General features: G+C 44.7%; 183 protein-coding genes, 11 tRNA genes and 2 pseudogenes (1 of these 196 cut by a window edge). 125 read left to right on the top strand and 71 right to left on the bottom strand.

What is annotated here, in order from left to right; translation table 11 throughout:
* Positions 1-45: 45 nt before the first annotated feature.
* From SVI_RS16115 to leuS, 11 genes are all read right to left on the bottom strand, one after another.
* Positions 46-1,218, bottom strand: a complete 1,173-nt coding sequence (locus SVI_RS16115) for a serine hydrolase (protein ID WP_013052676.1) — start codon at positions 1,216-1,218, stop codon at positions 46-48.
* Positions 1,219-1,379: 161 nt separating this feature from the next.
* Positions 1,380-2,228 carry a septal ring lytic transglycosylase RlpA family protein gene (locus tag SVI_RS16110; RefSeq protein ID WP_041420425.1) on the bottom strand — a complete coding sequence of 283 codons (849 nt, stop codon included), beginning with the start codon at positions 2,226-2,228 and terminating at the stop codon, positions 1,380-1,382.
* A gap of 54 nt (positions 2,229-2,282) precedes the next feature.
* Positions 2,283-3,242 (bottom strand): lytic murein transglycosylase B, encoded by a 960-nt coding sequence (mltB, locus tag SVI_RS16105; protein ID WP_231847864.1) that lies wholly within the window; start codon positions 3,240-3,242, stop codon positions 2,283-2,285.
* A 225-nt stretch (positions 3,243-3,467) separates the two neighbouring features.
* Positions 3,468-4,574, bottom strand: coding sequence for a rod shape-determining protein RodA (gene rodA, locus SVI_RS16100; RefSeq protein ID WP_013052673.1), 1,107 nt, complete (start codon positions 4,572-4,574; stop codon positions 3,468-3,470).
* A complete protein-coding gene (gene mrdA, locus SVI_RS16095) occupies positions 4,571-6,403 on the bottom strand; it encodes a penicillin-binding protein 2 (protein ID WP_408005143.1) in 1,833 nt (610 codons plus the stop codon). Before mrdA ends, rodA begins: the two co-directional genes overlap by 4 nt.
* A 110-nt stretch (positions 6,404-6,513) precedes the next feature.
* Positions 6,514-6,984, bottom strand: a complete 471-nt coding sequence (gene rlmH, locus SVI_RS16090; protein ID WP_013052671.1) for a 23S rRNA (pseudouridine(1915)-N(3))-methyltransferase RlmH — start codon at positions 6,982-6,984, stop codon at positions 6,514-6,516.
* Positions 6,984-7,313 (bottom strand): ribosome silencing factor, encoded by a 330-nt coding sequence (gene rsfS / locus SVI_RS16085; RefSeq protein WP_013052670.1) that lies wholly within the window; start codon positions 7,311-7,313, stop codon positions 6,984-6,986. Before rsfS ends, rlmH begins: the two co-directional genes overlap by 1 nt.
* 104 nt (positions 7,314-7,417) lie before the next feature.
* Positions 7,418-8,053, bottom strand: a complete 636-nt coding sequence (gene nadD, locus SVI_RS16080) for a nicotinate-nucleotide adenylyltransferase (RefSeq protein WP_013052669.1) — start codon at positions 8,051-8,053, stop codon at positions 7,418-7,420.
* A 7-nt stretch (positions 8,054-8,060) separates the two neighbouring features.
* Positions 8,061-9,101, bottom strand: a complete 1,041-nt coding sequence (holA, locus tag SVI_RS16075; protein ID WP_041420028.1) for a DNA polymerase III subunit delta — start codon at positions 9,099-9,101, stop codon at positions 8,061-8,063.
* 67 nt (positions 9,102-9,168) lie between these two features.
* Complete coding sequence (locus SVI_RS16070) at positions 9,169-9,663, bottom strand: LPS-assembly lipoprotein LptE (RefSeq protein ID WP_013052667.1); 495 nt, start codon at positions 9,661-9,663, stop codon at positions 9,169-9,171.
* A 31-nt stretch (positions 9,664-9,694) separates the two neighbouring features.
* Positions 9,695-12,286 (bottom strand): leucine--tRNA ligase, encoded by a 2,592-nt coding sequence (gene leuS / locus SVI_RS16065; RefSeq protein WP_041420027.1) that lies wholly within the window; start codon positions 12,284-12,286, stop codon positions 9,695-9,697.
* 119 nt (positions 12,287-12,405) lie between these two features.
* Here leuS and SVI_RS16060 point away from each other — a divergent pair, with 119 nt between their 5' ends.
* Complete coding sequence (locus SVI_RS16060) at positions 12,406-12,906, top strand: zinc ribbon-containing protein (protein WP_013052665.1); 501 nt, start codon at positions 12,406-12,408, stop codon at positions 12,904-12,906.
* 278 nt (positions 12,907-13,184) lie between these two features.
* Here the strand turns inward: SVI_RS16060 and ygjK are convergent, their stop codons facing one another.
* From ygjK to SVI_RS16025, 7 genes are all read right to left on the bottom strand, one after another.
* Positions 13,185-15,752: an alpha-glucosidase gene (gene ygjK / locus SVI_RS16055; protein ID WP_013052664.1), complete on the bottom strand. Its 2,568-nt coding sequence runs from the start codon at positions 15,750-15,752 to the stop codon at positions 13,185-13,187.
* Between the two features lie 537 nt (positions 15,753-16,289).
* Positions 16,290-17,837, bottom strand: coding sequence for an apolipoprotein N-acyltransferase (gene lnt / locus SVI_RS16050; protein WP_013052663.1), 1,548 nt, complete (start codon positions 17,835-17,837; stop codon positions 16,290-16,292).
* A 49-nt stretch (positions 17,838-17,886) separates the two neighbouring features.
* The gene (gene corC / locus SVI_RS16045) at positions 17,887-18,762 is read right to left on the bottom strand and encodes a CNNM family magnesium/cobalt transport protein CorC (RefSeq protein ID WP_013052662.1); all 876 of its coding nucleotides are present in this window, start codon (positions 18,760-18,762) and stop codon (positions 17,887-17,889) included.
* Positions 18,763-18,812: 50 nt separating this feature from the next.
* Positions 18,813-19,289, bottom strand: a complete 477-nt coding sequence (ybeY, locus tag SVI_RS16040; protein WP_013052661.1) for an rRNA maturation RNase YbeY — start codon at positions 19,287-19,289, stop codon at positions 18,813-18,815.
* The gene (locus SVI_RS16035; RefSeq protein ID WP_013052660.1) at positions 19,279-20,322 is read right to left on the bottom strand and encodes a PhoH family protein; all 1,044 of its coding nucleotides are present in this window, start codon (positions 20,320-20,322) and stop codon (positions 19,279-19,281) included. Before SVI_RS16035 ends, ybeY begins: the two co-directional genes overlap by 11 nt.
* 135 nt (positions 20,323-20,457) lie before the next feature.
* The gene (gene miaB, locus SVI_RS16030; RefSeq protein ID WP_013052659.1) at positions 20,458-21,882 is read right to left on the bottom strand and encodes a tRNA (N6-isopentenyl adenosine(37)-C2)-methylthiotransferase MiaB; all 1,425 of its coding nucleotides are present in this window, start codon (positions 21,880-21,882) and stop codon (positions 20,458-20,460) included.
* 89 nt (positions 21,883-21,971) lie between these two features.
* Positions 21,972-22,310 carry a hypothetical protein gene (locus tag SVI_RS16025; protein ID WP_013052658.1) on the bottom strand — a complete coding sequence of 113 codons (339 nt, stop codon included), beginning with the start codon at positions 22,308-22,310 and terminating at the stop codon, positions 21,972-21,974.
* 216 nt (positions 22,311-22,526) lie between these two features.
* Between SVI_RS16025 and SVI_RS16020 the strand changes: the two genes are divergently transcribed.
* The 12 genes from SVI_RS16020 to SVI_RS15965 all read left to right on the top strand — a co-directional run bounded on the left by SVI_RS16020 (position 22,527) and on the right by SVI_RS15965 (position 27,669).
* Positions 22,527-23,720, top strand: coding sequence for an FAD-dependent oxidoreductase (locus SVI_RS16020; protein WP_013052657.1), 1,194 nt, complete (start codon positions 22,527-22,529; stop codon positions 23,718-23,720).
* 202 nt (positions 23,721-23,922) lie between these two features.
* Positions 23,923-24,507: an aminoacyl-tRNA hydrolase gene (gene pth / locus SVI_RS16015; RefSeq protein ID WP_013052656.1), complete on the top strand. Its 585-nt coding sequence runs from the start codon at positions 23,923-23,925 to the stop codon at positions 24,505-24,507.
* Between the two features lie 133 nt (positions 24,508-24,640).
* On the top strand, positions 24,641-25,732 hold the full coding sequence (ychF, locus tag SVI_RS16010; RefSeq protein ID WP_013052655.1) for a redox-regulated ATPase YchF: 1,092 nt from the start codon (positions 24,641-24,643) through the stop codon (positions 25,730-25,732).
* Between the two features lie 308 nt (positions 25,733-26,040).
* Positions 26,041-26,117, top strand: a tRNA-Met gene (locus SVI_RS16005).
* 136 nt (positions 26,118-26,253) lie between these two features.
* Positions 26,254-26,338, top strand: a tRNA-Leu gene (locus SVI_RS16000).
* A 47-nt stretch (positions 26,339-26,385) separates the two neighbouring features.
* Positions 26,386-26,460: transfer RNA gene (locus SVI_RS15995), tRNA-Gln, on the top strand.
* Positions 26,461-26,492: 32 nt separating this feature from the next.
* Positions 26,493-26,567 (top strand) — tRNA-Gln (locus SVI_RS15990).
* A 35-nt stretch (positions 26,568-26,602) separates the two neighbouring features.
* Positions 26,603-26,679: transfer RNA gene (locus tag SVI_RS15985), tRNA-Met, on the top strand.
* A 216-nt stretch (positions 26,680-26,895) separates the two neighbouring features.
* Positions 26,896-26,980: transfer RNA gene (locus SVI_RS15980), tRNA-Leu, on the top strand.
* Between the two features lie 73 nt (positions 26,981-27,053).
* Positions 27,054-27,128 (top strand) — tRNA-Gln (locus SVI_RS15975).
* A 202-nt stretch (positions 27,129-27,330) separates the two neighbouring features.
* Positions 27,331-27,415, top strand: a tRNA-Leu gene (locus SVI_RS15970).
* A gap of 169 nt (positions 27,416-27,584) precedes the next feature.
* Positions 27,585-27,669: transfer RNA gene (locus SVI_RS15965), tRNA-Leu, on the top strand.
* 1,009 nt (positions 27,670-28,678) lie between these two features.
* Here SVI_RS15965 and SVI_RS15960 read toward each other — a convergent pair.
* The 3 genes from SVI_RS15960 to lolB all read right to left on the bottom strand — a co-directional run bounded on the left by SVI_RS15960 (position 28,679) and on the right by lolB (position 31,216).
* Entirely contained in the window at positions 28,679-29,626 is a 948-nt protein-coding gene (locus tag SVI_RS15960; RefSeq protein ID WP_013052652.1) for a ribose-phosphate pyrophosphokinase, read from the bottom strand.
* A 70-nt stretch (positions 29,627-29,696) separates the two neighbouring features.
* The gene (gene ispE, locus SVI_RS15955; RefSeq protein ID WP_041420026.1) at positions 29,697-30,554 is read right to left on the bottom strand and encodes a 4-(cytidine 5'-diphospho)-2-C-methyl-D-erythritol kinase; all 858 of its coding nucleotides are present in this window, start codon (positions 30,552-30,554) and stop codon (positions 29,697-29,699) included.
* Positions 30,554-31,216, bottom strand: a complete 663-nt coding sequence (gene lolB, locus SVI_RS15950) for a lipoprotein insertase outer membrane protein LolB (RefSeq protein WP_013052650.1) — start codon at positions 31,214-31,216, stop codon at positions 30,554-30,556. The genes ispE and lolB overlap by 1 nt, the downstream gene beginning before the upstream one ends.
* Positions 31,217-31,485: 269 nt before the next feature.
* On the opposite strand from lolB, the gene hemA reads away from it, so the two are divergent.
* From hemA to SVI_RS15850, 21 genes are all read left to right on the top strand, one after another.
* Complete coding sequence (gene hemA, locus SVI_RS15945; protein ID WP_013052649.1) at positions 31,486-32,736, top strand: glutamyl-tRNA reductase; 1,251 nt, start codon at positions 31,486-31,488, stop codon at positions 32,734-32,736.
* A 13-nt stretch (positions 32,737-32,749) separates the two neighbouring features.
* On the top strand, positions 32,750-33,835 hold the full coding sequence (gene prfA, locus SVI_RS15940; protein WP_013052648.1) for a peptide chain release factor 1: 1,086 nt from the start codon (positions 32,750-32,752) through the stop codon (positions 33,833-33,835).
* Between the two features lie 59 nt (positions 33,836-33,894).
* Entirely contained in the window at positions 33,895-34,737 is an 843-nt protein-coding gene (prmC, locus tag SVI_RS15935; protein ID WP_013052647.1) for a peptide chain release factor N(5)-glutamine methyltransferase, read from the top strand.
* Between the two features lie 649 nt (positions 34,738-35,386).
* Positions 35,387-35,983 carry a tyrosine-type recombinase/integrase gene (locus tag SVI_RS15930; protein ID WP_013052646.1) on the top strand — a complete coding sequence of 199 codons (597 nt, stop codon included), beginning with the start codon at positions 35,387-35,389 and terminating at the stop codon, positions 35,981-35,983.
* A gap of 337 nt (positions 35,984-36,320) precedes the next feature.
* Positions 36,321-38,561 carry a type I secretion system permease/ATPase gene (locus SVI_RS15925; protein WP_013052645.1) on the top strand — a complete coding sequence of 747 codons (2,241 nt, stop codon included), beginning with the start codon at positions 36,321-36,323 and terminating at the stop codon, positions 38,559-38,561.
* Positions 38,551-39,972, top strand: coding sequence for an HlyD family type I secretion periplasmic adaptor subunit (locus SVI_RS15920; RefSeq protein WP_013052644.1), 1,422 nt, complete (start codon positions 38,551-38,553; stop codon positions 39,970-39,972). The genes SVI_RS15925 and SVI_RS15920 overlap by 11 nt, the downstream gene beginning before the upstream one ends.
* 48 nt (positions 39,973-40,020) lie before the next feature.
* Complete coding sequence (locus SVI_RS15915) at positions 40,021-40,668, top strand: hypothetical protein (RefSeq protein ID WP_013052643.1); 648 nt, start codon at positions 40,021-40,023, stop codon at positions 40,666-40,668.
* A 66-nt stretch (positions 40,669-40,734) separates the two neighbouring features.
* Complete coding sequence (locus SVI_RS15910; protein ID WP_157608716.1) at positions 40,735-41,607, top strand: hypothetical protein; 873 nt, start codon at positions 40,735-40,737, stop codon at positions 41,605-41,607.
* The gene (locus tag SVI_RS15905; protein ID WP_013052641.1) at positions 41,600-42,370 is read left to right on the top strand and encodes a hypothetical protein; all 771 of its coding nucleotides are present in this window, start codon (positions 41,600-41,602) and stop codon (positions 42,368-42,370) included. Before SVI_RS15910 ends, SVI_RS15905 begins: the two co-directional genes overlap by 8 nt.
* Positions 42,324-42,584, top strand: coding sequence for a hypothetical protein (locus SVI_RS15900; protein ID WP_041420025.1), 261 nt, complete (start codon positions 42,324-42,326; stop codon positions 42,582-42,584). Before SVI_RS15905 ends, SVI_RS15900 begins: the two co-directional genes overlap by 47 nt.
* 12 nt (positions 42,585-42,596) lie before the next feature.
* Positions 42,597-43,415, top strand: coding sequence for a hypothetical protein (locus tag SVI_RS15895; protein ID WP_013052640.1), 819 nt, complete (start codon positions 42,597-42,599; stop codon positions 43,413-43,415).
* A gap of 44 nt (positions 43,416-43,459) precedes the next feature.
* On the top strand, positions 43,460-43,669 hold the full coding sequence (locus tag SVI_RS15890; protein WP_013052639.1) for a hypothetical protein: 210 nt from the start codon (positions 43,460-43,462) through the stop codon (positions 43,667-43,669).
* Positions 43,670-43,690: 21 nt separating this feature from the next.
* The gene (locus SVI_RS22015; RefSeq protein ID WP_269453339.1) at positions 43,691-43,816 is read left to right on the top strand and encodes a hypothetical protein; all 126 of its coding nucleotides are present in this window, start codon (positions 43,691-43,693) and stop codon (positions 43,814-43,816) included.
* A 156-nt stretch (positions 43,817-43,972) separates the two neighbouring features.
* Positions 43,973-44,701, top strand: coding sequence for a hypothetical protein (locus tag SVI_RS15885; RefSeq protein WP_157608715.1), 729 nt, complete (start codon positions 43,973-43,975; stop codon positions 44,699-44,701).
* A 17-nt stretch (positions 44,702-44,718) separates the two neighbouring features.
* Positions 44,719-45,387, top strand: coding sequence for a hypothetical protein (locus tag SVI_RS15880; RefSeq protein ID WP_013052636.1), 669 nt, complete (start codon positions 44,719-44,721; stop codon positions 45,385-45,387).
* Positions 45,314-46,345, top strand: a complete 1,032-nt coding sequence (locus SVI_RS15875) for a transposase (protein ID WP_041420024.1) — start codon at positions 45,314-45,316, stop codon at positions 46,343-46,345. Before SVI_RS15880 ends, SVI_RS15875 begins: the two co-directional genes overlap by 74 nt.
* A gap of 703 nt (positions 46,346-47,048) precedes the next feature.
* Positions 47,049-47,444: a SirB2 family protein gene (locus SVI_RS15870; protein WP_013052632.1), complete on the top strand. Its 396-nt coding sequence runs from the start codon at positions 47,049-47,051 to the stop codon at positions 47,442-47,444.
* Complete coding sequence (locus tag SVI_RS15865) at positions 47,444-48,232, top strand: transglutaminase family protein (protein WP_013052631.1); 789 nt, start codon at positions 47,444-47,446, stop codon at positions 48,230-48,232. Before SVI_RS15870 ends, SVI_RS15865 begins: the two co-directional genes overlap by 1 nt.
* A gap of 213 nt (positions 48,233-48,445) precedes the next feature.
* Positions 48,446-49,714, top strand: coding sequence for a DUF819 family protein (locus tag SVI_RS15860; protein WP_041420023.1), 1,269 nt, complete (start codon positions 48,446-48,448; stop codon positions 49,712-49,714).
* Between the two features lie 676 nt (positions 49,715-50,390).
* Positions 50,391-51,239, top strand: coding sequence for a 3-deoxy-8-phosphooctulonate synthase (gene kdsA / locus SVI_RS15855; RefSeq protein WP_013052629.1), 849 nt, complete (start codon positions 50,391-50,393; stop codon positions 51,237-51,239).
* A 166-nt stretch (positions 51,240-51,405) separates the two neighbouring features.
* On the top strand, positions 51,406-52,278 hold the full coding sequence (locus SVI_RS15850) for a DMT family transporter (protein WP_013052628.1): 873 nt from the start codon (positions 51,406-51,408) through the stop codon (positions 52,276-52,278).
* Here SVI_RS15850 and SVI_RS15845 read toward each other — a convergent pair.
* From SVI_RS15845 to SVI_RS15830, 5 genes are all read right to left on the bottom strand, one after another.
* A complete protein-coding gene (locus tag SVI_RS15845) occupies positions 52,265-52,945 on the bottom strand; it encodes a phosphatase PAP2 family protein (RefSeq protein ID WP_013052627.1) in 681 nt (226 codons plus the stop codon). The two genes, SVI_RS15850 and SVI_RS15845, sit on opposite strands and share 14 nt — an antisense overlap.
* A gap of 122 nt (positions 52,946-53,067) precedes the next feature.
* Positions 53,068-53,157, bottom strand: coding sequence for a MetS family NSS transporter small subunit (locus SVI_RS21575; RefSeq protein ID WP_231847862.1), 90 nt, complete (start codon positions 53,155-53,157; stop codon positions 53,068-53,070).
* Between the two features lie 17 nt (positions 53,158-53,174).
* Positions 53,175-54,665 (bottom strand): sodium-dependent transporter, encoded by a 1,491-nt coding sequence (locus SVI_RS15840; protein WP_013052625.1) that lies wholly within the window; start codon positions 54,663-54,665, stop codon positions 53,175-53,177.
* Between the two features lie 123 nt (positions 54,666-54,788).
* Positions 54,789-55,727 (bottom strand): ketopantoate reductase family protein, encoded by a 939-nt coding sequence (locus SVI_RS15835; RefSeq protein WP_013052624.1) that lies wholly within the window; start codon positions 55,725-55,727, stop codon positions 54,789-54,791.
* Positions 55,728-55,773: 46 nt separating this feature from the next.
* Entirely contained in the window at positions 55,774-56,139 is a 366-nt protein-coding gene (locus SVI_RS15830) for a VanZ family protein (protein ID WP_041420022.1), read from the bottom strand.
* Positions 56,140-56,334: 195 nt separating this feature from the next.
* On the opposite strand from SVI_RS15830, the gene SVI_RS15825 reads away from it, so the two are divergent.
* Positions 56,335-56,820 carry a YajQ family cyclic di-GMP-binding protein gene (locus SVI_RS15825; RefSeq protein ID WP_013052622.1) on the top strand — a complete coding sequence of 162 codons (486 nt, stop codon included), beginning with the start codon at positions 56,335-56,337 and terminating at the stop codon, positions 56,818-56,820.
* A 103-nt stretch (positions 56,821-56,923) separates the two neighbouring features.
* Here SVI_RS15825 and SVI_RS15820 read toward each other — a convergent pair whose 3' ends face one another.
* The 4 genes from SVI_RS15820 to SVI_RS15805 all read right to left on the bottom strand — a co-directional run bounded on the left by SVI_RS15820 (position 56,924) and on the right by SVI_RS15805 (position 60,184).
* On the bottom strand, positions 56,924-58,357 hold the full coding sequence (locus tag SVI_RS15820) for an AmpG family muropeptide MFS transporter (RefSeq protein ID WP_041420021.1): 1,434 nt from the start codon (positions 58,355-58,357) through the stop codon (positions 56,924-56,926).
* 131 nt (positions 58,358-58,488) lie between these two features.
* The gene (locus SVI_RS15815) at positions 58,489-58,809 is read right to left on the bottom strand and encodes a hypothetical protein (protein ID WP_041420020.1); all 321 of its coding nucleotides are present in this window, start codon (positions 58,807-58,809) and stop codon (positions 58,489-58,491) included.
* 158 nt (positions 58,810-58,967) lie between these two features.
* Entirely contained in the window at positions 58,968-59,567 is a 600-nt protein-coding gene (locus SVI_RS15810) for a peptidylprolyl isomerase (protein ID WP_013052619.1), read from the bottom strand.
* Between the two features lie 50 nt (positions 59,568-59,617).
* On the bottom strand, positions 59,618-60,184 hold the full coding sequence (locus SVI_RS15805; RefSeq protein WP_013052618.1) for a YajG family lipoprotein: 567 nt from the start codon (positions 60,182-60,184) through the stop codon (positions 59,618-59,620).
* A 183-nt stretch (positions 60,185-60,367) separates the two neighbouring features.
* Here SVI_RS15805 and SVI_RS15800 point away from each other — a divergent pair, with 183 nt between their 5' ends.
* The 6 genes from SVI_RS15800 to SVI_RS21170 all read left to right on the top strand — a co-directional run bounded on the left by SVI_RS15800 (position 60,368) and on the right by SVI_RS21170 (position 64,674).
* Positions 60,368-61,444 (top strand): DUF2804 domain-containing protein, encoded by a 1,077-nt coding sequence (locus SVI_RS15800; RefSeq protein WP_013052617.1) that lies wholly within the window; start codon positions 60,368-60,370, stop codon positions 61,442-61,444.
* Positions 61,445-61,584: 140 nt separating this feature from the next.
* The gene (locus tag SVI_RS15795; RefSeq protein WP_013052616.1) at positions 61,585-62,430 is read left to right on the top strand and encodes a sterol desaturase family protein; all 846 of its coding nucleotides are present in this window, start codon (positions 61,585-61,587) and stop codon (positions 62,428-62,430) included.
* Between the two features lie 433 nt (positions 62,431-62,863).
* Entirely contained in the window at positions 62,864-63,175 is a 312-nt protein-coding gene (locus SVI_RS15790) for a cupin domain-containing protein (protein ID WP_013052615.1), read from the top strand.
* Positions 63,176-63,314: 139 nt separating this feature from the next.
* The gene (locus SVI_RS15785; protein WP_013052613.1) at positions 63,315-63,542 is read left to right on the top strand and encodes a DUF6500 family protein; all 228 of its coding nucleotides are present in this window, start codon (positions 63,315-63,317) and stop codon (positions 63,540-63,542) included.
* 128 nt (positions 63,543-63,670) lie between these two features.
* Positions 63,671-64,135, top strand: a complete 465-nt coding sequence (locus SVI_RS15780; protein WP_013052612.1) for a GNAT family N-acetyltransferase — start codon at positions 63,671-63,673, stop codon at positions 64,133-64,135.
* A 248-nt stretch (positions 64,136-64,383) separates the two neighbouring features.
* Positions 64,384-64,674: a YkgJ family cysteine cluster protein gene (locus tag SVI_RS21170; RefSeq protein WP_083779911.1), complete on the top strand. Its 291-nt coding sequence runs from the start codon at positions 64,384-64,386 to the stop codon at positions 64,672-64,674.
* A gap of 183 nt (positions 64,675-64,857) precedes the next feature.
* On the opposite strand, the gene SVI_RS15775 is transcribed toward SVI_RS21170, so the two are convergent.
* Positions 64,858-66,123 carry a methyltransferase gene (locus SVI_RS15775; RefSeq protein ID WP_013052610.1) on the bottom strand — a complete coding sequence of 422 codons (1,266 nt, stop codon included), beginning with the start codon at positions 66,121-66,123 and terminating at the stop codon, positions 64,858-64,860.
* 159 nt (positions 66,124-66,282) lie between these two features.
* Here SVI_RS15775 and SVI_RS15770 point away from each other — a divergent pair, with 159 nt between their 5' ends.
* The 12 genes and pseudogenes from SVI_RS15770 to SVI_RS15715 all read left to right on the top strand — a co-directional run bounded on the left by SVI_RS15770 (position 66,283) and on the right by SVI_RS15715 (position 78,748).
* On the top strand, positions 66,283-66,945 hold the full coding sequence (locus tag SVI_RS15770) for an alpha-ketoglutarate-dependent dioxygenase AlkB family protein (RefSeq protein WP_013052609.1): 663 nt from the start codon (positions 66,283-66,285) through the stop codon (positions 66,943-66,945).
* Between the two features lie 133 nt (positions 66,946-67,078).
* Complete coding sequence (locus tag SVI_RS15765) at positions 67,079-67,378, top strand: BolA family protein (protein ID WP_013052608.1); 300 nt, start codon at positions 67,079-67,081, stop codon at positions 67,376-67,378.
* A 689-nt stretch (positions 67,379-68,067) separates the two neighbouring features.
* Positions 68,068-68,577: an S-ribosylhomocysteine lyase gene (luxS, locus tag SVI_RS15760; protein ID WP_013052607.1), complete on the top strand. Its 510-nt coding sequence runs from the start codon at positions 68,068-68,070 to the stop codon at positions 68,575-68,577.
* A 496-nt stretch (positions 68,578-69,073) separates the two neighbouring features.
* Complete coding sequence (locus SVI_RS15755; protein WP_013052606.1) at positions 69,074-70,408, top strand: Na(+)-translocating NADH-quinone reductase subunit A; 1,335 nt, start codon at positions 69,074-69,076, stop codon at positions 70,406-70,408.
* Positions 70,408-71,607: an NADH:ubiquinone reductase (Na(+)-transporting) subunit B gene (locus SVI_RS15750; protein ID WP_013052605.1), complete on the top strand. Its 1,200-nt coding sequence runs from the start codon at positions 70,408-70,410 to the stop codon at positions 71,605-71,607. Before SVI_RS15755 ends, SVI_RS15750 begins: the two co-directional genes overlap by 1 nt.
* Positions 71,600-72,394 carry a Na(+)-translocating NADH-quinone reductase subunit C gene (locus SVI_RS15745; protein ID WP_013052604.1) on the top strand — a complete coding sequence of 265 codons (795 nt, stop codon included), beginning with the start codon at positions 71,600-71,602 and terminating at the stop codon, positions 72,392-72,394. The genes SVI_RS15750 and SVI_RS15745 overlap by 8 nt, the downstream gene beginning before the upstream one ends.
* Complete coding sequence (locus SVI_RS15740) at positions 72,394-73,026, top strand: NADH:ubiquinone reductase (Na(+)-transporting) subunit D (RefSeq protein WP_013052603.1); 633 nt, start codon at positions 72,394-72,396, stop codon at positions 73,024-73,026. Before SVI_RS15745 ends, SVI_RS15740 begins: the two co-directional genes overlap by 1 nt.
* Positions 73,027-73,031: 5 nt before the next feature.
* Positions 73,032-73,640 (top strand): NADH:ubiquinone reductase (Na(+)-transporting) subunit E, encoded by a 609-nt coding sequence (gene nqrE, locus SVI_RS15735; RefSeq protein ID WP_013052602.1) that lies wholly within the window; start codon positions 73,032-73,034, stop codon positions 73,638-73,640.
* Positions 73,641-73,685: 45 nt separating this feature from the next.
* Positions 73,686-74,915, top strand: coding sequence for an NADH:ubiquinone reductase (Na(+)-transporting) subunit F (gene nqrF / locus SVI_RS15730; RefSeq protein ID WP_013052601.1), 1,230 nt, complete (start codon positions 73,686-73,688; stop codon positions 74,913-74,915).
* Between the two features lie 148 nt (positions 74,916-75,063).
* Positions 75,064-76,080: an FAD:protein FMN transferase gene (locus SVI_RS15725; protein ID WP_013052600.1), complete on the top strand. Its 1,017-nt coding sequence runs from the start codon at positions 75,064-75,066 to the stop codon at positions 76,078-76,080.
* A 114-nt stretch (positions 76,081-76,194) separates the two neighbouring features.
* Complete coding sequence (nqrM, locus tag SVI_RS15720) at positions 76,195-76,419, top strand: (Na+)-NQR maturation NqrM (RefSeq protein WP_013052599.1); 225 nt, start codon at positions 76,195-76,197, stop codon at positions 76,417-76,419.
* A gap of 327 nt (positions 76,420-76,746) precedes the next feature.
* Positions 76,747-78,748 (top strand): annotated as a pseudogene (locus SVI_RS15715) (methyl-accepting chemotaxis protein).
* Positions 78,749-78,931: 183 nt separating this feature from the next.
* On the opposite strand, the gene SVI_RS15710 reads toward SVI_RS15715, so the two are convergent.
* Complete coding sequence (locus tag SVI_RS15710) at positions 78,932-79,801, bottom strand: LysR substrate-binding domain-containing protein (protein ID WP_013052596.1); 870 nt, start codon at positions 79,799-79,801, stop codon at positions 78,932-78,934.
* A gap of 179 nt (positions 79,802-79,980) precedes the next feature.
* Here SVI_RS15710 and SVI_RS15705 point away from each other — a divergent pair, with 179 nt between their 5' ends.
* The 4 genes from SVI_RS15705 to dinB all read left to right on the top strand — a co-directional run bounded on the left by SVI_RS15705 (position 79,981) and on the right by dinB (position 84,144).
* On the top strand, positions 79,981-80,247 hold the full coding sequence (locus SVI_RS15705) for a DksA/TraR family C4-type zinc finger protein (RefSeq protein WP_013052595.1): 267 nt from the start codon (positions 79,981-79,983) through the stop codon (positions 80,245-80,247).
* Between the two features lie 163 nt (positions 80,248-80,410).
* Positions 80,411-81,541 (top strand): S-(hydroxymethyl)glutathione dehydrogenase/class III alcohol dehydrogenase, encoded by a 1,131-nt coding sequence (locus SVI_RS15700; protein ID WP_013052594.1) that lies wholly within the window; start codon positions 80,411-80,413, stop codon positions 81,539-81,541.
* 161 nt (positions 81,542-81,702) lie between these two features.
* Positions 81,703-82,557: an S-formylglutathione hydrolase gene (gene fghA, locus SVI_RS15695; RefSeq protein ID WP_013052593.1), complete on the top strand. Its 855-nt coding sequence runs from the start codon at positions 81,703-81,705 to the stop codon at positions 82,555-82,557.
* A gap of 501 nt (positions 82,558-83,058) precedes the next feature.
* Positions 83,059-84,144: a DNA polymerase IV gene (gene dinB / locus SVI_RS15690; protein ID WP_013052592.1), complete on the top strand. Its 1,086-nt coding sequence runs from the start codon at positions 83,059-83,061 to the stop codon at positions 84,142-84,144.
* A 111-nt stretch (positions 84,145-84,255) separates the two neighbouring features.
* Here the strand turns inward: dinB and SVI_RS15685 are convergent, their stop codons facing one another.
* The gene (locus SVI_RS15685; RefSeq protein WP_041420019.1) at positions 84,256-85,716 is read right to left on the bottom strand and encodes an aminoacyl-histidine dipeptidase; all 1,461 of its coding nucleotides are present in this window, start codon (positions 85,714-85,716) and stop codon (positions 84,256-84,258) included.
* Positions 85,717-86,014: 298 nt separating this feature from the next.
* Between SVI_RS15685 and SVI_RS15680 the strand changes: the two genes are divergently transcribed.
* The 8 genes from SVI_RS15680 (at position 86,015) to SVI_RS15645 (ending at position 100,437) form a co-directional block, all read left to right on the top strand.
* Positions 86,015-87,556 carry a M17 family metallopeptidase gene (locus SVI_RS15680; RefSeq protein ID WP_013052590.1) on the top strand — a complete coding sequence of 514 codons (1,542 nt, stop codon included), beginning with the start codon at positions 86,015-86,017 and terminating at the stop codon, positions 87,554-87,556.
* Between the two features lie 105 nt (positions 87,557-87,661).
* A complete protein-coding gene (locus SVI_RS21570) occupies positions 87,662-87,814 on the top strand; it encodes a hypothetical protein (RefSeq protein WP_013052589.1) in 153 nt (50 codons plus the stop codon).
* A 1,809-nt stretch (positions 87,815-89,623) separates the two neighbouring features.
* Positions 89,624-90,913 (top strand): NCS2 family permease, encoded by a 1,290-nt coding sequence (locus SVI_RS15675; protein ID WP_013052587.1) that lies wholly within the window; start codon positions 89,624-89,626, stop codon positions 90,911-90,913.
* A 196-nt stretch (positions 90,914-91,109) separates the two neighbouring features.
* On the top strand, positions 91,110-92,228 hold the full coding sequence (gene proB / locus SVI_RS15670) for a glutamate 5-kinase (RefSeq protein ID WP_041420421.1): 1,119 nt from the start codon (positions 91,110-91,112) through the stop codon (positions 92,226-92,228).
* Positions 92,229-92,310: 82 nt separating this feature from the next.
* Positions 92,311-93,561, top strand: a complete 1,251-nt coding sequence (locus tag SVI_RS15665) for a glutamate-5-semialdehyde dehydrogenase (RefSeq protein WP_013052585.1) — start codon at positions 92,311-92,313, stop codon at positions 93,559-93,561.
* Between the two features lie 630 nt (positions 93,562-94,191).
* Positions 94,192-94,608: a GNAT family N-acetyltransferase gene (locus SVI_RS15655; protein WP_013052584.1), complete on the top strand. Its 417-nt coding sequence runs from the start codon at positions 94,192-94,194 to the stop codon at positions 94,606-94,608.
* Between the two features lie 254 nt (positions 94,609-94,862).
* Positions 94,863-95,402 (top strand): GNAT family N-acetyltransferase, encoded by a 540-nt coding sequence (locus SVI_RS15650; RefSeq protein ID WP_013052583.1) that lies wholly within the window; start codon positions 94,863-94,865, stop codon positions 95,400-95,402.
* A 331-nt stretch (positions 95,403-95,733) separates the two neighbouring features.
* Positions 95,734-100,437, top strand: a complete 4,704-nt coding sequence (locus SVI_RS15645) for a PKD domain-containing protein (RefSeq protein WP_172634443.1) — start codon at positions 95,734-95,736, stop codon at positions 100,435-100,437.
* A gap of 127 nt (positions 100,438-100,564) precedes the next feature.
* On the opposite strand, the gene SVI_RS15640 is transcribed toward SVI_RS15645, so the two are convergent.
* Positions 100,565-100,807, bottom strand: a complete 243-nt coding sequence (locus tag SVI_RS15640) for a hypothetical protein (RefSeq protein WP_013052581.1) — start codon at positions 100,805-100,807, stop codon at positions 100,565-100,567.
* A 372-nt stretch (positions 100,808-101,179) separates the two neighbouring features.
* On the opposite strand from SVI_RS15640, the gene SVI_RS15635 reads away from it, so the two are divergent.
* Entirely contained in the window at positions 101,180-101,848 is a 669-nt protein-coding gene (locus SVI_RS15635; protein ID WP_013052580.1) for a hypothetical protein, read from the top strand.
* A gap of 93 nt (positions 101,849-101,941) precedes the next feature.
* Here the strand turns inward: SVI_RS15635 and SVI_RS15630 are convergent, their stop codons facing one another.
* Positions 101,942-102,859 carry a DMT family transporter gene (locus tag SVI_RS15630; protein WP_013052579.1) on the bottom strand — a complete coding sequence of 306 codons (918 nt, stop codon included), beginning with the start codon at positions 102,857-102,859 and terminating at the stop codon, positions 101,942-101,944.
* Between the two features lie 391 nt (positions 102,860-103,250).
* Here SVI_RS15630 and dnaK point away from each other — a divergent pair, with 391 nt between their 5' ends.
* The 8 genes from dnaK to SVI_RS15585 all read left to right on the top strand — a co-directional run bounded on the left by dnaK (position 103,251) and on the right by SVI_RS15585 (position 116,697).
* The gene (dnaK, locus tag SVI_RS15625) at positions 103,251-105,173 is read left to right on the top strand and encodes a molecular chaperone DnaK (RefSeq protein WP_013052578.1); all 1,923 of its coding nucleotides are present in this window, start codon (positions 103,251-103,253) and stop codon (positions 105,171-105,173) included.
* Between the two features lie 125 nt (positions 105,174-105,298).
* Positions 105,299-106,429, top strand: coding sequence for a molecular chaperone DnaJ (dnaJ, locus tag SVI_RS15620; protein WP_013052577.1), 1,131 nt, complete (start codon positions 105,299-105,301; stop codon positions 106,427-106,429).
* Between the two features lie 618 nt (positions 106,430-107,047).
* A complete protein-coding gene (locus SVI_RS15610) occupies positions 107,048-107,848 on the top strand; it encodes a M48 family metallopeptidase (RefSeq protein ID WP_041420420.1) in 801 nt (266 codons plus the stop codon).
* Positions 107,849-107,929: 81 nt separating this feature from the next.
* Positions 107,930-108,547 (top strand): FKBP-type peptidyl-prolyl cis-trans isomerase, encoded by a 618-nt coding sequence (locus SVI_RS15605; protein WP_013052574.1) that lies wholly within the window; start codon positions 107,930-107,932, stop codon positions 108,545-108,547.
* A gap of 135 nt (positions 108,548-108,682) precedes the next feature.
* Positions 108,683-109,495, top strand: a complete 813-nt coding sequence (dapB, locus tag SVI_RS15600) for a 4-hydroxy-tetrahydrodipicolinate reductase (protein WP_013052573.1) — start codon at positions 108,683-108,685, stop codon at positions 109,493-109,495.
* 352 nt (positions 109,496-109,847) lie between these two features.
* On the top strand, positions 109,848-111,005 hold the full coding sequence (gene carA, locus SVI_RS15595; RefSeq protein ID WP_157608713.1) for a glutamine-hydrolyzing carbamoyl-phosphate synthase small subunit: 1,158 nt from the start codon (positions 109,848-109,850) through the stop codon (positions 111,003-111,005).
* A gap of 19 nt (positions 111,006-111,024) precedes the next feature.
* The gene (carB, locus tag SVI_RS15590) at positions 111,025-114,243 is read left to right on the top strand and encodes a carbamoyl-phosphate synthase large subunit (protein WP_013052571.1); all 3,219 of its coding nucleotides are present in this window, start codon (positions 111,025-111,027) and stop codon (positions 114,241-114,243) included.
* A gap of 135 nt (positions 114,244-114,378) precedes the next feature.
* Positions 114,379-116,697, top strand: a complete 2,319-nt coding sequence (locus tag SVI_RS15585) for a methyl-accepting chemotaxis protein (protein ID WP_013052570.1) — start codon at positions 114,379-114,381, stop codon at positions 116,695-116,697.
* 91 nt (positions 116,698-116,788) lie between these two features.
* On the opposite strand, the gene SVI_RS15580 is transcribed toward SVI_RS15585, so the two are convergent.
* The gene (locus tag SVI_RS15580) at positions 116,789-117,442 is read right to left on the bottom strand and encodes a TorF family putative porin (protein ID WP_231847736.1); all 654 of its coding nucleotides are present in this window, start codon (positions 117,440-117,442) and stop codon (positions 116,789-116,791) included.
* Between the two features lie 424 nt (positions 117,443-117,866).
* Here SVI_RS15580 and greA point away from each other — a divergent pair, with 424 nt between their 5' ends.
* From greA to secF, 4 genes are all read left to right on the top strand, one after another.
* On the top strand, positions 117,867-118,343 hold the full coding sequence (gene greA / locus SVI_RS15575; RefSeq protein ID WP_013052568.1) for a transcription elongation factor GreA: 477 nt from the start codon (positions 117,867-117,869) through the stop codon (positions 118,341-118,343).
* Between the two features lie 189 nt (positions 118,344-118,532).
* Positions 118,533-119,036 (top strand): hypothetical protein, encoded by a 504-nt coding sequence (locus tag SVI_RS21565; protein ID WP_157608712.1) that lies wholly within the window; start codon positions 118,533-118,535, stop codon positions 119,034-119,036.
* A gap of 179 nt (positions 119,037-119,215) precedes the next feature.
* Positions 119,216-121,030: a protein translocase subunit SecD gene (secD, locus tag SVI_RS15565; RefSeq protein WP_013052566.1), complete on the top strand. Its 1,815-nt coding sequence runs from the start codon at positions 119,216-119,218 to the stop codon at positions 121,028-121,030.
* A complete protein-coding gene (secF, locus tag SVI_RS15560) occupies positions 121,030-121,977 on the top strand; it encodes a protein translocase subunit SecF (RefSeq protein ID WP_013052565.1) in 948 nt (315 codons plus the stop codon). The genes secD and secF overlap by 1 nt, the downstream gene beginning before the upstream one ends.
* 80 nt (positions 121,978-122,057) lie before the next feature.
* Here secF and yhbY read toward each other — a convergent pair whose 3' ends face one another.
* A complete protein-coding gene (gene yhbY, locus SVI_RS15555) occupies positions 122,058-122,357 on the bottom strand; it encodes a ribosome assembly RNA-binding protein YhbY (RefSeq protein ID WP_013052564.1) in 300 nt (99 codons plus the stop codon).
* A gap of 91 nt (positions 122,358-122,448) precedes the next feature.
* Between yhbY and rlmE the strand changes: the two genes are divergently transcribed.
* From rlmE to rpsO, 14 genes are all read left to right on the top strand, one after another.
* A complete protein-coding gene (gene rlmE / locus SVI_RS15550; RefSeq protein WP_013052563.1) occupies positions 122,449-123,078 on the top strand; it encodes a 23S rRNA (uridine(2552)-2'-O)-methyltransferase RlmE in 630 nt (209 codons plus the stop codon).
* 45 nt (positions 123,079-123,123) lie between these two features.
* Positions 123,124-125,097 carry an ATP-dependent zinc metalloprotease FtsH gene (gene ftsH / locus SVI_RS15545; protein WP_157608711.1) on the top strand — a complete coding sequence of 658 codons (1,974 nt, stop codon included), beginning with the start codon at positions 123,124-123,126 and terminating at the stop codon, positions 125,095-125,097.
* 166 nt (positions 125,098-125,263) lie between these two features.
* Positions 125,264-126,052, top strand: a complete 789-nt coding sequence (gene folP, locus SVI_RS15540; RefSeq protein WP_408005175.1) for a dihydropteroate synthase — start codon at positions 125,264-125,266, stop codon at positions 126,050-126,052.
* A gap of 124 nt (positions 126,053-126,176) precedes the next feature.
* Positions 126,177-127,508, top strand: a complete 1,332-nt coding sequence (gene glmM / locus SVI_RS15535) for a phosphoglucosamine mutase (RefSeq protein WP_013052560.1) — start codon at positions 126,177-126,179, stop codon at positions 127,506-127,508.
* Positions 127,509-127,705: 197 nt separating this feature from the next.
* Complete coding sequence (tpiA, locus tag SVI_RS15530; RefSeq protein ID WP_013052559.1) at positions 127,706-128,488, top strand: triose-phosphate isomerase; 783 nt, start codon at positions 127,706-127,708, stop codon at positions 128,486-128,488.
* Between the two features lies 1 nt (position 128,489).
* The gene (gene secG / locus SVI_RS15525) at positions 128,490-128,825 is read left to right on the top strand and encodes a preprotein translocase subunit SecG (protein ID WP_013052558.1); all 336 of its coding nucleotides are present in this window, start codon (positions 128,490-128,492) and stop codon (positions 128,823-128,825) included.
* 189 nt (positions 128,826-129,014) lie between these two features.
* Positions 129,015-129,101, top strand: a tRNA-Leu gene (locus SVI_RS15520).
* A 97-nt stretch (positions 129,102-129,198) separates the two neighbouring features.
* Positions 129,199-129,275: transfer RNA gene (locus SVI_RS15515), tRNA-Met, on the top strand.
* 162 nt (positions 129,276-129,437) lie between these two features.
* Positions 129,438-129,893: a ribosome maturation factor RimP gene (gene rimP, locus SVI_RS15510; RefSeq protein ID WP_013052557.1), complete on the top strand. Its 456-nt coding sequence runs from the start codon at positions 129,438-129,440 to the stop codon at positions 129,891-129,893.
* A gap of 28 nt (positions 129,894-129,921) precedes the next feature.
* The gene (gene nusA / locus SVI_RS15505) at positions 129,922-131,421 is read left to right on the top strand and encodes a transcription termination factor NusA (protein ID WP_013052556.1); all 1,500 of its coding nucleotides are present in this window, start codon (positions 129,922-129,924) and stop codon (positions 131,419-131,421) included.
* A gap of 26 nt (positions 131,422-131,447) precedes the next feature.
* On the top strand, positions 131,448-134,126 hold the full coding sequence (infB, locus tag SVI_RS15500) for a translation initiation factor IF-2 (protein ID WP_013052555.1): 2,679 nt from the start codon (positions 131,448-131,450) through the stop codon (positions 134,124-134,126).
* Positions 134,127-134,193: 67 nt separating this feature from the next.
* A complete protein-coding gene (rbfA, locus tag SVI_RS15495; protein WP_013052554.1) occupies positions 134,194-134,616 on the top strand; it encodes a 30S ribosome-binding factor RbfA in 423 nt (140 codons plus the stop codon).
* The gene (gene truB / locus SVI_RS15490; RefSeq protein ID WP_013052553.1) at positions 134,616-135,578 is read left to right on the top strand and encodes a tRNA pseudouridine(55) synthase TruB; all 963 of its coding nucleotides are present in this window, start codon (positions 134,616-134,618) and stop codon (positions 135,576-135,578) included. The genes rbfA and truB overlap by 1 nt, the downstream gene beginning before the upstream one ends.
* Before the next feature lie 198 nt (positions 135,579-135,776).
* Positions 135,777-136,046: a 30S ribosomal protein S15 gene (rpsO, locus tag SVI_RS15485; RefSeq protein ID WP_005503004.1), complete on the top strand. Its 270-nt coding sequence runs from the start codon at positions 135,777-135,779 to the stop codon at positions 136,044-136,046.
* Between the two features lie 259 nt (positions 136,047-136,305).
* Here the strand turns inward: rpsO and SVI_RS15480 are convergent, their stop codons facing one another.
* Positions 136,306-138,348, bottom strand: coding sequence for a putative bifunctional diguanylate cyclase/phosphodiesterase (locus SVI_RS15480; protein ID WP_041420014.1), 2,043 nt, complete (start codon positions 138,346-138,348; stop codon positions 136,306-136,308).
* Positions 138,349-138,543: 195 nt separating this feature from the next.
* Between SVI_RS15480 and pnp the strand changes: the two genes are divergently transcribed.
* The 11 genes and pseudogenes from pnp to SVI_RS15425 all read left to right on the top strand — a co-directional run bounded on the left by pnp (position 138,544) and on the right by SVI_RS15425 (position 153,486).
* Positions 138,544-140,652, top strand: a complete 2,109-nt coding sequence (gene pnp, locus SVI_RS15475; RefSeq protein WP_041420013.1) for a polyribonucleotide nucleotidyltransferase — start codon at positions 138,544-138,546, stop codon at positions 140,650-140,652.
* Between the two features lie 234 nt (positions 140,653-140,886).
* The gene (gene nlpI, locus SVI_RS15470) at positions 140,887-141,783 is read left to right on the top strand and encodes a lipoprotein NlpI (protein WP_013052550.1); all 897 of its coding nucleotides are present in this window, start codon (positions 140,887-140,889) and stop codon (positions 141,781-141,783) included.
* Between the two features lie 187 nt (positions 141,784-141,970).
* Complete coding sequence (gene prfC / locus SVI_RS15465) at positions 141,971-143,551, top strand: peptide chain release factor 3 (RefSeq protein WP_013052549.1); 1,581 nt, start codon at positions 141,971-141,973, stop codon at positions 143,549-143,551.
* A gap of 191 nt (positions 143,552-143,742) precedes the next feature.
* Complete coding sequence (locus tag SVI_RS15460) at positions 143,743-144,537, top strand: TatD family hydrolase (protein ID WP_231847735.1); 795 nt, start codon at positions 143,743-143,745, stop codon at positions 144,535-144,537.
* Positions 144,538-144,698: 161 nt separating this feature from the next.
* Entirely contained in the window at positions 144,699-145,973 is a 1,275-nt protein-coding gene (locus tag SVI_RS15455) for a NupC/NupG family nucleoside CNT transporter (RefSeq protein WP_013052547.1), read from the top strand.
* Between the two features lie 378 nt (positions 145,974-146,351).
* Positions 146,352-147,200: a nucleoside-specific channel-forming Tsx family protein gene (locus SVI_RS15450; protein WP_041420012.1), complete on the top strand. Its 849-nt coding sequence runs from the start codon at positions 146,352-146,354 to the stop codon at positions 147,198-147,200.
* Between the two features lie 453 nt (positions 147,201-147,653).
* Positions 147,654-148,427, top strand: coding sequence for a deoxyribose-phosphate aldolase (gene deoC / locus SVI_RS15445; protein ID WP_013052545.1), 774 nt, complete (start codon positions 147,654-147,656; stop codon positions 148,425-148,427).
* Between the two features lie 201 nt (positions 148,428-148,628).
* Complete coding sequence (deoA, locus tag SVI_RS15440) at positions 148,629-149,960, top strand: thymidine phosphorylase (RefSeq protein ID WP_013052544.1); 1,332 nt, start codon at positions 148,629-148,631, stop codon at positions 149,958-149,960.
* 22 nt (positions 149,961-149,982) lie between these two features.
* Positions 149,983-151,200 carry a phosphopentomutase gene (locus tag SVI_RS15435; RefSeq protein ID WP_013052543.1) on the top strand — a complete coding sequence of 406 codons (1,218 nt, stop codon included), beginning with the start codon at positions 149,983-149,985 and terminating at the stop codon, positions 151,198-151,200.
* Between the two features lie 152 nt (positions 151,201-151,352).
* Entirely contained in the window at positions 151,353-152,063 is a 711-nt protein-coding gene (deoD, locus tag SVI_RS15430; RefSeq protein ID WP_013052542.1) for a purine-nucleoside phosphorylase, read from the top strand.
* A 252-nt stretch (positions 152,064-152,315) separates the two neighbouring features.
* Positions 152,316-153,486 (top strand): annotated as a pseudogene (locus SVI_RS15425) (IS3 family transposase).
* A 103-nt stretch (positions 153,487-153,589) separates the two neighbouring features.
* Here the strand turns inward: SVI_RS15425 and SVI_RS15420 are convergent.
* Positions 153,590-154,207, bottom strand: a complete 618-nt coding sequence (locus SVI_RS15420; protein ID WP_231847734.1) for an AhpA/YtjB family protein — start codon at positions 154,205-154,207, stop codon at positions 153,590-153,592.
* Between the two features lie 131 nt (positions 154,208-154,338).
* Between SVI_RS15420 and serB the strand changes: the two genes are divergently transcribed.
* Entirely contained in the window at positions 154,339-155,319 is a 981-nt protein-coding gene (gene serB / locus SVI_RS15415) for a phosphoserine phosphatase SerB (protein WP_041420011.1), read from the top strand.
* A 343-nt stretch (positions 155,320-155,662) separates the two neighbouring features.
* A complete protein-coding gene (locus SVI_RS15410) occupies positions 155,663-156,607 on the top strand; it encodes an alpha/beta fold hydrolase (protein WP_013052537.1) in 945 nt (314 codons plus the stop codon).
* A 20-nt stretch (positions 156,608-156,627) separates the two neighbouring features.
* Here SVI_RS15410 and SVI_RS15405 read toward each other — a convergent pair whose 3' ends face one another.
* Positions 156,628-159,042 carry a PilZ domain-containing protein gene (locus SVI_RS15405; protein WP_013052536.1) on the bottom strand — a complete coding sequence of 805 codons (2,415 nt, stop codon included), beginning with the start codon at positions 159,040-159,042 and terminating at the stop codon, positions 156,628-156,630.
* 329 nt (positions 159,043-159,371) lie between these two features.
* On the opposite strand from SVI_RS15405, the gene radA reads away from it, so the two are divergent.
* Positions 159,372-160,745, top strand: coding sequence for a DNA repair protein RadA (radA, locus tag SVI_RS15400; RefSeq protein WP_013052535.1), 1,374 nt, complete (start codon positions 159,372-159,374; stop codon positions 160,743-160,745).
* Between the two features lie 658 nt (positions 160,746-161,403).
* On the opposite strand, the gene SVI_RS15395 is transcribed toward radA, so the two are convergent.
* The 3 genes from SVI_RS15395 to SVI_RS15385 form a co-directional block, all read right to left on the bottom strand.
* The gene (locus SVI_RS15395; RefSeq protein ID WP_041420009.1) at positions 161,404-161,769 is read right to left on the bottom strand and encodes a DUF3703 domain-containing protein; all 366 of its coding nucleotides are present in this window, start codon (positions 161,767-161,769) and stop codon (positions 161,404-161,406) included.
* Positions 161,770-161,909: 140 nt separating this feature from the next.
* Entirely contained in the window at positions 161,910-162,545 is a 636-nt protein-coding gene (locus tag SVI_RS15390; protein ID WP_013052533.1) for a hypothetical protein, read from the bottom strand.
* A 205-nt stretch (positions 162,546-162,750) separates the two neighbouring features.
* On the bottom strand, positions 162,751-163,212 hold the full coding sequence (locus SVI_RS15385; protein WP_013052532.1) for a nuclear transport factor 2-like protein: 462 nt from the start codon (positions 163,210-163,212) through the stop codon (positions 162,751-162,753).
* 998 nt (positions 163,213-164,210) lie between these two features.
* On the opposite strand from SVI_RS15385, the gene SVI_RS20795 reads away from it, so the two are divergent.
* Positions 164,211-164,612: a hypothetical protein gene (locus SVI_RS20795; RefSeq protein ID WP_013052530.1), complete on the top strand. Its 402-nt coding sequence runs from the start codon at positions 164,211-164,213 to the stop codon at positions 164,610-164,612.
* Between the two features lie 592 nt (positions 164,613-165,204).
* A complete protein-coding gene (locus SVI_RS15375) occupies positions 165,205-167,844 on the top strand; it encodes a fibronectin type III domain-containing protein (RefSeq protein WP_013052529.1) in 2,640 nt (879 codons plus the stop codon).
* A 458-nt stretch (positions 167,845-168,302) separates the two neighbouring features.
* On the opposite strand, the gene SVI_RS15370 is transcribed toward SVI_RS15375, so the two are convergent.
* The 3 genes from SVI_RS15370 to SVI_RS15355 form a co-directional block, all read right to left on the bottom strand.
* Complete coding sequence (locus SVI_RS15370) at positions 168,303-169,142, bottom strand: class I SAM-dependent methyltransferase (protein ID WP_013052528.1); 840 nt, start codon at positions 169,140-169,142, stop codon at positions 168,303-168,305.
* A gap of 789 nt (positions 169,143-169,931) precedes the next feature.
* Positions 169,932-170,939, bottom strand: a complete 1,008-nt coding sequence (locus tag SVI_RS15360; RefSeq protein ID WP_041420008.1) for a substrate-binding domain-containing protein — start codon at positions 170,937-170,939, stop codon at positions 169,932-169,934.
* A gap of 401 nt (positions 170,940-171,340) precedes the next feature.
* Positions 171,341-171,715 carry a PilZ domain-containing protein gene (locus SVI_RS15355; protein WP_013052525.1) on the bottom strand — a complete coding sequence of 125 codons (375 nt, stop codon included), beginning with the start codon at positions 171,713-171,715 and terminating at the stop codon, positions 171,341-171,343.
* Positions 171,716-172,013: 298 nt separating this feature from the next.
* Between SVI_RS15355 and torR the strand changes: the two genes are divergently transcribed.
* Positions 172,014-172,748, top strand: coding sequence for a two-component system response regulator TorR (gene torR / locus SVI_RS15350; protein WP_013052524.1), 735 nt, complete (start codon positions 172,014-172,016; stop codon positions 172,746-172,748).
* Positions 172,749-172,898: 150 nt separating this feature from the next.
* Here the strand turns inward: torR and torT are convergent, their stop codons facing one another.
* On the bottom strand, positions 172,899-174,062 hold the full coding sequence (gene torT / locus SVI_RS15345) for a TMAO reductase system periplasmic protein TorT (protein ID WP_041420414.1): 1,164 nt from the start codon (positions 174,060-174,062) through the stop codon (positions 172,899-172,901).
* A gap of 221 nt (positions 174,063-174,283) precedes the next feature.
* On the opposite strand from torT, the gene torS reads away from it, so the two are divergent.
* The 3 genes from torS to SVI_RS15330 all read left to right on the top strand — a co-directional run bounded on the left by torS (position 174,284) and on the right by SVI_RS15330 (position 179,993).
* Entirely contained in the window at positions 174,284-177,343 is a 3,060-nt protein-coding gene (gene torS, locus SVI_RS15340; protein ID WP_013052522.1) for a TMAO reductase system sensor histidine kinase/response regulator TorS, read from the top strand.
* A gap of 106 nt (positions 177,344-177,449) precedes the next feature.
* The gene (locus SVI_RS15335) at positions 177,450-178,733 is read left to right on the top strand and encodes a DEAD/DEAH box helicase (protein ID WP_013052521.1); all 1,284 of its coding nucleotides are present in this window, start codon (positions 177,450-177,452) and stop codon (positions 178,731-178,733) included.
* A gap of 270 nt (positions 178,734-179,003) precedes the next feature.
* Positions 179,004-179,993 (top strand): dihydroorotate oxidase, encoded by a 990-nt coding sequence (locus tag SVI_RS15330; RefSeq protein WP_197532047.1) that lies wholly within the window; start codon positions 179,004-179,006, stop codon positions 179,991-179,993.
* A 45-nt stretch (positions 179,994-180,038) separates the two neighbouring features.
* On the opposite strand, the gene torD is transcribed toward SVI_RS15330, so the two are convergent.
* The 4 genes from torD to SVI_RS15310 all read right to left on the bottom strand — a co-directional run bounded on the left by torD (position 180,039) and on the right by SVI_RS15310 (position 184,883).
* Positions 180,039-180,713: a molecular chaperone TorD gene (torD, locus tag SVI_RS15325; RefSeq protein ID WP_013052519.1), complete on the bottom strand. Its 675-nt coding sequence runs from the start codon at positions 180,711-180,713 to the stop codon at positions 180,039-180,041.
* Between the two features lie 63 nt (positions 180,714-180,776).
* Positions 180,777-183,269 (bottom strand): trimethylamine-N-oxide reductase TorA, encoded by a 2,493-nt coding sequence (gene torA, locus SVI_RS15320; protein WP_013052518.1) that lies wholly within the window; start codon positions 183,267-183,269, stop codon positions 180,777-180,779.
* A gap of 194 nt (positions 183,270-183,463) precedes the next feature.
* Positions 183,464-184,648 (bottom strand): pentaheme c-type cytochrome TorC, encoded by a 1,185-nt coding sequence (gene torC / locus SVI_RS15315; protein ID WP_013052517.1) that lies wholly within the window; start codon positions 184,646-184,648, stop codon positions 183,464-183,466.
* Between the two features lie 64 nt (positions 184,649-184,712).
* Positions 184,713-184,883, bottom strand: coding sequence for a periplasmic nitrate reductase, NapE protein (locus SVI_RS15310; protein WP_041420007.1), 171 nt, complete (start codon positions 184,881-184,883; stop codon positions 184,713-184,715).
* Between the two features lie 107 nt (positions 184,884-184,990).
* Here SVI_RS15310 and SVI_RS21560 point away from each other — a divergent pair, with 107 nt between their 5' ends.
* Both SVI_RS21560 and SVI_RS15305 read left to right on the top strand, forming a co-directional pair.
* Positions 184,991-185,131, top strand: a complete 141-nt coding sequence (locus SVI_RS21560) for a hypothetical protein (RefSeq protein WP_013052515.1) — start codon at positions 184,991-184,993, stop codon at positions 185,129-185,131.
* A 292-nt stretch (positions 185,132-185,423) separates the two neighbouring features.
* Positions 185,424-186,800, top strand: a complete 1,377-nt coding sequence (locus SVI_RS15305; protein ID WP_041420006.1) for an NCS2 family permease — start codon at positions 185,424-185,426, stop codon at positions 186,798-186,800.
* A gap of 58 nt (positions 186,801-186,858) precedes the next feature.
* On the opposite strand, the gene SVI_RS15300 is transcribed toward SVI_RS15305, so the two are convergent.
* The 6 genes from SVI_RS15300 to ubiU all read right to left on the bottom strand — a co-directional run bounded on the left by SVI_RS15300 (position 186,859) and on the right by ubiU (position 197,218).
* Positions 186,859-187,275, bottom strand: coding sequence for a CBS domain-containing protein (locus SVI_RS15300; protein WP_013052513.1), 417 nt, complete (start codon positions 187,273-187,275; stop codon positions 186,859-186,861).
* 105 nt (positions 187,276-187,380) lie between these two features.
* The gene (locus SVI_RS15295; RefSeq protein WP_231847733.1) at positions 187,381-191,031 is read right to left on the bottom strand and encodes a two-component regulator propeller domain-containing protein; all 3,651 of its coding nucleotides are present in this window, start codon (positions 191,029-191,031) and stop codon (positions 187,381-187,383) included.
* A 162-nt stretch (positions 191,032-191,193) separates the two neighbouring features.
* Positions 191,194-192,549 (bottom strand): YjiH family protein, encoded by a 1,356-nt coding sequence (locus SVI_RS15290; RefSeq protein WP_013052511.1) that lies wholly within the window; start codon positions 192,547-192,549, stop codon positions 191,194-191,196.
* Positions 192,550-192,915: 366 nt separating this feature from the next.
* The gene (locus SVI_RS15285) at positions 192,916-194,460 is read right to left on the bottom strand and encodes a methyl-accepting chemotaxis protein (protein WP_013052510.1); all 1,545 of its coding nucleotides are present in this window, start codon (positions 194,458-194,460) and stop codon (positions 192,916-192,918) included.
* Positions 194,461-195,186: 726 nt separating this feature from the next.
* Positions 195,187-196,047 carry a U32 family peptidase gene (locus SVI_RS15280; protein WP_041420005.1) on the bottom strand — a complete coding sequence of 287 codons (861 nt, stop codon included), beginning with the start codon at positions 196,045-196,047 and terminating at the stop codon, positions 195,187-195,189.
* A 169-nt stretch (positions 196,048-196,216) separates the two neighbouring features.
* Entirely contained in the window at positions 196,217-197,218 is a 1,002-nt protein-coding gene (gene ubiU / locus SVI_RS15275; RefSeq protein ID WP_013052506.1) for a ubiquinone anaerobic biosynthesis protein UbiU, read from the bottom strand.
* Between the two features lie 172 nt (positions 197,219-197,390).
* Between ubiU and ubiT the strand changes: the two genes are divergently transcribed.
* The 3 genes from ubiT to SVI_RS15260 all read left to right on the top strand — a co-directional run bounded on the left by ubiT (position 197,391) and on the right by SVI_RS15260 (position 198,848).
* The gene (gene ubiT / locus SVI_RS15270; RefSeq protein ID WP_013052505.1) at positions 197,391-197,903 is read left to right on the top strand and encodes a ubiquinone anaerobic biosynthesis accessory factor UbiT; all 513 of its coding nucleotides are present in this window, start codon (positions 197,391-197,393) and stop codon (positions 197,901-197,903) included.
* Between the two features lie 66 nt (positions 197,904-197,969).
* A complete protein-coding gene (gene merR, locus SVI_RS15265) occupies positions 197,970-198,395 on the top strand; it encodes an Hg(II)-responsive transcriptional regulator (RefSeq protein ID WP_049791114.1) in 426 nt (141 codons plus the stop codon).
* Between the two features lie 216 nt (positions 198,396-198,611).
* Positions 198,612-198,848: a GDCCVxC domain-containing (seleno)protein gene (locus tag SVI_RS15260; protein ID WP_013052503.1), complete on the top strand. Its 237-nt coding sequence runs from the start codon at positions 198,612-198,614 to the stop codon at positions 198,846-198,848.
* Between the two features lie 63 nt (positions 198,849-198,911).
* Here SVI_RS15260 and SVI_RS15255 read toward each other — a convergent pair whose 3' ends face one another.
* The 5 genes from SVI_RS15255 to trhP all read right to left on the bottom strand — a co-directional run bounded on the left by SVI_RS15255 (position 198,912) and on the right by trhP (position 203,258).
* Positions 198,912-199,286: a hypothetical protein gene (locus SVI_RS15255; RefSeq protein WP_013052502.1), complete on the bottom strand. Its 375-nt coding sequence runs from the start codon at positions 199,284-199,286 to the stop codon at positions 198,912-198,914.
* Between the two features lie 214 nt (positions 199,287-199,500).
* Positions 199,501-200,331 carry a transporter gene (locus tag SVI_RS15250; protein WP_231847732.1) on the bottom strand — a complete coding sequence of 277 codons (831 nt, stop codon included), beginning with the start codon at positions 200,329-200,331 and terminating at the stop codon, positions 199,501-199,503.
* A 131-nt stretch (positions 200,332-200,462) separates the two neighbouring features.
* Positions 200,463-201,077, bottom strand: coding sequence for a heavy-metal-associated domain-containing protein (locus tag SVI_RS15245; RefSeq protein ID WP_013052500.1), 615 nt, complete (start codon positions 201,075-201,077; stop codon positions 200,463-200,465).
* Positions 201,078-201,430: 353 nt separating this feature from the next.
* The gene (locus SVI_RS15240; RefSeq protein WP_013052499.1) at positions 201,431-201,685 is read right to left on the bottom strand and encodes a YfhL family 4Fe-4S dicluster ferredoxin; all 255 of its coding nucleotides are present in this window, start codon (positions 201,683-201,685) and stop codon (positions 201,431-201,433) included.
* 193 nt (positions 201,686-201,878) lie between these two features.
* Positions 201,879-203,258, bottom strand: a complete 1,380-nt coding sequence (trhP, locus tag SVI_RS15235; RefSeq protein WP_013052498.1) for a prephenate-dependent tRNA uridine(34) hydroxylase TrhP — start codon at positions 203,256-203,258, stop codon at positions 201,879-201,881.
* Positions 203,259-203,558: 300 nt separating this feature from the next.
* Between trhP and SVI_RS15230 the strand changes: the two genes are divergently transcribed.
* Entirely contained in the window at positions 203,559-204,401 is an 843-nt protein-coding gene (locus SVI_RS15230) for an HDOD domain-containing protein (protein ID WP_041420409.1), read from the top strand.
* 281 nt (positions 204,402-204,682) lie between these two features.
* The gene (locus SVI_RS15225; protein ID WP_013052496.1) at positions 204,683-206,182 is read left to right on the top strand and encodes a putative bifunctional diguanylate cyclase/phosphodiesterase; all 1,500 of its coding nucleotides are present in this window, start codon (positions 204,683-204,685) and stop codon (positions 206,180-206,182) included.
* Between the two features lie 49 nt (positions 206,183-206,231).
* On the opposite strand, the gene SVI_RS15220 is transcribed toward SVI_RS15225, so the two are convergent.
* Positions 206,232-206,702, bottom strand: a complete 471-nt coding sequence (locus SVI_RS15220; protein WP_172634442.1) for a thioesterase family protein — start codon at positions 206,700-206,702, stop codon at positions 206,232-206,234.
* A 490-nt stretch (positions 206,703-207,192) separates the two neighbouring features.
* Here SVI_RS15220 and SVI_RS15215 point away from each other — a divergent pair, with 490 nt between their 5' ends.
* Together SVI_RS15215 and SVI_RS15210 are read left to right on the top strand one after the other, a co-directional pair.
* Positions 207,193-210,249: an EAL domain-containing protein gene (locus tag SVI_RS15215; RefSeq protein ID WP_013052494.1), complete on the top strand. Its 3,057-nt coding sequence runs from the start codon at positions 207,193-207,195 to the stop codon at positions 210,247-210,249.
* 65 nt (positions 210,250-210,314) lie between these two features.
* Positions 210,315-211,607, top strand: coding sequence for a DEAD/DEAH box helicase (locus tag SVI_RS15210; protein WP_013052493.1), 1,293 nt, complete (start codon positions 210,315-210,317; stop codon positions 211,605-211,607).
* Positions 211,608-211,686: 79 nt separating this feature from the next.
* On the opposite strand, the gene SVI_RS15205 is transcribed toward SVI_RS15210, so the two are convergent.
* Positions 211,687-211,881, bottom strand: coding sequence for a hypothetical protein (locus SVI_RS15205; protein ID WP_013052492.1), 195 nt, complete (start codon positions 211,879-211,881; stop codon positions 211,687-211,689).
* Between the two features lie 105 nt (positions 211,882-211,986).
* Entirely contained in the window at positions 211,987-212,772 is a 786-nt protein-coding gene (locus SVI_RS15200; RefSeq protein ID WP_041420004.1) for a phosphatase PAP2 family protein, read from the bottom strand.
* A 317-nt stretch (positions 212,773-213,089) separates the two neighbouring features.
* Between SVI_RS15200 and SVI_RS15195 the strand changes: the two genes are divergently transcribed.
* Positions 213,090-214,301, top strand: coding sequence for an NnrS family protein (locus SVI_RS15195; protein WP_041420003.1), 1,212 nt, complete (start codon positions 213,090-213,092; stop codon positions 214,299-214,301).
* A 174-nt stretch (positions 214,302-214,475) separates the two neighbouring features.
* Here SVI_RS15195 and SVI_RS15190 read toward each other — a convergent pair whose 3' ends face one another.
* The 4 genes from SVI_RS15190 to SVI_RS15175 form a co-directional block, all read right to left on the bottom strand.
* Positions 214,476-215,765 (bottom strand): O-acetylhomoserine aminocarboxypropyltransferase/cysteine synthase family protein, encoded by a 1,290-nt coding sequence (locus SVI_RS15190; protein WP_013052489.1) that lies wholly within the window; start codon positions 215,763-215,765, stop codon positions 214,476-214,478.
* A gap of 917 nt (positions 215,766-216,682) precedes the next feature.
* Positions 216,683-217,873 (bottom strand): multidrug effflux MFS transporter, encoded by a 1,191-nt coding sequence (locus SVI_RS15185; protein WP_013052486.1) that lies wholly within the window; start codon positions 217,871-217,873, stop codon positions 216,683-216,685.
* Between the two features lie 307 nt (positions 217,874-218,180).
* A complete protein-coding gene (locus SVI_RS15180) occupies positions 218,181-221,324 on the bottom strand; it encodes an efflux RND transporter permease subunit (protein ID WP_013052484.1) in 3,144 nt (1,047 codons plus the stop codon).
* A 20-nt stretch (positions 221,325-221,344) separates the two neighbouring features.
* On the bottom strand, positions 221,345-222,517 hold the full coding sequence (locus tag SVI_RS15175; RefSeq protein ID WP_041420002.1) for an efflux RND transporter periplasmic adaptor subunit: 1,173 nt from the start codon (positions 222,515-222,517) through the stop codon (positions 221,345-221,347).
* A gap of 652 nt (positions 222,518-223,169) precedes the next feature.
* Here SVI_RS15175 and SVI_RS15170 point away from each other — a divergent pair.
* Both SVI_RS15170 and SVI_RS15165 read left to right on the top strand, forming a co-directional pair.
* A complete protein-coding gene (locus SVI_RS15170) occupies positions 223,170-223,958 on the top strand; it encodes an AraC family transcriptional regulator (protein WP_013052481.1) in 789 nt (262 codons plus the stop codon).
* Positions 223,959-224,631: 673 nt separating this feature from the next.
* Positions 224,632-225,663: a hypothetical protein gene (locus SVI_RS15165; RefSeq protein WP_013052480.1), complete on the top strand. Its 1,032-nt coding sequence runs from the start codon at positions 224,632-224,634 to the stop codon at positions 225,661-225,663.
* A 95-nt stretch (positions 225,664-225,758) separates the two neighbouring features.
* Here SVI_RS15165 and SVI_RS15160 read toward each other — a convergent pair whose 3' ends face one another.
* A complete protein-coding gene (locus tag SVI_RS15160) occupies positions 225,759-227,873 on the bottom strand; it encodes a TonB-dependent siderophore receptor (RefSeq protein WP_013052479.1) in 2,115 nt (704 codons plus the stop codon).
* A gap of 570 nt (positions 227,874-228,443) precedes the next feature.
* Between SVI_RS15160 and SVI_RS15155 the strand changes: the two genes are divergently transcribed.
* Positions 228,444-229,160 carry a pseudouridine synthase gene (locus tag SVI_RS15155; protein ID WP_013052478.1) on the top strand — a complete coding sequence of 239 codons (717 nt, stop codon included), beginning with the start codon at positions 228,444-228,446 and terminating at the stop codon, positions 229,158-229,160.
* Between the two features lie 245 nt (positions 229,161-229,405).
* On the opposite strand, the gene SVI_RS15150 is transcribed toward SVI_RS15155, so the two are convergent.
* Positions 229,406-230,686, bottom strand: the 3' portion of a protein-coding gene (locus tag SVI_RS15150) for a DUF3300 domain-containing protein (RefSeq protein WP_013052477.1). Its footprint extends 183 nt past the window's final position; only the last 1,281 of its 1,464 coding nucleotides appear in the window; its start codon lies beyond the right edge, outside the window; the stop codon is at positions 229,406-229,408.

Raw genomic sequence — 230,686 nt, 5'->3', positions numbered from 1 at the left:
AAGCCACCCTAAGGTGGCTTCTTATGGTCGATTTAAGCTTGGGGATTAGCTAAACAAGCCTGCAAACATCTGCTTAAAGTAATCCATCAGTTTACTGAACCAGCTACCTTCATTGACTTCTTGTAGGGTGACTAGTGGGAATTGAGCGATATCTTTACCATTAAGCTGGAAGTAGATACGGCCAACAGTCTCGCCTTTTGCTATAGGTGCTGTTAATTCTTTGGTTAGCTCAAAGTTGGCTTGTAGGTTTTTAGCCTGACCACGGCTGATAGTGATAGGTGTATCTGTAATAGCACCTAAATCAACAGACTCTTTGTCGCCGTACCAAATCTTTTGTGAAACAAAACTATCGCCAGCCTTGTACGGAGTAATAGTTTCAAAGAAACGGAAGCCATAGTTTAGCAGTTTTTTGCTTTCAGCTTTACGTGCACTTTCACTTCGAGTGCCCATGACCACAGAAACTAAACGCATACCGTCTTTTGTTGCTGATGTAACTAAGTTATATCCTGCACCAGATGTATGGCCGGTTTTTATACCGTCGACCTTCATGCTCTTGTCCCATAACAGGCCGTTACGGTTGTACTGTTTGATACCGTTATAGGTGAATGATTTCTGGCTATAGAGAGTATATTCTTTAGGAACGTCGCGGATAAGTGCAGCGCCTAATATCGCCATATCATAGGCCGTTGACTTATGATTGGTAGCATCCAGACCGTGAGCGTTTTCGAAGTGGCTGTCTTTCATGCCCAGCTGTTTTGCCCATGAGTTCATCAGATCGACGAAACCATCTTCAGTTCCGGCAATATGCTCGGCCATGGCGACGCATGCGTCGTTACCAGACTGGATTATGATACCGTGGTTTAAGTCGTCGACTGTGACATGCTTACCGACTTCAATGAACATTTTAGACGAGTCGGGAAAGTTCTTTGACCAGGCTTTCTTACTGACGACTACTTCATCTTCAGGTGAGATATTACCGGCTTTCATCTCTTGGCCAATGACGTAACTGGTCATCATCTTAGTTAGGCTGGCCGGATTTAAGCTCTCGTAAGCATTCTCTTCTGTAATAATTTGCCCTGTGTTGAAGTCCATTAAAACATAGGCTTTAGCTGCAACAGTTGGTGCAATTGGCGTAACGATTGGTGCTGCATAGGTGGATGAGCACACGACAGTAGTCGCAAGAATAAGTGTTTTTAATGGGCGATTTAAAATTTTCATATCAACAAGGCACATCTTATTTGGTTAAAATTGGAAAGAGAAATTGGTCGCAGTATATCACTAGTCGACCTGCTAATTCAGTGAAGCTTCATTAATCTTCTGTAAATAGGGGCAATGACTTACTCCTATTTACAGAGTTCTTAGACAATCAAAATCAATGACTAACGTGTGACCAGATAGCTCTGGGGATAACCATTGATTTTCAATTGTTGGTTCAATTTAGTTGCTATCTGTATCTGCCCTATGGGCCCCAATTGTAATTTATACAGATTATTGGCAGATAATATTCTTGTCTTCACCTTGTATTTGATCTCCAGTTCTCTCGATAGTTTATCTAGCTTACTCTTGTCAGAGGATGCCAGGACCTGGATATAGTGGAGCTCAGTGTGTTTGAGTTCAGCCAAGGCGACTGACTCAGGACTCTCAATGTATATCACTTCAATTTTGACATAGGCTGTGCCATTTTTAAGCATGTCTAACTTATGGGCCGCCGCATAGGAGAGATCTATGATTCGGCTTGTGTGGAAAGGGCCTCTGTCATTAACCCTAACAATCACCTGTTTGTTGTTCTTGAGATTAGTCACTCTGACATAACTCGGCAGAGGTAAAGATTTATGTGCTGCCGACATTGAGTACATGTCATAGGTTTCGCCATTCGAGGTAAGATGGCCATGAAATTTAGAGCCGTACCATGATGCGTAGCCAGTCTGTACAAATCCTTTTCCTGAATTTAGAACTTGATACGTTTTACCTAAAACCTTGTAATTACTCTTGTTACCGCCACGGCTATAGGGCTCATATTTAGGACGAGCGTTTTCAACCTTAGATATGTCCGGTGTACTGGTTGGTGCTCTGTCATTTTTAAGCTTGTAGCGTCCGCTATTGGGATTATTTGCACTATTGTTAGCTGCACTATTGGCATTATCTAGACTATCTGAGCTTGAACACGCTGTTAGCATGAGGGCTAGCAGGAGTGAAGCTATCCTGGCAAATTTAATATTGATCGTCATACTTTCCAGTTCCTGACTGAAGGGACAAAGATTGCCAGTTGTACTGGCGAGCATTTAATGGCCGTCATGGGCATGTTTTAACTGCTGACTGAATTGATAGACCGCCATGGCATACAAGGGGCTGCGGTTATAACGAGTGATCACATAGAAGTTCTTCAAACCTAACCAGTATTCATGTTTATCCTGCTGTTCCAAGTTCACCACCAAAGCGGGTTGTGAGATATCAAGATCGATTGATTCGGCTAATGATACAGAAGGAGACAAGATGTCGGATATCTTGTAGTTAAGTTTTTCACCACTCCAGATCTTAACATCCGCAGGGAACTCGCCAGTTACCGTGAGAGGCAGGGCTACAGGAGCTCCGGCTTGCCAGCCGTGTTGATGGAAATAGTTCGCTACGCTACCTATGGCATCAACTGGGCTATTGAGCAGGTCTCTGCGTCCATCATGATCAAAATCCACAGAATAATGACGGTAACTCGAAGGAATAAACTGTCCGAAACCCATGGCACCGGCGTAAGAACCCTTAAGATTATTAATATCTAGCTTTTCATCTTCTATCAGGGTTTGTAAGTTACTTAACTCTTTTCTGAAAAATGTGGCTCTCGCTGGGTAGTAAAAACCTAAGGTATACAGGGCATCTACCACAGGATAGTTGCCCATGTAACCGCCATAGAAGGTTTCGATACCTATGATAGCGATGATTATTTCAGGATCCACTCCGAACTCTTTAGCGGCACGCTTTACGGTAGCCTCATGCTTTTTCCAGAAGGCTACACCGGCATTAAGCCGCTTATCGGTAAGAAATATAGGGTAATACTGATGCCAGGGCTTTGCTTCCCATGGTCTAGTCATTGCATCGATAACACCTTGATTATAATTAGCCTTATCGAGAAACTGTTGAACTTCTTTCTCCGTGAAGCCCAAAGCTTTCTGAGTCTGCATAAATTCAGTTTTTAATGATGCAACATTGGAATCGTCGATGGCTGTAGATGTACTTGCCGTGGCCGAGATGGAAAATGATGTTATGAGTAAGCTAGCAAGAATTTTGTGTTTAATATTCACTGAAACCGGTCCCTGTATCTGGAAAATGCTGTGGGTAATATCGCTAAGACTATTGAGTAACCTAGGTTCGTTTCTTTAATTCTGTCTTAATTTATTAAGTATTAACTAGCGCGTTAAACCAATAAGCTCTTCACTGGTAATAACACGCTAGATTCTTGATTTCGTCCTGTGGATTTACCTATCGATAAATCGTCTATGAGTGTGAATACTCATCAATATACCGAAGCCTGTCATTAGGGTGATCATCGAGGTTCCCCCATAACTGATTAACGGTAGAGGCACACCTACAACAGGTAAAATTCCTGAAACCATGCCTATGTTGACGAAGATGTAGACGAAGAAGGTTAAGGTTATACTGCCAGCGAGCAAACGGGCGAAACTCGTTTGAGCCCGAGAAGCGATAATAAGTCCTCTGCCGATGACGTAAAGATATAGGCTTAATAAGACTATGCTGCCTATCAGGCCAAACTCCTCACCTATGACGGCAAAGATGAAGTCTGTATGACGTTCGGGTAGAAACTCCAGTTGAGATTGAGTGCCGTCGAGCCAGCCTTTGCCCCACATCCCCCCAGATCCTATGGCTATTTTAGATTGAATTATATGGTAACCCGCACCCAGGGGATCTTTCTCTGGGTCGAGCAGGGTCAGGACTCGGGTTCTTTGATAGTCGTGCATCAGGAAGAACCAAAGTACTGGCAGCATGGCCAAGACTCCGCCAATAAAACTGCCAACGATTGCCCAGCTCATGCCCGAAAGGAATAATACAAATATCCCAGAAGCGGCTACCAAAATTGAGGTGCCGAGATCCGGCTGTTTTGCGATCAGTAAGGTAGGGATCAGTAAGAGCACCCCGGCGCCAGCTAAGTAGCGTTTCTTGGGGGGTAAGGGAAACTTACTGATGTACCAGGCCATGGTGATGGGAAAGACTAATTTAATGAGTTCTGACGGTTGAAACTCCATAAAACCTAAGTTCAGCCATCTCTGTGCTCCCTTGTTTATTTCACCGAAAAAGTTCACTCCTAGGAGTAAGATGATTCCGGTAATATAGATAGGGAACGCCCAGCGTCGCAGTACTTCAGGATTGATCTGAGCCATGGTAAACATGGCAACTAGTGCAAGGCACATACGCACTAGTTGACGCTCAAGCAGGGCTAAGTCTTCTCCGCCAGAGGAATAGATGACGAATAGACCATATACCATCAAGGCTAACAGTCCCAGTAGCAAAGGAAGATCGATATGGAACCTTTGCCAGATATTGGGGCGATGATTCTGCGTACTCATTTGAGTGACTCCACTGTGTCCCGTAACATATATTCATCGAGTAATGATTTGGCCACCGGGCCAGCATTAACGCCACCCCAGCCAGCATTTTCAAGCACCACAGCAACCACAATTTTAGGCGCTTCGAAGGGGGCGTAGGCAATGGTTAAGGCATTGTCACGAAAATGCTCCTTGATAGCACTGGCATCATACCGAGTATCTTGGGCCACACCTATGACTTGAGCCGTACCTGTCTTCATAGCGGCAGTGTAGGGCGAATCTTTGAATCGCTTCTTATGGGCCGTATCTCGCATGGCCTCAGTAACTATGTCCCAATTCTCGGGCATATTGAGTTTTATAGGGGGCAGTTCATTGTCGGAGCTGTCTATCTGAGTCGAATCGTTTTTGACCGACTTAAGAAAATGTGGTGTGAAGCGTCTACCTTTTGCGGCGAGAATAGCTGTCGCATTGGCGAGTTGTAACGGGGTAGCTGTCCAATATCCCTGTCCGATCCCTACAGATATAGTATCGCCTATGTACCAAGGTTGATTGTATCTTAGGCGCTTCCAGTCTTTGGATGGCATTATACCAGCAGATTCTTCGGAGATATCGACACCGGTACGTTCGCCGAAACCGAAAGGTCCCATAAACTGGGCAATCTTATTAACGCCTGTCTTGTAAGCCAGATCATAAAAGTAAGTATCACATGAGTGGATTAAAGCGGCTTTGACGTCTACCCAACCATGGCCCCAGCGTTGCCAGTCACGGTATTTGTGTTTCACACCTGGGATTTGCCAAAAACCTGGGTCCCAGACCCGGGTCTTAGAGGTGACAATTTTTTCATCTAAACCGAGTAAGGCAAGCAGAGGCTTGACCGTGGATGCCGGCGCATATTGTCCCTGAGTTGCTCGGTTAATCAAGGGGCGGGCGCTAGAGTTAAGAAGTTTGCCATAGGCTTTACTGCTAATACCGTGAACAAACAGATTAGGATCGTAACTTGGGCTAGATACTAGGGCCAAGATACCTCCGTCACGGGGATCTATAGCGACCACAGAACCCCTTCTGCCATTTAAAAGTTCCACGGCTTTTCGTTGTAATTCTAGATCTAAGGTCAGATAGATGTCTTGGCCTGGCTCTGGTGCTACGGATTTTAGGGTTCGAATGGTGCGGCCACGGTTATTGACCTCCTCTTCGAGATGGCCTGGTTTCCCGTGGAGCAGCCTCTCGTAGTACTTTTCTATTCCTAGTTTGCCGATATCTTTAGTGCCCGCGTAATCTTTCCACTGTTCGCTGCGTTGTAGGGCACTCTTATCACGGTCGTTAATTCTGCCTACGTATCCTAGGGCATGAGTCAATAGTTCACTATAGGGATAATAGCGTTTAAGGCCCGCGACAACCGTTATTCCGGGGTATTTGTGCTGATTGACACTAAACAGGGCAACCTGCTCTTCGGTCAATCGGTTCTTCAGAGTTAAGGGTTTAAAACGTCTATGGTGCTTGAGGGACTTGATGAAATCTTCCTGTTCATCGGCAGATATCGGGATCACTCGACTGAGCTCAATCAAGGTCTCGGGGATGTCTTTTACTTTCTCTGGGATTAACTCAAGGGAATAGAAAGGCTGATTCTCGGCGAGCAGAACACCATTTCGATCGTAAATTAAGCCTCTGCTAGGGGCAACGGGTACTACTCGGATACGGTTGTCGTTGGAGCGAGTTTCATAATCTTTGTAGGAGGTGATCTGAAGGTGGTATAAATTGGTCAGCAATATAGCTAATAAAATAGTCACGCAGACGAAAGTGAACAAGGCTCTTCGTTTGAAAAGCGCAGCCTCGGCAGCGTGATCATGCATGGTTACCCGCTTTCTTAGTGCCACTTACAGTTTCTCCAGCTTAGCTATCAGCAGTTGGCACATAGCCTGGTCCCTTAATCAATACAGCTTAGTGAGGGCGTAAAGTGTTACTACTCTCTATGGTATGGATGATTGTTATTAACGCTCCATGCTCGATAGAGGCTCTCTGCAACCACAATTCTTACTAGGGGATGGGGCAGCGTCAAGGCTGACAGACACCAACTCTGAGAGGCTGCTTGTTTACATGATGGTGATAAGCCTTCAGGGCCACCAATAAGCAGGCTGACATCTCTTCCGTCTAGTTGCCAACGAGTCATTTGCGAAGCCAGTTCTGGGGTGTTCCAGGTCTTGCCTGGGAGATCTAAACTGACAATATGATTGCCCTTAGGAATGGCAGCCAACATTAACTCGCCTTCTTTATGAAGAATGCGTGCTATATCGGCATTTTTGCCTCTTTTCCCTGCGGGGATCTCCACCAACTCGAGTGCCATGTCTCTGGGGAATCTACGTTGATATTCCCCAAAGCCTGTGGTCACCCAATCCGGCATACGAGTGCCGACCGCGACTAACTGTAATTTCATTAAGCTGGCTTTGCTGACCAGAGCTTCTCAAGCTCATAGAAATCACGAGTCTTATCTTGCATGACGTGTAAGATCACATCACCCAGATCGACCAGGACCCATTCGCTGCTTTCACGGCCTTCGACGCCAATGATAGACAAGCCAGCACGCTTACATTCAAGGACAACATTCTCTGCTATTGCCTTTACGTGAGTCTTAGATGTTCCGGAGCAAACGACCATGTAATCTGTCATGTTCGATTGTTCGGCTACCGCTAAGGTGACTATATCTTTGGCTTTTAAATCTTCGATTTTATCGATTACAAATTGCTTTAGCTCGGCGCTTTCCACGCGTAATTCCTTAAAAATTTTTGACAGCGCAGGAGTATAACAGGTTATACGAGCATTGAGGATGCGCAGGGACAATTAACCTAAGTAATCATTGATGTTCTGGATTAAGTTGGTGTTTGGTACAGGTTTTTTTCAGTGATAAATTTAAGTACTTGGCTTGGAACTGCTTCTGACTGGCTTATACCTTGAGCTAGTTGCTGTCTAATTTGAGTCGAAGAGTATGCTTGTGGGGTTATATTGACTTGGAATATCAGACCCGATTTCTGGGCCTTGTGCTGGCCGATACTCGTTAATCTTTGTTCATATTGCTTAAATATGGGCATCTCTGAGGTGAGCTGCCAGCCGTTTCGTGGGGAAACAACAAAATGGCACAGGTTAAATAGAGATAGCCAATGATGCCAAGTGGGCAATGAGACTAAAGAGTCTGTACCGATTAAGAAAAAAAACTCGTGCTCTGGATATCGCTTATGAAGCTCTTCTAAAGTCGTGAGAAGGTAGGAGGGACCGGAGCGGCGGGCTTCAATATCGCATAACTCAAATTCGCTGTACTCATGGCAGATCAAATCGACCATGGCCAGTCGCTGCTCGGTACTCACAACTGTAGATTTTTTATGGGGAGGGATGTGGTTGGGCATAAGCCAGACACTATCGAGTTGCAACTGCGACTTGATCTCGAGGGCGGGGCGAATATGTCCAAAATGAATAGGGTCAAATGTGCCGCCCAATATCCCAATCCGCATCGTGAGTTTAGCCTCTGTCGTTTAGTTGAATATGAGACAAGGCAGCATGGGCTTTAGGATCGAACAGTAAGCTCAGGTGACTCACACCGGTCCAATCTTCTATACCTTGTTGTTTAAGCTTTAACTCTATATCAGAGGCACTGGCGAGTAAGGTCTCGATCTGCAACAGGGATAGTCTATTTAAGGCGGCTAGATAGAAGGGTTTTCGTTTGTCCCATATGCGTAATTTGCCCCAGAGAGGTTGTAAAGGTTCGCGGATCTCGAGAGCCGACTTTAACTGTAAAAGAATGGCCAGTTCCTTGAAAATTCCCCATAAGATAATCGGCATGGCAACGCCTTCGCCTTTCAATTGCGAGAGCATATGTTGAGCCTTGTCTTGACTATTATTGAGCATGGCGTCAGTGAGTTGAAATACGCTAAAACGAGATTGGTCTTCGAAGTAACGGCTCAGCTCAGGGCTATCAATCTGCTCATTAGGGCTCAATAATTGTAGTAGCTGCAGTGATTGATCCGCTGCGAGTAAATTCCCTTCATAGAGGCTGAAGAGCATATCTTTAGCATCACGAGTCAGGTTCAGAGCAAAGTGTTGGATTCGATTATCTAACCAACGCTGAAATTGAGAACCTTCAGGAGTCATGCAGGGAACATATATTCCTTGGCTATCTAAGGTTTTAAACCATTTACTCTTAGTTTGCTCAGCTGCTAGCTTAGGTCCTGTGATAATCAATAGCACATCAGGATTAGCCATCTGCATCAAGCTTTGAAATATTGTGCCGCCCTCGGCCCCCGGTTTGGCTTGGGGTAAGGTCAATTCGATCACTCTGCGGCTGGAAAACAGGCTCATGGCTTGCCATTGATCGACTAATTCATTCCAGTTAAACCCGCTTTCCTGGCTTAATTGGATTTTCTCCTCGAATCCTTGGCTCTTAGCCTGCTGATATATCTGACTGCGACTGGTTTCGCATAGCCAAGGATCGTCACCGAATATGAGGTAACACTGTTTCAGTGGAGAGAGATTCTTAAGAAGTTGATCTGGATAGACTCGCATCAAAATACCTCGAGATGAGGTAATTGATACACTGGGATTCTATGGCCTAATGATGCTGAAATCAGCATCATTTAATCTCGATGGAAGCAAGGGTTTGGATCATCTGATCGGCAGCCTGATTACGCATCTCTTTTAGCAATATTTCCATTTCCCGACTCTTGGCTAATGCGGTTCTAGGATCGTCGAGATAATCGCGATGAATATCTATGTCGAACTCCTGAGCCTCACCTTGAGGTAAACGTAGGGCAAAGGTCACATGGTAGGTCAGCTCATATTCAGCCACATTTCCTGTGGGATAAAGGGAGAGAGTAGTTCTCTCTAATGAGTCGTGCAAAATACGCAATGTCGGAGTGTCATCACTGGCATCGACTAAGGCAATACTGTGCAGACGTAGACGTTCGCGAACCAGGCGAGTCAGTTCACTGTACTCATCTTGACTCGTTAGGTGCAGGGTCTGTAACTGCTCAGGTATCGAGTAGTTGCCCTGTAGTTTAAAGCCGCAACCGGCACTGAGCATAATGCTCAGTGCCGCTATTGCGAAACATATGCGTTTAATAAGCATAGGCTTGGCATTGTTTCCTTTTAGTAGGTGCTTAGTTAGCCACTATGTTGAGCAACTTGCCCTGTATATAGATGATCTTGCGAATCGTCTTACCTTCGGTGTGTTTAAGCACACCTTCTTCCGCAAGTCCTTGCTCTTCAACTGCTTCTTTAGTTGCATCGGCTGGGACAGTAATTTTTGCTCTAAGCTTACCGTTGACCTGTACTATGATCAGTTTACGGTCTTCCACAAGTGCAGACTCATCGGCTTTTGGCCACAATACATCTTCGATTGCTTCTGGATTACCTAACTCATTCCATAGGCTGAAACTAGTGTGAGGAATGATAGGGTAAAGTAGACGAACCACGGCCGAGAGTGCTTCATTTAACAGAGCACGATCTTGCTCTGACTCCTGAGGCGCCTTCAGTAATCGGTTCATTAGCTCCATGATAGAAGCAATCGCTGTGTTGAACATCTGACGACGTTCGATATCGTCGGTAACCTTGACGATTGTCTTGTGCAACTCACGACGCAGTTCTTTCTGCTTAGCATCGAGAGACTTGATATCAAGTTCGGCAGTCGGCCCTTTAGCTATGTGGTCGTGAGCCAGTTTCCAAAGACGCTTGATAAAACGATGAGCACCTTCGACACTCGACTCTTGCCACTCTAAGGTTAACTCAGGTGGCGCAGCAAACATCATGAATAAGCGAACGGTATCGGCACCAAATTTATCGACCATCTCTTGAGGGTCTATGCCGTTGTTCTTAGACTTAGACATCTTGCTCATGCCAGTATAGACGAGTTCGTTGCCATCCTTGTCTATGGCTTTAAGGATACGGCCCTTATCGTCAGTTTCCTGAACAGTCACATCAGACGGTGCCACCCAGACGCGAGCGCCTCTCTCATTGTTATAGTAGAAGGCATCTGCCAACACCATGCCTTGAGTGAGTAAGCGTTTTGCTGGCTCGTCAGAATCGACTAAGCCGATATCTCTTAGTAACTTGTGGAAGAAGCGGAAGTAGAGCAAGTGCATACATGCATGCTCGATGCCACCGATATACTGATCAACGGGTAGCCAGTAGTTGGCCTTAGCCGGATCTAGCATCTGATCTGCATGGGGGCTACAGTAGCGAGCATAGTACCAAGATGATTCCATAAAGGTGTCGAAGGTATCAGTCTCTTTGAAGGCTTCTTCACCCTTGTATGTAGTCTTAGCCCACTCTTTGTCAGCCTTGATTGGGCTCTGTATGCCATCCATTACCACATCTTCCGGCAAGATAACCGGTAGTTGATCTTCTGGCGTTGCTACCACAGTGCCATCGGCAAGTGTCATCATAGGGATAGGAGCACCCCAATAACGTTGACGGGAAACACCCCAGTCTCGTAGACGGAAGTTAACCTGACGCTTACCTTTGCCTTCAGCTGTTAATCTTGTATCTATGGCGTCGAACGCACCCTGGAAATCCAACCCATCAAGCTCGGGGAAAGCGTCTCCAGAATTAAACACTATGCCTTTTTCTGTATAGGCGACTTCGCTGATATCCAGTTCGCTATCGCTTGGCTTAATGACGCCTTCTATGGCTAAGCCATATTTAATGGCAAATTCATAATCACGTTGATCGTGAGCCGGTACAGACATCACGGCGCCAGTGCCATAATTCATCAATACGAAGTTAGCTGCCCAGATAGGCACTTGCTTGCCAGTCAGAGGGTGAGTGGCGTAAAGGCCTGTAGCTACGCCTTTCTTTTCCATGGCAGCCATAGCGGCTTCCGTGGTGTCGGCGTTCTTACATTCTTCGATAAATGCGGCAAGCTCGGGATTATTGACCGCAGCTTGTGCTGCGAGAGGATGGCCCGCTGCGATAGCAACATAGGTCACACCCATAACAGTATCAGGACGCGTGGTATAGATATCGAAGCTCTCTTCGCTATCGACAACCTTGAAGGTCATCTCTATGCCTTCGCTGCGACCTATCCAGTTACGCTGCATGGTCTTGACCTGTTCAGGCCACTCATCGAGTTGGTCGAGATCCGTTAGTAGCTCATCGGCATACTCGGTGATCTTAATAAACCATTGAGGGATCTCTTTTTGCTCGACCACAGTGTCACAGCGCCAGCAACAACCATCGATAACCTGCTCGTTAGCCAGCACAGTTTCGTCATTAGGGCACCAGTTAACCGATGAGGTCTTCTTATAAACCAGGCCTTTTTCAAATAGCTTGGTGAAGAACCATTGTTCCCAACGGTAGTATTCTGGGGTACAAGTTGCGATTTCACGACTCCAGTCGTAACCGAATCCCAGCATCTTTAGCTGGTTCTTCATGTAATCGATATTTTCGTAAGTCCAAGGGGCTGGAGCCGTATTATTCTTGATGGCAGCATTTTCAGCGGGCAGACCAAATGAGTCCCAGCCGATAGGCTGTAATACATTTTTTCCCTGTAATCGCTGGTAACGGGCTATTACGTCACCTATTGTGTAGTTACGTACATGACCCATATGCAGCCGACCAGAAGGGTATGGGAACATGGCGAGACAGTAAAACTTCTCTTTGTTCTCATCTTCGGTGACTTCAAATGTTTTCTCGTCTTGCCAGTGCTTCTGCACTTTAGCTTCAATTTCTGAAGGCTGATATTGCTCTTGCATCAATATTTCCCGGCCATGGGGCCCATTATTTGATCTTGCGCACTTTATACGCGAGTTAGATCTGCATAGAATAAACTAGAAGTGAGTCATTAAAAAGGTTCGGATGAGGAGTATTTAAGATGAGTAAGAGAAGTACTGAGCTACTATCGCTTTACGAGGCGCTTTTGACACAAGTTAAATCTGATTATTCTGATGATAACTCTATAACTATAAAAGAGTTATTACATGTGGTCACTAATAGTAAAGAGTTCCTGTCTATCAAAGACCGAGCTAAGGATAATGAGCTAGCGTTAGTCGAACAATTTTTAAAACGTGACATAGCCAATTTTCTTCATGATAAAAATGATTTAGATCTGAGTCACAGTCCGACTCTTATCACAGTAGAGAATGCTCTTTGGCATTGGCTAAGCAGTATTACGGACAGAAGTCAGATCGAGTGGCATGAAGTCTTGCAGGATTTTAAACATCAGGGTCATTATCAAAGTGGTGAAATCGTCAACCAGGGTAATATGGTGTGTACCCACTGCGGCCACCAGATGAGGATCGAATTCCCCGGGGTTATTACTGATTGTCCTAAATGTGATAAGAGTGACTTTACCCGCGAGGCGTTGGCACCTTAGTAAGATTAGCAGTCCTTAGATTATGTAAGTAATGGCTAGTATCTTATTTATATCTATGGTGTTAAATCTATAGTTTTTTGAGCTGAAATAGGCTTGATAAGGTTCTAATAACTCATTTGTTTGGTGAGCGGGAAGCTAGGCTGCATTTACTGTGGTGAAGCGTGTTTATTGAAGGCTTTGAAATCTGTTATTTAGACGCATTATTCAAGATACCAGTCGGCAAGCCGACTGGTATCTTTTGTGAGCGTTAAATAAACAATTAAAGGCTTTTCAGTTGTTTATTTAAAAAATTCCCTGTACAGCATATATAGGTGAGCCGAACTCCAGGAGAAATTAGTGGCGCCCTGTACCGCTCCAGTTTCCGGATTATAGTTTTCACGGATAGCACCTGTACCTGTCATGCCTTCTGCATTATTAAATAGATCTTGAGCAAGGTTAATAGCTTGATCATCATAACCATATTGCTCCATTGATTTTACACCGAAGTAGAATTGATCTAGCCATACGCGTCCACGCCAGTAGATATCAGGATCATAAGCTGGATTAGACTGAGATGCGGTGGGGAATGCGATGCCTTCACCAGGGAAGTCACTGGAAGTGTTAAATTCCCCAGGAGTTAATATAGTCTGGATCACTTGATCTGCGTGTTCTTGAGTGGCGACACCATTAAACAAGGGCCCCCAACCTTCGGGGCCGCGACCACGGGCGGTGAGAACCTCACCTGCACAACCATTGGCAAGAGGGATCGGTGTCGAGCCATCTATTGCAACATTCATCTTAATGTCATAGTAAAAACCACTAGCCTCATCAAACATACACTTGTTGATGTACTCCTTGATATTCTCGGCACCTTTGGTGAACTCTTCTGCGCGGTTTTTTCCTGTAACCATAGGCGATATCAAGTGCGCCATTTCAGAGAGGTACTTGTTGTCAGAATACATGTAAGAGGCCTGGTCGACAGACTCCTGTAGCATTGAGAATCCCAGCAATGTCCCATCTTCAGCGTGGTTCTCTGCAAAACGTACCTGCCAGTCTTTCTTCGCTTGTTTTAGATTTCCCTGGTACTTGTTGTCGGCATAGGCCTGCAGTTGCTCATCTGTGATAAAGCCGAAACGGGCGGCATTATCCATGCCTGACTCCCAGCCCGCAGCATCTTGCGCGCCGACATCCAGACTCGAATAATCTACCTCATCAAGAATCCTGTTGTAATTAGCAACGCCTTGGACTTTATAGGTGTTATCACTGACTTTGACTGCATCGATACCGAATTTTTCGATTAGGTTCTCTTGAGTCGTTACTATCACATACATATGACCGTCATCTGTATTATGGGCAGGATCGACTGCTGCACCATATTCAGGCACGCCATTGTGGTCGTGATCCCGATTGCGTAGCCACCAGTCATGATAAGCCACCAGTTTAGGGTACATCTCATCAATCCATTTTTGTGCATCATCCGGACGATTAAATTCTTCGATAAGTGCATGATAAACTTCGATCACCGACCATGCTGCAAGAGAAGGCTTAGTATTTCGCTCATTCCAGTTTTCTGAACCTGCACCATTACGATCATATGGGGCGCCGTCAGTTATATTGGGACGACTATAAGTAAATACATCGATCAGATAACCTTGATCCTGAGGGCGTACATTATCATTGGCTTGTATTTGAAACTGGAACACTGAGCGGATATTGTCCATGGCCACGTCAGGGTTGAAGTGAGCCATAGCATAGGCTTGCTTCCAGGTATCCCAGGGCCAAGTGTTGGCTCCTGAGAACCAGCGTGCGGTCACTGAAGGTGTTACCGTAGCTTGTTTGATGTCACCGGCTGCCGAGCGCCAGTTTCCATTGAGTGTCATCATGGCTTTGACACCTACAAGAGTTTGTTCTTTTGTGGCTTTCTTGTTGGTCAGGCCTTTTTCTAAATAGTTTCTCCAACGTTGTTGCGATGCATCCATATAGCTTTGTGGATCTTGCATTATGTTTGTGATTTTTTTCTGCTCTTTCTCTACTTCTGCAGCGTTGTGAAGGTTGGAGTAGCTGGTGTACACAGTGGCTGTTGCGCCACCATCTATAGCCTGTTTGCCGGTGGATGTGAAATGGGTGCCATCGGCTTGGGTCTGATTATCAATAGAGCGAACAATGAGAAACTCGGCGTCGGCATCGTTGCGGATCGCCCAGTTGTATTTCATATCACCGAAATTAATCTTGATGCCGTTGTGAATGGCTGAAATTTCACGCTGGTATTGTGGATATGCTGTATCAACCAAGCTTGTTTCGTCTGAGGAGTTTGCCTTTTGCAGTAAGTCACCATTCCAGACGAGTTTAAGATCCATATCTTGCTCAGTCAGGTTGGTGATCTTAGTCTCGAGTAAAGAGCTTCTATCTGTGACGAAACGCAGTACCATTTGCACATTAACCGAGTCAGTTTTTAAAACCTGAACTAAGGCTCCTGGGGTGCTATAAATATTGGCTTCGGCGGTTGAAAGGTCGATGACTTTCCCTGAAATCTCATCGGTAAGAGTTAACTTATCAAACTCCTGACCTGACATGAAGTGGGCATATTCTTGGGTGACTTGCATGATGCCGCCAAATGAACCATAACCCTTTTGATCAGCCGGTAGTAAATGACCATGCCATGCGCCGTTATCTATGAAGGCGTTGTACTTAAGATTATCGTACTGATCGTAGTCGCGTAGAAATTGAGGGTCGCCGTGGCGGTCTATTACGTTTTTATAGTCGCTTTGTGGTGGTGTCGGAATGTCTGCATGAAAATTATCGTTATTACAGCCAGATAAAAGCAGCGCTGAGCTGACTACTGTTGCCAGTAGAGTTTTTTTTAACATTAGGATTGCCTTATTATATGTAACGGGTACAGTTTTATTTTATGTCAAATAGAACAGATATAGATCCCATCACCTCTATTAAGGCTTCAATAAATTAATATTTTTATTGTTCATTATCAGTTGGTTGTGTGGATGTTGGTGCTTGTGGTGTTTAGGGTTTCTTATTGGTCGAAGGGTGTTTCTGATTCGTTAGATACCTAATTGCTGAGGTAACAAATTAGGGAGGAGGAGATACAAGAGTGTCGATAGATAAGGGTGACTCAGGGGGAAGCAGAAAAATAAAACAATGATAGCCACTGCAAGATAGAAGAAATCACAGATATTAATCTCTAGCTAGCCGCTAACTCAAAACCTGCTAGCCGAGCAATGGGGGTTATTGGACTGGACTGGACTGGGTTAGGGTAGGCTGATTAATAGGAGTCTAGATTTAACCTGAGCCGTTTGTCGCAATAATAGGCTCAAGTTAAATTAGATCAAAATACCCAACTAGAAAGGGTATTTTGACAGGTAAGGCATGGAGCAAGGCACAAGACTAAATTATTGAGCTCTAGAAAGCTTAGGCCTGCGTATGATTGCCAGCCCCAACAATAGAGCGGATAAGATGATTATCGGCCATTGTCCCCATTTAAAGAACCAGGTTTTCCCCTTCATCAAGGAAATATCGGCCACCAGAACTCCTGTTTCGAATTGAGGTAACTTGTGGGTGATATTACCTCGCTCATCGACAACAGCGGTGACACCATTGTTAGTGGCTCGAACTAATGGCCTGCCAAGTTCGATTGAACGCATCTGGGCTATTTCCATATGTTGCAGCGGCCCGTTGGAACTGCCAAACCAGGCATCGTTAGAAACGGTCAGTAGCAGCTCAGTTCCCTCATTGACATTGGCTCTTAACTGTTCTGGAAAGGCTATCTCGTAGCAGATGGCGGGGGCTATCTGGTGACCAAGTGCATTCAGGTTAGGCTGTTTATAGGCACCTCGACTAAACGAAGACATGGGCAAGTTAAAAAGCGGTGCTATGGGCCTTAGCAGAGACTCGAAGGGGACGAATTCTCCTATCGGTAATAGGTGGTGTTTCTTAAACTCGTTGCTGCCATTTCCTGTGTAGTCAGCTTGGCTCTGATGTTTATCATTGTGGTTGCCGAGTACGATAAGCGAATTGTAGAAGCTGTCTTCTTGATGGCTGATAATGCCAGTAATGATGGCACTGTTGTTGAGGTTCGCGACCTTATTGGCATTATCGAGAAATTCAGACACCATATATTCAGGGGCTGGGATTGCAGCTTCGGGCCAGATAATGATATCTGCATCTAGCAGCGGACGAGAAAGATCCATGTACTTACTCATGGTAGGCCAAAGTGCTTCGGGTTCCCATTTCATCGTTTGAGGGATGTTTCCCTGTATTAGGGCCACCTTGACTGTTTTGCCATCGGGTTCGACGCTAGACAGCATGGGGGATAGATAGGTGGCTAATCCCAGCAGAGGTAAAATAATAACAATTGGGCGCCAACGTTTTTGCAAACACAGGGCAAATCCCCCAGCAACTAATGCCAATACAAAACTTAAACCTAGCGCGCCTATGACACTGGCGAGTACTTTAATCGGTCCTTCTGTCTGAGAATAGCCTGCCCAGAGCCAAGGGAAGCCAGTCAACACCCAGCCTCTTAGCCATTCGGTTAAGGTCCATAACGCAGGAAATAAGATGATGTTTCTCATTATGGATGTCGTGGGTGATAATTTTTGCAGTAAATAACCGGTTAATGCCGGGTAAATAGCAAGATATAAGGCGAGTAGCGCCATCAGGCCCATAGAAGCGATTAACGGTATGCCGCCATAGGTGGACATGCTGACATGTATCCAACTAATGCCGATGGAGAAGCAGCCAAAACCAAAGGTTAGCCAATATGTTAATCCGGCTCTGGCGGATAAGCCACTGCTCTGATGCAGTGCGAAGACGGTAGCAAGAAGATAGATAGGCCATAAGCCATAAGGGGCAAAGGCGAGTGCCGTGCTGGCACCGGCAAGATATGCCAGTACCAGACGTATTTTTTCATGATGGGCAAATGCCCGAAGTTTATTCAGCATTTAAGCCTCATCATATAAAATCACCGTATTTCGAGTCGATAGCGCTTGTTTAGGCTGTCTTCTCTGCGGCATTAGGATCGGGAAGTTTGACTCTTAGCTGAAGTAATCGGCGTGTATCGGCGCTGATGACCTTAAACTCTATGCCATCTATGATGACCTTTTCATTACGTTCCGGTAGGTGGCCAAATGCATGTGAGACCAGACCGCCAACGGTATCAAATTCTTCATCACTAAATTGAGTCTTAAATTCATCATTAAAATCTTCAATAGGGGTCAAGGCCTTGATCATATAGACCTGCTTGCCCACCTTGCGGATCTCGGTATCTTTGGCTGAATCGTGGTCAAATTCATCTTCTATCTCACCCACGATCTCTTCGAGGATATCTTCGATGGTGACCAGACCCGATACTCCACCGTATTCATCGACCACTATGGCCATATGATAACGTTGGGAACGGAATTCTTTGAGGAGTACATCGACACGTTTACTCTCGGGAACAACGACAGCGGGGCGAATGACTTGGCCGAGCGTGAAAGGTTCATCGTTGTTTTTAAATCCGTATTTGAGGAGATCTTTTGCCAGCAAGATGCCTTCGATATGATCTTTATCTTCATTTACGACGGGAAAACGTGAATGTGCTGAACTAATAACTGTAGAGAGTAGCTCTTCTACCGTATCATCGATCTGCAGTGCGACTATTTGAGCTCTGGGGATCATGATGTCTCGAACTCTAAGATCTGAGACTTCTAATACACCCTTGATCATCTCGCGTGTGTCTTCTGAGATGACTTCACGTTGCTCTGCATCGTGAATAACATCAACAAGATCATTGCGATTTTTGGGTTCGCCCTGAAATAACTGACTTACTTTATCAAACCAGCCCTTCTTCTGGGCGTTGGTACTCGGGGGGATATCGTCACTCATAGTGTTTTCCTAGCCTGAAATCCTATCAAAAAGATGGATAAAAAGGCCAATTATTGCTCCTTGTAAGGATTGTTAAATCCTAGTTTTTCAATAAGTTGAGTCTCTAAAGACTCCATTTCTTCTGCTTCGGCATCTTGGATATGATCATACCCTAGCAGATGCAGACAACCATGTACAACCATGTGGGCCCAGTGGGCTTTTAAGCTTTTATTTTGCTGTTTAGCCTCGAACTCCACCACAGGAGCACAGATTACAAGATCGCCCAAGAGAGGGATATCAATCTCGGGTGGTGCCTCGAAAGGAAAAGAGAGCACATTGGTCGGCTTATCTTTTCCTCTATAGCTACTATTGAGCGTTTGACTCTCAGCTTTGTCGACTATTCTAATGGTTAACTCGGCTTGAGTCATGGTATCTCTGAGAGCACTGTGAACCCAAAGCTCAAAATCTTCTCGAGATGGCAGTGATTTATTATCTATGGCGATTTGTAGATCGAGTTCTAACTCGAGATTTTTATGATTAAGACTCATTTACCTTGGTTTCCTGAAGCTTATATTGGTGGTCACGTTTTGCTTTGGCTTGTTGGACTTGCTGCTCATGCTCTTCGTAAGCTTCGACTATTCGAGCCACGACGGGATGGCGAACTACATCCTTAGCCTGGAAGAAGTTGAAACTAATCTCCTCTACCTTGCTGAGAACCTCTATGGCGTGGCGCAGACCCGATTTTTGACTCTTGGGTAGATCGATCTGAGTTATATCGCCTGTGATAACTGCTCGCGAGTTGAATCCGATACGGGTTAAGAACATCTTCATCTGTTCTAAGGTGGTATTTTGACTCTCATCTAAGATGATGAAGGCATCATTGAGAGTTCGACCACGCATATAGGCGAGTGGAGCGACCTCGATAATATTTTTTTCTATCAGACGTTCAACCTTCTCGAATCCCATCATCTCGAATAGGGCGTCATAGAGAGGACGCAAGTAAGGATCGACCTTCTGGCTCAGATCCCCAGGTAAGAAACCTAACTTTTCACCGGCTTCGACTGCGGGGCGAGTAAGTAGAATACGACGCACTTCTTGACGTTCCAGGGCATCAACAGCTGCCGCTACCGCCAGATAGGTCTTACCTGTACCGGCTGGGCCAACACCGAAGGTGATATCGTGGCGCATTATATTAGCGACATAATCACTCTGATTCGGAGTTCGAGGCTTGATCACGCCGCGCTTGGTCTTGATATAGAAGGCTTTATCATCCCGAGGTACTTCGGATTCCAGAGACACGGCTTCCTGTATTGCCAGATGCACAGTACTGGGATCGAGATCCTGTATCTTGCCTCTTATGGGTTGAGTCTCGACATAGAGAGTATTTAGCAGGTTACTAATCGTCAGGCAGTTTCTCGCTTGGCCAACAATTTGGAAGTGATTGTTTCTATAAGTTATCTCAACACCGATCCGGCGTTCGAGTTGCTTAACATTGTCATCGAAAGGCCCACATAATGATGCCAATCTGTGGTTATCTGATGGCTCAAGATAGAGATTAAGCGTGGTTAACTTATTAGACAAGAATGGCTCCAATTGGCAATCATTAGGCTGTCATTATAGTTTCATTTTACGAGCACAGAAGGATAAATGCTAATGGTATTTAAGCGGATAAAAAAGGCGGCAATGAAGCCGCCTTAATGGTTTATCTTGTTTTGTTTAAGGTGTGTACTGTGTCACGCCTAATTCATCGTCTTTCTTATGTTTCAAAACAATATCAGAAGGCCTTAGTGAGCGGCGTAGGTCCATTTCGTCTTCGCCGCGGATAAAGGTACCACGCAGTGAGTTTGTGTAAACATCGACAATTTCCACATCGACGAAGCTGCCTATGTGTTTAGGATCGGCTTCGAAGTTAACCACACGACTGGTTTCGGTGCGGCCCCTTAGTTCCATAGGGTTTTTCACCGAAGGACCTTCGACTAGGATGCGCTGAACAGTGCCCAACATTTGACGACTGTAACGCATCGCTTGCTGAGTGATACGCTCTTGCAAGATGGCCAAGCGCTCTTTTTTCTCAGCCAGAGTCACATCGTCTGGCAGATCTGCTGCAGGCGTACCTGGACGTGCGCTATAGATAAAGCTAAAGCTATGATCGAAAGCGACATCTTCAATTAACTTCATGGTGTCGGCGAAATCTTGCTTAGATTCCCCAGGGAAACCTATGATGAAGTCTGAGCTGATCTGAATATCTGGACGCGCCTTACGCAGACGACGAATGATCGACTTGTATTCGATAGCCATATGGCCACGCTTCATCTGAGTCAGAATATGATCCGAACCCGATTGTACCGGCAGATGCAGGAAGCTAACCAGTTCAGGTGTATCTTCATAGACATCGATAATGTCTTGAGAGAATTCTATGGGATGGCTGGTGGTAAATCTAACCCTGTCGATACCGTCGATATCGGCGATATAACGTAGCAGTTCGGCAAAGGTACAGATGTCATCGTCATGGGTTGCGCCGCGAAACGCATTAACGTTTTGACCCAGTAAATTCACTTCACGAACACCTTGCTCGGCAAGCTGAGCCACTTCCAGGATGACGTCATCTACCGGGCGACTCACCTCTTCGCCGCGTGTGTATGGCACCACGCAGAAGGAACAATACTTACTGCACCCTTCCATGATAGAAACGAAGGCGGTTGGGCCATCGGCTCTGGGCTCGGGCAGTCGGTCGAATTTCTCAATTTCCGGGAAGCTGATATCGATAACAGCCTTGCCACCTTGTTTGACCTGATCGACCATCTCAGGCAGACGATGCAAGGTCTGCGGGCCAAAGATGATATCGACGCATTTAGCACGTTCTTTGATCATCTTGCCTTCTTGAGACGCAACACAGCCACCGACACCTATGATGAGGTTCGGGTTTTTATCTTTTAACTTCTTCCAGCGCCCAAGTTGATGGAACACTTTTTCCTGTGCCTTCTCACGGATCGAACAGGTATTAAGTAACAGCACATCGGCTTCTTCAGCGTTGTCTGTCAGGGTGTAACCCTTATATTCGTCCATCAGATCGGCCATCTTTGATGAGTCATACTCATTCATCTGACAGCCCCAGGTTTTTATATGGAGTTTCTTGCTCATCAGTTTATGTCACTCTTGGAACCAAGGGAAAAACAGCGCGACATTTTACCTCTTGAGTCAGTCACTGGCTAGCTTTTAGGCGTATTTATTCAAAAAAACTGCGGGCTGTAAGTTTTATCTTGCCAGCTAGTGTGTGTATTAGGGTTTATCCAAGCGGACTTGTCTGCCTCAAGTTGTCTGTGTATTGATTGGCCCATTTGCAATGAACCAGATCTAGCCTGAGTGTAAATGTCAGCCTGGATTTGCAGCCTGAAATATGCCAAGAGTTCCGTCGTATATTGATATAGGGCATAATCTATAGGTGAACGGTAGGTTACAGTGATGACTTCCATTACCTTGCTATCTGTAGCCGGGCTTGATGGCGCAGCTATTGCTGTAGTAGGTAACAGGCTGCTCATGACTAATATAAATGCTGTGATAAATTTCATCGTATTCTCACTCTTCTCATTGGCTTCATTTACAAGCTTGAGTGTAAGTCAGGAGATTAGGTGGTAATCGTTCGTTTTGTAAGCAAGTATGAGTGGTTCACCTATAGCAAGATTTACATACTCATCTAAGAATTTTGAAATGATTGATGGGCTATCTAGTGCCTGTAAATTAGAATGAGTGATTAGGGCATCGTTATTTGATATGTAGGAGTCTAGGTGAGTCAATCGCAAACTGAAATTACAACAAAGGATGTAGTTATCCTAGGTGGAGGCATGATAGGTGCTGCAACGGCCATAGGTTTAGCTCAACTAGGCTTGAGTGTAACCGTGATTGAAGCGTTCAGACCCGAAGCCTATAGCAGTGAGCAGGCTATCGATTTGAGAGTCTCGGCTATCAGTGTCACCACTGAGAAGTTGCTAGATAACTTAGGTGCGCTGGAAAGTTTGACTCAGATGCGACGGGCGCCATATTTAGGTCTGGAAACTTGGGAGTTAGAGGGATGTATCACACGTTTTCATGCCGATAGCCTAGGTGTTTCTCATCTCGGACATATTGTCGAGAACCGTTTGATACAGTTAGCCTTGTGGGAGCAGTTTGAGTCTCTCGATAATCTCGAGTTACTTTGTCCCAGAAGTCTAGCCAGTTTCAGTCGCTCCGAGCATGGGGTTTGTGTGACCTTAGATAATGGTCAGCGATTAGATGCCAAGCTATTAGTTGGTGCCGACGGGGCCAACTCTCAGGTGAGGACTTGGGCCGGGATAGGTTCAACGGGTTGGGATTATGCCCAATCAGCCATGTTGATCAATATTGAGACTGCTTTAGAACAACAAGATGTTACCTGGCAGCAGTTTACCCCCAAAGGGCCCAGATCTTTGCTCCCCCTGCCGGGTAATAACGCCTCTCTGGTCTGGTACGATGATGCCAGTCGAATTGCCCAATTATCGCAACTGAGTAACGCTGCTCTGGCTCAGCAGATTAAAATGCATTTTCCCGAACGATTAGACAGACAGTTTGAAGTAGTCAATAAGGGCAGTTTTAAGTTAACCCGACGTCATGCCCAATCCTATTTTTCCGATAATCTGGTTATTTTAGGTGACGCAGCTCACACCATTAATCCTCTTGCTGGGCAAGGGGTCAATATTGGCTTCAAAGATGTCGACGCCTTGATCTCGGTGATTTCGAATAAACTGAGTCAGCAAGAAGTTTGGTGGAGTAATAGCGTATTGAGTGAATACCAATCTCGCCGTTACCGAGATAACCAACTGATGATGTCGGCGATGGATCTGTTTTATGCCGGATTCAGCAATGATTTGCTACCACTAAAAGTGCTACGGAATGCAGCGCTTAAGCTGGCAAATATAGACTCGCCGATTAAGAAGCAAGTGCTCAAATATGCCATGGGACTCTAAGCCGAACATAGATATTAGTGCGACTTAAGATCGGGCCAAGGGCCCGATTTACTCATCTGCGAGTTTCTTGATAAAACCAATTTTGCTTATAATTTGTTGCGCCGTGGATTGAGTGTTAAAATGTCGCGTTTTTATTTTGCGCGTGACCTTTAGCCGGCATCTTTGTACGGCGGTGTGCGCCTCGTATTAAAGAATGGGCTAAATGAGTAACATAAAACTAATTGTAGGACTCGCTAATCCTGGTGAAAAGTATGCACAGACCCGACATAACGCCGGAGCCTGGTATGTACAAGAGCTAGCCAGAATATGCGGTGCGACTCTGATCGCCGACAGCAAGTATTATGGCTTAACCGCAAGAGTTAGCCTACATGGTAAAGATGTTCGTTTACTGATCCCGAGTACGTTTATGAATCTCAGTGGTAAGTCCGTCGGTGCGATGGCGAATTTTTTTCGTATTCAAGCTGGTGAGATTTTAGTCGCTCACGATGAACTAGATATGCCACCAGGAGTTGCCAAGTTTAAACTGGGTGGCGGACATGGTGGTCATAATGGCTTAAAGGACATCATTTCCAGTCTGGGCAATGATAAAGGTTTCCATCGATTGCGAATTGGCATAGGTCATCCAGGCGATAGAAATCAGGTCAGTAATTACGTACTGGGCAAGGCGCCGGCAGTTGAGCAGACTCAGATTGAACCTGTGCTAGATGAGGCTGTACGCTCCACCCAGATACTGTTTACTGAAGACATGGCTAAAGCCATGAACAGGTTGCACAGCTTTAAAGCATAGAAAGTGTATTTGTTTAAGTCTTAAACCGCATTGGTTTATAGCAAAAATTTGATGAAGTGACGCTTAGTGACTTCTTTAAGAACTTAACTAGCAGTACTACTGTTAGTTTACTATTGATATTAAAGGTATAGATATGGGTTTTAAATGTGGCATCGTTGGCTTGCCAAACGTAGGTAAATCAACGTTATTTAATGCGTTAACTAAAGCTGGCATCGAAGCGTCCAACTTTCCGTTTTGTACAATCGAACCCAACACAGGTGTCGTGCCTGTACCTGACGCTCGTCTCGATGCCTTAGCCGAGATAGTTAACCCTGAGCGTGTATTACCAACAACGATGGAGTTTGTAGATATTGCAGGCTTGGTTGCCGGAGCCTCTAAAGGCGAAGGTCTAGGTAATAAGTTCCTGGCGAATATTCGTGAAACAGATGCCATCGGTCATGTTGTGCGTTGTTTCGAAGATGAAAACATAGTGCATGTCGCTAATAAAATCTCACCAGCCGAAGACATTGAAGTCATTAATACAGAACTTGCTTTGGCAGATCTGGATTCATGTGAGCGTGCTATTCATCGTCAGGCAAAGCGTGCTAAAGGTGGTGATCAAGAGGCTAAATTTGAAGTCGCAGTGCTTGAGAAGATGCTTGCTCCTTTAAACGAAGGCACAATGTTACGTTCTTTAGACTTGTCGGTCGAAGAGAAAGCCGCTGTCGCTTACCTGAACTTCTTGACTCTAAAGCCTACCATGTATATCGCTAACGTAGCCGATGATGGTTTCGAAGACAATCCGCATCTAGATACAGTTCGTGAGATTGCAGGGAAAGAGAATGCGGTTGTTGTGGCTGTATGTGCCTCGATTGAATCAGAGCTTGGAGAGATGGATCCTGAAGACCGCAATGAGTTTATGGCTGATCTTGGTCTGGAAGAGCCTGGATTAGATCGTGTTATTCGTGCAGGTTACGATTTACTGACACTGCAAACATACTTTACCGCGGGTGTTAAAGAGGTTCGAGCCTGGACCGTAGCAATCGGTGCCACAGCACCACAAGCTGCCGGCGTGATCCATACAGATTTTGAACGTGGCTTCATTCGTGCCCAAGTCATGGCTTATGACGACTTTATCACTTATAAAGGTGAGGCCGGTGCCAAAGAGGCTGGTAAGCTAAAGGTAGAAGGAAAGTCTTACATAGTGAAAGATGGAGATGTTATGCATTTCCTCTTTAACGTATAAGCGTTTAGACCCCTTTGCTCATACTCATATTAGGGCATGAAGTTTAATTTCATGGCTTAGTTGGTGATCTAATAAAGGCTCAATGGTATTCATTGAGCCTTTTTCGCTTTTTAATGCAGAGCACTTTCTGGCCTGTTCGTTACCTTCATCTCATTTAAGCAGCTATATTTGTGCATCTGCTGCTCAGTTTGGTGAAGTAATAGCCGAACGGAAGATTTAGTTTCAATTAGCGAAAAAAGCGGTTGACCTCAATACGCTGAATAAGCATAATACGCCCCGTTCCTCACCAAGAGGAACGAGTGTGAAGAGGCAATATAGCTCAGCTGGTTAGAGCACAGCATTCATAATGCTGGGGTCGCAGGTTCAAGTCCCGCTATTGCTACCATCTTTCTCAGGATGCTAAATTGAGGCAGTGTTAATTGAGTTCTCGAACTTAGGTTCAAGTCTCATTATTCACTATCATCTTTCTCAGGATGTAAAACTTGGGCATCTTTCTCCAAGATGTAAAACTAGAGGTATGTGCGGGTGTGGTGGAATTGGTAGACACGCCAGATTTAGGTTCTGGTGCCGTAAGGTGTGAGAGTTCAAGTCTCTCTTCCCGTACCATTTATATTGAATGATAGGTTATCCTGTTGTTCGAAACGTGTTTTGATTGGGGTATCGCCAAGCGGTAAGGCACCGGGTTTTGATCTCGGCATTCCCAGGTTCGAATCCTGGTACCCCAGCCAATTTCTCACGTTTCAATAATCTAAAAGATTATTGGGGTATCGCCAAGCGGTAAGGCACCGGGTTTTGATCTCGGCATCCCCAGGTTCGAATCCTGGTACCCCAGCCATTTTTATACGTGATAACGTATCGATTGGTTTAAGTGGCAATATAGCTCAGCTGGTTAGAGCACAGCATTCATAATGCTGGGGTCGCAGGTTCAAGTCCCGCTATTGCTACCATCTTTCTCAAGATGTAAAAATAGAGTGAAGTGTTAAATGAGGTCTAGTGCTTAGGTTCAAGTCTCATTATTCACAAGCATCTTTCTCAGGATGTAAAATAGAGTCATCTTAGTCAGGATGTAAACTTGATGCAGTACAGAAGTAGTGGTGTTGATATTTGACATGCCGTTTATCTTCCGAACTGCCATCTTTTCTAGATGTGAAATTGAAGTCAGTGCGGGTGTGGTGGAATTGGTAGACACGCCAGATTTAGGTTCTGGTGCCGCAAGGTGTGAGAGTTCAAGTCTCTCTTCCCGTACCATTATTAAAAAGGTTATAGGCTGTTTTAGCTGCGCAAGTAGTCACTAGAGTCTGTAGTTTAGTAAGAAATTTGTTGGGGTATCGCCAAGCGGTAAGGCACCGGGTTTTGATCTCGGCATCCCCAGGTTCGAATCCTGGTACCCCAGCCACTTTTTACATCTACTCAAGATGGTAAACTAGAGAGTGAATTTAACTCGTGCTATATTTATATATAGGCGGCTTTAATTCCAAACATCTTAATCAGGATGTAAACTTGATGCAGTGCAGTGCAGGAGTGGTTGTGTTGATATTAGACACGCCGTTTTTATCTTCCTAACTGCCATCTTTTCTAGATGTAAAATTGAAGTCAGTGCGGGTGTGGTGGAATTGGTAGACACGCCAGATTTAGGTTCTGGTGCCGCAAGGTGTGAGAGTTCAAGTCTCTCTTCCCGTACCATTTTTAAAACAGATGTTTTATCTGTTTTCATCCTAAATAAGATGTAAAACTAAAATCATCTATTCAAGATGTAAAACTGATGCAGTGCGGGAGTGGTGGTGTTGATATTAGACACGCCAGATTTATCTCTTAGCCTATCATCTTAATCAGGATGTAAAACTGATGCAGTGCGGGAGTGGTGGAATTGGTAGACACGCCAGATTTAGGTTCTGGTGCCGTAAGGTGTGAGAGTTCAAGTCTCTCTTCCCGTACCATTTATTTAAACAGAAAAGCCTGTCTTACGACGGGCTTTTTTGTGTCTGAAATTTGTTGTTTTCACCTGAACACTTTAATGGTTACAGTTAGCTAATAAGTGCAAGGCAGGAGTCAGTACGGGAGTACTTTGGTTCAGAAAAATCTTTGTTAGAAATAGGGCGCTTTATTGGAGACCTGCCAGATTTAGGTTCTGCTGGCGTTAGGTGTGATAATTCTCCTGAATCAAGGGGGGAGTCTCTCTTCCCGTACCACTTCTTTCTATAACGGAAAGTTTAAACTGAAAGCCTGTCTTTACGACGGGCTTTTTTGTGTCTGAAATTTGTCATTTTTATAAATGCTTTACTGGTTACGACTAGATGCAGGGCTGGAGAGTTTGGTTTATAAAGAGTCTTATAAGAAATAGGGGGCTTTACCGGAGAAGGGCCAGATTTAGGTTTTGGTGCGTTATTATCAATAGATATTGGGTGTGGCAACTCTCCTGACATAAGGGGAGGCTGCTTCTAGTACTACCTTTTTAAAGCAAAAATGTAACAACTAAAATTTGAAATGAAGAAATCTATTTTTTACTCATTTTTTTATACTTAGATTTTTCCGAGTCGCTTGCTTCTTGGTATTTAGAACTGGATGTAAAATCAGAGTCTGTGGGGGAGTACTTTGATTAAAAGTCTCTGTTAGAAGTGCCCTAGTTTAGAGATGCTCTGGCTTAAACGGGGACTGGTTTAAATAGAACCGCTAGGAGGTCCGTTTAGCTAGGCTAAGCAGGTTTGATTTAGATTTTGGTGTCTAGGTGTGGGCATTTGCTTTTATTCACTGACAGTGGCTTGTCAGTTATTTAGGGCCTCTACCTCTAGCATCATTTGAACAGTATGCTGCTTGGGTCAGTTTCTAGGTGAGAAAGCAGGGGGGACACATTGGGGCTGACCCATTACAAGAATATGTTTTTATAAAGTATCAGGCATAAAAAAGGCACTCGTAAGAGTGCCTTTAATCATTTCCAGCAGATACTGACTAGTGTTTAAACATCGCAGAGATAGACTCTTCGTTGCTAACACGACGGATAGCTTCGGCTAGAAGTGCAGACATAGACAATTGAGTGACTTTATCAAGTGCCGCAATATCCTTGTCTAGGGGGATTGTATCGGTAACGATAATTTCATCGATAACAGACTCGGCGATATTTTTAGCCGCATTACCCGAAAATACTGGGTGAGTGGCGTAAGCAAATACGCGGTTAGCGCCATGTTCTTTCAGGGCTTCGGCTGCTTTACACAGAGTGCCACCAGTATCGATCATATCATCGACTATGATGCAGTCACGGCCTTGAACATCACCAATAATGTGCATTACCTGAGCAACGTTAGCCTGTGGACGACGCTTATCAATAATAGCTAGATCAGAATCATCAAGCAGTTTAGCAACTGCTCTGGCACGAACAACACCACCGATATCAGGAGAAACAACGACTGGGTTATCAAGATCCCTTGAGAGCATATCTTCTAGTAACACAGGGCTACCAAATACGTTATCTACAGGAACATCGAAGAAGCCTTGGATCTGTTCAGCATGTAGGTCACAAGTCAAGACGCGGTCAACACCAACGCTTGATAGGAAGTCTGCGACAACTTTAGCTGTAATAGGGACTCGAGCACTACGTACGCGTCGATCTTGACGAGCGTAACCGAAGTAAGGGATTACTGCGGTGATACGTCCGGCTGATGCACGGCGTAATGCGTCAACCATAACGATAAGTTCCATCAAGTTATCGTTGGTCGGTGCACAAGTAGATTGAATGATAAAGACATCCGCACCACGTACATTTTCGTTTATCTGGACACTGATTTCCCCGTCGCTGAACACGCCTACTGCTGCGTCTCCAAGTTTGCAGAATAGACGTTCGGCTATCTTCTTAGCGAGAGCAGGTGTTGCGTTACCAGCAAAAAGTTTAATGTCAGGCACTGTATGAACCTCAGGCGTATGCTTCATTTTAATGGCTGGAGTAAGTTAGGTCTACTCCAGAGCTTAGCTTCTAGAGTCGAGTTAAACGCGACTCTAGAGGCGATATATTTGTCCCTTTAGCGACAAAACCTAGCATGTCCTTAGGCAATTGAGCCAGGACCTCTAAGGCTTGATGCTCTAGTTCGAACTGACCGAAAATACAGGCACCGGTTCCAGTCATTCTAGACGGCGCATATTCTACCAGCCAGCCCAAGGTGTTGGCAACTTGAGGGTAGCGTTTAACGACAAAATCTTGGCAATCATTTTTCCAAGGGGCACTCATTAAGGTGTCAATGTCCAGCTTAGGAGTATCACGGGTAAGTTGTGGATCTTGAAATACCACAGCAGTGGAAACATGTACATCGGGTATTAGGACTAGGTACCAATATTCTTTCGGCGTAACGGGGAGCAACTTCTCGCCTACACCTTCGGCAAATGCAGACAAACCATTAATAAAAACAGGTACATCGGCACCAAGTTTTAAACCTAAACCCATGAGTTGAGCCTTAGATAATTGGGTGTTCCACAGTGCATTTAATGCCACTAAAGTGGTGGCTGCATCGGATGAACCTCCCCCTATTCCTCCCCCCATAGGCAAGCGTTTATCCAGCCAAATTTCTGCGCCTTTTTGGCAATTACAAAATTTTTGTAATGATTTTGCGGCTAAGAGAATTAAGTTATCACAATCAGCGACAGAGCTATTCATGTTTGAATGTAATTTCAACTCGGATGACTGGGTGACTTTAAAGTCTAAATAGTCACAATAATCGACAAATTGAAATAGAGTCTGCAATTCATGGTAGCCATCATCACGTTGATTATTAATGTGTAAAAATAGGTTTAGCTTTGCTGGAGCAGGCCAAGCTAGTGACAAATTCGTGTCTTTCATCAACGTGAACTCGCATTAACTTGAATATTGTTTTTAAGTTGATTTGTCGAGGGCGTTAGATCACTAGTAGCGAGTGCTTGCCATTGATTAACCTGTATTTTCAGTCGTAGATCTGTTCTCTTTAATTGCAGTAATCTAGGGATCTGAGCACCACTTTGCTGCTGCCACTTGAGAAATTCAACCCGCCATTGGGGCGTCTCTAATGGCGTAAATAAGCTTACTGGCCTATTCTTTTCATCAAATGAGTCAACTTCATCATCTGGCGATACTTGTCCCGTTATCCATAAAGGTAAAGCACTGACAGGGATTGACCAACCTGTGACATTGGTTAATAGCTGCTGAGCATCATGGTGCTCATATGTTTTGCCATCAACTTCTAAGCGGGTCATTCCATGCTCTGTCGTTAAGGTCAGAAGAGTTGTGCCGAGCATAGTGGTGAGCTTGAGTTCATCTTTTTTTTGTGTGTGAAGCCAATATAAATTTGTGCTGAAATTGTCTTGTGGGGTTCTGACTGCGAGTTTGCCTTGCATCTCCCAAGCGTTAGCTTGAGATACTTTCTCGACCTGTATCGGGACCAAGTTAGTCGGAGTCGTAGTACATGCTGAAAGCAAACTTAGGCTCAGGATCACCAATAAGAGAGGTATTTTTGTGATATGGCTCAAATTATTTGTCTATGGCTGATAGTAAGACTCTATATGATACGAAGGCTTGTTCAGAATACCAGTCCTAAATGCGAAATAGGCAGTATGTCTCGTCGCATTAAGAGGAAAAAATTACTCAATAGTGCGGAAAATCAGTGATCTTAAATTGGATAAATGGGCAAGAACTGAGATTATTATTCGGTTTTGTTAATCCTATTCTGTTTTTAGTTCATTCAATTAAGTAGAATGTCCCACAATAAATGAAATACCAATAAATCAGAACGAGTCAGATGACCCTTGTAGCAATCGGTATTAATCACAAAACAGCCACGGTTGACCTGCGTGAAAAGGTCGCGTTTTCTCCAGATAAAATTCATGATGCAATGAAAAGTCTGGCGAGTCGTACTAAGACCGGCGAAGCTGTGATCATTTCAACCTGTAACCGTACTGAGCTGTATACCAATAACGCAGATGAATCTGAGGTCGTGCGCTGGCTGGAAGAATATCACCAAGTCTCCCACGAAGAAATTGCGTCTTGCCTGTACAAATACCAAGGTCAAGCTGTGGTACAGCACTTGATGCGTGTTTCATCGGGATTAGATTCACTTATTCTTGGCGAGCCGCAAATCTTGGGTCAGGTAAAGCAATCATTTGCTAAGGCAAAAGAAGCCGGAACGGTTGCCATCACCATGGACCGTATGTTTCAAAATACTTTCTCGGTAGCCAAGAAAGTCAGAACTGAAACCGAGATCGGTGCCGCCGCTGTGTCTGTTGCATTTGCAGCCGTGAGTATGGCTAAACATATCTTCTCAGCATTGAGTGCGACGAAAGTCTTGCTAATTGGTGCCGGGGAGACAATCGAACTGGTTGCCAGACATTTAAAAGATTCCGGTGTTGACTCTATGATAGTGGCCAACCGCACACTCTCACGCGCCCAAGGCATGTGTGAGGAGTTCGGTGCAACGGCTATCACACTTGAGCAGATCCCTGATTTTCTCCCTCAGGCCGATATCGTGATATCATCTACCGCGAGTCCATTACCGATACTCGGTAAAGGCATGGTAGAAAAAGCGCTGAAGCAGCGTCGTCATCAGCCTATGTTATTGGTTGATATAGCAGTTCCTCGAGATATTGAATCCCAGGTGGCCGAGCTTGACGATGCTTTCCTCTACACAGTGGATGACCTGCACAGCATCATAGAACAGAATATGGCCTCAAGAAGAGAGGCTGCCGAGCAAGCTGAGATAATTGCAGAAGAAGAGTCACATCTTTTCATGGAATGGGTCCGCTCATTAGAGTCGGTAGACAGTATCCGTGAATATCGCAGCCAAAGCATGGCGATAAAAGATGAGCTAGTTGAGCGAGCAATTAAAAAGTTAGCCCAAGGGGGAGATAGCGAACAACTGCTACTCGAACTCGCAAATAAGTTAACTAATAAATTGATCCATGCACCAACTCAAGCCTTGACTGCAGCTAGCCGCCAAGGTGATCTTAATAGCATTGGCCAGCTCAGAACTGCGCTCGGATTAGATAAAAACTAAGGTTAACGTTTTAATGAAGGATAGTGTTATCCGCAAGCTTGAAGGCTTGCTTGAGCGTAATGAAGAAGTATTGGCTCTGTTGAGCGATCCTGGCGTTATATCAGATCAGGACCGTTTTCGTGCACTCTCGAAAGAGTATTCCCAGCTTGAAGATGTCGTTGCCACATTCAAAGCCTTTCAGCAAGCGACTGAAGATCTAGACGCTGCGAAAGAGATGTTGAGCGAAAATGACCCTGAGATCAAAGAGATGGCGCAGGAGGAGATGAAAGACGCTAAGTCTATCATCGTGAAGCTTGAAGATGAGCTGCAGATCTTGCTACTGCCAAAAGATCCTAACGATGACAATAATGCTTTCGTTGAAATTCGTGCTGGCGCAGGTGGCGATGAAGCCGCTATTTTTGCCGGTGACCTGTACCGTATGTACACTCGATATTTCGAAACTAATCGTTGGCAGACTGAGATCATGAACGCTAACGAGGGTGAACATGGTGGCTTTAAAGAGGTCATCATTAAAGTATCCGGCGAAGGTGTTTACGGTAGGCTCAAGTTTGAGTCCGGTGGACACAGAGTCCAACGTGTACCTGAAACTGAATCTCAAGGCCGTGTTCATACCTCAGCTTGTACTGTTGCAGTTCTTGCAGAAGTACCGGAAGCCGAGGCGATTAAGATAAACCCGGCAGACTTGAAGGTGGATACGTTCCGCGCTTCTGGCGCTGGTGGACAGCACGTCAACAAAACTGATTCAGCAATCCGTCTTACTCATATACCATCGGGTATTGTAGTTGAATGCCAAGATCAACGTTCACAGCATAAGAACCGTGCTCAGGCCATGAGCGTACTCTCTGCTCGTATTCAAGCGGTTGAAGATGAGAAGCGTCGTAGTGCCGAAGAGACTACTCGCCGTAATTTAGTCGGTAGTGGCGATCGTTCCGAGCGTATTCGTACTTATAACTACCCCCAGGGGCGTGTTAGTGATCATCGAATCAACCTGACTCTCTATCGTCTCAATGACGTGATGGAAGGTGAATTGGATGTGCTGATCGTTCCTTTGATGCAAGAAAACCAAGCCGATATGTTAGCGGCCTTGTCTGAAGGGTGATCCTTGGGAACACCCTCCTCTTAACGCGCTTTAAATAAGCATCAAACTAAGGAAATCCCTTGCGCCAGACTCTAGCTGGAGCCATAGATTGGGCTGCGCCCCAATTGGTCGATGTCTCAGATACACCTAAGCTCGATGCCGAGGTGATGTTACTACATATCATTCACAAACAGCGTGGCTACTTGTATACCTGGCCTGATGAGCGTCTAGCATCGGAGCAGGTGGTTGATTACACTAAGATGGTTCACCGTCGTGTGCTGGGTACTCCCATTGCGCATATTGTCGGTGAAAGAGAGTTTTGGTCTCTGCCTTTCATGGTTAATCCTACGACGCTTATCCCGCGTCCGGATACCGAGATTTTAGTTGAAACAGCGTTAAACCTTCCCTTAGCTGAAAATGCTAAGGTGCTGGATTTAGGCACAGGTACCGGCGCGATTGCACTTTCTTTGGCCTATGAGAAGAGTCAGTGGCAGATCACTGCTGTCGACAAGATCATCGAGGCTGTGGCACTGGCAAAAGCGAATCGGGCGCACCTCAAGTTGCAACAGGTGGAGATAATCAAGAGTGATTGGTTTGATTCGGTAACCTGTTATGACTTTAATCTCATCGTCTCTAATCCGCCTTATATTGATGAGACCGATGCACATCTGGATCAAGGTGATGTCAGGTTTGAACCTCAGAGTGCATTGACTGCCGGTGAAGCGGGCTTTGCCGACCTTTATCATATAGCCTCGAGTGCTAGAGACTATCTAGCTCCCGGCGGCTACCTGCTGCTGGAACATGGCTATGAGCAAGCCATTCAGCTTAGGAAAAAGATGATTGAGCTTGGCTATGAGAATGTCGCGACTGTTAGAGATTTTGGCAGTAACGACAGATGTACCTTAGGCAGATTTCCACGTTAGAAGAGCCGCGTCATCGGCTTTGAGTGTGTTTTGAATCAGCTAAATTTACGCCATTAGTATTTATATACTAATGGCGTTTTTTTTGTCTAATCAAACTTGCCAGCCTTGGAATGAAGGCTTAATACATTTTCTGTGTGTAGCTTCTAGCTGACTTGGTATTGGGAAATGAGTGTTAACTTTTACCTTTATGGTTATCTAACGCTTCCCCGCGGGGAATGTGCACTCTTTACTTTGAGAAGGTTCAGCGAAACACCGGCTCTTGATTTCATAAGAGTCTTCCATGGAGGCTCTACCAAAACATCCTTGTTTTGGAAGCTCGTAGCCGCATCTACACTTGGCTGTTCTATAAGAATGGGGTCTCTTCGATTTAGCTTTATTACTAGGCTTCGTAACTCACTTCTGCCCCTTTCCGAGTTAGTGTTAGCACAGTTTGCTTTTTATCAATATCAGATTATCAATACATAAGCTAATGCGAACTCTCTGACTCTACGGCGCTAGAATACTTCCTTTAAAATGCGTAAAAGAGATCAAATGCAGACTTCACAGGCCAAGTTTTATTTCGCTATGGTTATTTCACGCTAGTTTTAACAAAGCCTTTGAAGTGACTGCCAGACTTTATGTTGACCAATACACATACGAGGAGGTCAATATGAGAAAGTTATCTTCAGGAAAATGTAGTGGCATAAAAAGGCCATTCAAACTAGAAGAAATATGGCGAATAAGAACTCGACTTGAGATTGAGAGTAATTTGATGCAGCTTGCATTACTCAATCTAGCCATTGATAGCAAGTTAAGAGCGAGTGATTTACTCAAACTGCACGTATACGATGTTTTTTCGCAAGGTGTGGTCTATGAAAGAGTTCTATGCATACAGCAAAAAACAGCTACTAGCGTTCATTATGAGATCACTCCCAAAACCCAACAAAGTATTAGTAGGTGGATTTATTCGGCTTCTTTAGAGGCCAATAGTTTTTTATTTCCAAGTTATCGTCGCAAAGGACAATCTATCAGCTATTCCTTTTACCGTTCGATTATCAGGGATTGGGCTGTCAAACTTGGATTGAATGCAGACTGTTATGGAACTCATACCATGCGTCGCACCAAAGCCACTCTAATCTATGCCAGAACGAAAAACATTCGGGCGGTACAGATTCTACTGGGGCATTCGAAGCTAGATAACACCATTCGTTACCTTGGCGTTGAACTGGAAGATGCTTTGAGGCTCTCAGAGCAAACGGATTGCTAGAAGTACTGATACAGGCTTTTCTGAGGAAATGAAAAGTCTGTATCCTTTCCGAATTTTTGCACTCTTTTGAGGTCAAGTTCCTTTGGGCCGTTGACCAAACTTTAGTACGTTCACTAGAACAGAACTTAAAATTTTAATTTATAGAGAGCTTATTCTTAGAGGGTAAAGGCCACAAATGTGCTTGAGTATTTTTTGACGAATGGCGTTAAATTGGCGCTTTACTCACTATCTGCACTGTGTGTTAAATTAGTTTAAAACAATGGCTTACATGTGTTGAGGGTGTGTTGTGTTTCGGGTATGTTTCCGCCATCAAGGATGAAGAAGACTCAGGAATAAGATGTCGAGCAACTTTTTTTCAGGGATCCAATGTTTATCATTGGTTGCCCGTTTTCACCAGATCCCCGCTGAGCCGAGTGCGTTGCTGCGTGAATTTCAATTCAATGATGCTGATGATACGAACTCGCCCTTGGCAGATATTAATTTAGTTCGTGCAGCTAAAAGTCTCGGTTTTAAAGCCAAATTTATTGCAGATACAGCGGATAAGCTTACTGAACACGTATTGCCTGCGATAGCTCGGCATATCGATGGTCACTTTTTCATTATTATCAAAGTGAATGATGATGAAATATTAGTCCAAGATATGGTTGGTACAGTTGCTAACCCAACGACCTATACACATACAGAGCTCAATGCGTGTTGGACAGGTGATCTGTTATTACTATCCAAACGTAGCTCATTAATAAGTGGGGTAATGACAGAAAGTGCTAAGTTTGGCTTTTCGTGGTTTATTCCTGCACTGATTAAATACAAAATTTATTTTGGCGATGTTTTTGTGGCGTCTTTTTTTATTCAGTTAGTCGGGTTAGCTTCACCAATATTCTTTCAAGTAGTTATTGATAAAGTACTGGTGCATAAAGGCATGACCACACTTGATGTGCTTGCAGTTGGCTTTTTTATTGTGATTACTTTTGAAGTGGTGCTTACCGGGCTTCGAACCTATGTGTTTTCCCATACTACTAATCGCGTGGATGTTGAGCTAGGCAGTAAATTATATAAGCACATGCTGTCATTGCCGGTGGCTTACTTTAATAGTCGCCGAGTGGGTGACACAGTAGCCAGAATTAAAGAGCTAGACAGTATTCGGGAGTTTTTAACCGGTTCATCATTAACTGTTGTGCTCGATGTGTTTTTTAGTTTTGTCTTTTTCGGGGTGATGTTCTATTACGCACCGCTACTGACATGGATAATTATTGGCACTATCCCTTTCTACCTTGCTCTTTCATTAATTATTACTCCTAGCTTACGTAAACGACTGAATGAGAAATTCCAGCGAAGTGCTGAGAATCATTCATTTCTAGTTGAATCAGTTAATGGTGTTGAAACCATTAAAGCCATGGCAGTGGAGCCACAACTCCGTAATAAGTGGGAAGATAAACTGGCTGATTACGTTAATATTTCTTTTAAAACGAGTAACTTGAATAACGTATACAGTCAAATTGCAGCCTACATAAACAAGATTGGTGGCTTGTTAACATTATATTTTGGCTCTATTGCGGTGGTAGCGGGAGAGCTGACCATAGGGCAGTTCATTGCGTTTAATATGTTGTCTCAGCGTGTGAGCGGCCCCATTATGCGTTTAGTAAATTTGTGGCAAGACTTTCAGCAGGCGAATATTTCACTGCAACGTTTAGGTGATGTATTAAATTCTCCTTCTGAGCCCGGTTATAACCCAAACCGTGCCACCTTGCCCGATATCATGGGCAAGGTGGTATTCGATGATGTCATATTTCGTTATGCCCCGAACCGAGTACCTGTATTAAATAATATCAGCTTTCAGTGCCAACCCGGTGAAGTGATAGGTATTGTTGGTCGCTCAGGTTCAGGAAAAAGCACCTTAACCAAATTAATACAAAGGTTATATGTACCTGAAGCTGGCAGAGTGCTCATTGACGGTGTTGATTTAGCCATGGTTGAACCTGCATGGCTTCGCAGGCAAGTCGGTGTGGTTTTACAAGAGAACTTTTTGTTTAATCTCACGGTTCGAGAAAACATCGCCCTTGTTGACCCAAGTATGCCAATGGAACAAGTCGTCAATGCGGCACAACTTAGTGGTGCTCATGAATTTATTTTAGAGTTGCCTGAAGGCTACGATACTGTTATTGGCGAGCAAGGCTCGTCATTATCAGGCGGTCAACGCCAGCGTATTGCGATAGCCAGAGCATTGGTCACTAACCCTAAAATACTGATTTTTGATGAAGCCACCAGTGCGCTCGATTATGAATCAGAAAGTATTATTCAAGCTAACATGCGCCGCATTAGCCAAGGCAGAACAGTCTTTATCATTGCTCATCGACTCTCCGCAGTTAAAGATGCTAACCGCATTATGGTGGTAGATAAGGGGAGATTAGTTGAGCAAGGTAATCACCAGCAGTTAGTCAAACAGGGCGGTATATACGCACAACTTCACTCAATTCAAAACCACCACGGTTTAGGTATGGCGGCTAAGCCGCTAGCACAAGCGCCGATAAACCCCATAGTACAAAATAAACCTAATACGGGAGATAAAAATGTCTCATAAATCTGAACATGAAATAGAAGAGGCAAATAAACTCGCACATCGAAAATTAGCGCAAGAAAAATTGGCCTTTTTACCCGCAGCGCTTGAAATTCAAGCTGCACCACCGGCTAAATGGAGCCGCTCTTTGCTGTGGAGCATTATGGCCTTAATGCTCGTGCTTATTGCCTGGGCATCTTGGGCTGAAATTGACATTATCGCCACAGCACAAGGTAAAATTGTGCCAAGTGGTCAAGTTAAAATTATTCAGCCGCTCGAAACTGGCGTAGTAAAAACGATTTTTGTCAAAGAAGGTCAACACGTTAAAGCCGGTGATAAACTAATCGCACTCGACAATACCTCAAGCCAAGCTGATGCCGATAGGCTGAGTAGTGAATGGCAAGGATATATCGAAGACTTAGCGCGTCAACAAGCGTTTTTAGCTAGGCTAGATGCGATAGTCAGCAGTGCGAAAGTCAATACTAAAGCCAATGCCATAGCCTTAAGCGTTACAACATCAACTACGCCACCATTACCCGTCAATCAGCGTTTATTGTTGGAGAGTGTTTGGCAAGAGTATCAGTCAAAACTAAACAGTTTCACCAGTGAAATCACAAAACTGACCGCTGAAAAAAAATCGATAAAGATAGATGTCGGTCGTATAGAAAAAACCTTGCCATTAGTGATTGAGCGAGAGCGAAGTTATTACAGCTTACTAGGCACATCGGCCGTATCACGTAATCAATATTTAGAATTAAAACAACAGCGTATTGACCAAGAAGAAACCTTGTTACTGCAAGGTGCCAAGGTTGAGCAAATTAACGCGAGCATAGAGTCTGCTAAACATAACCTTTACGCCTATCTGTCAGAATCACGTCGTAATACCTTACAAGAAATTAACCAACTGACACGGCAAAGTGAGAGTACCAATCAAGAGTTGACCAAAGCAAACCGACTGACGCAATTAAGGGTACTCACTTCGCCAGTTGATGGCATAGTTGAAGAGCTTGTTATTGCAACCATTGGTTGTGTCGTAACGCCCGCTCAAGAGCTGTTACATATCGTTCCTATCGGTGAGTATGGGAGGCAACAACTTGAAGTAGAGGCTGGACTGCTCAATAAAGACATCGGCTTTGTGCATACCGGGCAAATAGTTGAAATCAAAATAGACAGTTTTCCGTTCACTAAATACGGCGTCATCGACGGTGAAGTCACCGGCATTTCCGCTGATGCCATCGAACATGAGCAACTCGGATTATTATTTCCACTTAAAGCGTCATTAGCGACAGATGAAATCAATGTAAATGGCAAGTGGGTCAAACTAAAACCTGGCATGTCAGTCACAGTAGAGATTAAAACGGGTACTCGGCGGTTAATGGAGTTTTTATTAGCACCGTTAATGCGTGGTGTGAGTGAAGGGGCGAGAGAGAGGTAGTTTAAAAATTAAATATGTTTTTATTAATATAAAAAGGAATCGTGATAAATGAAAATCTCTATCTTGTTAATTATTGCAGCAAGCTTGTACTCATCATTCTCTTGGTCGGAAGCTTATGAGGACCACTCTAATCCTAACTTGCAACTATGCAAAGATTTCAAAGCTTATCTTGAGAGAAATAAAGACATACCATTGAAATGTGGCTTAGTTATTGACAAAAAATTTAAAAACTTTGACCTACCTAAATTACAGCCAGCCCCTGATGGCTTAGGTCTACGTATTAATGTGCAAGCAAGAATGGTCATGAGTGATAGTTATCAAAATCATTTAGATGAAGCAATAAGGCTAGAAAAAGGAAAGCGCTACCGAATAACTCGTTTAGATTTTAATAATGATGGTAATACAGAATCTGTGTTAGTTGAAGATTATCCGGATAAATGCTTACAAGCGCCACGTTACTACGCAGCTTATTCTTCTTATGTTTATGATGAAAAGCATTTAAATATTGATTCTAGCTTTATTTCAAGTCACAAGTCCTATGCTAACCAATCTGGGGAGCCGTTTTTTTATGATGGCAGGGTCTATAGTGCGATGATAACTAAGACAAATGCGTATATCTATGAGCCAAGAGGTTTTCGAGAGAATAAATTAATTAGTACAAAATCAATTTGTTCATACAAAAAAATGGAAAACTAATAGTAGTTGTTTTTAACACTTTATAAGGATATAAAAATGCCAATAAATTGTGCTAGTAGACTATATATGAACAACAAAATAAAGTGTCTTTTACTCATTTTTTCAGGGCTATATGCAACTGTGGTACAGGCCGATAACTACCTGTTGACTATGAGTCAGGATGATAAAGCTTGTCAGCGTTTGTATCAGTTATTTAATGGTGATTTGATGACAAATGGTAAACTCGCTCTAGAAGAACATGAGGAGTTTAATTGGCTAAAGTGGGATCAGCCATATTTCATTATTAGACAAAAAAGCGAGCTAGAGCCTAATTTTGAGGATGAACTGTTAAGCGAAAATGAGTATGAGCAGGAATATGCTTCTTACACTAAGTACTTCTATAAAGGGGCGTTTTTTGACGTAGATAATAATGGTGTCGATGAGTTTATCTCTTTCGAGCGAAGAGGGCCTCATACCTATCAGAATAGAGCTTATGACAATATATATATATACAAAAAGGATTCATATAAGAGGCTAAGAGGAGCTAAAAGCGACCAACAGTTTAGCCCAGCAATAGGCTATGTAGGTAGATTTACCAATAGCTATGTTCTTAAGGAATACCCTATTAAAAGAAAAACCGTTTATACAACGGGGGCTATTAGTCATAGTTGGCCAAATCTGTCAGATCCATATATACGCCCTTTATTGCTAGATAAAACCTACTACATTGCATCATTTGGTAACGTTGACACTCGCATTACTGGGCAAGAATTTATATTTAACCAAAGTATAGATGAAAAAAATGCTATTGCTATCGTTAAATTTATCCCCTCTTACGATGCAGAAAAAATTGAAAATCAACCTAGATTACTCAGTACGGGGCAACCTTCAAACGAAACACAAGATATTTGTTATTTTGTTAAAACACAAGCTATTCAACAGGGAGTTGGTGATGACTAATAAGACTTTATTTTACATAATTTGCGTGTTTTTTTCAATGGAGTGTATGTCAAGCGAGATTCCTGAAAAAACTGATGTGTCTAGCCCATGGGGGAAGTTCGATGAGTTTATTCATTTGTTGTCGACTCATAGAGAAACTATTGCAGAGAAGATAACTTACCCTGATGTTTGCGATTCGATAGTCGATGAATTTATACAAGGTGAAGTAAAAGTTATTCATCCAACAGTAATACTTCCAAGCAATGATGATTTAATTGATTACATGAATGGCAATGCTGCTTGCACTGATTTTAAAATAAAACAAATAGAATATATTGACGGGAGTCAAATTCGCTCTTTTGAGATGCAGCCACCGTATTATCTTTATAAGTTTAGCCTTAATCAATCGGCTTATGTTGGCATAATGCCAAGTGGTGCACATTATCCTTTTAACATTAAAACGCCCAATATTATCGACTTTGAAGAAATTACTTTACCTTATGTAGATTTATGGGATGTAAATCAATGTTCGTACGTTGGTGGTAAGTCAGCACCGACTAATCGAGGTGATTTTGGTTTTGGCATTGTGATATCACCAAGCCGTGGTTTGCTTGCTTATGAATATGAACTCGATTATTCACATGTCAGTCTTGGAATAACGGCGGTATTGAAAAACGAAAGGGAAAACGCATATTGCGTGGTGTCGGGTATAAAAACATTAAACAAGGAGAGTGAGAATGTCGTTAACTACCGTAAATTTAACTGGTCCCTCGTACCAAAATGAACTTGACTTAATTTTAAATATTTTAAAATTAGCTGAAGGTGAGCACCCCAATCACTCCGATGGCAAGGGTATTCCGACAATTGGTTATGGTTATGCGTTGTTGGTGCTTAATAGTAACGGTTTATATGTTCTAAAACCGGATTGGGAGAATATAGTCCAGACTCAAGCGGGCATTACTCTATCTGCATCAGTTATTAGAGAAACTAATATATAGAGCATGATAATTATGAATGACAGGAAAAGAAAAAGAATAGTGATTTTGATCAGCGTATTTTGTTGCTTTTTTTATGTGGACGTGAGCTTCGGTGCGTATTCGGCGAAAGAAATTGAGGGGGGCGGGCAGGCAGATTTTAATACTGTTCCCGTTAAAACTCGAATGAAATTAATTAAATTGAGAGAGGCTAACTCTTTCTACCTGCTTGAGTCTGCAATAAATAAAGATGTTTGTGTAAATATTTTAGCGAGTATTAACAAACCTAGAAAGCATGGCTTTTTTAAAAACAAGGAGAACCTTAGAAAGGGAGAAGAAGGCTTAGTCAATTTGGGTTTACCTGAAATGTTGATACAAACGGAGTTAAATTTTCCGAGAACTGTTATGAGCGGGAAAAATTCAAACTCATCGCGTGTTGAGGAGTTCGTAGTTGACTTGAATAAAGATGGAGTTGATGAATTTATTTATCGTTCTACCGGATATTTATCTAGTGTGTGGGTGCATTCTTTTTACCTGCTTTCTGCTCCATATGACACTGAAAAGTATTCCCGTTTTGGTGAGTTTATGATGAAACAGCGAGAGTTGGATAATGTTTCCAAGTTTTCTTGGCAATGGAAAAAATTTGATGGCCTGAAATCGGGTGACCTTATAAAGACATTTGGCTCACAAGTGATATATGAGCTTATTGAGTTTAATGATCGTTACTATATCCTCGCAACTCGTTCTGTTATCAAAGACAACTCCTCTATCAAAGTGGCGGTTATGATGCTAGGTAATGAAAAAGATATTCTTCCTGCTTGCTTTTTTGAAAGCAGATTTATCGTAGCTAACTAATTTAAACGATGCATTTAAACTTTATTTTTTAAAAGGAATTATTTATGTCTTTAGGGGTTTTACACGACAATTATAACGCGCACGCTGAGCTAAATGATGCTGCTGGTAACCCAGTTACGACCTATATAGCTGCCAGAGATAATATGCTAAAGCGTAAAGAAAATGCACGCTTATTTACATGTCAGTCTTGGAGTCACGGCGGTCTTGAAAAACGAAAGGAAAAACGCATATTGCGTGGTATCGGGTATAAATAGCATTAAACAAGGAGAGTGAGAATGGCTTTAACTACTGTAAATTTAACTGGTAGATCGTATCAAAATGAAGTTGATTTAATTTTAAATATTTTAAATATTTTAAAATTATCAGAGGGTGAGCACCACAATCATTCTGATGGCAAGTGAGTTAAGTTAAAACCCGGCATGTCAGTCACGGTAGAGATTAAAACGGGTACCCGACGATTAATGGAGTTTATATTAGCACCAGTAATGCGCGGAGTGAGTGAAGGGGCGCGAGAGCGTTAGTTGTTGTATTAAGTGAACTTTAAGATGGGTGTGATAATGAATAGTACATTATGTAATAGAATTATATTTATAGGTTTTATCATGTGTCTACTCCCCTCGACTAGCTTTAGTAAAGTGGAAGTAGAAACAAGTCCTTCGTCTCACTTTTTTATTAAAAAAGGTATCGAGAGAGAAGTATGTCAAGATTTTTTAAATCATTTAAATGAAAATGTACAACTTTACTTGTCTAGGCCTAGGTATTTTATATCAGAAGGTAATGTTGTTTTTAGGGCTCCCCCAAAAGTACTTGCCAGTGAGGAGTATTACATTAGGGCTAGCATACAATCTTTACTGAAAGATAAATTCGGCATGGATGGCTATGAAGGCTGGTTTAAACAAATGGAAGGTATAAAGAATAATTTAAATAATGAAATGCAGATTTACATAACCAATATTGATATTAATAATGAAGGTACGTTAGACAGGGTCTTAGTGGCCTCTTATAGAAATCCTCGATATGGTTATATCAATAATAATTATGTTTTAAATAGTGAAGGTGATTTGGCTGCTCATTTTCAAGTAGGAGCAGTATCTCATGGTGAGTTGTTCCTCTATAAGGGAAAAATATATGGCTATTCTGATATGCGAACGTATGTGTCAATTATAGAGTTCACTCCTGCATACCATCGCAACGTCACTAACAAACAAACTCATAAAGATATTATAGGCTTACAAGCTGGTACTAGCCTGTGCAAGTTACAACCATTATCAAAGATAAATAATTAAGGGAATAATTAACGAAAATGATTAAATTACATGGATTGAGCGATGCTGAGTATATCAGGTTACGATATGAGTTCATTAAGCTTTTTGAAGGTTCAACCACTAAGGTTTATGATGATGGTATTGGGTTACCGACTATTGGTATAGGCTTTAATTTGCAGTTAGAGGAAAATCTTGAAGCATTATTAAAAGAGGGGTTTGGTGTTAACTCAATTAACATGGGGGCAGCCCTAATTGAAATGAATCAAGCTATTTCGGATATTGAAACATATGTTCAAATAGCGAAGGCTAACGGAACATATACTGCAAGTTCTTCAACGATTGAAATGCGAAAAATCCTTACTGACCATTGGCGAACTTTTAAATCAGATCCGAATGCAGAGTTTACTCTTACAGATACTTTGAATGGCGCAACTGTTGACGATAAAATTGCTAATGTCTTTGACATTATACTGAATGCAACCGGAGCTAACCCTGGATACGAAACGATTATTTCACAAAAAATGGCTAATGTTGGAGTCAACAAAAGACGGGACAGCCATATCTTTTGTGCTTTAACACATCCTCTACTAACCTTTAAGTTACCTCAACTTCGTTTTGTTCAGGATAACGATTATGACTTCAGCTCGACGAATCCTTATCGATGCAGAATCGACTCCGTTTTACCACATAATAAATCGTTGTGTTAGAAGGGCTTTTTTGTGCGGAGAGGATAAACTCACAGGTAAAAGCTATGAGCATCGACGCGGGTGGATTGTCGAAAAAGTTAAAGCCCTATCTGCTATTTTTTGTATTGATATCTGTGCCTATGCGGTGATGAATAATCACTATCATTTAGTCCTTAAAATAGATACCGACAAAGCCAAGTCATTGAGTAACCGTGAGGTTATTAGTCGATGGTGTAAGGTGACGAAAGGACATGACGTAGCAACTAAATACATGAATGGCGATGCCTTAATCGAGGGTGAGCGGTTACTACTCGATGGGTTATTGGCTGAATGGCATGAACGTCTATCCAGTATCTCTTGGTTTATGCGCTGTCTTAATGAAGAGATTGCCCGTAGGGCCAATCGTGAGGATGAATGTAAAGGGGCTTTTTGGGAGGGTCGTTTTAAAAGCCAAGCCTTACTCGATGAACAAGCACTCCTGGCATGCATGATGTATGTTGATTTAAACCCTATTAGAGCGGGAATTGCTAACACACTCCAAGCATCTGATTATACGTCTATTCAGGAGCGCATTGCCGAGCTAAGTACTTCTGATAAAAACACTAAACCAGATGATGATAAATCAGTATCAACCTCGTGTGAACCACTCAAACCACTTGCCAATTTCGATGGTGCTGCCCATCTAGCGACTCAACCAGGCATCCCATTTCATTTCTGTGATTATTTACAACTTATCGATTGGACTGGCAGAGCCATTAGGTCTGATAAGAAAGGGTTTATTGACTCAAGCCAACCTAAATTACTCAATGAACTTGGCATAGCGCCCGAGGCTTGGATCACCTCAGCGAAAGAGTTTCGCCGCCAATACAGTGGTATTAGTGGTCGTTGGGATGCTATGTGTGCTTTCAAAAAACTGCATAACTGTGGACAATGGTGCAAAGGTAAGGCCTGTAGCGATGCACTTCACCCCTCGCCTTAGTCGTATATAAATCATCTACATATGCTTGGAGATAATTAGGGGTTTCAAATAAACCAAAATACTTTTTTTGATCAATGTCAGTTTAATTAAATCCAATAACCTAACTCATTTCTGTCCAGAAACGTGTTGCTAGCCAGTAAACTCAAATCGAAGAAGCAACTTTCTCGAAACAAGAACAGGTGTGAACGCGGCTGTGACCTTCCGTGACATGGAGGTCACGGCAGAGCCCACAGGGACCGTGCTTGCGGCGGGTCACAGAAGTGTTTGCACATTTAGCGAGCCGCAGGCTATAAATACCAATAAAGCCATGCTTACCAGGTGACATCCAAATATCAAGCCAGCTATATGAACCCAATTCCAACAGATATTTGAAACTTGTTATCCGGCAAGTTAACCCTATGGCGTGTCGCAGAAGTGTTTGCACTAAAGGTCGTTCATTCACATCCATGTGATCACGACATTAGCAAATCCATTTACAGCACCTGCTGCAAGCAATAAATGCCAATGAAGCCATGCTTACCAGATAACAACCAAATACCAAACCAGCCCAATGAACCCAATTCCAAAAGATATTTGAAACTTGTTATTCGACAAGTAAAACTCATCGAAAATGTAGAAATTAGCACTAGGCTAATCGTGCTATTGGAGATGGGGAAGGGGATCAGGTACACTACCGCCTTTGTTAATCTAATAAGAGATTTTAATGGAAAGTCTAAACAGTCTTTATCCTGCTATTAAGCATATTCATTTGACCTTCGTAGCCGCTAGTGTATTGTTTTTTATCGTCCGTTTCGTGCTTCATATGCGTCAGTCTCCCATCATGGACAAGAAGCTGTTTAAAATCGCTCCCCATGTCATCGATACACTACTCTTATTATCTGGTTTGACCTTGTGTTTCACCATTCAACAATATCCCTTCATCGATCCTTGGGTCACCGAGAAATTAGGTGCAGTGCTTGCATACATAGTTTTGGCTACTATCTCTTTAAAGGCTAATCGAGGAAAGCTGTTCAAGGTATTCGCAGCACTCGGCGCGATTGCTTGGGTTGTATATGCAGCTAAGATAGCCATCTTTAAGCAAGCGGTATTAATGGTCTAATGACAACTCTGACTCTGAAAGACGATATTCAATTACCTGATACGGCATTTGAAATTTCGCAGCATCTTGGTTTCTCGAAATTGGAATCAGCCAAGTGGGCCTGGTTAGAGATTGCAGGCTCAGTCTTGAGTCGTTACGTGGTAGACCGTCATGAAAGACTCGATGGTCTATTACACTGGTTCTATCAAGATTTAGGTTTTTGCGTTCGAGAATCTTACTTTAGTGTTGAAGCTGCTGACTTGGGAGCCTGTATTACTACTCGCCAGGGAAATAGTACGACATTAGCCACAGTCTTGATGTTGCTTGCAAAGCAACTAGATCTAGAATTAGAGCCTCTGCTGCTGCCAGGCACGACTGTGTTATGTAGCAAAATTGATGGCAAGACTCGCTATATAGACCCGTTAACCGGTGATGATTTAACCCGGCATGAGCTTCATGTGCTAGTGCGAGGAGAGCTGGGTAATGGCGTAGGCTTTAAGCCTAGCTATCTTAAGCCTGTAAGCTTGAAGCGTCTGATCTCCAGAATGATACACGAGCTTAAAGCTGGCAGTATCGTCTCACATCAGTTTGAGCCTGCGATGGAGTGTTGTAATTTACTGCTTCAATGGCACCCGGATGATCTTAATCTCAATCGAGAACGAGCCTTTATTGCGCAACAGTTAGGCTGTATCAGCGTGGCTGCTGCGGACCTTAAACACTTTGTCGATAACAGTCCACACGATCCTGTCATCGAACTGGTGAAGATGCAGCTCAAAGAGCTCAAGGGTAAACAAGAAGTTTATCATTAACATGTCTGTAAATAAGCAGCTAGTTATGGCTTAGAAGGCTTGCAAGTAAGCGAGCCTTTATTAAATATTGGATGGCAGGTGAGGATTACTGTCATTTACATTTAGCTCAATATTTATCTGTATCGAGCAGTTGCACCAATCACTATGTACCTAAGCTCAAAAATAACAAAAAACATAATAACAATATAGTTATCCTAGGGGAGTTCACACAGCATGAGTAGCACAGCCATAGTGACAAATGATGCCACGGCCTTGGGCCTGTTGGCGGCCATTTTAGGCTTCGTTTTTTATACCAGTAACAGTAAACATCCTTTCTGGACTAAGTTTTACAAATATATCCCAGCACTGCTCATGTGCTATTTTCTTCCATCATTACTTAACACCTTTAATATTATAGATGGTCACACTTCACAGCTCTACTTCGTGGCATCAAGATACCTGCTTCCCGCTTGTTTAGTCTTACTCATTCTAAGTGTCGATCTAAAAGCCATTCTATCTCTTGGTCCTAAAGCCATAATCATGTTTCTGACCGGCACGGTAGGAATAGTGATCGGTGGACCTATAGCCCTGCTTATCATTTCAGCCATACATCCGGAAGTTTTGGGTGTCACTGGGCCTGAAGCTGTTTGGCGTGGTATGACTACCTTAGCCGGAAGCTGGATTGGTGGTGGTGCTAACCAGGCTGCGATGAAAGAGATCTATGAGGCTGGCGGTGATATCTTCTCTATCATGGTGACTGTCGATGTGATTGTCGCCAATATCTGGATGGCAGTATTACTGCTTATGGCTTCTAAGGCCAAGCAGATTGATGCCTGGACGGGGGCTGATACCACAGCCCTCGAAGCGCTAAAAGACAAGGTCGAAAAATACCATGCGGAAAACTCTCGTATTCCTAGTCTGAACGACTTGATGTTAATCGTAGCGGTTGGTTTCGGTGTCACGGGTCTTGCTCATGTATTTGCTGATTTCTTGGGGCCCTTCTTCGAGGCCAACTATCCATGGACTCAAGATTACAGCCTAACCTCTAAGTTTTTCTGGTTGATTGTCACTGTGACGACTATTGGCTTGGCCATGTCATTCAGTCCTGTGCGCCATTTAGAAGCGGCCGGGGCTTCAAAAGTCGCTTCAGTCTTCCTGTATATTCTGGTTGCTACTATCGGCTTGCATATGGATGTATCCAAGTTGGCCGACCCTGATAATTTATGGTATTTCGCCATCGGCATCATCTGGATGCTAGTTCACGCCAGCTTTATGCTTATCGTGGCGAAATTAATTAAGGCGCCACTGTTTTATATGGCGGTGGGCAGTCAGGCCAATGTGGGCGGCGCAGCCTCTGCACCTGTGGTCGCGGCTGCATTCCATCCTGCATTAGCACCTGTTGGTGTACTACTTGCGGTATTAGGCTATGCTGTTGGGACATATATGGCTTGGATGTGTGGTCAGCTACTACAGATAATTTCATCCCCAGGTTTAGTCGGTTAAAGCAGGCTTAAACACTTGGGCTGTGGAAGCTAAATATACATGGCTTAGATCTGTAGTCAGTGACTTACAGATAATTGCATTTCAAGGTCTGTAGGTTAAAACTAGACTCAAACACAGTGGGCAGTGGAAGCTAAAGATACATGGCTTAGATGTGTAGTCAGTGACTTACAGATAATTGCATTTCAAGGTTTGTAGGTTAAAGCAGGCTTAAACACTTGGGCTGTGGAAGCTAAAGATACATGGCTTATATGTGTAGTCAGTGACTACAGATAATAGCATTTCAAGGTTTGTAGGTTAAAACTAGACTCAAACACAGTGGGCTATAGAAGCTAAAGATACATGGCTTAGATGTGTATAGTCAGTGACTTACAGATAATTGCATTTCAAGGTTTGTAGGTTAAAACTAGACTCAAACACAGCCCAGAGCATGCTGTGTATTGGGTGAAGCTATGATAAAGATACATGACATGGATGTGTGGATACCAGCTACAAATTATTGCACCTCAAGGTCTGTAGGTTAAAAATAGGCTTACAGCATGCTGTAAGCCGTGAAAGCTAAAGATATACGACATGGATGTGTGGGCAGCAACTACAAATAATGGCTGTCCAGTAGTTCCTAAACAATTTATTGGTTAACGCTTAGGCAATTGCCTTGGCCTTTTAGAGAGAAGTATTGATGAGTAATAAAGTCCTAAGTCTAGGTGATATCGAGATCGCAAACGATAAACCTTTCGTGTTATTCGGTGGCATGAATGTGCTCGAATCTCGTGATTTGGCGATGAAGATCGCCGAAACGTACGCCGAAGTGACGCAGAAGTTAGGTATTCCTTATGTTTTTAAAGCTTCATTCGATAAGGCTAACCGCTCGTCGATAAATTCATACCGTGGTCCGGGCATGGAAGAGGGGCTAAAGATCTTCCAGGAGATTAAACAAACCTTTAATCTGCCGCTGATCACAGATGTGCATGAAATAGATCAGTGCGCGCCAGTGGCTGAAGTAGTGGATATTATTCAGTTACCCGCTTTTTTAGCTCGTCAAACTGACCTTGTAGTTGCCATGGCAAAAACCGGCGCCATCATCAATGTGAAGAAGCCACAGTTTTTAGCTCCTCATGAGATGCGTCATATCATCTCTAAGTTCAACGAAGCGGGTAATGATAATATTATTCTGTGTGAACGTGGATCAAGTTTCGGTTATAACAATCTGGTTGTCGACATGCTGGGCATGGATGAGATGAAGCAATCCGGTTATCCGGTGATCTTCGATGCCACTCATGCACTTCAGCGTCCTGGTGGTCGAGCCGACAGTGCTGGTGGTCGCCGCGCTCAAGCAACTGAGCTTGCAAGAAGTGGCATGGCTCTAGGTTTAGCTGGTCTGTTCATCGAAGCGCATCCGGATCCAGACAATGCAAAGTGCGATGGTCCATGTGCCTTGCCATTGAATCAGTTAGAAAACTACCTGACTCAGATGAAAGCAGTGGACGATTTGGTCAAGTCATTCGATGCCATAGATACCAGCAAGTAAGCTGCTTGTTTGCCATACTAAGCCTCGGTCATTTGATCGGGGCTTTTTTGTTCATCTTGTTGATAGTGAGTATATTTAACTTTCCATCCCCTGATATCGCCTGTGGTTCATCTATGGGATATGCTTAGCCAGCCTTTTCATTGTTTCTAAGAAGTAGTCGTACCCTATGTGGATCTTCTTTACCTTCCTCGCCGCCTTTATGCAGGCCTGGCGTAATGCATTTCAGAGTCAACTTAGCAAAGAGGTTAAGGTAGCCGGTGTTACCTTGGCACGCTTCCTATGGGCAGGTCCCATCGCGGCACTCTATCTCGGCAGCCTGTATCTTTGGCAACCGGTAGCCATGCCTGAGATATCGCTTCAGTTCAGCTTGTATGTACTCGGTGCTTCTGCAGCGCAGATATTGGCAACTGTATTACTGGTGCGGCTGTTTAAACTTAAAAACTTTGCTGTAGGAGCCGGGCTTGCCAAGAGCGAGGCCTTGGTTGCTGCCGTATTAGGCGTGTTATTTTTTGGTACTCAGCTTAGCGGTTTGGGCTGGCTTGGTGTGATCATCGGAGGCTTGGCAGTATTTATGATGAGTAGTGCCAAGGGACTCAGAGGCATCTCATTTAAGACTGCCTTCATAGGTTTGGCTTGTGGTACTGGTTTTGCGCTGACTTCTCTCTGGGTTCGCCAAGCAAGTTTGATATTGGATTTACCTTTCCCCCACAGAGCTGCCTGGGTCTTACTCTTCGTCATTACCATTCAAACCTTGGTCTTGCTTGCCTATCTGCTGATTACAGACAAGCAAGTATTAACGGCATTGATAGAGCGACCTAAGCTAACCTTGCTCACTAGCATTACGAGTTGTTTGGGCTCTATTGGCTGGTTCAGTGCCATGTCACTGCAATCTGTACCTTACGTAAAAACCTTAGGCCAGATTGAGGTCTTCTTCACCTTGTTAATCGCCATGTTTTGGCTCAAGCAGAAAGTAAAAATAAAAGATATGTTGGCACTGCTACTCATCGCCCTAGCCGCCGTCTTAGTTATGTGGAGCTAGCTGGTCGTGGTTTCCTATTAAGCTTTTTGATGCTGTTGGCTTTATTGCTCCCTAGGATAACCATATGGGCGATGAAGGTGCCCAGTGTGGCTCCGGCAAGTAAGTCTCCAAGAAAATGATAATTAAGTCCTACTTGCCCTATGAGCACACCTAACATGCAGGCTAGCCAAACGGGTCGAAGACGCGGGAAGTGGTACCAAAATACTGTGGCCAGCGAGAAGGTAAAAAGCGCATGGCCAGATGGAAATGAGTTGTAGGCAATGCCCTGAGCAAAGGGATGAAATGCCTCAAGGCCATTATTAATCCATGATGGGTTATCATTGACCCAAGTCTCTGGCCAGGTACGACCGAAAGCTATCTTGGCGGATACTCTCACTAAGCTGGCTAAGGCAATCGTGGCGATAAGATTAATCATGAGTGAACTAAAACGTTCACGGCTGCGCTTAATGAAGACGCTCATGATGAAAACTGCCGCAATTACCTCGAGTACAGTGGGGATCTGGCTGAGTAACTTAAGTAATGTGCCTGAATAGCCATGAGCATGCATAGCGTCGGCAATGGTGCGATCCCAGAAATTAACACTGATAATAATCAAAACCAGCATGAAACCATAGCCGAGTATCGCGGTCAGTAGTCGATTCGAATCAAATAGGGGAATATGTTTCATTGTCTTGCCGTAACTGAGGGTGTTTCATTAGGAGATAGCTGGTTAATCTACCTTTTTATGTGGTCGATTGCATCAAGTGTTTTGCTAGAGAAAAACTGCCCAGTAGAAGTAAAGAGTATCGGCTAATCCTGGGGCTGTTTCTTCTTTCTTATGGCTATGGCTATGCATAAAGCGGCACCGCCCCAAGTGATACATAGGGCAAGACTTATCATGATAATAGCGCCGCTGGTCATAGCTGGTCTTCCTTGTTCGTCGTGAGTAAGTTGATGATTAATGAGATAACCAACATTGCCAAGATGAGCCCCCAACCTAAGATGAGTTGATCTTTCATGGGGTAGTCACCATAACCTTGGGTGACAGTATTGATGAGGTTTTTTACTAAGATGATGGCGAGCATAGCTGGGCTCAGAAATCGTAGACACAGATCGAACCATCTTCCCACGGTAAAATCAGACAAGCGATTGGCATAATCCCTAATGTCGGCGATCTTAAACAACCAGGCCAGAATGATAAGCTCGATAAAACAGCTGAAAAGCAAGGCAACATTGTTAATAAAGTAATCAACCAGGTCGAGAAGCAGTAAGCCACCGTTAGTCGCAAAAGTCATGGAGATAAGGAAGCCGCTGCCGCAAACCAAGGATGCAGCAGGTTTACGGGCTAGTGTTAACTTGTCCATCACAGCAGAGGTGACGGCTTCTATGATGGAGATGTGGGAACTCAAACCCGCAACCACTAAGGCAAGAAAGAAGAGTGGCCCAAATATATAGGGAGCGGGCAGTAAATTGATGGCAGCGGGTATAGTGACGAAGGCTAGTCCCACCCCTGAAGATACGACTTCGGTTAGCGCCTTGCCTTGCTCCTGAGCCATATAACCTAAGACACCAAAAATCATTATCCCCGCCATGATTGAGAAGCCACAATTAATTAATACCGTCATGAAGGCATTATTAGTAATGTCTGATTTCTCAGGCAGATAGCTAGAGTAAGCCAGCATGATGGCAAAGCCGACGCTCAGAGTGAAAAATATCTGTCCGTAGGCAGCTGACCAGATCTTAGCATCGAAAATCTTACTAAAGTCCGGTTCAAACAGATAATTTAAGCCTTCTAGAGCGCCGGGGAGAAAGATTATGCGTCCAATGAGAGTTAACACCATAATAAAGAGTAAAGGCATCATGATTTTGCTGGCTCGTTCAATTCCGCCCCTGATCCCAGTGAAAATGACGAGGGAGGTAATAGACCAGGCAATGGCCATAGGGATGGCAATATGCAGTTGAAACTGACCCAGTTTTGAGGGGGTGTTATCGCCTAACTGTAAATACTCTTCGAAGAAGAAGGCATTGGTATCGGCGCCCCAGCTCTGGGTAAATGAAAAGCCGAGAAACGAGATTGCCCAGCCGATAATAGCCACATAGTAGATAGCAATAATGGCGGCGATAAAGACCTGGAACCAACCAAGCCACTCCAGTCTTAGCCCATAATTCTGCCCAAGCTTGGCAAATACTTTAGGGGCCGCGCCTCTCAGTCTATGGCCTAGGCTAAACTCCATGATCATGAAGGGAATACCGGCAGATATCATGGCGAACAGATAAGGGATGAAGAATGCTCCGCCGCCATTCTCATAGGCCATGTAGGGAAAGCGCCAAATATTGCCAAGGCCGATGGCGGAGCCCACTGCGGCGAGAATAAAGCCCACTCGCGAGTTCCACTGCTCTCTTTGCATAAACTAATCCATTGTTTTCAGTCTACTGTTGTTGACCTAATAGTAGACTCAAAAATGAATTACTGCCTTTTGCAAGTCGCTTTCACTTACTCTGTAGGACAGGGCATCTGCTGAAAAATGGGCCTAATTTAGGTAACTAGCTTCGATTGATTTTATGCGTTTAACGAGTGAAAGGTTAACCTTAGTGGTTAGCCCATATTCCTTAGCTCTGGCTAGGATATAACCGTTGATGCTGTCTATCTCGGTTCGTCGTTTATTCGTCACATCTTGATGCATGGAGGAGAAGTTGGCACTGGTGAGCTCGATAACACTGTACACTCGGTTGGTGAGTGCTAACTTGTCCAGTTCTATTCCTGTAGCCATAGCGACATCGACCAGTTCAGTGACTATATCGTCAATTTCTTGCTTATATTTGGGTGCTGCGAGGGCGCCATTGGGGCAGTTTTCTATTGCTGTAAGCGGGTTTATTGCCGCATTAATCGCAAGTTTTTGCCAAAGATACGGCAAAATTGGTGTGCACCACTCACTATCTGGAATCGCTCTAAGCAAGCTCAGCTTCAGAGCCGATGGCATCAATGGACCGCTTAGGTGACCTATTTGAGTTATTCCTGTGCCAGTTTGTTTGAGCCGCCAAGTGTCTTGCCTAAATGCGCCCTGAGAGGTAGTGCCTAAACTCAAGCCTCTGCCTTGGAGCAAGGGTTCCACTTCAAGGTGAGGACCTAAACCATTGTGAAGCAGCAGTATGTGACAGCTCTTGGGAAGTTGTGATATGGCAGATTTTATTGCATCAAGGACCTGATAGGATTTTACACAGACGATGAGTAATCGTGTATTGCTCAATAGTAGGCACTCACTTTTATATGTGTCTGATGACGCTATACAATGGAGCTCTGCGGTGGACTGTGTCACTTGACCATTTAAATGGGTCAGGGTGAGCACCTCTTGGCCTGAGGTCTTTCCCCGAGTAATAAAATAGGGGGCTAGTTCGGCCTTTACTAGCTGATGATAAATCAGTTGTCCGATGGCGCCAGCGCCAAGGATGGCTATAGATGGGTTACACATAGGAGTTATGGCCGAGTTTTGGGGCATGATTCGCTCTTATTAAAGGTTAGCGGGATTCGGTGACCTTAGTGGCACTAAAGTAGCGCTTATAACTCCAAAGACAAAAATAGAAAAGTAAAATACCTGCCATATCGGCAATAAAGTCGGCCACAGAGGCGCTGCGATAGGGCAGCCTAGATTGCACCAGTTCAATGAAGATGGCATAAACCGACAGCGTAGCTGTAAGCAAGTACCACTTAGGCTTAAACGCTAAATATGTCAGTAGAGATAAACAAAAGAAGCTGCCAAGATGGCCCACTTTATCCATATTCGAAAACAGCTGAGGATAATGCGGCCTAGAAAATACCAGGTAGCTGATGACTATTACCGCTATGACTAGGCTAAGCCTAAAAATATGTTGTTTAGATATCAAAATTTCATATATATCTGATGGTTTTTTTTATCATAAAAAAATGACGGCCGATTGTCACTATTAAACTATCCTTTCCAGCATGTTATTAAGCAGAATTAATACACTGATAGGAAGAGGTCATCCAGTATCAATAACTTTAATAGCGTAAATACGGTAAACTAGCGCCACTAAAAATATTCTAATAGGACACTTGAAATGCCATCAATGGATATAGTTTCTGAAGTCGATGAAGTTGAATTACGTAACGCGGTCGATAACTCGGTACGTGAGCTTAAGAGTCGTTTCGACTTTCGCGGCAAGGAAGCGAGCATCGAATATAAAGATCATATAGTGACGCTATCTGCTGAAGATGACTTTCAGTGCCTGCAATTGGTCGATATTTTGCGCATGCAGATGAGTAAGCGTAACGTTGATCCTGGATCTATGGATGTCGATGAAAAAGCGGTTCACAGCGGAAAAACCTTCTCATTGAAAGTACGATTCAAAGAGGGAATAGAAACCTTAATTGCTAAGAAGTTAGTTAAGAAGATAAAGGACAGTAAAATTAAAGTTCAGTCTTCAATTCAGGGCGATTCTGTTCGAGTAACAGGCAAGAAACGTGATGATCTGCAGGCCGTTATGGCACTAGCTCGTGAAGCAGACTTAGGTCAACCTTTTCAGTTTGACAATTTCAGAGACTAGTCTCTGAGGTTCACTTTTTCGAAAGATTAAGATAAGGCGCTTAAAGCAAACACTTTAAGCGCCTTTTTGTTTTTTGATGAAAATAAAATACTAGCTGCCAAGGCTAATTCTTAGTCACCGAAGCCTCATCGGATTCTTCTTCCATGGCGTCATTAACCTTATTGAGCTCATCATGACGGGTGCGTTTATCGACAATATACACCAGGAGTAGAACTGGAAAGCCTATGGCACTGGCGGCGATGAAGAAGTTTACATAACCGAAATTATCGACATAGACTCCGGAGAATCCGGCGATAAATTTAGGGAAAAGTAACATGATGGATGAGAGTAGCGCGTATTGAGTCGCACTATATCCAGCGCTCGTCAAGCTGGATAGGTAGGCTATAAAGGCTGCAGTGGCAATGCCAGCACTGAAGTTATCGATGGAAATGGCCAAGGTCAAAAATGGCACGTTGTAGCCAATGACAGCTTGCCAGGCAAAGAGTAAGTTAGTCACAGCAACCAGTAATGCACCGACGAAGAGTATCTTCATGGTACCAAATCTGGCTATCAATAAACCGCCAAATCCAGCACCGACTAAGGTCATTATCAGGCCATAAACCTTACTAATTGTTGCTATCTCTGTTTTACTGAAGCCCATATCGACATAAAATACATTTGCCATGATCCCCATGACAATATCTGAGATGCGATAACAAGATATCAGCAATAAGATCAGTATGGCATTGCGTCCGTATCGCTTAAAGAAGTCCATAAATGGCAACACGCTGGCCGTGTATAACCAAGATAAAATATTGGCTATAACCTTAGGATAGCGTTGCTTTAACTCTTGCATGATGAGCTGTTCTTGCTCGTCGGCCTGCTTAACCTCTACGTCGGGCTCTTTACAAAAAAGAGTGGTCAAAATGCCTACGGACATTAGGCCTGCCATGATCATGTAAGCCATTTGCCAGGACAATAAACTGTATTCATCGTTACCAGGGGAGACCCAAGCTGCAATGGTTAATGCGCCTGCGGTGGCAATGATCATCGCACTGCGATAGCCAACCTGGTAGGCCGCAGCTAGTGCCGCCTGCATCTTCTCTGGTGCAGATTCGATTCTAAAGGCATCTATGACGATATCTTGGGTGGCAGAGGCAAAGGCGACCATAAGTGCAAACAGAGCCAGTCGCTCAAGATCTTTGACCGGATCGCTGAAGGACATGCCTAAAATAGCCCCAACCAAGAGTATTTGAGCAAATAGCATCCAGCCTCGTCTGCGTCCAAGTAGTTTGGTTAAGATGGGCAGAGAGAGTCTGTCTACCAGGGGGGACCAGGCCCACTTGAATCCATAGGCGAGGGCTATCCAGCTGAAATATCCTATGGCGGCTCTATCTATGCCCGATTCTCTTAACCAGAATGACAATGTCGAGAACACTAGCATCAAGGGCAGACCGGCTGAAAAACCGAGTAGTAGCAAGACTAAGACGCGTTTGTGGCAGTAAATCGAGAAAGCGTCTTTGACTTGGTCAAGCTTGGAGGAGGCTGAAGATAACATAGGGAAACTTAAGAGGTATTAATCGGCTTAGCTTAATACCAAATAGTTCAAATGACTAGCTTAAGGAATCATAAACGCAATGAAAAGCCCAAACATAGAGTTTGGGCTTAGGCTTCAAGTTTACCTGTAGATCAAGGTCTGATCCCTACACATCCCATTGGCACCTGACCACCGAGATTAAGATAATCACAACATTCGTCAATTTGCTTGCGCAGATATTGATTGCCGCGGATCATCCAATCGGGCCATTTGTCAAAGGCATGCAGTAGATGCCAGAACACTCTCTCCATGTCTGACTGCGCGTCACCCTGATGATTGAACTGTTGCCATTCTTCTAGGGTGTCCCATAGATATAGCTGGACCTCATTAAAATCGAGTTGATCACTCAGAAACGCTTTTCCATATTGGGCCAGCTGGGGCGCTTTATTATCGATGAACTCAGTTGGGGTCATCAAATCGCCTCCTTATTTACAACTTAATCAGTATAGGACTAAATATAAAAGTGTGACTGAAACTTGTGAAAAACATTGAATAAACTTAAATGTTAAATAAGTTTATTCATATTTTCAGTTGCTTAGTTCTTATGCTGTCGGCTTGAATACTTTTCTGTTTACTCGTCTCTTGGTAAAAGTGTCGCTTTCTTTAAAATGATGTCTTTAACAGGGAAGTCAGGCCAGTCAAGCTTGCTGTTGTGTTCTGTCGCCACACCAGCCATTGCGGCGAGCACGTCTTCGCCTTGGGTGATTTCACCAAACACGGCATATCCCCATCGTCTCGATGATGGGTCTAAGCGTTTATTATCTGCAACATTGAAATAGAATTGGCTGGTGGCCGAATGAGGATCATTATCCCTTGCCATGGCTATAGTGCCGAAGCTGTTCGACAGTCCATTGCCCGATTCGTTAACGATAGGAGCATCATAGGGCTTCTCTTCTTGATTAAGGTCGAGTCCGCCGCCTTGCACCACAAAATCGGCGATAACACGGTGGAACAGGGTATTGTCATAATGACCCTTGACCACATAAGTGAGAAAGTTATCCACTGTAATGGGGGCTCGGGTTCTATCTAGCTCTAGCACTATGGTGCCCATGCTAGTGTCGAGCTCGACTTTGGGATACAGAGTATTGGGTTGAATATCTATGGCCATGGCCAAGGAACTTATACTCACGGTCATGGTGAGTAGTAATAATGTGCAAATTTTACGAAACATAGGGCTTCCCTGTTAGTTTTACATTGTCTTAGGTGCTGGCTTGTTAGCTATTATTGTTGGATAAATTGATTAAGCTCAGGGTCGTTGATTATCTCGCTACTGAGTTGTCCGAGTAACTTGTTCATTTCAAGCTCTAACTGGGCATAATCTGCACTGAAAGGACCGGATAATGTGCCTCGAGCCGAGTAACGCTTGGTTAGCACCTGACGACTATTTTTTGCGATAATATTAATGATGATATTGCTCTTGGCTTCGAAACTGAATGTGGATTCTGTCACATCTGTGAGTAGCTGCTCTACTTGAATCTGCACATGTTTAACTGAGCTTGGATCGATTTGATAACCCGCTTGGGTAAATCCTGCTCGAAAGACTCGATCCATCTGTTTTCTGGGCGCTTCTGAGGGGCTGACTAATTTTGCCGCATCAGCGCCATTGTTAAATCTTACGATGAAATTGGCTGAGCGAGTATCTATTGTCTCTATGGCTAGTGTCTGACGAGAATTCGTTTGCTGTTGTACCTTGGGCACTTGTGGGTGCAAGGCTATGTGGCTGGGAGCATGATTGGCACAGGCAGACAGTAAAACTGATGCGGTGAACAATAGAATAAGACGTTTCATTGGCTGATTTTCTTAATTAGTAATATCAAAAATTAGGTGGCATCAGCATACCAGAAATGATTTTGCTTGCCACAGCTAGTCAGCGGCTCAACGACTAAAACCTAAATGAATCCAAAATTTGACTNTAAATTAGAATCCCATCAAGTTAGAGTAAAAGTTCGATTTTTATACAGGGAATGCTCAATGGGATTAGCGCAAACTCGTCCAAGCCAGGTAGTGAATAAGCTAGTCACAATGGCCGCGCCTAAGGAACTTATGGACAGTCAAGGTAAGCCTATTTTTGGTTATTTTGATGGGCCAGTAACAGACTTAGCGCTAGAGAGGTTCGCTTATTTCAATGAGATGGATAAGCCTGCTTCATCTTTAAACAAGCACTTTCATTTTAAACAGTTTCAATTTGTTAGTCTGGTTACGCCTAGATATATTATAGGTGTCGCTATCGCCGATATTCGCTATATTGGCAGCGCTTTTTGCTATCTTTATGACATCAGTAAGAATCAAATAACGGAAACATCTTGGCTCAAACCTCTGGGGATGGGCTATCGAATGGAACCTTCTCCTATGTCTGGTTGCGCTAAGATCAGCAGCGCTAAGGGGACCATAGAGTTTAATTTGCGCGAGGGTGTGTGGCATCTGGCTATTACAACTCAGTCTATCGAGGCCAAACTTGAGCTTGAATCACCTCCCTTAAGTCTGCCCATCTCACTTTGTACTCCGACGGGATACAGTGGTTGGACTTATACCCAGAAACATAATGGATTAAAACCCAAGGGAACACTGACGATTAATGCTGAGCCTCAGCCGCTCAATAAGGCGTTAGCCGGATATGATTTTTCTGCTGGATATATGCGTCGTGAGACTAGCTGGCGCTGGGCTAGTATTAATGCCCATACTCAAGATGGCACCATAGGCTTGAATCTAGCCGCCGGTGTGAATGAGACCGGCGCTTGCGAAAATGTATTTTGGATCAATGGCGAGCGCCACCTGCTAGGTCCGGTACGTTTCGAGTTTAGCCGAGAGAATGGCAATCCTGTCTCTAAGCCTGTAGCAAGTTGGCGTATCTATTCCGACAATGGCCAAATAGATCTGACTTTTCAGCCCAGAAATTGCCGCTCAGAGAAACTAAACCTCTGGCTGTTAAAGAGTAACTTCAGGCAGTATGTCGGTCACTATTCGGGTCAGATAATTGATAACTTAGGCAACAAGCATACCTTGCATAAGGTACTTGGCCTTACCGAAGATCACTTTGCCCTTTGGTAGAAGCTAAATTAGCTCCGGCATCATTACCGAGTGGCGAGTATTTGGATACTCAGGTTCAGCCTTGCTTGGCAGCATTAGCAATAAGTATTCACAATCAGTTTTAGAGAAAATAAGAATAAGAACAAGAGAAAGGAAATCTGATGGAATTTAGTTCACTGATCGCTCACCCAGAGATGCTGCTTCTCGTGCTAGCCCCTATCTTCTTTGCATGCATCTTAATGGAATGGTATCTGGGTGACAGGCGGAAAAAGTTACCCCATAGTGCCCGCTATCATCTTCCCGAAGTCTTGTGTAACTTTGGTTTGGCAGGGATGCATCAAGGGGCGGATATCTTAACCGGTTTACTGGTCGCTAAACTCTATCTGATGTTTTTTGGCTGGCGCTTGTTTGATATCGAGATGAATGCCATCAATTTTGTGCTACTCATGATAGCTCAGGACTTCTGCTATTACTGGTTCCACCGTGCCAGTCACAGGATACGTTGGATGTGGGCGGCCCATGTAGCTCATCATAGTTCGGAAAATATGAATTTTAGTACCGCATTTAGACAATCCTTAATGTACCCCTTAGCGGGCATGTGGGGATTTTGGCTGCCGTTAGTGGTGCTAGGCTTCGATCCAAACTGGGTGGTATTTGTGGTCTTACTCAATCTGGGGCTACAGTTTTTTGTGCATACCCAGGCGGTTAGAACCTTAGGTCCAATCGAGTGGATATTCAACACACCATCACACCATAGAGTGCATCACGGCCGTAATCCTCAATATATAGATAAGAACTATGCCGGCGTGCTGATCATCTGGGATCGCATGTTTGGTACTTATGTTAAAGAGGAAGAAACGGTGGAGTATGGCATCACTAAACCTATTAACAGCTTCAACCCGCTTATTGTCACTTTCAGTGAATGGAGGTCTATGTTCAAGGAAGCGTTTTCGCCAGGGTTAACGCTAAAGCAGAGGGCAAGCTTGTTATTCTCGCCACCAGAGTAGGATAAGCTTCGAATGAAGCTTATCGGCATTTTTGTGGTTTCATCTAGCTAGTTTGGTATTGGCTGTGTGTCGATAAATTTGACCTTATTAGCTAGCCCCTGTATTCCCAAGATGGCTGGGTGTACTTTGTCCGTAGTTGGACTGGTCATCATATCTTTGCAATACAAGTGCCTGCTAGTCCAGCTGGTGGCGCCAACGTTATTTTAACTCGGGTGAATAACAACCGAAATCAATATCGAACTCAGTGCATACAACAGGATATTTAGTGACTAGATGGCATTATTAAAGGTAGATTTTGCATTGTGAGCAGCGCTTAACAAATTGCTGCATTGGACTCGTCAAACTGTCATTCGTTTTGCAAAAAACGCCAGTTAAACTCAGCGCTGAGCTGACGTCATGAGCGATTAAAGCTTTGCATTTAATAGGAGGTTTCGTGGAAATTATCAGAAGCAAAGATTTTACAGCAACTCGTGCTTGGGGAGCTAAAGATATAGCGAATATGAACGGGATAAGCACTCGTTTACATTGGACTGATCAAGCTTATAAATGGCACATAAATGATGGACAAGAAGTCTTCGTTATTCTAGATGGCGTGGTAGAAATGTTTTATAAGCAAGACGGAAACGAGAAATCTACAATATTAAATGTTGGTGATATTTTTTACGCCTCAGTTGGGACTGAGCATGTAGCACATCCTATCGGCGAAGCTAGAATATTAGTCATAGAATCAGAAGGCAGCGTATAGCTAATAAGGCTATGAATAAAAATGCTGGCTTGTTCGCTTGGCTCAATGTTAGCAAACTATTATCAGCCCCATTAATGGGCCTAGGTGTACTATCCGTCTTAGTGCTTGTGTTGGTATTATCGAAATATAGAAGAGTTGTATGAGAGAGAGTCTTAGGCTGAAAATCATCCAAGTTTGTGATGAAAAAATAGAGAAAAAAGGAACTAATGTTGGTTTGTCATTTTATGCTTTTTTCGCTAATAAAAATGATGATCCCGTATTACTCATGGAAGCCGCAGAATGGTGGATCATGACTCATAAATTAGATCATTTTGAAAAGGCATTAAAAATCAAAACAATGCTTGAATCGATTAATCTTGAGATTTGACTTAACCTGTCGAATCACACTATTAAGTAGCTTAATCCTAGGGCTAAATCTGTCGCGTTTTTTTGCAGCGAAACCGAAAGTAACTACGGCTGAAATGCCGTCGATTAGGTTAGCGTTCACGAGGAAGTATGGCAGCTAATTGTAGACTTCTAATATCAAAGGATAGCTTAAATTATCGTGAGTTACGTCTGGAGAGTTTAAGGCTTAACCCTGATAGTTTTGGTGCCGACTATGAAGACGAAGTTAACATTCCACAATTGCATTTTGAAAAATTAATAGAGCAAGGGAGTATAGATGCTCTTATGTTAGGGGCTTTTGTCGGGGGTAAACTTGTTGGCTTATGTGGATTACTGGCTTCACATTCGGGTCCAGTTATAATTGTGCAAATGTATGTACAGTCAGGCTATCGAGGGATGGGAGTGGGTTCTCGGCTTCTTTACCTTGCAAAAATAAGCCTTAGTGAATTAAATCATGACTCACTAATGTTGACAGTATTTGAAGATAATCAAAGTGCGATTAACACTTATACAAAAGCAGGTTTCATTGCCACTAAAGTAGAGGAAGATGAAGTTTATATGGTATTTCATCGGTGAATATCAATAAGCATCATACTGTTGGGAGGTTATAGTCACTAGTTAGATTTTAAGTGGTTTGTTTGGCTGAGCAGCATAGCGAAACGTGATGAAGTGGCCGCTCTTTAATTGGCGTCAAAGGGCCAAATTGATTTGTAGAATCCAGTGTTATAATTAGCGTCCATATATGGCTTTATTCTGCACTATAAGTTCGAGAAAAATTCTTGTTTAGAGTATCCTATTAGTCATTGAATTTATTGTTGCTGTTTATGACGATTATAGTAAAAAACATACAAGTTGCCGAAGTCACATGTTCGAACTGTCAGGCATGCTGTTGTAGCTCAGAAGTCATGATTCTTTCTGAGACGGGTGTTCCTGATCAGCATATTTATGTTGATATGCATGGGAATGAATCTATGTTGCGATTAGATGATGGCTGGTGCTCTGCTTTAGATAGAGATACGTTAATGTGTTCTATCTATGAATATCGACCATGGATTTGCCGAGAGTTTGATATGGGAGGAAGTGACTGTATCGATGAAAGGATAGAGAAAATGTAGGCTCGCTGACGCTGCGTTTTTGTTATTCCTCCTCAAGGCACATTCATCTATTTTGTATGAGAATTTAACTTTTTACTGTTAAACATTGAGTCGTACTCAGTATTTCTGAATAACCCAAGCTAGCAAGATTCTTAACCACTTGTTGTCACCCAAGTGGCTAGAATTTGTTATCCCATATCCGGCTTAACGCTTTGCACCATAAAGTGAACTCTGTGGGTGTGGCTCGCTCGGTTGAGAGCTATCAGGGGCATCACTGCTGGGCGCTAAGTATTCATCTTCATGGGACTCGGCTTTCTTGCTGATCTTCTGCGCCTGTAAGATAACAAACTTACCGTTGGACTCGACAGTGGTGCAGTTTTTAAAGATACGCTGTAGTTTCACGTGATAAGCCAGATGACGGTTACCTACAACATGCAAAATCCCGCCATTTTTCAGTGCTCGCCAAGATTGAAGAAACATCTGCCAGGCGATATGGTCGGTAATAGCTTCACCTTGATGGAAAGGTGGGTTACACAGAATCAAGTCCGGGCGTACGCCTTCGCTTAGATGGGTTAAGCAGTCATCCCAGCCGAAGGTGGCCTGCTCGCCAACGAGATCTGTAGTATCTAAATTGTTGAGTGACCAGTTTTGTCTTGCCGACTCGACAGCCATTTCTGAGTCATCGATAAAATGAACATAAGCTTTTGGAAAAACTTGCTTAGCATGTAGACCCAGCACACCATTGCCACAACCCAGATCTATGATAGAGGTGAAGTCACCCTTAGGCATGTTATCCAGCATGATGCGGGCGCCGATATCCAGCTTGTTGGCAGCAAAGACATTACTTAGGTTACTGATCTCTAGCTTCAACTCAGGAATAGACCAAGTGACACCTTGTGGCAGGGAACGAACCTTGCCATCACTGATGCAGGTTATCACTCGGGTTTTCTTCCAGGTCAGGCTGGCACTTGCCGGGCCTAAATTTTTGGCAAACACTTCGAGTAGTGACTTGTTGATTGATTTTGCTTTTGCGCCAATGAGTACCTGAGTGCCCTGAGGTAAGACTTGAGATAATCGGCTAAGCTGGTGAGCGAAATAGCTCAGGTTTTTTGGCAGTTTCATCAATACCAGTTCAACTGAACTCGGCAGTGCTTCACGGCTATTAACCCAACGAATATTCTCGCTATTGAGTTTATTCTTGGCTAAGTTTTGCTGGGTGCCTAACTGACTGGTTTTGGCGTCAGTTTCTAATAGGAGTGGCCATTGACTGTCCATAGAGAGAAGGCTAGCCGTCAGAGCACCGAAATTATCATTGATGATAGCCGTGGTTACCGCAGTCTGCTCAATTTCAGTCAGATGCTTGATCAGGTGCTCATCAGCAGCATCCCACGCCTGTAGGTTGGATTCCTGTTCACTTGGATAACGATGTAATTCTAGTTCGATATCTGCTACTGAAAATTGAGTTGTCATAAGTCAAACTGTACCAATAAAATGAGGGCGCGTATTATCGCAGATTTAGTGGTCGAGGTATATATGGTCGATAGCTCTTGATAACTGTCGATAACTCGCGATATCAGTAGATAGCTATCGAGTGCTCCATTCATAACTGCTTAAGGTTTATAATAAGTGATGAAGCAACAAAGTTTAGCCTTAAATGGGCTCCTCGGCTCTGAAACTAAAGCAGAACCTGAAACTGAATCACTGCTATTAAAAGGCAGGCGGTCAGCCCCTCAGGTAACTTGGGTTAAAGGCTATCTAGCACCAGCCCAGCAGATGGCACTACTCAGAGAGGTTCAAGGCTATCCATTTGAGTCTCCCGAAATCCAAGTCTATGGAAAACGACATCGTATACCCAGATCTCAAGTTTGGTTCGCAGATGCAGGCTGCGATACCAGGTATTCAGGCTTGCTGGTCAAGGCGCTTTACTGGCCTAAATATGCCGACAGACTAAGGCAGAAGCTCAAACGGGATTTTAACTTACAGTCTAACGGTGTGCTTGTTAATCGCTACGCCGATGGCAAGGAGTCCATGGGTTGGCACTGCGATGATGAGCCAGAATTTTTAGCTGGCAGTGATATCGCTTCAATCACACTGGGTGCGACCCGAGACTTTATTTTCAGAGACAAGGTCACTCATGAGAAGCAAACCTTTGCGCTGCAATCAGGTGATCTCTTGATCATGCATTGGCCGATGCAAGACAGGTGGGAGCATGCTTTACCTAAGAGAATGAAGGTCGAGGAAACTAGGATTAATTATACTTTTAGACAAGTAACGCCTCATTATTTTGATTAACATTATTCGTCTCGGGTTTTATAGGGGGGTCAGTGCCCTTTTTAAAGGCTAGGGGAGTATTGCAATCATTGATCTTTTTTGGCTTAGGTATTAATCTGCCGCCATCGCATTTTGCTTGTTTGAGAATATTCCTATGTCAGTAGAGCAACTCATTACCGAAAAACTCACCGCGGCCCTGTCGCCTAGTCACCTGGAAGTGATCAACGAGAGTAACAATCACCACGTGCCTCCGAATTCAGAGACACATTTTAAGGTCATTATCACCAGTGAAGCTTTCGAGGGTAAACGCCTACTCGGCAGACATAGATCTGTGAATGAGGCGCTAGCCGATGAGTTTGCTAATGGCTTACATGCCTTATCTATGCATACTTTCACTCCAGAAGAGTGGCTTGTGGAATCAAATGTACCTGATTCTCCAAACTGTAGAGGCTAGCAGTTAAGCAAACTACAGAGCTAGATCTCTAGTTTTGGATAGAAGTATCCTGGCTAAGGCTAAGCACGCATGAATGAATAGGGAGAAGCTCTCCCTATGTTATTTTTAGCTTGAGTCACCCATCTTACTCTACTGTCTACTGTCTACTGTCTACTGTCTACTGTCTACTGTCTACTGTCTACTGCCTACTGCCTTAGGCCTTACAGCCAGATACCTACCGCCCACTCCTATAGTCTCAAAGCCCTCAAAACCTATGGTTCCAGCCTTAATCAGCAGCCTTTATCTCTGCACAAGCTTTTGTTTATCTATCTCGACAAGTATGTTATCAATATGTTGCCCGTGTTTTTTAGTGTTGAGATGGTATAAATCCATTAAGCATTAGAGAGGGAGTCTATCAAGCATTTTATATATGCCTGTAGCCGAAGGCTCTATTGGGTGACTGATGAGCACTTGGCTTAACAAAGATATCAATTTCATATAAGTTCTAAAAGAGCTTATATGGCTTAGATATTCGTTTTGATTTAGGATTTCTTAGTAATGCGCACAGTATTACTTAACTGAATTATATATGTTTTTCCATACTATTTAGACTCGTCCTAGTGTCATTATCTTATGCTAGAATGAAAAAAAGAGGCGAAATATTTAAGCGGTTCAGCCTTATCCATGCCCTACAAATTTGGAGAGTAGAGATGCCATTATTAGATAGCTTTACCGTCGATCATACTCGCATGCATGCCCCAGCCGTTCGTGTGGCGAAAACCATGAAGACGCCTAGCGGTGACTGCATCACAGTATTCGATTTGCGTTTCTGTGTGCCGAATAAAGACATCTTAAGTGAGCGGGGTATACATACCTTAGAGCACCTTTACGCCGGTTTTATGCGTGATCACCTCAATGGCGATTCAGTTGAAATCATAGATATTTCTCCCATGGGCTGTCGCACTGGTTTCTATATGAGCCTGATAGGAACGCCTACCGAGGCGGACGTGGCCGAGGCTTGGCTAGCGGCTATGAATGATGTGTTAAAAGTGGCGAAGCAATCGGAAATCCCTGAACTCAATGAATTTCAATGTGGCACTTATGATATGCACTCTCTTGATCAGGCCAAGAGTATTGCTCGTATGATTATCGCCTCGGGGATCAGTGTGAATAAGAACGATGAACTGAAACTCAGTGACGACATCCTCAAAGGCTTGTAATACCAACTCAGATAAAAAAGCGGCTTAGCCGCTTTTTTTTGGGCTTAAATTCGACTCATGGCAATTAGCCATCTATCTTCTGAGATGAAACTTGTGATGTGAGGTCGAGCACAAATTTGATCAAATGAATAAATATCGTCCCTTTAGCTCCTAAGAAGCTGGAACAATATTTAATAAGCTTTGTTTGATATTTTAAAAACGCCGATACACTTGCCTGATAAGGGGATCATTTGAATTGGCCATTGTGTGATAGAAATAAATTAAAAAATTGTGAGTCCTAGCCGAATTTAAAAATTCACAATCCTTTTAAAACACCCACATTTTTCATGGCGATACAGTGATAATTACTGTAAAATGCGCGCGAACAGTGTGATTACGGTCTCATTTTCGTGATAAATCTGCGCTGGCTCATCGAGGTGAGCCTTGTTTAAAAACCTGTCGAATTAAACAGGAACGCGGCGCATTATCTTTCCTTCATAACGTAGTGCTTGTGGATATGATTACAATAAAGAAAGGATTGGACCTGCCTATAGCAGGCGGACCAGAGCAAGTTGTCCATGATGGCCCAGCCATTAAACGTGTAGCTACTTTGGGTGAAGAGTATATTGGCTTACGCCCCACGATGAAAATCAAAGTGGGTGATAAAGTTAAGAAAGGCCAGGTTATCTTTGAAGATAAGAAGAACCTTGGTGTTAAATATACTGCTTTAGCCTGTGGCACAATTTCAGAAATTAACCGGGGCGCACAACGTGTTCTGCAGTCAGTCGTCATAGATATCGAAGGAGATGATAGTGTCTCTTTTGCTAAATATGCTGCAGCAGAATTAGAGTCGTTGGATTCGCAACTAGTTCGAGACAACCTTATTGAATCAGGGTTGTGGACGGCTTTGCGAACTCGCCCTTTCAGTAAGGCCCCTGCAGTAGATTCTACCGCTGCTGGCATCTTTGTTACCGCGATGGATACTCAACCTCTTGCTGCCGACCCTGAAGTGGTTATCGGTGCGCATAAAGCTGATTTTGAAAATGGACTTAAGGTCCTGTCAAGATTGACTAAAGGTAAGGTATTTTTGTGTAAGGCGCCTGGAGCCGATATTCCAGCTGCTAATGCTCAAGTCGAAGAATTTGCAGGTAAACATCCTGCGGGTCTCGTCGGTACACATATACATTTCCTACTCTCCGCATCGGTTAACAGAACGGTTTGGCATGTGGGTTACCAAGATGTCATTGCCATTGGTCAGCTATTTATTACCGGTGAGTTAAACACTCAACGTGTGGTAGCCATTGCTGGTCCTAAGGCGAGTAAGCCAAGACTTGTTCGTACTCAACTAGGTGCTTCTTCTGCAGAATTGACTGCAAATGAAACCTTAGACGGTGACGTTCGTGTTGTTTCAGGCTCAGTTTTGAGCGGACGAACAGCCACTGGACCTCATGCTTATTTGGGACGTTTCCATCAGCAGTTATCACTGCTTGAAGAAGGCAGAGAACAGGAATTTATTGGTTGGGCTATGCCTGGCAGTAATAAGTTCTCTATCACTCGTACTTTCTTAGGTCATCTATCACCTTCACGTCTGTTTAACATGACGACGAGTACTGGTGGGTCGGATCGAGCTATGGTGCCAATCGGTAACTATGAGCGAGTGATGCCTCTGGATATTCTTCCTACTATGTTATTGCGCGACTTAGTGTCACGCGATACTGACGGTGCCGTTACCTTAGGTGCCTTGGAATTAGACGAAGAAGATTTGGCATTATGTACTGTCGTATGTCCGGGTAAGTATGATTATGCTACTTACTTACGTGACTGTTTAGATACGATCGTGAGGGAAGGCTAATGGGTTTGAAAGAGTTTTTTAAGGGTATCGAACCTCAGTTTGAGAAGGGCGGTAAATACGAAAAATTTTACGCCGTTTTCGAAGCTGCATATACGGTTTTTTATACCCCAGGTCATGTGAACAAGGGCGCAACCCATGTTCGCGATAATTTAGACCTGAAACGTATGATGATCTTGGTGTGGGCATGTACATTCCCAGCCATGTTCGTTGGTATGTATAACGTAGGTTTGCAAGCTCAAGACGCGATAGCTGCCGGTTTTTCTACACCAGATGTTTGGCAGGTTAGCCTGTTCGGTATGTTTGGTACTGAACTTAATGAGAGTTCGGGAATCGCGGCCCTTTTGTGGTACGGCGCCTGTTTCTTCCTGCCTATCTATGCGGTGACATTCGCCGTTGGTGGTATCTGGGAAGTCTTGTTTGCGTCGGTACGCGGCCATGAAGTTAACGAAGGTTTCTTTGTTACTTCGGTGCTGTTTGCGCTGACCCTACCCGCTACGATTCCTTTGTGGATGGTTGCCTTAGGTATCACCTTCGGTGTGGTCGTTGCCAAAGAGATCTTCGGTGGTACGGGACGTAACTTCCTCAACCCTGCACTGGCTGGTCGTGCTTTCCTATTCTTCGCTTATCCGCTAAGCATGTCTGGTGACACCTCTTGGGTTGCAGCAGACGGTTACTCTGGTGCTACGGCACTGAGTCAAGCGGCTCAAGGCACACTAGAATACGGATTCAACCAGAATTGGTGGGATGCTTTCCTAGGTTTCATTCCTGGTTCTGTCGGTGAAGTTTCTACCCTTGCTCTCTTGTTGGGTGGCGCGGTTATTATCTACGCTCGTATTGCATCATGGCGCATCGTTGCCGGTGTGATGGCGGGTATGATTGCCGTCTCTTACCTGTTGAACTTCATTGGTAGTGACACTAACCCAATGTTTGCTATGCCTTGGTACTGGCATCTAGTGCTAGGTGGTTTCGCCTTCGGTATGATGTTTATGGCGACCGATCCTGTATCGGCTTCGTTCACTAACTCGGCAAAATGGGCTTACGGGATCTTGATTGGTGCTATGGCGGTGTTTATTCGCGTCATTAACCCAGCGTTCCCAGAAGGTATGATGTTGGCTATCTTATTCGCCAACTTGTTTGCCCCACTGTTCGATCACTTTGTGGTTCAGGCAAACATCAAGCGGAGGATTGCACGTGGCTAGTAACAAAGATTCTTTTGGTAGAACCCTCTTTGTCGTTGTCGGTTTATGCTTTGTCTGCTCTATTTTTGTATCGACAGCTGCCGTCATGCTAAGGCCTATTCAGATAGAGAATAAACTGCTGGATAAGCAGAAATATATTCTTGAAGCTGCAGGCATTATTGATACTAAGTCTGCGTCTGTTTCTAAGCAAGACGTACAGCTTAAGTACAAGAAGTTTGTTGTGGCTAAGCTTGTCGACCTTAAGAGCGGTGATTGGGTAGAAGGTGATGCAGATAGCTTCGATGCTGATAAAGCATCTCGCGATCCAGCTAATGCCTTTATTCCTAAGCATGATATCGCCTCGGTTAACCGTGTAGCTAATACTGCGGTTGTCTATGTGGTTAACGACGAGCAAGGTCAGCCTAAGACGCTTATCTTGCCAATCAAGGGCTATGGCCTTTGGTCTACCATGTATGCTTTCCTGGCGATTGACCCTGACATGAATACGATTCAGAGTTTGGTTTATTACTCATTCACAGGTTCGGGTGAAACTCCGGGTCTGGGTGGTGAAGTTCAGAACCCTATCTGGATGGCTAAATGGCATGGTAAGAAGCTTTATGATGAACAAGGTAATTTAGCGATTAAGGTCACTAAAAACCCAGTCATAGCGGCTTCTGTCCACGGTGTAGATGCACTATCTGGTGCTACATTGACCAGTAATGGTGTGCAACACTCTCTGGATTTCTGGTTGGGTGAGGAAGGATTTGCTCACTTCATCGAGAAAGTCCGTAAAGGAGGGCTGAGCTAATGGCTAACGCTAAAGAACTAAAGCAGGTCCTGTCTGGACCGATAGTAGCGAATAACCCTATTGCCCTGCAGATCTTGGGTGTGTGTAGTGCATTAGCAGTAACCAGTAAGCTGGAAACTGCATTGGTAATGACTATCGCACTGACTGCTGTAACGGCTTTTTCTAACCTGTTCATCTCAATGCTACGTAATCACATTCCTAGTAGTGTACGTATTATTGTGCAGATGACTATCATTGCCTCATTGGTAATCGTGGTCGATCAGGTGTTGCAGGCTTATGCATATGATGTGTCAAAGCAACTGTCGGTATTCGTTGGTCTTATCATTACTAACTGTATTGTGATGGGCCGTGCCGAAGCTTATGCGATGAAGACACCGCCTATGATGAGTTTCATGGACGGTATCGGTAACGGTTTAGGTTATGGTGTGATCTTATTGGGTGTTGGCTTTGTACGCGAACTATTTGGTAATGGTTCACTATTTGGCATCGAGATCTTAGCTAAGGTTTCTGATGGTGGTTGGTATCAGCCTAACGGTCTGTTATTACTCCCGCCGAGTGCATTCTTCCTGATCGCCGCAATGATCTGGATCATTCGCATTTATAAGCCTGATCAAGTAGAAGCAAAAGGGTAAGCGCGATGGAACATTATATAAGTCTATTAATACGTTCTATTTTTATTGAGAACATGGCGCTGTCCTTCTTCTTGGGAATGTGTACTTTCCTGGCTGTATCGAAGAAGGTGACGACTGCGATGGGACTGGGTGTGGCGGTTATTGTGGTACTGGCAATTTCAGTACCTGCTAACCAGATCATCTATCAGGGACTGCTGGCACCGGGTGCTTTGGATTGGGCCGGTGCGCCGGATGCCGATCTGAGCTTCCTAAAGTTCATCACCTTTATTGGTGTGATCGCGGCTCTGGTACAGATCCTAGAGATGGTGTTGGATAAGTTCTTCCCGCCGCTATATAACGCTCTGGGCATCTTCCTGCCACTTATCACAGTTAACTGTGCAATTTTTGGTGCGGTATCTTTCATGGTCGAACGTGACTATGACCTTACCGAGAGTTTTGTGTTTGGTGTCGGTTCAGGCATTGGTTGGGCATTGGCTATCGTTTTATTAGCCGGTATCCGTGAGAAGATGAAATATTCAGATGTGCCGGATGGACTGCGTGGCTTAGGTATTACCTTTGTTACTGCTGGTTTGATGGCCCTTGGATTTATGTCGTTTTCTGGTGTGTCCCTATAACAGGGGCCCATTGGCTTCTTAATTTAGACCTTTAAGGATAAGTTAATGGATTTTCAGATTTATCTCGGTGTGGGAATGTTTACCCTCATTGTCTTGGCTTTGGTATTAATTATTTTATTTGCCAAATCTAAGCTGGTGAACAGTGGTGACGTAACCATTAGTATCAACAATGATCCGGAGAAGGGCATTAAATTGCCTGCTGGCGGCAAGCTGCTTGGCGCTTTGGCCGAGAGTGGCATCTTCGTATCCAGCGCCTGTGGTGGCGGTGGTACATGTGGTCAGTGTCGTGTGATCATTAAATCTGGTGGCGGCGATATTCTGCCAACAGAGAAGGACCATATCAGCAAAGGTGAGGCTCGTGAGGGCTGTCGTTTATCTTGTCAGGTAAACGTTAAAACCGATATGGACATCGAACTCGATGAAGAGATCTTCGGTGTGAAGAAGTGGGAGTGTACGGTTATCTCTAACGATAACAAGGCCACTTTCATTAAAGAGCTTAAGCTTCAAATACCTGGTGGCGATTCGGTTCCGTTCCGAGCCGGTGGTTATATTCAGATTGAAGCCCCTATACACCATATTAAATATGCAGATTTTGATATTCCTGCACAATACCGTGGTGACTGGGAGCACTTTGGCTTCTTCAAGCTAGAGTCTCAAGTAGAAGATGAAACAATCCGTGCATACTCTATGGCGAACTATCCTGAAGAGGCTGGTATCATCATGTTGAACGTGCGTATTGCAACACCTCCGCCACGTAATCTAACTCTGCCTTGCGGTAAGATGTCTTCGTACATCTTCAGCTTGAAAGAGGGTGATAAGGTGACCATCTCTGGTCCGTTTGGTGAGTTCTTCGCTAAAGAAACTGACAACGAGATGATTTTCGTTGGTGGTGGTGCAGGTATGGCGCCTATGCGTTCTCATATCTTCGATCAGCTTAAGCGTCTTAAGACAGATCGTAAGATCAGCTTCTGGTATGGCGCGCGCTCTAAGCGTGAAATGTTCTATGTCGAAGACTTCGATGGCCTAGCGTCTGATAACGAAAACTTCGATTGGCATGTTGCGCTATCAGATCCTCAAGCTGAGGATAACTGGGAGGGCAAGACTGGCTTCATTCATAATGTACTTTATGAAAGCTACTTGCGTGACCATGATGCGCCAGAAGATTGTGAGTTCTACATGTGTGGCCCTCCAATGATGAACGCGGCCGTTATCGGTATGCTGAAAGATCTTGGTGTCGAAGATGAAAACATCCTTCTGGATGACTTCGGTGGCTAATCATTAATACCGATTGGTATTAAACGCTTGAATCTTGAGATACTTGTTATTCGAGTTTGAAGTAGAAAGTGAGGAGTTTCTCCTCACTTTCTTTAATCAAGCATCGAATAGATCAGAAGTTTTCATAGTGATAAGGATTTAGGTCAAAATGAACAAGACCTTAGTAAACAGGTTAGCCCTCCTATGGCTAGCCTTTTTTGTTTCTGGGTGCAGCCAACCTGCACAAATTATTTCACTCTCCGGCAACACCATGGGCACGACATATCACATTAAAGTGGTACCCAATGAGCATCTTCCGGAAGTTAACCTACTTCAAGCTGAAATTGATCTCGCTCTAGAGAAGGTCAATGATCAGATGTCTACTTATCGTCCTAAGTCTGAGCTGTCATTGTTTAATTCAATGAATCATGAAGAGACGATTAAGATTTCCATGGACACAGCTGGTGTCATTGCCGAGGGAATACACCTCTATGATGTGACTGACGGCGCACTAGATATCACCTTAGGTCCTCTAGTTAATCTATGGGGTTTTGGACCCGATAAGCGACCGACTAGCATTCCATCTGAAGAAGTGATCGCTGCCGCTAAGGCAAAAACAGGCATGCAATATCTTCATCTGGACGGCATAAAGTTAACTAAGACTAATCCAGACTTATATGTGGATCTATCATCTATCGCTAAGGGCTATGGCGTCGATGTGGTAGCAGCACTACTGGATAAATATCATGTTAGCGGTTATCTGGTTGAAGTCGGTGGTGAGCTCAGTGTTTTTGGTAATAAGATGGATGACAAGCCTTGGCGGGTTGCTATCGAGCAGCCTGAAATTGGTGAGCGTGACGTACAGCAGGTGATTGAACCTGGTGATATGGCGATTGCGACTTCCGGTGATTATCGTAATTACTATGAAGAAGAGGGACGACAGTTCTCTCACATCATAGACCCTAGAAGTGGCTACCCAATCCAGCATAGGTTAGCTTCTGTGACTGTACTGCATAAGCAGTCTATGGTGGCCGATGGCTACGCGACGGCCATGATGGTATTAGGCACACAGAAGTCTCTAGCCTTGGCTAAGAAAGAAAACTTAGCCATCATGCTAATAGAGAAACAAGATAGTGGTTTTAAAGTATTTTACAGTGATGCTTTCAAGCCGTATGTGAGTTTATAGATAAATTCGAGCATTTTCTTGGTTTCTTGCATTAGCCTGTTAGCCGAGTAATCACCTTAACGAATATGTGTGTTTAGGTGGTATAATTCGCTCAGGTCACACTTGGAGTATTTGATGAGTACATTTATCGCAACATTTGTTGTTTTACTGCTGTTCTTTGTTTTGATGTCTATTGGCTATCTCGTTAAGCGTACTGCTGTTGCGGGAAGTTGTGGTGGCTTAGGCTCCTTAGGCATAGATAAGGCATGCGATTGCGATGACCCTTGTGACAATCGTAAAGCAAAAATGGCTGCCGAAGATGAGAGGCGTGACAAGCTCGCCAAAGACCGTATCATCTAGCTAAACTTAGTGCTTAAACGATAAAAGGTATCTCGATCTCGAGATGCCTTTTTTTATTCCTGTCTGTCATTGGCCCAAGCTGTTCTCCCTATACTTGCATCACTTTTATTTTCTGTGTCGAGATGAGCTAGAGCTGAGCTAGAGCTGAGCTAGGGGGCACAGGGGCTTGATGGTTCGATTTAGCCTGATAAGAATACCTTGCTTGTGCAAAATGCTTTACAACATATAAGAAACACTTTTCACTATTTCGTCACTGTTAGGTCTTCACTCTCGGCGCAGTTCTGCTAGATTGATGGGTTAATAATAAAAATAAATGAAAGGTCTCCCATGAAGCAGCTAAAAAGCTCCCTCAGTCTCCAGCTTGTCTTTGCTATTGTCGGCGCATTGGCTATTTTACTCGCCATCATTTCTGTCTTCCTCGTAAACGGCGAAAGTGACAGAACCCGCCAACAGATCGATGCAGATCTCTCCGTTTTGGTGCAAGTTAAATCCAACGAAGTGACCCGTTACTTTGTCGAGAAGGCCAAAGTGATCGACTCTGTTTTTGCTTCACCTCAAGTATTGGATTGGTTCAGTCAGTACAAGAGGCGACTCAGCAACTTAGATCGCGACGGCGAGTATCAAAGTGTTATCCAATACTTTAAGCATTTCTCCAATACTGACAGTGATATCAAGTCGGTATTCTTTGGTTCTGCCAATACCTTCGAGTATTTCGATCTCAATGGTCGATACAATGATGGGGGACTACTACACCAATAAACGTCCCTGGTGGCAGGAAGGCATAAATAAAAATGGCATGTATGTGACCGACCCTGCGGTGGATGCCAACGATGGTTCTATCTCGGCGACAGTTAAGTCTGTGATAAAAAATGCCAATGGTGAGTTTATCGGTATCGGTGGCATGGACATACTGATCGATACCATAGGCACAGAGCTGTTAGCCAAGATGAAGTACCAAGGTCAAGGTCAGGCATTCTTGATGACTCAAAGTGGTCAACTGGTGTACTTCCCCGGCTTCACTCAGCAGTTTCAACCTGGTTCCTTGATGAGTAAGGTCGATACTTATTTCAAGGATAGCCAAGGTTTCGGGCAACTGAGTCGCCTGATGAATTCAAAGGAGCAAGGTATTGCCGAAGTGACCTTCAAAGGCGTACAGCAAAGAGTCAGTTATGTCAGTGTAGGTGGTGATTACCCCCAGCAAAAATGGCATCTTGCCTTTATGTTGCCTAATGATGTCATTGAGGAGCCAGTCAATGAGGCTATGGTCAACGCAAGCTTGCTTGCCGTAGTCATCATGCTCTTAGTGGGCGCAACGGTTTGGATGATGCTGTTACCCTTTAGGCGTCAGATAAATCGTTTACTCGAAGCCATGGAAGATATTGCCCTAGGTGATAGCGATCTCTCTAAGCGTATCAATATGGACAGAGAGGATGAGCTGGGAAAACTAGGTGATGCTTTTAACCGCTTCGCGGCTAAGGTGCAGGGAATGCTAGAGCAGACCCGTGAACTGACTCAGAAGGTCAATTCAGGGGTAAGTGGGGCGGTTAACATATGTGATGAGGCATTGCATTCGGTTTCAAAGCAGAAGCAAGAGATATCCAGCGTGGCTACAGCGGCCACAGAGATGGCCCATACCTCTCAGGAGATGGCCAATAGTGCCCAGCTAGCCAGTGAGTTTGCCGACAAAGCTCAGCAGGAGTCCCGTGAGGGGATGAAAATTGTGGCCAAGGCTACTCAAGGTATGCAGTCACTTTCCTCTCAGGTCATCGAGGCCGCTAAGGTGGTCCGTCACCTGAGAACCAGCTCGGAGCAGATTGGTGAGGTGCTAAGTGTGATCCGTGGCATCGCAGAGCAGACTAACCTGTTAGCCCTTAATGCCGCCATCGAAGCTGCTCGTGCCGGTGAGCAGGGCAGAGGTTTTGCTGTCGTGGCTGATGAAGTGAGAACCTTAGCTTCGCGGACGCAAGACTCCACCGCCAATATTCAGGAGATCATCCAGACTCTACAACAAAATGCACTTCAGGCTGAGCAAGTCATGGAGGAGGGGGTAGAGCAGGCTAATGTGGGTCAGGAGCTGACCATTAAAGTCGAAGAGGCGCTAACTGGCATCACCAGTGCCATCTCGGCGATTCAGCAGCAGACGGTTGAGATCACCTCAGCCATCAGTCAGCAGGCAGTGGTTGCCGAAGAGGTGGCCTGCAATGTGGAGAATGTTCGAGGTCTGTCCGATGATTCATTAGCATCCAGTGAAGCTCTGTCGGCGAGTCTCAGCGAGTTCAAACATGTGACAGATGACCTATCGAAGAATATCCAGCAGTTTAAGATCTAGTCGTAACCTGGGGAGTGACTCAGGTTTACATGCTAACTTAAGTACTAATTGAAGTACTAATTCAAGTGCTAATTCAAGTGCTAATTCAAGTGCTAATTTAAGCGATAGTTCAGGTACTAATAATCTCAATGCCAGTCTTATATTGACTGGCATTTTTGTTCACTGCTTTATTTTTATGAGGTGTTATTTTAATTGTTCAGTCAGGTGTTCAATCAATATACGTACCTTAGGTGACAGGTGCCTGTTTTGTGGATAAACGGCCCAGATCCCATCATCGAAGGGTCTATGCTGCTCGAGTATTGACACGAGTTCACCACTCTCTAGGTAAGGTAAGACATAATAATCGGGTAGATGAGTGATCCCTATGGCTTTCACCGCGGCATCGACCAGAGCCCTGCCGCTGTTACAGTTGAGATTCCCCCTGACTCTGATATTGACTGCTTTCCCCTTGTCCTGAAAACGCCAGTAATCTAACGTACCCAATAGGCAGTTATGTTGCTCCAGTTCAGATAAGGAGTGGGGGATCCCATAGGTAGAGAGATAACTGGGAGCTGCGCAGACATAATGAGTTCGCTTGCCAAGACGTTTTGCCATCATGGTGGAATCTTCTAGTTGACCCAGGCGGATAGCCAGATCATAGCCTTCATCTATAAGGTCTACTCTCAGGTTAGTTAAGTTAAGCTGTACCTCCAACTCTGGATACTTGGTAATAAAATCATTAATTAAGGGGGCTAATGTTCTCTCCCCATAAGTGACCGGAGCGGTGATTTTCAAGCGTCCCCTCGGTGTGCTCTGTAGGTTAGTGATGGCTCTTTCTGCCTCCTCCAGCCCATCGAGCACTTGCCTGCAATGTTGAAAGTAGACCTGTCCTGCTTCCGTTACCGAGACCTTACGTGTGGTGCGGTGGAAGAGTTTTGTGGCTAAGCGGGTCTCCAGAGCACTGACTTGTCGACTAACCTGAGCCGTGGATATTCCCAGTCGCTTAGCGGCTTGAGTAAAGCTTTCAGTTTCCGCGACGGCGACAAATTCACTGATACCTTCCCAGTTAAACATTATTACCTCCAGGTAAAAGTCATTTTACAATTTGCTAGATTATCATTATTTGAGTAGGGAATATAATACACCTAATTCGCGAGTACAGGTTTTCATTTTACTGGAATTGGCAACTTATCTCATCGAACGGCTCGACATAACAAGTTTATAAGTTACAGCAAAATCAGGAGGGATTTTTCATGGCTGGTGGTTGGTCAAGAGATGGTGCGGTGCAAGAGCAAATTGACATCAGTGTGGATGATGCCGTTGCCCAAGCCAGAAAAAAATTAACTACAGGTTCTGCTCTGACTCATTGTGAAGAGTGCGAAACAGAAATTCCACAGGCCCGTCGGGATGCAGTAGCTGGAGTTCGCCTGTGTATTACTTGTCAGGTAGAGCTAGATAGCCAACAGGCTAAACAGCTTGGTTATAACCGACGGGGTAGTAAAGACAGTCAATTACGATGATTGTTACTGTGCGGTAAAAGTAAATTACCCATAAGTAGGATTATCAATTCGTATATTGGCGGATATACTTATCCCATATTAAAATCAGCATGATGTGAGGAGTTAGGTTCAGTCTCTATCTCTGGAGTCATTCTATTATTTACCCTATTTTTTTGGAGCTAAAATGACAGCACAAACAATCAAATCAAAAGCCGCCGTAGCTTGGGCTGCAGGTCAACCTCTATCTATGGAAATCGTCGATGTTATGCCACCACAGAAAGGTGAAGTGCGCATCAAGATGGTTGCCACTGGCGTATGTCATACCGACGCATTTACACTTTCGGGTGATGATCCAGAGGGGATTTTCCCTTGTATTCTAGGCCATGAAGGTGGCGGTATCGTCGAGTCTATCGGTGAAGGCGTGACCAGTGTTCAGGTTGGCGATCATGTTATTCCTCTTTATACCCCTGAGTGTGGCGAGTGTAAGTTCTGTAAATCAGGCAAGACTAACTTGTGTCAGAAGATCCGTGAGACTCAAGGTAAAGGCTTGATGCCAGATGGCACCACACGTTTCTCTATAGATGGTAAAGATATCTTCCATTACATGGGCACATCTACTTTCTCTGAGTATACCGTTCTGCCTGAGATCTCTCTGGCCAAGGTTAACCCTGAAGCGCCACTAGAAGAAGTGTGCTTGTTGGGCTGTGGTGTAACAACCGGTATGGGCGCAGTGATGAATACGGCTAAGGTCGAAGAAGGCGCAACTGTCGCTATTTTCGGTATGGGCGGTATTGGTCTGTCTGCTGTTATCGGTGCGACTATGGCAAAAGCTGGCCGTATCATAGTTATCGATATCAACGAGAGTAAATTTGCTCTAGCTCGTAAACTGGGTGCTACCGATTTCATCAACCCTAAAGATTATGATAAGCCTATTCAGGATGTCATCGTAGAGCTTACAGATGGCGGCGTCGACTACTCCTTCGAGTGTATCGGCAACGTCAATGTTATGCGCTCGGCACTAGAGTGTTGTCATAAAGGTTGGGGCGAGTCAGTGGTTATCGGTGTAGCCGGTGCCGGGCAGGAGATCTCAACTCGTCCGTTCCAGCTTGTGACTGGTCGTGTGTGGAAAGGTTCTGCGTTCGGTGGTGTTAAAGGTCGCACTGAGTTACCTGACTATGTCGAGCGTTATATGGCTGGTGAATTTAACTTAAGTGACTTTATCACTCATACCATGAGTCTTGAACAGGTCAATGAAGCGTTCGAGCTTATGCATGAAGGTAAGAGTATTCGTACAGTCATTCATTTCGACAAATAATATTTCGATAAGTAGTCACTTTGACAAAATAGTCATTTGGATAAATGCTCTCGAAGCGGATAATCCCGCTTCAACCTTAGATTAATCAATAGTCCTATCGCTGCAATATTCCCGTGAACAAGCTGGTCACTGGGATATTGAAGCGGTAATAAGGATAAATAATGACAGTAGAAAATCTCAGTAGTAATAAAAGCTTTGGTGGCTGGAATAAGCAATATAGTCACCAGTCCAAGAGCTTAAATTGTGCGATGCGCTTCGCTATTTACCTGCCGCCTCAGGCGTCAAATGGTCAGAAAGTACCGGTTCTTTATTGGTTATCTGGTTTGACTTGTAGTGATGAAAACTTCATGCATAAAGCGGGCGCCCAGCGCATTGCTGCTGAGCTTGGTATCGCCATAGTTGCACCGGATACTAGCCCCCGTGGCAGTGACGTTGCCGACGATGAGGGTTACGACTTAGGTCAAGGTGCTGGTTTCTATGTTAATGCCACTCAGGCTCCTTGGAATAAGCATTTCCAGATGTATGACTACATAGTCCATGAGCTACCCGCCTTGGTCGAGTCAATGTTCCCGGTGACAGACAAGCGTTCTATTGCTGGCCATTCAATGGGTGGACATGGCGCCTTAGTCATCGCCCTGAGAAACAGTGCAGCTTACCAGTCTGTTTCGGCATTTAGCCCAATCAGTAATCCAATAAACTGCCCTTGGGGTAAGAAAGCCTTTACTGCTTACTTAGGCAGAGACACGGCAGCTTGGTCCGATTACGATGCCAGTACTCTAATGCGTAATGCCTCTGAGAAAAATGGTCAGTCATTTGTGCCTGCTCTAGTCAGCCAAGGGGAAGCGGATAACTTCTTATCTGAACAGCTAAAACCTGAAGTCTTAGCTGCGGCGGCCAAGAACAGTGGTTATCCTTTAGTGCTAGAAAGCCATGAAGGTTACGATCATAGTTACTTCTTTATATCCAGCTTCATAGAGCAACACCTGAAGTTTCATGCTGAACACTTAAGTGACTGATAAGTTGGAAGACTCTTGATTTGAGAGCTTGCTTGATTTAAGAAAACAGGATCATTCAGATATGTTTTTCATCACGAGTTTCATCGAGCATCATTTAAAATTCCATGCTGAACACTTAGATGTTAGCTAAATTGGAAGACTCTTGATTTGAGAGCTTGCTTGATTTAAGAAAACTGGATCATTCAGATATGTTTTTCATCACGAGTTTCATCGAGCATCATTTAAAATTCCATGCTGAACACCTTAGCGCCAGCTAAAGCTAAATAGTTTTCTACTTTGATAATGCCATTGGGTTAATGACTCGATGGCATTTTTGTTTGTTGCTTACTCTTTATTCATTTCCTACTCCTTATTCGTTTTTTGTTCCTTCCTCATGCAATTTTTTATCTTAAGTCTCATTTTTATTGGATACTGTTTTTATATACAGTATAGTGGTGTGAGAGGGCTTCTTGCTGAGAGAGTGTTTACAAGAGTGTGTTGAAAACTGCTTTGAAAACTAATTTGAAGAAAATTATTCATATCGATATGGACTGCTATTTTGCCGCGGTCGAGATGCGCGACTTTCCTGAGCTCAGAGGTAAACCCATAGCTGTGGGCGGGCGCAGTGATCGCCGTGGGGTTATCAGTACCTGTAATTATGAGGCTAGGGTTTTTGGCGTTCGTTCGGCCATGGCCTCGGGCTATGCGTTGAAACTGTGCCCAGATTTGATATTAGTGCCTGGGCGCATGTCGGTGTACAAAGAGGTCTCAATACAGATCCGTGAAGTATTTGCTCGCTATACCGACTTGATTGAACCTCTCTCTCTTGATGAAGCTTATCTAGATGTCACCGACTGCACTCAATGTCAGGGCTCTGCTACCTTGATAGCTGAAGCTATCAGGCAGGAGATCTTCGAAGTCACAGGCCTCACAGCTTCTGCCGGTATTGCGCCGATTAAATTTCTTGCCAAGGTCGCCTCAGATCTGAATAAACCCAACGGACAATATGTGATAACCCCGGATATGATCTCCCCCTTCGTGAAAACCTTACCCCTGACTAAGATCCCTGGGGTGGGCAAGGTGACGGGTAAGAAACTTGAGGATATTGGCCTGAAAACCTGTGGCGATCTACAGGACTATCCCAAATCAGCTTTGATAGAGCGTTTTGGGAAATTTGGTGCAGTCTTGATTGAGCGGGCTCAAGGTATAGATGAGCGGGGCATCTCGCCGCACAGGGAGCGTAAATCTGTGGGGGTCGAGACAACATTGGCAAAGGACATCTATACCCTGGAACAGTGTCATGGGGTGATGCCTCAACTTATTCAGGAGTTGGCGGCGCGAGTGACGCGCAGCGCTAAAGATCGCAGTATCAATAAGCAAGTGGTTAAGCTTAAGTTTAGTGATTTTAAACAGACCACCATAGAACACAGATCCGATGAAATATCGGTGACGTTATTTTATGATCTGCTCGCACAAGCCTTGGAGCGTCAGCAGGGGAGAGGTATTCGATTATTAGGTGTGTCGGTGGGCTTAGCGAGTCAGTCGGCGGTTAACACTAGGGCGGCAGACAATGAAGTCAGAGAGTCGCAGATGGACCTAGGATTTTAAAGAAGGGCTGTTAACTAAGGATTTTTAAATAAGGTTTTTTAAAGAATGATTTTAAATAAGGATTTTAGAAGAAGTTGCTAGAACCTAGGAACTAGGTTCTAGCAAACTTGATTAATCTTTCTCTGGGATACGTTCCAGTACCGCTAACAGCAGCTTGTAGTATTGGCCTACTGTCTCTATGAGTACCTTCTCATCGGGACTATGTGGGTAGCGAATAGTCGGACCAATCGATACCATGTCCATCTCAGGATAAGGCTTCTTAAACAGCCCACATTCAAGACCCGCATGAATCACCATGATCACAGGTTTCTTGTTGTAGATGTCGTCATAGGTTTCACGAACTAGTGCCATCACAGGTGAGCTGTTATCTGGCTTCCATCCCGGGTAAGCACCACTGAACTCTATGCTAACACCGGCTAAGTTTGTCAGTGAGGTTAATACGCTTTCGACTTCTTCACGACCCGAATCTATCAGTGAGCGAATTAAGCAGAGAATCTCAACGCTTTGGGTTTCTGTGCTGATAACGCCGACATTTAATGAAGTCTCAGTAACACCTTCAACCTCATCACTCATGCGGATCACGCCATTTGGACAAGCATTGAGTAGATCAATCAGTATATTTTGAGTATCTTCGCTCATGACTTGCTTGGCTGCTGACACTTCGGCTAGTTCCAGTAACATATCTGGATCGGCAATGGCTAGCTCTTCCCTGATAAGCGCCTGAAATTCTTGGATCTGAGTCTCAAGTTTAGCGATGTTTTCAGCGGGTAGCATAAAGCTGATACTGGCTTCACGAGGGATGGCGTTACGCAGAGAACCACCGGTGAAGTCAGTTAATTCCAGCGCCGAGTCATCGGCGTAGTTAAACAGGAAGCGGGCCAGCAGCTTGTTGGCATTACCACGTCCAAGATGTATGTTCACACCGGAATGACCGCCTTTTAAACCCGATAGGGTCAAGGTGTATGTTGCATTGCTCGACTCCGGGGCTTGCCACACCATAGGCACACTGATTTGGGCGTCAACACCACCGGCGCAGCCCATGTAAATCTCGCCTTCTTGCTCTGAATCTGTGTTGATCAGGATCTCGGCATCCAGATAACCGGCTTCCAGGCCAAATGCGCCAGTCATGCCAGCTTCTTCATCGATAGTTAATAGGACTTCCAATGGGCCGTGGGGGATATCATCTGAGCCCAAAACGGCTAACGCAGACGCCATGCCTATGCCATTGTCAGAACCTAGAGTCGTGCCCTGAGCCTTAACCCAATCACCATCCACGTAAGGAACGATAGGGTCTTTCTCAAAGTCATGAAGCTTATCTGAGTTCTTCTGGGGCACCATATCAATATGGGCCTGCAGGACCACTGTCTTGCGGTTTTCCATGCCAGGTGTGGCAGGTTTCTTGATGATGAGGTTACCGACTTTATCTTCAACAACTTCAAGTTGCTTATCTCGTGCCCAAGCTTGAATGTGCGCGCTGAGTGCTTGCTCATGCTTAGAAGGATGTGGGATCGCACAGATCTGATCGAACCACTGCCAGAGTGCTTGAGGTTGTAGTTGGCTTATTGCTGTCACGGATAATTCCCCTTTAGAATACGACTTGGAGGCTAAATTTAACCGCATTCTATCACAGGTGAACAGCAAGATTTTCAGACTGATTGTTTACCTATGTAAAGGCTGATGTACAAAGTTACCAGAATATTTTATAAGCACTTGGCATCGGCTTAACTTAAGTGAATAATGCTAGCTAATAAAGCATTATAAAGTGCGTACAATAATAAAGTGTTCCTTCTTTAATTACACAGTTAAAACAATGTATTACCTGTGAGTTATAGAATGAAATCACACGATCTCACAAGCAGAAGGATGGTTCATGGCTCAGGTTAATTTTGTTGATGTACTCGATGGTGATGCAATCTTCGAAGGCAGTGGTTGGGATGCTTTGGTCATAGTGACCACAGATATCAGTAAATCTGGTTTCGATGAGGTGACCTTGCTGGCGGAACATGGCGCTAAAGTAGATAAGCGTGTTGGTCAATTGCCGACTCTATTATTTGCCCCAGGGCTCGCTGGTGGCCGCTTGATCATCTCACCGGTGAAGAACAGCCGAGATGATTTTGAAGATGTGCGTATCTTTGCCGATGCGGCGAGGGCGGGCATTAAGCTAGCCAAAGATGCCGGTGCTATTCGCCCTTTATTGGTTGTTGCTGCTGACAGTGATGCGCGCTATCAATTTTCCACCCAAGTCGCCGCCTTATCCTGTGGTCAGGAGTTATGGCAAGCCCTTGAGCGACGTGAAGTCAGTGGTGACACTCCCGCATTCGAGGCCATAGGTCTGTTTAATTCGACTCAAGCGAGTCTGAGTCTGAACGCCATAGAGGCGGGCAGAAACTTAGCCAGAGATCTATGTGGTACAGAGCCTGAGCGCATGTCTGCATCAGCCTTTGCCGATTATTGTGTCGCAGCCTATCAAGATTCCGGTCTCAAGGTTTGTGTGGTGGAAGACAGAGACGTATTGGAGCGGGATTATCCTCTGCTGAGTGCGGTGGGCCGATCATCATTTGCGGTTGCCAGACATCAGCCACGTGTGGTTAAGCTTGAGTATGTTGGCGAAGGCGAGATAGAGCATACCTATTTTTACGCGGGCAAAGGGGTTATTTATGATACCGGTGGCGCCGATATCAAGGTCGCCGGTGGTATGGCTGGCATGAGTCGAGACAAGGGCGGGGCAGCGGCAGTTGCAGGGCTAATGAAGACACTCTCTATGCTTAAGCCTAAGGGGATCCGTGTGGTTGCTGAACTTGGCTTAGTTCGTAACAGCATAGGCTGTGAAGCCTTCGTGACCGATGAGATCATCACAAGTCATGCCGGCGTTCGAGTCAGAATTGGTAATACCGATGCCGAAGGTCGCCTAGTACTGGCAGATCTACTTTCACACCTGAGGATCAAGGCCGAGAAATCCGTAAAGCCTGAACTATTTTCGGTGGCTACATTAACCGGTCACGTGGTGCGCTGTTTCGGTGGGTATACCGCCACCGTAGAAAATGCAGTGGCGAAGCAGGCGGGCGTGGCTGCTAGTATGGCCAACTTAGGCCTAGCCTGGGGCGAGCCTATTGAACAGTCCGTGTTGCGTCGTGAAGATTTTGCCAAAATAGTCGACCCATCCGGTGCGGCGGATATACTCTCATCCAATAATGGGCCGTCATCCGTAACGGCTCGTGGTCATCAGTATCCGGCAGCGTTTTTATTGGAAGCATCGGGTCTGAGTGCCCATGGTGTGCATGCTGATCTTCCTATGGCCTTCACCCATGTAGACATAGCAGGCAGTGCTACAGAAGGTCATCCGCTTTATGGCAGCCCGACGGCTACGCCATTGGTGGGTCTATATAAGTACATGACTAAAACTGAACAGTAATAAAAGTATATGGCTAATACATGATATAGGAATAATGGGCATCTATTATCGGTAACGGCTCGTGGTCATCAGTATCCGGCAGCGTTTCTGCTAGAAGCATCAGGCTTGAGCGCTCATGGCCTGAACTCTAATAAGCCTATGGCCTTCACTCATGTAGACATAGCAGGCAGTGCTACTGAAGGTCATCCGCTTTATGGCAGCCCAACGGCTACAGCATTGGTGGGTCTTTTTCAATACATGACTCAAGCAGAAAAGTAAGAAGTTATTGACTATATAAAGGCTCATGGGAACCTATACTCATGAGCCTTTTTATTTGCAGCATAGGGTCTGAGTGCTCATGGTCTTAGCGCTAATAAGCCTATGGTCTGACTCGAGAAACTGTTATCTGGGTATCTCTGAGTATGCCATCCACTTTAAACTTAGCATTGTGTCTATATAAAATAGATCTATGTGATTAGTGGGTCTATCCATGTCATATACTTACATATTATCTAGACAGATCGGATCTCACTGTGAATACCCGCAGTTTTTGTTGTTAATTTACACCTTTTATCTTCAAATAGACCCGTATTTTAACTTTTATTAATCTAGATCAAATAAAGGTTGTAATAAAACTACACTTATCTATAATGATGCCATTGATTAGGCAAACTGCCTCTTCCAATAAAGTCTATCCAGGAAGGATAATTCTCCAAGGAATCGAGCGACAAGTTGACTCTATCGTGTTTAATCTGCTTTCTAAGGCCCTAGGGCTGACTGCAAGTATGAATGATTAGAGTAATTTAATTACAACTTTGTTAGGAGTATTGACTATCTCTTATACTGGAATGCAATACGTTTATTGGCAAAATACTTGGTTTTGTACTAAGTCTTTGCAAGGCGGCTTGTTCCCGATGAGCTTCAAGGTCTAACCCTCCTTGTTGTTTCAGTTTCAAGGGCTGACTACCCTGTTATTTACTTCATTATTTTGAGTGATAGCAATCTAGTTACCATCCATCAACCTTATTCCCTTTTGGGAAAATTAGACTCAAGAGGTTTATTGTTAAGTCATTCAATTTAAATGACTGAATGATAATCCGGTGTAACTGTTAGCGCAGAAACTCTTTCCTTTCGGAACGCTTGAAATTAGTCGTTGCCTGCTCATTGAGCAGGCTTTTTTTTCGATTTTTTTTAGTGAACTATTTGTCATGATCTCTATGTTTAATTTTTAAAGCACAATGGCCAATCTACTAGTATCTAGTGCTGACTCCATCGAACAATTGTTATCTTGTTTGTTAATTACGTAAATAGCTTGTTTTTTGTTTGGTTTTAGCTGATTTTAAATTAAATATTGTAATTTAATTACAGAATGGGTATAATCTCTCTCGTTGGTTAGGCAATGATGCCTTCCACCTCTAAGTCTATCCAGGATGGATCATTCTCCAAGGAATCGAGCGACAAGTTGACTCTGAGATATCGCGTTTAGATTAACGCAATATCAAGTTTGACATAGAGTGAGTATTACAACTTTGTTTAGGAGTATTAGTTATGTCTTATACCGGAATGCAACACATTTATTGGCACAGCACTTGGTTTTGTACTGATGCTTTACGTGGTGGTTTATACCCGATGACGTTTAAGGATTAACCTTCCTTTTATAAGTAAATGTGTAGAGAACAAAAGGGCTGACTGCCCCTTCTATCATCTAAGTTAACCCCTTGTGATAGCAAGCTAGTTACCATCTATCGACCCTTTCCCTTTGGGGATATTTTGACCCAAGTTGTATATTGATGATCGTTTTTAAGCGAGTCAATATGCCAGTGTAACTGTTAGCGCGGAAACTCTTTCCATTTGGAATACTTGAATTAGTCTTTGCCTGCTCATTGAGCAGGCTTTTTTTTGCCTTTTATTCAGCGATGTTAACTATTTATAATGCGAGGTGGCGAATCTAATCCAGTCTAATCCAGTTTAAAACATTGCAGCCTTTCGGTGTTTACCTTTTCAGTGTTTGTCATTTAGTTGGATTTCACAGACTATATACATTCGGATCACATGTTTCAAAGCACTCATATTCAGGGATTGAGCGTCATGTTAGAAAAACTATTTAAACTCAAAGAGAATCATACGTCGTTAAAACAGGAAGCCCTGGCTGGGTTAACCACATTTCTGACCATGGTTTACATTATCTTCGTTAATCCTATGATGCTTGCCGATGCCGGTATGGATCATGGCGCCGTGTTTGTGGCAACGTGCCTAGCTGCGGCTATCGGTTGTTTGATCATGGGGATAGTGGCTAATTATCCAATAGCTTTAGCTCCGGGAATGGGCCTAAATGCCTTCTTTACTTATACTGTGGTTGGCGAGATGGGTTATACCTGGGAGACGGCACTTGGGGCGGTATTCTTATCTGGGATCTGTTTTCTAATCATCTCCTTGGTGAGAATAAGAGAGTGGATCGTAAACAGTATTCCCATGTCCTTGCGGCTTGGCATCGCCGCAGGCATCGGCTTATTTCTCGCACTGATTGGCTTGAAGAGTGCTGGGATAGTGGTAGCGAGTCCCACGACGCTAGTGACCATGGGAGATATCACTGGGTTTCCCGCCGTTATGGCTGCATTAGGTTTTTTCTTGATCATCGCCATGGTTCAGCGTGGTATGAAATCGGCTGTGGTGGTGAGTATTCTGTCTATTACCCTACTTGGTGTACTGTTCGGTGACGTGCAATATGCTGGGGTGGTTTCTATGCCTCCCTCCATCATGCCGACTTTTATGCAGATGGACCTAGCCAGTGTGCTTGAGATAAGTATGTTATCTGTGGTGTTCGCTTTCTTGTTTGTTGACCTGTTTGATACCTCAGGTACTTTAATCGCCGTAGCCCAGCGAGGTGGATTCTTGGATGATAATGGACGCTTACCTAGGCTAAAACGTGCATTAACTGCAGATAGTACGGCGACCATAGCCGGAGCCATATTAGGCACATCGACAACGACCAGTTATATCGAGTCAACTGCCGGTGTGAGTGCCGGTGGCCGTACGGGTTTAACTGCTGTTGTAGTTGGCCTGCTTTTCTTGCTCTCGCTGTTTATCTCACCCTTGGCAGGCATGGTGCCAGCCTACGCGACTGCCGGAACACTATTTTACGTGGCGATTCTGATGATGTCAGGCTTGGTGCATGTGGAGTGGGAAGACTTGACCGAAGCCGCTCCCGTTGTCGTAGTCTGTATCTTGATGCCACTGACATTTTCGATAGCAACAGGGATCGCCATGGGGTTTATTTCCTATGCAGTGATCAAATTAATGAGTGGCCGTTATAAAGATCTCAGTGTCGGCGTGGTGGTGTTAGCCGCACTTTTTATCGCGAAATTTATCTATGGTTAACAATTAGTGAGCTAAATTGAATATTGCATACTATCAAGGGATAGCGGCAAAAAATTAAAGGTCATACAGGGTATGGCCTTTTTTTATGTGTTTTATTCACTATTAACGGGTTTTAATGCTTCTTTTGCCGAGCTGACTACCATTTGTCCTCAGGATTGGGTATAACGCTAAGTTCGGCTCTTTTTTTATAATGATAATGAATTTAAGTGAGATTGGTTACCGCCGCGTAGTGGTAAAATTGGGAACGAGTGTACTGACGTCCGGCAGTAAGCAGCTGGATAAGGCACACATGGTTGAGTTAGCAAGACAGATGGCGACCTTGATGAAAGCGGGCGTCGAAGTTGTCTTGTGTACTTCGGGGGCGATCGCGGCAGGGCGAGAGCACTTAGGTTACCCGGTACTCCCCGATACGCTAGCCAATAAACAACTATTAGCGGCCGTGGGTCAGAGCCAGCTCATTCTAGCCTGGTCACAACTATTCAGTATTTATGGTTTGCATGTGGGCCAGCTGCTGCTCACTCGCGCCGATCTTCACGATAGGGAGCGCTACCTTAACGCCAGAGACTCGCTCAACGCACTGCTCGCTCATGGGATTATCCCCATCATCAATGAGAATGATGCGGTGGCGACCAATGAGATTAAGGTGGGGGATAACGACAATCTTTCGGCTCGAGCTGCGCTGCTTTGTGATGCAGACCTGTTGATCTTATTAACGGATCAACAGGGTTTATTCGATGCCGACCCCCGTTCAAATCCCGATGCCAAGCTTATTAAACAAGTGGTTAATATCGATGACAGCCTGCGCATGTTAGCCGGAGGCGCCGTGTCTGGTCTGGGAACCGGTGGCATGGCGACAAAACTACAAGCGGCGGATATTGCCCGCAGGGCTGGTGTAGAGGTGGTTATTGCCTCGGGTCATCATCCACAGGTGATACAAAAATCTGTTTGTAAGGTGCCCGTCGGCACTCATTTTACCGCGCTAGAAAATCCACTTGAGAGCCGTAAACAGTGGATCTTAGCGGGCCAGGCGACTAAAGGTAAACTGGTACTCGACCAAGGTGCAGTATTGGCGGTGACCCAGAAGGGACGAAGCTTACTCTCTAAAGGCATAATTGAAGTGCTCGGAGAGTTCGAACGCGGGGCGACTCTGCAGCTTATTGACCGTGACGGTAAAGAACACGCCAGAGGCATGAGCCGTTATTGCGCCAAAGATCTTATTAAAATAGCCGGGGAGCATTCAGATAATATCGAGTCTCTACTCGGCTATGACTATGGCGATGCCATAGTGCATCGCAACGATATGGTTGTTCTTTAAAACGACAATTAATGGATCTTAAGTTGGGGTCCATCTAAACAATTTAGGATGAAGAGACGTGATAGAGAATAACCTAGTAGATATGCAGGCACTCGGTCAGCAAGCCAAGCAGGCAAGCTATGCACTTGCGGGTCTAAATGGCCTTCAAAAAAAGGCTTTGCTGGAAGCGATTGCGGCTAAGTTGAATGATAAAAGTGATGTTATTGTCGCTGCTAACGCAAAGGATGTGGCGGCTGCGAAAGAGAATGGCCTCAATGATGCTATGGTCGATCGTCTGCTATTGGATGAGCCCCGCCTTAAAGCCGTGATTGCAGATATCGATAACGTGATAAACCTGAGTGACCCCGTCGGCACTGAGCTAGAGAGCCAGTTGTTGGACAATGGTTTGCGTCTGTCACGTCGTCGGGTGCCGCTTGGGGTCATAGGCGTTATCTATGAAGCGCGTCCTAATGTTACCGTGGATATTGCTGTCTTAGCGCTTAAGACTGGCAATGCTGTGATTTTGCGTGGCGGCAAGGAAACCTTGCAGTCGAATCTGGCCTTGAGTGAAGCTATTCGCGAGGCCGTTGTTGAGCAAGGGCTCCCCGCCGATGCGGTGCAGCTGATAAAAAGTTCGGATCGTAGCCTTGTATCGGCGCTGCTTAAACTGGATAAATATGTCGACATGATAGTGCCTCGCGGTGGTCCAAACCTGCAGCGTTTATGCGCCGAGCAGGCGACCATTCCTGTGATTTTGGGCGGCGTCGGCATCTGCCATCTCTACGCCGATAAAGATGCCAATATTGACAAGTCTATTCAAGTCATCGCCAACGCTAAGGTGCAGCGTCCTACCGTGTGTAATGCGCTGGATACGGCATTAATCCATAGAGATATCGCCGCTGAGATGTTACCTAATTTGTACCAGGAACTGGCAGCTTTAGGTGTGAGTTTTTATGGCTGTGATAGCGCTATCGCTATTGCAGAAAAGCAAGGGCTGACAATCGAGACCGCAACCGATGAAACCTATGCTCAAGAGTGGTTATCTCTGACCTTAGGCATCAAGATTGTCGATGATATGGATGGGGCGATAAGTCATATCAGAACCTATTCCAGTGGGCACTCGGAAGGGATATTAACCGATAATATTCACGCCTCGGCAGAGTTTATTAATCAGGTGGACTCGGCAGCAGTTTATGTTAATGCCAGTACCCGCTTCACCGATGGTGGCCAGTTTGGTCTGGGCGCCGAGGTAGCGGTGAGCACCCAGAAACTCCACGCTCGTGGTCCCATGGGGCTAGAAGCCTTGACCACTTATAAGTGGATTGGTGTCGGTGAATATACCTCTCGAAGCTAATTTTGTAGTGAGAAGTTGCTTGGAATGAAGCTGGGGCATTTGGGGGTTCATTTGATGTCGGGTAAAGGTTTGAAAGCTGAAACTTAATATCTATTTTTGATACGCTAATGTTTGTTCAAACTTCGTTTGAAATTAAAGTCGTGGAATTCCATTCCACACTAGGGTACGGAGGACTGCTCGTCCTCTTCAATAACATCCATGTTTAACATCCAGTTCGGTATCCATGCCTCTTTCAGAGAGGTCATTATCATGACCTTCACCCTTGATTCTTCATAAACCAAAGTACCATGACGCCCCGGCGAAGTTGTATTCCTACGTGTTTTTTGAAAATAGCTAACGCTTCCAAGCCCCCCGAAAGCTAGTCTCACATCCATGTGAGCCTTACACTATTTTCAGCAAACCACTTCGGCAACTTCCAACGGGGCCAGTGTAATCCTCAGGCGTGTTTGATTATGGTAGTGAAAGGAATCCGCTCGCCTCATTTATACGACGCCCTAAGTCGCATCTACACTTGGTTATTCAAAAGGTGGTTCTCTTTTCAAGTTGAATTTGCACGCTGGAGTTCTTTACATTCTGCTAACAAGTAAATAAAGTTTTGTTTGTGCTTTATCTTGGCTTGGAGGCCATGCAGTGAAAATTGAAGTGATTAATGAACAAGACTCGGTAGTTTTCGATGCGCTTATCGCGGGTCTTCGAGAGCATAAGTATGAACATATGGGGCCGGAAGAGACTCAGGCTTTGTCTGTGGTTGCTCGCGATGAGGATGACAAAATCATTGCAGGGGTCTCGGGACAGACGATTTATAGAAACTTCTTAATTGACGTCGTTTGGGTAGATAAAGGGACTCGAGGAACTGGTCTTGGGCGCAGATTAATGGAGCTCGCAGAAGCCGAGGCAAAGAAACGAGGTTGTGTTATTACTCAACTAGATACCTTATCTTTTCAAGCCCCAGCCTTCTATCAAAAGCTTGGCTTTGAGATTGTGGGAACAGTAGCGGGATTTCAAGGAAGCCCTGAACGGTATTTTATGCTGAAACATTATCAATAATTTGTAATTAGCTTCGAATGCAGTTTACTGGTTATGAGTGCATTAGTTAACTAGGTCCACTTTATGCCTATGTTGCAAAATCATCATGATACAAGGCTTGCCTAAGTCTTGTAAAAAGACCTTGCCTGCCGTAAATTTAATCAGGTTATATGGGGCTCTCTACAAAGTCATAGGTTTATTAATTGTGCATGAGCGTTTATAAGATCTGTGCCTATGGGCACAATTGCAGCTGCTATTAAGCATAGGGAAGAATCGTGCAACTCTCAGATGAAAGAATAAAACTAATGCCACTCGATAAATTAGATTGGGATTTTTTTTTAGAAATATTAACTTGCTCACCAATTATGCAGCATGTCTCTAAGCCTCTTACCTATGATGAAGCAAAACTCGCATTTGAAATAAGATCTCAATCTTGGGATATAAAAAGTGACTCATGGCTCACACTGCCCATCACCGAAATCGAATGTGGTGAAAAAGTTGGCTGGATAGCGCTTAAAATACTAAATCATGAGGCTAAAATCGCCGAAGTTGGCTTCATTTTAAAGACTAGCGTCCAAGGGAAAGGTATAGCCAGTGGTGCATTAAAGCTTCTCAAAGAGTATGCGTTTAAGGAGTTGAAATTGAATAAGTTAGTAGCATTTTGTTCAGTTCACAATGCCGATTCATATAAGTTATTGGAAAAACATAGTTTTGTTCGTGAAGCTTGTTTCAAACAAAGCATCTTAATTAATAATCAATATCTAGATACTTATGGGTATGGTTTGTGTCAATCTGATTTAAAACTAGCTGACTAATAAGTGCAAAAACCCTTGGCTGTGTTCGTCCCTCTAGCATTTAGCTAAGATCGCATTAAATTGGATTAGGCTTTTACCCCTTGGTATAAATTCACGACTTAGATTCACAATTCATACTCATGACCTAAGCTAATGACACAGATAATACCGACATTTATTTGTTAATCAGAGCTTTATAGTCAATATCCCGTCATCATTAGTGTTATTGGCTGTACTTTCGATGTTGGATAGTGTGATCTTCGTCACGCTTGTGTAACTTGTACATATTTGTGATTTCTTGATGAAGTATGTGGGGGTAGACTCCTGTCACGTTAATACTTTGTTAGATATTATGAAAAGATTTATTCCTTTAACTTGTGTTTTATTTTGCAGTTTTGTCTCTCCTTATGGCTTGTCAGCCTCCCTTGAAAACGCTATTTATTCCTTGAATTCACCGCTAATGATTGGCGGTACCTCAGAGCTTAATTTGGCTGAACTAGCCCCGGCTGGCGTGCACCTCAATATTCGCTCTACAAAAACATTAGTCAGGGGAGCTGAAGTCATGCTGACCTTGCCTAATGGAGAGAGCGTTACCGGGATAGTTAAACGCACCCTAGCAGAGGAGGTCGAGTTAAGCGGTGCAGATAAGGCACTTAAGCGGTTTGGCGCTTATGCTGAGTTAGTGGAAAACAAATCATCAGTCGATGCTATGACAGTGATTTCTTTTAAAGAAAATGCAGGCTCACTTAAGATAATCGAGAGCAACAAGAACATAGTGGCCATGGAGCTTCATGATGTCTCAAAAGGCGAGCTATATAGAGCCGATTTTGATACATACGGACGTGGGGAGTTTATAAAGCAGGATCTCCACCAATATTTATGTGCGCAATATCCTGAGGCTGAAAATTATAGCCTGGAGGAAATTGAGGTACGTCTACCAGAGCACATTCCTAGCTTAGTGGATCTGCGTCAACTAGAGAGTAAACCCGGCGCCTCAAAAACCTTGTATCTGAATAACTGGGGAGGAAGGCTAAGCGGTACTAACTGGAATGACAGCTATAACAGTGGTAATGACATTGACTATACGCCATATAGTCACGACTCAGATACAGTCAACTTTTCCGATTTAGAAAAAAAAATCATCTGGCTGACTTGGCGAGAAGTTGCGGAAGACTATGCCATTTTTGATATTAACATCACCACCAGTCAGGCAGTTTTCGATGCCACCCCTATAGGCCAACGCTCGCAAATTATTGCCACCACAACGAGAGATTTTTACCCTAATCGTGCTGGTGGAGTCGCCTATGTTGGCATTTTTGGTAATGTAAGCGACTACTCGAATACGGGTTTTAACTGGGTAACAAGTATAGATATGGGCATGGCTCATGCTCATGAGTCTGGACATCAGATGGGTTTGACTCATGATGGCACCTCAACTCGGGGCTATTACTCTGGCCATGGCCAATGGGGACCAATCATGGGAGCCCCATACGGTAAAAATTATGTGCAATGGAGTCGTGGTGACTATGCCGATGCCAATCAACACCAGGATGATATCGCTATTATCACTAGAGTCCTGGGTGTCTTAGATGATGATGCTGGAGATAGCATTATTGCAGCCACTCCTTTGCCTTTTCCTAGTAAGGATCATAGGGGACAAATTGCACCAGCAGGTGTCGTTGATGATGTTGATGTCTACTCGTTTACTCTAGCATCGGCGAGAACAGTCAATATAGGTGTAGAGTCATATTTGTTGGCTGAAAGTGAGTTTCAAGGGGCTAATCTAGCGTTTGATGTGGCATTAACCAATAGCTTTGGCGTCATCATAGCTAGCTCGGCTTCAAGTGATCTGTTTCCCCTCAATACGAGTACTAACAAGTTCGAATATATCGGTCCTCTCGGTGCCGGTAACTATTACCTGACTATCGATGGGGTTTCACCGGATACTCATCCCGCTACTGGGTTTGTTGAGTATGGCAATGGTGGTCAATATGTATTAAATATAGAGGACCCTAGTGCGGTATTCGATACCGATGGTGATGGTGTTGCCGATGTGGTTGATAACTGCCCTATGGTGTTTAATCCGAATCAGGTTAATACCGATGGCAGCTTCGATGGTGGCGATGCATGTGACTCAGATGATGATAATGACGGCTATAGCGATGTGGTTGAGCAAGCTGAGGGAAGCGATTCCTTAGACCCATTGGATAAGCCCAATGATCTCGATAATGATTATGTACCGGACTCACTGGATAATGATATCGATGGTGATGGTGTCAATAATATTCAAGATGCCTTCCCTAGAGATGCAAGTGAAAACACCGACACCGATAATGACGGTATAGGCAATAATACCGATCTCGATGATGATAACGATGGCTATAGTGATTCGGTGGAAGTCACTGAGGGCAGTAATCCGTTAAACCCATTGGATAAGCCCAATGATCTGGATAATGATTTTATACCTGATTCCAGCGATAGTGATATCGATGGCGATGGTGTCAATAACGCTAGGGATGCTTTCCCTAGAGATGCAGGTGAAAACACAGACACAGATAATGATGGCATAGGCAATAATGCCGATCCCGATGATGACAATGATGGAATAGTCGATGAGCGGGACTCGGAGCCATTAAATTCGAGTGTGGGTGATGAGCTGGCGCCGGTATTTGGTCGTATTTTGCCATTAACATTTGAAGCCATGGCTAACAAGACGGCACTGAACTTGGTTGCTCCTGAGGTCACTGACAATAATCTATACCCAGTTTCGCTTAGCTCGGATTATGAGGGGCCATTAGGAGTGGGGACCCACAAGATATTGTGGACGGCCAAAGATCACGCCGGTAATCTGGCGACTAAAATTCAGGTTGTCCATATTGTCGATACTCGTTCGCCGGTCATAGATGACTCTGGTGTTGAATTGATAGATGCTCGCGGTATCAAGACAGATATATCCACCAAGATCTCAGCATATGCAATCGATGTCGTTGATGGACAGATCCCTCTGAGTCTAGATAAACTCAGGCTCAAGTCGGGCAAACATAGGGTGGCTGTGTCAGCAAAAGACAGCTCAGGCAACTTGGCCCAAGGTTATTTGAATATTCATATCCAGCCTCAAATCTCTCTATTGAGCGAAGAATATCTACCAGCAGGCAGTCATTATAGGCTTGCAGTTTCCCTTTCCGGAGAGGCGGCAGTCTATCCGGTTATTGTGGGGTATCGAGTATCGGGTGCCATCGACGGACCAACGACTGGTGAGGTTAGATTCGATAGCGGTATTGAGCAATATATCGATATTAAGATCTCAAGCCTAGCCAGAGACGGCGACCAAGTGTTAATCACACTGACCCATGCCGATAATGCAGTGATCCTTAATGACAAACAGGTCTTGACCTTGGCAGAGCATAATTTTGCTCCACAGGTAGCCTTGGTGATGCAACAAGCTGGAGAGCAGACCCAAATAATAGACCCTTCACTGGGATTGGTTACTGTGCTTGCTCTTGTGAGCGATAAGAACCCGGGTGATATTCACCAGATTAACTGGCAGGCTAGCGATAATGCGATTGAAGACTTAAACCTAGATAGCTTAGGGAACAGTTTTGAATTTGATCCGAAAAGTATGCCCCAGCAAGTGTTTAGCTTAGGGGTCAGTGTCGCTGACAATAATGCTTGGGGGGCATTAACCACAATAGCACATCAAAATCTGGTTATTCATAAGCGTACCGGGACCTTGTCTGTGGGGGCGGATAGCGATAATGATGGTATTAACGATAGAGAGGAAGGGTATCTAGATAGCGATCTCGATGGTATCCCTGATTACCTCGATGATGAGGCGGATAATACTAGGTTACCTATTGCCGATAACACAGCACCGCTGCAGACCTTGGCTAATTTAAGTTTGAGCTTAGGGCATGTTGCACTTTCATCATGCGGCTTCGATTGCAGATATTCGGCGGTGACACAGGGTAATATTGCCAAGCATGGCAGTGAGCAAGGTACAGGTGTAGAAAATAGTCTAGACCCGCATTTCATCACAGTGTCTAGCATAGTCAATTATCGCATTACCAACTTAGGCTCATTTAGCGCACACCCAGCTGTGGTTATTCCTCTGGAACATGGTCAGTCTATACCAGCTAAAGCTATATACAGGCTGTATAGCTCGTCTGATTCTTGGGTTAACTTTAGGGTCAATGGTAAGGACACCATTTCATCGGCCAAAGTCGATAGTGAGGGCAACTGTCCAGTCGCCTTATCGGGGCAGTATATTGCAGGGTTAAATGTCGGTGATAACTGTATTCAGTTAACCATAGAAGATGGCGGGATAAACGATCTAGACTATAAGCTTAACGGCGCGATCGCATCTGTGGGTAAGATGGTGACCGAAGTGATTAATCAGCTACCTGTCATTAGCTTAAAAAGCAGTTATCAAGTGCAGGAGGGAGCCGACATCATTCTGGATGCCTCCACGACACAAGATGCCGAAAATGACAGGCTTAGCTTTCATTGGCAACAGCTGAGCGGTATTAAGGTGAGTTTGAGTGGAACGGATGATGCAAAATTAACCTTGTCGGCGCCCCTAGTGTCCAGAAATCAGGTCATCTTACTTAAACTCACGGTGAATGACGGTTTAGATACTGTGGAGTCTGAAATTAGAATTACCATAATAAATCCAGTCTTGTCCTTGTCGATTCAGACAGATAAGAGCAGTTACTCTGGTGGGCAATTAATTTTTGTCTCAGCGGATATCTTAGGTTTCAATGATGACAAGCTTAGCTATCAATGGCTACAAACATCAGGAAAGGCGCTCACTATCGCAGATTCATCGGCAAAGAGTTTGACACTAACGGCGCCTAGGGTATCCAGCGATGAGACCATTATGCTGAAATTGACCGTAACCGATGGCTCAAATACTCTGACCGAATCTATTCAGCTGCTGGTCCATAAAACATTGGCGACAGCAACATCGAGGGAATCAACAACTGATGATTCAGGCGGGAGTCTGAGTGGCTGGTGGCTCTTAACGGCTTTGTTATTAGTGAGACGCAGACTGGTCTAATTCAAGTTTTGAACAGTTAAAACAACAAGGGTCAGATATTTATTTCTGACCCTTGTTGTTCTCTAATCTAGTTAGGCGAACCAGACAAGCTATGAGATCCAGATGATTAGACATAAGGCTTAGGTATTTACCCCTGGTATAAGCTTTCCTTCTCCAGAAGTATTTTCAACTCTGCGGGACTTGGCTGGTACCTGAAGATTAACTTACCTTGGATAAATATATTGGGTGAATGTCTTATATGATAGGCATTCACTTGCTTAGGGTTGTCTTCGATATAATCTATCTGATATTGAATCCCAACATTATCCAACTCACGTTCTAGATTATGAATACAAAAGTCTGTATGTGTCACTAGCAGCTGCACTTGCATTAAGCTCTCCCATAAGTGTTATATCTGATTTAAGTATAGAGGTTGGATATTAGTTGGTATTACAGAAGTGTTTGCATGCTAGGTGGTTAATCAAGCATGTGCTCACGACATCCTTATACTCCCCCTTGGCTGGTGATTAATACCAGCTAAGTGCTTATATTAGGCATAAAACCCAACACTTATACCAGTCCCTAAATTTTTAGTGAATTTAGCTAAGCATTAGCACTATTCACTAGCAAGTCAGCTTACCTCTCAATAATTAAACCTAGTTATCTTAGGTAATTCTCTGAAATTAAATGGAAAAAACTTTATGGCTTAGGTTTTGCTATGTCTGTGTATACCTAAAGGGATTTTAATATCAGGATGGCAAATATGAATAAGCTAATAAAAAAACTTCTTACTGCGACACTGAGTAGTGTCATCGTCATTGCTGCTGCTTTCTCTTCTTTGGCTGTGACCTCAGTGTTAGCTGATAGTGCTAAAACGCTGAGTCATAGTTATGCCTATGATGGTCAGAAGGTCATGCTTGATATGGATGTAGGTTCGGCTAAGTTTATTGCTACCGATGAGCAAAATATTCGTGTCGAAGTCTTGGTCACTCCTAGTGAGCGTAATTGGTTGTCACTATGGAGCAGTGCAGAGATTGATGATATTAAATTAGATGTGATTCAGGCAAGTGATGGAATAGCGCTTAAATTAAATGATCAAGATGATGTGAAACAGCAATGGATTGTTTATCTACCACGTCATGCGGCTATTAAGCTCAATCTTGGTGTGGGTCAAGTTGAAGTCAATAACATGGAAAACAGCATAGATATCGACTTGGGTGTAGGCCATGCAGAAATTAGGCATGAAATTTTATATCGCTCAGTGTCACTAGAATCTGGTGTTGGTGAGGTCTCGGTTGACTTGCTGGGACGTCAGATTGAGGTTAGCAGAAACTTTGTAACACAGGCTTATAACAATGAAGACCAAACAGGTTTTGGTCAATTGAATGTGAATGTCGGGGTCGGTCAAATAGATGTTCACCACAAATTCTAATGAGAAGTTCGTGATTCGTTTTGCTTAATAGCATTAAGCCCACTTATTAGTGGGCTTAATGCTATTAAGAAACTAAGTTAATTGAGAGGGGTATTAGACTGACTCGCTGGCGGCCTTTCCTCTGAGTCTATTCAGCAGGGGCAGCAGTTGTTGTAATGCCAGTGCCGTTAAGATTAAGGCCAGACCTATATAGGTAGATTTGGCGATCTGTTCGTGCAAGATCAAGGCAATAAAGCCGATGGACATCACAGGGGACATAAATACCAAGGTGCTGATACTCGCCGTTCTTTCCGCTTTTTTAAGTGCCACTAACCAGAGTACAAACGTAACTCCCATCTCAAACAGACCGACATAAATACCCGCTGCGAACGCTTGTGGGTTCCAGCTGGGCAGTTCCTGAGTCCATAATAAGGTGACTAAAATGAACGGGAAGCCCACCAAGAAGCTGAGTAGTAAACTCACGACTGGATCTCCCTTGTCCTTAGTGTTAACTATCCAGTACAGAGACCAAAGTATGGTGCTAGTGAGAGCTAATATAACGCCTGTGCCACTCTCGAAGGAAAAACTGGTGAGATTTCCCTGGGTAGCGATAACGAAGACCCCGAAGTAGGCGACGATGGCCGCGGTTATATCACTCTTTCTGAGCTTTTGAGAAAGAAGTGGTACAGATAATAGTGGCAGCAAGATGGCCCAGGTGTAGTTAAGGGACAAAGCCTGTTGCGCTGGCAGTAAATCATAGGCTTTGAAAAGCACCAGGTAATAAAGGAAGGGGTTGAGTAAACCTGTCTGTAGGTAAAAAAGAGGCTTGGCCTTAAATTGCGCTTTTATCAGGTGTAGCTTTCTTTGAGCAAGCAGAATCATGCTAAGGGCAAAGATAGAGGTGATGGTGGCAACAAAGACTAACTGAAGCGGGCTGAAATGGGCGAGTGCCAACTTAAAAGCGGTGGCGACCGTTGACCAAAGGCAGATGGCACCAATGCCATATAGATAGGCCTGATTTGATTGTTTCAATGATTTTACTCTTAACTACAGCAGAGACGACAACACGATTTCCCAGCTATATATTTAAGCCGCAGAGCACGCACTCTTTAATTGCATTCATTATACTGTATTTATTATTGTGAATTTGCGTTACGGGTCAAAAAAATGCTCAAGTGTGCAAATTTTTATCTATTGACACTTGTAATCAATGTAAACGGCCCAATATAGGGGATAAGGCGAGATTGTGGGGCCGGTTAGCGCCAAGGTGAAACTTGATATGATAAGTCATTCGCTGAGATAAAATTCTTAAGAACTATTTCTTACAAACTTAATCTCAGGCTTGAAAAAGTTTCAGTTAACCCCATATATCCATCAGAGAACAAATTTAGCATTACTAAATAAAAGATTTCAGGAGCACCCCATGGGCAGAATTATTGGTATCGATTTAGGCACAACAAACTCTTGCGTAGCTGTATTAGACGGCGGAACACCACGCGTATTGGAAAATGCCGAAGGCGATCGTACGACCCCTTCTATCATCGCTTACACTGGCGATGAGATTTTGGTAGGTCAACCTGCAAAGCGCCAGGCAGTGACAAACCCGACTAATACTTTTTACGCTATTAAGCGTCTTATCGGTCGTCGTTTTAAAGATGACGAAGTTCAGCGTGATGTTGACATCATGCCATTCAATATCATTGCTGCAGATAATGGTGATGCATGGGTTGAAGCTCACGGTAAGAAGATGGCTCCTCCTCAGGTTTCTGCCGAAACTTTGAAGAAGATGAAGAAGACTGCCGAAGATTTCTTAGGTGAAGAAGTCACTGAAGCGGTTATTACCGTTCCTGCATACTTCAACGATTCACAGCGTCAAGCGACTAAAGATGCAGGCCGTATAGCTGGTCTTGAAGTTAAGCGTATCATCAACGAGCCTACTGCTGCTGCACTGGCTTACGGAATCGATAAGAAGCAAGGCGATAATATCGTAGCTGTTTACGATTTAGGTGGTGGTACCTTCGATATTTCTATCATCGAAATCGACAGTGTCGATGGTGAGCAGACATTTGAAGTTCTTGCGACTAACGGTGACACTCACTTAGGTGGTGAAGATTTCGATAACCGTTTGATCAAGTATCTTTCCGATGAGTTCAAGAAGGACCAAGGTCTAGATCTGCGTAACGATCCATTGGCTATGCAGCGTCTTAAAGAAGCGGCAGAGAAAGCGAAAATTGAGCTTTCAAGTGCATCACAGACAGAAGTTAACCTGCCTTACATCACAGCAGATGCGACTGGTCCTAAGCACTTAGTAGTTAAAATTACTCGTGCTAAGCTTGAGTCTTTGGTTGAAGACCTAATCACTCGCACACTAGAGCCTCTTAAAGTTGCTTTAGCGGATGCAGACCTTTCTGTTTCAGATATCAACGAGGTTATTCTTGTTGGTGGTCAGACTCGTATGCCTAAGGTTCGCGCCGAGGTTTCTGAGTTCTTCGGTAAAGAACTTCGTCAAGACGTTAACCCGGACGAAGCCGTTGCCATTGGTGCAGCAGTTCAAGCCGGTGTACTTTCTGGTGAAGTGAAAGATGTATTGCTACTCGACGTTACACCTCTGTCTCTGGGTATTGAGACCATGGGTAGCGTGATGACTAAGCTTATCGAGAAGAACACCACTATCCCGACTAAAGCAGCCCAAACATTCTCTACTGCCGATGATAACCAGAGTGCGGTGACTATTCACGTACTTCAGGGTGAGCGTAAGCAATCGAGCGGTAACAAGTCTCTAGGTCAATTTAACCTAGAAGGTATCGAGTCAGCCCCTCGTGGTACTCCACAGATTGAAGTTGCATTCGATATCGATGCCGATGGTATCTTGCATGTATCGGCTACCGATAAGAAGACCGGTAAAGAGCAGAAAATCACCATTAAGGCCTCATCTGGTCTTAGTGAGGAAGAAGTTGAAGCTATGGTACGTGATGCCGAAGCTCATGCTGACGAAGATGCTAAGTTCGAAGAGTTGGTAACGGCTCGTAACCAGGCTGATGGCATGGTTCACGCAACTAAGAAACAGATTGAAGAAGCTGGTGAAGCATTGCCAACTGAAGAGAAAGAGAAGATTGAAGCTGCCATGGCTGCTGTTGATACCGCGATTCAAGGTAAAGACAAAGAAGCTATCGAGAAATCAACTCAAGAGCTGATGGAAGCATCGTCTAAGTTGATGGAAATTGCCCAAGCTAAGGCGCAAGCGGAGCAGGGACAACAAGCACCAGAAGGTGAGGCACAAGCTGCTAAGCCTGATGAAGATGTTGTCGATGCCGAGTTTGAAGAAGTGAAAGATGACAAGAAATAATATAGGCTAACCCCTGAATTATTGAATACGGGCGTTAGAGGAAACTCTAACGCCCGTAGTTGTGATTTGAGCTACAAGATTAGCGACTAGAACAGCTACCACATCAGCAAAGAAAGCGTGAGAATATGTCAAAGCGAGATTACTACGAAGTATTAAGCGTCGGCCGTGATGCCAGCGAACGTGAAATTAAAAAGGCTTATAAGCGTTTAGCTATGAAGTTTCATCCGGATCGTAATCCAGACGATAAAACTGCCGAAGCCAACTTCAAAGAGATAAAGGAAGCTTACGAAATCCTTACCGATAGCGATAAGAAGGCGGCCTATGACCAATTTGGTCATGCCGGCGTCGATCCTAATCGCGGCGGTGGTGGTTTCGGTGGCAATGCCGATTTCGGTGATGTTTTCGGTGATGTGTTTGGTGACATCTTCGGTGGTGGTCGTCGCGGTGGTCAACGTCAGGCCGCTCGTGGTAGTGATCTGCGTTACAATCTTGAACTGTCTTTGGAAGAAGCGGTCAAAGGTCTGGCTAAAGAGTTACGCATTCCAAAGCTGACAACCTGTGATGGTTGTGAAGGCAGCGGCGCTAAGAAGGGCACCTCGCCAACAACTTGTGGTACCTGTCATGGTCAAGGCCAAGTGCAGATGCGTCAAGGTTTCTTTGCGGTGCAGCAAGCTTGTCCTACCTGTTATGGACGCGGCAAGATCATTAAAGATCCTTGTAACAAGTGTCATGGTGAAGGTCGTGTAGAGAAGAGCAAGACCTTGTCGGTTAAGATCCCGGCCGGTGTCGACAACGGCGATCGAATTCGTTTGTCTGGTGAAGGTGAAGCTGGTGAGTTCGGTGCACCTCCTGGAGACCTTTACGTGCAGGTGAGTGTTCGTGAACACGCAATCTTCGTTCGTGATGGTAATAACCTCTATTGTGAAGTACCGATTTCATTCGGTAAAGCCGCACTAGGTGGTGGGATTGAAGTGCCGACACTCGATGGCAAGGTGAACCTTAAGATACCTGCAGAGACGCAAACTGGTCGTATGTTCCGCATGCGTGGTAAGGGCGTTAAGTCTGTCCGCAGCCATGCTGTGGGTGACTTGTTGTGTAAAGTTGTCATGGAAACTCCAGTCAAACTTAACGAACATCAGAAAGACTTGTTACGTGAATTCGATGAGACACTCTCGGATGCTTCTAAGAAGCATAGCCCGAAAGCCGAAGGTTTCTTCGACGGTGTGAAGAAGTTCTTCCAAGATTTAAATACCTAACTCAATTTCTTAGTAGAAATTTAATTAGTTGATAAAGCCCCGCATTGCCGATAGCAAGCGGGGCTTTTTTGTGTCAGGAACACTTATGCCACCCTTTATTAATAGAAAGGCATGGATGGATAATTTTGGTATTTGCACATGGATGTGCTTATCCCCGATCGCAGGGACAGCGATTGAGGGGATTTGCATATGGACCTCTTTTAACAAGAGTTATCCCCGATCGCAGGGACAGCGATTGAGGAAATTTGCATATGGACCTCTTTTAACAAGAGTTATCACCGATCGCATGGCACCTGAAATGCTCCCAGAATTTCTTGGCATTCCTTACATCCATGTAGGTCTAGGTACAAGAAAGAATTTGTACATGGCGCTTCTTTAACAAGCGTTATCCCCGAACGCATGGCACCTGAAATGCTGCCAGCATTATTCGGCATTCCCAACCTTCTACCTTCTAGCTTCTACCTTCCTGCTTAAAATGAACCTGAGGGTAATAATAAAGTAACTGCTTTGTGATGATAATGCTGTGGAATTTGATAAGCTCTAGGTCCTAGCCACTAGAACTTCTTTAGCTAGGAACTTATACCAATCGGTATGATTAAGACAAAGGACCATCTACAGATGAAATCTATACCAGTATTACTTTTATCAGCCTTGCTCTTATCAGGCTGTGCCACTCATCAATCACCAACCGGGCGTGGACAGACCTTATTGTTTTCATCTCAGGAAATAAGCCTGATGGGGGACTCTTCATTCGAGCAGATAAAAAAGCAGGAGAAGGTGAGTAAAAATAACAAGCTGGTGACTTATGTAGACTGTGTGGCTAATCGTGTGACAGCTGTCTTACCGAATAAGGGACTCAAGTGGGATGTGGTGGTATTCGAGTCAGATCAAGTCAATGCCTTCGCTTTACCTGGAGGTCATATCGGTGTCTATACTGGTTTGCTCAAAATAGCCGAAAATGAAGATCAGCTGGCAACGGTCATTGGACACGAAGTGGCACATGTGCTGGCAAACCACAGTAATGAGCAGGTATCTCGAGCGCAGATGACTGGGATTGGCATGCAATTGGCTGATGCGGCGCTCGGTGCCGGTGGGGTCAGTAATAAAGACTTGTATATGGCGGCGCTTGGTTTAGGCACTCAGGTCGGCTTTATATTACCCTATGGTCGTGAGCAGGAGAGCGAGGCGGATATTATGGGGGTGGAGTTGATGGCGAGAGCGGGATTTGATCCGCGTCAAAGTATGCAGCTTTGGCTGAACATGGCCAAAGTGGGAGGGGATCAAGGTCCTGAGTTACTGTCCACCCATCCATCACACAGTCATAGAATCGATGATCTAAGCCAAATGCAGGCGCAAGTCATGCCTCTTTATCTGGCTAGCAAAGATAAAGTTCGAAATAGCTGTCGGATTTCGAAATAAATTTGAGGTTATAAAGAACACATTTTTAAATTATGTTAAACTAGCGCGCGAAATTAATTGAATCACTGAGAGTAAATCACTATGTCTGACAAGTTCACTAGTATTGAAGCGCAAGCAAGTTACGGCGTAGGTCGTCAACTTGGTGAGCAACTGGCTGCTAATTCATTTGAAGGTATCGATATCTCAGCTGTTCAGCTAGGTCTATCTGATGCTTTTGAAGGTAAAGAGAGCCAAGTTGCTATGGCAGATCTTCAAACTGCATTTACTGAGATCAGTCAGCGCATTCAGAAAGTCCAGGAAGCCGCTGCAGAAGCTGCATCTGCTGAAGGCGAAGCTTTTCTAGGCGAGAACGCTAAGCGTGATGGAATCGTGACGCTTGATTCAGGCCTTCAATACGAAATCTTAAATGAAGGTAAGGGTGACAAGCCAAGCTTAAATGCAACGGTTCGTACTCATTATCACGGCACTTTCATCAATGGCGATATATTCGATAGCTCAGTGGTCCGTGACCAACCTGCAGAATTTCCTGTGTCAGGTGTAATTGCTGGTTGGACAGAGGCGCTACAACTTATGCCTGTTGGGTCTAAGTGGAGGCTCTATGTTCCTCATCAACTAGCATACGGTGAGAGTGGTGCCGGTGCTGCTATCCCGCCTTATTGTACCTTGGTATTTGAAGTCGAATTACTCGACATTCTTTAATTCAATATCATTAAATGCCTAAGCTAACGCTTAGGCATTTTTTTAGAATCAGAATTATCAGTTCCTCTTTTGTGACTATAAAGAGGTGAGCTGCTCGTTATATAATTTAGCTAGATAGCATTAAGGAAGTAGAAGATGACTGAACAAGTAAGAGTGGCTATTACTGGCGGCAGTGGTCGTATGGGACGTACTCTTATTGAAGCTGCGCGTACTCAATCTGCTATCTATCTAGGTGCAGCTATCGAGAGAGCAAGTTCAACCTTGATCGGTGTCGATGCCGGTGAGCTTGCTGGCGTTGGCTCAATGAAGGTAGCTATCACAGATTCTCTGGATAAGGTCGTTGATGATTTCGATGTCTTGATTGATTTCACTTCTCCGCAAGCCAGTGTTAACCATGCCCAATGGTGTGCCAGAAACGGTAAAGCTATCGTTATCGGCACCACAGGTTTTAGCGATGCCCAAAAAGAGTTAATTGTATCCTATGCTGAAACGACTCCTATTGTAATGGCCCCTAATATGGCCGTTGGGGTTAACCTGATGTGGAAGCTTTTGGAGTTAACGGCCAAAGTCATGGGTGATTATACAGATATAGAGATCATCGAAGGACATCACAGATACAAGAAAGATGCGCCTTCTGGTACGGCACTTAAGATGGGCGAAGTGATTGCCGAAACTTTGGGTCGTGATCTTAATAAATGTGCCGTTTACGGCCGTGAAGGCATAACCGGAGAGCGTGATCGTGAAACCATAGGCTTCTCTACCATACGTGCAGGGGATATTGTCGGTGAGCATACCGCCATGTTTGCCGATATCGGTGAGCGATTGGAGATCACCCATAAGGCAACGAGTCGTATGACTTTCGCTAACGGTGCTATGAGAGCATCGGTTTGGCTGGTCAATAAGGATTCCGGTCTCTACGATATGCAGCAAGTATTAGGTCTCAAATAATAGCTATTTTTTAAAACCGCCAATTAGGCGGTTTTTTTATACATGGAAGTATTTATCCCCGAACACTATGGATGGTGTAAAAGGGGGTTTATACATAGCCAGAAATGTTCCGTACATTTCTTGGCATTTCCTCCATCCGTGGAGGTCAGAGTATTTATCCCCGATCGCATGGATAGCGAAAAGAAGGGGAGTTATGTTTTATCAAAACTTATTGATAATTTAATTTTATAATTTATAGACAAGCCAAGAAAACACGTATATAGTTGTCCGAATTTGCCAAAATTTCGTATTTTAACGAATTTTGGTTTTTTAAAAACAAACAAAACATTATATTTTAGTGGCTTGGCTCTTTATGGAGGTCGCGTTGACAAAGTCTGCCTTACTCGTACTCGAAGATGGAACTGTATTCTCTGGCACAGCAATTGGTGCCGATGGACATGCTGTTGGTGAAGTGGTTTTTAACACTTCAATGACAGGATACCAGGAGATCCTGACAGATCCCTCTTATTCTCGCCAGATAGTAACTCTAACTTATCCTCATATTGGTAACACAGGTACCAATGATGAAGATACGGAATCTGATGCAGTCCATGCTTGTGGTCTGATCATCAGAGATCTTCCTCTGCTCGCCAGTAACTTTCGCAATCAACAATGCTTGGGTGAATATCTGAAAGCTAACAATATTGTTGGTATAGCAGATATAGATACTCGAAAATTGACTCGTATTTTACGAGAAAAAGGTGCGCAAGCGGGCTGTATTTTAGTCGGAGAGGATGATATTGCTAAGGCATTAGCCGAAGCGAAAGCGTTTCCTGGTTTAAAAGGCATGGATTTAGCCAAAGAAGTCACTACAGATAAAGCCTATCAGTGGCGTAGCGGTAGCTGGCGTTTAGTCGGTGGGTTACCCGAAGATAAGCCAGAATCTGAGCTTAAATACAAGGTAGTCGCTTACGACTACGGTGTGAAGCGCAACATTCTACGTATGCTTGTGGATCGCGGTTGTGATGTCACAGTGGTTCCAGCTCAGACACCAGCATCTGAAGTGTTGGCGATGAAGCCTGATGGGATATTCCTATCGAATGGCCCTGGTGACCCTGAACCATGTGATTATGCTATCAAGGCTATTCAGGAGATCCTCAAGACAGAGATCCCTGTTTTTGGTATCTGTCTCGGTCATCAGCTGTTGGCTCTCGCCTCCGGTGCTAAAACCCTTAAGATGAAGTTTGGTCACCATGGTGCTAACCACCCGGTGAGCGACCTTGAGAAAGGTAATGTGATGATCACCAGCCAAAACCACGGTTTTGCTGCTGATGAAACTAGCCTGCCAGCCAACATCAAGGTGACTCATAAGTCACTGTTTGATGGCTCATTGCAAGGTATACATTTGACAGACAAGCCTGCGTTTAGCTTCCAGGGACACCCTGAAGCGAGTCCAGGTCCTCATGATGCAGCGCCTTTGTTCAATCATTTCATTGAACTTATCGAGCTATATCGTCAAAACACCAAGTAGTCAGGAGAAGGTTTAAGTAATGCCAAAACGTACAGATATAAAAAGTATTCTTATCCTGGGTGCGGGTCCGATCGTTATCGGTCAGGCATGTGAGTTTGATTACTCCGGTGCCCAGGCGTGTAAAGCGCTTCGTGAAGAAGGTTATCGAGTTATTCTTGTTAACTCTAACCCTGCCACGATAATGACAGATCCAGAGATGGCCGATGCGACCTATATCGAGCCAATTCATTGGGAAGTTGTTCGTAACATTATCGCTAAAGAGCGTCCTGATGCGATTCTGCCTACCATGGGTGGCCAGACGGCGCTTAACTGTGCACTGGAGCTGGAAAGCAAGGGTGTGCTGAAAGAGTTTAATGTCGAGATGATTGGCGCAACAGCCGATGCTATCGATAAAGCCGAAGACCGTGGTCGTTTCGATAAGGCGATGAAAGCCATCGGCCTTGAGTGTCCACGTGCGGGTTTTGCCCATACGATGGCAGAGGCATTCGCGGTGCAGGAAACATTGGGCTTTCCGTGTATTATTCGCCCGTCTTTCACCATGGGTGGCAGCGGCGGCGGTATTGCTTATAACATCGAAGAATTCGAAGAGATCTGTACTCAAGGATTGGACCTGTCGCCAACCAGCGAGCTGCTAATCGATGAGTCGCTTATCGGTTGGAAAGAGTACGAGATGGAAGTGGTGCGTGACAAGAATGATAACTGCATCATAGTCTGCTCTATCGAGAACTTCGATGCCATGGGCGTGCACACAGGCGACTCGATCACTGTGGCTCCAGCTCAGACACTGACGGATAAAGAATATCAGTTGATGCGTAATGCTTCGATTGCGGTTCTGCGTGAAATCGGTGTGGAGACAGGCGGTTCTAACGTACAGTTCGGCATCAATCCGAAAGATGGCCGCATGGTTATCATCGAGATGAACCCAAGAGTATCACGCTCTTCAGCATTAGCGTCTAAGGCGACGGGCTTCCCGATTGCTAAAATCGCCGCTAAGCTGGCAGTTGGTTACACGCTCGATGAGCTTAATAATGACATCACAGGCGGTAGTACCCCTGCTTCATTCGAGCCAGCTATCGATTATGTGGTTACCAAAATGCCACGTTTCAACTTCGAGAAGTTTGCCGGTGCAAATGACCGTCTAACCACTCAGATGAAGTCGGTTGGTGAAGTGATGTCCATTGGCCGTACGTTCCAGGAATCACTGCAAAAAGCATTGCGTGGACTCGAAGTCGGTAAGAATGGCCTAGATCCAATTATCGATATCGAAAGTGCCGATGCGATGAAAAGAATTCGCCACGAGCTCACTGAGCCTGGCGCAGACAGAATTTGGTATATTGCCGATGCCTTCCGCGCCGGTCTTTCTATCGATGATATCTTCGAGATGACTAATGTCGACCCTTGGTTCCTAGTACAGATACAAGATCTGCTTAATTTTGAAACTCAGGTTAAAGACTCTGGCATGTCAGGTCTGAATGAAGTCTTCTTACGCCAGCTTAAGCGTAAAGGCTTCTCTGATTTACGTTTGTCAGATCTGCTTGGTGTCAATGAGGCAGAAGTTCGCAAGTTACGTCATAAGCTTGAGATTCATCCTGTGTATAAGCGCGTCGATACTTGCGCCGCCGAGTTCTCGACCGATACCGCTTATATGTACTCTACCTATGAGGAAGAGTGTGAGGCGAATCCATCTAATCGTGACAAGATCATGATCTTAGGTGGCGGACCAAACAGAATTGGCCAGGGAATCGAGTTCGATTATTGTTGTGTTCATGCGGCTATGGCGTTGCGTGAAGACGGTTATGAGACCATCATGGTCAACTGTAACCCTGAGACAGTATCAACGGATTACGACACGTCAGACAGACTTTATTTTGAATCTGTCACTCTGGAAGATGTGCTCGAGATTGTTCGTATCGAGAAGCCTAAGGGCGTTATCGTGCAGTATGGTGGTCAAACACCGCTTAAGTTAGCTCGTGAACTCGAAGCTGCCGGCGTACCTATAATCGGTACTAGCCCGGATGCTATTGACCGCGCCGAAGACAGAGAGCGTTTCCAGAAGGCGATTCAGCGTCTGGAGATGAAACAGCCTGAAAACGAGACGGTCACGACTGTCGAAAGTGCCATTATCTCGGCTGAGCGTATCGGTTATCCCCTAGTGGTTCGTCCATCTTATGTACTTGGTGGTCGTGCGATGGAGATAGTCTACGATGAGCAAGATTTACGTCGCTACTTCAACGAAGCCGTGAGCGTGTCAAACTCCTCTCCTGTATTGCTTGACCGTTTCTTAGATAATGCTATCGAGATCGATATCGATGCTATCTGTGATGGTGAGACTGTGGTTATCGGCTCTATCATGGAGCATATTGAGCAGGCTGGCGTACACTCGGGTGATTCAGGTTGTTCATTACCTCCCTATAGTCTAAGTGAAGATGTTCAGAACCGCATGCGTGAGCAGGTGGGTAAACTGGCCATAGAACTTGGAGTTATTGGCTTGATGAATGTGCAGTTTGCCGTGAAGGATGATGAGATCTATATGATCGAAGTTAACCCACGCGCCGCACGTACTGTACCATTTGTCTCTAAGGCAACTGGCGTACCTTTAGCTAAGATAGCCGCTCGTGTGATGGCGGGTCAAAGCCTAAAGTCGCAAAATTTTACCAAGGAAGTGATTCCTCCATACTTCTCGGTGAAAGAAGTTGTTTTACCGTTTAACAAGTTCCCAGGCGTCGATCCTCTGCTCGGCCCTGAGATGCGTTCTACTGGTGAGGTGATGGGTATAGGTGATACTTTCGCTGAAGCATATGCTAAGGCACAACTTGGCGCTACAGCGGCCGTGCCTAAGTCAGGTCGTGCTTTGCTATCGGTTCGTGATAGCGATAAGCAAAGGGTAGCGGAATTAGCTTCTAACCTGATTGCACTGGGTTATGAAATTGATGCAACTCATGGTACCGCAGTTGTCTTGGGTGAGGCTGGAATCAATCCTCGTCTGGTTAACAAGGTACATGAAGGGCGTCCTCATATTCTTGACCGTATCAAGAATGGTGAATACACCTATATCGTTAACACCACCGAAGGTCGTCAGGCGATTGAAGATTCTCGTCAACTGCGACGCGGTGCATTGCGATACAAGGTCGATTATACAACGACCTTGAATGCCGCATTTGCGACATGTATGGCGCATGCTGCCGATGATAGAAGCACTGTGACTTCGATACAAGAGCTGCATAAACGTATCAAGTAAGATTCGATACTTGAGAGAAAAGGCCGCATTTGCGGCCTTTTTTATTGTTTAAAATTATAAAAATATCCTTTTCAGCGAGTTTTTACATTTCTACTAAACTTTAAAGACTAATATTGTTTAGGTGGTGATCTGCTCATGAAAATTTCCAGCAAAATAGTGTTGGCTTCGGTGTTATTATCAGGGATTGGTATATTAACAGCGGGATCGCTGGTTGGTTGGAAGTCTTCCTCTATCGCGTCATATGCCCTTGAGAAAAGGGCATTCGAACAGCTTGTTGCCATTCGAGAAATTCAAAAATCCCAAATAGAAAGATATTTCTCAACGATTGAGAAAGAGATGATCACCCTGTCTAATAATGAGATGGTGATAGACGTAATGCATCATCTACCCCAAGAGTTTTTTGATTATGGTCAACAGACCAGCATGAGAGACGACTCTGCCTTGAAGCAGTATTACACCAATCAATTCGATAAAGAGTATCGTAATCAAAATCCATCGGCCATGGGCAGTGCCAGCAGTAAGCTTGCTACGCTAAACAGTAATACCCGAGCGATTCAACATGCCTATATCAGTGGTAACTCTAATCCATTAGGCAGTAAGAATGCCTTAGAGTTTGCTAAAGACGGCACAGATTACAGCAATACTCATAAGAAATATCATCCTCAATTTAATCAGTATCTAGAAGCCTTCGGTTTTTATGATATTTTTCTGGTCGAACCGGATTCGGGTTATGTGGTTTATTCTGTGTTTAAGGAGCTGGATTATGCCACCTCGCTATTGGATGGGCCTTATAAAAATACCGGCCTAGCCAAAGCTTTTAGGGCGGCCAATAGTACCAGTAATAAGAATGATACCTTTCTTATCGACTTTAAGCCCTATTTCCCCTCTTATGAAGCGGCCGCAGCATTTATCTCATCGCCGGTATTTTCCGCTGATGGGAAGAAGCTAGGCATATTGATTTTTCAGATGCCCATAGATGAGATCAATAATCTGATGACCTATGATAAAGAGTGGCGCAAGGTTGGTCTGGGTAGCTCAGGTGAAACCTATTTAGTGGGGGATGATCACTTACTTCGTAGCCAGAGCCGCTTCTTATATGATGACAAATCTGGTTACATTAAGGCCCTCAGAGATGCGGGTATGGACGCTCAGATAGTCAACAAGATAGAGGCGAGTGGCTCGGCCATAGGTTATCAAAGGGTTGATAGCGAGGGGGCTAGATCTGCACTATCTGGGCAGACTGGTATTAAGACAGTCATGGATTATCGTAATCTAGAGGTGTTATCGGCATTCGCACCACTGGAGATAGCTGGAGTTAAATGGGCCATTTTGAGCGAGATTGATGTTGCCGAGGCGATGCAGGATAAGGAAAATATGCTTGATGCCATATGGCTAACAATCAGCATTATTATGTTGATTTTAATTCCTATTACTCTTGTTGCAGGTTTTATGGTCGGCAGGGGAATATCCAATCCAATCAATGGGTTTATTGCTCAAGTCAATCGAGTTACTCAGAATAAAGACCTAACAACCAGAATTGATTATCAAGGTGAAGATGAGCTGTTCTCTCTGGCAAGCTCATTTAATCAGCTATTACAAGAGTTACAGAGTATTCTCAATAGTGTCGAGGAGCTGGCGGCGACTCTATTGAAAACGACGGGCAAGATGATGGAGGACATCAATGAAACAACCGAACAGACCATGCAGCAATCTAATAATGCTGACAGTGTCGCTGTGGCGACTAACCAGTTGTTAGCGACAATCCAGGAGGTGGCACGTAATGCCTCTAGTGCCGCGGATTCTGTGCGTGAAACTAATGATAAGTGTCTGGAAAGTACTCAAGGGGCTGAGCGTTTAGAGCATGACATGGAGGAGTTAAATGCACAGATGGCTTCCGCTTCACAGTCCATCGAAAAATTGGCTCAGGAGAGTGAATCAATTGGTTCTGTGCTGGACGTCATTCAGGCCATCGCTGAGCAGACTAATTTATTGGCACTAAATGCCGCTATCGAAGCTGCCAGAGCTGGTGAACAAGGTAGAGGTTTTGCTGTGGTAGCCGATGAAGTGAGGACATTAGCATCACGGACTCAACAATCAACCGAAGACATTCGGGAAAAGATTAATTCATTGCAACATGAGACTGTTATAACCGTAAAAATGGTGACTTCGTCTAATGAAATGGCTAATGCAAGTATCGGAACCTGTGAAGAAAATCGGAAAATACTGGCCGAGGTTGTGGTGCTTGTGTCTCAGCTCAGTGATATGAATATGCAGATAGCAACGGCTTCCGAGCAACAGAGTGCTGTGGTTGGCGATATTAATCAAAATATCACTGAGATTGCCGATACCTCACTGAGGATCTCCTCTAAGGCGGAGCTTAGTAAAGAGGATGTCGAAAATTTGAGTAATTTAGTGACTAATCTGGAAGAGAAAATGAGTGAATTTAAGCTTTAATAGGCTACTAATAAAATGCTGAGTCTGAGCAGTATTCAATCATCAAAGAGGCCTGTTCCGGCCTCTTTGAAGTTTAAAGATGTTTTTGAGATCAAAGGTCAATTTCATAGGTATAAGAAACCACTATCTTATAATCGTCATCTATCTCATCTTCGCTTACTTGACTGACTAAAAAGCTAAAACCGCTCTTGCTGATGCTGACGTTATAGTCCTGATAATCTAGTCCATCATCGAAGTCATAACTACCTAAGTGTAATCCAAGTTCGGCATCGCCAAGAATTTCAAACGCTGCATTAATTTCGAAGTAAATATCGTCACCAAAATCAGATGACCAATCTGAATGTGCCGTGGTAGAGATGCCTATTGAGAGCACATTCCAGCCAATTGAGCCATAAACTTCACCAAAATTGAGGTCATCGCCATCTGGGTAGCCGTAATAGACATAACCAAAATCATAGTTGAACTCACCAAACTCATTAGCAAAGCCTAGATAGAGGTCTAGCTCAGTGGTGGCGTCATCACCGAAATCTATGTTAGATGCCCAGGTGCCTAGGTAGATACCCGTATCCATGGCGTAATCTATTCCGCCTGACACTGCAGGCTTATCATGGGTTTGAGTCACACCGCGCCAGATATAATTGTTAGTGACACTTATGTTGGCCGATAAGCCTTCAGTGGCGAATGTGGGTGGGGCTAAGGTAAGAGTGGAGCATAATACGACAGCATATCCAATGTGATGTTTCATATTCATTCCCTATTTGTCATTACTGCTTATTTTTGTTTATAAGCTTAACCAAGGTTAATCGATTGAAATGGGGGATAGAGTTAGTGATTGTCCTTGGGACCTAAGTACAAGCTGGATAGATCAATTGAAGTGTAGTGCAGTTTTAACTTATTGCTAACTAACGAGTATTATAACTGCACCAAAATGGTGATAATCTTTTTGCTAAGCTAACCCTTTCATTTTAAAAACTTAAGTCATTCATTACTATTAGGCCGATCTTTGCAAGATGGATACTTTTTATGAGGAAGATATTTATGTGAAAAAGCGGGATAGCATCTGAGGTGATGAACGTATAGAATGAGCATATCCCCGAGATACTTTACTTTATTGGCCCAGCATGTGCCGATAGAGACTGCTTTTGTTTTAAAGGAGACGAAAGAGGATTATGAATAAGGTTCCTATGACAGTTGTTGGCGCCGAACAACTGCGAAAAGAGTTAACACATCTTAAATTTGAGCAGCGCCCCAGTATTACTCAAGCAATAGGCACAGCCAGAGAACTTGGCGACCTTAAAGAGAATGCTGAGTATCATGCCGCGCGCGAAGAGCAGGGCATTTGCGAGGCTCGCATTCGTGATATCGAAGGTAAACTTTCGAATGTGCAGATCATCGATGTGACTAAGATGGAGAATAATGGTCGTATTATTTTCGGTACAACAGTGACTATACTGAATGTCGAGACCGAAGAAGAATCGACTTACCGTATCGTGGGTGAAGATGAAGCGAATATCAAAGATAATTTGATCTCTGTAACTTCACCGATTGCACGTGGTTTGGTTGGTAAAAATCTCGATGATGAGGTAAATATTCAGACCCCGGGTGGTATTACCGAGTATGAGATCATTGCCGTAAAATATATCTAAGCAGATATTTTTGCATCCCATACATTGTTCATAATGGGATCTCTATTTAATATTGCGAGATGTAAAAAAGCCGTTAATAGCGGCTTTTTTGTTGCCTGTTTTTCGTGATTTGATAGGATATCTAATTGTTATTTTGTTTTTTCGGCTTTTTTGGTTAGAATCAAAAAAATAAATATCATGGGGATTAATGTGTCAGGACTTTTTCGTATAGGGCTAATGCTGATCTTGCTAGGAGGAATATTTCTCTGCGGCACGAGTGCGTCAGCCTCTGAATATATGAAAAAGGATAGCGCTATTCAGTCCGTCCACAGCTTGTGTCAGGACTCAGGGTCTCAGGAAGCATTTAATTTGACCTCTTGTGTATCGATGAACACTCTCTTTGGTCATCAAGATACACCAAGCACTCACACAGGACTCGAACACCATGTTCCGAGTGAGCAAGAGTTTGTTCCTCTTATCTCGATGCGTCTGTTAAGTTTTGCTCAACACGATCTACAACAGATACGGCCTAGCTATCTGTTGGCCTATGAATTTGTTTCACCTCCAAGTCCCTCTTTTTCCATAGGGTATCGGATAGACTTTGTCCGGGCCCTGAATTGGTCCCTCCATGCTAATGACAAGCCTTCCAGGCTTTCGGGCTGGAAGGAATCGAATCTGCTCTACCGCTTTTCTCAGCAAAAATCCGTTAGCTAACTTGTTATCGGCTGGCATCGAAGGCTGGCCGGCTAAATCTCTCTTTCTCAAGAAACATCTTCCTATTTGGACATCCTTTGGGATACGCGTCCTTGGTTGAGCCATTTATTAATGGTGAATTTTGATAGAGAACGGAAAAACTCGTTAGAAAGCAAGGTGCCTTCAGGGCAAATTACGCTATGAAAAGACAAACAAGAAAAACATTACTCAATCACAACTCTCCATGGAAATATGGGATGATAATCGTCACGATTATCATCATGCTATTGAGTGCACTGCCGTCTCTGTTCGGTGAAGATGCGGCTATTGAGGTCAGTGATAAGGCGGGTTTATCAGTTTCCTTAATAGAGCTGCATAAGCAACTCCAACTGGCTGGGATAGATATCAAGCGTATAGATCAGGCCGATGGTCAGACATTGATCGTACTCGCTAAGCAGGCTCAACAAACGCAAACAAAGCAAGTGTTGGCTAAGCTAGTCGCTAAACCAGAACATCTCACTCTGTCACTCGCTCCGGCGGCGCCATCCTGGTTACTCAGTCTGGGAGTTGCCCCCATAAAGTTGGGCTTAGATCTCAGGGGAGGTGTGCAGTTTCTCTTGGATGTGGATCTGGATCCCGTTTATCGACTTCATGGTGAAAGCTTAGTCGATTCAATCAAGCAGTTTTCCCGTGAGCAAAAGTTGATGGGAACTCAGGTGCGTTATAAGGACGATGACAGTATCACCTTAATGCTGGCTAACTCAGAAACCAGTTACCAATACAGACAATTTATCCGTAGCCAACATCCTCGCTGGCAAGTGAAGCAGGAGGGAGATGGCATCTTGACGGTCAGTTTAAAGCAATCTGAGAAAGACCTGCTGCGAGATCTAACCGTTAAACAAAATTTACAGACCATGCGTGGTCGTATATCTCAACTTGGGATAACCGAGGCTATAGTACAGCGCCAGGGAGAGCATAGAATACGTATTGAACTGCCTGGTGTTCAAGATCCCGCCGCAGCAAAGAGCGTCATAGGGGCAACAGCCAGCTTGGCTTTCTATGAAGTTAAACCGCCGGGTTCTGTTAACGCAAAAATCTTGCGGGATGACTCCCAGACCCCAGTTTATGTATCGCGCAAACCTGTGTTGGGAGGTGAGCATATTATAGATGCCAGGGCGGGGATTGGTGAGATGGGAGGCGCTGAAGTGAATATCACCTTAGACAGTGCTGGCGGTAAATTGATGTCGGCTTTTTCCAGAGACAATATAGGTTATCCCATGGCCACATCTTACAGTGAGTACAGCCGGAATGCTCAAGGTGAGGTGAGTCAACAGACACGAGTGATCAGTATTGCCACCATACAGAGTCAGTTAGGCAATCGTTTCAGTATTACCGGAGCCGGAGATTACCAAGAGGCGCAGCAATTGGCCTTGTTATTACGTGCAGGCTCTATGACTGCGCCGGTGACTATAGTCGAAGAGCGTACTATAGGCCCGAGTCTTGGCGCCGAGAATATCGTCAATGGTTTTGCCGCGTTAGCCTTAGGTATGGCGATGACCTTAGTCTTTATGGGTTTCTGGTACCGGCGTTTGGGCTGGGTAGCCAATGTGGCTCTTATCGCTAATATGGTGATTCTGTTTGGGTTACTGGCTCTGATCCCTGGGGCGGTATTGACCTTACCAGGCATCGCAGGCTTAGTGCTGACGGTTGGTATGGCCGTTGATACTAATGTACTCATCTTCGAGCGGATCAAAGATAATCTGAAACTGGGGAGAGATTTCGCTCGTGCCATAGACAGGGGCTTCGATAGCGCCTTTGGCACCATCTTAGATGCCAACCTCACCACCATGATCACTGCTGTTGTGCTCTATTCTATCGGTAATGGTCCGATCCAAGGCTTTGCCCTGACACTGGGCTTGGGATTATTGACGAGTATGTTTACCGGAATTTTTGCCTCTCGCGTCCTTATCAATTGGGCATATGGACGTAATTTTAACCGTGATGTGAGGGTGTAATGATGAGTTTATTTAATTTTAAGCAGGTAAACAGTAAGTTTTCCGAAATGAAAACGTTAACTAAATTACGTTATTTAACTAGTCTGATATCACTTAGCCTGATGATATTGTCTCTGTCTGTGATTGCGGTTAAGGGGTTCAATTGGGGCCTAGATTTCACCGGTGGAGTCGTTACCGAGGTTAAGCTTGATAGCAAGGTGGCCAGTAAAGATATCTCTGACTTGTTGAGCTTAGCGTCGGATCAGGAGGTGAGTGTGATTTCTGCGGGAGAGCCTGGGCGCTGGGTACTAAGATATAGCCTGCCATCGACTCAAGAAGATGTCAGTCAGCATGCAATGGATATAGAGCAGGTATTGCAGCCCCTCAATAGTGACGTAGAGGTGCTAAACAGCAGCATAGTCGGGCCACAGATTGGCCAGGAACTGGCCGAGCAAGGTGGCTTGGCCTTGTTGGTTGCCATGTTGTGCATCATGGCTTATTTGAGCTATCGATTCGAGTGGCGTCTCGCCTGTGGTTCCTTGCTGGCCCTGTTCCATGATGTGATTTTCGTGCTGGCATTCTTTTCCTTGACTCAGACGGAGTTTAATCTGACCGTGCTTGCGGCGGTTCTGGCCATATTAGGCTATTCACTCAATGATTCGATCATCATAGCCGACAGGATCAGAGAGGGATTGCGAACCGAGTCTGGCTTGCCGATAGCCGAGATCAATGACAGGGCTGTGAAGGCGACATTTTCCCGGACTTTGGTGACCAGTGGTACCACCTTAATGACGGTCATCGCGCTGTGGGTGATGGGAGGGGGGCCGCTGGAAAGTTTTTCCATCGCCATGTTTATCGGTATTCTGACAGGCACTTGGTCGTCGATATCCGTGGGGACTTGTTTGCCCGAGGTGTTTAAGCTGAACTCAGAGCATTATCGTCTGGTGCCAGTTTCCGACGCGCCATAGGATAGTCAGCGTTATCTTTTACCAGGCATAAAAAAACGGAGCCAAAGATTAATTTGGCTCCGTTTTTCGATAGAGGGTGTTTACTTTGCCTTAGGAATGGCGATTTTCATCTCTTCAGACTGACGGAAAAGTACAAGTACGTGACCTATAAGCTGTACATTCACGGCTTGAGTTTCACGAACGATGGCGTCAACAATTGCATTTTTTAACTCTCTGTCACCCGAAGCAACTTTCACTTTGATCAGTTCATGGTGAGTCAGTGCATTATCAATTTCCGCCAGTACACCTTCAGTCAGACCATTGGAACCAAGCATCACTACAGGCTTCAAATTATGCGCTAAGCCCTTTAAGTGCTGTTTTTGTTTGGTTGTTAAGTTCATTTATACCAACTTTATGCTGAGTTACTGTTGAAAAACGGCTATTCTACCCTTATATACTCTTTATGTAACTCTCATTTGTTGCGGATGTTGAATGTCAGGTAAAAAAAGAACAGCGAGTTCCTCCCGTTGGTTGCAGGAACATTTTGATGACCACTATGTCAAATTAGCTCAAAAACGGGGATTGCGTTCGCGCGCTGCGTTTAAATTAGAGGAGATCCAGGAGAAAGATAAATTGATACGTCCTGGTATGACTGTGGTGGATTTAGGGGCGGCCCCTGGTGGTTGGTCTCAAGTTGCCGTTAAACTAGCTGGTGACAGAGGTAAGGTTATCGCTTGCGATATTTTAGCTATGGATCCCATAGTTGGTGTAGACTTTCTCCAGGGTGATTTTAGGGAAGAGAAGGTACTCGATGCCTTGCTTACCCGAGTCGGAGATGGGAAAGTGGATGTGGTCTTGTCTGACATGGCGCCAAATATGAGTGGCACAGGTGGTGTCGATCAGCCCCGGGCCATGTATCTAGTGGAATTAGCCTTAGATATGTGTCATCAAGTGATGGCACCTAATGGCTGTTTCGCAGTCAAAGTCTTTCAGGGGGAGGGCTTTGAAGAGTACATGAAGTCGGTGAGAGCCGCATTTAAAACGGTTAAAACACGTAAGCCAGACTCTTCGCGAGCACGTTCGCGAGAAGTCTATCTTGTGGCGACAGGGTACAAGTTGTAGTACCCTAACGTCAGTTATCGCAAGACTCTATGAGGTCTAGTAATTCTGAGTGATATGGCAAAAAATTTAATTCTCTGGGTAGTCATCGCCGTTGTGTTGATGTCTGTATTTCAGGGCTACTCCCCCTCTTCTACCACTGCGTCGAAGATGGATTATTCAGCTTTTTTAGATGATGTTCGTAAAGGGCAGGTAAATACTGTCGAAATAAAGAGCGATCAACGTACCATCGAAGGAACTAAAAGTACCGGAGAGAAGTTTACTACTATCATGCCCATGTATGATCAAGATCTGATTAACGATCTGAATCGCAAGGGCGTGACCATGAAAGGGCAAGAAGCCGAAGAGTCAGGGTTCTTAACTCAGATCTTTATCTCCTGGTTCCCTATGCTATTGCTTATTGGTGTATGGATATTCTTCATGCGTCAGATGCAGGGCGGCGGTGGCAAAGGTGCCATGTCGTTCGGCAAGAGCAAGGCCAAGCTGATGAGTGAAGACCAGATTAAGACCACTTTTGGTGACGTTGCGGGCTGTGACGAAGCGAAAGAGGACGTTAAAGAGCTGGTCGATTATCTCAAAGAACCGACAAGATTTCAGAAGCTAGGTGGGCGTATTCCCACTGGTATACTGCTTGTAGGTCCTCCGGGTACGGGTAAGACCTTGCTGGCCAAGGCTATCGCCGGTGAGGCAAAAGTGCCTTTCTTCACCATCTCAGGCTCAGATTTCGTTGAGATGTTTGTTGGTGTTGGTGCTTCTCGTGTGCGTGACATGTTCGAACAAGCTAAAAAATCTGCACCTTGTATCATCTTTATTGATGAGATCGATGCCGTCGGCCGTCAACGTGGTGCTGGTGTCGGTGGTGGTCACGATGAGCGTGAACAAACATTGAACCAGATGTTGGTAGAGATGGATGGTTTCGAAGGTAACGAAGGTGTTATCGTCATCGCCGCGACGAACAGACCAGATGTACTCGATGCCGCGCTATTGCGTCCGGGTCGTTTCGATCGTCAGGTGGTTGTAGGTCTTCCCGATGTCCGTGGTCGTGAGCAGATACTTAAAGTGCATATGCGTAAAGTGCCTCTGGCCGATGACGTTAAGGCGAGTGTTATCGCTCGTGGTACTCCTGGTTTCTCAGGTGCGGATCTCGCCAACCTAGTTAACGAGGCAGCCCTGTTTGCCGCTCGCGGCAGTCGCCGTATCGTCAGCATGGAAGAGTTTGAGAGTGCTAAAGATAAAATCATGATGGGCGCGGAACGTCGCTCCATGGTGATGTCTGAAGAAGAGAAAGCGATGACGGCGTACCATGAAGCCGGTCATGCAATTGTTGGTTGTTTAGTGCCTGAGCATGATCCTGTGCATAAGGTGACCATCATACCTCGTGGCCGCGCCTTAGGTGTGACCTTCTTCCTGCCGGAAGCCGATGCTATCAGCCAGACTCGCCGTAAGCTGGAGAGTCAGATCTCTGTTGCATACGGTGGACGTCTTGCCGAAGAGATCATCTATGGCAGTGAAAGAATTTCTACTGGTGCCTCACAAGACATCAAGTATGCTACTTCGATTGCCCGTAACATGGTGACTCAGTGGGGTTTCTCCGACAAGCTAGGACCTGTCTTGTACGCAGAAGATGAGAATGAAGTTTTCTTAGGACGTAGCATGGGTAAGACTCAGCATATGTCCGATGAGACTGCCAGCTTGATTGATGCAGAAGTTAGGCTGCTCATCGATAACAACTTCGATCGCGCTAGGGTATATCTAAATGATAATATGGATATTCTTCATGCGATGAAAGATGCCTTGATGAAATATGAAACCATAGATGCAAACATGATCGAAGACTTGATGCAGCGTCGTGAAGTCCGTGCTCCGGCCGATTGGGACATGGATGATAATGGTTCTAGCAAGGATGATAAGGATGGAGATTCAGCAAAGGCTGAGGAGGCAAGCTCCACCGATAGTGAAGTGGAAGCCGACTCTGAAGTGACGCCGGCTATCAAAGATGCCGACGAATCGACAGCTAAGTAGCTATCATTATTGATTAAAGAAAACCCCGTCATGGGGTTTTCTTGTTTTCGATGTTTACGATTTTGTTACTTGAGTCCCATAAAAATAAGTTATTAGCGTTAACGGAGTTTGTGTGTTTCGAATCGAAAGTGGTAAACGTACATTAGCTTTAGATAAAACCTTGGTCATGGGTATTTTAAATGTCACCCCTGATTCTTTTTCTGATGGCGGTGAATTCTCCTCTTTTGAGTTAGCCTGTCGACATGCCGATACCATGGTTTCACTGGGCGCTAAAATCATCGACGTAGGTGGTGAATCGACTCGTCCTGGCGCGGCCGAGGTGGGGGTGAGTGAAGAGCTAAATAGGGTGTTACCTCTAGTTGAATATATCGCTAAGCAACATGATGTCTGGATCTCCATCGATACCAGTAAGCCAGAAGTCATGGAGCAAGCCGTTAAAGCTGGTGCGCATTTGATTAATGATGTTCGTGCCCTACAGGCTCCTGGAGCATTGGAGATGGCAGCAGAGCTTGATGTGCCTGTTTGCCTAATGCATATGCAGGGACAACCGGACACTATGCAAGATGCGCCGGATTATCGAGATACTGTTGCAGATGTCATCGATTTCTTCGAGCTAAGAATCGATGCTTGCATAAAGGCGGGAATTAAACGTCAGCAAATATTGCTGGATCCAGGATTTGGATTTGGTAAAACCATATCTCATAATTACGAGTTACTTAATCGTTTAACAGAGTTTAAGACCCTGAAATTACCGCTTCTTATCGGTTTATCCAGAAAATCTATGCTGGGTGATCTGCTCAATCGTGAGCCTCAGCAGCGATTGGCTGGCAGCTTGGCTGGAGGTCTGATAGCGGCACAAAGAGGTGCCAATATTTTAAGAGTACATGATGTGGCTGAAACGCTAGATAGTCTAAAAGTGTTACAGGCCACTAATGACTACCAAGATTTAATGTGATTATAGTTGCCGTAAGTGCTCAGGCTGAGACATGTCTTTTTATTTCATTCAGCTTGAGTCAGTAAATGTGCTGTAATCTAGTGCAAGTTTCATTCTATAACAGGATGATCAATGAGGTTGTAAAGTGAAGAAATTTTTTGGAACAGATGGTATTCGTGGCAAGGTGGGTGCAGGTAAAATGACACCTGAGCTGGCATTAAAACTAGGCTGGGCCGCCGGTCGGGTTCTGTCGAGAAACGGTACTAATAAAGTGATCATAGGCAAAGATACCCGTATTTCAGGCTATCTGTTCGAATCGGCAATGGAAGCGGGTTTGTCGGCGGCTGGATTAAATGTGATGTTGATGGGACCTATGCCTACCCCAGCAGTCGCTTACTTGACTCGGACTTTTAGAGCCGAAGCTGGAGTGGTGATTAGTGCATCTCACAATCCCTATTATGATAATGGTATCAAGTTTTTCTCTACCGACGGCAGTAAACTCGCTGATGAGATAGAGCTAGAAATCGAGCGAGAACTGGAAAAACCTTTAATCTGCGTTGAGTCACACCTATTAGGTAAGGTTTCTCGTATAGATGATGCACCGGGTCGTTATATTGAATACTGTAAAGGTCATTTCCCTGCCGATCAGACACTTCAAGGTTTAAAAATCGTCGTGGATTGTGCCCATGGTGCCACTTATCATATTGCCCCCAATGTATTTCGTGAATTGGGCGCCGATGTGATAGCTATTGGTGATAAACCAGACGGACTGAATATTAACCATGAAGTCGGTGCGACTGCCATGGCAAAAATTTGTGAAACTGTAGTATCTGAAGGGGCTGATCTTGGTATTGCCTTAGATGGTGACGGCGACCGTATTATGATGGTTGATCGCCATGGCCGTGTTATCGATGGTGATGAGATCCTCTATATCCTGGCATGTGATGCTAAATCAAGTGGTGTGCTTCACGGCGGTGTCGTTGGCACCTTGATGTCTAACCTAGGGCTCGAATTGGCTTTAGCTGAACTGGATATTCCATTTTTGCGTTCCAAGGTGGGTGACCGTTACGTGATGGAACTCTTGAAGGAGAATAATTGGCGTATAGGTGGTGAGAATTCTGGTCATATCCTCAATTTAGATCACGGCACTACAGGGGATGGCATAGTTGCTGGAATACTTGTTCTCGCAGCGATGAGACGACGGGATGCAAGGCTTGAAGACTTGACTGAAAATATCAAGATGTTGCCCCAAGTGTTAGTAAATGTCCGTTTTGAAGGCGATCATAATCCGTTAGAGTCTGAGGAAGTGCTCGAAGCTAAGTTAGAGGTCGAGACTAAATTAGGAGAACGAGGCAGAGTTTTATTGAGAAAGTCGGGCACCGAACCCTTGATTCGAGTCATGGTCGAGGGGGATATTGAAGCCGATGTTCTTATGCATGCAAATTATATTGCCGATAAAGTCAGAAATTTAGTTTAGATTTTTATAAAAGACAGGCGGGCATCACAGATGCCCCCTTCAGTAAACGCGTTATTTATACTCATAACGATTAATAAGTAGCTCGCGATGACTGAAAAAGCAACACTCCGAACATTAATCTAAAAAATTAGCGATTTAGCTATTGTAACTTAACAAGTGGTTCGCTATTACTCACGCCGCTTTCAGAGGAGAAGGTAATGGCATTAAGACGTCCGATGGTTGCTGGTAACTGGAAAATGAATGGTAGTGCTCAATTGGCACAAGAACTGTTTAAGAAGTTTTCTACTAAGCTACAAGATGATTCAGCGGAAGTGGTTTTATGTCCACCGACTATTTATCTAGAGAGTGTACGACAACAGTTAGACATTAATAAAGAAGCCTTAAATGGTTGTCTAGTCAGAATGGGCGCACAAAATCTAAGTCAACATGACTTTGGTGCTTATACTGGTGAAGTGTCTGGCAAAATGTTGAAAGATTCAGGATGTCGATATGTGATTATCGGCCATTCCGAACGTCGCCGTATGTACGGAGAGACGAGTGATATAGTGGCAGAGAAGTTTGCTGCGGCTCAAAAACATGGTTTGACTCCGATATTATGTGTCGGTGAGTCAGGTCCAGCTAGAGAAGCGAGAAGAACTTTTGAAGTTATCGCCGAAGAGCTAGATATAGTCATTGCAAAAAATGGCACCATGGCTTTTGATAATGCAATTATCGCTTACGAGCCTTTATGGGCCGTAGGAACTGGTAAGAGTGCTACGCCAGAGCAGGCGCAAGAAGTTCATGCGTTTATACGCAAGCGTCTATCTGAAGTGTCTCCATTTATTGGAGAAAATATCAGGATTTTGTACGGTGGTAGCGTAACACCGAGTAATGCAGCAGATCTTTTTGCTCAACCTGATGTAGATGGTGGATTGATTGGCGGCGTAAGCTTAAATTCAACCGAGTTTTTAAGTTTATGTTCCATAGCGATGAGCGCATAATATGTATGAAGTTCTAATAGTTATTTACTTGTTGGTTGCAATTGGTCTAGTTGGATTGATTTTGATTCAGCAAGGCAAAGGTGCTGACATGGGTGCCTCTTTCGGTGCTGGTGCATCGGCTACTCTTTTCGGTTCATCTGGTGCGGGTAATTTTTTAACTCGTTCTACAGCTGTATTGGCGATTGGTTTCTTCGCTCTTAGTTTGATAATTGGTAATTTAAGTGCCAATCATACTAAGTCAGAAGATGCTTGGAGTGACCTATCTAACGAGGCAGCACAAGTTGTTGACCAAGTTAGTGAAGAAGTACAGCAGACGGAAGATAAGATTCCTGATTAAGACAATTTATGACTAACCTCAATTAGTCAGATATAGATTGTTGAAGTAAAAGATACATGCGGATTTAAATTCGTTATCCTATCCAGGATATAAAATATAGGTTAGTCACATACTGGTGTCCTGATAATAATTAGACACGCCAGTTTGTGATAAACATCTAAACCAAGATGTAAAAATGGTCAGTCACATGCGGATGTGGTGGAATTGGTAGACACGCCAGCTTGAGGGGCTGGTGAGCGCAAGCTCGTGGGGGTTCAAGTCCCCCCATCCGCACCAACTTTTGATTTCTTTTGAAATCGAGAGTAATAAAGCGAAAGCTTATTCGCTTTGTTATTGCAAGTAGATTGATAACTCAATATACTGCAGCAGTTGACGCGGGGTGGAGCAGTTTGGTAGCTCGTCGGGCTCATAACCCGAAGGTCATCGGTTCAAATCCGGTCCCCGCAACCAGCTTCCCAATATCAGACTAAAATAGTCTAATATTGGTTACAGGTTTTAAATTCAACGACCTCGTTATTACGGGGTTTTTTGTTATCTGTAACTTATTAAATACTGCTTTTGCAGTGTTGTACCGGGGCTTTTTAGCCCTTTTTTGTTTTTCGGGGGGTAACCTTGGCTACTATAGAAAAAAAACTGGAAGAGATGCTTAAATCTCCAGTTGAAGCATTGGGGCATAGACTTTGGGGCTTGGAATATATCCAAGCGGGCAAACATTCAACACTTAGAGTGTATATCGATAACGATAAAGGTATTTTTATCGAAGATTGCGCCGAAACCAGTCGTCAGATAAGTGCTGTGCTCGATGTTGAGGATCCCATTTCAACCGAATATACATTAGAAGTTTCTTCTCCCGGTGTAGACAGACCTCTGTTCAGTTCTGAGCAGTATGCAAGCTACATTGATGAGACTGTAAAAATTCAACTGACTATGCCTGTTGCGGGTAGTCGTAATTTAAAAGGTACCGTTATTGGGGTCGAGGGGCAGATGCTCACAATCTCTGTAGATGGTAACGAACTGATTATTGCCTTGGATAATATCCGTAGAGGCAACCTAATCGCTAAGTTTTGATGGATTCAAAAATCAACGAGGCAAGAGGATGAATAAAGAGATTCTGCTAGTCGCTGAGGCGGTTTCAAATGAGAAAGGTGTTCCTCGCGAGAAGATTTTCGAAGCGCTGGAAATTGCTTTAGCCACAGCAACAAAAAAGAAGCACGTAGGTGAGATCGAAGTTCGCGTCGAAATCGATCGTAAAACTGGTGCCTATGAAACTTTCCGTCGCTGGCAAGTTGTAGAAGATACAGGTGAACCATTAGAGAACCCTTACGGTGAAATAACACTAGAAGCGGCTCAATATGAAAATGCAGAACTCCAAGTCGGCGATTTTGTCGAAGATGACATGGAGTCAGTCACGTTCGACCGTATCACGACACAGACAGCCAAACAGGTTATCGTACAGAAGGTACGTGAAGCTGAGCGTGCTCAAGTTGTTGAGCAGTTTCAGGACCGTGAAGGTGAGTTGATCACCGGCATAGTGAAGAAGAGTAACCGTGAGAGTGTGGTTGTCGATCTTGGTGGTAATGCTGATGCAGTACTATTCAAGGAAGACCTCATTTCACGTGAAAACTTCCGTCCTGGAGATAGAATTCGTGCCTTACTCTTCTCGGTTCGCCCTGAAGCTCGCGGTGCTCAGCTATTTATGACTCGTACTCAGCCGGATATGCTTATTGAGCTATTTCGTGTAGAAGTACCGGAAATTGCCGATGAGATGATTGAGATCATGGGCGCTGCTCGTGATCCAGGCTCACGAGCTAAGATTGCTGTTAAGTCAAATGATCGTAGAATCGACCCTATCGGTGCCTGTGTAGGTATGCGTGGTGCTCGAGTTCAGGCCGTATCTAATGAGCTTAACGGTGAGCGTGTAGATATCGTGCTGTGGGATGATAATCCAGCTCAGTTTGTTATCAATGCTATGGCTCCAGCTGATGTGGCTTCTATCGTCGTCGATGAAGATACCCATTCTATGGATATCGCAGTAGAAGCAGATAGCTTAGCTCAGGCCATTGGCCGTAATGGTCAGAACGTCCGTCTAGCTACTCAACTATCAGGTTGGGTGTTGAATGTTATGACTGTAGAAGATCTACAGGCCAAACATCAGGCTGAAAGTGCAAAAGTTGTGAGTCTATTTGTTTCATCATTAGATGTTGATGAAGATTTTGCTCAGATACTAGCAGACGAAGGATTTACTTCATTGGAAGAGGTGGCTTATGTGCCATCTGCTGAGCTGATGGAGATCGATGGTTTCGATGAAGATACTGTCGAAGCACTGAGAGAACGTGCTAAAGCAGCAATCTCGACTCGTGCATTGGCAACAGAAGAAGCACTAGATGGTGCAGAACCAAGTGAAGATCTTCTTGCACTGGAAGGACTGGAAAAACATCTAGCTTTCGTTTTTGCAAGTAAAGGCGTGATCACACTTGAAGATTTAGCCGAGCAAGGCATTGATGACTTGATCGATATTGAAGAATTGACAGAAGAGAAGGCTGGTGAGCTCATCATGGCAGCCCGTAATATCTGTTGGTTTGGCGACGAAGAATAACTCGCTCAACAGAGGGGATTGAACATATGGCAGATACAACAGTAGAAAAACTGGCCGGCGAAATAGGAAAAACTGCTGACAGATTAGTCGAGCAGCTTTCTGATGCTGGAATCAAAAAAAGTAAATCAGATACAGTTTCTGAATCTGAGAAGCAGCAGCTGCTGAACTTTTTAAAGAAACAACATGGTGGCGACGCTACTCCAACTAAGATGACGCTGCAGCGTAAATCTGTTTCTACCTTAAGTGTAGGCTCTGGCCGTGACACTAAAGATGTCACAGTTGAAGTACGTAAGAAGCGTACTTTTGTTAAGCGTGACCCAGCAGCTGAAGAAGCGGCTAAAGCTGAGCAAGAGACCAAAGCAGTAGCCGATGCAGAGTTGAAAGCAAAAGCCGATGCAGATGCTAAGTCTGCAGCCGATGTACTAGCTCAAGAGAAATCAAAAGTGGCCGAAGAAGCGAAAGAAAAAGCGAAAGCCGCAGCGGCTGAAAAAGCTAAGCCTGTAGCACTAACCGCAGAAGAAACAGCTGCCAAAGCTGAGTCTGACAAGCTGCAATCTGCTCAAGAGCAGGCGGCTAAATCTAAGGCTGACGAAGAAGCGAAAGCAGCAGCAGAAACTGCGCGTAAGCTTGCCGAAGAGAACTCTTCGCGTTGGGCCGAAGAAGAGAAGCAGCGTAAAGAGTCTGAGAAGACTGGTGATCACCATGTCACTACTTCAACAGAAGCTCGTGCAGCTGAAGATACAGCAGATGCTAACGCCGAGAAGCGCGATCGTCGTCCTCGTAAAGCACCGACTCCAGCTCCTGCTACTACAGGTAAAGGCAAGCGTCGCGGTGGCAGAGACAACCGTAATTCACGTAACTCTCGTGGCGGCCGTAACTCTCGTAATACTCGTAGCATAGCGCCTGAGTCTATGGACCATGCGTTCACTAAGCCTGTTGTCGTAGTTAAAGCAGATGTCAGCATAGGCGAGACGGTTTCAGTTTCTGAGCTAGCTCAGAAGATGGCTATTAAGGCTACTGAGATCATCAAGGCTATGATGAAGATGGGCTCCATGGTTACTATCAACCAGGTGCTTGATCAGGAAACAGCTCAGCTTGTGGCTGAAGAGATGGGTCACAAGGTAACACTGACTCGTGAGAACGAGCTTGAGCACCAGGTGCTAGCGGATCGTGATGGCAACATCGAAGCCGTAACTCGTGCTCCAGTTGTGACTATCATGGGTCACGTCGACCATGGTAAGACATCGCTGCTTGATTATATTCGTAAGGCAAAAGTTGCCTCAGGCGAAGCCGGTGGTATTACTCAGCATATCGGTGCATACCATGTCGAAACAGGCAATGGCATGATCACCTTCTTAGATACTCCAGGTCACGCGGCGTTTACGTCTATGCGTGCTCGTGGTGCTAAGGCAACCGATATCGTTATCTTGGTTGTTGCAGCCGATGATGGCGTTATGCCACAGACTATCGAAGCGATTCAACATGCTAAGGCCGGTAAAGTGCCTCTGATTGTTGCAGTCAACAAGATGGATAAGCCTGATGCGGATGCAGAGCGTGTTAAGAGTGAGCTTTCTCAACACGGCATCATGTCTGAAGATTGGGGCGGTAACAACATGTTTGTTAGCGTTTCGGCTAAGACAGGTCAAGGCATCGATGAACTGTTAGAAGGCATTCTTCTTGAAGCTGAAGTTCTCGAGCTTAAAGCTATCAAAGAAGGCATGGCGGCTGGTGTTGTCATCGAATCTAAGCTAGATAAGGGTCGTGGACCAGTTGCTACCGTTCTAGTACAGGAAGGTACACTTAAGCAAGGCGATATCGTTCTGTGTGGTCTTGAGTACGGTAAAGTCCGTGCCATGCGCGACGAGAACGGCCAGGCTATCAAGGAAGCGGGTCCGTCGTTCCCTGTTGAGATTCTTGGTCTCTCAGGTGTTCCAGCTGCCGGTGATGAAGCTACTGTAGTTCGTGATGAGCGTAAGGCTCGAGAAGTTGCTCTGTATCGTCAAGGCAAGTTCCGCGATGTTAAGCTAGCACGTCAGCAGAAGTCTAAGCTTGAGAACATGTTTGCTAACATGACTGAAGGCGTAGTTGAGGAACTTAATATCGTGCTTAAGGCCGATGTACAAGGTTCACTCGAGGCTATCGCTGACTCGCTCAACAAGCTGTCTACCGATGAAGTTAAGGTTAATATTATCGCACGTGGTGTCGGTGGTTTAACTGAAACTGATGCGTCATTGGCCTCAGCTTCGAACGCTATCATGATCGGTTTCAACATTCGTGCCGATGCACAAGCGCGTAAGGTTATCGACAGCGAAAGCGTCGATCTTCGTTACTACAGCGTTATCTATAACTTGATAGATGAAGTCAGAGACGCGATGAGTGGCCTGCTAGCTCCTGAGTTCAAGCAAGTGATTCTCGGTCTTGCTGAAGTTCGTGATGTGTTTAAGTCTCCTAAGATTGGCGCAATTGCCGGTTGTATGGTTACTGAAGGTACCATCAAGAAGAGCGCTCCAATCCGCGTATTACGTGAAAACATCGTTATCTACGAAGGTGAGCTAGAATCACTGCGTCGTTTCAAAGATGATGTAGCTGATGTACGTAACGGTATGGAATGTGGTATCGGTGTGAAGAACTATAATGACGTCAGAGTAGGCGATCAGATAGAGGTCTTCGAAACCATTGAGATTGCTCGCTCCTTAGAAGCGTAAAGCGTAATAGGGCGGCGAAAGCCGCCCTTTTTGTTTATAGCAGAATAAAATATTAAGGCCAATTATCATGGCAAAAGAATTTAGTCGTACACGCCGTATCGGGCAACAATTACAACAAGAGTTAGCGCAAGTATTGCATCGCGATATCAAAGATCCTCGCGTAGGCATGGTAACTGTCAATGATGTGGAAGTATCTCGCGATCTGAGCTACGCCAAGGTTTTTGTCACCTTCTTCGAAGAAGATGAGAAGATAGTGGCTGTGAAGCTTGAAGCCCTAAGTAGCGCAGCTGGCTACATACGTTCTTTGGTAGCAGGGCGTATGAAATTGCGAGTCATGCCTGAACTTAGATTCATCTATGATGCGTCATTGGTTGAAGGTATGCGTATGTCCAACCTAGTTACGCGTGTCATTCATAACGACGAAGCTAAGCAGAAACAAGCCAACCGTGATGAACAAGGTGAAGATAAAGATCAGCAGGGTGAGGACTAATGGGTCGTCGTCAGCGTGGTCGCTTCATTGATGGGATCCTTCTCTTAGATAAAGAGACCGGAATGAGCTCTAACTTTGCTCTGCAAAGGGTAAAGCGGCTTTTCGATGCCAATAAAGCGGGTCATACTGGCGCCTTAGATCCATTAGCCACAGGTATGTTACCTATATGCCTGGGTGAAGCTACCAAATTTTCCCAGCATCTTCTCGATGCAGATAAGCGATATCTGGTCACGGCTAAACTAGGCGTACGCACAGATACTAGTGATTCAGATGGTGAAGTGGTGCAGACTCGTCCTCTGGATTTCACCCAAGAATTACTGATGGAGTCTCTGGATTATTTTCGTGGTGAGACGATGCAGGTGCCTTCCATGTTCTCGGCGCTCAAGCATAAGGGCCAGCCCCTTTATAAGTATGCCCGTGAAGGCATAGAAGTGCCCAGAGAAGCCAGACCCATCACTGTATTTGAACTGAATTTTATCTCTTTAGAAGGCGATGAACTGACCTTAGACATACATTGTTCAAAGGGAACCTATATTCGTACCATCACAGATGATCTTGGTGAGATGTTGGGCTGTGGCGCTCATGTGATAATGCTTAGGCGTACTCAAGTTGCAGACTACCCTTATGATCGCATCGTAAGCTTGACTGAGCTCAATGAGATGGTTGAAAAAGCTGAGGCCGAAGGCGCTGATGCTAAAGCTATGCTGGATGAGCTATTGTTGCCTATGGATTCGGCGGTCAGTAAGTTTCAAGAAATCAACTTAGCCGACACTGTCGCACCTTATCTAATGAATGGTAACCCAGTTCAAAATCCAGGTGGCTGTCAGTTAGCCGATGGAGAGCTGGTGCGGATCACTATAGGTGAAGAGCATAAGTTCGTCGGTATTGGTTCAATCAATGATGATGGTCTGCTGGCACCTAAGCGACTCATCGTACTTAGAGAGCCCTTAGAAACAGTCTAGCTAGGCTGTCTAGAAAAAGCGGGAGTAAGTCATAGTACCCGCTCTTAAAGTAAGCTCCTATCTTAGATCTAATCTATTAGCGGTTATCTAAACTTTATTTGTTGCGTTTGTCGCAGTAAATGGGTAAAATTCCGCGCTCACTTTAGCTGAGTTAGTGATCGGCTAAAGATTTATTAATGCATTATTTGGAGAGACACAATGTCACTAAATGCTGAACAAACTGCAAAAATCCTAGCTGACTTCGGTCGTTGTGAAAACGATACAGGTTCTTCTGAAGTTCAAGTTGCTCTTTTGACTGCTCAGATTAACCATCTACAAGGCCATTTCAAGCAGCACATCCACGATCATCACTCTCGTCGTGGTCTACTACGTATGGTTAGCACACGTCGTAAACTTCTTGCATACCTAAAGCGTACTGAAAATGTTCGTTACCAGGAACTAATCAAGAAGCTAGGTCTACGTCGTTAATTTTAACGATTAAACCTGGATAAGGAGGCTTAGGCCTCCTTTTTTATTGCCTGTAGAAAAGCAGTTTTAAGGTATAAGAAAAGGCCGAGAAAGCTTTAAGATAGCTTCGATTTGAAAGGTGGATTGAGAACTCTGTGATATAGAGTTCAACATGATAATTTTGATTTACTCTTAGCTCATCTCGTTCTAAATTCACTTACCGCTTACCGCTTACCGCTTACCGCTCGAACAAGCTCCGTCGTGAAAACCATACCTAGAATCAAATCTGACTGATACTTGCCGTATGTGGTTTGATGTATTTTTCCTCAAAATCATGCTGAGATAGAGGTTTACTGAAGAAGAAACCTTGTCCCATCTGACAATGATTGGCTTTGAGCCAATCCAGCTGCTCCTGGTTTTCAATTCCTTCCGCGACAATATTGAGTTTAAGTTGTTTACCTAACATTAAGATGGTTGAGGCTATAGCACTCTCTTTGGGTAGATCAGTGACAAAACAGCGATCGATCTTCATGGTGGTAATAGGAAGGTGGCGTAGATAGGATAATGAAGAGTAGCCAGTACCGAAATCGTCAACTGCGATACCGAACCCTGCCGATTTCAACTGCTCTAACTTAGTAATGGCTTTTTCTACATCATTCATCAAGGAAGTTTCGGTGATCTCTATCTCTAATAGTTCAGGTCTTATCTGATATCTAAGAGATAGCTGTTTTATATCTGGAATCAGACTTGGATCTTCAAATTGTTGTGAAGCAACATTGACCGCAATAGGCAGTGCAAAATTATATTTATTCTGCCACTCCTTAATAGTCTTACATGCCTGTTCTATGACCCAGCGTCCTATTGGTATGATTATCCCGGTTTCTTCGGCAACAGGTATAAAGGACATGGGGCTGATCAGGCGACCATCTTTCTGCCAACGAATGAGCGCCTCACATGCAACGACTTTACCTGTCTGGATATCGAGTTTAGGTTGGTAATGTAGCACAAACTCATTGTTCTTTAGTGCATCGTGCAGGGAGGCTTCTGTACGTAATCTGACCGCTGCACGTTCTGTCATTTGTTGTTTGAAGAAGGCCCATTGATTCGAGCCTGCCGCCTTTGCGCTATACATGGCGATATCCGAATGGCGGATCAGATCTTCGGCACTCTTACCGTCATCGGGATAGATAGATATACCCACTGACGCCGCAGGGTGAATGGTGTGCTCGTTGAGTTGCATAGGGGAGTTCAATTGAAATAACAGATGCTCGACAAAATCTGCAGCCTGATCTGGGCTAGATATCTCATCGGCTAATATTACAAATTCGTCTCCGCCAAGACGCGCCACAGTCCCCTTGTCTGCGACGACGCGCTCGAGGACTTGAGCTATGCGTACAAGGAATTGATCGCCAAGTGCGTGTCCCAGAGAATCGTTGACGTTCTTAAAACGATCGAGATCGATAAACAACATGCAAAACTGAAGATTATGTACTCTAGCTCTCTGAATGCTAACCGCAACGGTTTCCAGTAGTAACGTGCGGTTAGGTAAACCTGTGAGGGGATCTCGAGTGGCCATTTTTCTGAGTTTACTCTGAGTCTGGCCGAACTGAATTAGAATCTGGTTAAATTTTGATGTAACTAGGCCTAGCTCGTCATCCATGTGGGCTTTGGAGACTGGTAGAAGGTTTTCACCGGGAGACTCAGGATCTATCTTGTCAATTGCCTCACTGATCTCGGCAATGGGCTTAGTTAAGAAACGATGAAAAACAATCGAAAGTACTAGAGTGATAAGCAGCGCTCGGATCAAGGTTGCGATTAAGCTGAATCTGAGTTGTAAAAAGAGCGAGTCGGTAAGTTCCTGGGTGTTATAGAAGATGGTCAGGGTGCCAATGAGCTGTGGGTCAGTGTCTTTGAAATTAAAGGGTCTATATTGGGGACGATAAAGGGGGCGCGAGATTTCTCTAAGACCGCTAAAAAGATTTTTACTTAATTGATCAAACATATTCGGCGAAGAGACAGCTGAGGCGACTGAGACGAACATGGAGCCGTCTTCAAGTTCGATGACAGCAGATCCAACATGAGCAACTTTTAATACACCCTCTAGTGTCTGTTTGGCTAAGTTATCATCTAAGGCCCAGACGGCATTCGATGCGGGCTGCTCTACCGAGTCTAACAACTCTTGCTGTGATGCTTTAAGTTCATCTCTGGTGGTGACACCGACTAAGGCTATTTCGACGATAAAAATGGCAATCGCAAAGAAAAGCGCCGAAAAAACGACGAGGCAAGTTTGTTTCCATGTAAGCGATTTAAAGCTGGCAGTCATTAACTCATCCATTAATCAGTGAACCGATATTAGAAACGGAACAATTTAGGCATTCCATAACAAAATAATCCTGATAATATTCACTTTAGAGAAAAGTTTCGGCTTTGTCATCAATCAGTGCCCTTTATCTCTTGAATAGAGATGAAGTATACTTACGCGCGTAATTAAGATAATTAAATTTAAGGAATGGTTCACGTGAATCCAATCGTAAAGAGTTTTGAGTATGGTCAGCACACAGTCACACTAGAGACTGGGGTTATTGCACGTCAAGCAGATGCTGCCGTTTTAGCAAGTATGGGCGATACTACAGTTTTAGTTACTGTGGTAGGAAAGAAATATGAAGAGCCGGGCCGCGACTTTTTCCCTCTTACAGTGAATTACCAGGAAAGAACATACGCTGCTGGTAAGATCCCTGGTGGTTTCTTCAAGCGTGAAGGTCGTCCATCAGAGAGTGAGACGCTGATTGCACGTCTTATCGATCGTCCTATTCGTCCTCTATTCCCAAATGGTTTCAAGAATGAAGTTCAGGTAATTATCACAGTCGTTTCTGTGGATCCTGAAATCAACCCTGATGTCATCTCTATGATAGGTACTTCTGCAGCCTTAGCAATCTCTGGCTTGCCATTCAATGGTCCACTAGGTGTTGCACGCGTTGGTTACATCAACGGCGAATATATACTTAACCCTGAAGTTAGTCAGTTAGTTGAGAGTGACCTAGACCTAATAGTTGCTGGTACTCAGGCTGCTGTATTGATGGTTGAGTCTGAAGCAGCTTCATTGCCAGAAGAAATTATGCTAGGCAGTGTTGCCTATGGTCATGAGCAACTACAAGTTGTTATCGACGCCGTTACTGAGCTAAAAGCCGAAGCGGGCAAGCCTGCATGGGATTGGTCTGCTCCAGTTGCTGATGCTGATTTGGTAGAGAAGATCCGTGTACTTGCCGAGGCTGATTTTGCCGCTGCATACCAGATCACTACTAAGCACGAGCGTCGTGATGCGGTTAACGCACTTAAAAGCGTAGCGATTGCAAAATTGGTAGAAGAGAATGCTGACATCGATCTAAGTGAAGTGGGCAAGTTGCTTGCTAGCTTAGAGAAGAAAGTTGTACGTGGTCGCATCATAGCTGGTCAGCCACGTATCGATGGTCGTGAGCCAGATATGGTTCGTGGTCTTAACGTGATGGCTGGTGTACTTCCACGTACACACGGTAGCGCGATATTTACCCGTGGTGAGACTCAAGCACTAGTGACTTGTACTCTAGGTACCGAGCGTGATGCACAGAAAGTTGACAGCATCATGGGCGAATACACTAATCGCTTTATGTTGCACTACAACTTCCCTCCTTACTGTGTAGGCGAGACAGGTTTTGTTGGCTCACCTAAGCGTCGTGAAATTGGTCACGGTAAGCTAGCTTGGCGTGGTATGAATGCAGTTATGCCTTCTGCAGAAGATTTCCCATACAGCATTCGCGTAGTATCTGAGATCACTGAATCAAACGGTTCAAGCTCTATGGCTTCAGTATGTGGTACTTCTCTTGCGTTAATGGATGCGGGTGTACCAATCAAGACTTCTGTTGCCGGTATCGCTATGGGTCTAGTTAAAGAGGGTGACGACTTCGTCGTTCTTTCTGACATTCTGGGTGATGAAGATCACTTAGGCGATATGGACTTCAAAGTTGCGGGTACTCGTGATGGTATCACTGCACTGCAGATGGATATCAAGATCGAAGGTATCACTAAAGAGATCATGCAGATTGCACTTCAGCAAGCTTATGGCGCTCGAGTTCATATCCTTAACGTAATGGACCAAGCTATTGGTACACATCGTGATGATATCTCAGCTCACGCACCACGTATTACCACCATCAAGATCAACCCTGAGAAGATCCGTGATGTAATTGGTAAAGGTGGCGCTACAATTCGTGCACTTACAGAAGAAACTGGTACTACTATCGAGCTAGATGATGACGGTACAGTTAAGATTGCATCTTCTAACGGCGAAGCGACTAAAGAAGCTATCCGTCGTATCGAAGAGATCACTGCTGAAGTTGAAGTCGGTACTATCTATAACGGTAAGGTTGTTCGTATCGTTGATTTCGGTGCTTTCGTTACTATCTTGCCTGGTAAAGATGGCTTAGTTCACATCTCTCAGATCGCTGAAGAGCGTGTAGCTAACGTTTCTGATTACCTACAGACTGGTCAAGAAGTCAAAGTTAAGGTGATGGAAGTTGACCGTCAGGGCCGTGTACGTCTTTCTATGAAAGAAGCACAGCCTAAGACTGAGTCAGCACCTGCTGCCGAGTAATCACTTTTTAGTGAATTAAAAAAGGAGACCTAAGGGTCTCCTTTTTTGTGCTCTGTGATTGGCTTTGGTGAATAATGTGTAGATATTTATCTATGCTTAACTTAAATTTTTGTAAACTTATGTCATTTACTAGCAATAAGCTGAATGAATTAAAAAATATATAAATCCCTGATAGCAGTAGCGATTGGGGATTGCTATTATTAGCTTCATAGTTGCACTCAAAGGGTTAAATGGATGAATCAAAAGATGCGGACTACCGCAATTGCTGTTTTGGCTGGTATGAGTATTTTTCTGACCGGATGTGTATCGACTCAACCTGGTGCTGAGCTAGCAAAGGTGATGGTTGAACCTGTCATGCCAGACTATAAGCTCGAGATTACCCTTGCCAAGTTAAATGAAATTCTATCTTCAGCCGATTTAACTCAAGAGCAAAGAGCCCGATTCCATTATGACCGCGGTGTCATCTATGACAGCGTAGGTTTACGAATTTTGAGCCGAATCGACTTTCATCAAGCATTGAAACTTCAGCCTAATCTTGCCGATGCCTATAACTTTATTGGCATCTATTATACCCAGGAAGGTGAGTTTGAGGGGGCATATGAAGCATTTGATGCCGTGCTCGAGCTTTCCCCTGAATATGATTATGCCTTCTTAAACAGAGGTATAGCCCTCTATTATGGTGGACGTAACGAATTAGCTATTGCCGATATGCAATCATTTTATTCGTTAGATCCTCAAGATGGCTACCGTGCCTTATGGTTATACTTGGCACAAAGTGCTCTGGATCCTCAGCAAGCCAAAGCTAATCTGGACATGAGCCGGGCGCAATTAGCTCCCGATACTTGGTCCAGTGTACTGGTGGATTATTATCTCGGGAAAAAGTCTAGGCAAGAGGTGTTTTCCGCGGCTAAGCTAGGGCTTTCTCATCGTAATGAATATGCAGAACGCTTATGTGAAGCTTACTTTTATCTTGCTAAGATAGACCAAGAGCAAGGTCAGTACAGTGATGCAGCAAATTATTTCAGGTTGGCGCTGGCGACAAATATCTATGATTTTGTCGAGCATAGATATGCGAGAATTGAGTTAGCCAAGCTCAATATGCTCATGCAACAAGAGCAAACAAGTCAATAATTAACCGCTGCCGTCTTGTTATTTAATGCTAATGCCATCCCTACGGATGGCATTTTTTATGCCTTTAGGTATAAAAATACAGGCTGTGGGATTAGGTTTTTTATTCGCTGCTTAGTCATCTAGCTAATTTGTACGCTTGGCGCTATAATTGCCGCCATTTTAGTACATCACCAATCTGCAGGTTACCATGTCAGGCAATACAGTTGAGGTCGGCAAACGTCGTACTTTCGCCATTATCTCTCACCCGGATGCGGGTAAAACCACCATTACCGAAAAAGTACTCTTGTTCGGTAATGCCTTACAGAAAGCCGGAACCGTAAAAGGCAAGAAGTCAGGCCAACATGCCAAGTCTGATTGGATGGAGATGGAGAAAGAGCGTGGGATCTCGATCACCACGTCTGTAATGCAGTTTCCCTATAAAGAAGCTTTGATCAATCTTCTCGATACACCGGGTCACGAAGACTTCTCCGAAGATACCTATCGTACTCTAACAGCCGTCGATTCCTGCTTAATGGTTATCGACTCGGCAAAAGGTGTAGAGCAAAGAACGATTAAGCTAATGGAAGTCACGCGCCTGCGTGATACGCCTATCGTGACCTTCATGAACAAGCTTGATCGTGATATACGCGATCCATTAGAGCTGATGGATGAGGTCGAAGATGTACTGAATATTGCCTGTGCTCCTATTACTTGGCCTATTGGTTCAGGTAAAGAGTTTAAAGGCGTTTACCATCTATTACGTGATGAAGTGATTCTATACCAGAGTGGTCAAGGTCATACCATCCAAGATTCTAGGGTCATCAAGGGACTGGATAATCCAGAGCTTGATGAAGCTATCGGCGCCTATGCCGATGAAGTGCGCGAAGAGTTAGAATTGGTTCTTGGCGCAGCCACCGAGTTTGATCTCGAGATGTTCCTCAAGGGAGAGCTGACACCGGTATTCTTTGGTACCGCTCTGGGTAACTTTGGTGTCGATCATATCCTCGATGGTATGGTCGAATGGGCTCCTACACCTCAGCCTCGTGAAACCGAGATGAGACCTGTATTGCCCCAAGAGGAGAAGTTCAGCGGCTTCGTGTTTAAGATCCAAGCAAACATGGACCCAAGACACAGAGACAGAGTCGCATTTATGCGGATCTGTTCGGGTAAGTATGAGCAGGGCATGAAGATGCACCATGTTCGTCTAGGCAAAGATGTAAACGTCAGTGATGCCCTGACCTTTATGGCTGGCGATCGTAATCGCGCGGTAGTGGCCTATCCAGGCGATATTATCGGCCTGCATAACCACGGCACCATGCGTATCGGCGATACATTTACCCAAGGTGAGAAGCTGCGTTTCACAGGTATACCTAACTTTGCTCCTGAGATGTTCCGTCGTATTCGTTTAAGAGATCCATTGAAACAGAAGCAACTACTTAAGGGCTTAGTCCAGCTTGCTGAAGAGGGCGCCGTACAGGTCTTTAGACCCATAGATTCTAACGATCTTATTGTTGGTGCTGTCGGTGTACTTCAGTTTGAAGTGGTCGTTGGTCGATTGAAGAGTGAATATAAGGTCGAAGCCATCTATGAAGCCATCCATGTAGCCACAGCTCGCTGGGTATACTGTGATGATGAGAAGAAGCTCGATGAGTTCAGACGTAAGTGCAGCCTTAACTTAGCGCTGGATGGTGGCAATAACCTGACCTATATCGCCCCGACTATGATTAACCTTAATCTGTCTATGGAGCGTTATCCGGATATTCATTTTGCCAAGACTCGTGAGAATTAATCTAAAATAGCATTCGGCAGCCTGTGCCCTGATATTTTTTATTAAGCCCCATTCGAAAGATTGGGGCTTTTTTATTGGATGGTTTATTCTTTCTATAAAGCTTATCTTGGCAAAACTTTGTAGCCCAGGTTTAAGCTAAGCCAAAAGCTATTTTTGATATGATCAAATTAAATTCATTAAATGAGCGGATAATGCCGACGATGCGATTACTTGATAGCCATGCTCATCTGGACGATGCTTTGTTCGATAGCGACCGGGACGAACTCTTCGAGTCTATGTCTCTGGCAGGCATAGAAACGGCTATTATCCCTGGAGTTAACCCCGAGGGCTGGGCTAAGCAACTGCAAGTCGCAAAGCAATATTCCTGTCCCTATGGCTTAGGCATTCACCCTTGGTTTTGTGAAGATGAACCACAAAGAGCCTTGGAGCAATTAAGTGAACAAGTTAACGCTTGTATCCATGACCCTTATTTGGTCGCCATAGGTGAGTGCGGTCTGGATAAGATACGTAAGGATAATTGGCAGGGACAAATTATTGCCCTAGAGGCTCAATTATCTATGGCTCGGCAACTAGATCTGCCGGTCATCTTGCATGTCGTTAAGGCACACAGTGAGATGCTCGCTATCTTGAAGCGTTATTCCCTCCCCAGAGGCGGGGTGATCCATGGCTTTTATGGCAGCTATGAAATCGCCAACGAGTACATAAAACTTGGTTATAAGTTGGGAATAGGTGGCTTAATTTTAAATGCCAGTGCCAAAAAACTCAAAACCTGTGTCGCTCAACTTCCACTCGATAGTATGTTAATAGAGACAGATTCTCCTGCTATGACACCCCAAAATTCAGCAGATTCACGCAATACGCCCCTTATTTTGCAGTCAATAATCGCAGAAATTGCAAATTTACATAAAAAATCCAGTGTTCTCATTACAGAACATACGTTTCGAAATTCGATGCAACTCTTTGACCTTAAATTAATTTTAATTTAAACAGATGTGAGTCGCATCATAAAATGTGACTAAGATGCTGAAATTAAACTTCAAAAACTTGATCGAAACGACGCTTTTGAACCCTTGCTCGGGTATAATCGACCGCGAAAAAGGTTGGTTAACAACATAATTAAAAAGTATTAACAATAGGGTGATGGTTAATGGATATTTTAATGAGTCTAGTAGGGGTGGTCACCTTACTTGCAATAGCTTTCTTATTATCGAATGGTAAGAAGTCAATAAACTACCGTACCGTTTTTGGTGCGTTAGCAATTCAAGCTGCTTTTGGTGGCTTTGTTCTTTACGTTCCAATTGGTCAAGAAGTACTAGGTGGCGTATCAATGGGCGTAGCCAATGTCATCGGCTACTCTCAAGCAGGTATCGACTTCCTATTTGGTGGTCTTGGTACTGACGCTATGTTCGCAAACGGTGTAGGCTTCGTCTTCGCTGTGCGTGTTCTACCTGTCATTATCTTCTTCTCTTCTTTAATTGCTGTCCTTTACTACCTAGGCATCATGCAACTTGTTATCAAGTTCATCGGTGGTGCATTGCAAAAAGCACTCGGTACAAGCCGTACCGAATCTATGGCAGCTACAGCAAACATCTTTGTTGGTCAAACTGAAGCTCCTCTAGTTGTTCGTCCGTTTATCGCGACTATGACTAACTCAGAGCTTTTTGCCATCATGGTTGGTGGTCTGGCTTCTATCGCTGGTGCGGTACTTGCTGGCTACGCAGGCATGGGCGTTAAGATTGAGTATTTGGTTGCAGCGTCATTTATGGCGGCTCCTGGTGGTCTTATGATGGCCAAGCTTATGCACCCAGAGACTGAAGAAACTAACAACGAAATGGATGACTTGCCTGATGAAGCAGACAAGCCAGCTAACGTTATCGACGCAGCAGCAGCTGGTGCAGCATCTGGTATGCACTTAGCACTTAACGTTGGTGCTATGCTACTAGCCTTCGTAGGTCTTATCGCCATGCTTAACGGCATGATCGGTGGTCTAGGTGGTCTTGTTGGTATCGAGAACTTAACTATGGAACTTATCCTAGGTTATATCTTCATGCCTCTAGCATTCCTTATCGGTGTGCCTTGGAACGAAGCGCTAGTCGCTGGTTCGTTCATCGGTCAGAAGATCATCGTCAACGAATTCGTTGCTTACCTAAACTTCGCTCCTTACCTTAAAGATATTGCCGATGGTGGTATGGTTGTTGCTGAAACCGGTCTTGCTATGACTGATAGAACTAAAGCTATCATCTCATTCGCACTATGTGGATTTGCTAACCTATCTTCAATCGCTATTCTTCTCGGTGGTCTAGGCGCCATGGCTCCAAGCCGTCGTCATGACTTAGCTAAGCTAGGTGTACGTGCCGTTATCGCAGCATCGCTTGCGAACCTAATGAGCGCGACACTAGCGGGTCTATTCTTAGCACTATAATCTTAAGCAGCTCAATTGAGCTGCCTTGTTTAAGTCTAAGGTAAATCCTGTGGGGCAACCCACAATTGGGCTCTGTTCATGGGGGCAGGGTCCAAGTTAGCTCAACCATTTTTCACAGCAATACAACTAAATACATTTTTTCTCATCTTTACGGGAAGACCTGTATTCGAACAAACACAGCTAAAAATCAGTTTCTTTACAATAGCTGTTATTAAATAGCATGAAGAATCGGAAGTTTGTTCATTTGTTAGAATTTTGTGTTCGCATTTTCACACGAATTATATTGTGATTTACGATAAATTGGGTAGAATGCGGCGCCATAAGAAAAGAACGCTGACTCGAAAAGAGCGGCATACCATAAAATAAATGGGGTTGATGATGAAAAACGTTAAAACTTTAGCACTAGCTACAGCATTAGCAGCAACAGCTGCTATGTCTGCACCAACTTTCGCAGCAGACCGCGGCGAAGATATCCGTTCAGGCGATTACAGCTGGATGCAGTTCAACGCTATGTACGCTGTTAATGAACTTCCACGTTCTGATGCAGATGATGGCGGACACGATTACCTTGAAATGGAATTCGGCGGCCGCGCTGGCTTCGTAGACCTATACGGTTATGTTGATGTTTTCAACCTAGCGACAGGTGATTCAGGCGACAAGGCTACTGGTGCTGGTAAGAGCAAGATGTTCATGAAGTTTGCACCTCGTTTCTCTATCGATGCAATCACAGGTTGGGATCTTTCAGCTGGTCCAATCCAAGAAGTTTACTTCTCGACTCTTTTCAACTGGGGTGGCGGTATTATCGGTGAAGATGTAAACGCATCTTTCTGGGGTATAGGCGCCGACGTTATGGTTCCTTGGTTAGGTAAGACTGGCATGAACCTTTACGCTCATTACGATATGAATGGTAAAGAGTGGAACGGTTATCAGTTCTCTATGAACTGGTTCAAGCCTTTCTACAACTTCGACAACGGTTCTTTCGTTTCATTCCAGGGTTATGTCGATTACCAGTTTGGTGCAGATGATGACTATGGTAACGAGTTTGTACCTATGACTTCTAACGGTGGCGCAGCTTACTTTGGTGTTCACTGGCATTCAGACAACTATGCATTGGGTTATGGCCTGAAGGCATATCAAGATGTTTACTTGCTTGAAGACAATGGCGGAATCGTTGGTCTAGAGACTACTGGTTTTGCACATTACTTCACTGCTACTTACAAGTTCTAAGACTCAATTCTTAGACTCTTTCATTAGAGATATGTAAGCAGATAGAGCCGTGTAATGCACGGCTCTACATTTAATCTTTACTTAAGCATCGGCTATATTTGCTTCGTCTGTTTAAGTAAAAGTTAAAGATAAAGTTTTACGCGCTAAAATGGATTTTTCGCGGAAAGGCAGGAACCTTACTCTAGAGTCGTAATGACTCAGTTCCCCTTCCCGGTCTTCAAGGATTCAAGTCGTGACCTAGTGTCAGGATTGCAGTTATTAAACTTTGAATGATGAACATTCAAGCTCAATAACTACATTGAATACCTGAATTATCAGATATCGCCAATGGTGATATCTAAGGCATTGCCCGAAGGCCCGGCCATAACATAATCAAAACGCCCCCTATTGGCACTGTCATAAGTAGATTTCTATTTCAATATAACTATTTGAATTACATTTCGGAGAACTATTATGAGCGATTTAAAACAAGCTGCACAAAAAGCCATTGAGTTAATGGATCTGACTACCCTAAATGACGACGATACCGATCAGAAAGTGATCGAGCTTTGTCATAAGGCCGTGACTCCGGCTGGCAACACTGCCGCCATCTGTATTTATCCGCGTTTTATTCCCATTGCCCGTAAGACACTGAACGATATGGGCGCCGAAAGCGTGCGTATCGCGACAGTCACTAACTTCCCCCACGGCAATGATGATATAGCCATCGCAGTATTAGAGACTCGTGCAGCCGTTGCTTACGGAGCCGATGAAGTCGATGTGGTTTTCCCATACCGCGCGCTGATGGAAGGCAACGAAACTGTTGGTTTCGAGTTAGTTAAAGCCTGTAAAGAAGCCTGTGGTGAAGATGTACTGCTAAAAGTTATCATCGAGTCTGGCGTGCTTCAAGACCCAGCTCTTATCCGTAAGGCGTCAGAGCTTTGTATCGATGCTGGTGCCGATTTCATTAAGACATCAACCGGTAAAGTTGCCGTTAATGCCACTCTAGAAGCGGCTGAAATTATGATGACTGTGATCAGTGAGAAGAACACCAAAGTAGGTTTCAAGCCTGCAGGTGGTGTCCGTGATGCTGCTGCTGCGAAAGAGTTTTTAGGCCTAGCTGCTCGTCTTCTTGGTGATGACTGGGCTACCCCACGCACCTTCCGTTTCGGTGCCTCTAGCCTACTGGTTAACTTGCTGCACACCTTAGAGCTTGGCGAAGCTGCTAAAGGTAAACAGGGCTACTAGTTAAAAAGGGCTAAGTCACAATAACCTTATTCTTTTTATGTGAAGAATAAGGTTAATCTTTTTAGTTAAGTGTGATCTAAATCTATTTGAAGACACTGAAATTGGGCTAACATCAAATGTAGCAAAGTTACAGTTTTTGGTGTTTATAAAAGAGTTTGTTGCTATAAATTGAATTTTAGTTACAGACTTGGAGGCGGTACCATGTTTCTAGCACAAGAGATAATTCGTAAAAAACGCAACGCAGAAGCCTTGTCTAAAGAAGAGATCCAGTTTTTCGTCAAAGGCATCACAGATAATACCGTTTCAGAAGGCCAAATTGCGGCCTTTGGTATGGCAGTTTACTTCAACGACATGAGCATGGATGAGCGTATCGCGCTGACCACATGTATGCGTGACTCTGGCACAGTACTCGACTGGCGGAGTTTGGATCTTAACGGTCCTATCATAGATAAGCACAGTACGGGTGGCGTCGGTGACGTTATCAGCTTGATGCTTGGCCCAATGGCTGCCGCTTGCGGTGGTTATGTGCCAATGATATCGGGTCGTGGTCTGGGTCATACCGGCGGTACCTTAGATAAGTTTGATGCCATCCCAGGTTATCAAACTGAGCCAGATAGCGCCCTGTTCCGAAAAGTGGTTAAAGAGGCGGGTGTAGCCATCATAGGCCAAACCGGCGATCTGGTTCCAGCCGATAAGCGCTTTTACTCCATTCGTGACAATACTGCCACTGTCGAGTCAATTTCACTGATTACCGCTTCTATACTGTCCAAGAAATTGGCAGCAGGTTTAGATGCTCTGGCTATGGACGTCAAAGTAGGTAGTGGTGCATTTATGCCGACCTATGAAGCATCTGAAGAGTTAGCACGTAGCATTACCGCAGTGGCTAACGGTGCTGGAACTAAGACAACTGCATTACTTACAGACATGAATCAGGTCTTGGCTTCATGTGCGGGTAATGCCGTCGAGGTGAAAGAGGCGGTTGATTTCCTTACGGGGAAATATCGCAACCCACGACTTTATGAAGTCACCATGGGCTTATGTGCCGAAATGCTGCAACTCGGTGGGCTAGCCGAGAATGAAGCGCAAGCGAGAGATAAACTCAATACCGTGCTCGATAACGGTAAAGCGGCAGAAATTTTTGGCCGCATGATCTCGGGCCTGGGTGGTCCAACGGACTTTATCGAAAATCCAGGTCTGTATCTGCCCGAGTCTAATATAGTTCGTCCGGTTTATGCCGAGCAAGCCGGTTTCGCATCGGCCATGGATACTCGAGAGCTAGGTATGGCTGTGGTCACTTTAGGTGGTGGACGCCGCAAACCCGGTGATGCACTAGATTACAGCGTGGGTCTGACTCAGGTCTGCGCCTTAGGCGATGAGATCACTAAAGATAAGCCTATTGCCATGATCCACGCTCAGTCTGAGAGCGCTTTCGAAGAAGCGTCTTCAGCAGTTAGAAATGCAATTCAGGTCACTGAGACTCGTTCCGAGAAGACGCCTGAAATTTATCGTTATATACGCGCCGAAGATCTGTAACTGGGCAGCGTAAGAGGTTTTTATGAAAAGAACAATAATCATGATGATGGACTCATTCGGTGTAGGGGCTGCAAGTGATGCAGCATCTTTCGGCGATATAGGGTCCGATACTTTCGGAAGCATTGCCAAAGCTTGCGCCGAAGGTAAAGCCGATATCGGCCGTCAAGGACCACTTAAATTACCTAACCTTTGTCGTCTTGGTCTAGCCATGGCGGGTAAAGAGAGTACTGGTGAGTTTGCTGCGGGTTTTAGTGACAATGTCGAAGTGATTGGTGCCTATGGCCATGCCGATGAACTTAGTACAGGTAAAGACACGCCCAGTGGTCATTGGGAAATGGCGGGTGTGCCCGTCTTATACGAATGGGGATATTTCTCCGATCTGACTAATTCTTTTCCGAAAGAGCTGACCGATAAGATTCTGGCTCGTGCCGGACTCGACAGTTATATGGGTAACTGCCATGCGTCGGGTACAGCGATATTAGAAGAGCTTGGCGAAGAGCATATGCGCACCGGCCAGCCTATCTTTTATACTTCGGCGGATTCGGTGTTTCAGATAGCCTGTCACGAAGAGTCTTTTGGCTTAGAGAATCTTTACACTCTATGCCAAATCGCGCGAGAAGAACTTGAGCCATATAATATTGGTCGCGTGATTGCCCGTGCCTTCGTGGGTACTTGTGCCAGCGATTTTGAGCGTACCGGTAATCGTCGTGATTATGCAGTCGAGCCTCCAGCTAAGACGGTACTGGACAAGCTAGTTGCCGATGGCGGCGAAGTGGTCAGTGTCGGTAAGATTGCCGATATCTACGCTCACTGTGGTATCACCAAGAAGGTGAAGGCAACTGGGCTCGAAGCCCTGTTCGATGCCACGCTTGAGCAAGTTAAACAAGCGGGTGACAGAAGTATAGTGTTCACCAACTTTGTCGATTTCGACTCTCATTACGGACATCGCCGCGATATCGCCGGTTATGCCAAGGCGCTGGAATATTTTGATTCCCGTATGCCTGAGATGTTGGACATTCTCAAGGAAGATGATTTGCTGATATTAACTGCCGATCACGGCTGTGATCCAAGTTGGAAAGGCACAGATCATACTCGCGAACGTGTGCCTGTATTGGCATTAGGCGCCGGACTAGAAGCTGGATCTCTGGGACGTCGTAAGAGTTTCGCCGACATAGGTCAGTCTATCGCAACCTATTTCAAGCTTGAGCCGATGGAATATGGCGAGTCTTTCGTTAAATAACACATTTTAGTACTAAGCTGATACCTATTAGCTTAGTACTGCTTTTTAGTTTGGCGGTTTAGATGATGGTCGCCAGATTCAAAACTTAAGTAACTAATTTTTAATATTAATTTAAGTTACTAATCCAAATAAATATATAAGGGGTTATATAGATGGCTACACCACATATTAATGCTGTTGATGGTGCATTCGCAGATACAGTACTTTTTCCAGGCGATCCACTTCGTGCTAAGTACATAGCTGAGACGTTCCTAGAGAATGTTGAACAAGTGACTGACGTGCGTAACATGTTTGGTTTTACTGGTACTTACAAAGGTGTTCGTATCTCAGTTATGGGTTCAGGCATGGGCATTCCTTCTTGCTCTATCTATGCGACAGAACTTATCAGAGATTACGGCGTTAAGAACCTGATCCGTGTTGGTACTTGTGGCGCTGTTAGCACAGACGTTAAAGTACGTGACGTATTGATCGGCATGGGTGCAAGTACTGACTCACAAGCTAACCGTCTACGCTTCAAGGGCCAGGATTTTGCTGCTATCGCAGATTACGGTCTACTTAGCGCTGTTGTTAAGGCTGCTGATGCTAAAGGTATTAAGTACCGCGTAGGTAACTTGTTCTCTGCCGATCTGTTCTACACTCCGGATCCAGAGATGTTCGACGTGATGGAAAAGATGGACATTCTAGGTGTCGAGATGGAAGCTGCCGGTCTATACGGCGTAGCGAAAGAGTTCGGTGCTAAGGCATTATGTGTTGTGACTGTATCGGATCATATCCGTACCGGTGAGAAGACATCTGCCGAAGAGCGTCAGACTACCTTCAACGAAATGATCGAAATGACACTAGAAGCGGCTATTACTCTGTAATTTCACTTTTACTTGTTCAAAGTCCCCTCCATCGCTATCCGTGCGATCGGGGATAAGTACATTCATGTACAAAATAGGGGCTCATTAGAGCCCTTTTTTTGTGCCTGATGTTAAAATAAAAGCTTAGACGACGGGCTTCGGCCTAGTGGAAAAGACAATAAACTTTGTTGCAAAACTATGCTTAATCGTCTATTCACTTAAAACTGATGTGACCCCCTAAAAGTGGACACCTTATATAAGCGATAAGGTGTCATGAAAATTAGAACTCGTAAGATCCACACTACAGCCTTCAAATTGGCTGCTGTTCAACAATCCTTAAACTCTCCCGATACAGTGAAGGCTCTAGCTGGTAAATTAGGTATTCACCCCGCTTTGCTCAGTAAATGGAGAGCCCAATTGACGTCCAAAAATCACGCCTCTAAACCTATTAAAAATATTGGCCCTAAGAAGAGCCTAACTGAACTTGAACGTGAAAATAGTGAGCTTCGTAAAAGCTGGAACGTGCAGAGTTGGAGAACGATATCCTAAAAAAGGCGAAGGAGTTCTTCGACAAACACCAGGGATAAAGTTTCAGTTTATCCAAGGTTATTGCTCAACTCGAAGAACGATAAAACTACTCTGTGAGATTTTTGGTGTATCTCGCTCAGGCTATTACACCTGGCTAGACCGCAAGCCTTCTCAACGCGATGAAGATAATGAAGTATTATCTGATTTTCTCAAAGAAAAGATAGCTGAGCACAGGGGCATAGCAGGTTATAGGAAGTTATGGCTGGATGCTGTAGCTAATGGTTTCGATTGTAATAAAAAGCGAGTTCAACGCTTGTTACAGGTGTTTGGTTACAGGTCTAAAGCATGTAAAAGGAAGTTCGGTGTAGTGAAGCCTAGGTTGATTGAAACAAGAGCTCCAAATTACTTAAACAGGGAGTTTGAAGTGGCTAAGCCTAATACAGTTTTGGTATCAGATATTACACAAATTAGGTGTAAAGAGGGCTGGCAGTATCTGTGTGTCATCATCGACTTATACTCGCGTAAAGTGGTGAGCTGGGCAACTAGCTATATAAACTCGAGCGAACTGGTGATGAAGTCACTCAAACAAGCTTGGGCAGAACGAAGGCCTGATGGAAGTGAGCTGATGTTTCACTCAGATCAAGGGACTCAGTACAGAAGCTTTGAGGTACTTAAATGGCTAACGAAACGTAAGGTCACAGTGAGTATGTCGAGAAAGGGGAATTGCTGGGATAATGCCTGCTCGGAAAGTTTTTTTGCTCAGTTAAAGAAAGAATGGTTCTCTAACTTAGAAAAGCTAAGCAGAAAAGAAATGACGATACAGTGTCGATTTTATATCGATGATTATTATAATATGGTGAGAAGGCATGGGACTCTAAATGGAGTAAGCCCCATAACTTTTGAATCAAGGATTTAAACCCCGTGTCCACTTAACCGGGGTCATATCAAACTTAAAACTTAGAGCTTAGAGCTTAGAGCTTAGAGCTTAAAACTTAAAGCTTAAAACTTTGCATTCAAACCTAGGAACTCGCCACATCTTGCTTGTTAACTTTAATTTTAACTTTATCTAACTTCTTCGGCCTCTTTCTTAATTTCGCGCGAGTCTTACGCCTATCGAAATCGGCACGTTTAAATGATAGTGAACGTGACAATAGCATGCCTATCAGGCCCGCTATGATGAGCATCATCTGTTGTTGTTCCATGTTGATCAGATGTGCTTCTTTAATTTCGTTGAAGAAGAGTCTGGGTTCTAGCCTAACTTCTATATAGCCTAAGTTATTCCCGTCTTGGGTTACCGCTTCCACATAAGGCGGATAACGTTTGAGTAACTGGTGCAATTCCTCAGAATCTGCCTCCAGGTCTTCATCGCTAACACTCTGGGCAAATGACAGCCTCTGTCCATCCTCACTAAAAATACTGGCTGACATCACTTTAGGGTCTAAAACCAATGCACTGGCTAACCACTGTAGCTGCTCATCATTCTGTAGTTGCAGCGCCGGAGCTGCGCCATAAGCTGTCTGTTGAACCAGTAATCTGGCCATCATTTGTGTTTGGGACTTTAGAAGCTGCTGCCCTTGTAGTAGGCTAGTTTCCCACAGCTGGATAAGACCCACGGCTAAGGTGATAGCAATTGCCATCTGTATTAGCCTGCTAATTCTATGGCTCTTTTTCAGACCTTTAAGAAAAAACACTGTATACCTGAATTTATGAAGGGTTTAGCTAATCATAATTGATTATGGCCTTGCCCGGTAGTTGGAGAGCATTACTAATGGAAAGTCTAAGTCATAACTTGCTGTTTTCTTGGTTATCGAGTAGAGAAAGTAACCGTTTTTCATATCAGAGTCAGACTTTGGCTAAGCATATGGAGGCTAAAGCTCCAATTTGCAAAACTAAGATCCGTTGTGTCTATGAGAATAGGTCAGATGAAGCTGCACTCGCTGGGGCCATAGGTTTGCTACAGCAAGATTTGAGTTTAGCGATTATCGAGCGTAAAACCGGACTCTTTTGCATAGAAATCTGTGCCCAAGAGTCACTAAATCAGGCCCAGGTGCAAGTGATATCCTCTATCCCTGGGGTTGAGGTTTTTCCTGTTTCAGATAAACAAGCTAAGTTAAACCTGCCAGGCTTGCTAGTGATGGACATGGACTCCACGGCGATTGAAATCGAGTGTATTGATGAGCTTGCTGTGATGGCAGGAGTCGGTGAAGCCGTGGCGGAAGTGACAGAACGCGCCATGCAAGGTGAGTTGGACTTTGAAGAGAGTCTACGTGCACGCGTCGCTCGGCTCGAAGGTGCCGATGAGCAGATTATTCAAGACTTATGTGATCGATTGCCCTTGATGCCGGGTCTGGTGGAGTCCGTTAATGAGTTACAGTCCTATGGCTGGAAACTCGTGGTGGCCTCGGGTGGCTTCACCCCCTTCGTCGGCCATCTGAAACACTTGCTTGATTTAGATGCCGCATATGCAAACGAGCTGGTTATCGAGCAAGGTAAACTTGCCGGAACCGTTACGGGCCAGATTGTCGATGCTCAGTTTAAGGCCGATACTGTGCTTCGCTGCGCCGAGTTGTGGAACATTCCCGTGGGACAAAGACTGGCTATCGGCGATGGTGCCAATGATATTCCCATGATCCAGACTGCCGATTATGGTATCGCTTATCATGCTAAGCCCAAACTTGAACAGGCGGCCGATGTCGCAATCTGTAAGCTCAACCTCAAGGTTCTGCCATTCTTGTTGCTGCTTAGTTAGTTGGGCAAACTGTCAGATGTAGGCTAGATTTTGGTTGGAAGGGAGCTCTCTTCCAACCAAGTGTATTTAAATAACTTAGTTCTTAAATGAGTTCTTTAAATTAGTTATTTATATTATTTATATTATTTATATTAGTTCTTTAGATTAGTTCTTTAGATTAGTAGTGCATTAGCCTGGTATTTAATTTTTTGTTTTAAACTATCTCTTATAAGCTCTGAGCACTTAGGTTTTCCTTAATCGCTTGTTTGACTCGTGTGTTTCTGACTTGCCGCTCTTGTTTTTTATCAGTTGATTCAGTAGTTTATTAACTAAGTTCATTCCAGTAAAAATTAAGATATGCGCCGTGACTATTGAACAAAACTCGATATTTATCCCTTATTTGGATGGGGAACTGCACCTTAGGCAGATAAAGCCTGTGGATGCGGATATGAGTAAACCGCCAATATTTATGCTTCATGGTGCCATGTCTAACGGTCGGGTTTTTTACAGTGATTCAGGTAAGGGATTAGGGTGTTTTCTGGCTAAGTCTGGCTTCGTTGTCTACGTGCTCGATACATATGGCCGTGGACTCAGTACACCAAAATTGCGGCGGGGATCTACACCCGGCCAAGGTCAGGTGATTCGAGATCAGTTACCCTTAATACATCATTATATCCTCTCCCTGCATCCGCATAACTCTCAAGTTCACTGGTGTGGTCATTCATGGGGCGGGGTGCTGATGGCCAGTGCTATATCCAGATACCCACTGTTTCAAGAGAGCGTCGCTTCCCTAGTCACCTTCGGCACTAAGCGTAGTATCAAGATAAAATCCTGGAAAAAATGGCTGATGGTCGATATCGGCTGGAATAAGCTTGCGCCGCTCATTGCTTGGTCTCATGGCTATCTAGCCGCCGCTCGTTGGCGCATAGGCATGGATAATGAGAGTCGCTCATCTCTGGCTCAGAGTATCGATTGGGTGCGAGGTGAATGGATAGATCACGATGATGGATTCGATTATGGCAAAGCCGCCATCAACACAGCTAAGCAAGGCAAGTGGCCAAAAGCCTGGTTTATTGCCGGCCTAGGAGACGAGGTATTGGGACATCCTCAGGATGTCCTAAGAATGATTAAGGAATGTCAGTTCTATGATGTTCGCTACACCTTATTGTCCAAGGCTGAAGGTTACCGCCATGATTACGGCCATGGGGATATGTTGACTCACACAGATGCTACAGGTGATCACTTCGAGGAGGTGAAGCTCTGGTATGAACAGATTGAAGTGAGTCAGTTCCTAGGGGCTAGCACCTAGGAACTTATCTTCTTAAGTGACTAGCTTGCATCAGCCGTGATACTTGACTCTGCATCGTGAAGCAGGGGATATCTCAGTATGACCTCTTCGGTAATATCCAGTAGCTCGCCGACACCTATGATCCGCCACAAGAGCTCTTCGAGCTTTCTGGACTTATGGTGAGCGTGGATGCCGATATATTCCATCTCACGTCGAATATAGCCAAGATCTGGTTTTCCCGTAGCACCTCGGTATACCCTAAGGGCCATAAAGCGGCCTAAGTTATTGCTTTGGCGAATGAAGTGTTGCCTGGCATTGATATCGCCTATTTCATTGGGCGGCACACACTTTACTCTGACTTGTCCCTGTGATTGCCTGGAAACCTGAAGGAACATCTCGAAATACTCAAGTCCATGCTGGGGCTTAAGTACGCGGATAGGGTCGATAAAGCTTGTCTTCAAACGACCGTCTTTTAGCAAGGACTCTAGATTATATTCCAATGCTTGGCTGGCCGAGGCGGCAAATATATCTGTGATGACATTCTTATGGGTGCCGACTCCAATGGTGGAGAGTTTTGCCGATTTTTGGGTTTTTTCTATAAAATAGGGCACAGAGTCTAGGTGACGCATCAATAAGTTCTTTAAGCCATCAGCCAGTTCTTTCTTATCACTGTTGGCTTCGGTGAGCTTTTCTAACTTGTCTCTATTCTGAATGATGAGCTTATTAAGAAATTCGGCCCCGACATGTAGGGTATGTCCCATTACCGCTGCCAGGTGAACTATGTCGCCTTTTTTCCGGGTCTTGATCAGTCGATAGGGGAGATGACTAAGCTGAACCTTACTCGACATCTGCTGTAGCTTGGGAAAACCAACTTGAATCGGTGCTGTTTTATCAAATTGAGCCGCTTCATCTAAGGCTAACTGTACTCCCTTACTCGATATATCATGGGTTGAGCCTGTGATTGATAGCTTTCCTTGGCTTAATTTCACCTGAGTCTTGAAGGAGTAGCGCGCCTCATTTCGGCGTTCACTGAACTGAAGGGAGAGCAGCTTTATCGGGTTGATTTTGACTTTCTGTTGTCCGAAGACTTTCAATTCATTGGCTTTACTTTGACATCTCTTGCCCCAAGACAGGTAATCTTGCTGTGACTCATCGGTCGTGAGATCAATAAGCTGTAGCACATGGGTAAAACGTTTCAGCTGGGTTTCGGTAAGGGCGCTGTAATTGGTGTCGTCACCGGGGAGCATGGAGGCTTTATAAGATTTGGCATGATCTATCTTATGGTGAGCCAGCTTAAAAATTCTCCAGGAAGGCTTACTGGCACCGAAACTAAAGAACAGAGCTTGCAAATCCTTCTGTTTAAGTTCGGTCAATGTCGCCGAATAGAAGTAGATGTGCCCTTGAGCATGGAAGGTAAAACAGAAAAATAGCTGGTGATCTTTATTTTCTGGCTCATTCAGCGTGGACTTCAAGCGAGTATCGGACAGCATCTGGGATAGCTGGCTAACATCATTTTCATCTTGAAAGTAATACTGTAGTTGCTGGTTATCCCGACTGAGTAATTTATGGGTAATTTGATATTTACCCTCGATGGATTCAAGATATAAAGGTAGATGGGGCAGGTGAGGCAGATAGTGGCGTTCGAAGCCTAATCCCGTCGCCGCCACTAGCACATCGTTAATATCGACCTTGTACTTGAATTTATAGCCTCTGATCAGGTTAGATAGCATCTCCGATAAGGCATCGGAACCCCCAATACGTTTGAGCCGCATCCAGCAATATTCATGGTTGATTTGTGTATCGACGATTTCGTAATCAACCCCTTGCTGCAGGTCTTCATAATAATATTCTTCACCCAGTTCGAGTAGCTTTACTCTGATGGGTTTATCTAGGTCAAAATGATGTTTCAGGGGCAGTCGAATTCTCGCGCCACCCACAGACAAGTCTACCGTTATCCCCTGTATCTCAGGCCGGTTAGGCTGGAGCACAGAAATACGTATGCTGTAGTTCATCCGCTCTTCACTACGATTGAAATAACTGCCTAAGACAACTCCTTGTGCTAGATAGGGAGCAAATGGAAGCTCATCTTGAGCATTTGTACCGTCTCTTAGTTTTAGCTTTCTGAGTTTGTGGGCGTCGATGACATTCTCATAAACACCTAAGGTATATTGATCACGGTAGAGTGCCACGGATTCGATGAAGCTCTCTTTGGCTGGAGCATCTAAGAAATGTTGCTGCTTACCATGGACAAGCTCTTCGCAGGCTAATTCAGATTTATCTCTTAGATCTATGATGCGAGTACAGGGTGACGCGATGCGATTGAGCTCCATCTTGAGTAAGAAACGAGTGGAATTCGATTCTTCTAAGGTCAGGCTCTCAAATAGCTCATGAAAATTGGGTTCCATTAGCAGGGGCTTGAGCTGTTCAATTAGGGCGCTATGTTCGTCTAAACTCATCTACTCGCTTCTTTTAAGAGGGCTTATACAATCGTATTTGATAGTCTTGTGGGCTGAAAACTAAGGCGGTTAATAGTATCATGTCGGCAAAATCTGATATTACTTGATACTTAATAAGGCTAGCTCACATATTTAGGTCTTTATGAGTGATGCACACTCACTATCTGTGACATCCGCTATCGAGTTACACTCGTTTACGTTTCAAAGGATATGCGTTCACTCACTTTCATCTTAAGTCATTATTGGCTTTGATTGTACGTTATTCTTTTTGAACCTATGGGTTAATTGTTAGATTAACTCTATTTCTCAACTTATTGTAATAAAGAGCTATGGCTAAAAATAAAACAGCATTTGTATGTAATGAGTGTGGTCAGGATTTTCCACGTTGGCAAGGACAGTGTAGCGCCTGTAATGAGTGGAATACAGTTACAGAAGTACGCTTAGGGTCAATCAAGTCGGCGGGTTCTTCTGTGTCTGGTTATGCGGGTGCCGTTGGCGGTGGTTCGAAGAAACTTAGCGAGATTAAAGAAGTCGAAGCCGAGAAGATGCTCACTGGCATTGGTGAACTCGACCGGGTCTTGTGTGGTGGTTTAACCACAGGCTCTGTGAATATAATTTCAGGCGATCCCGGAGCAGGCAAGACCACCTTGTTATCTGATCTCGTATCGCGCATGTCACAACTGATGCCATCGCTATACTGTACCGCTGAAGAGTCCTTGTCACAGTTTAAGAATCGTGTGAATCGCCTTAAGTTAAGCTTTAATGAAGATAATTTATACCTGATGGCGGAAACGAGTGTTGAGGCCATCATTGCCGAGCTAGATGCCAAGCAGATTAAATTTGCCGTTATCGACTCGATTCAAGCTGTGGTAACAGATTTCGCCAATGGCAGTCCCGGGTCTCCCTCTCAAGTGAAGAGCAGTGCACAGGCACTGACTCAATACTGTAAGCAAAATAACGTCACCATGTTCCTCGTGGCCCACGTGAATAAAAATAATGAAACTGCCGGCCCGCAGACATTGATCCATATCGTCGATTGTCTCACTCACCTGGAGTGTAACGATGGTCAAATTCGTACTCTTAGAGCCAATAAGAACCGCTTCGGTGATGTGGATACCGTAGGTATCTTCAAAATGTCGGAGCGAGGTATGCTCAGTGTCGATAACCCAAGCGAAATCTTCCTCTCCGGGTCGACAACGGAATCACCCGGGGCGGCGATCACCTGTATTCGTAAGGGTAATCGTAACTTGTTGCTGGAGATCCAGTGCTTAACCACGGAAACTGAAGGTGAATTTCCACAGCGAGTCTGTGTCGGTCTCAATATGAACCGGATTAAGATGCTCACAGGCATATTGCGTAAACACACGCGAACTAAGATTTTTCACGACACTTATTTCAATTTAGTCGGCGGTCTTAAAATCGATGAGTCTGAAACCTGTATCGACTTGGCCTTAGTCACCGCCTTACTCAGTAGCTTGAATGATTTTGTGGTGCCAAGAACCACTTGCATCATGGGTGAGCTGAGCTTGAATGGCGATGTGCGTCCTATAGACAGCGGTGTACCTAGAGTGAAAGAAGCGGTGCAGCATGGCTTTACCGAGATCTATATTCCGTACCGCAACTATCACAAGTCGATGGAAGGGCTTGGGGCTAAGATTTATCCGGTGAAGACTATCCATGACTTTCTAGAGTTAATAAATTAACTCGTTTATTTTGTTTGTAGGTTCATGTGAGTTCATTCGGGTGGATAGGTATTGGCTTGTGTGATGATAACTTTGAGCTTCATTGTTACTTGTAGCCTGCGGCTCGCTTATATGCAGAGACTTCTGCGAGACGCCGCAGGTACAGTCCCTGTAGGCTCTGCCAAAAAGTCCCTTTTTTGGAAGCTCGCAGCCGCATCTACATTGGATGATTTTCTCTCTTCGATTTGGGCCAACAGGTTATAATTCTGGTGTTTATAAGCGGGCAGATTTGGTATTTGGTTCGTTTACTGGAGACCATAACTTTATCGTTATCTAACGCCTGCCAGGCGAGGGATGTGCACTCTTTAGTTTGAGGTGTTCTGCGACACGGTGAATATGACATAGTCATGTGCCTATGAACGAGAAGCATGGAAGCTGAACTGGCCTTTAGATAGGATATCATTCAAGTACAGCTCCTATAGGCTCTGGAGATTCCAACAACTTCCATGTTTAACGACCAGTTCGGCTTTTCGGCCTCTGGTTCGCAGAGCTCCACTTTATGACACCTTACCCTGAAACGTGCAGGACCTTTGACTCTAACTCTCGAGATTTTTGATGAGTAAAAGTGGCTTAATTTATTCTAAGGGCCTAAATCGCTCCGGCCTTTTGTCTGGACCCTTTATCTGAGTTTGGCATTCGATATATAGTTGGCATGCTTTGGGGAAATAGGCATTACTTTGAAAGGGCTAACATTTGCGCCACCTGTATTACCACTTGGGACTAAGCCGAACGCTGTTTTTGTTGCCGCTCCTACTACCCTGAAGGCTTGACCCAAGAGTTCACCTAGATTCCTCTGTCTTAATGCCCAAAATAACATGATGTAATGCACTTTTACGTGGTAGTAAGTCGACTCCTGACCTATGACATGAGCATTTTCTAAGTATTTAAATGCATGAGAATAATGTCCAGCGGCATAGGCTTTACGCGCCAGGTTTAATTCTGTCTCTACGTACGGCTTGATGTTCTTGGTAAATCTACCGAACATGGTTACTTCCTCTAGGTGTGTCACATCAGACTCAGTATTGAGAATCGGATTTGGTGGACTTGTTAGTGCACTTTAGACTAACGCTGCTTTAACGCCGCCACTGCCAAACCCGATGTAATAAATGTCACTCCAGCTACTTATTAGCTTACCTTTAATCCTTTTTTAAGGAATTGTGCGATATATTGTTCTACCGCATATTCAAACTCATGGTCTGACTCTGAAACGACCATTACATGGTATTTCAGGTTTTTAGGCTTAAATTCTATGGGCACTATCTTCATATGAAGTGGTCTGTTTTCTATGCCTGGGAAATTTTTAGCAAGACCTAGCTTCAATTGACTCATATCCAGTTTATATAACACCTGCTGAGAATCTTGGACGCTATATCCTTTAGGTAATGGGACGAAAACCATAGGTTTCATAGCGTCTGGTTGTTCCAGAAGTTGCTCAAGATAGTGTGCAATATATTTTTCTACTTGTTTAGTTTTATCCCATTCTTGGTGAGTGTTAACTGTGACTTCATATTTGTAAAATCTATCTTTATCCCCGGCAGGTTTAAAGATAAGGGGCATAATATTGATATTTATTTGTTTTTGTACGGATTCTGGGAATTGTTTTAAAACTGAATACTGAATTTTCCTCATGTCTACTTTATTGAGGAATGCTTGGCCAGTTTTGTCTGACCAATCTTGAGGCATTTCAACGAGAGTCATAACTCTTGTTTCGCCACAAGAAATTAATAGAAGAGTTAAAAAGATAATGATTGTTTTTTTCACTGAATATTCCTTTAATCAGAGATTTTTTTTGACAAACTAACGCCTGCAATAATAGATTAGGCAATAAAAGTGCCTGGCTACATTTTATCCTTGTTTTTTAACAGGTTGTGAGACTGTATTACACTGCTATCGACCTTCATCGAATATAGAAAAATTAGGCTGTAAAGCACACCAGTTAGCTGCTAATTTACCTTGTGAGGCATTTTTACCAATACTCTTTAATTAATGATATTTTACCATCAGTAAAACCAAATAAAGCAAAGTAAGCAGTCCCGGATTTCCAAGAACCATCTTTTTGTATCATCCCATATGAATATTCAATGGCAGCGTGGTTTTTACCAATAATAGAGTTCAAAATCCTAGCTTGGTTATCTTCTTTATTTTGATAAGAGCCTTTGTTTAACTGTCTAAGGAAGGCTTCACGCCAAGTCTTTTTGTTAAAGTTGGCAGAATACTCAGTATGTACATATTGCACTTTTTCGTGAGTTAAAGATAAAAAGTTGTCTATGTCTTCGACAGTAGAGCCGCTACGAAATATTTTATCTATAGCATTAAAGTAGGACTGAACTTGTGCTAATTGGCTGTCTGAATCACATTGAGAAGCGAAACCTGGTCTTGAAAGAAGCATCAAGACAACTGCTATCCCTATTTTATATATTAAGCTCATTTATACTCCATTATTTGATACTGTAGTGAATGCCTAAGGTTTTATACACGCCTTGCGCGTTTACCCTGTCAGTTTTTTAAGTTGGTTTTATATATAACTGATTCACTATATATTTAACGTGTTGCTTTTAATATTGTTCCTAAGTGAGTGTACATTTTATTCCCCTCGTATTTCCTGCCAGTCTAGGCAGTGAATATATCACCCGTGTAAGTTACATTGTTTTAACCTTGTTAACAATGATGAACGGGTGGCTATGAGCGCAGCGCTGAACAGAGCTGAAGGTGGGGGAGCGAATAAGGTCTTCTTTCTTGTAGAGCCATTCTTGTTGATTAATTCTCGTAGAAAGAGTCTTGTGGGTCAATTATGCTTGATTCGCTAGGTGCTTCCATCCGGGTGCGGTTTCACAAAGGGACCAGATTACATATCAAGTCTATAATTAATTATCATGAGCTGCTTACCCATAAAACTAATCGGACAAGTTTATGGCATATTCTAAGTGGGAAATTCTAAGTGGGGCATTCTGTGAGTTGGGAGGAAGTACAGACTGATGACACTTGGCTAGTACCCGCTAAGCTAATTTATAATGAGCCTGTTATCTGAGGATTGTCACAAGATTTGGAAACGTGGCGTGTTGTTTCTCTGTATGAAGGCAATCAACCGTTAGGGTGGGGAAGGCTACTGCAGCATAAACTATGGATGTCAGTCTTGTTTATTTAAAATTTGAAAAAGATTTTATATGGTTAAAATCATACGTTATGATTTTATGGGGGGAAGAGTTTTTTGTATGGCTATTAGGATATTAACTATTAATTGTAAACGGAATGTCATAGCCTGCAATAATATTTTTTTCTAGGTTCTAGGTTCTAGGTTCTAGGTTCTAGATTAGATTTAGTTTAGTGTTGAGCTTAACGGCTAAGGTCTAAAAACAGACTGGCATATTCCGGGTTATTTGTTGCTCTTGTCTGGTTTCGAAAACCTATACTATTTTAGGAAAAGTTATGCGCCTTGTTAAAGTTAGATTATCAATATTAATCACATTTATGACTAGTTTGGCTGTTCTTAGTGCTAGTGCTTATGCCATTGACAAAAGTGATACGGAATCATTGAGTAATATGAGGCAAGCTGCACTAGCAAAAATAGATGTTTTAGCATGTTTGGAGCATGGTGGTGTGGTTAAAAATGTGTGCATGATGGGAATGCCTGCCTGCGTTCAGCTGTATATGGATGCAGGTAAAAAATGCACTGATAGCTCAGAGTGTGCAGGTGAGTGTCGCATTAGCAAAGACTTTGTCGATGCTGGCGTGCAAGCCGTTGGCTCTTGTAGTAGAGATAATGATCCCTGTGGTTGCTTCCAGTTAGTCAAATCTGGCGTGGCAGATCATGCCCTTTGTACCGATTAGTCTAATCACTTGCTAGATTAGGCTATTGTAATACCAATCGGCCTAAAATTGTGGTGGCAGCTAAGCTGGCGCCTCAAAATCTTCCTTAAGATATATTTATCTGATTCCGTGATATGAGCCTGCTGTGTAAAATAAGTCTATCTGCTTATTTCTATTTATTTTTCTATTATTATCTCTATCTCTATTCCTCTTTTTATTTATCCTTTTCATATTCATTTGTATAAATTCACACAGATTGATTTAACGTTAAACCGTATTTCGAATACCGCATTCTGCATTTCGATACACTCTCTGTATTAATTTAATACTGATTTTTGCTAGTTTTAAACTGATTGATTGAAAACTGATTAATCACAATTTAATAATTTGCGAAGTGTTCGCTAAAGATGAAGGCAAGGCTAGTTATAATTATTGTGGCAACAATCAAAATGTGGTGTTGAAAGTTATTTAAATTCTGACCTTTAAATGCATTGGTCGTTTCGAGTGCGTTTGTATCATTGAATAAAGTTTTAAATTTTTTCTGATGTTCATTACTAATGACTTGCTGGTTATTGCTCTTTAGGAAGAATAAAATGATAAAGGAAAGATTAAAATGAAAAAAAGCTTAAACAAGATCTGTCTATCGATATGTTTATTGGCGAGTACAGCAGTCACAGTATCTGCAAGTCAAAATATTGCTACCGTATCTTCAGCCGCTTTAAAACTGGGTAGTCCGGCATCGTTTTTAGATATGTCAGGGGTGAATGCTGCAGCCAAAGAAAGGTTAAGACTAAACACAATATTTAGTAGTGCAGCAATAAGTAATGAAATCAATGATAAACCTCAGATGTTCACTCTGGTTATTAGCTCAGGTGAAGAGATAAAAGTTGTTGCCGATAACTTTTCAGTGGCAGTCGATGGCTCTCTATCTATGGGCGGGCAAGCTGTAGGCCTGCCTAATTCAGAATTTATCCTACAAGGGGATGACGATAAGGTTTATGGCTGGCTGATCTTAAGGGACCAAGATATTGCCTACGAATATACCACTGAAAATGGCAGTTTATTGGTCAATAAGATCGATATCACAGACGTCCACCCCAATTGTGACTTCCAATACCATGATCAGTTGGCGTCATCGCCTGAGTCTGAATTCGCTTTTCCTGCCGCATTCGCATCAAGCTCCCATCTGGGAACTTATCCAGGAACACATCTTGGGCAACTAGAAAGTAAACCCGGATCTAGCTATGTGATCTTACTCGATACAAGTCGGATCATGAGCAATGGCATTCCCTATGATGTGTCAAAAGAGTTTATCTGGACCACCTGGCAGATTGTATCTGCAAGTTTTTCCATGCTGGATGTTAATGTGACGACAAGTTGGGACGTTTATAATCGTGCGGCAGTGAGTCGACGCGGTGGCGCTGCCATGTATCGCGAAACGGGTCGCTCGACTTGTCATTACGCGTTCGGTACTTCCACCTTCTGTACCTTGCATAGAGAGAGTGATGCTTATGGCCAAGGGCGTATTGCAGCCCATGAACTCGGTCACTTACTGCACCTTGCCCATGACGGTGGTTATCCAGGCGGTGAGTATTATAACGGTATATCTGATTTCCAGTGGGTGCCTATCATGGGTAACATTTGGATGGGGACTGGCTGGGGCCAGGCTATTTATCAATGGAGTAAAGGCGAATATTCAGGTGCCTCTAATCGCGAAGATGACTTTTATATTATCAATGGATTTATCCCTTTCAAATCAGATGATATCTCTAACACTAAGGCCCTAGAACTTGGTGCGAATGGCAGCGTGAGTGCCGCAAATAATAGTGGCCAGATAGAGCGAAATACAGATACTGACATCTTCACATTTAGTATAGGTGCCGCGGGTGGTCATGTTAATTTCAGTATCAATAGAACTGAACATATAGGTGGCGGCATGCTTGATGTTCAGGCTTATATTAAAGACAGTGCCGGATACACACTGGCGCAGTCTAATAAGAGTGTGGATCGCTCAGCTTCTTTCAATCAGGACTTATCCTCAGGAAATTACACTTTAGAAGTTACCGGTGGAGCAGAAGGCACCCCTAACTGGGGATTTTCAAAATACTCTTCCCTGGGATATTACGCTATAGAAGGCAATGTTACTGGTATAGGTAGCGATGGTGATGCGCCGAGTATCACCAACCTAGTCGATGGTTCGACCTTGAGTGGCTCATCTCAACTATTTACCTGGGATGCAGGCAATGCTGAAGGATTCTGGTTCTATGCCGGCTCATCACAGGGAGCTGAGGATTATTATCGAAGCCCAAGCCAAATTGATGGTACTTCTCATACTGTCACCGACCTACCCACAGATGGCTCAAGCATTTATGTCACCTTCCACTATCTTATGGGAGGGGAATGGTCTCAGCTGCATTTCACTTATAGGGCGGCGGATGATAGTCAAACTGGCGAGCTTGGACTTACTAGTCCTGTGGAGGGGGATGTGCTGACTGGCTCATCGCAAATATTTAACTGGAATGCCGGTCAGGCTAGTGGTTTTTGGTTCTACGCCGGCTCTGCACGGGGGACGCAGGATTACTATCGCAGCGATAGCCAAGTTAGCGGAACCTCCCATACTGTGACAGGTCTGCCCACAGATGGCTCAGAAGTCCATATCACCTTGCATTATCTACTGAACGAGCAGTGGTCACAGCTGTATTATATCTACACCGCAGCCGATCATGTAGCAAGTTGTGATCAGGCCCCAGCGATACCGGCTCAGGCTATCAATAGGGTTAACTCTTCCAGTTCATTCACTGCAGTTTGGAGCCCAGTCAATGAGGCTAGCAATTATACCCTGCAGTTATGGGAGAACAGTTCATGGCAGACAATCGACACCACAACACAGAGTGAATACAGCTTTACTGGCTTGTCAGCCAACAGCACTCAGTATGTTAAAGTGATGGCATCAAATACATGTGGTGACAGTGGTTACAGCCAATGGTCTGAGGTGACGCTATCGGGCGGCGACTGTAGCGAAAGTCCGGCAATGCCTACAGGTGCTAGCGGCTCTAGCCAGTTAATTAGCTGGAATCCAGTGTCTGAGGCTACTGGCTACGACATACAGTATTGGACCGGTTCCTGGACAGTTCTGGGGAGTTCATCGACCACAAGTTACAGCTTAGGTTTATCGGGCACTCAATATGTTCGAGTCAGAGCGTCAAATAGCTGCGGCGTTAGTGAATACTCCAACTACATCACAGTAAACTAGTATTGTTATCGCCTTTTAAAGGAAAAAAATAGGGTCAATGCCTGCTCCTGATTGCAAACTATCGACTCAGAATACTAGATAGGCAATTGGGTTCAGGCATGTTTAATCATGAAATGTTGAATAAAGATATATTTTATCTGAACATCTTCTCAAGCTAGGCGAGATTTTTGCTGTGTCAACAGGGTGAGAATGTGGATCAGGAGAAGATAGCTTAGTATATAAGGTCCACAACGAGCGCTTTCGATACTGGAAATCAATAAATTCTTGGTATATACGACAGTTTAGAAGACTGCCTCAGTGGTTTTTTTCAGCCTAGGCTTATTGGTTATGACTCTGAATTATTGCTTGTTAGTAATTTTAGTTTAGCAATTTTACTTTAGTGTATTGAAGCTTAAAAATAGGACGGATTCAAGCACGACTAAGCGTCATTAATCATTGTCACCGCCCCTTTTATGCTATTATTTCTGCGCTCTGACTCCCATCAGATGCTCAACCTTTTCCACGTTTCTGAAGCCGGCCGACTTGAGGCGGCGGATGACACCGTCGACAAAACTGCTGCCTTTCTTTACTACGTGTGGGTTGCCAGTGTAATGAAAAAGTTGTCCGTCACGGCGCAGTACCCGGTAGATCTCCCGGTAGAACTCTTCACTATAGAGCTCCCCGGCGAGGGAAAAGCGTGGTGGATCGTGAACGACCGCATCGAAGGATATCGAAGGCATTGTCTTTATCAGCTCAAAGCTGCTGCCCTGACGTTGCACTATGCCATCTTTATCCAAATCTTTTGACCAAGGATTCTGTGCGCGTAGCCCCATTACCTCTGGGCTCAGTTCTATGGTGAGCACTTCGCTCGCTCCTAGTCTGTGGGCCGCTATGGCCGCATAGCCAAGTCCACTACAGCAGTCCAATACCTTGTCACCCTTATGCACCGCTTGTTGAGCCATTTCGGAGGCACTAGTAAAGGGATCGGTTCCCTTGGATATGTGCATCTTGACGCCGCTAATTTCTAGTAGAGGTGCTCCAGTCGTGGGAACTAGCTTGTAGTAGCCTGAGCTGCGGTCCTCAAGTGGAAACATATCTCCATCACTACAGAGGTAGATCCTCTGTGTCTTCTTGACGATTTTTTTTAGCTCGTCAATGGAAAGTAGATTGTCTTCGTCGAGTACTAGACCTTGGTCACTTAAGGAAAACTCCCGTTCTGAAATATTCAGGTCAACGGAGAGGCGGACGCTGGACAGTCCTTTAGCGATGGCCTCCAGTGCCTGTCGGGCATTAATTGTATGAAGGTAGTAGTCGGGCATATCGTAGGTTTATCTAGTTAGAAATACTGGCGCTACTATACACCTTTGGCATTTTTTTGGGGGGCTTAAATAAGCCATTAGATGGGCACGAAATCGCTAGGCATCATAGTCTTGGTATTGGCAGAGTAAATGCTTAATGGTGACAACTATCAACTTCAAACTGGTGAAACTTAATGACTTTAATATTACGTTTTTAATGACACATTAAGCAGCTAAATAAAGTGAGTTAAACTAGCGAGGGACGAGCAGGGTAAATGTTTAATATTATTGTAATTTAACGGCTAGTTACGGATGAATCACACTTGGTCCTGCCGTTTGGTTATTTTGATCCAAGTAAAGGTTACAAATAAAAGCGTAAGTAAAGAAGCTATAAAAGTTTTCAATACTCCAGCATAAATAACCCCTGTTTCACCACAAGCATTTTCAGGATTAGTTAGGTCAGCCACAATATAATATGGAAAAATTCCAAACTCTCTTTTATAAGCACAGATACTATTCCAAGTTTCTACGTTATTGATCCAAAGAGTTAGCATAATAAAAAAACCAAAAAACTGATAAGTGTTAATACAAGTTTATTTTTCAAAAATACTCACCCCAGATATCACTATTTTAATCGTGCGTAACTCCTTTTATTCTGGAAATTCCGAAAAATGGAGCACGAAAGCTCAGTTAACTTAGCAAAATAAAACATGCATGTTAAACATGAATAAACCAAAAAAATTCTGAGTTCCTGTCCTTGATTTAAACCTTTCGGCTCAGAACAAGTGAACAAGAGAACAAGAGATAAAGCTAATCTTTTACGCAGGAGGCATAGTTATCAGGCGTGCAGTAGGTTAGTGGGGTGGTTATGTTTTTTTCATACTTCTGTTTATTCGCTATTTTATACAGGGTGAAAATAGCTTGTTTACCCATCTCGAAAGGGTTTTGTCCTATGTTTCCATGTGCAAGGTTTTCTCGTAAATATTCCAGTTGGATCTTAGCTGAATCACCTATGATAAGAATAATGTCCTTTTGTTCGAGATTGACTTTGTATGGCTCGACGGTTTGCCGATAGCCATCAACAAACTGAGGCCAGCCGCCGACAGCAACAAATGAGTCGACTTTGTTATCTTGGTATAAATTAAGCACCGTTTTTAGATCTTCTAAGGCTCGACTGAACTGACCAAAATTATATAAAGGTGCGCTAAATTCTGACCAGCCATTCTCTCCATTTAATCGTTCACCTGGCGGGGCGAGGTAAGGCTTACCGGAAAGTGCCGAGCGTACTCCCATCACTCTAAGGTTTAGGTTAGGTGAGTCCGGACGTCCACTTTGTATAATCAATGAACCACCGTTAGGCCGGTGTCGCTTTAGCTGCTCCCCTAGGGCCTTGCCGAGTTCAAAATCATCTGAACCAATATAAGCAAGGCGAAGATGTTGATATTTTTTTAGGGTTTTATGATCAAAGTCAGCATCAAAAGTAATGATAGGAATGCCTTGCTTAATCGCTTTCTGAAGGCTATGGCTTGCAAGAAAATCAGATTGAGTGATCGAAACTGCAATGCCATCTACTCCCTCATCAATCAGCTCTGAAATTATTTGATCCTGAACTCTGACATCAATGTTACTGCTACCACGAAATATACATTCGACATTAGCTAGTTTGGCGGCTGCCACTCTGCAGCCTTTACCTGTGGCAATAAAAAATGGGTTATTGATCTCTTTTGGCACCAAGGCAAACCTAAGGTTTTCAGCCATAGCGGTAAAGGGCAGGTTTAGTAGTAAGCAATAGAATAAAAAGTAAAAAAAACAGCGCACGACATTCACCCTTAGACTGTACGAATTTGAGTCGGAAACCTGCAGTAAGTATAGTTGAAGCCTATTAGGTTCTCGATGAATTGATTCTCGACTCGACTATAAACACGCTTCGAGCAGCCGCAGTACTTAGCTTTCTTATAAACTTGGGGGGAACTGACTAGGGGTTATGATTACGCGGCTGTGCCGGATTTTGAGTGTTCTTACTGTGTCAGAACACCTGGTTAAGGGCGGAAAGATGAGTGCTTTAGAGCGACAAACTAGCTTAATCAGATGCTGATTTGGGATTAGAGACAGCAATAAAAGACATGCGTCAGCAATTACGAGTCGGCTGCAATTTTATTCTGCTGTCTCATTGTTCATTGGGCTAGTTTTAACTTAACTTAACTTAACTTAACTAAATGTTAGCCGTGGGAGCTTTCGTGGTCAGCGATAAACATTTCAAGTTCACGATTGAGCATGGATGAATCACCGATATTAAGTTCTATCATGCGCCGAAGGTGACTGATGCTGTCCACATCAATATGCTCACATCTGAGACCCAAGTGCCCCGATTTGTGATGAATCAGGCTGGTTTCCATCTTCATCACTATCTCAGACCCTTGAAGAGTAAAACTCAGAATGATAGGCGCATTATCTACAGCAAAAGAGTCGGGTTCCTCAACGAGTGCGCCATTGAGGCTGAGGTCGAGAATATGAGTCGTCCAGACCTTATCTGCCTGAGTCAGCTGGGCATCTGCGGCAAATGGGATCCTTGAAAATTTACGCTTCTCGTCCATAACGCTTCCTCTGTTAAGCTTTAATCATAAATGCTTTAGCTTTGAACTTTAGTTCAGTTATAGCATGGCATTAGTATAAGCATATGCCAACTTATAGTGAGTGTAAAAATTCTCAGAGTTTTTATTAGGAATAAGGAGTTTATTAGGGCTGAGGACAAAGAAAGTATTACTTAGCTCTCTATTTTTGCTTTTTGCTTATATGCAATTATGAAAAAATGTGAATAATGTAGGGCGAGAGATATTTATTCGCTTTCAAGACCCATTTTTCATCAGGAGTGAGCCTTTGGCTCTAGATACCATGGCTAATTCAATTGCATACTCTACACCTCATACCGTATTAGTTGTCGATGACGAAGCCGTGATCAGGGCTCGTCTTAAAGGATACTTTGAGAAAGAGGGTTATCGTGTCCTCGAGGCAGAAGATGGTGAGCAGATGTGGTATCAGTTCGGTCGCCAACATGTAGATCTGGTGATGTTAGATATCAATCTTCCCGGAGTCGATGGTTTGAGTCTGGCCAGAGAGCTACGTAGCCGCTCAGATGTCGGCATCATATTAGTGACTGGACGTGACGAAGCCATAGATAAGATTATTGGCTTAGAGATGGGCGCCGATGATTATGTCACTAAACCATTTGAATTGAGGGAGTTGCTAGTCAGGGTGAAGAACCTTCTCTGGCGGATATCTCTGGTCAAGAAGGCTGAACAAGCAGTCATAGATCAACTCGATGAAAACAATGATGTGATTGCCTTCGAGGGCTATATCCTTGAACTCAACAGTCGCAAGCTTAAGCATGGTGACGAGATAATCAAACTCACTAAGGCCGAGTTCGAACTGCTGGCAGCGTTTGCACTGCACCCGCAACAAGTATTATCTCGTGAGCGCTTGATGCAGCAAACCAGTCACAGAAACCAAGATGTGAATGACAGAACCATAGATGTGATCATCAGAAGGCTGAGAAATAAACTCAATCCAGACTTGTTTGCCACTATTCATGGCGAAGGTTATTTGTTCTCGGCAAAAGTCGAAGATTAAAATGTTTAGGGCCAGTGGAAGTGATAAGTTTTAAGCCGTAAGTAAAAAAGTTTCTTGACGTCTTTCCTATTAATCTTGGGCTCGCAACTCGTGACTATCTTAGTGTTATTTTGAGCTTAACTTATCGCTTTATTAGCCTTGTCTTGAGCCTTACAGCTTCTTGTTACTCTTTACCCTATATATCGGATAAAACTCTGCAGGTGCTAGGCTGTCAGTTAGCTGATATTTCTTCAGCACGTCCCCTTGCAAGCCTTGAATCGCCGGGCCTATATCACCGAAGGACTTAGCGCCTTCGAGCTCTCTAACGACGACATCTATCGCCAATTTCCCCTGTAGCACCACAGAATCATCCGAACTGAACGCGACTCGGTTTCTAAATAAGCCTCTGAGTACGGCGGGGGACAGGTAACTGCTGACCAGTTTAATTTTAGAAACAGGCTCTTGCTCTGGCTGGGAAGTGAGCTTAGAAGCTTGGCTTGCCTGTGTTATGGCCAGCTGTCCAACGGCAGCTTCGATAGCAACCGCACTGCCTAAGATGTAATCTGGTGTCTGGTCTTTGAGTAGGTAGTGGAGTTGATCTCGATAGAGGTTACGATTGTTGTCGGCATAACGGATTGAGGAGATGGTGATCTTGCTGCTTTTCAAACTGTTTGTTGAGGCTGGTTTAGCGTCTGGACTAAGCTGTAAAGCCGCCTTGATCCCTTCCTCGACCCATTCGCTACCTCCCATTTTTTCAGGGCCTGTCAATAGGGCTACGCTTGCTTGTCCAGCGTTACCTTGTTCGACATCTTGTTTGATAAAGTTGCCGGCCAGCCATCCCATCTGGTACCAGTTGACGCCGATGCGGGTAGTCACCTTGCGGTTATCAATTCTGTTAACCAGAGCGATAACGGGCTTAGTGATGGGCTGGTGGAAAGAGGACAGGAGTTTGGGGTCCACAGCGCCCAGTAATATGGCATCATAATCGCCGTTCATACAGTGGGAAAGCTGGCCGAGTTGCTTATCTTTTCCGTAATAACTGCCAGCCTCGAAGAGGTCTAATGTTATATTCAGTGCTTTGGCATGCTGCACCAGACCATAATCTATACCGATCCAATACGCGTCCTTGAGATGTGGCACCAAAGTACATATTTTCCAGGCTTGCTTGGCGTGCTTGAGAGGATGATATGCTTGGGTTTTAGTCTCTTGGTCTTTGACATTAAAGGGGCTACGCTGCTCTAATGACCAGACGGCAGAATTTGTGGTGGCGTGGGCGAGATTAGCGCTTAGGCTGAAGAGCAGAATCGACAATGTGAGCCCGGCTAGAGTGGTCATATATCGATAGGTGTCGCTTCTTATACTTAAGGTTTCGACTACTGATATTTCGATGATCTTGGTTCTAGTATCTCTGAAGCTTGAGGCTCTGATTTTAGCGACTGACATTCTGGTTTCTGGTATTTTTTTATCGATAAGAACTACACAGTATTTCAGCGTCATTGCCATGCCATCATTTAAAGTAAAATGTCTAAATTTATTGTATCAGGTTAAGGATAAAGATGCCCTTCACGCTATCGAGAAAGAGTTTAGTTGGACGTCTCATGCTGTCCTTCTGTTTGCTAGCCTTCTTGCTTATGTTACTCGTCTCCGTGGGAAGCTTGAGTCTCTATTGGGTGAAAAAAGCCGACCGGTTTCTCTACGATGAGGCGCTGCCCGCATCACAGGCTGCGCGTAACTTGGTGCAAACCTCTAACGCATTGGCCGACAATGCGCAGGCGCTGGGCACTGTAAAGGAAGAGTCGCAAAGACAGTTTATCGGTCGAATGCTGTCGATTAATAGCAGCCATTTACTGGGTACCATTGCCAGCCTTAAATCACTCGGGGTGCAGAATGATCAGAGGTTAGAGTTCTCTGCCGGTGAGATAATTCATGAACTGGCCCGCTTAGGTAATCAGGTCGGGCAGCGCCTAGAGGTGGCGGGGCACTTATCTCGAGTCGGTAAGGCCCTAGTTGCGTCAGCTAGTCACAGCACAGAACTGCTTGAAGCCGAGCTTGCCGTGGTCGACTCAGGCATCTTAGCCAAGTTGAGTCTGGCCTATCCGCAAATTGCCGGTCAGGTGAACAGCGCACATCTGCTGGACGCCGTGATTGAACAAGATTTAGACATTCAAGAACGCCTCAATCGTGCCCTTAAGGTGATACATAATATTACTCTGGTGGGCCAGTTGCTGCAATCGCCTGAGCATGAGTCTGCTCTAGCAAGCTTGCTCAGTTCAATGTCACAGCAGCCGACAATCAGCTTGCCGTCGACTTATCAAATAATGACCCTCTCTCAAGGACTCGCTAACTCGCCAGATCTGAATAACGGCGAACCTCAAGTCGATCTGATGGCATTGGAGTTACTCAAGGGCTTGATAAGAGATCCCGTCAGGGAGCATGAGTTGACTGCTGAGTTAGTGGTATTACATAGGGTAGGCGAAGGTTTGGCGGCCCAGAGACGGTATGTTCAGCTACTGAGGGCTCAAGATAAGCAACTGAGTTCACTCTCGGATAAATTAACTGGGTTAAACCGTACGTTGCACGTTGCCATGGCCAGCCAACAGGCTAAAACTGAATTGGCTCGGGGAGATTATCTACAACAACTTTTTTGGGCTAAAACCGGCCTGTTGAGTACGGGAGTCTTGATGTTGCTGGTGATCTTGTTTGTCATGTATTGGGTCATCTATAAAGGCATAGCCGTGAGGCTTAACGAGGCGACTCAGGCCTTGTCCAGATTGAGCCTAGGAGATACCGAGGTGAGCCTGAACTCCCATGGTGATGATGAGTTGACCGCCATGGCCAATGCGATTCAAGCATTTAAACAGAAGACGGCGCACAATCAAAAGTTACAGGCTCAGTTACTCGATACAGCAGCCGAGCTAACCCAGCACAAGGCAGAGCTTGAAAGTACTGTTGAAGCACGCACCAAGGAGTTAGCTATCGCTAACAAACAACTGGATGCTGAGGCCAGAGGTCACGCTCAAGCCAGAGAGATGGCCGAGCAGGCGAGTCAGGCCAAGTCATTGTTTTTAGCCACCATGAGTCATGAAATACGCACACCCCTCAATGGTCTGCTGGGCACCTTGACCTTGCTCGGCCATTCAGATCTCCCTCTCGCCCAGAAGCAGATGTTGGCTCTGTCTCAATACAGCGGCACCCTGTTACAAACCGTGCTTAACGATATCTTGGATTTCTCCAGATTAGAACAAGGCAAACTCAGCAACGAAACCAGACCTGTGGCCATCAATGAACTCATCGATGAGGTGGTGGCTATCATGCTCGCTGGAGCCAATATCGCCGGTTTGCAGCTAGTACTCGAAAGCCCGCGCTTACCCCCATGGATCAGCTTAGATGGCCCCAAGCTTCGCCAAGTGCTGTTTAACCTTATTGGTAATGGCATCAAGTTTACCCCTGAGGGGGAGGTGAGGCTGAGAGTCTCATTCGATGAAGCCGAGTTGCATTTCGAGGTGATTGATACCGGTTTAGGCATAAGTTCTGCGGCCATGCCGCACCTGTTTAAGGCTTATAGTGCTCAGCTCAATAAAGGGCGCTCTAGAGGTACTGGCTTGGGGCTGGCTATTAGTAAAGAGCTGGTGGATCTGATGAAGCTGAACCTTAGTGCATATGAGCTTGCAGATGATGCTTCACCGAACCTAGGCATTTCTAAAAAGAGTGCCCAAGAGCTAGCTAGCTTAGTCCAGTCGGATTCGCTCTGGGTTAAGAGTCAGCCGGGGCGTGGCAGCAGTTTTGGTTTTAGCTTACCACTGATAGAGTGTCAGCGAGTGAATGATAGCTATGCTCAAAACCTGGAAAATGTGGCGCACAAGCGCGTCTTAGTGGTTGAGGATAATAAGGTCAATGCCATGGTGGCTCAAGGGTTCCTGGCTCATTTAGGTCATGAATCAGTGCTGGCTAGTAGCTGCGAGCAGGCGCGTAAGCTATATAGTGACAATACAGCGGGTGAGTTCGATGCCATCATGTTGGATATTCAGCTGGGAGATGGTTCTGGGTTTGACCTTGTCAGTGACTTAAGATCGGTTAAGCATAAGGCGAAGCGCAGAGTGCCGATTGCCGCATTTACCGCTCAGCTTCAAGCCGATGATCTCTCCCATTATCAACAGGCCGGTTTTGATATTGTGTTAGGCAAGCCACTCAATATGCAATCTTTAGCCGCTTGGATTGGCCTGGCGAAAGGGGCCGATGTCGAAGAGATCACTAGCGAAAGCGCCCCAGAGATCCTTGAAACACCCATCGAAGACCTGATTGAAGTCTCTCAACTGCTAGATCTGACTCAGATAAACCAAGATATCGACTACTTGGGGAAAGAGGCGGTGACAGATATGCTAGCTCTGTTTATTGACTCGAGTCAGGCTCAGGTCTCTGAGCTGCAAGGCGTTAACCCTGACCACCTAAGGTTACTTCATGGCCTCAAAGGCAGCAGTGCAAGCATGGGACTGTTAGCCCTGTCTAAGCTTTGTCAGTCATTGGAGAAAAGCCAATATCAAGCCTGCCAACATGAACAAGTGGTCAGCAGCTTAACTCGCTCAATCGAAGCTCTTAGAGTTTATCTGGAAGCATAAACAGCTAAGTTAGTTAGTCCTTAGTTTCATTAGAATCCTTATTCTAGCTAAACAGTGATACAATTCGCGGCCGTTTATTTGTTGTTTTTATCTAGGTACTTCCCGTATGTCTGAACGCGTCGACTCTGCTGCTAAGCATGGATTTTCATCCTTATCCCTAAGACCAGAATTGTTGCAGGTTTTGACTGAATTAGGCTATACCCAGCCTACGCCTATTCAGACTCAGGCTATTCCGGCAATTTTAGCCGGACAGGATATCATGGCCGGTGCTCAAACTGGCTCGGGAAAGACCGCCGCGTTTGCCTTGCCCATTCTCAATAAGTTAACTGCGCAAATCTGTCTGCAAAAGACTGAAGCGCAAGACTCTGCAGACAAACCTGCTATTCGTGCCCTAGTATTGACGCCAACCCGTGAACTTGCGCTCCAGGTTCATGGTAGCTTCGTTAAATACGCTAAGCTGACTCAAGTTAAATCTGCTCTGGTATATGGCGGCGTGAGTATCGATGCTCAAGCTCAGATTTTAGCGGCCGGGGTCGATATCTTGGTTGCCACACCAGGGCGTTTGCTGGATCACTTAAGGCGTGGCTCTCTGAACTTGAATCAGCTTGAATTTTTGGTATTCGACGAAGCCGACCGTATGCTGGATATGGGCTTTAAAGATGAGATCGATGCCATAGTCAAACAGCTGCCTAAGACGCGCCAAACCTTGCTGTTTTCTGCGACTTTCGATGAGTCTATCTATGGTTTAAGTCAATCATTGTTACGGGACCCTAAACAGATTGAGGTGGGAGAGCGAAATGCTGCGGCTGTTGAGATTGACCAGCGAGTTTATGCCGTCGACAGTGATAGGAAACTTGCTTTAGTTACTCATCTTATTGAGTCTGGCAATTTACAGCAGGTACTCATTTTTAGCCGTAAGAAGCTGGCCGCAGACAAGTTGGCGGCTAATTTAACTAAGGCGGGGATTTCGGCTCAGGCTTTTCATGGGGATCTCTCTCAAGGAGCACGTGAAAAGGTGCTGCAAGGTTTTAAGGATGGTGAGGTACGTGTGCTGGTGGCCACGGACGTTGCTGCAAGGGGGATAGATATTATCGACCTGAACTATGTCATTAATTATGAACTGCCCTATAAAGCCGAGGATTATGTGCATCGCATCGGCCGCACGGGACGGGCCGGTAACAAGGGACTGGCCATCACACTGCTGTGCAGTGAAGATGAACACCTGCTCGAAGAGGTCGAAGTGGTACTGGATAAGCGACTTCCTCAGCAATGGTTAGCAGGCTTTGAGCCGGACTTGACTAAGAGTGCTGCGGAGCCTAGAAAGGGCGGCAGAAATTCCCATAAGCAAAGAGCCAAGAAGCGTGCTTATGGCGGCAGCCGGGGGCGTTAATATCTAGTTTATACTAGAGTCGATGCTTCATATTACTGATAGCCTGTCGGGGCCAATGGTCCCCGCAGGGAGTATGCTTTGCCAGAACGTGCATGTTTAGCCATAACTTTTAACTTAGCACTTATAGCTTAGCACTTAGCCTGCGAGATTTAGATCACGAAATAAAACCTGTATCTGAGCTCCTTGTTTAAAACTCGCTGAGGATCAAGGTTTCAAGCTAAGTAAGCTGCTAGTCTCGTCTCCCGTTTGTGAACAGAAACGGAGCCTCACATGTCTAGCCCTACCCATAATGATAATACCCCATCGATTGAAGCTGCTTCTAGCAGTATGACTAAGCGTATCAGTACCAAGATTGCAGAAATTCCATTAGCGAGTTTTATCTTTAACGCATCGGGCCCACGTTGCACCGAGGAAGATGAACTTAACTTGCTTGGGACCTCAGCCTCAGCTGCCATCATGACCAAATCCTGTACTATGGAGCCCAGAGAGGGCAATGCCGAGCCGAGATATCAAGCCTTGCCTTATGGCTCTATACAGTCAATGGGATTACCTAATCTCGGCTATAAAGCCTATCTTGAGATGCTGCCTAGATTGAAGCAGGCTGGCAAGCCAATAGTGGTTAGCATTTCAGGCTTTAGTCTCGCCGATAACCTGACCATGGTTAAAGCCTTTCAAACCAGTTGCGCCGATCTTATCGAAGTTAATTTCTCTTGCCCCAATATCGAAGGCAAGGCTCAGGTGGGATACGATTTCGAGCAGACTGAGCGGGCATTGGAGCAATTGTGCGAGCTAGGTAGTAAGCCTATAGGCTTAAAGTTGCCGCCTTATTTCGATTTCTCTCATTTCAACACCATGGCTAATATCATCAAGAAGTTTCCGGTGAGCTTTATTACCTGCATCAACTCTGTGGGTAACACCTTAGTTATCGACCCGGAAACCGAGAGTGCCATCATCAAACCCAAAGGCGGATTTGGCGGCTTGTGTGGTGATTACATCAAGCCTATCGGTCTTGCCAATGTCAGGGCATTTAGTCAGTTGCTGCCTTCGAGCATAGACATCATAGGAGTCGGCGGCATTAAAACCGGTACAGATGCCTTCGAATATTTGTTGGCTGGCGCCTCGGCAGTACAAGTTGCGACATGTTTCGAGAAGGAGGGCGTTGAGTGCTTCGATAGGATAGCTAAGGAGCTAGATAGCATAATGGCGGCTAAGCAGTATTCAAGTATAGCGGCTGTTAAGGGCAAGTTGAAAATGATTTAATAGATAAAATCCTAGGACCTAGGTCCTAGGATTTTCGTCGCAGATTTAACCTTCCTCTGTTAATCCTACTAAGTCAGATCTAACCCAAGATAGTGTCAAGCCTGCTAAGGCAGAGTAGAATTTGCCACTGTCGCCCTGAGTCACTTTAGCGGTAAACTTTCCAAGCCAGCTGTTGAGGTATGACTCGATAAAGCTAAGCTGCTCCTCGTTACTAGCCGATAAGCAAAGATGCTCAACATAAGCCAAGATCACCGCTAAGTGATCCGCAGGCTCAGGAAAGCTGGTTTGAACCTGTAACTGACTCTGTTTAAGAAACTGCACCATCATTTGATGCTGCTCACCAAACAGCAAGGGCTGATCGCCACGCTTAGTGCCTTTAGGGCTGTTATTGCTCTGACTATCTGCAGCGCTCTTGTTGGTATCTTGGAGATAGAGGCTGGCATAGGGTGAGGCGCTGTGTTTAGTGCCCACCAGAAACAGGCCACAATAATCGGCGGCAAGTTCCAGCAAGGCCTTATCTGAGGTTAAGCTTTCCAGCAGAGTAACCAAGGTATCGACATCTTGTTTAAAGCTCGGCTCACTGGCGAGTTGAGTCCAGAAGGCCTTGGCTGGCTCGCTGGTCAATTCATGGAGCAGTTGATGATCGATCTCTTTAGCAAACAAAGAGGAGAGCAGGCGATAGACCATGGCTCGCGCTTTATTCATGTCTGTATTATTCATCTGATCCTCTGATATTGCTGGGTTAGTCATGCTGTTTTCCATATGGTCGCCATCCTGTACTGGTTAAATCAAGGTCTCAACCGGTCCATCGAATGAACTGACTTGAGGGATTTTGCCACGGAACTTCTCAAATTCAACCAGACAAGTATAAGCCGCGCAAGCTTGAGCTAGCTTAGAGGTGCCGATATCTTGGGTTAGTGTGTTTGGATCGCCATAGCTACACAGGGCGCCAATCTCGGCGCCGCCTTCCTTGCTACCATCTTTACCAACCGGACCATACCAAGCGCCTTCGTGGATACGTATGATGCCTTTGGGGAAGCTGTCAGATATTACTGCGCCGGCAAGGAGTTGACCACGGTCGTTAAACACCCGCACGATATCGCCATCCTTGATGCCACGAGACTTGGCATCTTCTGGGCTTAAATATACAGGCTCTCGACCTTTAACCGTATAGGTTTCACGGTACTCTTTCGACTCACACATCTGTGAGTGCAGACGCTTATCCGGATGACATGACTGCATCCAAACCGGGAAGGTGTTTGAACCTGGACCGCCATGGCTACGTTCTGTCTTCTCCATCCAGGTTGGATGGCCTGGACAATCATCATAGCCAAATTGAGCTATCTTGCGGCTGAAAATTTCAATCAGTCCAGATGGAGTGCCCAGAGGATTTATTTCAGGATCTTCTCTGAAGTCCGCGTGACGGGTCCAGGGCTTACCTTCACCGAAGTGAACATAACCATCTTTCCAGAAGGTATCGAAGTCCGGCATATCAAACTTGCCGTCATTGGCCTTTTTACAGTCCTTGTACAGCTTCTTCAACCAGTCCTCTTCGCTCATGTCGCGGGTATATTCTTTCTCTTTACCCATGACAGCAGCGAAACGAGTGAAGATCTCGAAGTCAGACAGACTCTCGAACAGAGGCTCGACCATCTTATGCATCGCCAGTATGCCACGGTTGGCGTAGCTGCCGTACACATCGATATCGTTACGCTCTAGGGTGGTACAAGCCGGTAGGACTATGTCTGAGAAGCGGCAGGTAGCCGTCCAGTTCATGTCGATAGTGACCACACACTCAAGCTTTTGGAATGCCAGCTTCATCTTGTTTCTGTCTTGATGATGGTTCCAGGGGTTGTTGCCCGAGAACACCATCATCTTGATATCTGGGAAGGTGACCTTAGATCCGTTGGCATCGATAGTCTTGCCGGGTTCCATAATTGCGTCGATCCAGCGGGCAACCGGAATGGTGCTACTGGCGCCCTTGAAATCATTGCTATCGAACAAGGGTTTCTGATCGGCATCCAGATTACGGGGAAATGCTCCAGGTGCGGCAGCTCCAGATGAAGGCACGCCAATACCAGAGTAATGGTGGCCATAGCTTATGCCGCCGCCGGGTAAGCCTATTTGACCTATCATGGTGGCCAGAACTGCCGCCATCCAGTAAGGCTGTTCGCCGTGTTGTTGGCGCTGAATACACCAGCCCATCATCAGTTGCGTACGGCCCTTAGTCATTACATTGGCCAGATCGCGGATGATCTCAGGGCTTACCCCTGAGATATTACTGGCCCATTCAGGTGTCTTGGCCACGCCGTCGCTCTCACCGAGCAGGTATGGCAGAAATCTGTCGAAACCTAGGCTGTAGCCGTCGATAAACTTCTTATCGTGCAAGCCCTTGGTCACCATCTCATGGGCAATACCTAGCATCAGCGCCACATCTGTCTGTGGGTTGACGTAGAGCTGCTCACAACCTAAGTATTTCTGGGTCTTAGTCACCACAGGATCTATGCTGATCACGCGGATCTTACCTTGCTTAACCTTCTCCTTGAGCTGAGCTAGGTAGGCGAAAGACTCATGGGTCTCGGCGTTCCAGCCTACCTGTAGGTTCTTGTAAGGATCGTTTGACCACAAGATGATGGTCTTAGACTCTTCGAGGATCAGTGGCCAGGAGGTACCCTGAGCATAGACTTCGGTGGAGCCTAAGATGTAAGGCATGATGGTTTGGCCAGCACCGGTGGAGTAGTCGCCAATCTTCTTGACGAAGTTGCCGTGCATACCTATGGCGCGTTGCATATGACTGGTGCTTGAATGCAGTTGTCCGGTGGCGCGCCAGCCGGTCTGACCCGCATGTAGGCCAGATGGACCGTATTTAGTCTGCACCTCATCCAGGGAATCTTTCAGCAGGTTCAGTGCCTTGTCCCAGGTGACACGGACGAAACGAAAATCGCCGCGCTGTGTGGTGTCACTCTTATGTCCGTTTAGCAGGAAGTCGAGACGCACCATAGGGTAGCGAACCCTAGATGGGTTATAGACCAGACCCTTGATGCCGTTAATCATATCCGTAGGATACTTGTCTAAGTCGAATGGCTTAACCTGATCGATAACGCCGTTCTTACGCTTTATCTTAAACGCGCCAAAGTGAGTGCCCGTGGTTAACCAGCCATCTTTCGACTTAGCACCGGAAGCCGCTAAGGCATTGAGTGGTGCCAGTACCGATGCGCCGCTCAGGACCACATAAGATGTCGATACAAGTCCTTTTAAAAAGTGTCTTCTGTTCATATTTTCAGTCCTTATTGCTAGTGCGCTGACTTGTCGAAATTTGAGAATGAATGAGCTGCATTCAGACTGATGATTTCAATTTTTGTTTTCATGTTTTCAGTCCTCAATACTAGTGCGCTGACTTGTCTGGATTTGGGTATGAATGTGCTACATTCAGACTGATTATTTCAATTTTTGTTTTCATATACTCAGTCCTATAATTCATGCGCTGACTTGTCGAAAGTAGATGAGTGTTCTTGCAGGTACTTCTGCACTAAGGCTTGGGTATCTTGGTCCATGTTGACGAAAGCTATCATGCCCTGGAACATTCCCGGCCAGCTGTTGGCATCGAAGTGTTTTTCGTCAGGCTGGGTGTGGCACACACTACAGCTGGTGGAATATGTCTCACGGGCATAGTCCCACAGAGGTTGAAGATCTGAGACCAGATAGTCTTTTTCGGTCCAGATTTTAGCTTCGACACGTTGCCAAATCAGGCCTGTCATAGGATCTTCCTTCTCTTCGAAGACCTGCATCACGCCTTCTTCGAGCGCCGCATCCTTGGTCAGTTGAGCCGACAGTATGTTGATGCCGAAATCGTAGTAGATGACGCGGCCTGCGCCGACCTTCTTACGCCAGCCATCTATGCCAACCTTAACGCGCTTGCCTTTGGTCTCTAATACCTTGACCTTAGTGGCTATGTTCAGGGTTCCAGCTTCAACATCTGTGTGGTCGTTGTAGAATAACGGCTTAGTCAAGGCGGTGAAGTAGATCTGTTCGGTCTGTAGTGAAGTGACACCAGAACCTACCTGAGCGATTAATTCGGGGGCTCGTGCGGTGCCCATATCAGGGAGGTGGTGGGCAATACCCTTGTGGCAATCGACACAGCTTTGATCTATCTCTGCGGCTCGCTTCATCTGCTTCTGAGCCAGTTTTGACATGTCTTCCCACTTCATTGAGTCGTAGTTATGACAGTTTTTACAGGCGAGAGAGTTATCACGGTCGAATCGTTTCCACTCTCGACTGGCCATCTCGAGGCGTTTATCTTCAAACTTCTCTGGGGTATTTACCGACTGTAGCATCCAGCCCCACATGTCGTGAGAGGCCTCTATTTTACGGGCAATCTTACGGCTCCAGTTGTGTGGCACGTGGCAGTCTGGACAGGTAGCTCGTACGCCGGAATGATTCGACCAGTGAACGGTTTCCTGTAGCTCCTTGTATGGCATGCTCTCCATACTGTGGCAGCTGATACAGAACTCTTCGGTATTGGTCATCTCAAGAGCCGTGTTAAAGCCGCCCCAGAAGATGATGCCCATAAGAAAGGCCGAGAGACTGACCGTGCCTAAGGTTAGGTACTTGGCAGGCTTGGTCAGTGTGCGCCAAATGTTGATAAACCACTTCATAACAGCATCCTTTAAATCTTAAAATTTGTTTCGTTTTGTTTGTTTTACGTCTGATTAAATCGGTTTAGTGGCCGACGACTCCGCCAAATGCCTGGATCATCCAGATAACGAAGCCATAGGCACAGATGCCTGTGATGGTGACGATGGGAAACAACAAGAAGATGATAAAACCTAGGGCTTTAAGCTCCTTGGTTTTAACTTGCTTGACTGATTCTGATGACGTGTGCTCTGTCATGTCGGATTCTCTCTAGTGATCTTATCTGCGATGACACCAATATAGAGTAGGAATGTGAACAGGAGTCATGCATGGGATGAATGAATTTTGACAAAATATGAAGAAATATGAACAAAAATGAGATAACGCCAATTGTAGCTAGAATAATGCTGTTTGGGCCTGTGTTAGCTGATGAAATTGGCAGGGGGGACGATAAGGTCTTGCTGGTTTTTGATGCTAATGATTACCTGCCATTTGCTGGTATCTAATTAATGCTTATCAAAATCCATAACAGAATTGTCGCACCTGTTCGTTTTTTAGAACAATTGCAAAATTAGTGACTCATATTCTAGGTCTAAAGTACTGGATGCTGTAAACTTCGGCGCCAATAAAGGCTGTGTTTTAGCGTGTTTGACGCTGATGATAGCCAACCTCAGAGATTGATAATCTGCAGGTCATAATAAAATATAATCAAGTATTCGTGGATCTCACTCAGGTTTGATTGACGAGGCACTTATCTGCCACAGCTTTATAAATTTAAGAGTTCAAAGGTATAACATTATGCAGTCTGAACAGACGAACCCTACACCAGATACATCGATAAAAACACAAGCGACCCCCGCTTCTTTTCTAGACCGCTACTTCAGTATTACGCAACGTGGCAGCACCCTAAGACGCGAATTTATCGCTGGATTAACCACCTTTCTGGCTATGGTCTATTCGGTGATTGTGGTGCCTAACATGTTGGGTATAGCAGGATTTGATCCAGGTGCTGTGTTTATCTCCACCTGTATGATTGCCGCATTCGGCTCTTTATTGATGGGCTTATGGGCTAACTTACCCATGGCCGTTGGTTGTGCTATCTCGTTAACGGCTTTCACTGCCTTTAGCATGGTCTTGGGTCAAGGGATCTCAATTCCCGTGACTTTAGGTGCTATTTTCTTGATGGGTGTGGTATTCACATTTGTTAGTGTGACTGGCCTACGTCAGTGGATACTGACTAACCTGCCAAAGGGTATAGCTCATGGGACTGGTATAGGTATCGGACTCTTCTTGCTACTGATTGCCACTAACAGTGTACAGCTGATAGTAGGCAGCGATGCTGGATTGCCAGTTAAACTGGGCGATATTACTAGCTTGCCTGTGATTGCGGCTATCGTAGGTTTAGCTGCTACCATAGGTTTTGAGCGTCGCGGCATACCAGGGGGCATACTGATAGTGATCGTTTCCTTGTCAGTTTTTGGTCTGATATTCGACCCAGCGGTTAAGTATCAAGGCCTGTTTGCCTGGCCAGATCTTATGTCAGATCAGTCGCTGATCGGTAAGTTAGATATCATGGGGGCTTTAAACCCTGTGGTCTTGCCAATCGTATTAGCCTTGGTAATGACGGCAATCTTCGATGCTACCGGTACGATACGTGCTGTAGCAGGGCAAGCTAATCTGCTGGATAAAGATGACAATATCATCGGCGGAGGCAGAGCGTTAACCTCTGACTCGGTTAGTAGTATTGTCGCTGGCGCAGTTGGCGGTGCTCCCGCTGCCGTGTATATCGAGTCGGCAGCAGGCACAGCCGCTGGTGGTAAAACTGGGCTCACGGCAACCATAGTCGGCCTACTGTTCATCATGATGATGTTCCTAGCACCGCTGAGTTATCTGGTGCCAGCTTACGCCACAGCCCCTGCGCTTATGTATGTGGGTTTATTGATGTTGAGCAACGTCACTAAGCTGGATTTTAACGACAAGGTTGATGCTATGGCGGGACTGACCTGTGCCATCTTCATCATCTTAAGCTCTAATATCGTCACCGGTATCATGTTGGGTTTTGTCACTCTGGTGATCGGCCGTTTATGCAGTGGCGAATGGCGTGCGCTTAAGCCTGGCGTCATAGCCATCACCTTAGGCCTGGTAATCTTCTACTTGGGTGGTTGGGCGATATAGATTATTAAAGTTTTAGGCTCGAGTTCCTAGGTTTAGGAGCTCGAGTACAAGTTTATTTTTAAGCTACAAAGGCTTTCAATAGATCTTTCCAGGTGATAATGCCCACAAGCTTACCCTTATCTAAAACGGGTAATGAGCCAATATCATGCTGGAGCAGTAGCTCGCCGGCCTGCTTGATGGTTTGATTTGGCGCTATGGTGACAGGGCTTCTTGTCATCACCTGATGGGCCCGTTTTTGCAGTGTTTCACTATCACGTTCGGTTTCGTTGATATTGCCTATATTAGGGCTCAAGGCGCGTAGATAGTCGCGCTCCGACAGTATCCCCCGCAGTTTATTATGTTCGATAACCAGCAGATGATGGAAGGGGGCATTATCAAATATCTCCTTAGCCACAGTGAGCCTATCGTCCATCTCTATGGTGACAATGCGGCTGGTCATGATATCCGATACTCTTATATTCAGGTTTATGTCCATATAAGCCTCCTTCACGCAATAGAAATACAAGGTTTATATATTTATAACAGTAAGCTATGGGAGAGGGAAGTGAACTTTTATCGGTAATATCAATTGATAATAGGGCTAGGTACTCATTGGCAGTGAAATATGGAAGGTACTGCCGGCACCAGGCTCCGAATGTAGGCGTATTTTTCCCTTGAGTTCTTGAGTTACTAAATTATAGACAATGTTCATGCCCAAACCACTGCCGCCCTTGCCACGCTTAGTGGTGAAGAAGGGATCAAATATCTGCTCCTGAACAGATGTAGGCATACCGCAACCATTATCTTGGTAGATCATCTCGATACCTTGCTCAACTTTAATTATGTTGAGGGTTAATTTTCCTGAATCACCGTCAGGAAAGCCATGAACCACCGAGTTGTTGAACAGGTTACTGATGATTTGATAGAAAATTCCAGGGCGGCTCTTAAGTATGATGTTATCTGGGCATTGGTATGAGTACTCATGGCCGGTTCTCGATAGTAGAGGCTTGAGGGCGAGGAAAATTTCATCCAGATAGACTTTCAAGTTGAACTCTTGAACATCTTCATGGGATTGATCCACCGAGACCTGCTTAAAACTTTTCACTAGTTTAGAAACTCGGTTTAAATTTGAGAGCATAAGGGTTGAACCTTCATCAATTTCGGTTTGATATTGTTCGAAATCTTCATGGGAGACGTCGCCCTCGCCATACTTCTTGTTAAATACCTTAACGCTTTCCTGAAGATGAGATGCCGCCGTGACACTGATGCCTAATGGTGTATTTATCTCATGGGTGATACTAGCAACCAGTCCACCTAATGTGGCCATTTTCTCCTTGTTGATGAGTTCACTCTGAGTAAATTCGAGCCGCTCCAAGGTCTGTTTGAGCTCATCGTTACTGTGTTGATATTCAAGTGTTCTGTCCCGTACTCTTTGCTCTAAGTCTTGATTCAATGCGATCAATTCGGCTTCATTTTCCTTCTGTGATTGAATGTTCTTAATCGTGCCAGCGAGTCTGGTCGGTGTCCCCTGATTATCTCTGTCGATGACTTGGCCTCTATTTTGGACCCATAGCCAGCTAGCATCCATCATCTTGCCCCGGTAGATTATCTCGAATTTATCTATGCCTTGTTTCATGCATGAATCAATCTTGGATTCTATATCGGCTAGTTCATCTGGATGAATGCAGGTTTTTATCGTCTCTTGCAGGTGAGTCTCATTGTTTGGATAATTAAGAAATGTATTGGTGCGTACCAGCTGGCTATTTTTTATATCCCAATCCCAAAATTCATCTCCGCTGCCCCACAACGAGAGTTGCAACCTCTGTTCACTTTCCTCTTTATCACGTAATAAACCTGCCAGATGATTGAACTTATTGACTCTAGAATAAAATGAAATTGAAAATAGTGAGATTATTGCTAGGGAATACAAAGTATAGGCCCACCATGATCGCCAAGGCGCGGGCTGTATTTTAATTTTTACCAGTCTGACTGGGCTATATTGGCCGTTAATGTCTTTTGCTCTCAAGAGGAAGATGTAAACGCCAGCGGCTAAACCGGAGAAATGAACCGACTGATCTTTATTGGTGGCGAGCCACTTGTCATGTAGGCCTACCATCTTATATTCATAGTGTAAGCGCGGTGCTCGGTGCAGCTCAGGACTGTGAAAATGAAACGAAAATAGGTCTCCTTTATAGGTTAAGCTTAACTGAGTTTCTTGTGCTATTGGTGCATCCTGTATGTAATCTGGGTCAGTTGAATTTCTCACCGAGAGACGATTAATCACAGGCTCTCTCGGGGCTGCTAATTTGGGAAGCTGAGAGGCAAAGAAGTGATTGAAACCATTGATCCCTCCTAAGTAGATCCGATTGTCATCGTCGATAAACCCCGCCCCGTAATTGAATTCATTATCCTGCAGACCATCAATAATGGTGTAGTTCTTTATATTGAGATTTTGGGTATCTAGTTGGCTAAGGCCTGAAGAAGTCCCTATCCAGAGGCGCTGCTGTTTATCTAAGATCGTGAGGTAGGCAGTATTGCCTATAAGACCATTATCAGTATTGAAAATTTGGCTTTTATAGGTGATGGGATCGAAAGAAATAATGCCTTCGGTGGAGCCCATCCAAAGCTGGCCCGTATCGCTTTCGAATAGACTAAATAGGTGTCGACTGGGGATGGGAAACTCGGTGTCTGTACTGAAATGAGTGAATGTTCCATCCGGGGACAGTTTACTCAAACCTGAGGTATAAGAAGCAAACCAGTAATTATTTGCTTTATCTTGTATCACAGCATTGATTTCGTTACTCGCTAAAGAGTTTACCTCATCTCTTTTATGCTTAAATTGGATAAATCCTTGCTCTTCATCGATATACTTAGCGACTCCCGCATTTCTGGTGGTGAGCCAGGCATTGTCTTGACGATCTAAGTAAATACTCAGCACCAGATCGCTCGGCAGGCCATTGGGGTTATCTGGCTCATGTTTATAATGAACATAAGTTTGCTTATCTGGGGTGAAGATGAATAAGCCTTCGCCTCGGGTGCCGACCCAAAACCTTTGCTGCTTATCTTCCATAATAAAACTGATAAAGCTCTGGGAAAGCTTAGAGCCCGGTACCTGGAATAGCTTAAAGCCTGTGATCTGTTTGTGCTCATTTTCCTGTGCCCGATAGAGTCCCATGGAAGTACCTACCCAGAGCTGCTGACGAGTGTCTCGATAGATGCTTCTGATATCACCATTATGTAGGTTATTTTCGGCGAAACTGAAAGGGTGTATGTGGCCAAAACTCTCGGCTTCAAGAAACAGTTTATTCAAGCCACCCCCTTGGGTTCCTATCCAGAGTTGATCATCATCATCCAGACTTAAGGCCGTTACCATAGGGCTACTCAGGCTATAAATATTTTTCGGGTCACTGATAAAATATTGAATCGTTTCATTTCTAGGTGCATATCTGGCTAATCCGACAGATTCTATTCCAAGCCAAAGCTTGCCGAACCTACCTTGTTTTATCTTAGATATTTTTCTTCCTTTGAGGCTAGATGCAGGCGCGATCTCTTTCAGCGAACCTGTGTAGATATCGAATAAGAATAACCCTTTGCTCTTAGTTCCAATCCAGAGTGTGTTGCTGTGTCCAACTTCGAGGCTGGTGATGCTATCCATTATTTGAGCTTGAATATTGGGATAGTGGATCATTTTATTTTTATTACTTATCTGTGACAGACCCTTATCTGTGATTATCCACAGCCTGTCGAACTTATCGACGAAGATTTGCTCCACATGATTACTCTTGAGCTGATTATTTTCCTGGCGATAATGTTTGATGATTTTATTGTCTGTTGGGGAGTATCGGATAAGTCCCATTGAGTCGGTAGCAAGCCACAACTCGCCTCGACCATTTTGGCCTATATCTGTATATGTGGCCTGGGGAAGTGGGGTGTTAGTACTGTTGTAGGGGATGAAAGTATCGGTCGATGCCTGATAAAGGTTTAACCCCGTACTTTGAGTGAGTAACCAAAGCTGTTTTTTTCTACCGTAGAAGAGTTTATTGATGTGTTTCTCTGTAGGGCCCCGATTATCGCCGGTCACCCGATAGACTTTAAACTGTTTTCCATCAAACCGGTTTAAGCCATCTTGGGTTGCGACCCACAGGTAACCGTCATCATCAGTGGCGATATCTGTGACGGTATTCATGGACAAGCCATGCTTGGCCTTATAAAAGTCGAACCTGGCTGGGGCGGCCCAGGCAAGATTTGCCATCAGTAAGCACAATAGAAAGGTAAAACTTCTCATTACACTGAGTGTAGAGCTCTATGAGTGATTTATTCTCTAAGTTTAGAAGCTAACAATAAAAGTGCGTATAACAAGTTCAAGACAAAAAAAAGAGTGGCCAAGCCACTCTTTTTTTTGGGGGATATTAACCTAGAAAATCAGATGCGCAGCACCTGCAATGATAGGCAGAGTGACTAGAGTTCGCAGGATAAATATCACGAAAAGCTCGAAGATATTGACCGGGATCTTACTGCCCATCAATAGTGCGCCGACTTCGCTCATGTAGATAAGCTGAGTGACAGACAAGGTGGCAACGATGAAACGTGTCATATCCGACTCGATTGAACTGGCAAGAATCGAAGGAATAAACATATCGGCAAAACCGACCACTATGGTTCTTGATGCTTCGGCCGCTTCAGGTACCTGTAACAGCTCTAAAAGCGGAATAAAAGGCATGCCTAAATACTCAAACACTGGCGTATATTCCGCGATAATCAGGGCTATAGTACCTATGCCCATGACAACTGGAATGACACCAAACACCATGTCGATGACGTTCTTTATGCCGTCGGTGAATGTCTGTTTGATACCCTTGGTTTGTCCGGCCTTAACCAGTGCTTGTTCCAGCCCCCAAGAAAATACGCTGTATCCCTGTGGGATAACTTCATCATCTGGGTGTCTTGGAGTCTTGTCTATATAGACATCTTTCTTCCAACACAAGGGGGGAAGTTTAGGGACGATAACCGCAGCCAAGATACCCGCTAAACAAACGGTCAAGTAGAAAGGCACGAACATATGCTCGAGTCTGACTTGAGAGATAACCACTAGGGAGAAGGTTATAGATACCGCAGAGAAAGTGGTGCCGATAATTGCCGCTTCTCTTTGAGTATATAGACGATTCTCGTACTGCTTACTGGTCATCAAGATGGCGACACTACCATCGCCTAACCAAGAGGCCATACAATCGACGGCGCTACGACCTGGTAAGTTAAATACCGGGCGCATGATCTTAGTTAATAAGGTACCGATAAATTCGAGTAAACCAAAATTCATCAACAATGGCAGTAACATGCCGGCGAAGATGAAGACGCTAAATAGCGATGGCAAGAGATCATTTAAGATCAAGGCACCGGTATCTCCAGATGTAATGGCTTCAGGACCGACACCGAAGAAGGTCATCACTACGAAGATGGCGCCAAGTATGCGAATGATAAGCCAAGCCGGTGTGACATTGAGCAGGGCATTGAAGAATTCATGATTGATGATCATCGCGGGCTTAAACAGCTTAGTGAGCACACTCGCCGTGGTGGTGATCACTATTATAGCGGTGACAATTGCTGCGATGCTGTCTCCAAGCAGGCTTTGTAGGCCCTTGGATACGATAGCGATTGGGATAGTAATCGCGTCGTTATAACTGATAGGCGTCATAAACAGCAAGAGACCTATCAATGACGGAATGATAAACGTCAGTATCGTTTTTATGTTATGGGTTTGTTTTTCAGCCACTTTTTTTACCCTGAATTACCGTGTTGGCACAATTGCAATAAGTTAACATTTGGTCCAATTTGAAATTAAGTTTGAATATCCATTCAAATCGAGGGGGGCAAGATTACCCCCTTAAATCCACTATGTAAAACGATTCTGCAGCCTGATAGGATTAATCCAAGATAAAGCATAGTTATTACACCTTTTTGAGTATTTATATTTTAGCGAAATAAATAAATAACTAGGGATGTAAATATTCGTTAACAGAAGGTTGGGTGGGTGGCTTGCAGTGTGTGTTTTTTGTTTGTTTGTGCAAATTCTGAAGGCAGACGTTTGGCGGAATAAAGTGGCGCAAACAAGCTTCACGCCACAGGTGATACTGCTAATTTAGCCGAAAGTATCTCTCAGGCTCTTGGCTTTATCGGCATTTATTTTTAGCTCGAGTACCGAGGCTTCGACGGTTTGCACGGCGCGTAAGTTATCGTTGCTGGCTAGGCTGATGGCGGCAATATTTTGATTAATCTCATCGACCACCATTTTTTGCTGGTCTGCGGCAACCGAGTTTTGCTGCGCCAGCGAGTGTATGGTGCTGATAGCCTGGTAGATGGTATCAATCTTATCCGCTGATGCTTGGGTGTCGGTGGCGCATACTTCTGCTTGAGCTCGGCTTAAATCCATTTGACCGGCCCAGCTGGTTATCATGGCAAACATCTTATCGACACTTTGAGAGATGCTATTGGTCGATTGTTGAGTGCGTTTCGATAGGGCTCTGACTTCATCGGCGACTACGGCAAAACCACGTCCTTGTTCTCCGGCGCGTGCGGCTTCGATGGCGGCATTAAGCGCCAGTAAGTTTGTCTGCTCGGCGATGGAATCAATCTCAGACATGGCTGCAGCTACTTGCTCGGCTTCCTTATTAAGGAGGTGCGCATTAGCCGCGGCTTCTGTGACCGCCTGAGTGAGTGAGGCTATATTGCTGGTATTAGATTGCATCTTGATGCGGCTGTCATGACAGAGCTGGTACGTTTCATCTATGCTGTTTGAGGTCGATTGAGTATTCATGGCGACTTCAGCTATGGTTGAGCCCATCTCCTCCATGGCGCTGGCTATCTGCTCCACTTGCAGGCTTTCATTTTCTAAACCTGCATGGGTTTGATTGGCAGCGACGATAAGCTCGTCGGCTATATTATCAATATGCTTGGCATTGTCTTGGGAGCGACCTAGGACCCCTTGTAATTTTGCATTTTGCATCAACATTTGAAAGTCGAGTAGGGAGGAGGTATCGCGGCCACAATAGACGAAACGGCTCACAGAGTCGTAGCCCTGTTTCATTTTCATTAATTTGGCTGGAATTCTAAAGGCCTCGTCGTAGAAGATGGCTAAGTTGAGTCCCATGAGCAGGGCGCCGGCAAAAATAACGCCCCAGCCCCAGATTGAGCCAGCCACCGCTAAACCTGAGGTGGCACAGATAGCCGATAAGATGCGTTTCTGATTTAAGCTCATGGGATCGGAGACAGTTTTTCCCTGATTGAGGCGTTTATAGATTTGCTCGGCTCTGGTGATAAGCTGGCTTGAGGCTTTAATGCGAACCGACTGATAACCTATTATCTCACCTTTCTCAAACAGAGGAGAGACGAAGGCATCCACCCAGTAATAGCAACCATCCTTACAGCGATTTTTGACCACGCCTCTCCAAGATTGACCCGACTTGAGCTTACTCCAGAGTTCTTTAAATGCACCAGCAGGCATGTCCTGATGTCTGACGATATTATGCTTCTGCCCAATGAGTTCAGATTCACTGAAGCCGGAGATATCGATAAAGGTTTGGTTTACGTAGGTAATGATCCCATGCTTGTTGGTACTCGAGATCAGTTCTTCTCCGGCGGGGATTTTGATCTCTCTGCCAGTGGATCTGTTGTGCTGACTTGTCATGCTACTTCCTGTTCAAAAACTGCGAAATCCATTTCAGATTTTGTGTTTTATATTTTTTATTTGGCCGAATTGTATCATTCATGTGGCTGTTTTGTTTGTGACTAATGTGAATTTTGTTCGTTTAACTCAGTTATTGTCTGTTTTTAGGTAAGACTAGCTAAGTTTTATGAATCAGGCTGGCGAAATTCATCATATTCTAGTGAAGGGAAGGCAAGTTAAGGGGATTTTTGATGCTGAGGGTTACCTCCAAGGTCTAAAGCGCTCCTAAGGCTTCAAAGACATTTGCCATATCCATATGGGTCGGTCAGAAGGAGGAAACGCCAATAAATGTAGGGAACATATATGGCCTTGAGGGTGACCTCCAAGGTCAAAAGCGCTCCTAACGCTTCACAGACATTTGCCATATCCATATGGCTCAGAAGAGGGAATGCCAATAAATGTAGGGAACATATATGGCCTTGAATGCAATTACCTATTTAGAGTGAATAGACTTTCAAGCATTCAAGCTGGATTCCGGCCAAAGGCATACCGGAATGACAGTTGGTTTTATGTAGACTTGAAGAGTGATACAAGCTCAGATTCTAGCCTTATGGCATTGGCTCTATCTCAAGCCCTCAGCTTATAGCCTACAACCGCTTTTCAGCTTACTAACCTTTATTAAACCTTTGTAGGCTTTCGGCCTTATCGCTTGCCAGCTCAAGGCCTCAAGCTTTAAATCTAGAGAGTTTACACCCGATTAAAACCAGCTTGCTGATGCCAGTATCCGTTGCAACTTAGCTCTGCATCTGTGTGTATTTGTGGTTCATGTTCGCCATTTAATAATTTATCTGCTAGCTCGACACTTTTTATGCCTGAGGGGGAAACCCTGAAATAATCTACCCCCATCTTTTCCATGTCGCTTCTTTCGGATGAGAGGTCTATGCAAGCAGCCGACTGAGTCTGTATGCCATTGAGGCGTAGCAGAGGCTCAGATTCCTGAGTCTGGGCCAAGAGCCCCTTAGGATTTGAGATGCAGATGGTTTGGCACTTATCTTTGGCCAGCCCCTTATGTCTGGCGGTAAAGCAGCGCGCCGAGAGGGCTAGGGGCATGAAGCCATGACCAAATACTTCGATTTCGAACGCAGGTGCTTCGATTGAGATGACCTTGTCGAGCCAATGCTTAGAGAGCTCCACCGGCATGACGAAGCGTTGCATGCCCCAGCTGTGTAGCTTCTTCAAGCTGGCTAAGTTGTAGTTATTGATCGTCGGGCCACAAATAAAGGGCAAGCCTAGTTCCTTTGCCGCTTGTACTGCACCCATGTCGTTGGCTTCAATGGTGAATTCACCATTGTTGACCTGTTTCTTCAGCTCGGTATATTCAGATGGGGCTTCTAGCAGTGCCAGAGTCGAGAGGACCACCTCTTTACCCGAGGCCTTGAGCATATGGGCTAAGTCCATATAGTCGGTAAACTTAAGCTCCCTGCGGCGACTACAAATAGTCTCCCCCAGATATACCAGTGGGATCTGGCTATCGGCAACGGCTCGATAAAATTCGATAACCTTCTCTTTCGGCCAGCAATATAATAATGGCCCGAGTGATACTTCCATCTGTTTTCCTATGTATTTTATATGCAAGATTACATCTGCTGGCAGCCTGAATTTCAGGTCTTATTGCCATCTGTGCTTATGGTTTGGCCATAGAGCCGCGCAGTGTCATTGCGTTTTTGAATGAATGCTTAAATGCTTATTTAAGGTCAATTATTGATAATCGCTAAGATTACTGCCAGGTGCGCTCATAGGCGCCTAGCGTGGTGGTTTGCCCCTCTGAGACCTTAGATAGCGCCCTGTTCCATTCATCTTGGGTTTGATACTGGTCCGGATTATCGAGATAAGTATCGATGGCGCGTCGCCACACTGAGGTGACTTGCTCTACATAAGCTGGACTGCGCTGTCGTCCCTCAATTTTTAAAGACACCACATTCGCTTTGGCGAGTTCAGGGAGCAGGCTTAATGTATTTAAACTTGTGGGCGACTCGAGCAGGTAGGTGGGCTCGTGATTATCTTGTGTGGTATATCGACCTTTGCAGACGACGGGGTAACCCATCTGTTCGTCTACGGAGGACTTATCGATAAGGACTTCGTTGAGGCGTGTTAATCGAGCGCCATCTTGCTCCTGCCAGCGAACGTGCTTGGCAGGTGAGCAGGAGCCTCCTGTATTGGGCGACTGGCCAGTCACATAAGAGGAGAGATGACAGCGACCTTCGGCCATGATGCACAGACTGCCGAAGGCAAACACTTCTAAATCCACCGGAGTGACCTTAGACAGATCTCTTACCTGTTTCATCGATAATACCCTGGGCAACACCGCGCGCTCTATGTTGAATTCCTCCTTATAGAGCTGCAGGGCACCCAAGTTGGTGGCACTGGCCTGCACCGACAGATGCAGTGGCAGGTGAGGGTAGCGGCTGTGGGCGTAATCTAACAATGACAGATCGGCCACGATTAGGGCGTCGACCCCAGTACTAGCGGCAATATCGACGGCTTCGTACCAACGTTGCTCCTCTCCAGGTTTAGGAAAGGTGTTGATAGTCAGGAAGAGCTTCTTTCCCAACTTCTTGGTGTATTCGGCTGCTTGCTGAAGTTTCTTGGGGGTAAAGTTGAGACCCGCGAATGATCTGGCATTGGTGTCATTCTTTAATCCTAGATAGACGGCATCGGCCCCTGCATTGAGTGCAATTTTCAATGATGCCAAATTACCAGCCGGACACAGCAGTTCCATATTCTTACTCCAAGGTGCTCCAAAAAATCGAAAAGGGAGTGTAAAAGGGATTGGCTATCCAATACTTGATGTAAAACAGGTTTGTGATCATAAAATATGGGTAAACTCGTTTTCTTTTCGGCTCTGCTGTTATAGGTAGAGAGTTATTTAGGCTATTGGATACCAGATTAATATGCAGTTACCACTTTCAGGCAATATCGCCAAGCAGTTCCTCAACCTTGCTCCTAAGCTTTTGCGCCAACCACTGGCTCTGGTGCCATTCAAGTTAAAGGCCGATGTATTAGTTCGACTATTAGGCTTAATGCTTAAGCAGCAGGGGGAAGATGAAGAGTTGGATTTTCTGGCTGGACGTTGGGTGGCCATTAATGTCGAGGATATGGGCTTGGAGTTTGAAGTCAGCTACGACTCTCGTTGGTTGGTACGTCCAAGAAACGATGCACAAGTAGTGTTCTCGGGAAATTCAAAGGAACTGCTCCTGGTCGCAGCGGGTAAAGAAGATCCCGATACGCTTTTTTTCCAACGTAAACTGTCCATCGAAGGCGATACTGAGCTGGGCTTAGAGGTGAAGAACCTGCTACTCAGTGTCGAGTTTGATACCTTGCCATTTCCTATCAGACAAAGCATAGAAAAGATGGCACAAGTTATTTGTCAGCTGCAGCTTAAGGCTGAACCTGAGCTGGCATAGATTTATTGTCTAGGTCCTAGGAGCTGAGTATTATAGGGGTAACGATTGACGTTATCCCTAGGCTATATGTTTACTATCGGACAAGTCGCTAAAGCCGCCGAGGTCAATGTTGAAACGGTGCGCTATTATGAAAGACAAGGCTTAATTAAACAGCCAGCGAAACCCGTTCAGGGTTATCGAGATTACCCAACAGACACCTTGCTAAGACTGATATTTATCCGCCGTGCCCAGGTGCTGGGTTTTACTCTCAATGAGATAGCTTCCTTGATCTCCTTGAGCGGGGAACACTGCAGCGATATTCAGCTACTGGCGCAGAAGAAGCTATTGGCGGTGCGGATTAAGATAGACGAGCTGCAACGACTAGAGCTGAGTCTGGCTAATTTGGTCGATAAGTGTCGCCATAATGCTGATGAAACCTCTTGTCCCATCATTTCCTCTCTGGTTCCGGAGCATGCACTGGTTAAAACTAGCCATGGCCTTTCTAAAAATTAGCCATGGCATCTCTTAAGATGAGTTTAATACTTGTCTATTGACTCCGTATCTAGGTACAGGCTTTACACTCTAAGCATAAGCACATGTGGATAGATTTGATGGCAAGCCGAGTGTAAGGCCCTTGATGTTGGCGAGTAAGGTGCAACTTACTCCTCATAAGTCATGGGAACGAGCAAGCAGAGACTGTAACAATAACTGATATAAAGGGAATGAGTCATGACAGCTAAGGTGATCTTAGAGTCGGTATTAACCTGCCCAGAGTGTGGTAATCGTAAGATGGAGACCATGCCAACTAATGCCTGCCAATGGTTCTATGAATGTGAGCAATGCCATAATGTGTTAAAACCTAAGGCCGGAGACTGCTGCGTGTATTGTTCCTACGGCTCAGTGCCTTGCCCACCTATCCAGCTAGCACCAGCTCAGAAAGGCCAGGGCGCTTGTTGTAGCGCTTAAGGTGTTCTGCTTCTTATCATGGACTGAACTGAACTAGCATAAGCTGATTCAGTACTGATCTCACTATCTTGCCAGCCAGAGGCTTAAGGGGAGTAATAGGTAGGCGGTAAACATAGACAATATCAAGATAGCGCTACTTAGCCCTAGTGCTCGTCGTTGCCATTTCAGTGTGTTTTTGGAATCTGACTCACATGCGGTCATTTTGGTGAGCCTGTAGAAACTGTAAGCCAGTATGAATGCTGTGAGGGTGAAAGTGATGTGTTTGTACTGAGAAACTGTGACTAACCAGGGCATGGCCGAGACCATAGCAGCGACGGCACTGCCCATCCCCAGAGCCAGCAATAATATAGGCAGGGCGCAGCAAGTCGTGCCAATCAGGGCCAGACTTAAGCCGCCCAGTAAGGAGGCGTTGGTGGTGAGCTGGTCTCGATCAATCATCTGTCACTATTCTCCTGAATCTGTATCTCTCTGAAACTAATCTCTCTGAAATTAGCTTCTCTGAAATCAAACTCTTAAAAATTAGGCTCGCCGACCTCCTACCTCCCTGATAATCCTGCTTTAGGTATTAATGCTTTAAAATCAATGTTTTGGTTGTTATTTCGTTATGGGTTAATGGCTTGGCAAGTAAGGTGTCTTTAGAAGATCTATACCTTTAAAACACCAAGCCGATACCTAAGGTAAACTCATCGCCATATGATACTTGAATGGCTTCGACATCTTCATACAGGGGTAGCTTATATTCGACGCGCAACATGGCACCGGCGCGATACCAGACGAATACGGGACCGGCAGATACTCGCTTCCCGCCTGTTATCCCAGCCGAGTCTTGGCCTTTTTGTTCCAGTCTGGCACTGATATCCAGCATCAGAAATACCCCAGTGTTACTTAGGTTATCGTGATAAGGGTGCCAGCCTATGTTGATGTCTAGGCCAAGTTCATCGCCTTTATCTATTTGCTTGCTGCCCTGGTTATTGATCCAGTAGAAGAGGTCGTAGTACTGGTACCATTTTGCCTGCTCGAAACTGGCAGAGAGACTCAAGCCTAGATCTATGCTGCCATCTCCCAGGGGAAAGCTAGCATCTGTACTGCCTGTAGGTAGGCGGATACTGGGGGTGATGGCAATATTCCCCGTGGAGTCTATTTCATTCCTATATCGTTTCAGTGGCAGACCTATGATCAGATCGCCTATGCCAGAGCCACTTTCATATACCGGGGCATTAGCTCTAATCACAGTGCGGCTCTGTTTTATATAGGGCAGTTTGACGCTGAGCCTGACTTCTCGTTTAAAGGTATAGATGCCTTCGAGCCAGAGCTTGTCGATGTTTATACTGAGCTTGGCTTGATTAGCTATTTTTGTTGTACCGTCGAGCAAGGTGTCCGCGCTAATATTTTGTTGGCGTAGCTGAAAGCCCCAACCGCCTTCCCAACGAGGCGCCATATCCATCACCGGCTGGTGGGCAAGAGCTGGCAGGGATGTGAACATTACAGTGAAACCTAGCATCAGAAACACCATGTAAAGCCGACACCATAGACGGATACTCATACATAGGTTATGAATAAAACGGCTATTAATACATAAGTTGTTCATATATAGCCTGTTCATATATAGCTTGCTCATAAATCACGGCCAGGCTTTAGCTTACTGATGCTGGATTGTGAATGATGAACTTTAGGCTCTGAGGAGTCATAGACATGGGATACTCGATATTCAGAGACTGAAGTTTCTTCGGCATTACTGGCCTTAGCTTGAGTCGAGGTGAGGCTAATATCTAGCTGTACTCGTTTTCCGCTAATATGGGTTAACTCGGCCGTTTGGGGTAAGTGATAGACTTGCTGCTTACCTTGGTCGACCAGGTATAATTTGCCGTCACGGCTGTGGATAACACCTTCGATGACCCCATGATAGGAGATGGGATCGTAACCTCCCTTAGTGATGGCAGTGGCTATGTCGGCATAGGCTACGGGTTTATCGGCTAACAAGGCTAAGGTGATCTCTTGAGTATTGATGTTGATCAATACTCCATTTTGACCAAATTGTGTTTTGTCTAAGAAGGGCAGTCTAGACAGGTTCTTCTCGACCCCGAAGGCACAGAATGAGCAGACTATGCCTCTCACCTTTATGGTGAGACGACTGATTTGGTCAGACTCTGCACTTACTTGTGCGGCGGCGTTTATGACTAATAGTCCGGATAAGAAGGAGACAAAAACCAGTTTGAGAAACATAGTCATGGGGATCACCAATCATCAGTGGATTAACCGCTCTTATACTAATCCTAGTAGCCGGACTCGACTCCAAGTCAAATTTTTGATGAAGTATTTATAATACCGATTGGTATAAAGGTGTGCTTGCTGACTAACAGGTGCGAAGGTCGAGCGATAGATGTTAGCTATTGATGCTAACTATGGATTTGAACTATTGATTCTAACTAGAGATTTGAACTATTGATGCTAACTAGAGAGTTGAATTAGAGAGTTAACTATGGAATTCAGCTAGGGCTTATAGCTATTGGTTGGCTTGTTGCCCCATTGAGACTTGGTATTAGGTATTTGATTTTAGATATTAGATATAAAAGGCTTAGCAGCTAGATGGGCTTGCCTGTGATCAAATGATAGCGGACTAGCAGTTCGTCGTCGCTCTCTTGGTGAGCGGGATCTGGGTCGATACAGTCGATGGGGCATACCGAGATACAGGTAGGCTTTTTATAATGACCCACGCATTCGGTGCAAAGCTCTGAATCTATCTCATAGATCTCTTCACCCATAGTGATCGCTTGATTAGGACATTCGGGCTCACACATGTCGCAGTTGATACAGCTGTCGTCGATCAATAATGCCATCTTTTCCTATTACCTATTTTACCAGTTGTGCATGCATAAATGTTTAGTCTTAGGTATCAACTGCCGCAGTCGATACCTGATATATCTTTGTCTAGGTCCTAAAACCTATCGCTTTCGACTTTCCACTTACGGCTTATATAGCTCGAAGCACTTGTCTAGGAGACTCTTTGCTTCGAGCTGATGCTAGTTAATTTTAAGCGTGTGGATTACGGGTATCTTGTCCCTGTGGCAAGTTACGCAGCAGTATCATCTTATCCGTGTCAACTCCCTCGGGTAGCGACAAGAAGACGAAGTGGCCCGAGCCTAATCCAGCCTCGACATTTTCGCCTTTGCGATTGAGCAGTTGTTCTATGGTGAGGGTAAGATTTCCTTGAGGAGTCATCACCTCGACACTGTCACCGACGGAGAACTTATTCTTAACATCGATCTCAGCCATACCAGCATCGTTATGCTTGCCGGTGAACTCGCCGACAAACTGTTGGGTGTCGCTGATCGAGTAACCATAGTCATAGTTCTGGTACTCATCATGGACGTGACGACGCAAGAAGCCTTCGGTATAGCCACGGTGTGCCAAGCCTTCGAGGTTATGCATCAAGGTGCGATTGAAATCTTTACCCGATGCAGCATCTTCGATTGCCTGACGATAGAGCTGGGCCGTGCGTGCGACATAATAGAAAGACTTAGTCCGGCCTTCGATTTTTAAGGAGTCTATGCCCATCTTAGCCAAGCGTTCTACGTGTTGAATGGCGCGCAGATCTTTGGAGTTCATGATGTAGGTACCATGTTCATCTTCGAACGCCGGCATATACTCACCGGGTCTGCCTGCCTCTTGCAGTAATACCACCTGATCTGTGGGTTGGCCTTCACCTAATGTAGGCTTCTCAATTTGGACACCATTGTGATCCACAAGTCCTTGAGAATTCACGGCTATTATGTCACCAGTCTCAGTCTGCTTAGCTTCATGGACATCGTACTTCCAGCGGCATGAGTTGGTGCAAGTGCCCTGGTTAGGATCGCGCTTGTTGATATAGCCTGACAGCAGACAGCGGCCCGAGTAGGCCATACAGAGTGCGCCATGAACGAAGACTTCTAATTCGATATCGGGGCAACGCTGACGTATCTCTTCAATTTCATCCAGAGACAGTTCACGGGATAAAATGACTCGTTTAATGCCTTGTTGCTGCCAAAACTTTACCGAGGCCCAGTTGATGGCGTTAGCCTGAACCGATAGGTGGACTACCTGTTCTGGGAAGGCTTCTCTGACCATCATGATTAAACCTGGATCTGACATGATCACGGCATCGGGCTTCATGGCAATAACGGGTTCCATATCCCTGATATAGGTTTTTAACTTAGTGTTGTGTGGAGCAATATTGCTCACAACATAGAGTTTCTTACCTAGACTATGGGCTTCCTGGATACCTGTAGCCAGATTTTCCATCTTGAAGTCATTATTTCTCACCCTAAGGCTATATCTTGGCTGGCCTGCATAGACAGCATCTGCACCATAGGCAAACGCATAACGCATATTTTTCAGTGTCCCAGCGGGAGACAGTAGCTCTGGTTTAAACATAATGATTCTCAATTTACAGTTAAAGGCGCAACAAGCGGGCGAGCATTTTACTCGGAGCCAATGTCCTTAATCAAATTGAGCTTACATTAACGAGATCTTAATCAAATACTGGCATCAGTACTTAGGCTTTACTTGAAGGATTAATAGAAAATTACTTCCTAAAATCCTAAAGTTAACTAGAATTTAAACAATATATTAACTGTACGGATACTTTTTGCGCGTCTAGTTAACGACTCTGCTGATATACTCCGTAGACTCATCGACTTGAGTCTAGTTATTAAAGAGATAATGGGAGCACAAATGTCTACTGAACATGAACTATTGGTCAGGCTTTTAAAGAAATTAAAGGCTGACTCCCTAGTTTTGCCGACGCTACCTGAGGTGGCTATGCGAGTTCAGGAGGTGGTATCCCGGCCCGATTCAAGCCCTAAACAGGTTGCTGAGGTCATAGGCCAAGATGCAGCCATCTCAGCAAGAATGATCAAAGTGGCTAACAGTGCCTTATATAGCCGTGGGGTGAAAGCCGAGAACATTAATAGCGCAGTGACTCGTATAGGCTTGACTCAGATAAAGACCATAGCCACCTCAGTTGCCATGGAGCAGCTGTTTATTTCGACTAATGAAATGGTGTGGGAGGTGATGGATGAGGTATGGTGTTCCTCTATCGAGGTGACTTCTGCAGCTTGTGCCATGTTACAGATCTATAATAAGTCTCATAAAGGCAGTGGGCTTAGTTTCGATACTTTAACCTTAGCGGGACTGGTGCATAATATCGGTGCTCTGCCTGTATTAACCGAAGCCGAAGCTCAGCCTGAACTCTTTACCAGTATCGATCAGCTAAGAGGCTTAGTGCGTAAGATGCAGGGGCCCATAGGCCGTGCAGTATTGAAGAGCTGGGACTTTGCTCCAGAAGTGATGGAAGTTGTTGAGAGATGGTCAGATCTTTCTTATCTGCCTGATAATGTCTCTTATATGGATTTTGTTCGAGCCGCAGCCTTCTATACTGGAGAACTCAGATCTGGAGCAGATCTAGGGGAGAGGTTAAATGTATTCGTGCAACGTGGTTTACCTGTGTCGCCAGATGAATTAGCCAGCGATGAATTCCTCGAAAAGTATCATTCAATCAAGTTGAGTTACGACTAGCAAGCGAGCTTATAGGCGCTATAGGCTAGTAGAACAGCCAAATAAGTATTCTTTGAGAAGTATCATACAGTCAGTTGAGTTACGACTAGCAAGCGAGCTTATAGGAGCTACAGGCTAGTAGAACATTAGCCTACTAACCAAATAAGTATTCTTTGAGAAGTATCATACAGTCAAGTTGAGTTACGACTAGCAAGCGAGATTATAGACGCTACAGGCTAGTAGAACATTTGGCCAACTAGCCAAGTAGTCAAAAAAATTCTTTGAGGAGTTAAATTATTCGCGTGGAAAGCGACTGGTATTTTTGGGTTTTAGGGTTAATTTGTATCGCTGGTATCATCATTTGGTACCGGCATAAAAAGCGTGAAACTGCTTTTGTTCAACATCTTATAAACCTCATTCAGCAACCAATAGATAAGTTTGGAATCAAGCCATCGAGTGACTCTCAAGGGCTGGTTACTTCATTAGATAAGATTCCCAAGAAATATACTCGGTTATATCATGAGCTACAAAGGTTCATCGTTGAGTTACCGGGACCAAGCGATAAAGATAAGTTGACCGGACTTCCTAATCGTCTCGGGGTCAAATCACGATTAAGTGGATTGAGCACCATAGAGCAAGGTAGCTTAGTCTTAATCGATATTTATCGATTTAGGTTTGTTAACGACCTATTTGGATTCTCGGTAGGAGATGAGTTACTCAGACAAGTGTCGCAACGCCTTATGGGCTCAGAACCTCAGGCTGCATATGTGGCGAGAATGAACGAAGATGAGTTTCTTATTTACTTTGAGGTGCAACAGAGTGAAAGCAGCTTGTTGGCACTGCGAGAACGGCTTCAAGTCCCCTATGAAATAGAGGGGAGTACCATTTCGGTACAGATCCAGATGGGATTTGTCGATCTCAATCTGCATCATACCCATGTTAGCTCCCTGTTGAGACGCCTAGATCTCGCCCTCATCAAGGCTAAATCACATAAACCTTTCTTTGCCAGTTATGCCCTAGGGGATGATCTGAGTCAGCAGCGTGAACTGAGTATTATTCACGATCTGCCTAAGGCACTCCAACAAGGTCAGCTGTACATGGTTTATCAGCCTAAGCTCGATGTGGCTTTGGGCACCTACGTTCAAGTAGAAGCCTTAATGAGATGGCAGCATAGTGAGTTAGGCCATATCTCTCCTGGTGAATTTATTCCCTTGGCCGAGTATGCCGGCATGATTGAGCTGCTTAGCCAGTGGGCGTTGGAGCAAGTGATTGCTCAACAGGCTCGTTGGCAGACCATGGGGATCCGTCTTCAGGTTGCGGTAAATCTTTCGACCCAAGATATGATTAGCGCCACATTGTGCGACGATATTCAGAATAAGCTTAGTCGTTATGGTGTGTCAGCCGGTTCACTCTCTATCGAGATCACCGAGAGTCAGCTTATGGATGATATGGATCTGGCGATCGCCACCATTGAGAAGTTAAAAGAGGTCGGGGTAGACGTTGCCATAGATGATTTTGGTACAGGTCATTCCTCATTGGCCTATCTTAAAAACTTTCCAGTGGATGAAGTTAAAATTGATAAGGCTTTTCTCGATGATCTTTTGACCGACAAACGTGCGGCACATATCATGCGTTCTAGCATAGAGCTAGCGCAAGGATTGGGCTTTAGTACCACTGTCGAAGGGGTTGAAACTCAGGCCGTAAATCTTGCTCTGATTGAGATGGGCGTCGATAAAATCCAGGGGGATCTCTTTGCTAAACCTATGACAGCTAAAGAGATCGAAGCGGAACTGACTGGGTAACTTTAATATACATTAATATAAGCAACAGGCGACTCAGAGTCATTTAGTCTCAAAGAGTCGACACTGTTTGCTTGCTCTCAGTAAATGACTGGCTTAAGTGTGCCAACAAGTCTGCCGACATAGGTGCCAGTTGCCTCGCCTTATTCATGCACACCATCTCTATGTTGGCGGTGACGGCAGGTTTTTTGCCATTAGGTCGCCAAATTTCCTGATGCCAGACCGTTCTGTATTTACTCTCGAAGTAGAAACGAGTCCTGATGTCTATGATATCGGCGAACTCGACTCCGTCATGACACAACATATCACTGCGATAGACGGCGAAACCTAAGCCTTGTTGATTCCAGAGTGAAGCTAATGTATTAGCTCCTATGACATGCTCTCTGGCTCGCTCAAAATATTTGAGGAAATTAGGATGATAAACCACGCCTGAAAAATCAGTATCTTCGTAATAGATTTGAACTGGGAAATGGAACGTCTTGCTGTAATTCATCTCTTTACTGCTTTGAACTGTCTTGTGCATAGTTGTCTGAGCCAATACCTCTGGGAATTGGCGCTAGTCTAGCACAGAGAAAAAACGAATAGGTTTTACCTTTATACTTGTCAGGATTAATTGTCAGTATTACTTGCTAGGAGTATTAGCTTAGCAAGATACTCATATTTTTTGCTAACAGCCATCTGGATTGAGTGAGTTAAGGCCGCTATCCAGTCATTTTCCAGAAGTAACTTATGGCGCTTATTTAGGCGGGGATTGCTAGGTCTGGGCTGGATGATCGCTAAAGGTCAGTGCTTTATCGGCGGGCACCCATCCTTGGGATGAAAATATCGCTAAACGACTAAGTTAAACATGCTTATGCCATATGCTTTAATACTTGTAGAGGAAGTCATTACTCACTCCAAGTTTATGTTTGTCTTCTGTTTTGAGCTTATTTTCGCCGTCTCACTAATGGTATGCTTCTGCTACACTCAAAGTTATAAACTTACTATTATTGCTGAGAGAATAACGACGACTCATGGATTCAGAAGTAATTTATTCCCTGGTACAGAATGCCGCGTTACTGCTAGCCATGGTGTTTGTCTATGATGCAGTGCCTAGAAAGCAGCAGAATGAATATTTCTTCATATGGCGATTATCGGTGGGAGCCGTCATAGGTGGGATCACCATTATGACTATGATGACTCCTTGGGAGTATCAAACAGGTGTATTTTTCGATACCCGCTCTGTCATTTTAGCTATTTCTGGTCTGTTTTTTGGTGCTCTTCCTACCTTTATCGCCGTCAGTATCGCGGCTGTTTATCGACTCATGGAGGGAGGCATTGCTGTTTGGGCTGGACTTGGGGTCATCATATCATCTGGGCTATTTGGCAGCTTATGGCGTTATAAGCGTAAGGCGGCGATTGCCGATCTTAGTTATAAAGAGCTCTATTTGTTTGGCTTTATTCTCAACCTGCTCAGCTTAAGTTGGATGTTTATACTGCCATTTGATATGGCAATTAATATTCTGATGCAGCTGAGTCTGCCTGTATTATTGATTTTTCCTGTTGCCACGACTTTACTCGGCTTACTCCTGAGCAGAAGACTGGAGATAGAGCGAGATGCCAAAATACAGCTGCAAGATGACTTTATGTTTCGCTCGCAGTTTAATATCGGCAATATTGGAATCGGCATTTCTACCGTAGATCAGCATTGGGTAAAAGTGAACCCTAGGGTATGTCAGATGCTGAAATATACCCAGGCTGAGTTGTTGACCAAAACCTGGGTGGAGATGACACATTTTGAAGATCTGCAAACAGATTTACTTCAGTTTGAACGCATGTTGCAAGGTGAGATTGATGAGTATGAGATGGACAAGCGTTTCGTCGCTAAAGACGGCAGCATAGTCTATACCCATCTGACGGTAGCTTGCCAAAGAGTCAATGCTAAGGTGCAGTTGGTTATTTCAGGCTTGTTGGATATTACCTCTCAGAAGCAAGCCGAATCGGCAATGCGTTCGAGTCAGGAGCAGCTTGCATTAGTGCTCAGTAGTAGTGAATTAGGCTTATGGGATTGGGACATAAAGACCAATAAAGTCGACCGGAATGAGCGATGTGCCGAGCTACTAGGTTGTAGTGTCTACGAGATTCAGCACAACGAGAGAATCTGGATAAACGGCATACACCCACAGGATAGGGTGGCTGTGCTGCACTCAGTTGATGCTCATCTAAAAGGGGATACAGTCCAACATAGTATCGAGTACCGACTGGTGGCGCTTTCGGGAGAGACTCGCTGGATATTAGACAGTGGCAAGGTTGTCAGCAGAGATGCCAAAGGGGTCCCCCTGCGTATGTGTGGTACCCATACGGACATTACCGATAGAAAACGCGTCGAGGAGTCGTTAAAGCTAGCGGCTTCTGTTTACAACAATTCCAGCGAAGCCATGAGTGTGCAAGACCGTCAGGGTAAAATAATCACCATCAATTCGGCATTTTCTGAGATAACAGGTTATCTCGAAAATGAGGTCATCGACCAACATATTGATATTTTGCGCTGTGAAAGGACCAATAAAACTCAGTTCGAGCAGATGAGCTTACAAATAATAGAGACCGGAAAGTGGCAAGGAGAGATCTGGCTAAAACATAAGAATGCCACTGAATATATCGTCTGGTTAACCATCAATACCATCTATGACAGCCGAGGCGAAGTCTATCGACGCGTCGCGCTCTTCTCCGATATCACAGAAAAAAAACAAGCCGAGCACATCATCTGGAAGCAGGCTAATTATGATCCTCTGACTGGACTGCCTAATCGCCGCATGTTGTTGGAATATCTGGGCACTGAGTTGCTTAAGTCTGATCGTAATAAGCAACACTTGGCCTTGATGTTTCTAGACCTGGATTATTTTAAGGAGGTTAACGATACCTTAGGCCATGATGTGGGTGATCTGTTATTGGTTGAAACGGCCAAGCGATTGAAAAGCTGTATACGTGAATCCGATGTTGTTGCCAGATTAGGAGGTGATGAGTTTACTTTAGTGCTTTCGGCCATCGACGATCATAAAGGTGTCGATAGGGTAGCGGCTAATATTCTAACCCGTTTATCTGAACCCTTTAATCTGGGAAATGACACAGCCTTCATCAGTGCCAGTATTGGTATCACCCTATATCCCGATGATGCTTCGAGCATAGAGAGTTTACTTAAACATGCCGATCAGGCCATGTATGCGGCTAAAGATCTCGGGAGAAATCGTTTCCATTACTTTACGGCTTCGATGCAGGAAGAAGCGCGTTATCGGATGATATTGATCCGTGATTTACGCCAAGCCGTAAATAACAAAGAATTTGAGATTTTTTATCAGCCCATTATCGACCTGCCTAACGGAGAGATCCATAAGGCCGAGGCACTTATTCGTTGGCATCATCCCGAAAGAGGCTTGGTATCTCCTGGCGAGTTTATCCCAGTTGCCGAAGAGACGGGGCTTATTATAGAGATAGGTAATTGGGTGTTTTCACAAGCGGCAAAACAGTGTGCACATTGGCGTGACAAGTATGGTGTAGAGCTGCAGATCAGTATCAATAAGTCTCCCGTACAGTTTAGAGACGAGGGAGATAGTTTTGAAGACTGGATCGTGCAATTAAAGGAGCTAAAGCTTGCGAGTAACAGTATCTGCGTCGAGATCACCGAAGGTTTATTACTGGATGCAAGCATGGGGGTATCGGAGAAGTTATTAGCCTATCGTGACGCGGGAATACAAGTTTCACTGGATGATTTTGGTACAGGTTATTCTTCACTGGCTTACTTGAAAAAGTTTGACATAGATTATCTTAAAATTGATCAGTCTTTCACCCGTAATTTAGAATCTGATACCGATGATGTGACACTATGCGAGGCGATTATCGTCATGGCACATAAGTTAGGCATGACGGTTATAGCCGAAGGCGTCGAAACCGAGTACCAGAGAGATATCTTAACTAAGGCCGGTTGTGACTATGGTCAAGGTTATCTTTTCTCTAGACCCATCCCAGCTGCCGATTTTGAAGATAAATATATCCGCGCTATCGCACAGATGAAACATGAACAGGCATCGTCGTAGCCAGTGAAGTCGGATTTTGGTAGACTCCGCGCTCATTTATATTTACCTAAACCAACGAGCTCTCCATGAAATTTGACGCCCTCGACTTGAACCCCTTACTGCTACAAGCCATAGATGAATGTGGTTATCAGCAACTCACACAGGTTCAATCTGAGGTCATACCGCTGGCTTTATCCGGGGTCGATCTTATGGCATGCGCCGAAACGGGAACGGGTAAGACCGCCTCATTTGCCTTGCCTCTATTGGAACGCTTACTCAAGGAAGACCATGAGTCTCCTTGTTTACGTGGCCTTATTCTGACACCTACCCGCGAGCTGGCGATTCAAGTGGCCGAGAATATCACTCGCTATGGCCAGTTTACGTCCCTCAAGACGTTAGCCGTCTATGGTGGGGCGAACATGAACCCTCAACGTAAGGCATTAAATGCCGGAGTCGACATCTTAGTGGCTACACCGGGTCGACTGTTCGATTTTGTTGGTCAGCATGGGCTCAATTTATCTGAGGTGACTAGCCTTATCATAGATGAAGCGGACAGAATGTTGGATATGGGCTTCGTCCGTGATATCGAGAAAGTTAAGTCTCTGGTTTCATCCCAGCATTTAACGCATTTTTTCTCGGCGACCTATAGCGACCCAGTGAAGCTATTAGCCGAGAAGATGCTCAACTCTCCCCAGTGGATTAATGTCGCTCAGACTCGCTCTGCTGCCAGTGTCGAGCAAGAGATCTACCTGGTCGATAAACGCCGTAAAGCCGAACTGCTCTCTGAACTTATTGGGCGCAATAACTGGCAACAAGTATTAGTTTTTGCCACCACCAAGGAGAGCGCCGAGCACCTTAAGAGTGAACTCAGCTTAGATGGCATCAAGTGTGGTGTATTTCATGGTGACAGAACTCAAGGGGCTAGAAATCGCACCTTAGAGGAATTTAAGTCGGGTAAGATCAGAGTGATGGTGGCTACAGATGTAGCAGCGAGGGGACTAGATATCCAGGCGCTGCCTTTGGTGATTAACCTAGAGCTGCCTTATGGGGCCGAGGATTATATTCATCGTGTAGGCCGTACTGGTCGTGCAGGCTTAACCGGGCGAGCTATCTCCTTTGTCTGTCCATCGGATGAGGAGATGCTGGAGGAGATTGAGAGTCTGATTGAGCTTAAGTTACCGCGCATCGTTCTGCCTGGTTACGAGCTGGGTGCGCCTCTGCCGGCTCGATATCGCGAGACTCAAGATGTGACAAGCACTAAGAAGAAATTTGAGCGACGTAAAGGAAAGCCTGTCAATAAACATAAGGGCAAGCCTAAGGGTCGCTCTGACGGTGCTAAGTCAAGCTATGCTAACCGACGTACAGATAAGAAGCGTTAATCGTATACCAATTGGTATCACCAGCAGATAAACAAAAAACAGCTTTTAGCTGTTTTTTTTGTTTACGGTGTTTATGGTATTAGTGGGTTAAAAATTCTTCGATGCCAGTGACACCAAAATATTGCACCGAACGTTTAACTATTATCTTTTTAGCGATCAGCTGGCCGTCCTTGAAGATTTTTACCACCTTCTTGCCACCTTTATCATCGGCGCTGTATTCGTGATCATCGTTCAGTCTCAAGTCATCGAACTGGCTCTTCATAATCAAATGCATAATCACTCCTGTGAATTTATCACTTTTCTATCGAGCCTATATTGAGCCCGAATATTGAGTCATTGCCTTACCTTTCGATACTAGTCCTATTTGTCATGGAGTGCATCAGAGTGCCTTATTAAATTTTACTTCTTTGTTTTCTGGTGAATAAGCCAAATTCGGCTGTGGTTTCGTTTGCTGAGTTTGGAGTCGGGGGCGAACAAACAATAAGTAATAAAGGATACTTGCAACAAACCAAGATATGCCCAAGCTCCAGATCCCATGGGAAAAGAAATGCGCGCCTCTCAATTGCTGAGTCAGGCTAAATAGCCCGCCTAAGCCGATACCAAAAGCTAAGCCTAATTTACGATATTCAGGTTTTACCTGAAGGAAAAAGTAGTACAGGGCTACCCAGGCATAACCGCCGCTGGAATGGCCTCCGGGAAAACATTGACCCAAGGGGGTGCCTTTAGGCAAGGGCTTGAAGGTGGGCACGTATGGAACACTGCCGCCAAACTGAATCACATCCCAGGGACAGCTGACATGGGTGACATCCTTGATGAATTTCACCAGTAAAATACTGGTGAGTACGCTGATAAACAGATAGATCAGGCAAGATCGGTATTTACACCAGGTTGAGCGTTTAAAGCTTGTGCTTATGATGCAAAGCAGTAGCGCGCCTAATAAAATAATAAAGTGTCGTCCGCCTTCGTGGAGCACAGTTTCGGTCAGCCAGTGATATCTTAATGGCCAATTATCGACTCCGCCCTGAAGATTGAAGATGAACTTAGCTATGGATAGATCGAATTTAAAATATTCGAATAGGCCGGCAATGAAGAGAAACGTCATTAAGGGATAAGTGAAGTGCTTCTTGATAGAGAAATGCTGCCTGTCAGTTGTCTCTTGAATCATTGCTATTCTCTCTTTACTTGTATTTATCAATCTAAATTCGATAAATGCGCTTGGTTAGGCCTATCTCAGTGGAAGTTTATTGACCATGGAGTGAAAAAAATGTCGACATAGACTGAATAAGCTCAGCAAGCTGTGTACTAATATCAATATAAGACTCGAAATAGCGGCATAGCCCATTAAAGGGGGCGCGTCACAGATCTCGCAAACAAGAGGGACATCTAGGGCTATATTGATTGTCATGTGCAGGACTCAGGCATAAAATAGGTCTCAATATAAACATGTAAATATAATGCATGTTATTTTTTGGAGTGACCTTGATGCTTAATATTGATGATCCTGCGGTGACAGATAAAATCCCTGCTATCTGGCGATTAGCTTTCAGACCTTTCTTCTTAGGGGGAGCTGTACTGGCAGCCTTGTATATTCCACTCTGGCTAGTTACCTGGTTTATGCCGCAATACAGCCTATTTCAGACTCAAGTATGGAGCAAGGTAGTACCACTTTGGTGGCACCCCCATGAGATGTTATTTGGTTTCGCCATGGCGATCGTTGCTGGTTTCTTGCTGACTGCGGTAAAGAACTGGACCAATCAGCCAGGCTTGTCAGGTATTGGCTTAGCGGTGACGTTTTTCTGTTGGCTGACGGCGCGAGTTTTACTCTTGCTTCCCTTCGATATTCCGTTATTAGTGCCGGCTCTGTTTGATTCACTCTTCTTAGGCTTAACTGCACTAAAGCTATGGACTAGCGTCTATAAGGTCAAGCAGTGGCACAATATTGGCTTTCCTATCATGTTGTTTCTGGCCTTGTGCATCAACTTACTGAGCTACTACGCCCTGAGTGAGAGAGACTTTACCCTGTCAAACCATATCTGGCAGGCGATGATCTGGTGGATGGCGCTGCTGATCACTATCGTCGGTGGCCGAGTCATTCCCTTCTTTACTGCTATTCGGATTAAGCAGGAGAAGCGCGAGGCTATTCCTCTATTAGAGAAAGCCCTAATTTTGGTGATGCTACTCTTGGTGATCCAAGCCATTGGTCAGTTTTTACCTATGGCTGTCGAACAAGGATTGTTAGTGGTTGCCGGTGTACTGCATCTCGCTCGTTGGGCTCGCTGGTACCCCCATAAAACGCTGAAAGAACCTATGCTCTGGTCACTGCATATCAGTTACATGTTATTGCCTGTTACCTTACTCGCGCTTGCCTGGAATATCGATAACCTTATGGTCTATCGCAATCTGCTGCACCTATTTGCTATAGGCACCTTGGCGGGGGTTTGTCTGTCAATGATCTCCCGTGTTTCCTTGGGTCATACTGGGCGTAACATCTATGCCGGACCTAAGATGTCCTTAGCGTTTGCAAGTATCGCACTGGCGGCTCTATTTAGAGCACTGATGCCGACCCTAATGCCGGATTATTATCAGACCTGGTTATGGATTTCCGGTGGTTTCTGGTTTATCGCTTTCGGTCTGTTTGTCTGGCATTACGTCCCAGTGTTATCGAGTCCCCGAGTGGATGGAAGACCGGGTTAATCGCTGTATTAATCGCTGTGCATTATGATTATGGAACCTAGATATTCGATTCGATTGGTTAAGCGTTTGAGATGGAATAGTCTATTTTTAATCGATATATTCCTTAGGTGAAACCTGCTGATTAGAAAATAAAAGCTCTTTATGAATTGTCCTTAAAGAGCTTTTCTTCTTAAACTATTCGGCTTGCTCCAGTGCCTGAGACACATCACTGATGATGTCATCTATGTGCTCGATCCCCACAGATATGCGGATTAAGTCTTCCGATACACCGGCCTTGGCGAGCTCGTCGGCATCGAGTTGTCTGTGGGTCGTTGATGCCGGGTGACAGGCGAGGGACTTGGCATCGCCAATATTGACTAAACGTAAAATCATCTGTAGAGCATCGATGAAACGGCCGCCCGCTTCCTTGCTATCACAGTTCAGGCTGGATTTTATGCCGAAGCTGATGATCCCCGATGCTTTACCGCCGGTGATTTTATGACACATATCCTGAAATGGGCTGTTTGGCAGCGCCGCGTAGTTGACCCAACTGACTCTTGGGTGTTGCTCGAGATACTCGGCCAATGTTAGTGCGTTGCTACAGTGACGCTCCATTCTCAAGGCCAGAGTTTCCAAACCTTGTAGCAGTAAGAAGGCGCTTTGTGGTGCAAGTGCAGCGCCGGTATTTCTCAGTGGCACCACGCGGCATCGTCCGATAAAGGCGGCTGGGCCGAAGGCGTCGGTGTAGACCACTCCATGATAAGACGGGTCTGGCTCATTAAGCAGGGCGAAACGCTCAGGCTCTGCGGTCCAATCGAACTTACCGGAATCTATGATCACTCCGCCTATGGTTGTGCCGTGACCGCCGATATATTTAGTCAGGGAATGGATCACAATATCGGCGCCAAATTCAAACGGTTTACACAGGACTGGGGTGGCGACAGTATTATCGACAATCAAAGGCACGCCGTGCTTATGGGCAATCTCGGCTAAACGTTGCAGATTGACAATATTGCCCGCCGGGTTACCGATAGACTCGCAAAAAAGCGCCTTAGTCTTGGCATCGATATGGGCTTCTAAGCCTGCATAGTCATCAGATGCCGCCATGCGTACATCGACGCCCTGGCGAGGAAGAGTGTGAGCAAATAGGTTATAGGTTCCGCCATAGAGCTGACTAGTGCTGACGATATTGTCACCCACTTGGGTCAGGGCTTGAATGGCATAGGTGATTGCCGCCATGCCTGATGCGACCGCGAGTGCACCGACACCACCTTCAATCGCCGCTAATCTCTGTTCAAGTACATCCGTTGTCGGATTCATGATACGGGTATAAATGTTACCCGGCACTTTCAGATCGAACAGGTCGGCGCCGTGTTGAGTGTCATCGAAGGTGTAGGAAGTGGTTTGATAGATGGGGACAGCGGCGGCCTTGGTGGTGGCTTCTGATTTATATCCGTGGTGCAGTGCCAGTGACTCTAGTTTCATCTTTGTCTTCCTAATTCCTTTTGAATGAAATATGAACATAGCAAGTGGACGTCTAGAAGTCTAAATGTTTTTTTTGGTTTTGTGTAAAGACCCAGGTCAATAAATCTGGGGGAGGTGGGCAGTACACATTAAATTCACGGATATGGGTTTGGTAGCGACCTTGGCGATGATTAGCTGTAGGGCTTTCAGAACATAGATATATCTGGTGTTTGTTATACAGAGCATAAATCAAAAAGGGATGGAAAATATCGATAATTAAAAGATATCTACCATCCCAGCTTTGAGCTTAGTTAACTATCTTGGCACTGTTTATTTGCAAGAACTTTCTTGCAATAACTTATTTGCACCAGTTTTCTTGCAACAGTGCCAAGGTTTAGTTTTACACTGAGTAAGCAAGATAAGCCTGCACTAAAGATATTTGCCATCCCAGCTTTGAGCTTAGTTAACTATCTTGGCACTGTTTATTTGCAAGAACTTTCTTGCAATAACTTATTTGCACCAGTTTTCTTGCAACAGTGCCAAGGTTTAGTTTTACACTGAGTAAGCAAGATAAGCCTGCACTAAAGATATTTGCCATCCCAGCTTTGAGCTTAGTTAACTATCTTGGCACTGTTTATTTGCAAGAACTTTCTTGCAATAACTTATTTGCACCAGTTTTCTTGCAACAGTGCCAAGGTTTAGTTTTACACTGAGTAAGCAAGATAAGCTTGCACTCAAGATATCCGCCATCCCAGCTTTGAGCTTAGTTAACTATCTTGGCACTGTTTATTTGCAAGAACTTTCTTGCAATAACTTATTTGCACCAGCTTTCTTGCAACAGTGCCAAGGTTTAGTTTGACACTGAGTAAGCAAGATAAGCCTGCACTAAAGATATCTACCATCCCAGCTTTGAGCTTAGTTAACTATTTAGGCACTGTTTATTTGCAAGAACTTTCTTGCAACAACTTATTTGCCACAACGCCAAGGTTTAGTTTTACGCTGAGTAAGCAAGATAAGCTTGCACTCAAGATGAGTGCCATCCCCAGGTCTTGTAATATCCCTGTGAGCGCTAGTCCCGCACCGAACAGTAAATAATAAGTTAACCCAAACAGGGCGCCAGCTGTGCCTACTGCGTGTCGATAATTTTCTAACGCTTTACTAAAGATATTGGGTAATGCCATGCCACTACAAAGTAACATGCCTATCATGGGTATTAAGAACAGCAGATCAGACCTGAGTAACCAGACACCAAAGGCGAAAATTAAGGCCAGCACTGAGGCGGCCGAGATCAATTGGTGTGACTGCCAGCCTTTAGATATCAGACGTTTACTCAGCAAGCTTCCCAGTATTGTACCTATGGGTAACAGGACGCCGCTATAGCCAAAATCAGTCGAGCTCATGCCTAAATCATGAAAGATAAAGGGACCCAGTGAGTAGTAGCTATATAGCATGATATTAAAGGCTGCTATCAGGCCAGCGTTACACCATAACTTAGTGTCTCGGCTCATCTGTTTAGCCAGCTGCAAAATGCCAATTTCGGGTCCTTTATCTGATTCGGCGTTAGCACTCATGTCTGGATTAGTTTCAGACAGAGTGAGAATAGCCAGCAGCCAAAGTGCGATGGCTAGCATCAGCAAGCTGCAGAATATTCCGCTATAGCCGAAATGAGTCACGATAATGCCGCCACTCAATAATCCAATAACCGGGCTGATAGAAACACCCATGGTGATCAGTGAGAATGCCTTAGTCAGTTCGGCACCTTTATAGCAGTCTCGTAGCATAGCCTGGGTCACGACTGAACCTGTGGCTGCACCGAAAGCCGATAGGATTCTGGCCAACATTAGGGTCTCAAAACTGGTTGCAAAAATAGCCAGTGTGGCACCTAAACCATAGGTGACTAATCCAAACAGCATGGCTTTTCTACGACCTAAGGTGTCACTTAGCCTTCCCCAAACAAGTACCCCGAAGGCGAAAGCGATAAAATACACAGATATTGTCTGTGAGGCTGTTTGGGCTGTCACCCCAAACGCGTGTGATATGTGAGGTAAGGCCGGGCTATAGATGGTTTCGACAACTTGTGGAAACATCACTAAAGCCAATATAAGCCAGAGATTTGGCATTGTTTTCATAGGATGTTACTCCGTGGCATTTAATAGTAAATCTGATGCCGAGAACTATAGCAATCAAGGGGGTGTCTGATCACAACAATAAGGACGTATAACATCAAAATAAAGACATGTGGCGTTTGTAAGCTCAAACTGCGTAGAAGAGATGTTTGTCCTGCCTATTCCTCAAGAGCCTTCGTTTGAAGCTCGGCTGGCACAAGTTATGTCTGTAGAGACCTTGGCCAGCCACTGAATCAAATGAGAAAAATACCTACTGGTATCACAGTTATTATCATTTTTAACGATACAATTAAATCGAGACCATGGCCTCTTATTGAGGTGTACTCTCCTCGGATTTGAGCGCCTTCTGCTGTTTGCTTTTGTTGAAGATACGCTCGACAACCACGAAGAATATTGGGATAAAGAATATCCCCATGAAGGTTGAGCTCATCATGCCACCCAGTACGGCTGTACCTATGGCGTTTTGACTACCTGAGCCGACACCGGTACTGATAGCTAAAGGTAATACGCCTAAGCCGAAGGCTAACGAGGTCATCAAGATTGGACGCAGACGTACACGTACCGCATGCAGTGTTGCATCGACAAGGGGGGTCCCTTTCTCGTAGTATTCCTTGGCAAATTCCACGATCAGAATGGCGTTCTTCGTCGCCAGTCCTACTGTGGTTAACAGGGCGACCTGAAAGAAAACATCATTAGGTAATCCGCGAGAATTCATGGTGATAAGTGCACCAATAACCCCCAATGGAACCACTAAAATAACCGAGAATGGCACAGACCAACTTTCATAGAGGGCTGCTAGAACCAGAAATACCACTATGATAGACAGGGCATACAGAGCTGGAGCCTGATCACCCGAGAGACGTTCCTCATAGGATAGACCATTCCACTCGATACCAAATCCAGCTGGTAATCTCTTCGCCATCTCTTCGATATCGGCCATGGCAGTACCAGAACTATAACCAGGTGCTGTTTCGCCCAAGATATTTATCGCAGGTAAACTATTAAAACGTGCTAGAAGCGGCGAGGACTTTTCCCAGGTTCCTGTTGAAAATTCCGAGAAAGAGACCATCTCCCCCTCATTATTTTTCACATACCAGCTATCGAGATCTCCCGGCTTCATGCGGTACTTGGCTTCGCCCTGTACGTATACCTTCTTAATTCGGCCGCGATCGATGAAATCATTCACGTATGAACCGCCCCAGGCGGTACCCAGTACACTATTTACCGAGTCAATATCGACACCTAATGCTCTGATCTTAGCCTGATCTATATTGACCTGATAGATAGGGGCATCTTCCGGCCCATTTGGACGTACATTTATCAGATTGGGATTTTCCTTTGCCATGTCCAGCAGCATATTTCTCGCTTCCACAAGTTTTTCATGACCTTGGCCATTTCTGTCTTGCAAATAGAAATCGAAACCGTTCGCCGTACCCAACTCGATCACCGCTGGAGGCACGAATGCAACGACAGAGGCATCTTTTATCAGCTTAAACTGAGTCATGGCACGATCAGCTACTGACTTAATGTCTTGTCCGGCACCTTCTCGTTCACTCCAATCTTTCATGCTGACGAAGTTGACCCCCATATTCTGGCCGCGTCCGGCAAAGCTGAAGCCTGAGACACTAAATATCGAGTTAACATTTTCACTCTCATCATTGAGATAGTAGTCAGTGACTCTTTTCATCACCTTCTCGGTACTCTCAAGACTCGAGTTTACCGGCAAGACTGCCTGATTAAACATGATCCCTTGATCTTCATCGGGCAGGAAGGCAGTTGGCATATGGATGAAGATCCAAGCCATAGCAATAACCAGACCCAGATAGATCAACATGACACGACCTGTACGCTTGATCATGGCGGTTACACTGTTGGTGTAGCCTGATGTCAGCTTATCGAAGCTACGGTTAAACCAGCCGAAGAAACCTGTCTGGGTATGACTCTGATCTTTCTTAATCGGTTTAAGCATTGTGGCGCACAGAGCCGGAGTCAGAATTAAGGCTACCATCACCGAGAGTCCCATGGCTGAGATGATAGTGACTGAAAACTGACGGTAAATAACCCCTGTGGAGCCGGACATAAATGCCATGGGCACGAATACCGCAGCCAGAGTCAGGCCAATCCCTACTAGAGCTCCGGTGATCTGCCCCATGGATTTTTTGGTGGCTTCTACGGGGCTCAGTCCCTCTTCTTGCATCACACGCTCGACGTTTTCCACCACCACGATAGCATCATCAACCAGTAGACCAATCGCCAGGACCATAGCAAACATGGTCAAGGTATTAATCGAGAAGCCTGCGGCTGACAAAATGGCGAAAGTCCCCAATAACACCACAGGCACGGCGATGGTTGGAATAAGTGTCGCCCGTAAGTTCTGCAGGAACAGATACATGATGAGGAATACTAAGACCACCGCCTCAAGCAAGGTATGCACTACACCTTCAATGGATCTTTCAACGAATGGTGTTGTGTCATAGGGATAAACCACTTCTACGCCTTTAGGGAGGAATGGCTGCATTTCAGCAATTTCTTCCCGAACTGCATCAGCAGTGGCTATCGCATTAGCACCCGTTGCTAAATGTATAGCTATACCGACTGTAGGCTTGCCGTTGTAGAAGGAGTTTACCGTATAGCTTTCACCGCCTAATTCAACACGAGCCACATCCTCCAGTAAAACTTTCGCACCCGAAGAATCAGCTTTAATAATGATTTTCTTAAACTGGTCTGGGGTTTGTAAACGACTTTGAGCCGATACTGTTGCGTTCAGCACTTGCCCTGGAAGGGCTGGTGATGCACCGAGTTGACCCGCAGAAATCTGTGCATTTTGCTCACGAATGGACGCCATGATATCTATGCTGGTTAGATGGTATTCGGTCAGTTTTAGAGGATCTAGCCAGATGCGCATCGCATACTGAGCACCAAATAACTCAATATTACCGACACCAGGTACACGGCTCAGAGGATCTTGAATATTAGATGCAACATAGTCAGAGATATCATTCTTATCCAGAGAGTCATCTTTGGATACGAAGCCGACAAGCATCAAAAAACCTTCGCTAGACTTAGTGACCTTAACACCTTGTTGCTGAACTTCTAATGGTAGCTGTGGCATTGCCAATTGAAGCTTATTTTGCACCTGTACCTGAGCAATATCTGGATCGGCCTCGGCATTGAAGGTTAAGGTGATTTCTGCATTGCCGAAGCTATCACTGGTGGAAGATATGTAGCGTAGGTTGTCGATACCTGTCATGCGTTGTTCGATGACTTGAGTAACCGAATCCTCCATGGTCTTAGCGGAGGCACCAGGGTACATAGCCCAGATCACTACGGTTGGCGGTGCAATGCTTGGATACTGAGATACCGGGAGCTTGAATATCGACAAGACCCCAGCCAGCATTACTATAATGGCGATCACCCATGCAAAAATAGGGCGATCGATAAAGAAACGAGACATAAGTCTACCTTTAATTGTTATTACTGGTTGGCCGATTGATTGGCGAGCATATTTACGGATTTATCAGAAGAGGCAGCGATAGGCTTAACAGGATCGCCGGGATGAATCATTTGCAATCCTTTGACAATAAGGGTGTCCCCGACGGCAAGACCATGTGTTATACGCCATTGATGATCGATCACTTCGGCAGTGGTCACGACTCGGGATTCGACCTTGCTTTCATTATTGACTAACATAACGACAGCTTGGCCCTTAGTGTTGCGAGTGAGCGCTTCCTGGGGTACCAGAATCGCTTGTGGATCGGTACCTGCATTGAGAACTGCACGCACATACATCCCCGGTAATAATAAACCATTGGGGTTGGGGAACTTGGCCCTTAAGGTCACCGAGCCGGTATTCTCATCGACACTCACCTCGGAAAATTGCAATACACCTGAATAACCATAGGGTGTACCATTTTCAAGAATTAGCTGCACATCGGCGTTATCGGTTACCTGTAATTTACCTTGTTTAAGCTTGGCCTTTAGCCGCAATAGCTGTGCACTGGATTGCGCGATATCCACATTGATGGGGTCTAACTGTTGAATCCTTGCCAGGGTTTTTGGGTTATCAGATGAGACTAACGCCCCAACGGTGACATTAGATTTACTGATCCTACCTGAGATAGGTGCCTTCACTTCCGTATAGACCAAATTAATCTTGGCGGTATTAATCGCCGCTTTAGCTACCACAACTTTTGCTAGTGCTACTTTATAAGTCGCAATTTTCTCATCCAATTTTTCCAGACTTTCGACATTAGTTTTAATCAGCACCTTATAACGAGTCATAGTCGCTCTAGCCAATATCAGATTAGCATTGGCACTGGCCAGCTCTGCTTCAACACTGAGTAATTTTGCTTTATATGTGGCCGAATCTATTTGATACAGAGACTGACCCTTCTTAACATTGCTGCCTTCGATAAAGCTACGTTCGATGATAATACCCGAGGCTTGAGGTCTGACTTCAGCCTCGAGGAAGGCCTTACTGCGGCCTGGTAGTTCGACTTGAATATCCAGAGATTGACTCTTAACCTTAATAACACTCACTTCAGTGTTGTCAGGCGTATGGCCTTGCTTAGGGTTATTATTTTGTCCACAGGCCGTTATCCATAACGCCATACTCATAAAAGAGGCAAGCTTCACTATTTGCCACATAAGAACTCCTATCATAGAAACAGAACCAAATAGAGTAATCCGAACAGTAATAAGTACTATTTGGCATATATTTGGAAACATAAATATTGGTGTAAAACCTGAACTCGCTGTACCTCATAAATAAACAAGGGCAACAAACAATGAGCAGTATAAAATGAATAATTCTGAACCAATATTAGGATTTGGACATTAAATAGTAACTTAAGGACATAGTTGTGAAATACGAGTAAGACTCATAATTTCAGCTTGCCTGCCAGAGCCGATAACTGCGGATTATCACGTAACAAGGTGAGTAGGTAGCATATTGTCTAAGGCGTCGAGAGGCTCGGGAGCATGGGCTTAGTTATGGCTGTAGGTATTCTTGTGGCTAAAAGTAATCCGATCCGCAATGGGATCGGGATTGCCGGGAAGCAAGTTACTTCTGATGTCGATAATCTCTGAGTCGTGAGTTTTCTCCTTCTTCTTTGCTGTTTCTTATTTAAGCCTGGTTACTTTCACTTAGTTGCAGATTTATCCGCTCTAGCAATAGGCTCTCATTCTTGTGGGAGGTGACTTGGTGGCATTGAATAATAAATCTGCTGCCGAGAACTATAGCAATCAGCGGGATGTCTGATTACAATGATAGAGGCATTTAATATCAGAATTAAGACTTATGGCGATTATAAACTCAGATTGTGCAGCAGAGGTGTTAGCGAGCTTAGACGATTACAACGCTCAGGTGGTCGGCATTGCTTCAGGGATAGGGTCTTATGACTCAGGCGTTCACAGCCATAAGAAGTCACAGCTGCTGTATGCTCCAGAAGGTTGTATCACCATAGCTCTGGAGCAGATGCAATATGTATTACCGCCGACCAAAGCCGCCTGGATCCCAGAGGGAATAGTGCATTGTGCCAAAATGCAGATGCGTGATGTGGTGACATGTCGTTCTCTGTACTTCGATACCGCTTCCTTTATCGGCTTGCCTGACAAGATAAAAATTATTGGCGTTAACGACCTGTTTAAACAGCTTATCGAGCGTATGTCTCTGTGGCCATGGGATATGCCAGCCGAGCAACAAAAGAACCTACTGGCCCTGTTTATCGAGGAGTTGCTGGTAGCGCCGGAAGAGATGTTGCCACTGCCTATTCCTGATGATCCTCGTTTGAAATCTTGGCTAATAAAAGTGATGTCTGGAGATACCTTGCCTCAGCCACTGAATCAAATGGCCAAAATGATTGGTGCCAGTGAGAAAACCATTTCGCGTATCTTCATCAGGCAAACCGGAATGCCTTATCAGGCTTGGCGTCAGCAGTGGCGGCTACATGGGGCAATAGTACGACTCGCCGAGGGCGGAAGTATCTCGGAAGTGGCTTTTTCTCTGGATTTTTCCAGTGATAGCGCCTTTATCAGCTTTTTTAAGCAGCATATGGGCGAGACGCCGAGTCGATTTATTCACGCTTGAAGGAATTAAATTAATCTGAGAGTTCTAGGATTGAACGACACATACCATTAGAAAACATATTGGCGATAATCGGCAGTATTAGAACTATTTGGATAGAAATCCTCTTGGAATTTAAATATGCAGATTATTAATTGGATCAACATATTTACAGTTACTGGCTTGTATATTCATTGAATATCTATTTTAGATAATAGTTTTTATGGGCTTAGTTCAATTAGGACCTAAAACTCCAGAATTAATCGCTGGATGTTACATGCTTCAATTCCGCATTGTTACTGAGTTTGTACTATATTTTAACCATGCAGGATGCAACTCAAAATGCATTGCAACTTGCATATAAATGGGTGCCTACAAGGCACTGGAATAACTAAATTTTAGATGATGAACCAAGATGTAAGTAAGCTAATGACAGACACCACCAGACACGGAGCGGACGATAGTTTGTGGTAAAAAATGTATTCCGACTCAGTTATATCAGTTGTAATAGCTAGGTACAGAAAAATCCTACCAGCTAAAGCAATAAGTAAGATGCAAGAAGTAAGAAGTAGTGAGTAGTCGTTAATATTTTCTCGCTAAGAGTTAAGAGTTAAAAGAAAGCCGGGTCGGCTCAATCAATTAAACTGCCCTCTGGATAAGCTCGCAGCTTAGTTAATAAGTTTATCTGGAGAGAGTAATGATTAAATCTAAGAAAATATTAGCCGTGAGCATGGCGGTCATGTTTGGGCTCAGTGGCTTGGTGTTAGCAGGTCACTTTGTAAATGAACATTTAGCTAACGAAGGCTTTGAAGGGGCTGGAGGAGAGTGGTCAACTACTGGCGAAGCTGCTCGACTTGATGATGTTTCAAGTGCAAGAACTGATGATTGGTCCATGTTTATTAGTGCAGATGAAGACATTGGTGGTAGTGCTTCGCAGATGTTCGCTGAGCTTGATGAATGTTCTCCTTATGGTTTAGCGACATTTGAGTTAAGTGGTTATTACGACAACCCTCTTGTGGAGACTGTAGATGCTGTAGATTATGCCTCGGTTGCAGGCATGATGGTGCAGTTTAATGTTGATGGTCCATTTTCAACTAGCTCTGATGTTGCTAATCTTGATTATGAAGAGATGACTCTAGCTGGCAATATCCCAGCGTGGGCTATGTCAGCAACTGTTACCATTGATGGTATGCCCCATGATAATTCTCATCTTGGACATACAGGAGATGACACCGTTGATGTTCGTTGGGACGATATGGCATTTATGACTGATTGTGTGGCCGATTATGCCAAAGTGAGTGGTAAAGCTGGTGATAGTTCACAAAAAGGCAGTAGAGGAATGTATTCCTTCTCTGGAGCGATAGGTACCTTAGAAAGTGAAGCTTGTACTGGTGGAGAGGATGCTACTATTCAACCTGTTGGCTCGTTAAGTATCAATTATAAAGAGTTGGGATATTCTTGCGAATTTACTCCTACAGCTCCCGTAGTATATTCAGGTTTAACTGCTACTCTAGCTGTGAGTTATATTTGTGATTTACCTGAGCCAGATGAAGATCTAGAGGGAACAGCTGAGATAGTGTTAACTCAAGGAGCTGGAGGGGCAGAAGGCAAGGGTAAAAATAAAGATAGAGGTATGATTTCTGTAGATGCAAGTGATGATGAACTTGATATTGAAGAAACAGATCTTGATAAAGGTAATGTTAACCTTCTTGCTGCTGTTTGTTTATAATTTCATTCCTACAGTAGGAGTAATTAACTAATAAAAAGCCCGTAAGTACGGGCTTTTTGATGTCATTATATTAAATGAAATATTGGATTTAAGCCCTAAAGCTTATAGCTAATCCCAAACTTCAGGCTTCTTGGCTTACCTACATTCACTTCACCGTTTTCGCCGCCACCTAAGTAGTCTGCATCGAATAGGTTCTCGACTTTCAGTCTTAGCTGCAGGTCGTTTCCGGCTACTGGCAGTATATAGCTGATACCAGTGTCGATGCGGGTGTAGGCAGATTTCTCGAAAGTGTTATCGGCGTCGCCGAAACGGTCTCCTTCGTAGAAGGCACCTAAGTTGAAGGCGGCGCGATCTGTGATCGAGTATTTGGCCCAGATAGAGGCTGTCCACTCGGGGACATCTTCGGGGCGCTTACCCTGAAATTCATCATGGGTTTCATATTCTGCATCAAGATACATGAGTGAGGTGATCAATGAGAAGTCATCGTTGATCTGACCTATGGCGCCTAACTCAAAGCCCTTATGACGCTGGACTCCACCTTGAGTGGTAATAGGGTCATCGGATGTACCTTGATTGACTATGATGTTACTGCGCTTGATATCAAATAGTGCTGCGCTGAGGCGAAGTTTGCCCGATAGCAGTTCCCATTTAGTGCCCAGCTCATACATCTCGCCCTTGATTGGATCTAGCTCCATACCATCGTTGGCATCCTCATCATCCATAACTCGGCCTTGTGGCTCGAAGCTTTCACTGTAGTTGACGTAGATTGAGCCATAGTCTGTCGGGTGGTAGATGACTCCAAGTTTAGGTAGCACAGATTGACTATCGGCATCTGGCTTTTTCTGCTTGTCATAACGTACGCCAACAAGTACCTGCCATTGATCGTTAAAGGTGATCAAGTCTTGGGCGAAGACGCCATAGTATTTGTAATGCTCTGTTTGTGACTTGCCATCGGCATAATCCAGATCCGGCTGAGGGATGATGACGCCGGTATCTATATTACCCGAGTCCATCTTGCCTTTAACTTTCAGTGAGCTGTATTCGTGCTTGAGATAGTTACCACCGAGCAGCAGGTCATGTTGCATGCCAGCAACTTCGACCGTGCCGACTAAGTCGAAATAGGAGGACTCTTGCTGCCAATCTTCCAGCTTGTTATAGGGTTTATTCTTGTAGCTGCCGGTATCTGGGTCATAGCTACCTGTTTGCGGCTTGCTTTCCCAACGCTCACGTTCGTTATGCTGCTTGTTATAGCCCGCATCAATATTCCAGTCGTCGGTTAGCTGGTAGCTGATATCGGCACCATAGTTCTCGCTCTGAGCATCGATCTTGGTCCAGGGCATATCCCAGATAGTCTCATCGCCGCCAATGGCATTGCCTTGGTCATCGACAAGGGCGCCGCTGTCTTGGCCCGCCACTTCATCGGATTTGTCATAGTGAAGTGATAGGGTGAGGCTGTCACTGAGGTCGAAATCTGTCATCAGGCTGCCGACAAAGAAATCACTCTCTTGAGCGCTACCGTCCTGGTATTCACGCCAGTTATTATTGTCTTGCTTCTCGATAATGGCGCGATAACGTATGGTTTCGTCTAGGTTTAAGCTGCCACCAGCATCGAGCATGCCTCGCAGCGAGCCATTGTCGTCACCCTTTACGCTAACTTCTAAAAATGAATCATAGGTTGGCTTCTTGGTCACAAGATTGACTAGACCGCCGGGAGTAGACTGACCATAGAGCAAGCTAGATGGACCTTTGAGGACTTCGATATTATCTACTAGTGCCATAGGTAAACGATATTTAGAGAAGTGCTGGTGGCCATCTTTAAGTAAGTTGGTACTCTCGTCTAGGCTGAAACCTCGCAGGCTAAATCTTTCTCTGTCTGTGGTGACTCGACCGATTGAGACGCTGGCGTCATTTTTCAGTGCATCGCCCAAGGTGAGGATCATCTGGTCATCCATGACTTCGGTTGGGATAACGGTTACCGATTGCGGAGTATCAAGCAGTGACACATCCGAGCGCATGGCGGCATGGGCCTGATCGGTTTTGTAGTGCTGCTGGCGACCAACGACTGTTATCACTTCGATATCTTGCTTGGCTTGGACACTGTTTGCCACTTTTGCCTCATCAGGAGCTTCACTGATTTGTGGGGCTGCAAATGCCGTTGAGTGGAGGACGCCGGCGATGACGGCAGAGATTAATTTAACTTGGGTCTTCATAGAGTAAGCCTAAAACCTCTATCTGTGCGGTGCCTTTCCCTAAGCAAATTAGATGAATATATGATAGTCATATCATGTTTACGCGCAGTAATAAGGTGTTTATGTGAGTGTGGTATAAATTTTACCGCGATGTTATTGATAATCAATCTCAATATCAAGTCTACTAATGCAAAGCTTGGGGCGTTCTAGATATTAGTGTTAAAAATGTGAAAGGAGTCACAGGACTTATCTATTTTTTCCTGCTACTTAGTGTGATTGTTGAGCAGCAGCTTGAGGTTTGATAACAAATTATCTAATGAACCTAAGTCATACTGGACATATTTTGACATCTTAGATTGTTAATCTGTTTCTCTTTGGATTTTTGACGAGGAAACTATGAACTTCTTTGGCTGGCGACAGGCGACTTGAGTTGTTAGTGTTTTAGATCGCGCTTGCCATTATTTAAGAGCTTCAAACTAGCAGCATGATAAAGGTTTATGTTCGGTATGATTTATGGACCAGCTTGACCCTCATCGATGAATAGCGATAATGGCGCACCTCATTTATCTCAAACATGTTGCCGATTAATTAATGCGCCTCGACAAATTCCTCTGCAAGAGTACCGATTTTAGCCGTGCCGAATCAATTGACTTGATTGAAGCGGGGCAAGTGCGGGTTAATGAGCTGGTTATTGTCACGGCCCAGACGCAAGTGCATGAGAACAATTGCATCATGTTAGCTGGGCGGCGCCTAGTTGCCAGGCCCTCGCGTTATATCATGCTGCATAAGCCAATCGATACCTTGTGTTCCAATGTCGATGGCGACTACCCATCGGTAATGAATTATATCCAGGTGGACAGAGCCGAGGACCTGCATATAACAGGCAGGCTGGATGCCGATACTACGGGACTTGTATTGATCACAGATGATGGACGTTGGTCGTTTAACATTATCAATCCTAAGTATCACTGTGAGAAAACCTATAGGGTGACTCTGAGAGATCCTATCGAAGATGGGGATATCGATGAGCTGGTATCCAGATTCGAACAGGGGCTGCAGTTACAGGGCGAAAAAAAACTGACACTAGCGGCTAAGCTTGAAGTTATTACTCCCCATCAGGTGTTGTTAACCCTCAGCGAGGGACGCTATCATCAGGTAAAACGTATGTTTTTTACCGTGGGCAATCGAGTGGTCGGCCTACATCGACAGCAAGTAGGCAAGCTGAGCTTGGATATAGAGCTTGGTGAGTGGCGGCACCTGACAGCAGATGAAGTCAGTGGCTTTAACTGCTATGAGTCGGTTATCTGATATTCGCCTTTGGCTTTAGGCTCGAGGGCTGGCCTTAATCCTAAGCTATAGATGCAAACCATAACAATGCAGATAAAACAAAACAGCGAGCCTAAGCTCGCTGTTTTTGTTTTGATTCGAGTCTCGGCTAATCTCTCTGTTTAGTGTGAGACCGATGATTACTTCTTTGGCTATTACTTTTATAGCTATTACTTTTGAGATTAGTACTTTTGTAATGAGTACTCTTGAGATTAGTACTCTTGTAATTATGCACCTAAGGCTGAGACGGAGCTTCTCAGCTGAGATAAGTTTCTCACTTGAGTCTCATGACTTGCTTGTCTCGTCGAATACGTCCTGGCTTGCTGGGTTCTGGCGTGAGATGTCTTGTTCTCGTACGCCTTTTGACTCGATTGAGTTTGAACCCGGTTGTAATTTTTTGCCTCGTGTTGTTGTGAGTTTAAATTACTGCGCGCCTTGTTACTTGGCTTCTGACTCGGCTTGTTACTCGATTGAGTTTGAACCCGGTTATAATTTGATGGCTTGCTTGATGCTTGTTTCAATCTTTTCTGTGCTTGAGTGCGATCTAGTTTATTACTTAGCTTGTGCTTGTTTCTCCCAGGATCACTGACCTGTACCTGTACCTGTACCTTGCTCTTGTGATGCATCCGACTGGCAAATTTCTGTTCCCTCTGTTTCGCTATCTGCTTATTGTAATGGCTCAGATTACTCACGCCAGTTGCGCGTTTAGTGTGGGTAGATTTTGAGTGAAGCTTATTAGCTGTACTCCCACGCTTGATACCATGACTTTCGCCCTGTCGTACTTGCTTGCTATATTGCGTGCTCGGGCGATGACTATTGTATCTGTGTTTCAGCGCTGGACTGCGATAGGCAACGCCGCGGCGATGTGCGGGTTTATGGTGCCATCTCTGCGCCCCATGGCTGGTCACGATAGGGCGGTGATATCGGTAATGACGGGAATTAGTATGGTGAACAACCACCACATGATGCTTATGCCAACTAAAGGCGCTGAAGTAGTAGTTAAATGAGATATGAACGCCGCTGTGCCAATAAAAATGACCATGGTGTGGACGAACATAATAAGGGGAAGGTGCCCAATATACCGGTGGGTAGCGATACCAGGCCCAGTGACCATATACCAGTCTTGGATCGTAATAGGGCACGTAGACAATCTCTTGCTGAATTGGCTCTATGATGATCTGGTTATCGACGCGGCTCACCGACATATTTTCCATTTCGGCTAGGCTATTAGCGGCATCGGCTTGATGCCTTAAGGTTTGAATGCTGGCCAGCAATTTCTCTTCATCTTGTAAGAAGGCATCGCCTAAATCTTGTGTCCACTCTAAGTCCTCACTGAGCTTGTCGAGCACGGTAGGAAAGGCCAGCAGGGCGGTGACACTTGGGTCCCAGTCCTGATCTTCGGCTTTGTGCATCAACTGCTCGATGGGGAGTAACTTATTTTTACTTTGTAATCGTTTTGCCTGGACGATTTCTAGCGGATAGGTTGATGAGATAAGAATATGGGTCAG

Source organism: Shewanella violacea DSS12 (genome assembly GCF_000091325.1).
Taxonomy (GTDB): Bacteria; Pseudomonadota; Gammaproteobacteria; order Enterobacterales; family Shewanellaceae; genus Shewanella; species Shewanella violacea.
This window is presented reverse-complemented; position numbering and strand designations above follow the sequence as displayed.

What these genes read in the sequence shown, in the direction of transcription:
- pth (WP_013052656.1), top strand. Translation starts at nt 23,923, where the DNA reads ATGAGTAACATAAAACTAATTGTAGGACTCGCTAATCCTGGTGAAAAG.
- SVI_RS15250 (WP_231847732.1), bottom strand. Translation starts at nt 200,331, where the DNA reads ATGTTCACATCCCTGCCAGCTCTTGCCCACCAGCCGGTGATGGATATG.
- SVI_RS15825 (WP_013052622.1), top strand. Translation starts at nt 56,335, where the DNA reads ATGCCATCAATGGATATAGTTTCTGAAGTCGATGAAGTTGAATTACGT.
- SVI_RS15875 (WP_041420024.1), top strand. Translation starts at nt 45,314, where the DNA reads ATGACTTCAGCTCGACGAATCCTTATCGATGCAGAATCGACTCCGTTT.
- SVI_RS15725 (WP_013052600.1), top strand. Translation starts at nt 75,064, where the DNA reads ATGAACAAGACCTTAGTAAACAGGTTAGCCCTCCTATGGCTAGCCTTT.
- SVI_RS15895 (WP_013052640.1), top strand. Translation starts at nt 42,597, where the DNA reads ATGAATGACAGGAAAAGAAAAAGAATAGTGATTTTGATCAGCGTATTT.
- SVI_RS15335 (WP_013052521.1), top strand. Translation starts at nt 177,450, where the DNA reads ATGTCTGAACGCGTCGACTCTGCTGCTAAGCATGGATTTTCATCCTTA.
- SVI_RS15765 (WP_013052608.1), top strand. Translation starts at nt 67,079, where the DNA reads ATGTCAGTAGAGCAACTCATTACCGAAAAACTCACCGCGGCCCTGTCG.
- SVI_RS15675 (WP_013052587.1), top strand. Translation starts at nt 89,624, where the DNA reads ATGTTAGAAAAACTATTTAAACTCAAAGAGAATCATACGTCGTTAAAA.
- secD (WP_013052566.1), top strand. Translation starts at nt 119,216, where the DNA reads ATGAAAAGACAAACAAGAAAAACATTACTCAATCACAACTCTCCATGG.
- SVI_RS15180 (WP_013052484.1), bottom strand. Translation starts at nt 221,324, where the DNA reads ATGTCTCGTTTCTTTATCGATCGCCCTATTTTTGCATGGGTGATCGCC.
- dapB (WP_013052573.1), top strand. Translation starts at nt 108,683, where the DNA reads ATGACTGAACAAGTAAGAGTGGCTATTACTGGCGGCAGTGGTCGTATG.
- ubiU (WP_013052506.1), bottom strand. Translation starts at nt 197,218, where the DNA reads ATGGAACTGCTGTGTCCGGCTGGTAATTTGGCATCATTGAAAATTGCA.
- nlpI (WP_013052550.1), top strand. Translation starts at nt 140,887, where the DNA reads ATGAATCAAAAGATGCGGACTACCGCAATTGCTGTTTTGGCTGGTATG.
- leuS (WP_041420027.1), bottom strand. Translation starts at nt 12,286, where the DNA reads ATGCAAGAGCAATATCAGCCTTCAGAAATTGAAGCTAAAGTGCAGAAG.
- prfC (WP_013052549.1), top strand. Translation starts at nt 141,971, where the DNA reads ATGTCAGGCAATACAGTTGAGGTCGGCAAACGTCGTACTTTCGCCATT.
- prfA (WP_013052648.1), top strand. Translation starts at nt 32,750, where the DNA reads ATGAAGGATAGTGTTATCCGCAAGCTTGAAGGCTTGCTTGAGCGTAAT.
- SVI_RS15355 (WP_013052525.1), bottom strand. Translation starts at nt 171,715, where the DNA reads ATGGACGAGAAGCGTAAATTTTCAAGGATCCCATTTGCCGCAGATGCC.
- luxS (WP_013052607.1), top strand. Translation starts at nt 68,068, where the DNA reads ATGCCATTATTAGATAGCTTTACCGTCGATCATACTCGCATGCATGCC.
- SVI_RS15860 (WP_041420023.1), top strand. Translation starts at nt 48,446, where the DNA reads ATGAGTAGCACAGCCATAGTGACAAATGATGCCACGGCCTTGGGCCTG.
- rlmH (WP_013052671.1), bottom strand. Translation starts at nt 6,984, where the DNA reads ATGAAATTACAGTTAGTCGCGGTCGGCACTCGTATGCCGGATTGGGTG.
- secG (WP_013052558.1), top strand. Translation starts at nt 128,490, where the DNA reads ATGTATGAAGTTCTAATAGTTATTTACTTGTTGGTTGCAATTGGTCTA.
- proB (WP_041420421.1), top strand. Translation starts at nt 91,110, where the DNA reads ATGAATTTAAGTGAGATTGGTTACCGCCGCGTAGTGGTAAAATTGGGA.
- truB (WP_013052553.1), top strand. Translation starts at nt 134,616, where the DNA reads ATGGGTCGTCGTCAGCGTGGTCGCTTCATTGATGGGATCCTTCTCTTA.
- SVI_RS16110 (WP_041420425.1), bottom strand. Translation starts at nt 2,228, where the DNA reads ATGACGATCAATATTAAATTTGCCAGGATAGCTTCACTCCTGCTAGCC.
- trhP (WP_013052498.1), bottom strand. Translation starts at nt 203,258, where the DNA reads ATGTTTAAACCAGAGCTACTGTCTCCCGCTGGGACACTGAAAAATATG.
- nusA (WP_013052556.1), top strand. Translation starts at nt 129,922, where the DNA reads ATGAATAAAGAGATTCTGCTAGTCGCTGAGGCGGTTTCAAATGAGAAA.
- SVI_RS15700 (WP_013052594.1), top strand. Translation starts at nt 80,411, where the DNA reads ATGACAGCACAAACAATCAAATCAAAAGCCGCCGTAGCTTGGGCTGCA.
- radA (WP_013052535.1), top strand. Translation starts at nt 159,372, where the DNA reads ATGGCTAAAAATAAAACAGCATTTGTATGTAATGAGTGTGGTCAGGAT.
- deoA (WP_013052544.1), top strand. Translation starts at nt 148,629, where the DNA reads ATGTTTCTAGCACAAGAGATAATTCGTAAAAAACGCAACGCAGAAGCC.
- SVI_RS15395 (WP_041420009.1), bottom strand. Translation starts at nt 161,769, where the DNA reads ATGTTCGGTAGATTTACCAAGAACATCAAGCCGTACGTAGAGACAGAA.
- SVI_RS15910 (WP_157608716.1), top strand. Translation starts at nt 40,735, where the DNA reads ATGAACAACAAAATAAAGTGTCTTTTACTCATTTTTTCAGGGCTATAT.
- SVI_RS15405 (WP_013052536.1), bottom strand. Translation starts at nt 159,042, where the DNA reads ATGAGTTTAGACGAACATAGCGCCCTAATTGAACAGCTCAAGCCCCTG.
- SVI_RS15930 (WP_013052646.1), top strand. Translation starts at nt 35,387, where the DNA reads ATGAGAAAGTTATCTTCAGGAAAATGTAGTGGCATAAAAAGGCCATTC.
- SVI_RS15435 (WP_013052543.1), top strand. Translation starts at nt 149,983, where the DNA reads ATGAAAAGAACAATAATCATGATGATGGACTCATTCGGTGTAGGGGCT.
- SVI_RS15890 (WP_013052639.1), top strand. Translation starts at nt 43,460, where the DNA reads ATGTCTTTAGGGGTTTTACACGACAATTATAACGCGCACGCTGAGCTA.
- SVI_RS15170 (WP_013052481.1), top strand. Translation starts at nt 223,170, where the DNA reads ATGGCGATTATAAACTCAGATTGTGCAGCAGAGGTGTTAGCGAGCTTA.
- folP (WP_408005175.1), top strand. Translation starts at nt 125,264, where the DNA reads ATGGGTATTTTAAATGTCACCCCTGATTCTTTTTCTGATGGCGGTGAA.
- torA (WP_013052518.1), bottom strand. Translation starts at nt 183,269, where the DNA reads ATGAACAGAAGACACTTTTTAAAAGGACTTGTATCGACATCTTATGTG.
- SVI_RS15665 (WP_013052585.1), top strand. Translation starts at nt 92,311, where the DNA reads ATGCAGGCACTCGGTCAGCAAGCCAAGCAGGCAAGCTATGCACTTGCG.
- carA (WP_157608713.1), top strand. Translation starts at nt 109,848, where the DNA reads ATGGAGGTCGCGTTGACAAAGTCTGCCTTACTCGTACTCGAAGATGGA.
- SVI_RS15165 (WP_013052480.1), top strand. Translation starts at nt 224,632, where the DNA reads ATGATTAAATCTAAGAAAATATTAGCCGTGAGCATGGCGGTCATGTTT.
- SVI_RS15640 (WP_013052581.1), bottom strand. Translation starts at nt 100,807, where the DNA reads ATGCAAGTGCAGCTGCTAGTGACACATACAGACTTTTGTATTCATAAT.
- SVI_RS15420 (WP_231847734.1), bottom strand. Translation starts at nt 154,207, where the DNA reads ATGGCAATTGCTATCACCTTAGCCGTGGGTCTTATCCAGCTGTGGGAA.
- miaB (WP_013052659.1), bottom strand. Translation starts at nt 21,882, where the DNA reads ATGAGCAAGAAACTCCATATAAAAACCTGGGGCTGTCAGATGAATGAG.
- SVI_RS15200 (WP_041420004.1), bottom strand. Translation starts at nt 212,772, where the DNA reads ATGATTCAAGAGACAACTGACAGGCAGCATTTCTCTATCAAGAAGCAC.
- rlmE (WP_013052563.1), top strand. Translation starts at nt 122,449, where the DNA reads ATGTCAGGTAAAAAAAGAACAGCGAGTTCCTCCCGTTGGTTGCAGGAA.
- SVI_RS15455 (WP_013052547.1), top strand. Translation starts at nt 144,699, where the DNA reads ATGGATATTTTAATGAGTCTAGTAGGGGTGGTCACCTTACTTGCAATA.
- SVI_RS15845 (WP_013052627.1), bottom strand. Translation starts at nt 52,945, where the DNA reads ATGAAACATATTCCCCTATTTGATTCGAATCGACTACTGACCGCGATA.
- deoD (WP_013052542.1), top strand. Translation starts at nt 151,353, where the DNA reads ATGGCTACACCACATATTAATGCTGTTGATGGTGCATTCGCAGATACA.
- SVI_RS15645 (WP_172634443.1), top strand. Translation starts at nt 95,734, where the DNA reads ATGAAAAGATTTATTCCTTTAACTTGTGTTTTATTTTGCAGTTTTGTC.
- SVI_RS15245 (WP_013052500.1), bottom strand. Translation starts at nt 201,077, where the DNA reads ATGACTATGTTTCTCAAACTGGTTTTTGTCTCCTTCTTATCCGGACTA.
- infB (WP_013052555.1), top strand. Translation starts at nt 131,448, where the DNA reads ATGGCAGATACAACAGTAGAAAAACTGGCCGGCGAAATAGGAAAAACT.
- SVI_RS21170 (WP_083779911.1), top strand. Translation starts at nt 64,384, where the DNA reads ATGACGATTATAGTAAAAAACATACAAGTTGCCGAAGTCACATGTTCG.
- torD (WP_013052519.1), bottom strand. Translation starts at nt 180,713, where the DNA reads ATGAATAATACAGACATGAATAAAGCGCGAGCCATGGTCTATCGCCTG.
- hemA (WP_013052649.1), top strand. Translation starts at nt 31,486, where the DNA reads ATGACCCTTGTAGCAATCGGTATTAATCACAAAACAGCCACGGTTGAC.
- nqrE (WP_013052602.1), top strand. Translation starts at nt 73,032, where the DNA reads ATGGAACATTATATAAGTCTATTAATACGTTCTATTTTTATTGAGAAC.
- rodA (WP_013052673.1), bottom strand. Translation starts at nt 4,574, where the DNA reads ATGAGTACGCAGAATCATCGCCCCAATATCTGGCAAAGGTTCCATATC.
- SVI_RS15280 (WP_041420005.1), bottom strand. Translation starts at nt 196,047, where the DNA reads ATGGAAGTATCACTCGGGCCATTATTATATTGCTGGCCGAAAGAGAAG.
- SVI_RS15750 (WP_013052605.1), top strand. Translation starts at nt 70,408, where the DNA reads ATGGGTTTGAAAGAGTTTTTTAAGGGTATCGAACCTCAGTTTGAGAAG.
- ygjK (WP_013052664.1), bottom strand. Translation starts at nt 15,752, where the DNA reads ATGTTAAAAAAAACTCTACTGGCAACAGTAGTCAGCTCAGCGCTGCTT.
- SVI_RS15775 (WP_013052610.1), bottom strand. Translation starts at nt 66,123, where the DNA reads ATGACAACTCAATTTTCAGTAGCAGATATCGAACTAGAATTACATCGT.
- SVI_RS15195 (WP_041420003.1), top strand. Translation starts at nt 213,090, where the DNA reads ATGCTTAATATTGATGATCCTGCGGTGACAGATAAAATCCCTGCTATC.
- SVI_RS15300 (WP_013052513.1), bottom strand. Translation starts at nt 187,275, where the DNA reads ATGGACATAAACCTGAATATAAGAGTATCGGATATCATGACCAGCCGC.
- SVI_RS15635 (WP_013052580.1), top strand. Translation starts at nt 101,180, where the DNA reads ATGAATAAGCTAATAAAAAAACTTCTTACTGCGACACTGAGTAGTGTC.
- SVI_RS16025 (WP_013052658.1), bottom strand. Translation starts at nt 22,310, where the DNA reads ATGAAATTTATCACAGCATTTATATTAGTCATGAGCAGCCTGTTACCT.
- SVI_RS15305 (WP_041420006.1), top strand. Translation starts at nt 185,424, where the DNA reads ATGCAGTCTGAACAGACGAACCCTACACCAGATACATCGATAAAAACA.
- ubiT (WP_013052505.1), top strand. Translation starts at nt 197,391, where the DNA reads ATGCAGTTACCACTTTCAGGCAATATCGCCAAGCAGTTCCTCAACCTT.
- SVI_RS15850 (WP_013052628.1), top strand. Translation starts at nt 51,406, where the DNA reads ATGTGGATCTTCTTTACCTTCCTCGCCGCCTTTATGCAGGCCTGGCGT.
- SVI_RS15175 (WP_041420002.1), bottom strand. Translation starts at nt 222,517, where the DNA reads ATGTGGCAAATAGTGAAGCTTGCCTCTTTTATGAGTATGGCGTTATGG.
- SVI_RS15220 (WP_172634442.1), bottom strand. Translation starts at nt 206,702, where the DNA reads ATGCACAAGACAGTTCAAAGCAGTAAAGAGATGAATTACAGCAAGACG.
- greA (WP_013052568.1), top strand. Translation starts at nt 117,867, where the DNA reads ATGAATAAGGTTCCTATGACAGTTGTTGGCGCCGAACAACTGCGAAAA.
- SVI_RS15205 (WP_013052492.1), bottom strand. Translation starts at nt 211,881, where the DNA reads ATGCATTTGATTATGAAGAGCCAGTTCGATGACTTGAGACTGAACGAT.
- SVI_RS15780 (WP_013052612.1), top strand. Translation starts at nt 63,671, where the DNA reads ATGGCAGCTAATTGTAGACTTCTAATATCAAAGGATAGCTTAAATTAT.
- SVI_RS16070 (WP_013052667.1), bottom strand. Translation starts at nt 9,663, where the DNA reads ATGCTTATTAAACGCATATGTTTCGCAATAGCGGCACTGAGCATTATG.
- SVI_RS15835 (WP_013052624.1), bottom strand. Translation starts at nt 55,727, where the DNA reads ATGTGTAACCCATCTATAGCCATCCTTGGCGCTGGCGCCATCGGACAA.
- SVI_RS15215 (WP_013052494.1), top strand. Translation starts at nt 207,193, where the DNA reads ATGGATTCAGAAGTAATTTATTCCCTGGTACAGAATGCCGCGTTACTG.
- torT (WP_041420414.1), bottom strand. Translation starts at nt 174,062, where the DNA reads ATGACCACTCTAGCCGGGCTCACATTGTCGATTCTGCTCTTCAGCCTA.
- SVI_RS15815 (WP_041420020.1), bottom strand. Translation starts at nt 58,809, where the DNA reads ATGACCCCAACTGAGTTCATCGATAATAAAGCGCCCCAGCTGGCCCAA.
- rbfA (WP_013052554.1), top strand. Translation starts at nt 134,194, where the DNA reads ATGGCAAAAGAATTTAGTCGTACACGCCGTATCGGGCAACAATTACAA.
- SVI_RS15605 (WP_013052574.1), top strand. Translation starts at nt 107,930, where the DNA reads ATGTCTGACAAGTTCACTAGTATTGAAGCGCAAGCAAGTTACGGCGTA.
- merR (WP_049791114.1), top strand. Translation starts at nt 197,970, where the DNA reads ATGTTTACTATCGGACAAGTCGCTAAAGCCGCCGAGGTCAATGTTGAA.
- ispE (WP_041420026.1), bottom strand. Translation starts at nt 30,554, where the DNA reads ATGAAAGACACGAATTTGTCACTAGCTTGGCCTGCTCCAGCAAAGCTA.
- SVI_RS15260 (WP_013052503.1), top strand. Translation starts at nt 198,612, where the DNA reads ATGACAGCTAAGGTGATCTTAGAGTCGGTATTAACCTGCCCAGAGTGT.
- SVI_RS15190 (WP_013052489.1), bottom strand. Translation starts at nt 215,765, where the DNA reads ATGAAACTAGAGTCACTGGCACTGCACCACGGATATAAATCAGAAGCC.
- SVI_RS15580 (WP_231847736.1), bottom strand. Translation starts at nt 117,442, where the DNA reads ATGAAACATCACATTGGATATGCTGTCGTATTATGCTCCACTCTTACC.
- lnt (WP_013052663.1), bottom strand. Translation starts at nt 17,837, where the DNA reads ATGCTGAATAAACTTCGGGCATTTGCCCATCATGAAAAAATACGTCTG.
- SVI_RS15800 (WP_013052617.1), top strand. Translation starts at nt 60,368, where the DNA reads ATGGGATTAGCGCAAACTCGTCCAAGCCAGGTAGTGAATAAGCTAGTC.
- SVI_RS15785 (WP_013052613.1), top strand. Translation starts at nt 63,315, where the DNA reads ATGAGAGAGAGTCTTAGGCTGAAAATCATCCAAGTTTGTGATGAAAAA.
- SVI_RS15705 (WP_013052595.1), top strand. Translation starts at nt 79,981, where the DNA reads ATGGCTGGTGGTTGGTCAAGAGATGGTGCGGTGCAAGAGCAAATTGAC.
- SVI_RS15925 (WP_013052645.1), top strand. Translation starts at nt 36,321, where the DNA reads ATGTCGAGCAACTTTTTTTCAGGGATCCAATGTTTATCATTGGTTGCC.
- SVI_RS15840 (WP_013052625.1), bottom strand. Translation starts at nt 54,665, where the DNA reads ATGCAAAGAGAGCAGTGGAACTCGCGAGTGGGCTTTATTCTCGCCGCA.
- SVI_RS15820 (WP_041420021.1), bottom strand. Translation starts at nt 58,357, where the DNA reads ATGTTATCTTCAGCCTCCTCCAAGCTTGACCAAGTCAAAGACGCTTTC.
- SVI_RS15880 (WP_013052636.1), top strand. Translation starts at nt 44,719, where the DNA reads ATGATTAAATTACATGGATTGAGCGATGCTGAGTATATCAGGTTACGA.
- serB (WP_041420011.1), top strand. Translation starts at nt 154,339, where the DNA reads ATGGAAAGTCTAAGTCATAACTTGCTGTTTTCTTGGTTATCGAGTAGA.
- SVI_RS15460 (WP_231847735.1), top strand. Translation starts at nt 143,743, where the DNA reads ATGCCGACGATGCGATTACTTGATAGCCATGCTCATCTGGACGATGCT.
- SVI_RS22015 (WP_269453339.1), top strand. Translation starts at nt 43,691, where the DNA reads ATGGCTTTAACTACTGTAAATTTAACTGGTAGATCGTATCAAAATGAA.
- SVI_RS15805 (WP_013052618.1), bottom strand. Translation starts at nt 60,184, where the DNA reads ATGAAACGTCTTATTCTATTGTTCACCGCATCAGTTTTACTGTCTGCC.
- fghA (WP_013052593.1), top strand. Translation starts at nt 81,703, where the DNA reads ATGACAGTAGAAAATCTCAGTAGTAATAAAAGCTTTGGTGGCTGGAAT.
- SVI_RS15450 (WP_041420012.1), top strand. Translation starts at nt 146,352, where the DNA reads ATGAAAAACGTTAAAACTTTAGCACTAGCTACAGCATTAGCAGCAACA.
- ychF (WP_013052655.1), top strand. Translation starts at nt 24,641, where the DNA reads ATGGGTTTTAAATGTGGCATCGTTGGCTTGCCAAACGTAGGTAAATCA.
- mrdA (WP_408005143.1), bottom strand. Translation starts at nt 6,403, where the DNA reads ATGCATGATCACGCTGCCGAGGCTGCGCTTTTCAAACGAAGAGCCTTG.
- SVI_RS16060 (WP_013052665.1), top strand. Translation starts at nt 12,406, where the DNA reads ATGAGTAAGAGAAGTACTGAGCTACTATCGCTTTACGAGGCGCTTTTG.
- dnaJ (WP_013052577.1), top strand. Translation starts at nt 105,299, where the DNA reads ATGTCAAAGCGAGATTACTACGAAGTATTAAGCGTCGGCCGTGATGCC.
- SVI_RS15330 (WP_197532047.1), top strand. Translation starts at nt 179,004, where the DNA reads ATGTCTAGCCCTACCCATAATGATAATACCCCATCGATTGAAGCTGCT.
- SVI_RS15255 (WP_013052502.1), bottom strand. Translation starts at nt 199,286, where the DNA reads ATGATTGATCGAGACCAGCTCACCACCAACGCCTCCTTACTGGGCGGC.
- SVI_RS15375 (WP_013052529.1), top strand. Translation starts at nt 165,205, where the DNA reads ATGAAAAAAAGCTTAAACAAGATCTGTCTATCGATATGTTTATTGGCG.
- SVI_RS15680 (WP_013052590.1), top strand. Translation starts at nt 86,015, where the DNA reads ATGGCTCAGGTTAATTTTGTTGATGTACTCGATGGTGATGCAATCTTC.
- SVI_RS16115 (WP_013052676.1), bottom strand. Translation starts at nt 1,218, where the DNA reads ATGAAAATTTTAAATCGCCCATTAAAAACACTTATTCTTGCGACTACT.
- dnaK (WP_013052578.1), top strand. Translation starts at nt 103,251, where the DNA reads ATGGGCAGAATTATTGGTATCGATTTAGGCACAACAAACTCTTGCGTA.
- torS (WP_013052522.1), top strand. Translation starts at nt 174,284, where the DNA reads ATGCCCTTCACGCTATCGAGAAAGAGTTTAGTTGGACGTCTCATGCTG.
- SVI_RS15810 (WP_013052619.1), bottom strand. Translation starts at nt 59,567, where the DNA reads ATGTTTCGTAAAATTTGCACATTATTACTACTCACCATGACCGTGAGT.
- SVI_RS15915 (WP_013052643.1), top strand. Translation starts at nt 40,021, where the DNA reads ATGAAAATCTCTATCTTGTTAATTATTGCAGCAAGCTTGTACTCATCA.
- SVI_RS15920 (WP_013052644.1), top strand. Translation starts at nt 38,551, where the DNA reads ATGTCTCATAAATCTGAACATGAAATAGAAGAGGCAAATAAACTCGCA.
- SVI_RS15160 (WP_013052479.1), bottom strand. Translation starts at nt 227,873, where the DNA reads ATGAAGACCCAAGTTAAATTAATCTCTGCCGTCATCGCCGGCGTCCTC.
- SVI_RS15185 (WP_013052486.1), bottom strand. Translation starts at nt 217,873, where the DNA reads ATGAAAACAATGCCAAATCTCTGGCTTATATTGGCTTTAGTGATGTTT.
- nqrF (WP_013052601.1), top strand. Translation starts at nt 73,686, where the DNA reads ATGGATTTTCAGATTTATCTCGGTGTGGGAATGTTTACCCTCATTGTC.
- SVI_RS21575 (WP_231847862.1), bottom strand. Translation starts at nt 53,157, where the DNA reads ATGATAAGTCTTGCCCTATGTATCACTTGGGGCGGTGCCGCTTTATGC.
- SVI_RS21560 (WP_013052515.1), top strand. Translation starts at nt 184,991, where the DNA reads ATGAACAAAAATGAGATAACGCCAATTGTAGCTAGAATAATGCTGTTT.
- SVI_RS15230 (WP_041420409.1), top strand. Translation starts at nt 203,559, where the DNA reads ATGTCTACTGAACATGAACTATTGGTCAGGCTTTTAAAGAAATTAAAG.
- nqrM (WP_013052599.1), top strand. Translation starts at nt 76,195, where the DNA reads ATGAGTACATTTATCGCAACATTTGTTGTTTTACTGCTGTTCTTTGTT.
- SVI_RS15310 (WP_041420007.1), bottom strand. Translation starts at nt 184,883, where the DNA reads ATGACAGAGCACACGTCATCAGAATCAGTCAAGCAAGTTAAAACCAAG.
- SVI_RS15240 (WP_013052499.1), bottom strand. Translation starts at nt 201,685, where the DNA reads ATGGCATTATTGATCGACGACAGCTGTATCAACTGCGACATGTGTGAG.
- yhbY (WP_013052564.1), bottom strand. Translation starts at nt 122,357, where the DNA reads ATGAACTTAACAACCAAACAAAAACAGCACTTAAAGGGCTTAGCGCAT.
- SVI_RS15795 (WP_013052616.1), top strand. Translation starts at nt 61,585, where the DNA reads ATGGAATTTAGTTCACTGATCGCTCACCCAGAGATGCTGCTTCTCGTG.
- SVI_RS15295 (WP_231847733.1), bottom strand. Translation starts at nt 191,031, where the DNA reads ATGGCAAATCTTGCCTGGGCCGCCCCAGCCAGGTTCGACTTTTATAAG.
- SVI_RS15885 (WP_157608715.1), top strand. Translation starts at nt 43,973, where the DNA reads ATGAATAGTACATTATGTAATAGAATTATATTTATAGGTTTTATCATG.
- torC (WP_013052517.1), bottom strand. Translation starts at nt 184,648, where the DNA reads ATGAAGTGGTTTATCAACATTTGGCGCACACTGACCAAGCCTGCCAAG.
- SVI_RS20795 (WP_013052530.1), top strand. Translation starts at nt 164,211, where the DNA reads ATGCGCCTTGTTAAAGTTAGATTATCAATATTAATCACATTTATGACT.
- kdsA (WP_013052629.1), top strand. Translation starts at nt 50,391, where the DNA reads ATGAGTAATAAAGTCCTAAGTCTAGGTGATATCGAGATCGCAAACGAT.
- SVI_RS15480 (WP_041420014.1), bottom strand. Translation starts at nt 138,348, where the DNA reads ATGACTGCCAGCTTTAAATCGCTTACATGGAAACAAACTTGCCTCGTC.
- SVI_RS15585 (WP_013052570.1), top strand. Translation starts at nt 114,379, where the DNA reads ATGAAAATTTCCAGCAAAATAGTGTTGGCTTCGGTGTTATTATCAGGG.
- holA (WP_041420028.1), bottom strand. Translation starts at nt 9,101, where the DNA reads ATGCGAGTCTATCCAGATCAACTTCTTAAGAATCTCTCTCCACTGAAA.
- SVI_RS15900 (WP_041420025.1), top strand. Translation starts at nt 42,324, where the DNA reads ATGTCGTTAACTACCGTAAATTTAACTGGTCCCTCGTACCAAAATGAA.
- SVI_RS15155 (WP_013052478.1), top strand. Translation starts at nt 228,444, where the DNA reads ATGCGCCTCGACAAATTCCTCTGCAAGAGTACCGATTTTAGCCGTGCC.
- rpsO (WP_005503004.1), top strand. Translation starts at nt 135,777, where the DNA reads ATGTCACTAAATGCTGAACAAACTGCAAAAATCCTAGCTGACTTCGGT.
- SVI_RS15740 (WP_013052603.1), top strand. Translation starts at nt 72,394, where the DNA reads ATGGCTAACGCTAAAGAACTAAAGCAGGTCCTGTCTGGACCGATAGTA.
- tpiA (WP_013052559.1), top strand. Translation starts at nt 127,706, where the DNA reads ATGGCATTAAGACGTCCGATGGTTGCTGGTAACTGGAAAATGAATGGT.
- SVI_RS15755 (WP_013052606.1), top strand. Translation starts at nt 69,074, where the DNA reads ATGATTACAATAAAGAAAGGATTGGACCTGCCTATAGCAGGCGGACCA.
- SVI_RS15770 (WP_013052609.1), top strand. Translation starts at nt 66,283, where the DNA reads ATGAAGCAACAAAGTTTAGCCTTAAATGGGCTCCTCGGCTCTGAAACT.
- SVI_RS15285 (WP_013052510.1), bottom strand. Translation starts at nt 194,460, where the DNA reads ATGACAAGTCAGCACAACAGATCCACTGGCAGAGAGATCAAAATCCCC.
- SVI_RS15870 (WP_013052632.1), top strand. Translation starts at nt 47,049, where the DNA reads ATGGAAAGTCTAAACAGTCTTTATCCTGCTATTAAGCATATTCATTTG.
- SVI_RS15905 (WP_013052641.1), top strand. Translation starts at nt 41,600, where the DNA reads ATGACTAATAAGACTTTATTTTACATAATTTGCGTGTTTTTTTCAATG.
- SVI_RS15865 (WP_013052631.1), top strand. Translation starts at nt 47,444, where the DNA reads ATGACAACTCTGACTCTGAAAGACGATATTCAATTACCTGATACGGCA.
- carB (WP_013052571.1), top strand. Translation starts at nt 111,025, where the DNA reads ATGCCAAAACGTACAGATATAAAAAGTATTCTTATCCTGGGTGCGGGT.
- secF (WP_013052565.1), top strand. Translation starts at nt 121,030, where the DNA reads ATGATGAGTTTATTTAATTTTAAGCAGGTAAACAGTAAGTTTTCCGAA.
- SVI_RS15210 (WP_013052493.1), top strand. Translation starts at nt 210,315, where the DNA reads ATGAAATTTGACGCCCTCGACTTGAACCCCTTACTGCTACAAGCCATA.
- SVI_RS15370 (WP_013052528.1), bottom strand. Translation starts at nt 169,142, where the DNA reads ATGCCCGACTACTACCTTCATACAATTAATGCCCGACAGGCACTGGAG.
- torR (WP_013052524.1), top strand. Translation starts at nt 172,014, where the DNA reads ATGGCTAATTCAATTGCATACTCTACACCTCATACCGTATTAGTTGTC.
- SVI_RS15610 (WP_041420420.1), top strand. Translation starts at nt 107,048, where the DNA reads ATGAAATCTATACCAGTATTACTTTTATCAGCCTTGCTCTTATCAGGC.
- ybeY (WP_013052661.1), bottom strand. Translation starts at nt 19,289, where the DNA reads ATGAGTCTTAATCATAAAAATCTCGAGTTAGAACTCGATCTACAAATC.
- nadD (WP_013052669.1), bottom strand. Translation starts at nt 8,053, where the DNA reads ATGCGGATTGGGATATTGGGCGGCACATTTGACCCTATTCATTTTGGA.
- corC (WP_013052662.1), bottom strand. Translation starts at nt 18,762, where the DNA reads ATGAGTGACGATATCCCCCCGAGTACCAACGCCCAGAAGAAGGGCTGG.
- deoC (WP_013052545.1), top strand. Translation starts at nt 147,654, where the DNA reads ATGAGCGATTTAAAACAAGCTGCACAAAAAGCCATTGAGTTAATGGAT.
- SVI_RS15385 (WP_013052532.1), bottom strand. Translation starts at nt 163,212, where the DNA reads ATGAGCTTAATATATAAAATAGGGATAGCAGTTGTCTTGATGCTTCTT.
- SVI_RS15710 (WP_013052596.1), bottom strand. Translation starts at nt 79,801, where the DNA reads ATGTTTAACTGGGAAGGTATCAGTGAATTTGTCGCCGTCGCGGAAACT.